The sequence below is a fragment of the Agrococcus jejuensis genome, from assembly GCF_900099705.1.
Classification (GTDB): Bacteria; Actinomycetota; Actinomycetes; order Actinomycetales; family Microbacteriaceae; genus Agrococcus; species Agrococcus jejuensis.
Map to the genome: position 1 here is coordinate 1965911 of NZ_LT629695.1, position 230686 is coordinate 2196596.

At 73.0% G+C, this 230686-nt stretch carries 192 protein-coding genes and 1 pseudogene (2 of these 193 cut by a window edge); 94 read left to right on the forward strand and 99 right to left on the reverse strand.

Annotation, left to right across the window (positions count from 1 at the left end; genetic code table 11):
* The 3 genes from BLQ67_RS09300 to BLQ67_RS09310 form a co-directional block, all read left to right on the forward strand.
* On the forward strand, positions 1-4813 hold the 3' portion of the coding sequence (locus tag BLQ67_RS09300; protein WP_269457080.1) for a proline dehydrogenase family protein. Its footprint begins 89 nt before the window's first position; only the last 4813 of its 4902 coding nucleotides appear in the window; its start codon lies off the left edge, out of view; it ends in the stop codon at positions 4811-4813.
* Positions 4810-5385: a GNAT family N-acetyltransferase gene (locus BLQ67_RS09305; RefSeq protein WP_231945012.1), complete on the forward strand. Its 576-nt coding sequence runs from the start codon at positions 4810-4812 to the stop codon at positions 5383-5385. The genes BLQ67_RS09300 and BLQ67_RS09305 overlap by 4 nt, the downstream gene beginning before the upstream one ends.
* Positions 5386-5634: 249 nt before the next feature.
* On the forward strand, positions 5635-6336 hold the full coding sequence (locus BLQ67_RS09310; RefSeq protein ID WP_092504469.1) for a hypothetical protein: 702 nt from the start codon (positions 5635-5637) through the stop codon (positions 6334-6336).
* Here BLQ67_RS09310 and BLQ67_RS09315 read toward each other — a convergent pair.
* The gene (locus BLQ67_RS09315; protein ID WP_197674591.1) at positions 6333-7268 is read right to left on the reverse strand and encodes a DUF368 domain-containing protein; all 936 of its coding nucleotides are present in this window, start codon (positions 7266-7268) and stop codon (positions 6333-6335) included. The two genes, BLQ67_RS09310 and BLQ67_RS09315, sit on opposite strands and share 4 nt — an antisense overlap.
* Positions 7269-7515: 247 nt before the next feature.
* Entirely contained in the window at positions 7516-8988 is a 1473-nt protein-coding gene (locus BLQ67_RS09320; protein WP_092504473.1) for an MFS transporter, read from the reverse strand.
* 276 nt (positions 8989-9264) lie between these two features.
* On the opposite strand from BLQ67_RS09320, the gene BLQ67_RS09325 reads away from it, so the two are divergent.
* The 4 genes from BLQ67_RS09325 (at position 9265) to BLQ67_RS09340 (ending at position 12403) form a co-directional block, all read left to right on the forward strand.
* A complete protein-coding gene (locus tag BLQ67_RS09325; RefSeq protein ID WP_092504475.1) occupies positions 9265-9744 on the forward strand; it encodes a cation:proton antiporter regulatory subunit in 480 nt (159 codons plus the stop codon).
* A 4-nt stretch (positions 9745-9748) separates the two neighbouring features.
* Entirely contained in the window at positions 9749-10906 is a 1158-nt protein-coding gene (locus tag BLQ67_RS09330) for a cation:proton antiporter (RefSeq protein ID WP_092504477.1), read from the forward strand.
* A gap of 201 nt (positions 10907-11107) precedes the next feature.
* Entirely contained in the window at positions 11108-11479 is a 372-nt protein-coding gene (locus BLQ67_RS09335) for a cupin domain-containing protein (RefSeq protein WP_092504479.1), read from the forward strand.
* Between the two features lie 129 nt (positions 11480-11608).
* A complete protein-coding gene (locus BLQ67_RS09340; RefSeq protein WP_092504480.1) occupies positions 11609-12403 on the forward strand; it encodes a DUF899 domain-containing protein in 795 nt (264 codons plus the stop codon).
* A 162-nt stretch (positions 12404-12565) separates the two neighbouring features.
* Here BLQ67_RS09340 and BLQ67_RS09345 read toward each other — a convergent pair whose 3' ends face one another.
* Both BLQ67_RS09345 and BLQ67_RS09350 read right to left on the reverse strand, forming a co-directional pair.
* On the reverse strand, positions 12566-13255 hold the full coding sequence (locus BLQ67_RS09345; RefSeq protein ID WP_092504482.1) for a DUF1345 domain-containing protein: 690 nt from the start codon (positions 13253-13255) through the stop codon (positions 12566-12568).
* An 86-nt stretch (positions 13256-13341) separates the two neighbouring features.
* The gene (locus BLQ67_RS09350; protein WP_092504484.1) at positions 13342-14031 is read right to left on the reverse strand and encodes a DUF1345 domain-containing protein; all 690 of its coding nucleotides are present in this window, start codon (positions 14029-14031) and stop codon (positions 13342-13344) included.
* Between the two features lie 445 nt (positions 14032-14476).
* Between BLQ67_RS09350 and dnaK the strand changes: the two genes are divergently transcribed.
* The 7 genes from dnaK (at position 14477) to BLQ67_RS09385 (ending at position 21126) form a co-directional block, all read left to right on the forward strand.
* Positions 14477-16342 carry a molecular chaperone DnaK gene (gene dnaK, locus BLQ67_RS09355; protein ID WP_092504486.1) on the forward strand — a complete coding sequence of 622 codons (1866 nt, stop codon included), beginning with the start codon at positions 14477-14479 and terminating at the stop codon, positions 16340-16342.
* 5 nt (positions 16343-16347) lie between these two features.
* Positions 16348-17034, forward strand: coding sequence for a nucleotide exchange factor GrpE (locus tag BLQ67_RS09360; protein WP_092504488.1), 687 nt, complete (start codon positions 16348-16350; stop codon positions 17032-17034).
* Between the two features lie 4 nt (positions 17035-17038).
* Positions 17039-17989, forward strand: coding sequence for a DnaJ C-terminal domain-containing protein (locus BLQ67_RS09365; protein ID WP_092504490.1), 951 nt, complete (start codon positions 17039-17041; stop codon positions 17987-17989).
* Positions 17990-18000: 11 nt separating this feature from the next.
* Complete coding sequence (locus tag BLQ67_RS09370; RefSeq protein ID WP_092504492.1) at positions 18001-18423, forward strand: heat shock protein transcriptional repressor HspR; 423 nt, start codon at positions 18001-18003, stop codon at positions 18421-18423.
* Between the two features lie 43 nt (positions 18424-18466).
* The gene (locus tag BLQ67_RS09375) at positions 18467-19201 is read left to right on the forward strand and encodes a hypothetical protein (protein ID WP_092504494.1); all 735 of its coding nucleotides are present in this window, start codon (positions 18467-18469) and stop codon (positions 19199-19201) included.
* 79 nt (positions 19202-19280) lie between these two features.
* Positions 19281-20531 carry a sulfur globule family protein gene (locus BLQ67_RS16965; protein ID WP_092504496.1) on the forward strand — a complete coding sequence of 417 codons (1251 nt, stop codon included), beginning with the start codon at positions 19281-19283 and terminating at the stop codon, positions 20529-20531.
* A 1-nt stretch (position 20532) separates the two neighbouring features.
* Positions 20533-21126, forward strand: coding sequence for a hypothetical protein (locus BLQ67_RS09385; RefSeq protein WP_092504497.1), 594 nt, complete (start codon positions 20533-20535; stop codon positions 21124-21126).
* Positions 21127-21142: 16 nt separating this feature from the next.
* Here the strand turns inward: BLQ67_RS09385 and BLQ67_RS09390 are convergent, their stop codons facing one another.
* Together BLQ67_RS09390 and BLQ67_RS09395 are read right to left on the reverse strand one after the other, a co-directional pair.
* Complete coding sequence (locus tag BLQ67_RS09390; protein WP_197674592.1) at positions 21143-21769, reverse strand: ATP-binding protein; 627 nt, start codon at positions 21767-21769, stop codon at positions 21143-21145.
* A gap of 47 nt (positions 21770-21816) precedes the next feature.
* Positions 21817-22140: a hypothetical protein gene (locus BLQ67_RS09395; RefSeq protein ID WP_092504499.1), complete on the reverse strand. Its 324-nt coding sequence runs from the start codon at positions 22138-22140 to the stop codon at positions 21817-21819.
* Positions 22141-22579: 439 nt separating this feature from the next.
* Between BLQ67_RS09395 and BLQ67_RS09400 the strand changes: the two genes are divergently transcribed.
* The 4 genes from BLQ67_RS09400 to BLQ67_RS09415 all read left to right on the forward strand — a co-directional run bounded on the left by BLQ67_RS09400 (position 22580) and on the right by BLQ67_RS09415 (position 29384).
* The gene (locus BLQ67_RS09400) at positions 22580-26425 is read left to right on the forward strand and encodes a beta strand repeat-containing protein (RefSeq protein ID WP_092504501.1); all 3846 of its coding nucleotides are present in this window, start codon (positions 22580-22582) and stop codon (positions 26423-26425) included.
* Between the two features lie 112 nt (positions 26426-26537).
* On the forward strand, positions 26538-26792 hold the full coding sequence (locus BLQ67_RS09405) for a hypothetical protein (protein ID WP_092504503.1): 255 nt from the start codon (positions 26538-26540) through the stop codon (positions 26790-26792).
* 164 nt (positions 26793-26956) lie between these two features.
* On the forward strand, positions 26957-28354 hold the full coding sequence (locus tag BLQ67_RS09410; protein WP_172802285.1) for an RNA polymerase sigma factor: 1398 nt from the start codon (positions 26957-26959) through the stop codon (positions 28352-28354).
* 55 nt (positions 28355-28409) lie between these two features.
* Complete coding sequence (locus BLQ67_RS09415; RefSeq protein ID WP_157674770.1) at positions 28410-29384, forward strand: hypothetical protein; 975 nt, start codon at positions 28410-28412, stop codon at positions 29382-29384.
* Here BLQ67_RS09415 and BLQ67_RS09420 read toward each other — a convergent pair.
* From BLQ67_RS09420 to BLQ67_RS09430, 3 genes are all read right to left on the reverse strand, one after another.
* Positions 29381-30313, reverse strand: coding sequence for a hypothetical protein (locus BLQ67_RS09420; protein WP_092504507.1), 933 nt, complete (start codon positions 30311-30313; stop codon positions 29381-29383). The two genes, BLQ67_RS09415 and BLQ67_RS09420, sit on opposite strands and share 4 nt — an antisense overlap.
* 140 nt (positions 30314-30453) lie before the next feature.
* Positions 30454-30921, reverse strand: coding sequence for a DoxX family protein (locus tag BLQ67_RS09425; protein WP_092504509.1), 468 nt, complete (start codon positions 30919-30921; stop codon positions 30454-30456).
* A gap of 104 nt (positions 30922-31025) precedes the next feature.
* Entirely contained in the window at positions 31026-32828 is a 1803-nt protein-coding gene (locus BLQ67_RS09430) for a DUF7507 domain-containing protein (RefSeq protein ID WP_157674772.1), read from the reverse strand.
* A gap of 279 nt (positions 32829-33107) precedes the next feature.
* Between BLQ67_RS09430 and BLQ67_RS09435 the strand changes: the two genes are divergently transcribed.
* Entirely contained in the window at positions 33108-39704 is a 6597-nt protein-coding gene (locus tag BLQ67_RS09435; RefSeq protein WP_172802286.1) for a GH92 family glycosyl hydrolase, read from the forward strand.
* Between the two features lie 131 nt (positions 39705-39835).
* Positions 39836-40879 (forward strand): LacI family DNA-binding transcriptional regulator, encoded by a 1044-nt coding sequence (locus tag BLQ67_RS09440; protein WP_092504513.1) that lies wholly within the window; start codon positions 39836-39838, stop codon positions 40877-40879.
* A gap of 4 nt (positions 40880-40883) precedes the next feature.
* Here BLQ67_RS09440 and BLQ67_RS09445 read toward each other — a convergent pair whose 3' ends face one another.
* Positions 40884-41540, reverse strand: coding sequence for a TetR/AcrR family transcriptional regulator (locus BLQ67_RS09445; protein ID WP_092504515.1), 657 nt, complete (start codon positions 41538-41540; stop codon positions 40884-40886).
* Between the two features lie 80 nt (positions 41541-41620).
* On the opposite strand from BLQ67_RS09445, the gene BLQ67_RS09450 reads away from it, so the two are divergent.
* Both BLQ67_RS09450 and BLQ67_RS09455 read left to right on the forward strand, forming a co-directional pair.
* The gene (locus tag BLQ67_RS09450) at positions 41621-43078 is read left to right on the forward strand and encodes a purine-cytosine permease family protein (RefSeq protein WP_092504517.1); all 1458 of its coding nucleotides are present in this window, start codon (positions 41621-41623) and stop codon (positions 43076-43078) included.
* Positions 43075-44685, forward strand: coding sequence for an amidohydrolase (locus BLQ67_RS09455; RefSeq protein ID WP_092504519.1), 1611 nt, complete (start codon positions 43075-43077; stop codon positions 44683-44685). Before BLQ67_RS09450 ends, BLQ67_RS09455 begins: the two co-directional genes overlap by 4 nt.
* A gap of 60 nt (positions 44686-44745) precedes the next feature.
* On the opposite strand, the gene BLQ67_RS09460 is transcribed toward BLQ67_RS09455, so the two are convergent.
* The 6 genes from BLQ67_RS09460 to BLQ67_RS09485 form a co-directional block, all read right to left on the reverse strand.
* Entirely contained in the window at positions 44746-45288 is a 543-nt protein-coding gene (locus BLQ67_RS09460) for a hypothetical protein (RefSeq protein ID WP_092504521.1), read from the reverse strand.
* A 65-nt stretch (positions 45289-45353) separates the two neighbouring features.
* Positions 45354-46118 (reverse strand): alpha/beta fold hydrolase, encoded by a 765-nt coding sequence (locus tag BLQ67_RS09465; protein WP_231945013.1) that lies wholly within the window; start codon positions 46116-46118, stop codon positions 45354-45356.
* 103 nt (positions 46119-46221) lie between these two features.
* On the reverse strand, positions 46222-46896 hold the full coding sequence (locus tag BLQ67_RS09470) for an SDR family NAD(P)-dependent oxidoreductase (protein ID WP_092504525.1): 675 nt from the start codon (positions 46894-46896) through the stop codon (positions 46222-46224).
* Positions 46897-47039: 143 nt separating this feature from the next.
* Positions 47040-47528, reverse strand: coding sequence for a Cif family virulence factor (locus BLQ67_RS09475; RefSeq protein ID WP_092504527.1), 489 nt, complete (start codon positions 47526-47528; stop codon positions 47040-47042).
* A gap of 85 nt (positions 47529-47613) precedes the next feature.
* The gene (locus tag BLQ67_RS09480; protein ID WP_092504529.1) at positions 47614-48012 is read right to left on the reverse strand and encodes a hypothetical protein; all 399 of its coding nucleotides are present in this window, start codon (positions 48010-48012) and stop codon (positions 47614-47616) included.
* A gap of 74 nt (positions 48013-48086) precedes the next feature.
* A complete protein-coding gene (locus tag BLQ67_RS09485) occupies positions 48087-48704 on the reverse strand; it encodes a hypothetical protein (protein WP_092504531.1) in 618 nt (205 codons plus the stop codon).
* 120 nt (positions 48705-48824) lie between these two features.
* Between BLQ67_RS09485 and BLQ67_RS09490 the strand changes: the two genes are divergently transcribed.
* The 3 genes from BLQ67_RS09490 to BLQ67_RS09500 all read left to right on the forward strand — a co-directional run bounded on the left by BLQ67_RS09490 (position 48825) and on the right by BLQ67_RS09500 (position 53839).
* Complete coding sequence (locus BLQ67_RS09490; RefSeq protein WP_231945014.1) at positions 48825-51050, forward strand: ATP-dependent Clp protease ATP-binding subunit; 2226 nt, start codon at positions 48825-48827, stop codon at positions 51048-51050.
* A 245-nt stretch (positions 51051-51295) separates the two neighbouring features.
* Positions 51296-51787 (forward strand): heme-degrading domain-containing protein, encoded by a 492-nt coding sequence (locus tag BLQ67_RS09495; RefSeq protein ID WP_231945015.1) that lies wholly within the window; start codon positions 51296-51298, stop codon positions 51785-51787.
* A 354-nt stretch (positions 51788-52141) separates the two neighbouring features.
* Positions 52142-53839 carry a DEAD/DEAH box helicase gene (locus BLQ67_RS09500; RefSeq protein WP_092504533.1) on the forward strand — a complete coding sequence of 566 codons (1698 nt, stop codon included), beginning with the start codon at positions 52142-52144 and terminating at the stop codon, positions 53837-53839.
* A gap of 69 nt (positions 53840-53908) precedes the next feature.
* On the opposite strand, the gene BLQ67_RS09505 is transcribed toward BLQ67_RS09500, so the two are convergent.
* The 3 genes from BLQ67_RS09505 to BLQ67_RS09515 all read right to left on the reverse strand — a co-directional run bounded on the left by BLQ67_RS09505 (position 53909) and on the right by BLQ67_RS09515 (position 58666).
* Positions 53909-55624, reverse strand: a complete 1716-nt coding sequence (locus BLQ67_RS09505) for a sigma factor-like helix-turn-helix DNA-binding protein (protein WP_092504535.1) — start codon at positions 55622-55624, stop codon at positions 53909-53911.
* 193 nt (positions 55625-55817) lie between these two features.
* Entirely contained in the window at positions 55818-56747 is a 930-nt protein-coding gene (locus BLQ67_RS09510) for an ROK family protein (protein ID WP_092504537.1), read from the reverse strand.
* 230 nt (positions 56748-56977) lie between these two features.
* Positions 56978-58666 (reverse strand): sigma-70 family RNA polymerase sigma factor, encoded by a 1689-nt coding sequence (locus tag BLQ67_RS09515; protein WP_172802288.1) that lies wholly within the window; start codon positions 58664-58666, stop codon positions 56978-56980.
* Positions 58667-58788: 122 nt separating this feature from the next.
* Between BLQ67_RS09515 and BLQ67_RS09520 the strand changes: the two genes are divergently transcribed.
* Entirely contained in the window at positions 58789-59409 is a 621-nt protein-coding gene (locus tag BLQ67_RS09520) for a pyroglutamyl-peptidase I (RefSeq protein ID WP_092504541.1), read from the forward strand.
* 85 nt (positions 59410-59494) lie between these two features.
* Here the strand turns inward: BLQ67_RS09520 and BLQ67_RS09525 are convergent, their stop codons facing one another.
* The 5 genes from BLQ67_RS09525 to BLQ67_RS09545 all read right to left on the reverse strand — a co-directional run bounded on the left by BLQ67_RS09525 (position 59495) and on the right by BLQ67_RS09545 (position 65300).
* Positions 59495-60160: a YdeI/OmpD-associated family protein gene (locus BLQ67_RS09525; RefSeq protein ID WP_092504543.1), complete on the reverse strand. Its 666-nt coding sequence runs from the start codon at positions 60158-60160 to the stop codon at positions 59495-59497.
* Between the two features lie 193 nt (positions 60161-60353).
* Entirely contained in the window at positions 60354-61406 is a 1053-nt protein-coding gene (locus tag BLQ67_RS09530; protein WP_092504545.1) for a threonine aldolase family protein, read from the reverse strand.
* Between the two features lie 104 nt (positions 61407-61510).
* Positions 61511-63757, reverse strand: a complete 2247-nt coding sequence (locus BLQ67_RS09535) for a bifunctional metallophosphatase/5'-nucleotidase (protein ID WP_092504547.1) — start codon at positions 63755-63757, stop codon at positions 61511-61513.
* 153 nt (positions 63758-63910) lie between these two features.
* Positions 63911-64612 (reverse strand): prepilin peptidase, encoded by a 702-nt coding sequence (locus BLQ67_RS09540; protein WP_231945016.1) that lies wholly within the window; start codon positions 64610-64612, stop codon positions 63911-63913.
* 61 nt (positions 64613-64673) lie between these two features.
* The gene (locus BLQ67_RS09545; RefSeq protein ID WP_092504549.1) at positions 64674-65300 is read right to left on the reverse strand and encodes a TetR/AcrR family transcriptional regulator; all 627 of its coding nucleotides are present in this window, start codon (positions 65298-65300) and stop codon (positions 64674-64676) included.
* A gap of 261 nt (positions 65301-65561) precedes the next feature.
* On the opposite strand from BLQ67_RS09545, the gene BLQ67_RS09550 reads away from it, so the two are divergent.
* From BLQ67_RS09550 to BLQ67_RS09585, 8 genes are all read left to right on the forward strand, one after another.
* Positions 65562-65780 (forward strand): Flp family type IVb pilin, encoded by a 219-nt coding sequence (locus BLQ67_RS09550; RefSeq protein ID WP_092504551.1) that lies wholly within the window; start codon positions 65562-65564, stop codon positions 65778-65780.
* A 92-nt stretch (positions 65781-65872) separates the two neighbouring features.
* On the forward strand, positions 65873-66274 hold the full coding sequence (locus BLQ67_RS09555; RefSeq protein ID WP_231945017.1) for a TadE/TadG family type IV pilus assembly protein: 402 nt from the start codon (positions 65873-65875) through the stop codon (positions 66272-66274).
* Entirely contained in the window at positions 66262-67320 is a 1059-nt protein-coding gene (locus BLQ67_RS09560) for a Tad domain-containing protein (RefSeq protein ID WP_092504553.1), read from the forward strand. The genes BLQ67_RS09555 and BLQ67_RS09560 overlap by 13 nt, the downstream gene beginning before the upstream one ends.
* A complete protein-coding gene (gene cpaB, locus BLQ67_RS16405; RefSeq protein WP_157674777.1) occupies positions 67317-68027 on the forward strand; it encodes a Flp pilus assembly protein CpaB in 711 nt (236 codons plus the stop codon). The genes BLQ67_RS09560 and cpaB overlap by 4 nt, the downstream gene beginning before the upstream one ends.
* A complete protein-coding gene (locus tag BLQ67_RS09570; protein WP_092504555.1) occupies positions 68024-69211 on the forward strand; it encodes an AAA family ATPase in 1188 nt (395 codons plus the stop codon). Before cpaB ends, BLQ67_RS09570 begins: the two co-directional genes overlap by 4 nt.
* Positions 69208-70692, forward strand: coding sequence for a CpaF family protein (locus tag BLQ67_RS09575; RefSeq protein ID WP_092504557.1), 1485 nt, complete (start codon positions 69208-69210; stop codon positions 70690-70692). Before BLQ67_RS09570 ends, BLQ67_RS09575 begins: the two co-directional genes overlap by 4 nt.
* Complete coding sequence (locus BLQ67_RS09580; protein ID WP_092504559.1) at positions 70689-71618, forward strand: type II secretion system F family protein; 930 nt, start codon at positions 70689-70691, stop codon at positions 71616-71618. The genes BLQ67_RS09575 and BLQ67_RS09580 overlap by 4 nt, the downstream gene beginning before the upstream one ends.
* The gene (locus BLQ67_RS09585; RefSeq protein ID WP_092504560.1) at positions 71618-72502 is read left to right on the forward strand and encodes a type II secretion system F family protein; all 885 of its coding nucleotides are present in this window, start codon (positions 71618-71620) and stop codon (positions 72500-72502) included. Before BLQ67_RS09580 ends, BLQ67_RS09585 begins: the two co-directional genes overlap by 1 nt.
* A 121-nt stretch (positions 72503-72623) precedes the next feature.
* Here BLQ67_RS09585 and erm read toward each other — a convergent pair whose 3' ends face one another.
* Positions 72624-73565, reverse strand: coding sequence for a 23S ribosomal RNA methyltransferase Erm (gene erm, locus BLQ67_RS09590; RefSeq protein ID WP_092504562.1), 942 nt, complete (start codon positions 73563-73565; stop codon positions 72624-72626).
* A 390-nt stretch (positions 73566-73955) separates the two neighbouring features.
* Between erm and BLQ67_RS09595 the strand changes: the two genes are divergently transcribed.
* Entirely contained in the window at positions 73956-75320 is a 1365-nt protein-coding gene (locus BLQ67_RS09595; protein ID WP_092504564.1) for a cryptochrome/photolyase family protein, read from the forward strand.
* Positions 75321-75475: 155 nt separating this feature from the next.
* Here BLQ67_RS09595 and BLQ67_RS09600 read toward each other — a convergent pair whose 3' ends face one another.
* The 15 genes from BLQ67_RS09600 to BLQ67_RS09665 all read right to left on the reverse strand — a co-directional run bounded on the left by BLQ67_RS09600 (position 75476) and on the right by BLQ67_RS09665 (position 88678).
* Complete coding sequence (locus BLQ67_RS09600; protein ID WP_092504566.1) at positions 75476-76204, reverse strand: hypothetical protein; 729 nt, start codon at positions 76202-76204, stop codon at positions 75476-75478.
* 12 nt (positions 76205-76216) lie between these two features.
* Positions 76217-77110 (reverse strand): ABC transporter ATP-binding protein, encoded by an 894-nt coding sequence (locus tag BLQ67_RS09605; RefSeq protein WP_092504568.1) that lies wholly within the window; start codon positions 77108-77110, stop codon positions 76217-76219.
* Positions 77107-77463, reverse strand: a complete 357-nt coding sequence (locus BLQ67_RS09610) for a GntR family transcriptional regulator (RefSeq protein WP_092504570.1) — start codon at positions 77461-77463, stop codon at positions 77107-77109. The genes BLQ67_RS09605 and BLQ67_RS09610 overlap by 4 nt, the downstream gene beginning before the upstream one ends.
* Before the next feature lie 331 nt (positions 77464-77794).
* Positions 77795-79111 carry a heparan-alpha-glucosaminide N-acetyltransferase domain-containing protein gene (locus BLQ67_RS09615; RefSeq protein WP_157674778.1) on the reverse strand — a complete coding sequence of 439 codons (1317 nt, stop codon included), beginning with the start codon at positions 79109-79111 and terminating at the stop codon, positions 77795-77797.
* A gap of 85 nt (positions 79112-79196) precedes the next feature.
* Positions 79197-80330, reverse strand: a complete 1134-nt coding sequence (locus BLQ67_RS09620; protein ID WP_092504574.1) for an ABC transporter permease — start codon at positions 80328-80330, stop codon at positions 79197-79199.
* Positions 80327-81211: an ABC transporter ATP-binding protein gene (locus tag BLQ67_RS09625; RefSeq protein ID WP_092504576.1), complete on the reverse strand. Its 885-nt coding sequence runs from the start codon at positions 81209-81211 to the stop codon at positions 80327-80329. The genes BLQ67_RS09620 and BLQ67_RS09625 overlap by 4 nt, the downstream gene beginning before the upstream one ends.
* Before the next feature lie 350 nt (positions 81212-81561).
* Positions 81562-81717, reverse strand: a complete 156-nt coding sequence (locus tag BLQ67_RS16410) for a hypothetical protein (RefSeq protein WP_157674780.1) — start codon at positions 81715-81717, stop codon at positions 81562-81564.
* Between the two features lie 26 nt (positions 81718-81743).
* Positions 81744-82193: an SRPBCC family protein gene (locus BLQ67_RS09630; protein ID WP_092504578.1), complete on the reverse strand. Its 450-nt coding sequence runs from the start codon at positions 82191-82193 to the stop codon at positions 81744-81746.
* Complete coding sequence (locus BLQ67_RS09635) at positions 82190-82555, reverse strand: ArsR/SmtB family transcription factor (protein ID WP_092504580.1); 366 nt, start codon at positions 82553-82555, stop codon at positions 82190-82192. Before BLQ67_RS09635 ends, BLQ67_RS09630 begins: the two co-directional genes overlap by 4 nt.
* 219 nt (positions 82556-82774) lie before the next feature.
* On the reverse strand, positions 82775-83455 hold the full coding sequence (locus tag BLQ67_RS09640; protein WP_092504582.1) for a response regulator: 681 nt from the start codon (positions 83453-83455) through the stop codon (positions 82775-82777).
* The gene (locus tag BLQ67_RS09645; protein ID WP_092504584.1) at positions 83452-84840 is read right to left on the reverse strand and encodes a sensor histidine kinase; all 1389 of its coding nucleotides are present in this window, start codon (positions 84838-84840) and stop codon (positions 83452-83454) included. The genes BLQ67_RS09640 and BLQ67_RS09645 overlap by 4 nt, the downstream gene beginning before the upstream one ends.
* A 122-nt stretch (positions 84841-84962) precedes the next feature.
* The gene (locus BLQ67_RS09650) at positions 84963-86672 is read right to left on the reverse strand and encodes a nuclease-related domain-containing DEAD/DEAH box helicase (RefSeq protein WP_092504586.1); all 1710 of its coding nucleotides are present in this window, start codon (positions 86670-86672) and stop codon (positions 84963-84965) included.
* Positions 86669-87643 carry an HNH endonuclease signature motif containing protein gene (locus BLQ67_RS09655; protein WP_092504588.1) on the reverse strand — a complete coding sequence of 325 codons (975 nt, stop codon included), beginning with the start codon at positions 87641-87643 and terminating at the stop codon, positions 86669-86671. Before BLQ67_RS09655 ends, BLQ67_RS09650 begins: the two co-directional genes overlap by 4 nt.
* Before the next feature lie 67 nt (positions 87644-87710).
* Positions 87711-87947, reverse strand: a complete 237-nt coding sequence (locus BLQ67_RS09660) for a hypothetical protein (RefSeq protein WP_157674782.1) — start codon at positions 87945-87947, stop codon at positions 87711-87713.
* A gap of 116 nt (positions 87948-88063) precedes the next feature.
* Positions 88064-88678, reverse strand: coding sequence for an SDR family NAD(P)-dependent oxidoreductase (locus BLQ67_RS09665; RefSeq protein ID WP_092504592.1), 615 nt, complete (start codon positions 88676-88678; stop codon positions 88064-88066).
* Positions 88679-88830: 152 nt separating this feature from the next.
* Here BLQ67_RS09665 and BLQ67_RS09670 point away from each other — a divergent pair, with 152 nt between their 5' ends.
* From BLQ67_RS09670 to BLQ67_RS09685, 4 genes are read left to right on the forward strand one after another with little or no spacing between them, the layout of a single operon-like run.
* Positions 88831-89379, forward strand: a complete 549-nt coding sequence (locus BLQ67_RS09670) for a DUF3060 domain-containing protein (protein WP_092504594.1) — start codon at positions 88831-88833, stop codon at positions 89377-89379.
* Entirely contained in the window at positions 89376-89786 is a 411-nt protein-coding gene (locus BLQ67_RS09675) for a DUF4190 domain-containing protein (protein ID WP_092504596.1), read from the forward strand. Before BLQ67_RS09670 ends, BLQ67_RS09675 begins: the two co-directional genes overlap by 4 nt.
* 1 nt (position 89787) lies before the next feature.
* Positions 89788-90507 (forward strand): response regulator transcription factor, encoded by a 720-nt coding sequence (locus tag BLQ67_RS09680; protein ID WP_092504598.1) that lies wholly within the window; start codon positions 89788-89790, stop codon positions 90505-90507.
* Complete coding sequence (locus BLQ67_RS09685; RefSeq protein WP_092504600.1) at positions 90504-91463, forward strand: sensor histidine kinase; 960 nt, start codon at positions 90504-90506, stop codon at positions 91461-91463. The genes BLQ67_RS09680 and BLQ67_RS09685 overlap by 4 nt, the downstream gene beginning before the upstream one ends.
* A 124-nt stretch (positions 91464-91587) precedes the next feature.
* Here BLQ67_RS09685 and BLQ67_RS09690 read toward each other — a convergent pair whose 3' ends face one another.
* Positions 91588-92370 (reverse strand): DUF998 domain-containing protein, encoded by a 783-nt coding sequence (locus BLQ67_RS09690; RefSeq protein ID WP_157674784.1) that lies wholly within the window; start codon positions 92368-92370, stop codon positions 91588-91590.
* Positions 92371-92587: 217 nt separating this feature from the next.
* Here BLQ67_RS09690 and BLQ67_RS09695 point away from each other — a divergent pair, with 217 nt between their 5' ends.
* Positions 92588-93082 (forward strand): DUF427 domain-containing protein, encoded by a 495-nt coding sequence (locus BLQ67_RS09695; protein WP_092504604.1) that lies wholly within the window; start codon positions 92588-92590, stop codon positions 93080-93082.
* An 84-nt stretch (positions 93083-93166) separates the two neighbouring features.
* Here the strand turns inward: BLQ67_RS09695 and BLQ67_RS09700 are convergent, their stop codons facing one another.
* The 8 genes from BLQ67_RS09700 to BLQ67_RS09735 all read right to left on the reverse strand — a co-directional run bounded on the left by BLQ67_RS09700 (position 93167) and on the right by BLQ67_RS09735 (position 106253).
* Positions 93167-98242, reverse strand: coding sequence for a choice-of-anchor G family protein (locus BLQ67_RS09700; RefSeq protein WP_092504606.1), 5076 nt, complete (start codon positions 98240-98242; stop codon positions 93167-93169).
* 301 nt (positions 98243-98543) lie between these two features.
* On the reverse strand, positions 98544-99956 hold the full coding sequence (locus tag BLQ67_RS09705; protein ID WP_407922467.1) for a DUF6421 family protein: 1413 nt from the start codon (positions 99954-99956) through the stop codon (positions 98544-98546).
* Positions 99957-100094: 138 nt separating this feature from the next.
* The gene (locus BLQ67_RS09710; RefSeq protein ID WP_092504610.1) at positions 100095-100448 is read right to left on the reverse strand and encodes a hypothetical protein; all 354 of its coding nucleotides are present in this window, start codon (positions 100446-100448) and stop codon (positions 100095-100097) included.
* Positions 100449-100572: 124 nt separating this feature from the next.
* The gene (locus BLQ67_RS09715; RefSeq protein ID WP_092504612.1) at positions 100573-102387 is read right to left on the reverse strand and encodes an LPXTG cell wall anchor domain-containing protein; all 1815 of its coding nucleotides are present in this window, start codon (positions 102385-102387) and stop codon (positions 100573-100575) included.
* A 244-nt stretch (positions 102388-102631) separates the two neighbouring features.
* Complete coding sequence (locus BLQ67_RS09720; RefSeq protein ID WP_092504614.1) at positions 102632-103444, reverse strand: exodeoxyribonuclease III; 813 nt, start codon at positions 103442-103444, stop codon at positions 102632-102634.
* 9 nt (positions 103445-103453) lie between these two features.
* Entirely contained in the window at positions 103454-103786 is a 333-nt protein-coding gene (locus BLQ67_RS09725) for a hypothetical protein (RefSeq protein WP_092504616.1), read from the reverse strand.
* A gap of 96 nt (positions 103787-103882) precedes the next feature.
* The gene (locus BLQ67_RS09730; RefSeq protein ID WP_092504618.1) at positions 103883-105097 is read right to left on the reverse strand and encodes a hypothetical protein; all 1215 of its coding nucleotides are present in this window, start codon (positions 105095-105097) and stop codon (positions 103883-103885) included.
* A 43-nt stretch (positions 105098-105140) separates the two neighbouring features.
* On the reverse strand, positions 105141-106253 hold the full coding sequence (locus BLQ67_RS09735; protein ID WP_092504620.1) for a hypothetical protein: 1113 nt from the start codon (positions 106251-106253) through the stop codon (positions 105141-105143).
* 307 nt (positions 106254-106560) lie between these two features.
* On the opposite strand from BLQ67_RS09735, the gene BLQ67_RS09740 reads away from it, so the two are divergent.
* The 3 genes from BLQ67_RS09740 to BLQ67_RS09750 all read left to right on the forward strand — a co-directional run bounded on the left by BLQ67_RS09740 (position 106561) and on the right by BLQ67_RS09750 (position 108818).
* Positions 106561-107112, forward strand: a complete 552-nt coding sequence (locus tag BLQ67_RS09740) for a DinB family protein (protein ID WP_092504622.1) — start codon at positions 106561-106563, stop codon at positions 107110-107112.
* A gap of 137 nt (positions 107113-107249) precedes the next feature.
* A complete protein-coding gene (gene pyrE / locus BLQ67_RS09745) occupies positions 107250-107801 on the forward strand; it encodes an orotate phosphoribosyltransferase (RefSeq protein ID WP_092504624.1) in 552 nt (183 codons plus the stop codon).
* Between the two features lie 93 nt (positions 107802-107894).
* Positions 107895-108818, forward strand: a complete 924-nt coding sequence (locus BLQ67_RS09750; RefSeq protein ID WP_092504626.1) for an AEC family transporter — start codon at positions 107895-107897, stop codon at positions 108816-108818.
* A 1432-nt stretch (positions 108819-110250) separates the two neighbouring features.
* On the opposite strand, the gene BLQ67_RS09755 is transcribed toward BLQ67_RS09750, so the two are convergent.
* From BLQ67_RS09755 to BLQ67_RS16615, 6 genes are all read right to left on the reverse strand, one after another.
* Positions 110251-111633 (reverse strand): tripartite tricarboxylate transporter permease, encoded by a 1383-nt coding sequence (locus BLQ67_RS09755; RefSeq protein WP_092504628.1) that lies wholly within the window; start codon positions 111631-111633, stop codon positions 110251-110253.
* Complete coding sequence (locus tag BLQ67_RS09760; protein WP_092504630.1) at positions 111633-112070, reverse strand: hypothetical protein; 438 nt, start codon at positions 112068-112070, stop codon at positions 111633-111635. Before BLQ67_RS09760 ends, BLQ67_RS09755 begins: the two co-directional genes overlap by 1 nt.
* Positions 112067-113017, reverse strand: coding sequence for a hydroxymethylglutaryl-CoA lyase (locus BLQ67_RS09765; protein WP_092504632.1), 951 nt, complete (start codon positions 113015-113017; stop codon positions 112067-112069). Before BLQ67_RS09765 ends, BLQ67_RS09760 begins: the two co-directional genes overlap by 4 nt.
* Positions 113014-114282: a hydroxymethylglutaryl-CoA reductase, degradative gene (locus BLQ67_RS09770; protein ID WP_092504633.1), complete on the reverse strand. Its 1269-nt coding sequence runs from the start codon at positions 114280-114282 to the stop codon at positions 113014-113016. The genes BLQ67_RS09765 and BLQ67_RS09770 overlap by 4 nt, the downstream gene beginning before the upstream one ends.
* Positions 114283-114656: 374 nt before the next feature.
* The gene (locus tag BLQ67_RS16415; RefSeq protein ID WP_172802289.1) at positions 114657-116498 is read right to left on the reverse strand and encodes a GAF domain-containing protein; all 1842 of its coding nucleotides are present in this window, start codon (positions 116496-116498) and stop codon (positions 114657-114659) included.
* A gap of 14 nt (positions 116499-116512) precedes the next feature.
* Positions 116513-116896: a hypothetical protein gene (locus tag BLQ67_RS16615; protein ID WP_172802290.1), complete on the reverse strand. Its 384-nt coding sequence runs from the start codon at positions 116894-116896 to the stop codon at positions 116513-116515.
* Between the two features lie 113 nt (positions 116897-117009).
* On the opposite strand from BLQ67_RS16615, the gene BLQ67_RS09785 reads away from it, so the two are divergent.
* The gene (locus tag BLQ67_RS09785; RefSeq protein WP_092504635.1) at positions 117010-118437 is read left to right on the forward strand and encodes a sugar porter family MFS transporter; all 1428 of its coding nucleotides are present in this window, start codon (positions 117010-117012) and stop codon (positions 118435-118437) included.
* Positions 118438-118603: 166 nt separating this feature from the next.
* Positions 118604-119200, forward strand: a complete 597-nt coding sequence (locus BLQ67_RS09790; RefSeq protein ID WP_092504637.1) for a hypothetical protein — start codon at positions 118604-118606, stop codon at positions 119198-119200.
* Positions 119201-119368: 168 nt separating this feature from the next.
* On the opposite strand, the gene BLQ67_RS09795 is transcribed toward BLQ67_RS09790, so the two are convergent.
* Complete coding sequence (locus BLQ67_RS09795) at positions 119369-120193, reverse strand: HAD-IIA family hydrolase (protein WP_092504639.1); 825 nt, start codon at positions 120191-120193, stop codon at positions 119369-119371.
* A gap of 344 nt (positions 120194-120537) precedes the next feature.
* On the opposite strand from BLQ67_RS09795, the gene BLQ67_RS09800 reads away from it, so the two are divergent.
* The 3 genes from BLQ67_RS09800 (at position 120538) to BLQ67_RS09810 (ending at position 134810) form a co-directional block, all read left to right on the forward strand.
* On the forward strand, positions 120538-133221 hold the full coding sequence (locus BLQ67_RS09800) for a DUF7507 domain-containing protein (protein WP_172802291.1): 12684 nt from the start codon (positions 120538-120540) through the stop codon (positions 133219-133221).
* Positions 133222-133382: 161 nt separating this feature from the next.
* On the forward strand, positions 133383-134006 hold the full coding sequence (locus BLQ67_RS09805; protein ID WP_092504643.1) for a TrmH family RNA methyltransferase: 624 nt from the start codon (positions 133383-133385) through the stop codon (positions 134004-134006).
* A gap of 66 nt (positions 134007-134072) precedes the next feature.
* Positions 134073-134810 carry a tyrosine-protein phosphatase gene (locus BLQ67_RS09810; protein ID WP_092504645.1) on the forward strand — a complete coding sequence of 246 codons (738 nt, stop codon included), beginning with the start codon at positions 134073-134075 and terminating at the stop codon, positions 134808-134810.
* Positions 134811-134863: 53 nt separating this feature from the next.
* On the opposite strand, the gene BLQ67_RS09815 is transcribed toward BLQ67_RS09810, so the two are convergent.
* From BLQ67_RS09815 to BLQ67_RS09825, 3 genes are all read right to left on the reverse strand, one after another.
* A complete protein-coding gene (locus BLQ67_RS09815; RefSeq protein WP_092504647.1) occupies positions 134864-136111 on the reverse strand; it encodes an Nramp family divalent metal transporter in 1248 nt (415 codons plus the stop codon).
* A 135-nt stretch (positions 136112-136246) separates the two neighbouring features.
* Positions 136247-138271, reverse strand: coding sequence for a YhgE/Pip family protein (locus BLQ67_RS09820; protein ID WP_092504649.1), 2025 nt, complete (start codon positions 138269-138271; stop codon positions 136247-136249).
* Entirely contained in the window at positions 138268-138966 is a 699-nt protein-coding gene (locus BLQ67_RS09825; RefSeq protein WP_172802292.1) for a hypothetical protein, read from the reverse strand. The genes BLQ67_RS09820 and BLQ67_RS09825 overlap by 4 nt, the downstream gene beginning before the upstream one ends.
* 75 nt (positions 138967-139041) lie before the next feature.
* On the opposite strand from BLQ67_RS09825, the gene BLQ67_RS09830 reads away from it, so the two are divergent.
* Both BLQ67_RS09830 and BLQ67_RS09835 read left to right on the forward strand, forming a co-directional pair.
* Positions 139042-139584 (forward strand): TetR/AcrR family transcriptional regulator, encoded by a 543-nt coding sequence (locus tag BLQ67_RS09830; protein WP_092504651.1) that lies wholly within the window; start codon positions 139042-139044, stop codon positions 139582-139584.
* Between the two features lie 164 nt (positions 139585-139748).
* On the forward strand, positions 139749-141038 hold the full coding sequence (locus BLQ67_RS09835) for an adenylosuccinate synthase (protein ID WP_092504653.1): 1290 nt from the start codon (positions 139749-139751) through the stop codon (positions 141036-141038).
* Between the two features lie 11 nt (positions 141039-141049).
* Here BLQ67_RS09835 and BLQ67_RS09840 read toward each other — a convergent pair whose 3' ends face one another.
* Entirely contained in the window at positions 141050-142093 is a 1044-nt protein-coding gene (locus BLQ67_RS09840) for a hypothetical protein (RefSeq protein ID WP_157674787.1), read from the reverse strand.
* A gap of 145 nt (positions 142094-142238) precedes the next feature.
* On the opposite strand from BLQ67_RS09840, the gene BLQ67_RS09845 reads away from it, so the two are divergent.
* Positions 142239-143468 carry an MFS transporter gene (locus tag BLQ67_RS09845; RefSeq protein ID WP_092504657.1) on the forward strand — a complete coding sequence of 410 codons (1230 nt, stop codon included), beginning with the start codon at positions 142239-142241 and terminating at the stop codon, positions 143466-143468.
* Positions 143469-143583: 115 nt separating this feature from the next.
* On the opposite strand, the gene BLQ67_RS09850 is transcribed toward BLQ67_RS09845, so the two are convergent.
* Both BLQ67_RS09850 and BLQ67_RS09855 read right to left on the reverse strand, forming a co-directional pair.
* The gene (locus tag BLQ67_RS09850; RefSeq protein WP_092504658.1) at positions 143584-145599 is read right to left on the reverse strand and encodes a S9 family peptidase; all 2016 of its coding nucleotides are present in this window, start codon (positions 145597-145599) and stop codon (positions 143584-143586) included.
* Positions 145600-145679: 80 nt separating this feature from the next.
* Positions 145680-146204, reverse strand: a complete 525-nt coding sequence (locus BLQ67_RS09855; RefSeq protein WP_092504660.1) for an adenine phosphoribosyltransferase — start codon at positions 146202-146204, stop codon at positions 145680-145682.
* Between the two features lie 287 nt (positions 146205-146491).
* Between BLQ67_RS09855 and BLQ67_RS09860 the strand changes: the two genes are divergently transcribed.
* The 5 genes from BLQ67_RS09860 to BLQ67_RS09880 all read left to right on the forward strand — a co-directional run bounded on the left by BLQ67_RS09860 (position 146492) and on the right by BLQ67_RS09880 (position 149439).
* Positions 146492-146842 (forward strand): PadR family transcriptional regulator, encoded by a 351-nt coding sequence (locus tag BLQ67_RS09860; protein ID WP_092504662.1) that lies wholly within the window; start codon positions 146492-146494, stop codon positions 146840-146842.
* A gap of 2 nt (positions 146843-146844) precedes the next feature.
* Positions 146845-147216 carry a DUF1048 domain-containing protein gene (locus tag BLQ67_RS09865; RefSeq protein WP_092504664.1) on the forward strand — a complete coding sequence of 124 codons (372 nt, stop codon included), beginning with the start codon at positions 146845-146847 and terminating at the stop codon, positions 147214-147216.
* Positions 147213-148013, forward strand: coding sequence for an ABC transporter ATP-binding protein (locus tag BLQ67_RS09870; RefSeq protein WP_092504666.1), 801 nt, complete (start codon positions 147213-147215; stop codon positions 148011-148013). The genes BLQ67_RS09865 and BLQ67_RS09870 overlap by 4 nt, the downstream gene beginning before the upstream one ends.
* A complete protein-coding gene (locus BLQ67_RS09875) occupies positions 148010-148771 on the forward strand; it encodes an ABC transporter permease (protein ID WP_092504668.1) in 762 nt (253 codons plus the stop codon). The genes BLQ67_RS09870 and BLQ67_RS09875 overlap by 4 nt, the downstream gene beginning before the upstream one ends.
* Before the next feature lie 62 nt (positions 148772-148833).
* Positions 148834-149439 carry a GNAT family N-acetyltransferase gene (locus BLQ67_RS09880; protein WP_092504670.1) on the forward strand — a complete coding sequence of 202 codons (606 nt, stop codon included), beginning with the start codon at positions 148834-148836 and terminating at the stop codon, positions 149437-149439.
* 192 nt (positions 149440-149631) lie between these two features.
* On the opposite strand, the gene BLQ67_RS09885 is transcribed toward BLQ67_RS09880, so the two are convergent.
* Positions 149632-150981 (reverse strand): hypothetical protein, encoded by a 1350-nt coding sequence (locus BLQ67_RS09885; RefSeq protein ID WP_092504672.1) that lies wholly within the window; start codon positions 150979-150981, stop codon positions 149632-149634.
* 151 nt (positions 150982-151132) lie between these two features.
* Between BLQ67_RS09885 and BLQ67_RS09890 the strand changes: the two genes are divergently transcribed.
* The gene (locus BLQ67_RS09890) at positions 151133-151423 is read left to right on the forward strand and encodes a chorismate mutase (protein ID WP_092504673.1); all 291 of its coding nucleotides are present in this window, start codon (positions 151133-151135) and stop codon (positions 151421-151423) included.
* A 194-nt stretch (positions 151424-151617) separates the two neighbouring features.
* Positions 151618-152421 (forward strand): carbon-nitrogen hydrolase family protein, encoded by an 804-nt coding sequence (locus tag BLQ67_RS09895; protein ID WP_092504675.1) that lies wholly within the window; start codon positions 151618-151620, stop codon positions 152419-152421.
* Positions 152422-152613: 192 nt separating this feature from the next.
* Here BLQ67_RS09895 and BLQ67_RS09900 read toward each other — a convergent pair whose 3' ends face one another.
* The 6 genes from BLQ67_RS09900 to BLQ67_RS09925 are packed head-to-tail and all read right to left on the reverse strand — an operon-like array spanning position 152614 to position 158047.
* Positions 152614-153930, reverse strand: coding sequence for a M20/M25/M40 family metallo-hydrolase (locus BLQ67_RS09900; protein WP_092504677.1), 1317 nt, complete (start codon positions 153928-153930; stop codon positions 152614-152616).
* Entirely contained in the window at positions 153927-154661 is a 735-nt protein-coding gene (locus BLQ67_RS09905) for an HpcH/HpaI aldolase family protein (RefSeq protein WP_092504678.1), read from the reverse strand. Before BLQ67_RS09905 ends, BLQ67_RS09900 begins: the two co-directional genes overlap by 4 nt.
* Positions 154658-155371, reverse strand: a complete 714-nt coding sequence (locus BLQ67_RS09910; RefSeq protein WP_092504680.1) for an RraA family protein — start codon at positions 155369-155371, stop codon at positions 154658-154660. Before BLQ67_RS09910 ends, BLQ67_RS09905 begins: the two co-directional genes overlap by 4 nt.
* Complete coding sequence (locus BLQ67_RS09915; RefSeq protein ID WP_092504682.1) at positions 155368-156147, reverse strand: amino acid ABC transporter ATP-binding protein; 780 nt, start codon at positions 156145-156147, stop codon at positions 155368-155370. Before BLQ67_RS09915 ends, BLQ67_RS09910 begins: the two co-directional genes overlap by 4 nt.
* Positions 156144-157094, reverse strand: a complete 951-nt coding sequence (locus tag BLQ67_RS09920) for an amino acid ABC transporter permease (RefSeq protein WP_092504683.1) — start codon at positions 157092-157094, stop codon at positions 156144-156146. Before BLQ67_RS09920 ends, BLQ67_RS09915 begins: the two co-directional genes overlap by 4 nt.
* Positions 157095-157120: 26 nt before the next feature.
* Complete coding sequence (locus BLQ67_RS09925) at positions 157121-158047, reverse strand: transporter substrate-binding domain-containing protein (RefSeq protein WP_092504685.1); 927 nt, start codon at positions 158045-158047, stop codon at positions 157121-157123.
* Positions 158048-158226: 179 nt separating this feature from the next.
* On the opposite strand from BLQ67_RS09925, the gene BLQ67_RS09930 reads away from it, so the two are divergent.
* The gene (locus BLQ67_RS09930; RefSeq protein ID WP_092504687.1) at positions 158227-159144 is read left to right on the forward strand and encodes an amidohydrolase family protein; all 918 of its coding nucleotides are present in this window, start codon (positions 158227-158229) and stop codon (positions 159142-159144) included.
* 55 nt (positions 159145-159199) lie between these two features.
* Here the strand turns inward: BLQ67_RS09930 and BLQ67_RS09935 are convergent, their stop codons facing one another.
* The gene (locus tag BLQ67_RS09935) at positions 159200-159751 is read right to left on the reverse strand and encodes an Lrp/AsnC family transcriptional regulator (RefSeq protein ID WP_172802293.1); all 552 of its coding nucleotides are present in this window, start codon (positions 159749-159751) and stop codon (positions 159200-159202) included.
* A gap of 116 nt (positions 159752-159867) precedes the next feature.
* Entirely contained in the window at positions 159868-161061 is a 1194-nt protein-coding gene (locus BLQ67_RS09940; protein WP_092504689.1) for an MFS transporter, read from the reverse strand.
* A gap of 130 nt (positions 161062-161191) precedes the next feature.
* On the opposite strand from BLQ67_RS09940, the gene BLQ67_RS09945 reads away from it, so the two are divergent.
* Genes BLQ67_RS09945 through BLQ67_RS16420 form a run of 3 tightly spaced genes read left to right on the forward strand, consistent with a single transcriptional unit; the run spans position 161192 to position 163670 of the window.
* A complete protein-coding gene (locus BLQ67_RS09945; RefSeq protein ID WP_231945018.1) occupies positions 161192-162358 on the forward strand; it encodes an aminotransferase-like domain-containing protein in 1167 nt (388 codons plus the stop codon).
* Positions 162355-163530 carry an amidohydrolase family protein gene (locus BLQ67_RS09950; protein ID WP_092504692.1) on the forward strand — a complete coding sequence of 392 codons (1176 nt, stop codon included), beginning with the start codon at positions 162355-162357 and terminating at the stop codon, positions 163528-163530. The genes BLQ67_RS09945 and BLQ67_RS09950 overlap by 4 nt, the downstream gene beginning before the upstream one ends.
* Positions 163530-163670: a hypothetical protein gene (locus BLQ67_RS16420; protein ID WP_157674788.1), complete on the forward strand. Its 141-nt coding sequence runs from the start codon at positions 163530-163532 to the stop codon at positions 163668-163670. The genes BLQ67_RS09950 and BLQ67_RS16420 overlap by 1 nt, the downstream gene beginning before the upstream one ends.
* A 227-nt stretch (positions 163671-163897) precedes the next feature.
* On the opposite strand, the gene BLQ67_RS09955 is transcribed toward BLQ67_RS16420, so the two are convergent.
* The 4 genes from BLQ67_RS09955 to purL form a co-directional block, all read right to left on the reverse strand.
* Positions 163898-164602, reverse strand: coding sequence for an ABC transporter substrate-binding protein (locus tag BLQ67_RS09955; protein WP_231945019.1), 705 nt, complete (start codon positions 164600-164602; stop codon positions 163898-163900).
* Between the two features lie 82 nt (positions 164603-164684).
* Positions 164685-164993: a hypothetical protein gene (locus tag BLQ67_RS09960; protein WP_092504694.1), complete on the reverse strand. Its 309-nt coding sequence runs from the start codon at positions 164991-164993 to the stop codon at positions 164685-164687.
* Positions 164994-165115: 122 nt separating this feature from the next.
* Positions 165116-165379, reverse strand: coding sequence for a hypothetical protein (locus BLQ67_RS09965; RefSeq protein ID WP_092504696.1), 264 nt, complete (start codon positions 165377-165379; stop codon positions 165116-165118).
* 290 nt (positions 165380-165669) lie between these two features.
* A complete protein-coding gene (purL, locus tag BLQ67_RS09970) occupies positions 165670-167979 on the reverse strand; it encodes a phosphoribosylformylglycinamidine synthase subunit PurL (protein WP_407922468.1) in 2310 nt (769 codons plus the stop codon).
* A 192-nt stretch (positions 167980-168171) separates the two neighbouring features.
* Between purL and BLQ67_RS09975 the strand changes: the two genes are divergently transcribed.
* Positions 168172-168570: a VanZ family protein gene (locus BLQ67_RS09975; RefSeq protein WP_197674594.1), complete on the forward strand. Its 399-nt coding sequence runs from the start codon at positions 168172-168174 to the stop codon at positions 168568-168570.
* Between the two features lie 295 nt (positions 168571-168865).
* On the opposite strand, the gene BLQ67_RS09980 is transcribed toward BLQ67_RS09975, so the two are convergent.
* The 4 genes from BLQ67_RS09980 to purS form a co-directional block, all read right to left on the reverse strand.
* Positions 168866-169318 (reverse strand): DIP1984 family protein, encoded by a 453-nt coding sequence (locus BLQ67_RS09980; RefSeq protein WP_092504699.1) that lies wholly within the window; start codon positions 169316-169318, stop codon positions 168866-168868.
* Between the two features lie 156 nt (positions 169319-169474).
* Positions 169475-171055, reverse strand: coding sequence for an AMP-binding protein (locus BLQ67_RS09985; RefSeq protein ID WP_092504701.1), 1581 nt, complete (start codon positions 171053-171055; stop codon positions 169475-169477).
* A 281-nt stretch (positions 171056-171336) separates the two neighbouring features.
* Positions 171337-172029, reverse strand: coding sequence for a phosphoribosylformylglycinamidine synthase subunit PurQ (purQ, locus tag BLQ67_RS09990; protein WP_092504703.1), 693 nt, complete (start codon positions 172027-172029; stop codon positions 171337-171339).
* Complete coding sequence (gene purS, locus BLQ67_RS09995) at positions 172026-172280, reverse strand: phosphoribosylformylglycinamidine synthase subunit PurS (protein WP_092504705.1); 255 nt, start codon at positions 172278-172280, stop codon at positions 172026-172028. The genes purQ and purS overlap by 4 nt, the downstream gene beginning before the upstream one ends.
* 207 nt (positions 172281-172487) lie before the next feature.
* Here purS and ypfJ point away from each other — a divergent pair, with 207 nt between their 5' ends.
* Positions 172488-173393 (forward strand): KPN_02809 family neutral zinc metallopeptidase, encoded by a 906-nt coding sequence (gene ypfJ, locus BLQ67_RS10000; RefSeq protein WP_092504707.1) that lies wholly within the window; start codon positions 172488-172490, stop codon positions 173391-173393.
* A 21-nt stretch (positions 173394-173414) separates the two neighbouring features.
* On the opposite strand, the gene BLQ67_RS10005 is transcribed toward ypfJ, so the two are convergent.
* The gene (locus tag BLQ67_RS10005; protein WP_092504709.1) at positions 173415-174305 is read right to left on the reverse strand and encodes a phosphoribosylaminoimidazolesuccinocarboxamide synthase; all 891 of its coding nucleotides are present in this window, start codon (positions 174303-174305) and stop codon (positions 173415-173417) included.
* The gene (gene purD, locus BLQ67_RS10010) at positions 174305-175576 is read right to left on the reverse strand and encodes a phosphoribosylamine--glycine ligase (protein WP_092504711.1); all 1272 of its coding nucleotides are present in this window, start codon (positions 175574-175576) and stop codon (positions 174305-174307) included. Before purD ends, BLQ67_RS10005 begins: the two co-directional genes overlap by 1 nt.
* Positions 175577-175719: 143 nt before the next feature.
* Here purD and BLQ67_RS10015 point away from each other — a divergent pair, with 143 nt between their 5' ends.
* The gene (locus BLQ67_RS10015; RefSeq protein WP_172802294.1) at positions 175720-176079 is read left to right on the forward strand and encodes a sterol carrier family protein; all 360 of its coding nucleotides are present in this window, start codon (positions 175720-175722) and stop codon (positions 176077-176079) included.
* Between the two features lie 137 nt (positions 176080-176216).
* Here BLQ67_RS10015 and BLQ67_RS10020 read toward each other — a convergent pair whose 3' ends face one another.
* Positions 176217-177539, reverse strand: coding sequence for a uracil-xanthine permease family protein (locus BLQ67_RS10020; RefSeq protein WP_092504713.1), 1323 nt, complete (start codon positions 177537-177539; stop codon positions 176217-176219).
* A gap of 145 nt (positions 177540-177684) precedes the next feature.
* Between BLQ67_RS10020 and BLQ67_RS10025 the strand changes: the two genes are divergently transcribed.
* The 4 genes from BLQ67_RS10025 (at position 177685) to BLQ67_RS10040 (ending at position 182596) form a co-directional block, all read left to right on the forward strand.
* On the forward strand, positions 177685-178551 hold the full coding sequence (locus tag BLQ67_RS10025) for a hypothetical protein (protein ID WP_092504715.1): 867 nt from the start codon (positions 177685-177687) through the stop codon (positions 178549-178551).
* 61 nt (positions 178552-178612) lie between these two features.
* On the forward strand, positions 178613-179116 hold the full coding sequence (locus tag BLQ67_RS10030) for a GlsB/YeaQ/YmgE family stress response membrane protein (protein WP_092504717.1): 504 nt from the start codon (positions 178613-178615) through the stop codon (positions 179114-179116).
* A 265-nt stretch (positions 179117-179381) separates the two neighbouring features.
* Entirely contained in the window at positions 179382-181886 is a 2505-nt protein-coding gene (locus BLQ67_RS10035) for a DEAD/DEAH box helicase (protein WP_092504719.1), read from the forward strand.
* A gap of 266 nt (positions 181887-182152) precedes the next feature.
* Entirely contained in the window at positions 182153-182596 is a 444-nt protein-coding gene (locus BLQ67_RS10040; protein ID WP_092504721.1) for a nitroreductase family deazaflavin-dependent oxidoreductase, read from the forward strand.
* On the opposite strand, the gene BLQ67_RS10045 is transcribed toward BLQ67_RS10040, so the two are convergent.
* From BLQ67_RS10045 to tdh, 9 genes are all read right to left on the reverse strand, one after another.
* Positions 182580-183698 carry a DNA glycosylase AlkZ-like family protein gene (locus tag BLQ67_RS10045; RefSeq protein ID WP_092504723.1) on the reverse strand — a complete coding sequence of 373 codons (1119 nt, stop codon included), beginning with the start codon at positions 183696-183698 and terminating at the stop codon, positions 182580-182582. The two genes, BLQ67_RS10040 and BLQ67_RS10045, sit on opposite strands and share 17 nt — an antisense overlap.
* A 34-nt stretch (positions 183699-183732) precedes the next feature.
* Positions 183733-184809, reverse strand: coding sequence for a serine hydrolase domain-containing protein (locus BLQ67_RS10050; protein WP_092504725.1), 1077 nt, complete (start codon positions 184807-184809; stop codon positions 183733-183735).
* 79 nt (positions 184810-184888) lie between these two features.
* Positions 184889-186172: a M18 family aminopeptidase gene (locus BLQ67_RS10055; protein WP_092504726.1), complete on the reverse strand. Its 1284-nt coding sequence runs from the start codon at positions 186170-186172 to the stop codon at positions 184889-184891.
* A 34-nt stretch (positions 186173-186206) separates the two neighbouring features.
* Entirely contained in the window at positions 186207-186593 is a 387-nt protein-coding gene (locus BLQ67_RS10060) for a DUF3054 domain-containing protein (protein WP_092504728.1), read from the reverse strand.
* Positions 186594-186595: 2 nt separating this feature from the next.
* On the reverse strand, positions 186596-188050 hold the full coding sequence (gene purF / locus BLQ67_RS10065; RefSeq protein WP_092504730.1) for an amidophosphoribosyltransferase: 1455 nt from the start codon (positions 188048-188050) through the stop codon (positions 186596-186598).
* A gap of 201 nt (positions 188051-188251) precedes the next feature.
* On the reverse strand, positions 188252-190384 hold the full coding sequence (locus BLQ67_RS10070; RefSeq protein ID WP_172802295.1) for a RecQ family ATP-dependent DNA helicase: 2133 nt from the start codon (positions 190382-190384) through the stop codon (positions 188252-188254).
* A gap of 126 nt (positions 190385-190510) precedes the next feature.
* Positions 190511-190822 (reverse strand): hypothetical protein, encoded by a 312-nt coding sequence (locus tag BLQ67_RS10075; protein ID WP_092504732.1) that lies wholly within the window; start codon positions 190820-190822, stop codon positions 190511-190513.
* A 157-nt stretch (positions 190823-190979) separates the two neighbouring features.
* Positions 190980-192158, reverse strand: a complete 1179-nt coding sequence (locus tag BLQ67_RS10080; RefSeq protein WP_172802296.1) for a glycine C-acetyltransferase — start codon at positions 192156-192158, stop codon at positions 190980-190982.
* A complete protein-coding gene (gene tdh / locus BLQ67_RS10085) occupies positions 192158-193207 on the reverse strand; it encodes an L-threonine 3-dehydrogenase (protein WP_092504736.1) in 1050 nt (349 codons plus the stop codon). The genes BLQ67_RS10080 and tdh overlap by 1 nt, the downstream gene beginning before the upstream one ends.
* A 170-nt stretch (positions 193208-193377) precedes the next feature.
* On the opposite strand from tdh, the gene BLQ67_RS10090 reads away from it, so the two are divergent.
* Entirely contained in the window at positions 193378-194004 is a 627-nt protein-coding gene (locus BLQ67_RS10090) for a GrpB family protein (RefSeq protein ID WP_092506885.1), read from the forward strand.
* Between the two features lie 184 nt (positions 194005-194188).
* Here the strand turns inward: BLQ67_RS10090 and BLQ67_RS10095 are convergent, their stop codons facing one another.
* Entirely contained in the window at positions 194189-194587 is a 399-nt protein-coding gene (locus tag BLQ67_RS10095) for a FadR/GntR family transcriptional regulator (protein WP_157674789.1), read from the reverse strand.
* 24 nt (positions 194588-194611) lie between these two features.
* Between BLQ67_RS10095 and BLQ67_RS10100 the strand changes: the two are divergent.
* From BLQ67_RS10100 to BLQ67_RS10120, 5 genes and pseudogenes are all read left to right on the forward strand, one after another.
* Positions 194612-195076, forward strand: a pseudogene (locus BLQ67_RS10100) (phosphogluconate dehydrogenase C-terminal domain-containing protein); the annotation flags it as partial.
* Positions 195077-195359: 283 nt separating this feature from the next.
* Positions 195360-196451 (forward strand): phosphoribosylformylglycinamidine cyclo-ligase, encoded by a 1092-nt coding sequence (gene purM / locus BLQ67_RS10105; RefSeq protein ID WP_092504740.1) that lies wholly within the window; start codon positions 195360-195362, stop codon positions 196449-196451.
* A gap of 95 nt (positions 196452-196546) precedes the next feature.
* Positions 196547-196741: a hypothetical protein gene (locus BLQ67_RS10110; RefSeq protein WP_092504742.1), complete on the forward strand. Its 195-nt coding sequence runs from the start codon at positions 196547-196549 to the stop codon at positions 196739-196741.
* A gap of 86 nt (positions 196742-196827) precedes the next feature.
* Positions 196828-197235, forward strand: a complete 408-nt coding sequence (locus tag BLQ67_RS10115; RefSeq protein WP_092504744.1) for a DUF4190 domain-containing protein — start codon at positions 196828-196830, stop codon at positions 197233-197235.
* Between the two features lie 67 nt (positions 197236-197302).
* The gene (locus tag BLQ67_RS10120) at positions 197303-197704 is read left to right on the forward strand and encodes a DUF4190 domain-containing protein (RefSeq protein WP_092504746.1); all 402 of its coding nucleotides are present in this window, start codon (positions 197303-197305) and stop codon (positions 197702-197704) included.
* A 36-nt stretch (positions 197705-197740) separates the two neighbouring features.
* Here the strand turns inward: BLQ67_RS10120 and BLQ67_RS10125 are convergent, their stop codons facing one another.
* Both BLQ67_RS10125 and BLQ67_RS10130 read right to left on the reverse strand, forming a co-directional pair.
* Positions 197741-199138 carry an L-serine ammonia-lyase gene (locus BLQ67_RS10125; RefSeq protein ID WP_172802366.1) on the reverse strand — a complete coding sequence of 466 codons (1398 nt, stop codon included), beginning with the start codon at positions 199136-199138 and terminating at the stop codon, positions 197741-197743.
* A gap of 91 nt (positions 199139-199229) precedes the next feature.
* Positions 199230-199430: a DUF3073 domain-containing protein gene (locus tag BLQ67_RS10130; RefSeq protein ID WP_092504748.1), complete on the reverse strand. Its 201-nt coding sequence runs from the start codon at positions 199428-199430 to the stop codon at positions 199230-199232.
* Between the two features lie 137 nt (positions 199431-199567).
* Here BLQ67_RS10130 and BLQ67_RS10135 point away from each other — a divergent pair, with 137 nt between their 5' ends.
* Entirely contained in the window at positions 199568-200692 is a 1125-nt protein-coding gene (locus BLQ67_RS10135) for a M20/M25/M40 family metallo-hydrolase (protein ID WP_092504750.1), read from the forward strand.
* Positions 200693-200858: 166 nt separating this feature from the next.
* Here the strand turns inward: BLQ67_RS10135 and BLQ67_RS10140 are convergent, their stop codons facing one another.
* From BLQ67_RS10140 to BLQ67_RS10150, 3 genes are read right to left on the reverse strand one after another with little or no spacing between them, the layout of a single operon-like run.
* Positions 200859-201218 carry a fluoride efflux transporter FluC gene (locus BLQ67_RS10140; RefSeq protein ID WP_231945020.1) on the reverse strand — a complete coding sequence of 120 codons (360 nt, stop codon included), beginning with the start codon at positions 201216-201218 and terminating at the stop codon, positions 200859-200861.
* Positions 201215-201592: a fluoride efflux transporter FluC gene (locus tag BLQ67_RS10145; RefSeq protein ID WP_197674595.1), complete on the reverse strand. Its 378-nt coding sequence runs from the start codon at positions 201590-201592 to the stop codon at positions 201215-201217. Before BLQ67_RS10145 ends, BLQ67_RS10140 begins: the two co-directional genes overlap by 4 nt.
* Positions 201589-203607, reverse strand: coding sequence for an APC family permease (locus BLQ67_RS10150; RefSeq protein ID WP_231945021.1), 2019 nt, complete (start codon positions 203605-203607; stop codon positions 201589-201591). The genes BLQ67_RS10145 and BLQ67_RS10150 overlap by 4 nt, the downstream gene beginning before the upstream one ends.
* Before the next feature lie 188 nt (positions 203608-203795).
* On the opposite strand from BLQ67_RS10150, the gene BLQ67_RS10155 reads away from it, so the two are divergent.
* The 13 genes from BLQ67_RS10155 (at position 203796) to BLQ67_RS10215 (ending at position 223247) form a co-directional block, all read left to right on the forward strand.
* Positions 203796-204818 carry a glycosyltransferase family 2 protein gene (locus BLQ67_RS10155; protein ID WP_197674596.1) on the forward strand — a complete coding sequence of 341 codons (1023 nt, stop codon included), beginning with the start codon at positions 203796-203798 and terminating at the stop codon, positions 204816-204818.
* Positions 204818-205324, forward strand: coding sequence for a GtrA family protein (locus tag BLQ67_RS10160; protein ID WP_092504754.1), 507 nt, complete (start codon positions 204818-204820; stop codon positions 205322-205324). The genes BLQ67_RS10155 and BLQ67_RS10160 overlap by 1 nt, the downstream gene beginning before the upstream one ends.
* Positions 205321-207369: a hypothetical protein gene (locus BLQ67_RS10165; RefSeq protein WP_092504756.1), complete on the forward strand. Its 2049-nt coding sequence runs from the start codon at positions 205321-205323 to the stop codon at positions 207367-207369. Before BLQ67_RS10160 ends, BLQ67_RS10165 begins: the two co-directional genes overlap by 4 nt.
* 102 nt (positions 207370-207471) lie before the next feature.
* Positions 207472-208206 carry a MerR family transcriptional regulator gene (locus tag BLQ67_RS10170; protein WP_092504758.1) on the forward strand — a complete coding sequence of 245 codons (735 nt, stop codon included), beginning with the start codon at positions 207472-207474 and terminating at the stop codon, positions 208204-208206.
* Positions 208207-208521: 315 nt separating this feature from the next.
* A complete protein-coding gene (locus BLQ67_RS10175) occupies positions 208522-209334 on the forward strand; it encodes an ABC transporter ATP-binding protein (RefSeq protein ID WP_197674597.1) in 813 nt (270 codons plus the stop codon).
* Between the two features lie 55 nt (positions 209335-209389).
* Positions 209390-210406, forward strand: coding sequence for an aliphatic sulfonate ABC transporter substrate-binding protein (locus tag BLQ67_RS10180; protein ID WP_092504760.1), 1017 nt, complete (start codon positions 209390-209392; stop codon positions 210404-210406).
* The gene (locus BLQ67_RS16880) at positions 210403-211269 is read left to right on the forward strand and encodes an ABC transporter permease (protein WP_231945022.1); all 867 of its coding nucleotides are present in this window, start codon (positions 210403-210405) and stop codon (positions 211267-211269) included. Before BLQ67_RS10180 ends, BLQ67_RS16880 begins: the two co-directional genes overlap by 4 nt.
* A complete protein-coding gene (gene acs / locus BLQ67_RS10185) occupies positions 211260-213305 on the forward strand; it encodes an acetate--CoA ligase (protein ID WP_407922491.1) in 2046 nt (681 codons plus the stop codon). Before BLQ67_RS16880 ends, acs begins: the two co-directional genes overlap by 10 nt.
* A gap of 391 nt (positions 213306-213696) precedes the next feature.
* Positions 213697-216876: an efflux RND transporter permease subunit gene (locus BLQ67_RS10195; RefSeq protein ID WP_092504764.1), complete on the forward strand. Its 3180-nt coding sequence runs from the start codon at positions 213697-213699 to the stop codon at positions 216874-216876.
* Between the two features lie 67 nt (positions 216877-216943).
* Positions 216944-218272 carry a DUF2510 domain-containing protein gene (locus BLQ67_RS16970; RefSeq protein ID WP_157674790.1) on the forward strand — a complete coding sequence of 443 codons (1329 nt, stop codon included), beginning with the start codon at positions 216944-216946 and terminating at the stop codon, positions 218270-218272.
* Between the two features lie 80 nt (positions 218273-218352).
* Positions 218353-220353 carry a DEAD/DEAH box helicase gene (locus BLQ67_RS10205; RefSeq protein ID WP_231945024.1) on the forward strand — a complete coding sequence of 667 codons (2001 nt, stop codon included), beginning with the start codon at positions 218353-218355 and terminating at the stop codon, positions 220351-220353.
* 409 nt (positions 220354-220762) lie between these two features.
* A complete protein-coding gene (locus tag BLQ67_RS10210) occupies positions 220763-222166 on the forward strand; it encodes an aldehyde dehydrogenase family protein (protein ID WP_092504769.1) in 1404 nt (467 codons plus the stop codon).
* Positions 222167-222248: 82 nt separating this feature from the next.
* Positions 222249-223247 (forward strand): AraC-like ligand-binding domain-containing protein, encoded by a 999-nt coding sequence (locus BLQ67_RS10215; RefSeq protein WP_172802297.1) that lies wholly within the window; start codon positions 222249-222251, stop codon positions 223245-223247.
* A gap of 216 nt (positions 223248-223463) precedes the next feature.
* Here the strand turns inward: BLQ67_RS10215 and BLQ67_RS10220 are convergent, their stop codons facing one another.
* A complete protein-coding gene (locus BLQ67_RS10220) occupies positions 223464-225035 on the reverse strand; it encodes a GMC family oxidoreductase (protein WP_092504773.1) in 1572 nt (523 codons plus the stop codon).
* 328 nt (positions 225036-225363) lie between these two features.
* Between BLQ67_RS10220 and BLQ67_RS16425 the strand changes: the two genes are divergently transcribed.
* From BLQ67_RS16425 to BLQ67_RS10240, 4 genes are all read left to right on the forward strand, one after another.
* A complete protein-coding gene (locus BLQ67_RS16425) occupies positions 225364-226131 on the forward strand; it encodes an SDR family oxidoreductase (RefSeq protein WP_157674791.1) in 768 nt (255 codons plus the stop codon).
* A gap of 38 nt (positions 226132-226169) precedes the next feature.
* The gene (locus BLQ67_RS10230) at positions 226170-227309 is read left to right on the forward strand and encodes a serine hydrolase domain-containing protein (protein WP_092504777.1); all 1140 of its coding nucleotides are present in this window, start codon (positions 226170-226172) and stop codon (positions 227307-227309) included.
* A 95-nt stretch (positions 227310-227404) separates the two neighbouring features.
* Positions 227405-229372, forward strand: a complete 1968-nt coding sequence (gene recQ / locus BLQ67_RS10235; protein WP_092504779.1) for a DNA helicase RecQ — start codon at positions 227405-227407, stop codon at positions 229370-229372.
* Between the two features lie 70 nt (positions 229373-229442).
* Positions 229443-229808: an RNA-binding S4 domain-containing protein gene (locus tag BLQ67_RS10240; RefSeq protein WP_092504781.1), complete on the forward strand. Its 366-nt coding sequence runs from the start codon at positions 229443-229445 to the stop codon at positions 229806-229808.
* Positions 229809-229816: 8 nt separating this feature from the next.
* On the opposite strand, the gene BLQ67_RS10245 is transcribed toward BLQ67_RS10240, so the two are convergent.
* The gene (locus BLQ67_RS10245; RefSeq protein ID WP_092504783.1) at positions 229817-229996 is read right to left on the reverse strand and encodes a hypothetical protein; all 180 of its coding nucleotides are present in this window, start codon (positions 229994-229996) and stop codon (positions 229817-229819) included.
* Positions 229997-230087: 91 nt separating this feature from the next.
* On the opposite strand from BLQ67_RS10245, the gene BLQ67_RS10250 reads away from it, so the two are divergent.
* Positions 230088-230686: the 5' portion of an HpcH/HpaI aldolase/citrate lyase family protein gene (locus tag BLQ67_RS10250; protein ID WP_092504785.1), read on the forward strand. Its footprint extends 253 nt past the window's final position; only the first 599 of its 852 coding nucleotides appear in the window; it begins with the start codon at positions 230088-230090; the stop codon falls past the right edge of the window.

The window sequence follows — 230686 nt, forward strand, 5'->3', positions numbered from 1 at the left end:
GGCGGGGCACGCGCACGTCGACGGGCAGCCCGACGGCGACGCGGAGGCCGAGCCCAGCGGCTCCGCCGACGAGCAGGGCCTCGACGACCTCGACGCGATCTTCGGCGACGACGTCGAGGTGCTCGACGAGCAGCACGCGCCGCGCACCGGCGAGACGGGCGTCGTCGACGTCGACGCACCCGTGGCGCCCACGTCGGCGCCCACCGTCGTCGCGCCCATCCCGCCCTCGCCGCCGTTCGCGGCCACTGCATCCGCACCCCACGCCGCGCCCGCCGAGGAGCCCTTCTGGGTCACCGACGATGCGGCGCAGGCCGATCCGCCGACGCAGGTGCTGCCGACGGTGCAGCCCCCCGCCCAGCCGGTGGATGCGCCGCCGAGCGATCCGTGGACGGTCGCGGCCGAGGCCGCGCGCGCGTCGGCACCCGAGGTCGAGCACGACTGGCAGGTCGTCGCCGACGAGGCGCCCGCCGAGCCGATCGTCGTGGAGCCGACCGTCGTGGAGCCGACCGTCATCGAGCCCGAGGCGCTCGAGGCGGAGCCCGCCGCCGCCGCCGGCCCGGAGCCCGAGCGCGAGGGCTGGATGCTGTCGCAGGAGCAGCCGACGATCCCGCCGGCCGAGCCGACGCCGACGCGCGAGCCGCGCGGCTGGATGCTGTCGGCCTCCGACCACGCGCACGGCTCGGCGCCCGGCTGGGACGCCATCGCTCGCACGCAGCAGGTGCCGCCGCTCGAGGTCGACCCGATCCTGCAGGTCGATACGGGCAATCCGTTCCAGGTCGTCGATGCCTCGGCCGGTGCCGAGCCGGCCGCCGAGGCGCCTGCCGCCGCGCTGGCGCCCGAGCCCGCGGTCGCTCCGGCCGCTGCCGAGCCCGCCGCTGCTCCCGCCGCTCCTCGTGCCGACGACGCCGCCGAGCGCGCCGCCCAGTGGTCGGCCGTCGAGGAGGCCGCGATCGGTCAGCCCGTCACGGGCCACGCGCCCGGCGTCGTGCCCCCGTTCGCCGGCACCGCCCCGCTGCCGCCGCTGCCGCCCGACGTCGTCGAGCTCGGCACCGTCGCGACGGGTGCCGCGGCCGGCGCTGCCGCGGCCGCGCCTCCCGCCGCATCCGCACCCGCCGCCCCGAACCCCCTCGTGCCCGGCCCCACCGGCACGATCGCGGGCGGCTCCATCCCCGAGCCGGGCCCGGCTCCCGTGTCGCCCGCCCCGCTCGACCCGAAGGCCGCGGCGCGCGCCGCGATCCTGCGCCCCACCGAGCCCGACACCGACGACGAGCTCGCGCAGGCCGCCATCACGCGCGTGCGCGGCTGGCTCGCCCGCGAGGGCGACCAGCCGAGGCGGCGCGACCGCTCGGCCGAGCGCCTCGCCGGGCTGCTCGCCGACGAGCGCGGCCTCGACTTCGCGATCGGCTTCGTCGACCGCGTCGTGCGGCCAGAGGACCCCGCGGTCAGCGCCCGCGCGTTCGACCGGCTCAGCCGCGAGCTGCCCGACTTCCTCGACTGGTACCTCAAGCTCGGCGTCACGATGGGCGGCGGCTTCGGCGTGCTCGCGCCGGGCGCCATCATCCCCATCGCCAAGCGCGCCATGCGCTCGCTCGTGTCGCACCTCGTGCTCGACGCGACGCCCGATCGCCTCGCGAAGTCGTTCGCGCGCCTGCGCGCCGACGGCACGCGCCTCAACGTCAACCTGCTCGGCGAGGCTGTGCTCGGCGAGCAGGAGGCCGAGCAGCGCCTGCGCGGCACCATCGAGCTGCTGCAGCGCGACGACGTCGACTACGTCTCGATCAAGGTGTCGAGCATGGCGCCGCAGCTGCAGCCGTGGGCGTTCGACGAGACCGTCGCCTCGGTCGTCGAGCGGCTGCTGCCGCTGTACCGCGTGGCCGCCACGAAGCAGGGCCCGAACGGACCGGCGCCGGCGTTCATCAACCTCGACATGGAGGAGTACCGCGACCTCGACCTCACGATCGCGGTCTTCCAGCGCCTCCTCGAGCAGCCCGAGCTCGGCCACCTGCACGCGGGCGTCGTGCTGCAGGCGTACCTGCCCGATGCGCTCGGCGCGCTCGACCGGCTCACGGCGTGGGCGCAGGCGCGCGTGGATGCGGGCGGCGCCCCCATCAAGGTGCGCGTCGTGAAGGGCGCGAACCTCGCGATGGAGCGCGTCGACGCCGCCGTGCACGGCTGGCCGCTCACGGTGCTGCCGTCGAAGGCCGACACCGACGCGAACTACAAGCGCGTGCTGCTCGCCGCACTCACGCCCGAGCGCACGCGCGCCGTGCGCGTCGGCGTCGCGGGCCACAACCTCTTCGACCTCGCGTTCGCCGTCGAGGTCGCGTACCGCACCGGCACCATCCAGTCGATCGACGTCGAGATGCTGCTCGGCATGGCCGCCGAGCACATCGACGCCATCCGCGCCGACGTGCCGGCCGTGCTGCTCTACACGCCCGTCGTGCGGCCCAAGGAGTTCGACGCCGCCGTCGCCTACCTCGTGCGCAGGCTCGAGGAGAACGGCTCGGGCGACAACTTCATGTCGAGCATGTACTCGCTCGGCACCGACCTCGACGCGTTCACGCGTGAGCGCGACCGCTTCCTCGCATCCATCGACATCCTGCAGGAGCAGGGGATGGATGCGCCCGCCCCGAACCGCGTGCAGGATCGCGGCGGCGACCTCGCCGTCGCCGTCGGGCCCGTGCAGGAGGAGGGCTTCGCGAACGAGCCCGACACCGACGCGTCGCTGCCCGCGAACCGCGCGTGGGGGCGGCAGGTGCTCGAGCGCGCCGCGCAGTCGACGCTCGGCATCCGCACGCTCGAGCTCAACCGCATCGAGGACGTGCCGACGCTCGACCGGCGCATCGGCAAGGCCGTCGAGGCGGCGGCCGGGTGGGCGGCGCTCGGAGCCGAGGGCCGTGCGCGCGTCCTGCGCGACGCCGCCGTGACCCTCGGCGCCTACCGCGGCCGCCTGCTCGAGGTCATGGCCGCCGAGACCGGCAAGACGCTCGCCGAGGGCGACCCCGAGGTGTCGGAGGCGATCGACTTCGCCCGCTACTACGCCGACCAGGCCATCCGCCTCGAGCAGACGCACGACGCGAGGCCCGTGCCCGTGCCGCTCACGGTCGTCGTGCCGCCGTGGAACTTCCCCGTCGCGATCCCCGCCGGCGGCATCACGGCGGCGCTCGCGACCGGCTCCGCCGTCATCGTGAAGCCCGCACCGCAGTCGCGCCGCTCGGCAGCCGTGCTGCTCGAGGCGCTGTGGGAGGCGGGCGTGCCCCGCGACGTGCTCGTGCTGTGCGACATGGAGGAGGGCGAGGTCTCGCAGCACCTCGTCGCGCATCCGTCGGTCGGCCGGCTCATCCTCACGGGCTCGTCGGCCACTGCCGCGCTCTTCTCGTCGTGGCGCGCCGACCTGCCGCTGCTCGCCGAGACGAGCGGCAAGAACGGCATCGTCGTGACGCCGTCGGCCGACCTCGACCTCGCCGTCGCCGACCTCGTGCGGAGCGCGTTCGGGCACGCGGGGCAGAAGTGCTCGGCGGCGTCGCTCGGCATCCTCGTGGGCTCCGTCGGCACCTCGGAGCGCTTCCGCCGGCAGCTCGTCGATGCGGTGCAGACGCTGCGCGTCGGCTCGCCGCTCGACCCGCGCACGCACGTCGGCCCGATCATCGAGCCCGCGTCGGGCGCGCTGCTGCAGGCGCTCACGACGCTCGGCGAGGGGGAGTCGTGGCTCGTCGAGCCGCGGCAGCTCGACGCCGAGGGCCGCGTGTGGAGCCCTGGCGTGCGCGTGGGCGTGCAGCCCGGCTCGTTCACGCACACGACCGAGCTCTTCGGCCCGCACCTGTCGCTCATCGCGGTGCGCACGCTCGACGAGGCCATCGCCGTGCAGAACGCGACCGACTTCGGCCTGACCGCCGGCATCCACTCGCTCGACGTCGACGAGGTGCACGAGTGGATGCAGCGCGTGCAGGCGGGCAACCTGTACGTGAACCGCGGCATCACGGGCGCGATCGTGCGTCGGCAGCCGTTCGGCGGCTGGCGGCTGTCGCAGGTCGGGCCGGGCGCGAAGGCCGGCGGCCCGTCGTACCTCGCGACGCTCGTCGACTGGGAGCCGGTGTTCCAGCCGCCGCGCGCCAACGTGAAGCTCGCGGGCCTCCACCAGCGGGTGTCGAACCTCATCGAGTCGGCGACGCCGCAGCTCGACTTCCTCGAGTTCGACCGCATCCGTGCCGGCGCGAACAGCGACCAGCGCGCGTGGGAGGCCGAGCTGGGGCTCTCGCTCGACGTCTCGTCGCTCGGCGTCGAGCGCAACGTGCTGCGCCACCGCCCCACGCAGACGCTCGTGCGCCTCGCCGACGACGGCACGATGGGGCAGCTCGTGCGCGTGCTCGCCGCCGCCGCCCGCGCTCGCGCGACCGTGCGCATCTCGACGTCGCAGCCGCTGCCGCCCGGCCTCGAGCGCCTCGTCACCGCCCACGGACCCGTGCTGCGCGTCGAGGAGATCGTCGTCGAGCGCGACGACGCCTTCCACGACCGCCTGCGCTCGGGTGCCGCCGTGCTGCCGGTCGGCCCGGCGGCGCTCGACGACCGCGGCGCCGAGGTGCACGACGGCCTCGTGCGCTCGGGCGAGCCGACCCGGCGCATCCGCCTGTGCGGCACGGATGCGGGGCTGCGCGAGCTGCTGGCCGGCAACCCGACGATCGCCGTCTACGACGCGCCGATCACGGTCGAGGGTCGGCTCGAGCTCATGCCGTTCCTGCGCGAGCAGGCCGTCTCGATCACGGCCCACCGCTTCGGCAACCCCGACGAGGCGTTCGCGACCCTCGAGGTGTGACGAGCGCTGAGTTGGTCTGCGTTTTGCAGGCGATTCCGGCCTTCAAGGGAGCATTCCCCTCAGGACCCGGAATCGCCTGCAATACGCACGGGACACGGACGGGAGTGCGGATGGGCGTCGACGTGCGGGTGCTCGTCGAGCACGAGGTCGCGGTCCTCGCCGCGCTCGAGCCGACGGGCCGGGACTTCGCGATCGGGATGTGGGCGGCGCAGCAGCGCGGGGAATCGGTGCTGCTCGTGGCGTGGGTGGACGACGTGCCTGTCGGTCACGGTCAACTGACGACCGGCGTCGATCCCGAGCTCCGCAACCTCCACGTCGCCGCGGTCGCGCGCGGTCACGGTGTCGGCACCGCGATCGTCCACGCCGCCGAGGGGCATGCGCGAGCGGCAGGCGCAGCCTCGCTGGCGGTCGGCGTCGCCGACGACAACCCGCGCGCCCGCGCGCTCTACGAACGCCTCGGCTACGTCGGCACCGGCATTCGCTCGACGACGACGTACGACTACGTCGACGACGCGGGCGCGCGCCGCACGGCGACGGAGACCGACGAGACGCTGCGGCGCGCGCTCGGCTGACGCCGAGGCATCCGACGGCTCCAACCACTACGACGGCCGGGTCCTCGCGCCGCACGACGAGCTCGTGCTCGTCGGCGTCAGAGACATGATGGCGATGGGCTGGGACGACGACCAGGTCGCCCGCATCCAGGAGCAGATCGCCGCGCTCGACGCCGCGGTCGGCGACTAGCGGGGCTGGTCGATGCCGTCGTCCAGCCGTGCGCCAGCGCGATGGGCGACGATGGGCGGAGGATCGAGGGGAGTCGCGCCATGCGCCGAGGATTCGCGTGCGCGATCGCCGCGGCGGTCGCGGTCGGGCTGACCGGATGCGGCGGCGCGACCGTGCCCGACCCGTCGCCGACGCCCGATCCGGTCGGCGTGTACGACGGCGTCGACCTCGCGCCGCTGCTCGTCGAGCGGCCGTTCGTGGGCTTCGCGGACCGAGGCTTCGAGATCGGCCCGTGGCGCGTCGAGGAGGATCGACGCCTCATCAGCGAGCTCGATCCGGCAGCCTTCGCGGGCGAGCCCGAATGCGAGGCCGCGCTCGAGCGTGTGCAGCCCGTCGACGTCGAGGTGCTGGTCGGTGGCTACGACCTGCAGGATCGGTTCCAGCCTCGCGTGAGCGTCGCCCGACTCGCGAGCGCGGAGGATGCGACGGCCTACCTCGCTGCGCTCGACGCTGCGACGGAGGCGTGCGTGGGAGTGCAGGGCGAGTTGTCGACGTGGGACGCCGAGCTCATCCTCGATTCCCCGGTCGAGACGCCGCTCGCGGACGCCGCCGGCTTCGAGACCTTCACGCTCGACTACTCCGGCGAGCCGCGCGGGCCGAGGATGAACCTCGTCGCTGCGGTGGAGGAGCTCGTCGTGGTGCTGCCGTTGGGATTCGGCTCGATGGTGAGGCCGTTCGAGGACGCGGACCTCATCGCACGCATGCAGACGCAGGTCGACGCGATCGACGCCGCTCGGCCCTAGTCGCGGCGGGCGGCGTCGTCGGCGCTCGACGCCGTCCTCGCGCGACGCCGCACGACCGCGAGCTCGACCGCGAGCACTGCACCCACCAGCACGACGCCCGCGACGAACCACAGCGCCACGATCCCGACGTCGCCCGACGGCGCCAGCAGGTCGCGATCGTCGGACTGCCACGGCCACAGCGCGCGCAGCGAGCCCGCCATGAGGCCCGTCATGATCGCGAGCGTCACGCGCCGGTGCGACGCGAGCAGCCACCGCAGCACGTGCACGAACACCGCGAGGCCCAGCACGCCGCCGGCCATGAACAGCGCGATCGTGGGCACGTCGCCGCCGTTGAGCGCCGCGAGTGCCGGCTGGTACATGCCCGTCGTCACGAGCACGAACGAGCCCGAGACGCCGGGCAGCACGAGCGCGCAGACCGCGAGCGCCGCCGAGCCGAGGATCGCGAGCGGCGACGGATCCTCGACGGTCGCCGACGGCAGCCCCGTGAGCAGGAATCCCGCCGCCGCTGCGGCGACGGCCAGCGCGACGTCGCGCACGCGCCAGCGCGCCCCGAGCATCCGCGCCGGCACGACGAGCGAGGCGACGATGAGTCCGGCGAAGAGCGCGCGCGACGTCACGGGATGCTCGTCGAGCAGCGGCTCGACCACGCGTGCGGCCGTCACGAGCGCGAGCACCATGCCGATGCCGATCGGGAGCACGAGCCGCCACTCGACCTGGGCCAGGTGCGTGCGTGCACCGGCGAGGCCACGGCCGCGCAACGGATCGACGACGGCGCGCACCACACCCCGTACGAGCGCCGACGCCGACGTGAGCAGACGCTCGTAGACGCCGATGAGCAGCGCGACGGTGCCGCCGCTCACGCCGGGGATCACCTCCACGACGCCGATGATGGCGCCGCGCAGCAGGTCGACGAGGGTGCGGACGGCAGGCACGATGGCCCTCCTGGGAGGTCGGGAGCGGTCGAGGGTGCTGGCCGCCGCGCAGCGCCGGGCGCGCGCGAGCGACCCCTCCAGCCTGCCAGGTGCAGGCGGGTGTCGCGCACGAGATGAGCTTCAGCGGAGGCTCAGGCGGAATGCGCCCTCGCGAGGCCGCTCACGCGCATCCGGCGCGGATGCGCCGTCAGCGGCCGCTCACGTGGAATGCGCGATCGAGCGCCCGCTCGATGCGCATTGGCGTGCGTCAGCGCTGCGGGTCGTCGCCGCGCAGCGGCGGCGTCGGCAGGCCGGCGCCCGCATCCACCGCATCCGCGTCGTCGATCGTGACGGGCTTCGCCGTCACCGGGATGAGCAGCGCGAGACCCGCGAGCAGCACGATGACGATGCCGATGATGCCGAAGCGCGTGTCGGCGAAGATCGTCACGAAGATGCCGAAGAGCGTCGGCGCGAGGAACGACACCGCGCGGCCCGTCGTCGCGTAGAGGCCGAACATCTCGCCCTCGCGGCCGGGCGGGGTGATGCGCGCCATGAACGAGCGCGCCGACGCCTGCACGGGTCCGACGAAGATCGTGAGGATGAGGCCGACGACCCAGAACGCCGCCTTGCCCTGGATGAAGATCGCCGAGATGCCCGCCGTCGACAGCACGATGAGCGACGTCATGATGACGGCCTTCGGGCCGAAGCGGTCGTCGGCCCAGCCGCCCACGAACGTGCCGGCACCGGCCGTGACGTTCGCGGCGATCGCGAAGAGCAGCACCTCGGTCGACGAGAAGCCGAAGACCGTGGAGGCGATGATCGCGCCGAACGTGAAGATGGCGGAGAGACCGTCGCGGAAGATGGCGCTCGACACGAGGAACAGCAGCGTCTTCGGGTCGCGGCGGCCGATGCGCGCGATCGTGCGGAACAGACGGCGGTACGACTCGACGACGCTCACGCGCTCGCCGCGCTCCCGCGCGGGCAGCTCGGGCACGGCGACGAGCACCGGGATGGCGAAGATCGCGAACCACACCGCCGACACCACGATCGCGAGCCGCACGTCGAGCGCCGCCCCCTCGTTGCCGGTCGGAATCGCCAGCAGGCCGTTCGCCGACGGGTCGCCGAACGGGAAGAGGAACAGCACGAGCAGGATCGCCAGCAGCACGATGCCGCCGACGTAGCCCATGCCCCAGCCGAAGCCCGAGACGCGGCCCATCGTCTCCTTCGTCGACACCTGGTGCAGCATCGCGTTGTAGTTCACGGAGGCGAACTCGAAGAAGAGGTTGCCGACGCCGAGCAGCGCGGCGCCGAGCCAGATGTACTCGGGCACGGGCGTCACGAAGAACATGCCGAGCATCGCGAGGATCGTGAGGCCCGTGTTGATGCCGAGCCACAGCTTGCGCTTGCCGGAGCCATCCGACCGCTGGCCGAGGATGGGCGCGAGCAGCGCCACGAGGCCGCCCGCGATCGCGACGGCCCACGCGACGACGGCGGCATTCTCGGCGAGCGCGGCCGTGAGCGCGCGGATGCCGTCGGCGCTCGGGGTGAACGTCTCGGTCTCGGTGCCGGCGTCGACGATCGCCGGGTCGACGAAGAGGTCGGAGGCGATGTAGCGGCTGAAGACGAACGTCGTGACGACGGCGTTGAACGAGGCGGAGCCCCAGTCCCACAGCGCCCACGCGCGGGCGCGGCGGCGGAGGGTGCGGTCGTCGACGGTCGCGGTGCTCACGATGCTGAGCATAGGTCGGGTGCGTGCACGCGCCCCGGGTCGACGCGGCGGCGTTCACCTGCCGTTCGGAGACCGGCCCTTGAGGTGCGAGCGAAGCGAGCCTCGAAGGGGTCCCGCCCTCGACCCCATTGCGTACTGCAGGCGATCAGGGGTGGCAGAGGGGTATCTTCCCTCCGCACCCCCGAATCGCCTGCACAACGCACACCCGCAGCTGGGCGAGGTCGCCCGCATCCGCGCGTCGCGCATCCCGCGTGCACCGACGCGCCCGGATGGTGGCATGATCCACCCGTGGACATCACGCAGACGCTCCTCCCCGGTGTGGGAGTGCGCTACGACATGACGACGCGCAAGGGCGTGCCCGTCAGCGTCGTCGTGCATCGCGAGGGCCCTGCCGACCTCTGCGTCTCCAGCAAGCACGACCCCGACGACGTGCGCCTCGCCCTCCACCTCGACGAGGAGGAGATCGACGCGCTCACCGACGTGCTCGGCGCGCACCGCATCACGCAGTCGATGGTCGACGTGACCCGCCCCATCCCGGGCCTCGACACGGCGCGACTGCTCGTGGATGCCGGCTCGCCGTTCGCGGGCCGCACCCTCGGAGACACGAAGGCCCGCACCCTCACCGGCTGCTCGATCGTCGCCATCGTGCGCGACGACGACGTCATCGCCGCCCCCACGCCCGCCGAGCAGCTGCTCGCGGGCGACTCGCTCGTCGCCATCGGTTCCAAGGAAGGGCTCGACCAGCTGCGCACCCGCCTGAGCGGGTAGGGCCGTGCACGACATCTCCGCATTGCTCCTCGAGCTCGGGGCTGTCGTGCTCGGCGTGTCCGTGCTGGGTCTCATCGCTCACCGCGTCGGCATCTCGCCCATCCCGCTCATGCTGCTCGCGGGGCTCATGCTCGGCTCGGGCTCCTTCATCGACCTCGGTGCCGCCGAGCCGTTCATCGAGCCGGCCGCCGAGATCGGCGTGCTGCTGCTCCTGCTCATGCTGGGCCTGGAGTTCACGGCCGGCGAGCTGGGGCAGTCGCTCAAGCGGCACTCGACGTCGGGCGCGATCGACTTCGCGCTCAACGCATCCGCTGGGTTCCTCGTCGGCATCGTGCTCGGGATGCCGTGGCAGGCCGCGCTCGCGCTCGCGGGCATCACGTGGGTGTCGTCGTCGGGCATCATCGCCCGCCTGCTCGACGACCTCGGCCGCGTCGCCAACCGCGAGACGCCCGCGGTGCTGTCGATCCTCGTGATCGAGGACATCGCGATGGCGATCTTCCTGCCGATCCTCATCGCGGTGCTCACGGGTGCCGCGTGGTGGCAGGCGCTCGGCGCGGTGGCGCTCGCGGTCGCGGCGGTGACGATCATCCTCGTCGCGTCGCAGCGGGCGTCGGGCGGCATCCGCTGGCTGCTGAGCCACCCGAGCGACGAGCAGGTGCTGCTGCGCCTCTTCGGCATCACCCTCGTCGTCGCCGGGCTCACGCAGCTGCTCGGCGCGTCCGCCGCCGTCGGCGCGTTCCTCGTGGGCATCGCGGTGCCGCCGTCGATCGCCGAGCGGGCGCGCGCGATCCTCGGGCCGCTGCGCGACCTGTTCGCGGCGATCTTCTTCCTGTCGTTCGGACTGCCGATCGTGCCCGCCGACCTGCTGCCGGTGCTGCCGGCGGCGCTGCTGCTCGCGATCGTCACCGCCGGCACGAAGATGGCGACCGGATGGCTCGCCGCGAAGCGCGACGGCGTGCAGGTGAAGGGGCGTCTGCGCGCGGGCGCGACGCTCATCGCGCGCGGCGAGTTCTCGATCATCATCGCCGCGCTCGCCGTCGGGGCCGGCTTCACCGAGCTCGGCCCGCTCGCGGCCTGCTACGTGCTCATCCTCGCGATCGCCGGCCCGATCGCGGCCCGCTTCATCGTGCGGGCCCCGCGCCGCGACGAGGCGCTGGCGTAGCGTCTCGCCACTGATGGGTCACTTCCGTGCGGGGAGGGGTCACTTCCTGCCGCCGAGTGGTCACTTGCGTGCGATGAGGGGTCAGCCGATGCCGCGACACGCCGCGCGAAGCGGCAGGAGGTGACCCCTCCTCGCGACCGCGGGCCACGGAGGTGCGGATGGTCCGGCTGACGAGCCCGCCCGCATCCGCATGATGAGGGGATGAGCGACACCCAGCGCGACGTGCGCAGCATCCCCGCCGCCTTCGACGTCGTCACCGAGCCGTGGCAGCCGCATCGGCTCGCGACCGTCAACGACGCCGACGTCAAGGTCGTGCGCCTGCTCGGCGAGTTCGTGTGGCACACGCATCCCGACACCGACGAGCTGTTCCTCGTGCGCTCGGGCACGCTCGTCATCCAGCTGCGCGACGGCGACGTGACGCTCGGCCCCGGCGACGTCTACGTCATCCCGGCCGGCGTCGAGCACTGCCCGATCGCGCGCGAGGAGGTCGAGGCGGTGCTCATCGAGCGCGTCGGCACCCTGAACACGGGCGACGCCGGCGGCGACCGCACGTTCGAGGCGCGCGAGCTCTGACGCATGACTGGGCACTTGATGTCGTGATTCGGCCGGTTTCACGACATCAAATGCCCACTCGCGCGCATCTACTGCCCACTCCGGAGTCCAGACGTTGCCGGGCGGATGCGCTCGCAGCAGGATGAGCGCATGACGGAGCCGTCGATGCAGCACCTGCCCGAGGTCGTCGATCGCGAGACGTGGCGTGCAGCGAGGCTCGCGCTGCTCGAGCGCGAGAAGGCCATCACGCGCGAGCGCGACCGCGTGAACGCCGACCGGCGACGTCTGCCGATGGTGCGCGTCGAGCAGGAGTACGTCTTCGACGGCCTCGACGGCGAGCGCACGCTGCTCGACCTGTTCGACGGCCGCGAGCAGCTCGTCGTGCACCACCTCATGTTCGGACCCGACTGGGATGCGGCCTGCAAGAGCTGCTCGTCGGCCGCCGACCAGATCCCGCGCCTGCGGCAGCTGCACGCGCGGCGCACGAGCCTCGTCGCCATCTCGCGCGCGCCGATCGCGAGGATCGCGCCGTACCGCGACCGCATGGGCTGGGACTTCCCATGGCTGTCGTCGTTCCGCTCGTCGTTCAACTACGACTTCCACGCCACGCTCGACGACCGCGTCGCGCCGATCGAGCTGCACCATCGCACCGCATCCGACCTCGAGGTGCACGGGACGCCGTGGACGGGCGGTCCGTGGGAGCCGAGCATGAACGGCGAGGAGGTGCCCGGCATCAGCGTGTTCCTGCGCGTCGGCGACGACGTCTTCCACACGTACTCGACGTTCGGGCGCGGCATCGAGGAGTTCCACCACGGCTACCCGTGGCTCGACCTCACGCCGCTCGGCAGGCAGGAGGCGTGGGAGGAGCCGGCCGGTCGCGCCGAGCCGCTCGGCCGCCAGGTGGGAGGCCCGGGGCTGCGCTACCCCGACGAGTACGACGAGTGAGTGGTCAGTCGTCGTCGTGCCGTACGGCGTGTCGTCGACCACGAGTGACCACTCATCGGTCGGAGGTGACCGATCAGCGGCAGGAAGTGACCCATCCGGGTCGGAGGTGGGGCGGATGCGGGTCGCGGCCACACGCGTGCGGATGCGAGCGCCGCAGCGCGCTCAGCCCGCGACCGCGATGAGCAGCGACGCGAAGACCGCGATGATCGCCGTCGAATAGGCGAACGCGACGACGGAATGCACCATCGCGAGCGAGCGGGCGTGGCCGCGCACGATCTGCACGTCGGACGATGAGAACGTCGTCGACTGCTGCACCGACAGGTAGAGGAAGTCGCGGAAGGTGCGCTCCTCGTCGCCGGGGAACACGAGCGACTCGTGGTTCGCCCAGCTGCGCATGTACTCGATCGCGAACACGGCGACCATCAGCACCCACGTGCCCGCGACGCCGAGCACGCACACCGAGACGAGCCACGGGTTCGAGCGAGCCTCGCCCGTCGTCAGCAGCACCACGGAGTAGACGCCCGCCACGATCACGAGCATCGCCCACGACTTCGGCCCAGCGAGCATGAGCAGGCGCACGACGCGGCTGCGCTCGTCGGATCGCACGACGTGGGATCGCAGCATGGCGCCGCGAAGGTCGCGGAACGACAGCCATGTGAGCGCCAGGAAGATCGGCCCGTAGAGGCCGAAGGTGAGCGCGAGCACCACAGCCGAGATCGAGGAGGCCTCGGTGACGAGCAGCCCGAACCTGCCCGCGACGACGAACAGCGCGCCCATGACCGCGAAGGCGATCACGGTCGCGACGCTCGACCGCACGACCTCCCGGTGCATGATGCTCGTGCCGCGCGACATGCAGCCACGCTAGCCGCGGCGCGTGCGAGCCCGCCGAGCGCATCCCCAGGCCCGACCATCCTCCGAGCGTCGCGGCGCGGATGCGGTCAGCGCCCGCCCGCGATGAGCAGCGACGCGAACACCGCCACGATCACCGTCGAGTAGGCGAACGCGACGATGGAGTGCACCGTCGCGAGGCGGCGGGCGGAGGTGTCGACGAGGTCCACGTCGGACGACGCGAACGTCGTCGACAGCTGCACCGACAGGTAGACGAAGTCCTCGAAGCCCACGTCTCCGTCGCCGGGGAAGCGCAGCACGTCGCCACTCGCCCACGCGCGCATGTACTCGGCGGCGAAGACGCCGACGAGCAGCACCCACGTGCCGACCACGCACGCGACGCACGCGCCGACGAGCCAGATGCTGCTGCGCGCATCCCCCGTGGCGAGGATGATCACGGATGCGACGCCGACCGCTGCGATGAGCGCGGCCCAGGTCTTCGGCCCGCCGATGAAGAGCAGCTGCATGAGGCGGTTGCGTTCGGTGGTGCGCTGCAGCCGGGCGCGCAGCGCCGCGCCGCGGAGGCGTCCGAACGCGAGGTGCGTGAGCCACACGAAGATCGGACCGTATGCGGCGAAGACGAGCGTCATGCCCACGAGCAGCGAGTCCGCGAACGCGAACCGACCCTGCGTCACGAGTGCGATCGTGGCGGTGATGCCGACGATGAGGATCGTGGATGCGGCGATCGACAGCGCGTGCCGCACCGCCTCGCCGTGCAGCCTGCGTCGCACCCTGCTCATGGGGCCACGCTAGCCCGGCGGCCCGCGCATCCATCGCTGCGGCGCGAGGCTCCGGTGGGAGGTCGTCGGGATCGGGACTGGTCGCAGTTGCACCGAAACTGCGACCAGTCCGGTGCAATAGCGACCAGTCAGCCTGAAACTGCGACCAGTCGGGGTGCAACTGTGACCAGTCGGCGCAACGAGTGACCGGTCAGGGATCGGGGCCGGAGGCGCGGGAGCCCGATGCATAGGGAACCCTGGGCTGCAGAACTTGACTGCACCCGACTCAAGTGCCAATGTTGAGTCTGCACGGCTCAAGTCGGGATCGACGCCGTGCGATGGTTCCGGAGGACGAGCCTGCCGTCAGTCATGGGGGGTTGCCGGCAGGCTCCTCCGCCGGAATCAGGCAGATCCCACGGGCGCGAGCCCGCGCAGACATCAGACCCAGAACCAAGGAGCAGCCACCATGGCACGAGCAGTCGGCATCGACCTCGGCACCACCAACTCCGTCGTCGCATTCCTCGACGCCGGTCAGCCCACCGTCATCGCCAACGCGGAGGGCTTCCGCACGACCCCCTCGGTCGTCGCCTTCGCGAAGGACGGCGAGACCCTCGTCGGCGAGCCGGCCAAGCGCCAGGCCGTCACGAACGTCGACCGCACCATCGCCTCCGTCAAGCGCCACATCGGCACCGACTGGACGACGGCGATCGACGACAAGCGCTACACGCCGCAGGAGATCTCGGCGCGCATCCTCGGCAAGCTGAAGCGCGACGCCGAGACGTACCTCGGCGAGCCCGTCACCGACGCCGTCATCACGGTGCCTGCCTACTTCAACGACGCCGAGCGCCAGGCCACGAAGGAGGCCGGCGAGGTCGCGGGCCTCAAGGTGCTGCGCATCATCAACGAGCCCACGGCCGCTGCCCTCGCGTACGGCCTCGACAAGGGCAAGGAGGACGAGCTCATCCTCGTCTTCGACCTCGGTGGCGGCACGTTCGACGTCTCGCTGCTCGAGGTGGGCAAGGACGACGACTTCTCGACGATCCAGGTGCGCTCGACCGCCGGCGACAACCGCCTCGGCGGCGACGACTGGGACGAGCGCGTCGTCGAGTGGCTGACGAAGAAGTTCAAGGAGTCGACGGGCGTCGACGTCTCGAGCGACAAGATCGCGAGGCAGCGCCTCAAGGAGGCCGCGGAGCAGGCGAAGAAGGAGCTCTCGTCGTCGACGTCGACGAGCATCCAGCTGCCCTACCTCTCGCTCACCGAGAACGGCCCCGCCAACCTCGACGAGACCCTCACGCGCGCGCAGTTCGAGCAGCTCACCTCCGACCTGCTCGAGCGCACCCGCAAGCCCTTCGAGGACGTCATCCGCGAGGCCGGCGTCTCGGTCGACGAGATCGCGCACGTCGTGCTCGTCGGCGGCTCGACCCGCATGCCCGCCGTCTCGGAGCTCGTGAAGAAGCTCACGGGTGGCAAGGAGCCCAACAAGGGCGTGAACCCGGATGAGGTCGTCGCCGTCGGCGCCGCCCTGCAGGCCGGCGTGCTGCGCGGCGAGCGCAAGGACGTGCTGCTCATCGACGTCACGCCCCTGTCGCTCGGCATCGAGACCAAGGGCGGCATGATGACGAAGCTCATCGAGCGCAACACCGCCATCCCGACGAAGCGCTCGGAGACGTTCACGACGGCCGAGGACAACCAGCCGTCCGTCGCGATCCAGGTGTTCCAGGGCGAGCGCGACTTCACGCGCGACAACAAGGCCCTCGGCACGTTCGAGCTCACGGGCATCGCACCCGCGCCCCGCGGCATCCCGCAGGTCGAGGTCACGTTCGACATCGACGCGAACGGCATCGTGCACGTGTCCGCCAAGGACAAGGGCACGGGCAAGGAGCAGTCGATGACGATCACGGGCGGCTCGAGCCTCTCGAAGGACGACATCGAGCGCATGGTCAAGGACGCCGAGGAGAACGCCGCGGCCGACAAGGCCCGTCGCGATGCGGCCGAGACGCGCAACAACGCCGAGCAGCTCGTCTACTCGGTCGAGAAGCTGCTGACCGACAACGCCGAGCAGCTGCCCGACGACGTGAAGACCTCGGTGCAGGCCGACGTCGACGCGCTCAAGACGGCGCTCGCGGGCGACGACGACGAGGCGCTGAAGACGGCGTTCGACACGCTCAACGCGTCGCAGCAGAAGCTCGGCGAGGCGCTCTACCAGCAGCAGTCGCAGGCCGCCCCCGAGGGCGACGCCGGCGAGCAGCCGCAGGGCGAGCAGCCCGCGTCGAACGACGACGACGTGGTCGACGCCGAGATCGTCGACGACGAGGACGAGAAGAAGTAAGCGCGATGACCGACGACACGCAGGACGAGGGCCCCGTCTTCCGCGACAAGCGGAGGATCGACCCCGAGACCGGCGAGGCGCGCCAGAGCCCCGCGGATGCGCAGGCAGCCGCCGAGCAGGCGGCGACCGAGCAGGCGTCGGAGCAGCAGGCGGCGGATGCGGGTGCCGAGGCACCCGCGCCCGCCCCCGCAGCCGACGACCTGAGTGCCGAGGACCGGGCGCTGCTCGAGGGCGAGGCCCAGCGCCTCGCCGACGAGGCGGCGGGCGTCGAGGCGGCCATCGCGGCCGCGAACGACGAGGTGCGCAGGCTGCAGGCCGAGTACGTCAACTACCGCAACCGCGTCGAGCGCGAGCGGGCCGCCGACAAGGTGGCGACGACGGCATCCGTGCTGTCGGCGCTGCTGCCGGCGCTCGACGACCTCGATCGCGCCGACCAGCACGGCGACCTCGAGGGCTCGCCGCTCGCGATCGTCGCGCAGAAGCTGCGCGCCGCGATCGCGGGCCTCGGCCTCGAGGCCGTGGGCGTCGCGGGCGAGCCGTTCGACACGGCCGTGCACGAGGCGATCGCGCAGCTGCCGAACCCGGAGGTGACCGAGATGGTCGTCGCCGACGTCGTGCAGCGCGGCTACCGCATCGGCGAGCGCCTCGTGCGCCCCGCCAAGGTCGCCGTGTTCGTGCCTGCGGGCGAGTAGTCGCATGGCGAGCAACGACTGGTTCGACAAGGACTTCTACAAGGTGCTCGGCGTCCAGAAGGACGTCGAGGCTGCCGACCTGAAGAAGCAGTACCGCAAGCTCGCGCGGCAGTTCCACCCCGACTCGAACCCCGGCGACGCGAAGGCGGAGGCGCGGTTCAAGGAGATCTCCGAGGCGTTCTCGGTGCTGTCCGACCCGAAGCAGCGCGAGGAGTACGACTCGGTGCGCGCCATGGCGGGTGGGCGTCCGCGCTTCGCGCCCGGCGCGCAGGGTGGCTTCGAGGACGTCTTCGGCGGCATGTTCAACCAGGGCGGCGGCCCGCGGGTGCAGTACCAGCAGAGCGACTTCGAGGACATCCTCGGCGGCATGTTCGGCAGCGGTGGCGGCTTCGGCACCCCGCGCGCACCGCAGAGGGGTCGCGACGTCACCGCGAACGCGCAGCTCGACTTCCTCTCGGCCGTGCAGGGCGACACGCTCAAGCTCACGGTCGGAGGACGCTCGATGACCGTGAAGATCCCTGCGGGCGTGCACGACGGCCAGAAGATCCGCATCGGCGGCAAGGGCCAGGCATCCATCACGAACGGCGCGCCCGGCGACCTCATCGTCACGGTGCAGGTGCGACCGCATCCGGTGTTCCGCATGGATGGGCGCGACATCCGCCTCGACGTGCCCGTGACGTTCGCGGAGGCCGCGCTCGGCGCCACGATCGAGGTGCCGACCGTCGGCGGCGGCACCGTGCGCCTCAAGGTCGCGCCCGGCACGCCGTCGGGTCGCGTGCTGCGCGTCAAGGGCAAGGGCGTCGCCGCCAAGCAGGGCACGGGCGATCTGCTCGCGACCGTGCAGGTCGCGGTACCGTCGCACCTGAACGCCGCGCAGCGGGATGCGCTCGAGGCGTTCGCGGCGGCCTCGGGCGACGAGTCGCCGAGGGACGACCTGCTGTCGAAGGCGAGGTGAGCGTGGGACGCATGCCGGAGGATCTCGACGAGTCGAGCCCGATCTTCTCGATCGCGGCCGCTGCCGAGCTCGCGGGCATGCATCCCCAGACGCTGCGCCAGTACGACCGCATCGGGCTCGTGCAGCCGCAGCGCACCGCGGGCAACACGCGCCGCTACTCGATGCGCGACATCGGGCAGCTGCGCCAGGTGCAGCTGCTGTCGCAGGAGGGCGTGTCGCTCGAGGGCATCCGCCGCATCCTCGACCTGTCGAACGAGGTGCGCGGGCTCAAGGAGCGCGTGCGCGAGCTCGAGGCGACGCTCGCCGACCAGGTGATCGACCGCCGCGGGCGCGTGTTCGCGGCCGGGGTCGAGGGCGTGACGTCGATCCGCTCGGGCGCGCGCCCGGCGAAGCGCAACCAGGTCGTCGTGTGGCGGCCGCTGCATCGCGGCTGACGCGCGAAGGCCCGACCGGGTCTGGCCGGTGCATGATGGTGCCGTGAGCGACACCACCGCGACCCCGCCGACCGAGCCGACCCGCCCGACGTCGCCGGTGCCGGACGCACGGACCGCGGTGACGCCGCCCTCGGCACCCGCGAAGACGGCGCCCGCGAAGGCCGCGCCTACGACGACGGAGGCGGCGAAGCAGCCTGCGAAGCCCCTCACGCCGGAGCGCAAGGCTCGCCGCGGCGCGATCATCGCCGGCGCCATCGCCCTGCCGCTCGTCACGGCCGGCTTCACGCTGCTGGCCGTGCCGCTCGCGATCTGGCAGCTCGCGACGATCGTGAAGACGGTCGTCGTCGTGATCGCCAACGCCGTCGCCGGCACGGGCGCCGCAGCCGACGCGAACTCCACGCTCGCATCCATCGACCCGAACGCGATGTCGGGCATCACGATCGCGTTCGCGATCGTCGGCGCCGTGCTGCTCGTGGGCGGCGCGGTCGTGAGCGTGCTCGTGCTGCGCGCGCACGGCGTGCGGCGCCCCGGCATGGTCACGACGGTCGCGGTGCCGATGGGCACGGTCGTCGCGACGATCGTCACCGGCACGGTCGGCGCGCTCGGCGGCCTGCTGTTCGGCACGAGCGACAGCGTGAGCCAGGTGCTCGGCAACGCCGCGATCGGCATCGCGCTCACGGCCATCGGCTCGGGCATCGCGACGATCGTCGCGGGCGCGCTCGTGTGGCTGTGGATGGCCGGCATCTTCCACGAGCGCTCGGAGCCGGCGAAGCGCTGACGCCGCTGCGCCGCGACGTGCGGGCGCCGCCGAGCCGCGGTGCACGATCGTCCCAGCGACGAGGGGTACCGTCGCGTGCGTGAGCGAGCTCGAGGCCCCGCCGCCGCCAGGCAGCGACACCCCCGTGCCCGCCGACGTCGTCGCGAAGCCGAAGCGGCGTCGCGCCGCCGAGTCCGCGCCCGACGGCCTGGTGCCGCAGACCGCGATGGCGCAGCGCGCCGAGCGCCGCGAGCGCGACCGCCGCACGCGCGCACTGCCACCGCCGCTCGCGAATCCCATGGCGGGCGCCGTGCCGCCCTCCGTCGCGGCGCGGATGGCGTGGGAGGCCCAGCAGCGCGGCATGCAGGGCATGCCCATGGCGCCGCAGGCGGGAGGCCCGAACCCGGCCGGCCCGTACCCGGCGCCCGCCGCCCCCGTGCCGCCGCAGCCGCCGCATCCCGCATCCGCCTCGGTCGCGCTCGCGCAACCGGCACCCGTCGGCTGGTCGCCGTACGGGCAGCCGATGCCGTACGGCCAGCCGCTCGCGTACGGCGCTCCGTACGGCCAGCCGATGCCGTACGGCTACCCGGCGCCCTACGGGCCGCCGAGCCCGTACGGCCAGCCGATGCCGTACGGCGCCTACGGCCCGCCGCCCATGCCCTTCCCGCCCGTGCTGCACGCGCCGCCGAAGCGGCGGCTGACGCGCAGGCAGACGGGCGCCGCGCTGCTCGGCTCGCTCGTCGGGCAGCTGCTGCTCGCGCTCGCGACCCACCTGTTCGTCACCGCCGCCATCGTGCTGCTGCTCTGGGGCTCCTTCTCCGAGGGCGGCACGAGCGGCCTCGACGCGCTCGAGGCCGACAGCCTCACCGACCTCGTGGCGTTCTGGGCCGATCCGGCGCGCATCCCGCTCACGATCCTCATCGTGCTGCTCGTCACCGGCGCGATCGCCGCGGCCGGATGCGTCGCCAGCCTCCTCTGGCACCGCTCGGCGGGGCTCGTGGGCATCAAGCGCTCGATCGCGCTCGCGTACGCGACGACCACGGCGATCGGCGGCCTCGTCGGATCGGTCGGATGGCCGACGGCGCTCATCGGAGGCCTGTTCTTCTCGCTCGCGTCGTCGTCGTCGGCGGCGTTCACGATCGGCTCGGCGTGGGGCTACCTCTTCGCGTGCCTCGCGGTGTCGATCGTGCTCACGGGGGTCGTGGGCATGCTGTTCGGCTGGACCTACCTGCTGGCCTTCCGGCCGCGCCCGACGTGGGCGCAGATCGAGGCCGAGGCGAGGCAGGCCGAGGTCGACGCCGAGCGACGCGCCGTCGAGGCCGACGCGGCCGAGCTGTCGCGGGTCGACTGACGTGGCGGGTCGCGCGCAGCGCATCCCGAGGCCCGCGCTGCCGCCGCACGTGCGTCGCGCGGCGCGCGACGCCGGCGGCTGGGGCCTCTCGTTCGTGACCGTCGGGGTGAACCTCGTCGTCGCGCTGTCGGTCGTCGCGATCGTCGTCGCCCTCGCCCGGTGGCTCCTCGTCGAGCTCGTCGCAGGTTCGGGCGGCATCGAGGATGCGGTCGACGACTGGCTCGCGAGCATCGACCCGACGCCGTGGATCGTCACGGTCGTCGTCGCCGTGCTCGTCGCCGCGGGTCTCGTGGCGCTCGGGGCGTCGACGAGCGTGCGCATCCTGCGGCGCGCAGGCGTGCCGCGTCCGCGCGAGATCACGTGGTGGTGCTGCGGCATCGGCACGCTCGTGCAGGCGGGCATCACGATCGTCGGCAGCGGCGTCACGACCCTCGTCGGCCTGCTCACGAGCGGGCTCGGGCTCGGCATCGTCGTGGCGCTGTCGCTCGTGCTGTCGACGGCGCTGTCGGCGCTCGCCGGCTACGTCGCCGGGCCCAGGCTCTGGGCGTGGCGCGTGCGCCGCGACGGCGAGCGCGCCGGGCTGCTGCCCGTCTGACGCGGGGCCGCTCGGATCAGGCGGCGTGGCGCGCGAGCTCGCGGCGGATCGCGCGCGGCCGCAGCGGGCGGCATCCCGCATCCGTCAGCGCTCGCACGATCGCCGGCTCGCGGCGCGCGAGCAGCAGCCCGCGGCGCACGAGGAACGCGGGGCTCTTGCGCCGCTCGCGCAGGTCGCGCAGGAAGCGGAACGCCATCGTGGCGCCGCGCGGGCGGCGCACCGCGATCGCATCGAGCAGCAGGCCGCGCTCGAGCGCCGGCGCGACGACCTCGCTCGCGAAGATGCCCTCGGCGACGAACGCCTGCGCGTCGCCGAGGTCGAGCGTGCGCCAGCCGACGCGGTCGCTCAGCGAGATGTCGTAGTCGGGCACCTGCGTGCGTCCGGTCGTCGCGAGCTGCTCGATCGCCGCGATCGCGTCGGGCAGGTGCCAGGAGCCGGGGTGATCCCAGTCGACCTCGCCGGTCTCGAGCAGCGGCAGCGCCGGGTCGCCCGCGACGCGGTAGAAGTCGTCGAGGCGCAGCACCGGCAGCCCGGAGGACTCCGCGAGTCGCGACTTGCCCGATCCGGATGCCCCGCCGACGAGCAGCATGCGGGCGCGGATGCCGTCGCCGAGACCCGCGGGGGGCTCGTTCGCGTCGGGCATGGACTCCATGATCCCACGCGGCTGCAGGCGCTGCGGCACCGACGAGCTCACCGGTCGCGCGGCCGCACGTCCACGAGGAAGTCGGTGAGGTCGGCGTCGCGTCGCCACCCGCGGCCCCGCGGCACGCGGACCGCCTCGGCGACGTCCGCGAGCACGGCGAGCCGCCACTCCAGCTCGCGCACCTTGCGGTCGACGGCCGCAGTCGACGAGCGCGCGGCCATCCTCGTCTCGCGCTCCACGGCGGCCCGGCTCGCCTCGAGCAGCGATCGCAGCTCGTCGTCGTCCGTCGTGGCAGCCTCCGCGCGGAGGGCCGTCACGAGCGCGCGCGAGGCGGCCTCGAGGCGCGTCCACGCGACGACCGCATGCGTCACGGCGCATCCCCATCGCACGGCGCGGTGGGTGCCGCGACATCCGGTCGCCGCTCCGTCGCTCGCTGGAGCGCGACGACGTCGAGTCGATCGGATGCGCGTCGATGCACGACGGCGATGCGCGCCAACGCACGGTCGGTCAGTCGCACGGTGGTCGGGTCCGCATCCATCGGCAGGCTCCTCGGATCGGTGGTCACGCATCCGCTGACGCGTCGCGCATCGATTCGTGACGCCGCGCGGATGGGCATCGGAGCGTCGGGGGACAGTCGTCGACGAGTCCTGCGCACCCGCGTCACGTTCGCGACCGCGCCTCGTCTTGACACCTGGAGGCGTCTGAACCGACTGCGCCTCGGATCGAGGAGTCTCCGTGCCCACCACCCCAGACGCACGCCGCAGCACCGCAGCGCGAGTCCGCCGATGGACGAGCATGCTCGTGGCAGGGATGCTCGCGCTGGCCGGGGTGACGGCCGTCTCCTCCCTCGCCGCACCTGCGGCGCAGGCCGCGCAGCCCGCGTTCACGTGCACGAGCGGCGTCGTCTACGCGACGAGTGGCACCGGGCAGATCACGAGGATCGACGCCGCCACCGGCGCGACGTCGGCGAACGGCGCCTTCACGGTGCCTGCGGGCAACGCCGTGAACGCCATCGCGCTGCCCGAGGGCGGTGGCGACCTGCTGTACGGCTACGACCGCACCGCCGGACAGGTGCTGCGCTACGACGCGGCGACCGAGACGACGCAGACGTTCCCTGGCGTCGCGAACACGTCGGCGACGATCGCGGGCGCCATCGACCCGGCGACGGGCATCTACTACTTCGCGACCGGTGGCTCGCCCTGGGTGCTCTACGCGTTCGACACCGCCACGAGCACGCTCATCGGGCAGGTGGGCACGATCTCCGGCCTCGGCACCAACGGCGACATGGCGTTCGACGCGGTCGGCAACCTCTACGTCGTGTCGAACTCGAGCTCGACCGCGGCGGGCACGTTCGCGCGCGTCGATGCGCCCATCGCCACGGCCGCCGGCTCCGTCGCCTACACGGCGGCATCGATCAGCACGATGCCCGCGAACCTCGGGCAGTACGCGTCGCTCGCCGTCGTCGCCGACGGCAGCATCGCCATCGGCTCCGGCACGACCGTGACCCGTGTCGCGCCGCAGACGGGCGCCATCCTGTCGCAGACGGCCGTGACCGTGCCTGGCACGCTCGCCGACATGGCGAGCTGCGCGTACCCGAACCTGCTGCTCGTCGAGAAGGACCTGCCGGAGGGGCGCTACGCGCCGACCGACCAGTTCCGCGTCGAGCTGAGCGGCTCCGGCACCCAGACGCCGTACGTCGGCGTGACGGAGGGCGACGACGTCGGCGTGCAGGACCAGGCGAGCGAGACGGCCGGTCCGCTGCTCGGCGTGGACGGCGTCGCTGGCACCTTCACCGAGGTCGGCGTGGGCACGACCGACCTGGCGAACTACACGACGACCTGGCAGTGCGTCGACGAGGCGTCGGGCACCGTCGTGGCGTCGGGCTCGGGTACGAGCGGCTCGGTCTCGGTGGCACAGGGATCGGGCGCGCTCGACGTGCGCTGCACGTTCACGAACATCCCCCTGCAGCCGGGCATCGGGCTCGACAAGGAGATCACCGACGTCGTCGACGTGAACGGCAACGGCGTCCACGATGCCGGCGACCAGATCCTCTGGGGCTTCACCGTCACGAACACGGGCGAGACGACGCTCACCGACGTCGTCGTGCACGACGACATGCTCGCCGCTGCGGGCATCGGCGTCACGTGCGCACCGACGACGCTGCAGCCAGGCGGCGTCGCGACGTGCACGGCCGACGCCCCGTACACGATCACCGCAGCCGACGTCACGAACGGGCAGGTCGTGAACACGGCCACCGCCACGGGCGTGCCGCCGCTGCTGCCGCCCGTGACCAGCCCGCCGGACTCGACCGAGACGCCGGTCGGCGGCTACGTCGTCGACAAGGAGGCCGACCCCGAGTCGGGCACGGCCGTCACGCTCGGCGACACCATCACGTACACGATCACCGTCACGCACGTGGGCACCGCCCCCGTGCCCGGCGCGATGCTCGTCGACGACCTCTCCGACGTGCTCGACGACGCGACCTACCTCGGTGACGCGACGGCGACCGCGGGCGACCTGACGTTCGACGAGGCCACCGGGCGGCTGTCGTGGACGGGCGACCTCGCCGACGGCGACGTCGTCACCATCACGTACTCGGTCACCGTCACCGGGGCCGGCGACGCGATGCTCGCGAACGTCGTGACGAGCCCTGGATGCGCCGGCGACTGCTCGACCGCGCATCCCGTCGGCTCGTACTCGGTCGTGAAGTCCGCCGATCCGCCCTCGGGCTCGAGCGTCGCGCCCGGGGACGTCGTGACGTACACGCTCACGGTGACGCAGGCCGGCCAGGCCGCCGTGCAGGACGCGACGCTCGTCGACGACCTGTCGGACGTGCTCGACGACGCGACGTACCGCGGCGACGCGACGGCGTCGGCGGGCTCCGTCGCGGTCGATCCGACGACGGGTGCGCTGACGTGGACCGGCGACCTCGCGGTCGGCGACGTCGTGACGATCACCTACTCCGTCGAGGTGACCGGCGCGGGCGACGCGCGCCTCGGCAACGTCGTCACGAGCCCGGGATGCACGACCGAGTGCGGCACGGAGCACCTCGTGGGCACCTACGTCGTGGCGAAGGATGCCGATCCCGCATCGGGATCGAGCGTCGCGGCCGGCGACGTCGTCGCGTACACGCTCACCGTGACGCAGCAGGGTGCCGGCTCGGTCGCGGGCGCGACGCTCGTCGACGACCTGACGGCGGTGCTCGACGACGCGACGTTCGCCGACGACGCCGTCGCCTCGTCGGGCGACGTGGCGTTCGACGCCGCGACGTCGACGCTCACCTGGAGCGGCGACCTCGCGGTCGGCGACGTCGTGACCATCACGTACTCGGTGCGGGTCACCGGCGCCGGCGACGCCGTGCTCGACAACGTCGTGACGAGCCCCGGATGCACCTCCGACTGCTCCACGCAGCACCTCGTGGGCGGCTACGTCGTCGCGAAGTCCTCCGATCCGGCGTCGGGCTCGACCGTCGCGATCGGCGACCGCATCGACTACGTCGTCACGGTCTCGCAGACGGGTGCGGGAGCGGTCGACGGTGCGACGTTCGTCGACGACCTCACGGCCGTGCTCGACGACGCCGAGCTCGACGGCGACGTCGTCGCCTCGGCGGGCCACGCGGCGTTCGACGAGACGACGGGCGCGCTCACGTGGTCGGGCGACCTCGCGGTCGGCGACGTGGTCACCGTGACCTACTCGGTGGTCGTCACCGGCGCTGGCGACACCTCGCTCGCCAACGTCGTGACGAGCCCCGGATGCGCCGAGGCGTGCACGACCGAGCACATCACGGGCGACTACGCGGTGGCGAAGTCCGCGGATCCGATGTCGGGGGCGACGGTCGCCGTCGGGCAGGCCGTCGCGTACACCATCATCGTGACGCAGCGCGGCGAGGGTGCGGTCGAGGCCGCGCTCGTCGACGACCTCGCCGACGTGCTCGACGACGCGACGCTCGTCGGCACCGCGCAGGCGACCCTCGGCACCGTCGACGTCGACGGATCGACGCTCTCGTGGTCGGGCACGCTGCAGCCCGGCGAGGTCGCGACCATCACCTACTCGGTGATCGTGACCGCCGACGGCGACGCCACGCTGCGCAACGTCGTGACGAGCGATGGCTGCGCCGATGCGTGCAGCACCGAGCACCCCGTCGGCGGCTTCGTCGTCGCCAAGACGGCCGATCCTGCATCCGGGACGGAGGTCGCGCCCGGCGACGTCGTGACGTACGCGCTCACGGTGCGCAGCACCGGCACCGGCGCGATCGACGACGCGTCGATCGTCGACGACCTGTCGGCCGTGCTCGACGACGCACGATGGAACGGCGACGCGCAGGCGACGTCGGGCTCGGTCGTGCGCGACGGGTCGGCCCTCGTGTGGACCGGTGACCTCGCGCCCGGCCAGACGGTGACGATCTCGTACTCGGTGACGGTCGTCGCCGGCGGCGATGGACGCCTGCAGAACGTCGTCACGACCGACGACGCGCGCGGCAGCTGCGACCCGGCGGCCACGTGCACGACGACGCATCGTGTGCCGCCGGCCGTGGCCGCGCTGCCGCGGACCGGCCTCGAGATCGGTGCGTGGGCGCTGACGATCGCCGCGCTGCTCGTCGCGGCAGGCGCGGTCATGCTGGTCGTCGCCGCACGGCGACGACGCGCGCAGCGGTAGCGGGGGAGCGGAGGCGGACGTCCTGCACGTCCGCCTCCGCCCTGCGCGTCACGATGTCCACTGTCGACCGTCATCAGAGCGAGGACACGTCCAGAGCCAGGAGTCGACGATCGTGAGCATCGTGCTGGGCATCACGTGCGACCGCTGCGGGCGCCACGTCGAGGTGCTGCGAGCGCGGCTCGACGACGTGCTCGCCGAGGATCCGAGCATCGTGGCGATCATGGACCGGTTCTGGGCGCGCAAGCGCTGGATCCACGACGCCGCCTTCGGCTTCGCCTTCTGCTCGGATGCGTGCGCGCGAGCGCACGGCGCCGAGGAACGGCCCGACGAGCGCTGGCTGGAGTGGGTGACCGCCGAGCCGACCTGACGCGAGCCGGATCTGCGTGGGAGCGCCCGCGACCGCCGATCCCGGCCCGGCGCGTCATGATCCGACGCGTCGCTCGTCTTGCAGAGAGGAATGCAGCGAGCACTCGACTCCCACAGGGGTCGCCGCGCGGGTGACCGTCGGTGACCCCTGCGCAGCGTGCCCTCGTGGACGACCTCACGGCGAAGGCCCGCGACGGCGACGCCGAGGCGCTCGGCGCGCTCTTCGGCCAGCTGCATCCGCTGCTCGTGCGCATCGCGCACCGCGAGATCGGCCGCAGCCACGCGCGACTCGACGCCGACGACCTCGCCTCCGAGGTCATGCTGCGGCTCATCGAGCGCTTCCGCGACGGGCAGGGGCCGTCGGAGAACCCGGTCGCGTACCTCGCGCGCGCGATCCGCAACCGGGTCATCGACCTGCGGCGCGCACCGGCGATCGGCGACGTCGGCGCCGACGACTTCACGGCGCTCGCCGACGCCCACGTGCGCGTGGAGGATGCCGACGAGCAGCGGCCGACCGACGTCGCCAGCGAGCTCGAGATCGTCGCGGCGGCGATGGCACGCCTGCCGCGCAGGCAGCGCGAGCTGCTGACCGCCGTCGCCGTCGACGGCATGAAGCCTCGCGAGATCGCGGCCGTCACCGGCGAGGCGGCGAACACGGTCGCAGCGGCTGCGAGCCGCGCGCGGAAGGCGCTGCGCGTCGAGATCCGACGCACGATGCTCGAGGCGGAGGGCGTCGACGCGTGCGCGGCGCACCGCGAGGCCCTCGCCGCCGAGGGCACGCCGGTCGCGTCCGCATGCGAGCACCTCGACGAGTGCGCCCGCTGCAGGCGCGCGCTCGCCCGCTTCGCGGCGCTGCCCGCGCTCGCCCTCGTGCTGCCGCTCGTCGTGCTCACCCAGATGGTCGGCGGCGCGGCGTCGGCGCACGCCGCCGTCGAGGCCGGCGTCGCCGGCGGCGCGGGGGCCGTCGCGTCTGGTCGTCGCGCTCCGCGATCGAGTCGTGGCGTCCGCATCGCCGGCTCCGTGCTCCTCGGGCTGCTCGTGGTGGCTGGCGTCGTCGCGGCGTTCGTCGTGACCCAGCAGGTCGCACCGACGTCGTCGGCGCCCGTGGCGTCGCCGACGGTGGCTGCTCCAGCGCCAACGGCGACCGAGGCGCCGGAGCCGAGCGCCCCGCCCACTGCCGAGCCGAGCGACTCGGCGGGAGCCCCGGAGGCATCGACGCAGGCGAATCCCGCATCCCTGACGATCGACGTCGCCGTCGGCGCGGGCGCCACGACGATCGCGGTCGACCTCGGCCTGCGGTCGGGGGCGACGGTCGACTCGCTGCGCGTCGACCTGCCGACGACCATGCGCATCGTCGACGCGGGCGCGTGGCGCTGTCCGTCGACCGCGGGCGGAGGCGCGTGCATCCCGCCCTCGTCGAGCGCCGACGCCGTCGTGCTGGTCGTCGAGGCGGTCGACCCCGGCGCCGACGTCGCCGGCGAGGCGACGGTCGACGTCGCAGTCGTCGCCGACGGCGTCACGGTCGCGGCCTCGTCGACCGGCACGATCCGCGTCGCGCCCTGACGTGGCGACGGCACGCCGACGCCGGCCGACGGCGCGCGTCGGCCAGCATGAGGACGTGACCTCCGACCCCGCCGACGCGACCGAGCGTGCCTCGTTGCGCGCGACGCGGTCGCGGATGCTGCGGCGGTCGCGGGGCATCCACATGCAGCTGACGAGCTGGTGGTGGTGGCTCGTGACGTGCATGCTCGTCGCGGTCGTCGTCGTGCCGACCCTGCTGCGTCCGCAGGACGACCTGCACTGGCTGTTCCTGGCGGGCTGCACCTACCTCGCGTTCCTCGTCGTCAGCAACGTCATCTTCGCGAGGACCGGCCTCGTGCTCGAGGCGGATCGCGTCATCGTGCACGGGCGCACGCGCACGTACGTGCTCGATCGCGACGACATCGAGCGATTCGGTGGCCGCCCCGCAGACGGCGGCCTCTGGGACTGGTTCGTGGTGCCGCGCGGGATGTGGCACCCGATGGCGAGCATCCACGTGTTCTGCAAGGACGGCACGACCGTCGTCCTCCGCGACATCCTCGGCGACGAGAACGCCTGCTCGCGGCTGGCTGCGGTGCTGAACGCGTGGCTCCAGGAACCGTGGGACCGGGGGTTTCTCAGGCGGATGGAGGCTCGCGCCGCGAGCGGTGCCCGCGGGCTCCGCGACGGCGCGACGCCCCCGGAGCGCGGGCTCGGGACGGGACGCCGTGGCCGTCCGTCGAAGGCGCGACTCACGCGCGCCGAGCGCGGCGGAGCCATCGCATCCGGCGTCGGCGGGCTCGCAGGCTACGTCGCGCTCGGCGTCGCCGCGGCCATCGCGTCGGATCCCTACGACGCGTCCTTCCCACCGGGACGGGCGGGCCTCGTGCGGCGCGTGGGCTTCGTGCTCGTCGATCCCCGCGCGGACGCGGAGCTACGGGTGCTCGGCTGGGTCGGCGCGCTCGCCGCTGCCGCTGGCTTCGCGTTCGTGCTCTGGTGCATCGTCGCCGTCAACCGCCGCCGCCAGGCCGACCGTGCCGAGGCCGCCGCGCGCCGCGCCGACCCGAGCGCCTAGGGCACGTCGAAGCGGGCGATGAGGATGCCCTCATCCTCGCCGCCGCCGCGGCCGGGCGCCTCGAGCACGCCCTCCCACCGGTACGTGCGGCCGATCGCCTGCACCGTCACGACCCAGCTCGTCTGGTCGATGTTGCAGTCGGCATAGAGGTTGAGCCGCACCTCGTACGTGCCCGACGGCGCCTCGCCGAGGGGCCACGTCACGTTCTCGTTGCGGATGCCGTCGATCTGGCACGACGGGTTCGAGTCGAGGTCGAGCTCGCCGCCCGACGACGACGTCGTCGCGCCGTAGTAGATCGTCTCGCCGTTCGGGTCGACGACGTAGAGGTCGACGTCGACGTCCTCGTTCCACGACACGCTCACCTGCACGTCGCCCGTGCCGACCTCGACGATCGACACGTTCGTCGCATCCACGGCGCTCACGGTGCCATCGGTGCCGACGACGGCGACGACGACCGAGAACTCCGTCGACGGCGGCGCCTGCGACACCGTCACGACGATCGACGTCGAGGTGGTCGCGGCACCGAGGGCGATCTCGTACGAGCCCGGCCACGCCGTCGGCGTCGCCGAGCCGACCGTCGTCGAGCCGGCGCCGACGAGCACGGTGTCGAACGGCACGTCGGACTCGACGACGATCTCGATCGAGCCGCCGTTCACGGCGATCGCCGAGTCGCTCGTCTGCACCGCGCCGCCCTCGCCGCCCGCGACGGCGTCGCCCGACGCCGAGCCGACGGCCGCGCCGCCCTCGGCGGTCGCGGCGGTCAGGTAGTCGTCGAGGCTCGCGTCGGCCGGCGGCTGCGTCGTGGTGGGGTCGCTCGTCGTCGTGGGGCTCGGCGGCTGCGGGATGCTCGGGATGCAGCCCGTGAGCGCGACGGCCGCCGCGAGGATGGCGGCGGCTACGGCGAGCGGGCGACGGTGGGAGACGTGCATGTCGCGAGGCTAGGCCTCGTCGCTGGATGCGCGCCGCCCGGACCGAGCGCATCCGCGCCGAATCCGCGCCGCGCAGGGGTCTCGGGGGCCCATCGCACGCGAGAGCCCGCGCACGTGCGGTTTCGACGCGGCGCGCGCCCTCAGCGCGCGGCCGCGGGCGCCCCGACGCGCGACGGCCGACGTGCGAGGCGTGCGGCGAGGATGGCGTCGAGGCCGAAGCGTCCGCTGCCCGCGATGCCCATCGCGGCGGAGGCGACGGCGAGCACCGCCGGGTACTCGAAGCCGCCCGCCTGCGCGAAGAAGCCCGCGGGGCCGTGCACGAGCACCGCGGCGACGCCGAGCACAGCGACGAACGCGATGGCGACGAGCGGCACGAGCAGGCCCGCGATCATCGCGGCGCCGCCGAGCACCTCGACGGCGATGACGGCGGGGGCCGCGAGGTCGGCGAGCGGGATGCCCATGTCGCGGAATCCGGATGCGGTGCCGGCGATGCCGCCGCCGAGCAGCTTCTGCAGGCCGTGGGCCATCATGACGCCGCCGAGCACGACGCGCAGCAGCGCGAGGGCGGCGTCGGTGGCGAGGGGCGAGCGGTGGTCGGTGGATCGCATGGGGTGCTCCGTCCGTCGGGATGCCCAGGCTGGCACGTACCCCGAACCCCGGCGTTACGACGACGTGAACGTTCGCGAGCCCTCGACGTTGCAGCCGTGTGACGTCAGCGCGTGCGGCGCCGCAGCACGACGCCGAGCCCCACGAGCAGCGTCGCCATCGCGACGATCCACGCGACGGGCGCGAGGTCGGAGCCCGTCGCGGGCAGCGTGCCGCTCGCGCCAGGGTCGACGGACGGCGGGGTGCTCGGAGGGGTCGACGGCGTCGTCGTGGGCGGCGCGGTCGACGGCGGGGCGACCGCCGCGACCGTCACGACGGCGCACGAGGCGGTCTCGTCGTCGACGCACGCCTCGACGGGCTGCAGCGCCACGGTCGTCTCGCCGACCGACGCCGAGCCGCTCGCGCGCAGCTCGAGCACGGCGCCCGGCTGCGTCTCGCGCACGACGCCCGTGAGCGTCAGCGTGGCGGTCTCGCCCGCGGCGAGCTCGCCGACCTCCCACCGCACGCTGCTGCCCGATGCGCCCCCGTCGGTCACGACGCCGCCGCCCGCATCCGTCACCTCGAACCCGTCGGGCACCGGGGCCTCCACGACGGCGCCGTCGAGCGTCGTGACGCCCGTGTTCCCGACCGTCGTCGTGAACGTCACCGTCTCGCCGGGCTGCGCCTCGCCCGTCGACGCGCTCGTCGCGATGGATGCCGACGGGTCGACCACGCCGAGATGCCACGACGAGTCCTGCGCCGACGGCGACGCGGCACCCGCGACGGGCGCACCGCGCGAGTCGACGGGCAACCCCGTCGCCGTCGCCGTGTTCGCGTGCTGGCCGACGACGACCGTGCCCGTCGCCGCGCAGTCGACGGTCGCGCCGACCGGCAGCAGCGGGATGACGTTCGTGCCGTCGCCGCAGTCGATCGCCGCGGCATCCACCCGATCGTCGGTCACGGTCACCGACGCGAGGTCGGTCGTGCCCGAGTTCGTGACGGCGAAGCCGTAGTCGACGGGCTCGCCGGCGACGAGCCGCGGGCCGGGCGCGGCCGCGACGTCCTGCCCGTCGGTCGTCTTCACGAGCTGGATGCCCGGCGCCGGCGCGCTCGTCGGCAGCAGCAGCCCGAAGCGCGTGACGCCGGCTCCCTGGCGGTTGGCGAGCTCGAGCGTGAGGGTCGAGACGGGCTGCGTCGTGACGAGCACCTCGGTCATGCCGCGGTCGACGCACTGCGGCGTGATGGCGTACCCGCCGGTGTCGGCGTCGAACGTGACGGTGGGCGTCGGCGTGGGCTGCGAGCCCGACACGACGACGCGGTACTGGTAGTCGAGCCACGGCCCGGTCGCCGACGACGTGGCCGCGAACCGCTCGTCGATGCCGCCGACGGTCGCGCTCTGGCACACGTCGACGTCGGACACGGCGATGCGCGAGCCGGCGGGCAGCACGCCGCCCGCGAGGCCCGAGAAGTCGAACGCGTACGAGAACGCCCACGTCTGGATGCCCTGCTCGACGGCGAAGCCGCTCGTGAGCACGTCGTTCGCGCCCGGCCAGCCGTTCGGGGCGCTCGTCGGCGCCGCGGGGTCGAAGTACGCGGTCGCGCCGGTGGTGCCCGCGGCGCCGGCCGACAGCGGCGTCACGGCGAGCGCGACCGTGCCGTCGAGCGCGGGATCGAGCACGCGACCCGTCGCGCCGGCGGGCTCGTGCACCTGCAGCGTGAACGCCGTGGAGCCCGTGATCGCCGCGGTCGTGCGGGCGACGCCGTCGGTGCCTGCGGGCTCGAGGCCAGCCCACGATCCGGCGGGCGCGGCGGCGCTCGACGCGAAGCGCGGCGCGATGGCGACGGGTGCCGCCTGCGCCGCTGCGGGCGCCGCGAGCGCGACCCCCAGGGCGGCGACGATCGCGGTGGCGGATGCGGTGCGGATGCGCATGCTGCTCCTCATGCCGAGCGTCGCGGTTGCCCGACTGTACCCCGCGGGCGCGCGGCTGGCGAGGGGTCGCGGGGTGCGGACGCGCGGGGGACTCGGGCCACGATGCGGTCGCGCGCCGCTGCGCCGACGCACCGCATCCGCATCGGAACGCTTGACGAACGCCACGGCATCCGCATAGCCTGCCCACGACTGACAACGATGTCAGTCACGGCACCAGGAGTTCGCATGCTGCACCGTCGCACGCCGCTGTCCACCCGATCCCGTCGGATCCTCGCCCCCGTGGCAGCCGCGCTCGCGGCCCTGCTCGCCATCCCGCTCATCGGCCTCGACGCCGCTCCCGCCGTCGCCGCCGACCCGCCCTTCACGACGTCGTTCGAGACCGCCGACGTCGCCGCGCACCCCGTGCCGCCGTCGGAGGCGTACGAGCCGCCCGTCAACGTGCAGGGAGGCACGCTGCCGGCGTCGAGCCTCACGTCGCAGATCTCGGCCGTCACCGCATCCGGCGAGAACCCTCCCGGCGAGACCGCCGTGCGCCTCTTCGACGGCGATGCCGGCTCGAAGTGGCTCACGCGCACCCGCACGGGCTGGGTACAGATGGACTTCGCCGCCCCCGTGACCGTCGTGACGTACGCGCTCACGACCGCGAACGACTCCGCCGACCGCAACCCGCGCGACTGGACCCTGCAGGGCTCCGACGACGGCGAGACGTGGGTCGACGTCGACGCGCAGGTGCAGCAGCTGCGCGCCGCCGCCCCCTTCACGCAGGTCGAGTACGCGCTCGCCGCGCCCGCGACCCACCAGCACTTCCGACTGCAGATCACGGCCAACGACGGTGCGCCGCTGCTGCAGCTGGCCGACCTCGACCTGCGCGGCGAGGACACCGGCGCCGTCGCCTCGCCGATGCGCACGACCGTCGGCAGCGGCCCCGCGTCGGGCTACAACATCGCCTCCAACCGCGGCTTCGACGGCCTCGCGGCCGTGCTGTACCGCGGCCAGCACCTCGGAGACGGCCCCGCGTCGTCGACGAACGTGCTCGTCGACGACCTCGACGTGACCATCGCGGCCGACTCCGAGCTGTCGTACGCCGTGCTGCCCACCCTCTACGCCCTCGACCTGCAGTACCCGTCGACGTACGTCGCGCTCGACCTCGTCATCGAGACGGCCGCCGGCGAGACCGTGCGGATGTCGGATGCGCAGCTCGTCGACCAGTACGGGTTCCCCGCCTCCGCGATCGGGCAGGGCGAGGCGCACTCGCTGTACGCCGACCAGTGGAACCAGATCCGCGTGCCGCTCGGCAGCCTCGAGGGCGGCACCATCACGCAGGTGCTGCTCGAGTACGACAACCCCGGCGGATCCGCCGCGACGCGCTTCTCGGGCTGGGTCGACGACCTGTCGATCGCTCCCGCGACGCCCCTCGACGCCGAGACGGTGCTCGACCACGTCGACACCCGCCGCGGCACCAACTCCTCCGGCGGCTTCTCGCGCGGCAACAACATCCCCGCCACCGCCGTGCCCAACGGCTTCAACTTCCTCGTGCCGATGACGAATGCGACGTCCCAGTCGTGGCTGTACGACTGGCAGTCGCGCAACACCGCGAACAACCTGCCTGCGCTCGAGGCGCTCGGCATCAGCCACGAGCCGAGCCCCTGGATGGGCGACCGCGCGCAGCTCGCGATCATGCCGAGCCTCGACACCGCGCAGCCGTCGGGCACGCCCGCGTCGCGCAGGCTCGAGTTCAGCCACGACGACGAGGTCGCGACGCCCGAGGAGTACGCCGTCGACTTCGTGAACGGCCTCTCGGCAGCCATGACGCCCACCGACCACGGCGGCATCATGCGCTTCGACTTCCCCGACGGCGCCGACCTCGGCACCGTCATGGTCGACCAGGTGCAGGGCCAGTCGGGTCTGCGGATCTCGGCGGATGGCGTCGTGAGCGGCTGGGTCGAAGGCGGCAGCGGCCTCTCGGCGGGCTCGTCGCGCATGTTCGTGTACGGCACGTTCACCGACGCGCCCGTCGCGACCGGCATGGCGTCGCAGCGCACGACCGCGGCGTGGGCGCGCTTCGAGACCGGCGAGGAGCCGCTCGAGCTGCGCTTCGCGACGTCGTTCATCTCCCTCGACCAGGCGCAGCGCAACCTCGACCTCGAGGTGACGGGGAGCTCGTACGGCGAGGTGCGCGACGCCGCCCGCGACCTGTGGCTCGATCGCCTCGAGGTCGTCGACCTCTCGGCGTCGAACGCCACCGAGGCCGAGCTCGTCACGTTCTACTCGGGCCTCTACCGCCTGAACCTCTACCCGAACTCGCAGTCCGAGAACACCGGCACCGCCGAGGCGCCGGTGTGGCAGTACGCCTCGCCCGTGCGCGCCACCGAGGGTGCTGCGACGGCGACCGAGACGAACGCCGTCATCATGGACGGCCAGATCTTCGTCAACAACGGCTTCTGGGACACGTACCGCACCGTCTGGCCGCTGTACTCGTTCCTCTACCCCGAGGTGACCGAGCGACTCGTCGACGGCTTCGTGCAGCAGTACCGCGACGGTGGATGGATCGCGCGCTGGTCGTCGCCGGGCTACGCCGACCTCATGACCGGCACGTCGTCGGATGCGTCGTTCGCCGAGGCGTACACGTCGGGCGCGATCTCGACGGGCCTCGCCGAGCAGGCGTACGAGGCGGCGCTGCGCAACGCGACGGTGTCGTCGGCGAGCGACACGACGCTCGTGAACCCCAACGCCGTGGGCCGCAAGGGCATCACGACGTCGCAGTTCCTCGCCTACACGGCATCCACGACGGGCCAGAGCGTCTCGTGGGGCCTCGAGGGCAACATCAACGACGCGGCGATGGCCGACATGGCCGCGATGCTCGCGACCGATCCCGACGTCGACCCGGCGCGCCAGGCGGTCTACGCCGAGCACGCCGTCTACTTCGACTCGCGGGCGAGCGACTTCGTGAACATGTTCGACCCGAACGTCGGCTTCTTCCAGGCGCGCGAGCCCGACGGCACGTGGCAGCTCTCGCGCGACGAGTACGACCCGACCGACTGGCAGAACCACGCGTACACGGAGGCGCCGGGGTGGACGTTCGCCTTCCACGCGCCGTTCGACGTGCCGGCGCTCGCAGCCCTCTACGGCGGCAGCGACGGGCTCGACGCGAAGCTCGAGGAGTTCTACTCGACGCCCGAGACCGCCCAGTCGAGCGGCATCCACGAGGCCTTCGAGGCTCGTGACGTGCGGATGGGGCAGTTCGGCTTCTCGAACCAGGTCTCGCACCACACCCCGTACATCTCGGCCGCGAACGGCGACCCGACGACGACGCAGGAGGTCGTGCGCGAGGTGCTGTCGCGCCTGTACGTCGGCAGCGAGATCGGCCAGGGCTACGCGGGCGACGAGGACAACGGCGAGACCTCGTCGTGGTACGTCTTCTCGGCGCTCGGCTTCTACCCGCTCGCGCTCGGCTCCGGCGAGTACGTCATCGGCTCGCCGCTGTTCGACCACGCCGTCGTGCACCGCGACGACGCGTTCGGCGGCGACCTCACGATCACGGCGCCTGGCAACGACGACTCGACGATCTACGTCGGCGGCGTGAGCCTCGATGGCGAGGCCCTCGACACGCCCGTGCTGAGCCAGGCGGCGCTGCAGGAGTCGAGCTCGCTGGCGTTCTCGATGCAGGCGGAGCCGTCGGCATGGGGCTCGTCGAGCACCGACGAGGAGGTCTACGAGCCGCTCGTCGACGCGACGAACCCGTACCTCAGCACCATCGGCGCCGGGCTCGAGGGCCCCGCGCTCGGCGGGCTCGTCGACGACAACTCGACGTCGGAGGTCACGTTCGGCACCGAGACGCCCACGCTGCAGATGCAGCTGCGCGGCGGCTCGTCGACGACGACGATCTACACGATCACGAACGGGGCGACGGGCTCGTCGCCGACGGCGTGGACCCTGTCGGGCTCGAACGACGGCACGTCGTGGACGACCGTCGACGAGCGCGCCGACGTCGTCTTCCCGTGGGCGACGCAGACGATGCCCTTCGTGGTGCAGGACCCTGGCGCGTACGCGCAGTACCGCCTCGAGGTGCTCGCGTCGACCGACGGCCCGACGACGCTCGCCGAGCTCGAGCTGCTCGGCGAGGTCGACCCCGGCCCGTTCGCCGTCACGCCCGCCGAGGGCCTCACGGCCTGGGTCGGCACCGAGCTCGACGCGCCCGTCGCGACCGTGCTCGGCACGCCGGAGGGCACCGAGCCCACCGCGACCGTCGACTTCCTCGACGGCGAGGGCCCCGTGGAGGCCGAGCTGCGGGCGCTGCCCGTCGGCGGCGGCTACGAGGTCGTGGCACCGCACGCGTTCGACCTCGCGGGCGTCTTCACGGCGTACGTCACGGTCACGGCCGGCGACCTCGTGGCCACCGCGCGCACGCAGGTGACCGTCGCGCGTCCGTCGACGACCGCCGAGGCGATCGCGGCGCTCGCGAACGTGAACTGCTTCGCCGACGCATCCGCAGGCGGCAGCTGCGACGGGCAGGGTGCCGCCCTCGACCTCGCGCAGCTGCAGGCGACGGGGCTCGCGTTCGGCTCGCCCGAGACGGTCGACCTGCCGGTCGGCACCGGCACGGGCACGTTCACGTACGTGCTGCCTGCGCTGCCCGGCGCCGCGAACGACACGATCGTGCCCGACGGCCAGGTGCTGCCGGTGCGCGTCGGGGCGGATGCGACGCACGTGTCGTTCGTCGGCACGGCCAACGAGGGCGAGCAGTCGACGACGCTCACGCTCACGTACGCCGACGGCTCGACGCAGGACGTGCCGGTCACGTTCGGCGACTGGGTCGGCGGCACGACGTCGCCCTCGGCCGGCAACACCATCGTGGCGACGGTGCCCGGCAGGCTCACGGGCCCCGGCTCCACCGACACGAAGCCGTCGTCGCTGTTCGCGACCGCGCCCGTCGCGCTGTCGACCGGGGCCGACGGTGCGGCGCTGCCGCTCGTGTCGGTCACGTTCCCGCCGTCCGACGGCACGCTCGCGAGCGGGCAGGTGCACGTCGCCGCCGTCGCGTTCGACGGCACGCTGCCCGAGCCGACGCTGCAGGTCGCGCCCGTCGCGCCGACGCTCGAGGCGAGCGTCGACGCCGAGCTCGAGCTCGACCTCGCGACGATCGACGGCGTGGATGCCGCGGCCGACGAGGTCACGGCGGTCGTCAGCTGGGGCGACGGCACGCCGTCGGACATCGCGCGCATCGACCTCTCGGGCGCTGCGCTCGATGCTCCGACCTCGGTCGAGGCGAGCCTGCAGGCCGAGATCGTCGACGGCATCGTGCGCGGGTCGCACGCGTACCTCGCCGAGGGCACGTACACGATCAGCGTCACGGTCGACGACGGCACGGCGAGCACCATGACGACGATCCCGATCGTCGTCGGCCCTGCCGTCGAGCCGGTGCCGACGATCACGGTGCCCCCGGGCGCCGTGGCCCCGGGTGCGATCGTGCCCGTCGACGGCACGGGCTTCACGCCCGGCGAGGACGTCACCGTGACGTTCTCGGGCGGTGGCGACCCCATCGGCGTCGAGGCGACCGACGGCACGTTCCGCGTCGAGGTGCCGGTCGGCGACGTCGCCGACGGCGACTACGTCGTGACCGCGACGGGCGACGAGTCCGCGACGCCCGCGACCGCATCCATCACGGTCGAGACGCCCGCGGTGCCGTCGTCGACGACGCTGCAGGCAGCGCTGTCGACCGTCGAGATCGGCGACGACATCGTGCTGACCGCGACGGTCGCCGTCGGCGGCTCGGCGGCGACGGCGGGCTCGGTGACCTTCTCGGAGGGCGCCGAGGTCGTCGGCACCGCGCCGGTCGTCGCCGGCACGGCCACCGTCACGATCGACGCGCCATCGCTCGGCGATCGCACGTTCGTCGCGAGCTTCTCGGGTGGCGACGGGGTCGCGGCCAGCGCCTCCGGCCCCGTCACGGTGTCGGTCGTGGCCGACTCCGGCGCCGACGTCGAGACGTACGCGGGTGCGAGCAGGTACGACACGAACGTGCTGGCGTCGCAGGCGCACTTCGAGCCCGGCGCACCGGTCTACATCGCGGCGGGCGGCACGTTCCCCGACGCGCTCGCCGCCGGACCCGCCGCCGCGCACGACGACGCGAGCCTGCTGCTCGTGCCCGGCGACCGCATCCTCGACGGCACCCTCGTGGAGCTCGACCGGCTGCAGCCGCCGTCGATCACGATCGTCGGTGGGCCGACGACCGTGAGCGACGGGGTCGAGGATGCGCTCGCGGCGCGGTTCCCCGACGCCGACGTGACGCGCATCGCGGGCGTCGACCGGTTCGACACCGCGGCGCGCATCGCGACCGAGGTGTTCGGCGAGGCCGAGACGGCGTTCATCGCGAGCGGCGAGGTGTTCCCGGATGCCCTGTCGGCGAGCGGCGTCGCCGCGGCGATCGGCGACGTGCCGGTGCTGCTCTCGGCGCGTGCGGGCCTGCCCGACGTGTCGGCGGAGGCGCTGCACGACCTCGGCGTCGAGCAGGCGTGGGTCGTGGGCGGCAGCCCGAGCCTGTCGTACTCGGTGATCGTGGCGGCGCGGATGGAGACGGGCAGCGCCGAGCGCATCTCGGGCCCCGACCGCTTCGCGACGAACGCGGCGCTCGTCGAGCGCTTCGTCGACGTGGAGGCTGCCGACGGCATCGTGGTGGCGACGGGGATCAACTTCCCCGACGCCCTGTCGGCGAGCGCCCTCGTGGGCGCGACGGGCGACCCGCTGCTGCTCACGTACGACGCCTGCGCGGCGGCGCCCGTGAGCGCGGTCATCGCGGCGATCGCCCCCGACGTCGTGCGCAACGTCGGCGGCCCGCCGTCGCTGCTCGCGACGGCGTGGAGCACCACCTGCTCGTAGCGATGCCGCGGCGGGCCCGGGCGGATCGACCGCCCGGGCCTGCCGCGTGCGCGCGCGACGTGCGACGCTAGGGGCACGACGGTGGGACTCGACGCGGCGACCCATGGGAGCAGGACCTCGGGAGGTGCCGCATGACGACGACGCACGACGACGTCGCGCGCACGCCTGCGCCGCGCGCCGGGCACCGTGTGCCGACGCTCGTCGACGTCGCCGAGGCGGCCGGCGTGAGCATCAAGACGGCGTCGCGGGCGCTGAACGGCGAGCCGAACGTCGCCGACGCCACGCGCGGCCGCGTGCGGGCCGCGGCGTCGACGCTCGGCTTCACCCTCAACTCGGCGGCGAGCCAGCTGCGGCGCGGCACGGCCGTGCGCACCGTGGGCCTCGTCGTCGGCGACCTCGCGAACCCCTTCTACATGGGCCTCGCGACGGGCGTCGAGCATGCGCTGCGCGAGCACGGCCTGCAGCTGACGATGGCGTCGTCCGACGAGGATGCCGCGACCGAGCACGCGATCGTCGAGGACCTCGTGCACCGGCGCGCGACGGGCATCCTGCTCGTCTCGACGCTCGACGAGCACGGCGAGCTGCGCTCGGTGGGCGACCGGGGCGTGCCGCTCGTGCTCGTCGACCGCGCGCCGTCGGGCATCGAGGCGGATGCCGTCGTGATCGACAACGTCGCGGGCACGACCGCGGCGATCGCGGGCTTCGTCGCGCGCGGCCATCGCCGCATCGCGTTCGTCGGCGACCTCGAGCGCCTGTCGCCGCAGCGCGAGCGGTACGCGGCCTACGCGGCGGCGCTCGCGGCCGCGGGGCTGCCGCTCGACCCGGCGCTCGTCGTGCGCGGCTCGCACTCCGCCGTCGCCGCCGAGGGTGCCGTGCGCGACCTGCTCGCGCTCGACGAGCCGCCGACCGCCGTCTTCACGGCGAACAACCGCGTCACGATCGGCGCGATCGGCGCGTTCCGCGACGTGGCGCATCCGCCCGCCCTCGTGGGCTTCGACCACTTCGAGCTCGCCGACGCGCTCGGCATCACGACCGTGGGCGCCGACACCGCGGCCCTCGGGCGCGAGGCCGTCGCGGCGCTGCTGCGCCGCGGCGACGGCGAGCACGTGCCTGCGACGCGAGCCCTGCCCGCGACGCTCGTCGCGCGCGGCTCGGGGGAGCGGGCGCCCGCCTGACGCCTCAGGCGCCCGTCGCGCCCGTCGCGCCCGTCGCGCCCGGCGGTCTCGGCAGCGATCCCGCGGGCAGCCCGAGCGACCACTCGGCGACGTCGGCCACGAACGCCTTGTGCGTCGCGGGCGATGGCAGCTCGGTGACGTTGACGTAGGAGCCCGAGCCGTCGACGGCGATCCAGATGCGCGCGGCGGCGACCTCGGCGTCGGATGCGGGGATGTCGCCGTCGGCCATGCCCTCGGCGAGCAGCTCGAGCAGGCGCTCGCGGTCGAGGCGGTCCTGCTCGCGCAGCGCGGCCTCGAGCGCGGGCGTGAAGCGCGAGAGGTGGCGCGCGTTGAGCCAGAGGCGCGCGAGCGGCTCGGAGACGCCGCTCTCGACGTGCGCGACGAAGTGCCGCACGCCCGCGAGGCCGTGGAGCTCACGGGGGAAGAAGCGCTCGCGCTCGACGATCGCGGCGCGCTCGAAGCCCTGCACGACGACGTCCTCGACGGCGGGGAAGTAGTGCGTGATGAGGCCGGGGCGCACGCCGAGCCGCTCGGCCAGGGCGCGCAGCGTGATGCGCTCGAGGCCGCGCTCGAGGGCGATGACGGCCGCCGCCTCGAGGATCTCGGCACGGCGCTCGTCCGGCTGCTTGCGCGTTCGTCGCGGGGTCGTGCTTGACGCCATGGCATCCATGCTATTGACTCTGTGGCCAACAGCCATTGGCCATGTGACCAACAACGGCGTTCGGTCCAGGAGGAGCATCCATGACGACCCAGCTCGACGCACCCGGCGCGCACGACCCCGCGCGCGCCGCCGCCGCATCCGCCGACACCGCCTCCCGGCCCGAGACCCGCGGCATCGAGCTCGTCGCCGACGCCGAGCGCCACGGCCGCGCCCGCGACCTCGTGCTCGTGTGGGCGGCGCCCGGCGTCAGCATCCTGAACCTCACGGTCGGCGCGACGCTCATCCTGCTCGGCCTCGAGGTGTGGCAGGCGATCGCCGTGATCCTCGCCGCCGCCGTGCTGTGGATCCTCCCCGGCCTCATCGCCGCGAGCGGCCCAGCCGCCGGCACGTCGGGCTCGATCATCACGCGCGCGATGTACGGCGTGCTCGGCAACCGCGTCTTCGTGACGTTCGTCGGCTGGCTCATCGGTGCCGTCTACATGGCCCTCACGTGGCTCGCGTCGTCGTTCATGGGCGCCGACCTGCTGCGCCGCATCGGCATCGCCGACCCCGTGTGGGTGCCGATCGGCGTCACGGTCGTCGTCGCCGCGATCACGATCCTCGTCGCGATCTTCGGCCACGCGCTCATCCTGAGCGTCTACCCGATCCTCGCCGCCGTGCTGCTCGTGCTCTTCGTCGCCGTGACCGTCGCGATCCTGCCGACCGTCGACTGGTCGTACGCGGCCCCCGCGCCGCTCGAGGGCGTCGCGCTGGCCTCCGCGATCTCGATCGGCTTCACGATCCTCGCCTCGACGCCGCTGTCGTTCATCAACAGCCCCGACATCGCCAGGTACCTGCCGCGCTCCACGAGCCCGTGGCGCATCGCGCTCGCGACCGCCGTCGGCGGCGCCGTGCCGTTCACGATCTTCACGATCGTCGGCGTGCTCCTCGCCACGGGCCTCGACGCGGCGGCCGTCGCGGTCGGCATCGACGCCGCGCTCTTCGACCTGCTGCCCGCGTGGCTCGGGCCCGTGCTCGTCGCCGGCGTCGTGCTCAACACCATCGCGCTCTCGGCCATGACGGCGTACACGTCGAGCATGGCGCTGCAGGCGATCGGGCTGCGGCTGCAGCGCATCCCCGCCGCCATCGTCGTCGGCGTCGTCGGCACGGCGCTCACCATCGCGCTCGTGCTCACGTCGAGCCTGCTGCAGGCCGTCAACCTCATGCTGCAGTTCCTCGTGATCGTCGCCTCCCCCGCGATGGCGATCTTCGTCGTCGACGTCGTGCTGCGGCGCGTGCGCTACGACGGCGTCGAGCTGTTCGACGACCAGCGCGGCGGCCGCTACTGGTACACCGGCGGCTGGGGGCTGCCCGGCCTCGTCGCGCTCGTCGCAGGCGGCGCCGCAGCCGCCGTGTGCCTCGCGACCGACGTGTGGGTCGGCCCCGTCGCGCTCGCGCTCGGCGTCGTCGACCTCTCCGTGCCCGCCGGCATGCTCGTGGCCGGCATCCTCTACGCGCTGCTGCAGCGCACCCCGATCGCGAAGGACGGCCGCCCGTGACCACGCTCTACCGCAACGCCCGCATCCTCACCGCCTCGACCGAGCCCGCCGCCGCATGGGCCGACGCGCTCGTGATCGACGGCGAGACCCTCGCGTTCGTCGGCGCGGAGGCGGATGCGCCCACCGCCGACGAGACGATCGACCTCGGCGGGCGGCTCGTGCTGCCCGGGTTCACGGATGCGCACGCGCACCTGCTCATGACGGGCGAGGCGCTCGGCCAGGTCGGGCTCACGGATGCGCGCACGCTCGACGAGATCCAGGGCCGCCTGCGCGCCGCCCGAGAGGCGGCGCCCGACACCCCGCGCATCTGGGGTCGCGGCTGGCTGTTCGACGCCGTGCCCGGCGGTCGCCCCACCGCCGCCATGCTCGACGCCGCGGTCGCCGACGTGCCCGTGTACCTCGACGCCAACGACTACCACTCGACGTGGGTCAACGCGGCGGCGCTGCGCGAGCTCGGCATCGACCGCGGCACCTCCGACCCCATCGGCGGCGAGATCGTGCGCGACGCCGATGGCGAGGCGACCGGCTTCCTGCTCGAGACCGCCGCGATCGTGCACGTGCGCGCGCTGCGAGACCGCATCGTCGGCGACGCCGAGCGCGACGCCGCGATCGAGCGCGTGCTCGACGCGTTTTCGGCGGCCGGCATCACCGGCACCGTCGACATGGGCTTCGACGAGCTCGGACTCGCAGCGCTGCAGCGCGCCATGGACCGCCGCGGCGGCACGCTGCCGCTGCGCGTCGCCGCGCACTGGCTCGTCGCCTGCACGGGCGACCCCGACGAGCACCTCGCGCAGGTGCGCCGTGCCGCCGAGCTCGCCGCCGGCTCCGACTCGCCCTGGCTGCGCGTCGTGGGCATCAAGCTCATCCTCGACGGCGTCATCGACGCCTGCACCGCGGCCCTGAACCTGCCGTACTCCGACGGGACGCTCGGCGAGCTCATCTGGCCCGTCGACCAGCTGCAGCCCGTCGTCGTCGCGGCGGATGCCGCCGGCCTGCAGATCGCGCTGCACGCGATCGGCGACCGCGCGAGCGACGTCGCGCTCGACGCCATCGAGGCCGCGATCGCCGCGAACGGCGACCGACCCCGCCGCCACCGCATCGAGCACCTCGAGTACGCGGCCCCCGGCACCGCCGCGCGCATGGCGCGGCTGGGCGTCACCGCATCCATGCAGCCCGTGCACGCCGACCCGGCGATCTTCGACAACTGGGCGGCGATGCTCGGCGACGAGCGCGTCGACCGCGGCTTCGCGTGGGCGGAGTACGAGGATGCGGGCGCGCTCCTCGCGTTCTCGACCGACACCCCGACGGCGCCGCACGAGGCGCTCGCGAGCATGTACGTCGCGTCGACGCGCGCCTCGGCGCTCGATCCCGCGGTGGCGGCGAGGCAGCCCGCGCTCGCGATCCCGCTCATCCGCGCCATCGGCCACGCGACGCGCGACGCCGCCGCCTCGGTCGGCGATGGCGCATGGCGCGGGCGGCTCGCGGCCGGGTTCGCCGCCGACCTCGTGATCGTCGACCGCGACCCGTTCGTCGACGGCGAGCGCGCGCTGCTCGATGCGCAGATCGAGCGCACGATCGTCGCGGGGCGCACGGTCTTCGAGCGCTGACCGGTGGGCCGCCGCATCCACCGACCCGGGATGCGACCGCCTGCCGGTGGCAGTGCGGCGTCAGTCCGCGAGCGCCCAGCGACCCTTGTCGCCCGTCGGGGGCGCGTGTCGCACGTACTGCTGCACGGGACCCTCGGACACCTGCACCTGGGCCGCCTTCGCAGCCTTCTCGATGCGGCCGCGCAAGCGCAGCCACACAGGACCGAGGGTCGGGTAGCCCATCGGCTCGCCGAACTCGCGCACGCGCACGAGCGTGCCCTGCGGTCCTGGCACGAGCTCGGCGACGCCGTCGGCGGGATCGAGGAAGCGCATGCCCCACGTGCCGTCGGGTCGCTCGGGGAAGTCGGCGCCCTTGCGCGTCGCCTCGGCCATGATGGCCCGAGCCTGCGCCTCGGGCGCGTGCAGCACCATCGTGACGGCGATCTGCGCGATCATCTTCGGCACCGACGCGTCGGCCTTCGCGACCTGACCCTCGGCGAAGCGCCGGCCCGCGGCCTCGCCGATCTCGGCGCCCTTGCGCCGCGACCAGCGTCGGATGAACGGCACCGCGATGAGGAAGAGGATGACGGCGATGCCGCCGATGACGTACAGGGGGTTGTCCACGGGCGGCGAGCCTAGCCAGCCGCTCCGACCGGGGGCTGAGCGCGACTCGGCGTCGCGCGTCGCGGTCAGTCCGCGAGGAAGCGCGTGAGCAGCTCGGTGACGATCGCCGGCTCCTGCGAGTGCACCCAGTGGCCGGCGCCCTTCACGGTCGCGCGGCGCACGCGCGGGAACAGCGCCTCCATCGCGGCGCGGTGCTCGTCGCGCACGTAGCGCGACGCGCCGCCGCCGATCCACAGCACGGGGCCGTCGTACGTGCCCGCGACGTCGTCGGGCCAGCCGCGGATGGCGCCGAGGTCGCGGCGCAGCACCTGGAGGTTCGACATCCATCCCCACGCGTCGCCCTCGCGGCGCAGGCTCTGCAGCAGGAACGCGCGCACGCCCGGATCCGGCACCGCCTCGGCGAGCGCGGCGTCGGCATCCGCCCGGCTCGTCAGCGCGCCGAGGTCGATCGCGAGCATCGCGTCGATGAAGCGGCCGAACTCGTCGGACTCCCGGTACGCGACCGGCGCGACGTCCACGACGCACAGCCGCGACACGAGCTCGGGATGGCGCAGGGCAGCGAGCATCGCGACCTTGCCGCCCATCGAGTGGCCGACGAGCGCCGTCGGCTCGTCGAGCGTCGCCACGATCGCGTCGGCCATCGCCACGAGGTCGATGCGGTCGGTCCACGCCGAGCGGCCGTGGTTCGGCATGTCGACGAGCGTCACGCGGTGGTCGGCGGCGAGGGCCTTGCCGATCTGCGTCCAGTTGCGGCCCTGGCCGAAGAGGCCGTGGCAGAAGACGACGGGCGAGCCGTGGTCGCCGAGCCGGGTCACGTGCAGGTCGCTCACGGCACCATCCTGCCGCGCCTTCGGGCGAGGAGACGTCCACGTGAGCGGGGAGGGAGGCCCGCATGCGGGGATGCCGGGCCGCTCACGTGCACATCTCCGGCGACTACTCCCGACCGTCCTCGAGCGGGATGAGCATCGTGCGGAACTCGCCGGGCTCGGCGTGCAGCTGCCAGATGCGGTCGGCGACGCCGTCGACGCCATCCTCGACCTGCAGCTTCGGGATCGCGCCCGGGATCACGAGCTGCGCGACGCGGATGCCCTCGTCGGCGAGCGCGTCGTGCAGCATCTCGCCGTACGCGCTCTCGGCGGGGAAGGCGACCGAGGTGCCCGCGAACCCGTGCCGCGCCTGGACCGACGTGCCGCCGTTGATGAGGACGATGCTGCCGTCGCCGGCCGCGCGCATCGCGGGCAGCACGGCGCGAGCGGCGTGGATGAGGCCGATCGCCGAGAAGCGCAGTGCCTCGCTCGCGAGCTCGGGCGTGAGGTCGAGCACCGAGTGCAGGTAGTCGCGCGACGGCAGCGGGCTGTACTGCAACGTGGTGATGGCGCCGAGCTCGTCGGCGGCGCGGGCGAGCGCGGCCTCGAGCGCTGCGGGGTCGAGGATGTCGGCGGCGTAGCCGCGCGCCTCCACGCCCTCGCCCTGCAGCGTCGCCGCGAGGCCGTCGAGCTTCGCCTGGTCGCGCGAGATGAGCGCGACGGCGAACCCCTCCCGGCCGAATCGTCGAGCGGTGGCTGCGCCGAGCCCGGGGCCGGCGCCGATGATCGCGATGGTGGGCATGCCTCCATCCTTCTCGGACGCGGCCGGGCGCGCAGCGGGTTGCGCTCGTGGCGTGACGGCGTCGGCCGGGTGCGATGTGCGCGTGAGCGCGCGCTCGATGCGCTGAGCGCAGCGAGTGCCCGCTCACGCGCACATCGCACCGGTCACTCGGCGGCGAACGCCGCCTCGAGCGCCTCGGCGGCGATCGGCTCGCACGCCGTCTGGTCGCGCACGACGTGCCAGTCGCGCTCGGCGGTGCGACGCCACACGTGCGACGTCTGGCAGCGCAGGCGCGTCGGCTCGCCCTCGTGCGGCACGAGCTCGGCGACGAACGCCATGCGTGCGACGGCGAGGTCGCCCGACACGATGACGTCGGGACCCTCGGGGATGGCGTGGCGCGCCGAGCGCAGCGCCTGGAACGTGGGCCAGAACGCGTCGGCGTAGTCGGCGACGCGGCGGAAGACGCGGCGCTGCGGGTCGGCGTCGTCGAAGAGGATCACGTCGGCGTCCATGTCGTGGTGCGGCGCGAAGACGGCCTCGAACGGCTGCTCGGGCGCGCCCTCGATGCGGTCCCATCCGTGGATCCAGGCGCGCTGCCGCTCGGCGACCTCGGTCGCGTCGGATGCGGTCACGGTGACGTCTGCTGCGGTCATGCCGTCGACGCTAGGCACGCGCGCGGCGGCGCAGCAGGCCGCGGCGCACCCAGGATCGGGGCGGTGCGGATGCGCTGCCTCGCGCTCAGCCGCCGGGGCAGCCGCAGTCGCCGCCGCTGCGGCACTGGCACGGCATGGGCACCTGGACGGCGGGCGGGTCGACGAGGTGCGAGACCTCCTGATGGAGGCCGAGGGCGAGCACGCCTGCGACGCCCGAGACGCCGATGGCGGCGACGGCGGCGAACCAGCGGCGCGACCCGAGCGCGACGATCGCGACGACGCCGAGCGTCGCCGCCGTGCCGACGAGCAGCCAGTACCAGGGCACCTCGCCGGCAGGGTCGGGCGTCGAGTACCAGGAGCCCGAGAAGCGGTGCAGCACGGACGCGGCGATCGCGAACGCGCCGGCGGGGATCGCGAGCCCGCACACGACGAGCGACCAGATGCTGCGCGGTCGCACGGCGGGCGCCGTCTCGGTGGTCGACATGCCGCGACGCTAGGGCGCGTGCCTGGGAGCACGGGATGCGGTGCTGCGGCCTCGGCGGCGCGCCAGCCGGCCCGCTACGTGGTCGACGCCTCGGAGCGCCGTCGCCCGCGGCCCTCGACCACGAGCAGCAGCGCCACGCCCACGCCGAAGGCGGCCATCGTGAGCACGCCGCGGGGCCAGAAGACGTGCGAGGTCGTGAACGACAGGGAGGCGCCGAGCAGCACCGCGGTGCCGACGAGCGACACCCATCCGGCTCGCCGCACGAACACGACGCCCACGAGCGTGAAGGCTGCGAGCAGCGACCACGTGCCCACGTCGGCGAGCACGTTGCCCTCGAAGAACATGACCGAGTTCGCGTCGCCGATGTCGCCGCCCATCGCCCGGTGCTCGGTGAGCGCTCCCGCGCCGATGCCGGCGAGCACGTCGAGGCCCGTGTAGAACATCGCGTAGACGAAGGCGAGCACGCGGGCGGCGATCGCCAGCGCCCCGTCGACCCCGCCGCGCACGCGGTGCAGCAGCGCCCACACGCTGAGGCCGAGGAGCGGGAACAGCGGGAGCATGATGACGTGCAGGTCGTGCCACCATGCGGCCGACTCGGCGGTGAGATGCGCCGGATGCGTCGCACCAGCGACGGTGAGCGCGACGGGGCCGATGAGCGCCGCGACGACGCGGAGCGCAGGTCGGGTGGGCATGCCCCATGCTGGCACCTCTGGCGCCCGGAGAACGTGCGGAGTAGACTTGAGCGCAGCAGACTCAAGTTTTCGCCGGGCGTCGCATGTCGCACCGGGACCCACGAATCGTCAGGAGGCCACATGGCACGCATGGGCGGGATGCAACCCGGCCAGCAGGACGAGCGCTCGGCGCTCGAGCAGTTCGGCACCGACCTCACCGCCATCGCGCGGGCCGGTCGGCTCGACCCCGTCATCGGGCGCGACGCCGAGATCCGCCGCATCAGCCAGGTGCTGTCGCGGCGCACGAAGAACAACCCCGTGCTCATCGGCGAGCCCGGCGTCGGCAAGACGGCCGTCGTCGAGGGCCTCGCGCAGCGCATCGTCGCTGGCGACGTGCCCGAGTCGCTCAAGGGCAAGGCCATCGTGACGCTCGACGTCAACGCGATGGTCGCGGGATCGAAGTTCCGCGGCGACTTCGAGGAGCGCATGAAGAACGTGCTCGCCGAGATCCAGAAGGCCGACGGCCGCATCATCACGTTCATCGACGAGCTGCACATGATCATGGGCGCCGGCGCCGCCGAGGGCAGCCAGGGCGCGTCGAACATGCTCAAGCCCATGCTCGCGCGCGGCGAGCTGCGCCTCATCGGCGCGACGACGCTCGACGAGTACCGCGAGTTCATCGAGAAGGACGCCGCCATGGAGCGGCGCTTCCAGCAGGTGTACGTCGGCGAGCCGTCGGTCGAGGACACCGTCGCCATCCTGCGCGGCCTCAAGGAGCGCTACGAGGCGCACCACAAGGTCACGATCGCCGACTCGGCGCTCGTCGCCGCCGCCGCGCTGTCGAACCGGTACATCACCGCGCGCCAGCTGCCCGACAAGGCGATCGATCTCATCGACGAGGCCGCGTCGCGCCTGCGCATGGAGATCGACTCCGCACCCGTCGAGATCGACGAGCTGCGCCGATCCGTCGACCGCCTGCAGCTCGAGCGGCTCGCGCTGCGCCGCGAGCGCGACGACGCTTCGAAGGCGCGCCTCGCCGCGCTCGAGCAGACGCTGCAGCAGCAGCAGACGACGCTGGGCGATCTCGATCGCCGCTGGCAGGCCGAGCGCACGACCCTCAACCGCATCGGCGGGCTGCGCGAGCGGCTCGACGAGCTGCGCATCCAGGCCGAGCGCGCGCAGCGCGAGGGCGACCTCGAGCGCGCCTCGCGCGTGCTCTACGGCGACATCCCCAAGGTCGAGGCCGAGCTGCGGGATGCGGAGGCCGGCGAGACCGGCGAGGGCCGCATGGTCAACGACCAGGTGACCGCCGACGACATCGCCGGCGTCGTCGCCGCGTGGACGGGCATCCCCGTGGGCCGCCTCATGCAGGGCGAGACCGAGCGGCTGCTGGGCCTCGAGACCGAGCTCGCCTCCCGCGTCGTCGGGCAGCGCGAGGCCGTCGGTGCCGTGGCGGATGCCGTGCGCCGGTCGCGTGCGGGCGTCTCCGACCCGAACAAGCCCACCGGATCCTTCCTGTTCCTCGGCCCGACCGGCGTCGGCAAGACCGAGCTCGCGAAGGCGCTCGCCGAGCTGCTGTTCGACGACGAGCGCGCGCTCGTGCGCATCGACATGTCGGAGTACGGCGAGAAGCACTCGGTCGCGCGGCTCGTCGGCGCCCCTCCCGGGTACGTCGGCTACGAGCAGGGCGGCCAGCTGACCGAGGCCGTGCGGCGACGCCCGTACTCGGTCGTGCTGCTCGACGAGGTCGAGAAGGCGCATCCCGAGGTGTTCGACCTGCTGCTGCAGGTGCTCGACGACGGCCGGCTCACGGATGGGCAGGGGCGCACGGTCGACTTCCGCAACGTCATCCTCATCCTCACGTCGAACCTCGGCTCGCAGTTCCTCACCGACCCGACGCTCGACGCACGGGCGGCGCGCGACCAGGTGATGGCGGCGGTGCGGCAGGCGTTCAAGCCGGAGTTCGTCAATCGGCTCGACGACATCGTCGTGTTCGACGCGCTCTCGGTGGCCGAGCTGGGGCGCATCGTCGACATCCAGGTGGGCGGCCTCGATCGGCGCCTGCAGGAGCGGCGGCTCACGGTGCACGTGTCGGATGCGGCTCGTCGCTGGCTCGGCGAGCGCGGCTACGACCCGCTCTACGGCGCGCGTCCGCTGCGCCGGCTCATGCAGCGAGAGATCGACGACCGCCTCGCGCGAGCGCTGCTCTCGGGCGAGATCCGCGACGGCGACGGCGTGCAGGTCGACGTCGCCGCCGACGGCCAGTCCCTGTGGCTCGGCCCCGAGGGTGCTGTGCCGCCCGCGGCGTCGACCCCGCAGTGGTCGTTCGACCCCGACGCCGACCCGACGGACGTGACTGGGCACTAGATGTCCGCGAGTGGGCACTCGATGTCGTGATTCCGCCCGAATGACGACATCGAGTGCCCACTGTCGCGTTCGCGAGAGGGAGTGCCGCTTCCGTCCGCGGAGGGGTCGCTTCCGTGCGATGAGGGGTCACCTCCTGCCGCGACACGCCGAATGGAGCGGCAGGAAGTGACCACTCGTCCCGCGGAAGCACCGCATCCACACCGAACGCTGGCGGATGCGGGACGCCGGGCGCGAGGATGGGGAGCATGAGCGACGCGAACATGCCCCCGCACGGCAGCGACGAGCTGCGCGCGATCGTCGAGCGCGACGAGGCCGAGCTCGTCTTCGACGCGTTCGACCTCGGGGACGCATGGCGGCTCGGCGTGATGCTGCGCGAGGCGGCGGTCGACCGTGGCCTGCCGCTCGTCGTCGGCATCGTGCTGAACGGGCAGCGCGTCTTCCACGCGGCGCTGCCGGGCACGACGCCCGAGAACGACCGCTGGCTCGAGCGCAAGACCAACGTCGTGCTGCACTTCCACCGGTCGTCGCTCGGCGTCGGCGAGCGGTTCCGCGCTCGCGGTCAGGACTTCGCCGAGGCGCGGCTCGACCCCGCGACGTTCGCGGCGCACGGCGGCGTGCTGCCCATCACGGTGCGCGGCACGGGCGTCGTCGGCGCGGTCGGCGTCTCGGGGCTGCCGCAGCTCGAGGACCACGCGTTCGTCGCATCCGTCGTGCGCGCGCACCTCGCCGCGCGCTGACGCGGGTCAGCGGCGCGCGGCGACCGCTGCCGCGATCCGCCTCCGTCCGGCGGTGGAGCCGCGGTGCCGAGCGGGGGATCGGAGCCCGTCCGCCGGCAGCGGATGCGCTGCGCACCCCTCGCACGCTAGACTGGGACGACCTGCGAGCAGTTCCTGCTCGCCTGCGTCGTGGACGCGCCCCAGCCTCGCATCGGATCCGATCCGTCCGGGCTGCAGGCGATCGGACTGCGGCGAACGAGAGCGACGACCGTCGCCTTCGCCCCTCCGACGCGACGACGCCCACCGCCCATCGGCACGCACCTGCGTGCGCGTGGGCCGACACGGCATGCCGACTGCGCTGCCAGAAGAAGAGCCATGAGCACCATCACCCCATCGACCATCGCGCCCACCAGCGCTCCCGCACCCGCCGACCGCGAGCTGCCGGCCTTCGCCGACCTCGGCGTCACGCCCCGCCTCGTCGAGGCGCTGCGCGGCATGGACCGGCCCACGCCGTTCCCCATCCAGGCCGACACCCTGCCCGACACGCTCGCAGGCCGCGACGTGCTCGGCCGCGGCAAGACCGGCTCGGGCAAGACCCTCGCGTTCGCGATCCCGCTCGTGCAGCGCCTCGCAGGCGAGCTCTCGGGCGGCCGCCGCCGCAAGGGCCTGCCGCTCGGCCTCGTGCTGGCCCCGACGCGCGAGCTCGCGACGCAGATCGCCGCGACCATCCGCCCCCTCGCCGACGCCGCGGGCCTCTCGGTCACGACGATCTTCGGCGGCGTGAAGCAGGGCCCGCAGGAGACCGCGCTGCGGAACGGCGTCGACATCGTCGTCGCCTGCCCCGGCCGCCTCGACGACCTCATGAAGCAGCGCATCGCGAGCCTCGAGGCCATCGAGATCACGATCATCGACGAGGCCGACCACATGGCCGACCTGGGCTTCCTGCCCGTCGTCACGCGCATCCTCGACAAGACGCCGCAGTCGGGCCAGCGCATGCTGTTCTCGGCGACGCTCGACAACGGCGTCGACAAGATCGTCAAGCGCTTCCTCCATGACGAGGTGCTGCACTCGGTCGACGAGGCGCACTCGCCCGTCGCCGCCATGACGCACCACCTGTTCGAGGTCGGCGCCGACGACAAGATGGCCCTCGTGCGCACGCTCGCGTCGGGCACCGGTCGTCGCATCCTGTTCACCCGCACGAAGCACCAGGCGAAGAAGCTCGCGAAGCAGCTCACCGCGTGGGGCATCCCGGCGCACGACCTGCAGGGCAACCTGTCGCAGAACGCGCGTGAGCGGAACCTCGGCGCGTTCACCGACGGCTCCGTGAAGGTCCTCGTCGCGACCGACGTCGCCGCGCGTGGCGTGCACGTCGACCACATCGAGCTCGTCGTGCACGTCGAGCCGCCGCTCGAGCACAAGTCGTACCTGCACCGCTCTGGCCGCACGGCCCGCGCCGGCTCGGAGGGCGACGTCGCCACGATCATGCTGCCCGCGCAGCGCTCCGACACGATGCAGCTGCTGCGCAAGGCCGCGATCGCGGTGCAGCCGCAGAAGGTGACCGCGACGTCGGATGCGGTGACGCAGCTCGTCGGCGAGGTCGCGCCGCACGTGGCCCCCGTGCCCGGAGGCCCGGGCTCGGGCAACGAGATCCCGCAGCAGCAGGGTGGCGGCGGTGGCCGTTCGCGCCGCGGCGGTCGTGGCGGCTCGGCCGGTGGCCCCGCCGCCGGTGGCGAGTCGCAGGGCGCCGGCCGCCCGCGTCGCGACCGCTCGGGTCGCCCCGAGCAGAAGCAGCAGCGCCGTGAGCGCTCCGCAGGCGAGGGTGGCCAGGGCCGCCCCGCTCGCGGCGAGGGCGGTCAGGGTCGCGGTCGCGGCGCAGGCCAGGGCCAGGGCGGCGCGCGCCGCGACGACCGCGGCACGCGTGGCGGCTCGTCGGTCGCATGGTCGTCGGGCGGCGGCGGCTCGCTGCAGGACGGCGGCCGTTCCGGTGGCCAGGGTCGCTCGGGCGGCCAGGGCCGTTCCGGTGGTCAGGGTCGCCCCGGCGGCTCGCGTCGCGCGGGTCGCGCGCAGGGCTGACCCCCTCCACGAGCACGATCGAACGCGCCGTCGCCCTCGCGGGTGGCGGCGCGTTCGTCGTGTCGCGGCTCAGATCGCGAGCAGCAGCGGCAGCAGCGGCGGGATGCTCGGCAGGAGCGGCAGGGGTGGCAGCGACGGCAGCAGGCCGCCGTCGCCAGGATCGGACGGCGTCGGCTCGGCCGGCGTCTGCGTCGGCGTGGGTGCCGGCGCCTGCGTCGGGGTAGGGGCGGGGGCCGGAGCAGGAGCCGGTGCGGGCGCTGGCGCTGGCGCCGACGACTGCGTCGGTGTCGGAGCCGGAGCCACCGGTGCGGGCGCGGGGGACTGCGCGGGCGTCGTGGGGCCCGTCGTGGAGCTCCTGGCCGGCGTCGTCGAGCTCGTGGGGGCCGGGGTCACCCAGCCGCCGTCCGACCATGCGGGCGTCGCCTCCGAATCGGCCGAGTCATCGCTCGGCTGCGAGGCGTCGGGCGACGTGGCGTCGGTCTCGTCGCCGACCTGCTCCGCGCCGTCCGACGGCACCGTGACGGCGCCCGGATCGGCATCCTCTCCGACGCTCGGCAGCACGCCGCCCCAGACGGCGACGGCCAAGGTCGTGGTGGCCGCGACGGCGAGCGCGGCGAGCGTCACGGCCCCGCGGCGCCGCCGGCGCCGGCGCGCGACGTCGGGCGCGGTGGCGTCGGTCGCCCCCTGCGGCGGGGTGGATGCCGCGGATGCGATGGCGGGCGCGCCGGCGCCGGCGCCGGCGCCGAGCGCCGCGATGGCTGCGACGCCGGCTGCGTCGTCGCGATCGTCGGGGTCGCCTGCCGCCTCGTCGACCGCCTCGGGCTGGTCCGCGTCGTCGGCTGCGGCGGTGTCGGGGACGGCTCCGTCGTCGGTCGCTGCAGACGTCGTGACGGTCTCGGGCTCCGATGCGATCGGGCTCGGCTCCGACTCGCCGTCGGCGTCATCCGCCGCCTCTGCCTCGGGTCCCGTCTCCGCAGCCGAGGCATCCGCCTCCCCAGCCACCGCCGGTGCCGCATCGAGCGTCGCGTCGGCGACGTCGTCGGCGCCGATCTCGCTCGTCGCGGCACCGGCGGCGCCGATCCCTGCGAGGCCCGCCCCCGTCATCCCGAGGCGTGCGGTCTCGACGACCCGGGCCGACGGCTCGCCGTCGGCGTCGGCGCGCACGCGTGCGGGGTGGCGCACGGCGCGGCAGAGCGTGCAGGTCGCGACGTGCGCGCGAGCGGCGGGCGTGCTCGAGCGTGCGAAGCGGGCGTGGTCGCCGCCTGCGCGGTCGAGCACGACGGCGCGCACCTCCGTGCGCAGCGCACGACGCCCGGCGCGGATGGCCGCGGCCGCCGTGCGGTGGTCGACGCCGAGCGCGTCGGCGACCTCGGATGCGTGATAGCCCGTGACGACGCGCGCGAGCACCGCGTCGCGCTGCAGCTGCGGCAGGGCGCCGAGCGCCTCGCGCACGGGCGAGACGGCGGATGCGTCGGCCGACGGCACCGCGAACGCGGCGAGCGTCGACTCGTCGATCGACGTCGGCACGGCGGGCGTCGCGCCCACCTCGAGCGCCTCGGCGGCCGAGTCGCGCACCGACTGGCGCAGCGCATCCACCGCGCCCCGCCTGCCGGCCTCGTCGTCGGCGTGGTCGGCGGGGTCGAGCACGTCGATGGCGTGCAGCACGATGGCCTCGGCGTCGTCGACGCGACGCACGAAGCGCTGCGCGAGGGCGTCGAGCCGCGAGCGCACCGCTGCCCAGTCACGGCCGAGCAGCGCCTCGAACCCCTGGTACGCGGTGGTCACGGTGCCTCCTGCCTCGCCGCGTGGGCGGTGGTCGTGGAGCGTAGCCCTGTGGGCGTCGAAGCCGCTGGACGGGGTACGGAAACCGCGGATGCCGTCACGGGCATGCGTCACCCGCCGCCCCGGGGCACCCAGAGATTTGAGGTTCTCGGCCACTTTTGATCTCAAGAGTGGCCGAGAACCTCAACTCGTCTGGTCAGGGGAGGGCGAGGCTCGCCGAGCCGATCGCCGTCGACCACCGGCCGAGCGCCGCCGGCACGATGCGGCGCGGCTGCGGCACCGACTGCAGCGGCGCGAGCGCATCGAGCTCCTGCTCGATGATCGGCAGCAGGATCGACTGCGCCGCCATGCCCACCGAGCCGCCCAGCACGACGATCTCGGGGTCGAACGCCGGCAGCATGCGCCGCAGCGCCGCGGCGATCGCGATGCCCGCGTCGCCCACGGCGCCGATGGATGCGGGATCTCCGGCGAGCGCCGCATCCACGAGGTGCTTCGCCGTCACCGGCATGCCGCCGGCGAGCTCGCGCGCCGCCGCGATCCGCATCCCGACGCGCGCGAGCGCCTGCCCGCCCGCGAACGCCTCGAGGCATCCGTGCGTCTCGCACGAGCACAGCGGGCCGTCCTCGACGACGGTCACGTGCCCGAGCTCGCCCGCGAAGCCGTGCGCACCCCGCAGCGCCTGGCCGCCGACGACGAGCGCGCCGCCCACGCCCGTGCCGAGCGACACGAGCAGCAGCGACTGCGCACCCCGGCCAGCGCCGAACCGGTGCTCGCCGAGCCCGTGCGCGTTGCCGTCGTTGTCGACGACGACCGGCAGACCCACGCGCGCCGACACGGCATCGCGCACGGGGAAGTCGCGGATGCGGAAGTGCGCAGCCCACGCGATCGTCGACGCGTCGGGCGTCAGCCACGACGCGATGCCGAGCCCGAGCCGCTCGGGCATCGGCTGCCCCGCGGCGGCGAGCGCGTCGCGCAGCTCGTCGGCCGTGCGAGCGATCTCGTCGAGCAGCCCGTCGGACGAGCGGATGCGGTGCTCGCGCCACGACCGGTGCAGCACCTCGCCGGCCTCGGTCATCGCGATGCCCGCGACCTTGGTGCCGCCGACGTCGATCCCGAGCAGAGTCACCGCACCATCCTGCCGTGTCGCGGATGCCGCGCGTCGCGGGTCACCGGCCAGGGCGACCCGCGACGACTGGGGTGCAGGAGCGGAGGGGCACCGACCCGTGCCCCTCCACTCGACCCGCACGGGAGCACGGGCCGACGCCCGTGGGCGTCACAGAGGTGACGGATGAGGTGGACTCAGCATGACGAGCGCCCGGGATGCTGGTGCATCCCGGGCGTGTCGTCGACACGCACCTACGGGACGATCGGAGGCAGGAGCGGCGGATCGATGGGCGGGATCACCGGACCCGGCGGGAGGCCGGGGATCTCGAGGAGGCACAGCCCGGCCGACTGCGGGTCGATCGGCACGGTGAGGGCCGACTGGTCGCTCGCAGCGGGGGTGAGCACGATCTGGCTCGGCGCCGCGCACAGCACGAGCGCATCGAGCGCCGACACCTGGAACGTCGCGACCTCCGCGAGCGCGGTGCACGTCGCGCCGCTGCAGTCCATGCCCGCGACCTCGGTCGACGTGAGCACGCCGTCGTTCGGCGCGCCCAGCTGGTACGTCGCGCCGGGCACGAGGCCGCTGATCGTCACCGTGGCGGAGGAGACCACGCCGAGCAGCGCGTCGTAGACGACCTGGCCGGGCGTGAGCGGACCGGGAGCCGGGGGCTCGGGGTCCACGGGCCCGGGGTCGACCGGGTCCACGGGCCCGGGGTCGACCGGGTCCACGGGGTCCACCGGGTCGACGGGGTCGACGGGATCGACGGGATCGACCGGGTCGACGGGGTCGACGGGATCGACCGGATCCACCGGAGGCTCGGGCTCGGTGACCGGAGGCTCCGGCTCCGTCGTCGGCGGCGTCACCACCGCGGGGTCGGTCGGCGCCGGCGTCGTCACGACGATCGGCGCAGGCCGCGGGGTCGCCTGCGCCACGCGGGCGAGCACGACGGGTGCCGTCTGCCCGGGGCCGACGACCGTCTCGGGGGCAGCGCCGGGCGCGACCTCGTCGGTCGCCGCGACGGGCTCCTCGTCGGCAGCCGACTGCGCGGCCGGGGTCGGGGCCGCCTGCGCCGCGGGCGGCGCGGCGACGCTCGCCGCATCCGTCGGCGTGAACGCGGCGACGGACGCGACGATCACGACGGTCGCCGCCGCAGCGGTGCCGACGATCGTCGTCGCGGCCACGGCCGGCTTGCGCACGATCGTGCCGATCACGGCCTGCGCGACGTTCGCCGGTGCGACGGCCACGGCGCCGCCGCCGACGAGCAGCGGCACGACCGCGAAGACCCAGCGACCGAAGCCGCGGCCGCCACGCACCTCGAGGCAGTGGTCGCAGCGCGCGACGTGCGCGAGCGCCGAGCGATCCTTCGATCGCGCGTGCACGGCGCACTCGCCGCCTGCCCGCTCCATGAGCACGGCCTGCAGCTCGCTGCGCAGCGCGCGACGGGCGCGCAGCGCGAGCACCGCGACGGCGTTGGGGGACATGCCCATGTCGCGTGCGACATCCTTCACCGGCACGTCGTCGATCACCGTGCGCGCCAGCACCTCGCGGTGCCGCGGCGACAGCGCGCCGAACGCCTCGCGCACGGGTGCGAGCGCGTCGAGGTCGTCGACGGCCATGGCGCCCAGGCGCGTGTCGGCGATCGACGCGAGCGCGTCGTCGGCGACCTCCGTGCCGACGACGGCCTGGCCATCCTTCGACCGCACGACGTCGATGGCGCGGAAGCGCACGCCGCGCGCCAGGTAGGCACCGGGATCGCGGATCTCCTCGCCGGCGTCGACGCGGCCGATCAGCTCGATGACCGTCGCCGACACGACGTCCTCGGCCACCTCGCGGCGGCGCACGACGCGCTGCGCGATCGCGAGCAGGCGCGGCTGCAGGTCGTCCCAGTCGTCGCGCAGCACGGCGCGGATCGCCGCGGTCTCGTGCAGCTCGAGGGTCATGGGCCACTCATCTCTCGTCCGGTGTCGCATCACCCGGATGGAGCGGCGGGTCGGTAGCAGACACTAGTCCCCCAAAGCCGTGAGCGACACTCAGATCTGTCCCCCGATGGCACGATCGGATCATGCGCATCCTGGTGACGGCATTCGAGCCCTTCGGCGGCGACGCCGAGAACGCGAGTCGCGAGGCGGTGCTGCTGCTCACCGAGCGCGGCGTGCCCGGCGTCGAGCTGGCCCTCGGCATCCTGCCCGTCACGTTCTCGACCGCGCCGCAGCGGCTGCGCGCGCTCGTCGACGAGCACGACCCGGATGCCGTGCTCGCGGTCGGTGAGGCCGGCGGACGGGCCGTCGTGACGCCCGAGCGGCAGGGGCGCAACCGCATCGACGCGCGCATCCCCGACGAGCTCGGCGATCAGCCGCGCGTCGTCGCCGTCGACGACGGCCCCGCGCTGCGGCCGGCGACGCTCGACGTCGACGCACTCGTCGCCGCGATCCGCGGTGCGGGCGTGCCCGCCGAGGCGTCGGACGACGCGGGCGGCTTCGTCTGCAACCGCATCGCCGTGGAGGTCGCCGGGCTGCCTGTGCCCGCCGCGTTCGTGCATGTGCCCGCCGTGCGATCGGTCGGCATCGCGGGCGTCGGCGGCGAGACGGATGCGGTCGCGGGCGTCGCGACCGCGCTGACGTTCGACGACCTGGCGACGGCACTCGGCGCGTGCGTCGCGTCGGCGGCGGCGCAGGTCGCCTGACCGGCCGCCGAATCGACGCCGGCGGTCGGCGCCGGGGGCGCATGCCGCTCGGTGGCGCGCTCGGCCGTGGATTCGGCGGGCCCGATCAGCGCGCGGCGTCGGCGGCTGCCGCGGCGCGCTCGACCCAGCGCGGCGTCACGACGGGGCGGAGGTTCGGCAGCAGCTCGCCCGCCTCGCAGCGCTCGACGAGCTGCGCCGCACGACGAGCGCGGGTCTCCTCGCGCTTCGCCGACGCGACCCAGTGGATGGCCGCCTTGCGGTAGCTCGCGGTCGCCTCGGCGAGGAAGGCGGTCGCGGGCGCGCTCGCGTCGAGCACCGCCTGCTCCGACCGCGCGAGCGCCACCGCCTCCTGCTCGTGCGAGTACGTGCCCGTGCGATCGGGGGTGCGGCGCTCGAACGCGGCGATGCCGGCCGGATGCATCCGCCCCTCGGCGAGCAGCCGCTCGACGTGCGCGACGTTCACCGCCGACCACGTGCTGACCGACTTGCGCGGCGTCCACCGCTGGCGGCGCGTGTGCTCGTCGATGCGCTGCGAGACCGAGTCGATCCATCCGAAGCACAGCGCCACGGGCACGGCATCCGCCCACCCGAGCCCGGGATCCGCCGCGGGGGAGGACTGCTTGTGCAGCCCCATCCACAGCTCGGTCGCCGTCGCGTGGTTGGCCTCGAGCCAGGCGCGCAGCTCGGCGGCGTCGCGGAAGAAGATCGCGGGCCGCTCGGCGCTCCCGCCCGGGGTGCCCGGCTGCGTCATGCGGTCAGCATGCCACCGACCGCCGACGCTCGTGCAGCCACCGATTGGTCCAGTTGTGGACCAATCGACGGGCGATTGGTCCACAACGGGACCAATCGATCGCAGAAGGTGGCCAGTCACCGCAGAAGGTGGCCAATCACCGCAGGAAGTGGCCGATCGACGGATGCAGCGCGGCCCCTCGGACGACGCCGGGCTACGCCGCCGCGACCGCCGCGCGCACCGCCGCGGCGAAGGCGTCGACGTCGGACTCCGTCGTGTCCCACGAGCACATCCAGCGCACCTCGCCCGACTCGCCGTTCCAGTCGTAGAACATGAACGACTCGCGCACGCGGTCGGCGACGCCGGCCGGCAGGTGCGCGAAGACGCCGTTCGACTGGGTCGGCTGCACGAAGTCCACGCCGTCGACGCCCTCGAGCGCCGCGCGCAGGCGCGCCGCCATCGCGTTCGCATGCCGCGCGTTCGACAGCCACACGTCGCCGTCGTACAGCGCGAGCAGCTGGGCGGACAGGAAGCGCATCTTCGACGCGAGCTGCATGTCGAGCTTGCGCAGGTACGTCAGGCCCTCGCCCGCACGCTCCGACAGCGTCACGACGGCCTCGGCGCCGAGCGCGCCGTCCTTCGTGCCGCCGAGCGACAGGATGTCGACGCCCGCGTCGGTGAGGAAGGCGCCGAGCGGCAGGTCGAGCGCCGCGGCGGCGTTGGCGATGCGGGCGCCGTCGACATGCAGCAGCATGCCCTTGTCGTGCGCGTGGTCGGCGAGCGCGCGGATCTCGTCGACCGAGTAGAGCGTGCCGAACTCGGTCGACTGCGTGATCGACACGATGCCGGGCTGCGCGCGGTGCTCGTCGCCGAAGCCCCACGCCTCGCGGTCGACGAGCTCGGGCGTCAGCTTGCCGTCGGGCGTCGGCACCGCGAGCAGCTTGAGGCCGCCGACGCGCTCGGGCGCGCCGCCCTCGTCGACGTTGATGTGCGCCCCGGTCGCGCAGATGACGGCGCCCCAGCGCGGCAGGCTCGACTGCAGCGCCAGCACGTTCGCGCCCGTGCCGTTGAACACGGGGAACGCCTCGGCCTGCGGTCCGAGGTGGCCGCGCACGACCTCCTGCAGCCGCGCCGTGTACGGGTCGAGGCCGTACGAGACGACGTGGCCCTCGTTCGCCGTCGCGATCGCGGCGAGCACCGCGGGGTGCACGCCGGCGTAGTTGTCGCTCGCGAACGTGCGGATGCTGGTGTCGTGGATCTGCTGCACGCATCCATCCTCTCGGTTCCGCGGTGCGCTCGGCGACGACGGAGGCCGAGAACGCCGAAGGCGGCCCCGACGCGAGTCGGGACCGCCTTCGATCGGTGGGTGCGTCAGACCGTGCGACGGCGACGCAGCACGAGGCCGAGGCCCAGTGCGAGCAGCAGCGCTGCGAGCGCGACGGCCGGGCCGGCGAGCTCGGCGCCGGTCTGCGGCAGCTCGCCCTGGCCGCCACCCGCGACGGGCGGAGCCGTCGGGGGCGTCGTCGGCGTCGGAGCCGTCGGCGAGGGCGAGGGCTCCTCGGTCGGCGGGGCGACGTCGGCTGCGACGTTGACCGTCAGCTCGATGAACTGCGTGAACTGGCCGTCGGCGCTCCATGCGTAGCGCACCGAGAAGGGGCCGTCCTCGGTGTCTGCGGGCACGGCGATCGTGACGGACGCGCGGCCCATCTCGTTGTCGTTGCCCTCGACGAGCCCGGTCGCAGGGTTGGGTGCGCACGTGCCGGTGCAGGTGATCGCGTTGTCGACCGGCACGGTGGCGAGCACGGTTCCCGGTGCGGCCGCAGGCACGACGAGGTCGCCCGCCGTGGTGCCGGGAAGCGTCTCGCCCGCCGTCGCGGGCAGCGTCAGGCCGCCGACGGTCGCGACGACCTCGGCCGGCTTCGGCTCGGTGCTCGTGAACGACAGCGACGACAGGTCGACCGTGATCTCGTCGCCCGGCGCGAAGACCTGGTCGAGCGACGTGACCTCGTGGAGGCCCACCGACTGCTGCAGGTACGTCGGGACGAGCGGCTCCTCGCCAGCGGCGAGGCGGTCACGGAAGAAGTCCGCCGTCGCCTCCCAGTCGATCGTGCCGGCTGCCAGCGCCTGCGGGTTCGTGCCCGAGTCGAAGACGGTGAAGCCGTCCTGGCCCTCGAGCAGGAACACGTTGGAGGCGACGGTGTAGGTGGCCTCGGTGTCGACGGGGGCGCCGTTCACGAAGACGTCGGTGACCCGGTCGCCGATCGGAGCGGTCGGGTCGTACAGGTAGCTGAGCTGCGGCGAGAGGCCGAGCGCGAGCACCGGGCGCGAGCCCTGGCCGAGGAACTGCTGCTCGAGCATCAGGTCGACCTGCGCGCCCGTGAGGTCGAGCGTGCCGATCAGGTTGCTGAACGACGTCACGTTGAACGCCTGACGGAAGGTGATGTCGCCGTCGGCGTTGGGCACGAGGTCGGCGCGGATGCCGCCCGGGTTGATGATGCCGAAGTCGGCGCCGAGGCCGCCGTCGTTGGCCGTCAGGTAGGCGATCTCCGCGATGAGGTTGCTCAGCGGCGACTCCGACCCGCGGTGCTGCGGGGTGCCGGAGTTCGGCTGACCCGTCGGCGAGGGCGCGAGGAACGGAGCACCGAGCTCGCCGATGACCTCTGCGCCGATGGGGCGGGCGTAGTCGAACGCGGCACGGACGGTCGCCGTCGTCGTCGGCTCGAAGCCGGCCCCGATGGGGTCGAGGCCGTCGGCCTGGCGCTGCGTGAGCGAGGTGACCGATCGGTTCTCAGCGGTCTGCACCGTGACGGTGCCGTCCTCCGCGACGGTCAGCGCGACGTGGCCGAGGCGAGCACCCGACGACGACGACTGCACGACGGTGACGCCGTTCGGCGTCGTCTGGACGTTCTCCTCGTGGGAGTGACCGGTGAAGGCGACGTCGACGTTGGTGTTGAAGCCGCTCGCGACGACGCCCGAGCCCTCGTGAGCGAGAGCGACGATCACGTCGGCCTGGTCGGTGAGGACGAGCTGGTCTGCGATCTGGTTCGTCACGGCCACCGGGTCGGTGAACGTGAGGCCGGCGACGCCGGACTCGCTCACGATGGAGGGCGTCTGCTGCGTGACGGTGCCGATGTAGGCGACGCGCACGTCGTTGAAGGTCGTGATGATCTCGACGCCGTCGAGGTCGGTCTGCCCCTCGACGTTCGCTGCGAGGTAGGGGAAGTCGGCGAGCGGCACGACGCGGTCGACGAGGTCGTCGAAGCCCTGGTCGAACTCGTGGTTGCCGACGGCCGAGACCTGCAGGCCGGCGTCGTTGAGCGCCTGGATCGTGGGCTCGTCCGCGTCGATCGCGGACTCGAAGGTCGAGCCGCCGATCGAGTCGCCGACCGACGAGAAGACCGTGTCCCGGTTGGCGAGACGGAAGTCCGCGACCTGCTGCGCGATGTTCGGCGCGGTGCGCAGCGCGCCGTGGAAGTCCGTGATGGAGAGCAGGTCGACGGTGGTGCCTGCTGGCGTCGGCTCTGCGGACGCCGGTGCCGCGACGCCGAGGCCGAGCGCGATGGCTCCGGCAGCGGCGACGGCCGAGACGGCGCCGCGGCGCACGTTCGATCGAGTCATGAGTGAGTGATCCTCAGTCTGAAGGTCAGGGATGCGCCCAGCCTATGGATTCGCACAGCCCCGAGGCCGGATCGCGACGAGGTCGTTACCAAGCGTTCACATGAGGAGGCTCGCCACGGCGTGTCGCGAGCCTCCGTGACCTCTGCGACGGCGTCAGCGCAGCGTCGCCCACGCGATCGCGGCGGCCGCGCCGAGCATCATGAGCGGTCCGAACGGCACCTGCACGCCCCGGATCGAGCGCCGGACGACGAGCAGCACGACGGCCACGACGAGCAGCAGCACGAACGCGGCGAGCACGCCGACGAGCAGCACGAGCCACCCGTGCCACCCGAGCGCGAGGCCCAGCGGCACCGCGAGCTTCACGTCGCCGAGGCCCATGCTCGACGGCGAGATCCACGCGAGCGCGAAGTAGCCGAGACCGGCGGCGAGCGCCGCGAGCACCGCGGTGCCGAGCCGGGCCCAGTCGCCCGTGATCGCGGATGCGACGACGAGGGATGCGAGCAGTCCGCCGAGCGCCGGCAGCACGAGCGCGTCGGGCAGCCGCTCGGTCGCGAGGTCGACGGGGGCGAGCAGCGCGCACGCGATGCCGAGGATGCCGAGGCCCACGGCATGCGCGGGGCTCGTGGCCGCGAGCACGGCAGCAGCGCCGCCGGCGACGCCGAAGGCCGTCGGGATCGCGCGGTGGAGCCAGCGGGAGTCCGACTCGACGAGGCGACGCGCCCACGGGGTCAGCGCCCAGGCCGCGGCGCCGCACGCGAGGGCGGCGAGGGCGACGGCGAGGGGCACGGGTTCCATCTTGCGGGGTGCGTTGCCGTCGACGGTGCGGCTCGCTCGAGGCGCGTCCTCGACGGGCACCCTTCGAGGCTCGCTGCGCTCGCACCTCAAGGAGCGGGCATCGCAGCGAGCCGGTCGTGGATCAGTCCTCGGTCAGGCCCGTCTCGAGGTCGGCGAAGCCCGCCGCGACGAGGTCGCCGATCGTCGGCTCGTCGCCCTCCTGCCGCACCCACACGCGCACGGCGGTCTTCACGACGCTCGCGGCGGCGCCGGCGACGAGTCGGGGGTGCGCCTCGGTCTCGGCGTCGAGCCCCATCCGCTCGGCGACGGCGACGCGGATGGCGTCCTCGAGCGCGTCGTACTGCGCCATGCGGTGCGGCAGCAGCGTCGGGTACGCGTCGATGAGCCGCTCCTTGATGCGCAGCGCCTCGAGCTGCTCGGGCGTCCACGAGCGCACGCCGTAGACGAGCAGCGTGCGCAGGGATGCGAGCGGTGCCTCGTCGTCGGGGCGGTCGCGCAGCGCCGCGGTGAGCACGCCGAGGTCGTCCTCGCCGGCGGCGACGATCGCGGCCTCCTTCGACGGGAAGTAGTTCGACAGCGTGCGCGGCGACACGAAGGCGCGCTCGGCGATCTCCTCGACCAGCACGCCGTCGACGCCGTGCTCGACGGCGAGTCCGAAGGCGGCGTCGGCGATGGTGCGGCGCGTGTGCAGCTTCTTGCGTTCGCGCAGCGACGGTCGTCGGCTCTGCGCAGGGTCCTTCTCGGGCATGAGGCGACACCTTAGAACGTGCCGCTGGGGAAATCCTGCGCAACCTGTAACCCTGTGGACAATTCGAACGTTCGAAGTGTCCACGGGGGACGATTTCGCGACTCGCAGCACTCGCCGGGCATGTTCACAGTTCGCATTCAGGTTCGCACGCCGAACTCTTGCCAAACTCCTCGAATTGCGGGAGACGCAAATGCGCTCCACCTGAAGTCATCTCGCAGACCGTGCGGCCAGGCACGGAACCCGACCCGATAGGAACCCACCATGTTCGCAGCACTGCAGGCCATCCAGGGCCGCATCGCAGACCGCTTCTCCGCCTCCGACCGCGGCGCCACCGCCGTCGAGTACGGCCTCCTCGTCGGCCTCATCGCCGTCGCGATCATCACCGCCGTCTTCCTCCTCGGCGAGCAGCTGAACACGATGTTCGGCGAGGTGCTCACCGCCCTCCAGGGTGGCGGCGCGCCGGCCGGTACCGACGGCTAGTCACCGCTCCATCGTCGGATGCGGCGGCGGGCCTGAAGGTCTGCCGCCGCATCCACCGTTTTCGGCATCGCACGCCATCGGAGGAGGTCGTCGTGCGTGCACTTCGCACTCGTGCGCTGCGCGAGGCGAGGGACCGGGGAGCGGTCGCGGTCGAGTTCGCGATCGTGCTGCCCGTGCTCGTCGCCCTGACGCTCGGCATCCTCGCCTTCGGCTACGCGCTGCACATCCAGTCGGTGCTCGACGCGTCCGCCCGTGAGGCGGTGCGCATCGCCGCCATCTCGACGCTTCCCGACCGCGCGGCCGCCGCGCGCGAGGCGGCCATCGCCACGGCGACGCCCAGCGTCACGCTGCAGCCGTCGAACATCGCCATCAGCCCCATCACGTGCCTGATCGGCGACCGCGTCACCGTGACCATCACGGTCGACCACCAGCTGCTCGGCGGCCTCGGCGCCATCGAGCTCACCGGACGAGGGACCATGCGATGCGGAGGCTGACCCGCGCGCGCCGCGACCGCGGCGCAGCCGCCACCTGGGTGGCGCTGCTCATCGTGCCCCTGCTCGTCGTCGGCGCCCTCGGCATCGACGTCGGGCTCGTGCAGGTCGACCGCCAGCGCCTGCAGACCGGCGCCGACGCGGCGGCGCTCGCCATCGCGACGCAGTGCTCGCGCCAGGTGTGCACGAACACCACCAACGCGCTCGCGGCGCAGGACATGGCGACGGCCAACGCGCCGCTCGTCGACCCCGCCTACGCCACGGTCGACGTCATCGACCGCACCGAGGGCTACGTCGAGGTCACGACGACCTCGACGCGCGACCACTTCTTCGGCCCCGTCGCCGGCATCGACTCCTCCCAGCTCAGCGCGACGTCCGGCGCGCGCTGGGGCTACCCCGAGCGCGGCACCGTCGACCCGCCGCTCGCGATCTCGTGGTGCGCGCTCGCCGCCGCGGTGGGCACGAACGTCGTCCGTGACCTCACCGGGCGCATCGTCGGCGTCGACCTGCCCGTGGCCGGGCAGCGGTCGCTCCTGAGGTCGGTCGGCCTCAACGTCACGGTCTGCCCCGGGGCGCTGGTGTCGTCGCTCGGGCTCTCGGGGCTGCTCCAGACCCTGCCCTTCGGCTTCCTCGCCGGCCCCGGATGCGGGAGCACCGTCGTCGAGGTCGGCGCGTGGGTGTCGCAGTACCCGCAGACGAACGCCCCTGCGGCCTGCCAGCCGCCGAACTTCGCCCAGTATCTCGGCGAGACCCTCTACCTGCCGGTCTACAGCGAGATCCGACTCAACAACCTCACGCGCACGAACCAGTTCCGCATCTACGCGTTCGTCGCCGTCACGATCCACGGCTACAACCTCGGCAACGGCATCCGGTCGAACCCCAACCCGTGCCCGCCGACGCTGCTCAATCCCGACCCTCGGTGCCTCGACCTCAGCTTCGAGCTCGAGCTCGGCATCGACTCCCCATCCGACGACTTCGAGTACGGCCCCGGCGCCCCGCCCATCGGCGACCCGCGCGTGCAGCTCGTGCTTCCAGAGGAGAGACCATGATCCGTCGCGTGCTCGTCATCGCGTCGGCGCTCGTGCTCGCGATCGTGGGAGGCGTCGTGACGTTCTCCTACGCATCCGGCGCCGACGCCCGCGCCATGGCCGGACTCGAGCCCACCCCGGTGCTCGTCGTCGTCGAGCCCATCGCCCAGGGCACGCCGGCGTCGGCGATCGCCGACGCCGTCGAGCTCGACGAGCTGCCCGCCTCCGCGGTCGCGCCCGGCGCGCTCACCGACCTCGGTGACATCGCCGACCAGGTCGCCACGTCGGACCTCGTCGTGGGCGAGCAGCTGCTCGCGAGCCGCTTCGCGGCGCCCGACGACCTCGGCGGCGCCGTCGAGGTGCCCGAGGGCATGCACCTGCTGACGTTCGACCTCGAGGCGCGCCGCGTCGTCGGCGGCGACGTGCAGGCCGGCGACCGCGTGGGCGTCTTCGTCTCCGACGGCGACCCGCTCAACCCCGCGACGCGCCTCGTGCAGCACCGCGTGCTCGTCGTCGCCATCGCAGGCGGCGCCTCCACCACGACGAACGCCGAGACCGGCGAGCAGACCGAGCAGGCCGCCCAGCCGATGATCTCGATCACGCTCGCCGTCGACGCGACCGCGGCCCAGCAGCTCGTGTACTCGGCCGAGTACGAGCTCCTCTACCTCTCCCTCGAGCCCGAGGGCGCCGCCGACGGCCCGGGCGTCATCACGGAGGTCATCCGATGACCGCGGTCCTGCTCGTCTCCGACTCCCCCGAGCTGCACGCACGCGTGCACGACGCCTCCGGCGGCACGTGCATCGCCGTGCCCGCGCAACCGCTGCCCACGGATCCGCGGCACCTGCTGGCGCTCGCCGCGGCGCCGTCGCAGCCCGAGGTCCTCGTCGTCGACGCCACGCGGTCGTCGCGCGAGGCCATCGCGCTCGCCGCCCGCATCGACGTCGAGCTGCCCGGCACGGGCGTCGTGCTCGTGGGCGATCCCGACGTGCTGTCGCTCGACGCCATGCGCGCCGGCGTGCGCGACGTGCTGCCGCCCACGACCGACGTCGCCGCGCTGCGCACCGTGCTCGAGCGCGTGGCCGACAGCATGCGGATGCGGTACGCCGCCCCCGTCGTCGCAGGCATCGAGGCGACGACGCTCGAGACGCCCGGTCGCGTGCTCTCGGTGCTGTCGCCCAAGGGCGGCGCCGGCAAGACCACGATCTCGACGAACCTCGCCGTGGGCCTCGCGCTCGCCGATCCCGGATCCGTCGTGCTCGTCGACCTCGACCTGCAGTTCGGCGACGTCGCGACGGCCCTCGGGCTCGACCCCGAGTACGCCATCGACGACGTCGTGCGGGCGCAGGCCGTGCGCGACCCCATCGCGCTCAAGACGCGACTGACGCAGCACTCCTCGGGACTGTCGGTGCTCTGCGCGCCCGCGACCCCAGCGGGTGCCGACGTCGTGACGCCCGACCAGGTCGCCGCCGTCATCACGGCGCTCTCGCGCCAGTTCCGCCACGTCGTGCTCGACACCGCGCCCGGCCTCGACGCCACGACGCTCGCGGCGCTCGACCACACGACCGACCCGCTGCTGCTCACGACGTTCGACGTGCCCGGCGCGCGCGGCCTCGCGAAGGAGATGGCGACGCTGCGCGAGCTCGGGATGCTCACCCACGCCCGCCAGGTGGTGCTGAACTTCGCGAACCCCGGCAACGGGCTCAGCGTGCGTGACGTCGAGGCGACCATCGGGTCGAAGGTCGACCTCACGATCCCGCACTCGAAGGCCGCGACGGCCGCGATGAACATGGGCGTGCCGATCATGGCCGGCAAGCCGCGTGACGCCGTCGCCCGTCGCCTCGCCACGCTCGTCGCGTACTACCGCGAGGTCGACGAGCGCCGCTCGAGCGGCCGTCACCGGGCTGCGGCATGACCTCCCTCGCGAACCGGCTCGCCGCCGCGCGCGGCGACGAGGCCGCGCCCGCGGCGCCACTGCAGGCTCCCGCTCCGCTCGCGGCGCCGAGCGTGCCGCAGGCCGCCGCGCCCGCATCCCTGCCCGACGTCGAGCACCGCCAGACGCTCGCCGAGCGCACCCACGCGCCCTCGGCACCGGCGCCCGATGCCGATGGCCTGCAGCGCGTCAAGGCACGCGCTGCCGATGCCCTCTTCGCCCGCATCGGCACGCGCCTCAACGACCCCTCGCTCACGGAGGCGCAGCTGCACGCGCTCGTGCGCGAGGAGCTCGGTGCCGTCGTCGAGGCCGAGCCCACGCCGCTCACGACCGACGAGCGCCAGCGCCTCATGGCCGAGGTGCGCGACGACGTGCTGGGCCTCGGCCCGCTGCAGCGCCTGCTCGACGACGACACCGTCAGCGAGATCATGGTCAACGGCCCCGACATGGTCTACGTCGAGCAGCACGGCCGCCTCACCCTCTCCGGCGTGCGCTTCACGTCGGAGGACCAGCTGCGCCGCGTCATCGAGCGCATCGTCACGCGCGTCGGCCGCCGCATCGACGAGTCGTCGCCCATGGTCGACGCGCGCCTCGAGGACGGCTCGCGCGTCAACGCCGTCATCCCGCCGCTCGCGTTCTCGGGCTCGACCCTCACCATCCGCAAGTTCTCGCGCGACCCGCTCGTCGTCGACGACCTCATCCGCTTCGGCACGCTGACGCCGCAGATGGCCGAGTTCCTGCGCGCCTGCGTCGAGGCGCGCCTCAACATCATCGTCTCGGGCGGCACCGGCACGGGCAAGACGACGCTGCTCAACGTGCTGTCGTCGTGCATCCCCGACGACGAGCGCATCATCACGATCGAGGACGCCGTCGAGCTGCAGCTGCAGCAGGACCACGTCGTGCGCCTCGAGTCGCGTCCCGCGAACGTCGAGGGCAAGGGCGAGGTCACGATCCGCGACCTCGTGCGCAACAGCCTCCGCATGCGCCCCGACCGCATCGTCGTCGGCGAGGTGCGCGGCGGCGAGACGCTCGACATGCTGCAAGCCATGAACACGGGCCACGACGGCTCGCTCTCGACCGTGCACTCGAACTCGCCGCGCGACGCCGTCGCCCGCCTCGAGACCCTCGTGCTCATGGCCGGCATGGACCTGCCGCTGCGCGCCATCCGCGAGCAGATCGCGTCGGCCGTCGACGTCGTCGTGCAGCTCTCGAGGCTGCGTGACGGCACGCGCCGCATCACGGCCGTCACCGAGGTGCAGGGCATGGAGGGCGAGCTCGTGACGATGCAGGACGTCTTCGTGTTCGACTTCTCGGCCGGCGTGGATGCGCAGGGCCGTTTCCTCGGGTCGCCCATCGCGACGGGCGTGCGCCCGCGCTTCGCCGAACGCTTCGAGGACCACGGCATCGTCATCCCGCCCGGCACGTTCGACCCGCCCGTGCGGGCGGCGAAGGGCGCCTGGTGACCGCCGCGCTCGTCGGCGCGATCGTGGTCGCCGTCGGCATCGCCGTCGCCGTGCTCGTCGTGCTGCAGCCGTTCCGCGTGCGCCTCGCCCGCTCGCGGCGCCGCCCCGGCGTCGCCGAGGGCGAGGGTGCGCTCTCGGGTGCCGCGGACCTCGCCTCCAACCTCATGTCGAAGGCGATCCAGCCGCGCGCCGGCGCGCTGGCGCAGTCGCTCGACCTCGCCGGCATCCGCATGCGGCCGCAGGACTTCGCGCTGCTCGTGCTCTTCGGTGCCCTCGTGATCGCCGCGCTCGTGGTCGTGCTCGGCGGCGGCATCCTGGCGCTGCCGCTCGGGGCCGGCGCCGTGGGCATCGCCTGGCTCGTCGTGCGCTCGCGCGTCGCGAAGCGCCGCACCGAGTTCGCGAACCAGCTCGGCGGCACGCTGCAGCTCATGTCGTCGAGCCTGCGCGCGGGCCAGAGCCTCATGCAGGCGCTCGCGTCGGTCGCGAAGGAGGCTGAGGAGCCGACGAGCAGCGAGCTCACGCGCGTCGTGAACGAGACCCGCGTCGGCCGCCCCGTGGTCGACGCGCTCGAGGAGGCGGCCGACCGCATGGCGAACGTCGACTTCAAGTGGGCGACGCAGGCCATCGCCATCAACCGCGAGGTCGGCGGCAGCCTGTCGGAGGTGCTCGAGGGCGTCGCCGCCACCATCCGCGAGCGCGGCATGCTGCGGCGTCAGGTCGCTGCGCTGTCGGCAGAGGGTCGCCTCTCGGCGATCATCCTCATGATCCTGCCCGTCGGCGTCACCGGCTTCGTCGCGATCTCGAATCCGAGGTATCTCGCGCCGTTCGTCGAGCATCCGTTCGGTCCTGTGCTCATCGGCCTCGCGGTGCTGATGTTCGTCGTCGGTGGCCTCTGGCTGCGCAAGACCGTCGAGATCGAGCTCTGATGGACCCGCTCGTGCTCGTGGGATGCGCGCTCGTCGCCGGCTCGCTCGTCGTCGCCGTGCTCGCGCTCACGTCGTTCTCGACCGCCGAGCGCACCCGCACGCTCGCGAACCTGCAGCGCGGTGCGATCGCCGCCGAGGTCGCGGCGTCGACGCCGAAGGCTCGCCCGACCGAGGCGCCGCTCGCCGTGCGGCTCACACCCACGGCCGTGCTCTCGATGCTCGACCGGCAGCACTCGCGCGCCGGACGTCCCGCGGGCGCGCCCATCGAACGGCTGCTCGCGCTCAAGCTCGCGTGGGTGCCGATCGCGCTCGTGCTGATCGTGCTCGTGCTCGTCGGCCGGCCCGCACCGCTGCTGGTGCTCGTGGTGCTCCTCGGCTCCGTCATCGTCTACTTCCTGCCCGAGCTGCTGCTGCTCAGCCGCGGACAGGAGCGCGACCAGCGCATCCAGAAGGAGCTGCCCGACACGCTCGACCAGATGCTCATCGCCGTCGAGGCGGGCCTCGGATTCGATGCGGCGATGTCGCGCACGGCGGGCAACGGCGACGGCCCGCTCGCCGACGAGCTCACGCGCACGCTGCAGGAGATCCGCATGGGCCGCTCGCGCCGCGAGGCGTTCGAGCAGCTCGCAGAGCGGACCCAGGTCGCCGATCTGCGGCAGTTCGTGCGCGCGATCCTGCAGGCCGACGCCTACGGCATCTCGGTGACCGACGTGCTGCGCACGCAGGCCGGCGAGATGCGCCTCAAGCGTCGCCAGCGCGCCGAGGAAGAGGCGCAGAAGGTGCCGGTGAAGGTGCTCATGCCTGTGATGCTCTGCATCCTCCCCGTGCTCTTCATCGTCGTGCTCGCGCCCGCGGTGATCGACATCGTGGCGGCGTTCTCGTAGCGATTCCTCGAGGGCGTGGTCACCTCCTGCCGGTGAGTGGTCACCTCTGGTCGACGAGTGGTCGCTTGATGCACGCGACACGCCGTCTGGGGCGGCAACAAGTGACCACTCCTCTCGGGCGTCACCGGCCGCCGCTCGCTCGCCACAGCGCGATCCAGTCGTCGCGCGTCAGCGCCGTCGGGGATGCGTCGCGCGCGATGCCGCGAGCGCCCATCCACGCCTTCGCATCGTCGAGCCGCAGCGCGCGCGCCTGCGCGAGCATGCGCGCGAGGCCCCGGCCGGATGCGCCGAACACGTCGGCCACCATCCGCTCGTAGCCGGCGCGTGAGCGGATGCCGGGGTCGGGCCGCCGACTCACCGTGAAGAGACCCGCGTCGACCGCGGGCATCGGGCGGAACGCCGACCGCGGGATGCGCCGGTCGAGCGCGAAGTCGAACCACGGCGCCGCCTGCGCCGTCAGCTGCGTCGACCCGCCGACGCCCGCGCGGCGGCGCGCGACCTCCCACTGCGCCACGAGCACCGCATCCGTCCACCCCGGCGCGCGCAGCAGGCGCCGCAGCAGCGCGGTCGTGAGGTGGAACGGCAGGTTCGACACCACGACGTGCGGGCGCGCGTCGAAGCGGTGCTCGAGCGCGTCGGCGTGCTCGATGCGCACGTGGCCGGGCGTGCGCGCGTCGAGCCGAGCCGCGCGGCGAGCGTCGAGCTCCAGGCCGCGGATGGGTCGGCCGAGGCGTGCGAGCGGCTGCGTGATGGCGCCGTCGCCCGTGCCGATCTCGACGATCGGGCCGTCGGTCTCGGCGACGAGGTCGACGATGCGACGCACGGCTGCGCGGTCGACGAGGAAGCTCTGCCCGAGCTCGTGCCTGCCGGGCGCGTGGCGGGATGCGGTCGGCGGCTGCGCCGGCCGCGCCCCGGAGGTGGGGGTGCGGCGGTCGCCGGATGGGCTGCGCCGGTGGTCGCCGGGCTCGCCGCCGCGGTCGTGCGGTCGGCGGCCGCGGTCAGGCTGCGACGCTCGGTGGTCGGGGGCGCCGCGATCGGCGCGTCGGCGAGGATGCCGGGACATGGGAGGCTCCGCGAGGCTCGTGGGTGGCGGTGGCAGCACGAGGTGCCGCGACCGAGCGTGCGGACCGCGGGTGCGGGCGCAGCATGCTGCTGCAGCCGGCGACCGGCGGTCGGCGACGAGCCGAGCGAAGAGGGGATCGGCCCGCGCTCAGGCGCGGCGGATGCGGATCGCGTACATCGTTCCCATGCGGCCAGGCTAGCCGACCCCGCCCGCGCCCCGCATCCCGCACCTGACTGGGCAGTAGATGCCTGACTGGGCAGTAGATGCGCTCGAGTGGGCACGAGATGTCGCTGCGAGGCTGGTTTCACGACATCTACTGCCCAGTCGTCGTCTCCGGAGACCGCGTCAAGCCCGCACCGCGCACTCGAGCGCATCCGTACGGTGAGAGGGATGCCTCGACAGATCCTCTGGTTCCGCCGCGACCTGCGGCTCGGCGACCACCCCGCGCTCGGTGCCGCCGCGACCGAGGGCGACGTGCTGCCCGTCTTCATCCTCGACCGCACGCTGCTCGGCACGGCCGGCGACGTGCGCACCGCCGCGCTCGCCGACGCTCTCGCCCACCTGCGGCGCGCGACCGACGGCGCGCTCGTGGTGCGCACGGGCGACCCGGCCCGCATCCTGCCGCAGCTCGCGAAGGAGGTCGACGCGACCGCCGTGCACGTGAGCAGCGAGACCTTCCCCTATGGCCGCCGCCGCGACGCGCGCGTGCAGGAGGCGCTCGAGGCGAAGGACGTCGCGTGGGTCGAGACCGGCAGCCCGTACGCCGTCACCCCCGGCCGCGTGCGCAACGGATCCGGCGACCGCTACAAGGTGTTCACGCCCTTCTCGAAGGCGTGGCTCGAGCACGGATGGCGTGCCCCGGCCGACGACCCCGAGGGACTGCGCTGGTGTCGGCTCGTGGAGACCGACGAGGTGCCCGAGGCGCCGGCGATCGACGCCGACATCCCGACCATCTCCGAGGAGGCGGCCCTCGAGCGGTGGCATGCCTTCCTCGACGACGACCTCGACGACTACGACGACGGCCGCGACCGACCCGGCGACGACACGACCAGCCGCATGTCGGCGCACCTCAAGTGGGGCACCATCCATCCGCGCACGATGCTCGCCGACCTCGAGCGCCGCGCGCGCGGCCGCACGGGCAAGCGCATGCAGTCGCTGCTGCGCTACCGCACCGAGCTCGCCTGGCGCGAGTTCTACGCCGACGTGCTGTGGCACGCGCCGAAGAGCGACTGGCACGACCTCACCGACGCGCTCGACGGCATGGCCTACGACGAACCGGGCGACGCGTTCGACGCGTGGCGCGAGGGCCGCACGGGGTTCCCGATGGTGGATGCGGGCATGCGGCAGCTGCTCGCCGAGGGGTGGATGCACAATCGCGTGCGCATGCTCACCGCCTCGTTCCTCGTGAAGGACCTGCACGTGTGGTGGCCGCACGGTGCCCGCCACTTCCTCGACCACCTCGTCGACGGCGACGTCGCATCCAACAACCACGGCTGGCAGTGGACGGCGGGCACGGGCACGGATGCCGCGCCGTACTTCCGCGTGTTCAACCCCGTGCTGCAGGGTCAGCGGTTCGACCCCGAGGGCGAGTACGTGCGGCGGTGGATCCCCGAGCTGCGGCACGTGGGCGGCGGCGCGGTGCACGAGCCGTGGAAGGTCGACGACGGCTATCGCGACGGCTATCCCGAGCGCATCCTCGACCACAAGGAGGAGCGCGCCGAGGCGCTCGACCGGCTGGCGGCGACGAAGCGCTGAGCGAAGACTGGGCACTTGATGTCGTGAATGCGGTCGATCGACGACATCTACTGCCCACTCGAGCGCATCTACTGCCCAGTCGGGAGCACGCACGACGCCCCGCCACCGGAGACGGTGGCGGGGCGTGCGCGTAGCGCGAGCGAGCAGAGCGCGGGTCAGCGCACCGGAGCCCTGCGGATCAGCAGCACCCACGCGCCGGCGGCGAGCACGGCGACGACCGCGACGATGCCCATCCATCCGATCCACGGCACCGAGCCGAGGGCGATGAAGACCTGCTCCATCATCCCCGGCACCACGAGCGCGATCGAGACGAGCAGGAACGGCACGAGCGCGAGCGACGTGAGCGCGATCCACAGGCCGCGCTGCCCCCACCGCAGGTACACGGTCGAGACGGCGGCGCCGAGGAACATCGCCATGAGCAGCAGCAGGAACGTCTGCACCGCCGTCTGCCACCAGTCGCCCGTGCCGACGTAGACGACGTCGAACATGCGGATGCGCAGGCCGAAGCCGTCGGTTGCCTGCTCGATCGACTTCAGGATCGTGATCGCGGTCGTGAAGAAGGCCGCGATGATGCCGAACACCGCGAGCGTGCCCGCGGCGAACTCGCGACGCGTGATGCCGAGGCCGAGCGACAGCGGGAAGATCTGCAGCATCGCCGTGAACCCGAAGCCCATGAGCGGGCCGAGCACCGAGAAGACGGCGCCGTTCCACTGCATGCCCTGGTGCATGCCGTCGAGCTCCGACGGGTCGTCGACGCTCAGGTTGGCGATGACGCCGATCGCGAGCACGACCGCGAGGGCGATGCCGAGGATGATGAACGGTAGCACGAAGGTGTTGAAGCGCTGCTGGGTGTGCAGGCGGATGACGGATGCGGTGCGGAACATGTCGTGCTCCTCTCAGAGGCTCGCGGTGGCGAGCTCGGGGGTGCGGGTGAGGTGCACGACGAGTGCCTGCAGAGAGACGGGGCTCGTCGTGAGGCCGGCGGCGTCGAGCTCGGCTCGGGCTGCGGCATCGATGGGGCCGATGACGGTGGCGTTCGCGAGGCCGCCGAGGCGCTGCTGCGCCACGACCTCGCGGCCGTCGACGTAGGCGGCGACGGCGTCGGCACGTCCGGAGACGTCGTACGCGCGGCCGCGCAGCTCGTCGGCGTCGGCGTCGATGAGCACGCGGCCCTCGTCGATGACGACGACGTGCTCGAGCAGGTTCGCGACCTCGTCGATCAGGTGCGTCGACAGCAGGATCGTGCGGGGATGCTCGGCGAAGTCGGCCAGCAGGTGGTCGTAGAACAGCTGTCGGGCGACGGCGTCGAGGCCGAGGTACGGCTCGTCGAAGAACGTCACCGGCGCGCGGGATGCGAGGCCCACGACGATGCCGATCGCCGACAGCTGGCCGCGCGAGAGCTTCTTGATCTGCCGATCGGTCGGCAGGCGGAAGTCCGCCACGAGCCGACGCTCGAAGTCCGCATCCCACTGCGGGTGCAGCGTGCGGGCGACGGCGAGCACGTCCTGGGCGCGGAACCCATCCGGGTACTTCTGCGACTCCTGGATGAAGCACGTCTGCGACAGCACCTGCGCGTTCTCGAACGGGTGGCCGCCGAGCACGCGCATGTCGCCGCTCGTCGCGATCAGCTGCCCCGTGAGCAGCTGCATGAGCGTGGTCTTGCCGGCGCCGTTGCGGCCCAGCAGGGCGTGGATGCGGTTCGGCTCGAGCGCGATCGACACGTCGTCGAGCGCGCGCACGCCCTTCGGGTAGTGCTTGGAGAGACCCGTGGTCTCGATGACGGCGGTCATGCCGACTCCTCCTGGATGAGGTGCGCGAGCTGGCCGGGCGTGATGCCGAGCTTGGCTGCCTCGCGCAGCATGGGTGCGATGAACTCGTGGGTGAATGCGCGCGTCCTCGCCTCGACGAGACGGTCGCGAGCGCCGGTGGCGACGAACATGCCGATGCCTCGCTTCTTGTAGAGGACGCCGTCGTCGACGAGCAGGTTGAGCCCCTTGCCCGCGGTGGCGGGGTTGATGCGCAGGAACTGCGCGAGCTCGTTCGTCGAGGGCACGGCGGTCTCCTCGGGGTAGGTGCCGTCGAGGATGTCGTTCGAGAGCTGCTCCGCGATCTGCTGGAACAGCGGCTTCCCGTCATCGAGCATGTGCTCGTCCTCTCGGGTGGATGGGTGGAGGGGTGGATGTGCGCACATCCCGCTCGGCGTCTCGGTGCGCATCCGATCGGCTTCGCTGGTTCATTACTCGACTAATGAACCACAGAACCGGGAGGGGGTCAAGGGTCGCGGTCCCTCCCGCTCCTAGGGTCGCCATCCACCGCTCCCTGAGGTGCGAGCGGAGCGAGCCTCGAAGGGTTCCCGACGAGGTCGGCGCATCCAGGGGCCTCGGGTCGGCTCCTTTCGAGGCTCGCTGCGCTCGCACCTCAAGGAGCGGTCTTGGCAGGGAGCTCGCGAAGGGGGCTGATGATCGGGACGCGCGTCAGCGCGTCAGCGACTCGTCCCGCGGCGCCGCGAACGAGCGCGCGACCGCGCTCGCGATCCGCTCGAGCGGGCCCTTCGCATCCGCCCTGGCGAGCAGCGCGCCGAGCACGAGCGTGCCGAGCACGTGCAGGCCGAGGATGCCGAAGCCGGCGACGTACCAGGGCGGCAGCGTCGTCTCGCCGCCTGCCCCGACCGCGACCTCGCCGCCACCGGCGAGGCCCCACGCGACTGAGGCGGCGAGCAGTGCGCACACGTGCAGCGTGTAGATCGTGAACGGTGCCGCGCCGGCGGCGCGCACGGGCGCGAGCGCGCGCGGCAGGCGCGAGCCGGGCGGCAGCAGCGCCACGAGCGCCCCGATGACGGCGACGCCCACGCCGACGCCGCGGGCGACGTCGCCGATCGTGCCGGTGTGGGGGATCGCGGTCGCCTGCCACCACCACGACGCGTCGGGCGGCGTGCCGGTGCCGAAGCGCAGCAGCCATGGCAGCAGCTCGGTGAACCCCTGCTCGGCGGCCCACGCGTCGGCCTCCGCATCCATGACCCGCTGCGACACGACGGTCGCGGCGGTCCCGACGACGGCCCCGACGCCGAGCAGCCCGAGGCCCAGCACGCGCGCGCGATTCGTCGAGCGCGCCGCGAGCACCGCGCGAGCGACGAGGATGCCGACGGCCAGCATGGGCACCCACGTGACCGCCGGATACTCGCCGGTCGCGACCAGGTCGACGAGTGCCGCCCACGGCGAGCCATCGAGGTCGTCGCTGACGCGGTAGATGCCCTCGCCGAACCGCCACTCGCGCACCGCGAGCGCGATCTGCGAGCCGCCGAGCCACAGCGCGACGGCGACGGCGCCGACGACCCAGCTCGGCGCGAGCAGCAGCGGAGCGGCGACGACCATCGCGAACGCGAGGAAGTTGAGCACGACGTAGACCGGCGGCGCCGTGGAGGCGAGCACGACGCCCACGGCGCCGACCACGATCGCCCGCCCCACCACCGAGCGCAGCGCCGCGCCGCGCGCGCCGCGAGCGAGCAGCGAGCGCGTCGCGAGCACGAGGCTCACGCCGGCGAGCACGGCGAAGAGCGACGACGCGTTGCCGTTCGCGCCCGCGATCACGACGTCGGCGACGTGCGCCTGCGCATCCGTGCCGCCCGTCCACGACGCGGCGACCGACGACAGCAGGTGGGCGCTCATCATGCCGACGATCGCGAGCCAGCGCGCGACGTCGATGGCGACGACGCGGGATGCGGTGGCCGAGCCCGATGCGGGCGTCCGGATGCTCGCGGCCGCGTCGGCGGCGGATGCGGGCGTCGCGCTCATGCGTCGATCATGCATCCTCCGCCCGTGCCCGACCCGCAGAGTCGAGGGTTTCGGCCCGATGCGACATCACATCGGGCCGAAACCCTCAACTGCGCGGGGTGGGCCAGCGGAGCGCCTCGCGCAGCTTCACCGGCTTGCCCGTGCGCAGCAGCGACCGCTCGTACACGCGGCCCGCGAACGTCACGACGAGCGCCGTCGTCGCCAGCACGATGCCGAACGACAGCAGCCCCTCCCACCACTCCATCGCACCGAGGTACGCGCGCATGGGCACCGCGACCGGCGCCGAGAACGGCACGTACGACATGATCTGCAGCGCCAGCGGGTTCGAGTTGAACAGGATGATCGCGAAGTACGGGATCATCACGAGCATCATGATCGGGCCCGTCGTCGACCCGAGATCCTCGGAGCGCGACACCATCGCCGCAGCTGCCGCGAACAGCGACGCCATGAGCACGAACCCGACGGTGAACAGCAGCACGAACCACGCGATGGGCGTGCCGAGGCCATCCACGATCACCGCGTTGTCGGTCGCGGCGCCGCCGATGAGCACGACCGCGGCGATGAGCGCGATCTGCACGAACGCCAGCAGCGAGTTGCCGATGATCTTGCCCGCGAGCAGCGCGCGCGCCGGCACCGACGCGAGCAGGATCTCGACGATGCGGGTCTGCTTCTCCTCCACGACCGACCCGGCGATGCCGTAGCCGAACGACATCGACGCCATCATGAACACGAGCCCGAAGCCGAGGCTGATGAGGTAGAGGATGCCGGGGTTCGGCGCCGACGGGTCGAGCAGCTCGACGTCGGGCGACAGCGACAGCGCCGCGATGAGCCCCTCGGGCGCCTCGCGCTCGCCGACCACGACGATGCCCGACGGGTCGTCGCTCGGCAGCACCGCCGCATCCACCTCCTCGGCCGCGACGAGGTCGCGCGCCGCGTCGGCGTCGTCGACGACCGTCACCTCGGTGTCGGGCAGGTCGGCGACCGCATCCTCGGTCTCGGCCACGACCGCGACGGTCGTCGTCGATTGGAACAGCTGCGGTCCGACCGACGAGAAGATCACTGCGGCGAGGGCGCCGAGCAGCACGATCGCCGCCGAGATCAGGTACGCCTTCGAGCGCAGGTTCACCATGATCTCGCGCTGCGCGACGATGCCGACGGCACGCCAGAACGGCACGCGGCTCGCGGCGTGCACGTGGCCGGTGGGGGATGCGGTGCTCATCGCACGACCTCCTGGAAGATCTCGGTCAGCGGGCGGGTGACGGGGGAGAACGCGCGCACGCCGCCGCGCTCGACGGCTTGGCTCAGCACGCGATCGGCAGCGGCCTCGTCGACGGCGGTGAAGCGCACCTCGCCGCCCGCGAGGTCCACGACCTCGACGCCCAGCGCATCCCGCACCCAGCCGGCGTCGCCCGTCGTGACGAGTCGCCACTCGGGGGAGGTGTGCGCGGCGCGGATCGACTCGCGCGTGCCGGCGGCGCGCACGCGGCCGTCGCCGATGATGACGAGCTCGTCGCACAGGCGCTCGACGACGTCGAGCTGGTGGCTCGAGAACAGCACGGGCGCGCCGGTGCGGGCGACGTCGCGCAGAACCTCGAGCGTGACCTCGACGGCCATGGGGTCGAGGCCCGAGAACGGCTCGTCGAGCACGAGCGCCGCCGGGTCGTGCACGAGCGCCGCGGCGATCTGCGCGCGCTGCTGGTTGCCGAGGCTCAGCGACTCGAGCGTGTCGTGGTGGCGCTCGCCGAGGCCGAGGCGCTCGAGCAGGTCGAGCGCGCGCCGCCGCGCCATCTTCGCGTCCAGGCCGTGCAACCGCGCGAGGTAGACGAGCTGGTCGTCGACGGGCATCTTCGGGTAGAGGCCGCGCTCCTCGGGCATGTAGCCGATGCGGGCACGGTAGTCGGCGCTCATGGGGGCGCCATCGACCTCGACGGTGCCGGCGCTCGGCTCGAGCACGCCGAGCAGGATGCGCATCGTCGTGGTCTTGCCGGCGCCGTTCGCGCCGACGAAGCCCGTCATGCGGCCGGGGTGGATGTCGAACGACACGTCGTGCAGCACCTGCGTCGTGCCGAACGACCTGTCGATGCCTCGCAGCTGGATCATGCCTTCGACGCTACGGGCGGGCGGTGGCGGGCGGATCCGGCGAGGGGCGGATGCGCGGCTCCGCCGAGCGGGTGAGGGCGGCACCCGTCAGGTGATCGAGGACTCACCCACCAGCTGGTCGAGGAGGCCCCGAGCCGAAGGCGAGGAGCCGTCACGAGACCTCGCGGCGAACCCGCTCGACGCGACCATGCGCATGGCTGGGCAAGAGCGGCGGTCGCGTGGTCTCGTGACGCGTGCTCGCCCTTCGGGCTCGCGCGCTCCTCGACCAGCTGCGGGGAGTCCGCGCTACGACCCCACCCCGTACACGAGCGTCACGTGCCCCGTCGCGTGCCGCTCCACATCCCGCAGCGTCAGCCCGCGCACGCCGAGCGTGGCTGGCGTGAACCCGCGTCCTTCTCGAGCCAGCGCATCTGCGACGAGTCGGTGCGATCGCCCTCGTCGGTCTCGACGGCGTCGAAGAAGGCCAGGCTGCCGTCGGTCGCGGCGGCGTAGCCGTCGACCGACACGATCTGCTCGAGCGTGATGGTGCCAATCAGCGGGCTCCCGCCAGCGCGACGTCGAGGTGCTCGAACGCCTGCGACCAGCCGTCGTGCACCGAGTCGTCGGCACCGACGCGCGCATCCACGCCTGCCACGTGGAACGTCATCTCGGTGCGCCCGTCGGCCGTCTCGACGAGGTCGATCGTGAGGATGGGCGCCGCGTCGACCGGGTCGTCGGGGAAGCCCCACGAGCAGCGCAGCCGCTCGGGCTCGCGCACCTCGAGGTAGGTGCCGCCCGTCGGGTACTCGGTGCCGTCGGGGCCCGTCATGACGTAGCCGTAGCGGCCGCCGACGCGCAGGTCGACGTGCACGGAGGCGGGATCGGTCGTGACGTCGTGCGGATGCCACCAGTGGGCGGCGATCGTCGGGTCGGTCCACGCGCGCCAGACGAGCGCCCGCGGGGCGTCGAACGTGCGCGTGATGGTGAACTGGCGGTCGGTCATCGGTCGTCCTCCTGCACTGCATCGGGCATGGGGTCCTGGGCCTGGAGCCTCGCGAGGGTCTCGTCGAGACGGTCGAAGCGGGTGCTCCAGATCGCGCGCTGCTCGGCGACCCAGGCGCTCGCGTCGTCGAGGGGCTCGGGCTGCAGCGCGTTCGTGCGCCACTGCGCCTGCGCCGACTGCGTGACGAGCCCGGCGTCGCGCAGCACCTTGAGGTGCTGCGAGATGGCGGGGCGCGACATCGCGTGGGGCGCGGCGAGGTCGGTGACGCTCGCGGGGCCGGCGGCGAGCTGCGCGAGCATCGCGCGGCGCGTGGGGTCGGCCAGCGCGGCGAAGGTGCGGCTGAGCGCATCAGTGGCGGGCATCTCGACTCCTTGCGTAAGCGATTGCTTACACAGTGGCACTCGTGCTGGCGCGCGTCAAGGGTCGGCGGAATGTGCGCGAACTCGGGCACATGTGGCGCTCAGCGCCGCGAAGGGCTGGATTCGCGCACATCTCACCGAGCTCGCCGGCCGAATCCCCGTCACAGCGCAGCCGGGTGCAGTGCGACCTCGGCGCCCCGCTCAGCCGCGGATTCGGCGGCGTCAGTCGACGGTGGGCACCGAGCCGGTGCCCGCCTGCACGACGCCGTGCTCGTACGCCCAGATGACGGCGTGGATGCGGTCGCGGATGCCGAGCTTCATGAGCACGTTCGACACGTGGGTCTTCACGGTGGCCTCGCCGACGTAGAGGCGCTCGGCGATCTCGCCGTTGGAGTGGCCGCGGGCGAGCAGCATGAGCGTCTCGCGCTCGCGCTCGGTGAGGGTGTCGAGCTCGACCGCCTCGGGCAGGGCAGTCGTGCCGTCGGGCGTCGCGAAGCGCTCGATGACGCGGCGCGTGACGGCGGGCGCGAGCAGCGCATCCCCGCGGGCGAGGGCGTGGATGGCGTCGATGAGGTGCTCGGGCTCGGCCGTCTTCAGCAGGAAGCCCGAGGCGCCGGCGCGCAGGGCCTCGAAGAGGAAGTCGTCGCGGTCGAACGTCGTGAGCATGAGCACGGAGGCGCCGGAGTCGCCGTCGCAGATCTCGCGCGTGGCGGCGAGGCCGTCGAGCACGGGCATCTGCACGTCCATGCAGATGACGTCGGGGCGCAGCTGCGCCGCCTTCGCCACGGCCTCGCGTCCGTCGGCGGCCTCGCCGACGACCTCGAAGCCGGGCTCGGTCTCGAGGATGGTGCGGAAGCCGACGCGCACGAGCGACTGGTCGTCGACGAGCAGGATGCGGGTCACTCGGAGCTCCTCGTGGCGGCGGGATGCGGGGTGCTGGTGTCGTTCGTCGCGTCGGCGTCGAGCAGCGCGCGCTCGACGTCGTCACGTTCGGCGGCGATCGCGGCGGCGATCGACGCGGCGGCCTCTCGACCCGCGTGCGGGGTCGCCGCATCCGTCTCGGCAGCGGCGGCCGCGACGATGCGCGTGGGCAGCGTCGCCCGCACGAGCCATCCGCCGGTCGGGCGGGGCCCGGCCTCGAGCGAACCGCCGACGGCGGCGACGCGCTCGCGCATGCCCGTGAGGCCCATGCCGGTGCCGAGCGCGCGAGCCGGGGCGCCGTGGCCGTCGTCGGAGACCTCGACCTCCACGACGTCGCCGCGGTAGCGCAGGCGCGCGTCGACGTGCGCGGTCGGGCCGGCGTGCTTGCGGGCGTTCGTGAGCGACTCCTGCAGCACGCGCACGAGCGTCAGCTCGGCCATCGGCGACACCGCCGAGGGCTCGCCGACGACGCGGTAGTCGACGATCTGGCCGGCGTCCTGCGCGGTCGCGAGCAGGCCATCCACGTCGGCGAGCGTCGGCATGGGGCCGTCGCCGTCGCCGTCGCTGCGCAGGGCGACGACCATGGTGCGCAGCTCCGCGATGGCGTCGCGCGCGGACTGCTCGACGTTGCGCAGCGCATGCTCGGCGCGGTCGGCGTCGGTGCGCAGCGTGCGGCGCGCGGCGCCGGCCTGCACGCCCATCGCGGAGACGTGGTGGGCGACGACGTCGTGCAGCTCGCGCGCGATGCGCACCCGCTCGAGGGTCACGGCCTGCTCGGCGAGCTGGTCGCGCTGGGTGACGATCTCGGCGTGCGCATCCTCGAGCTCCTCCTGCTCGAGCGCACGCGTGTAGGCGCGGTCGCCGAACACCCACGCGCCGCCGAAGTAGGCGACGTTGATGGCGGTGAGGATGAACATCTGCGAGATGACCGCGGTCGTCGCGGGCTCCGACGTGAGGGTCGTGAAGAACGCCCAGCCGAGCCACACAGCCATGACGACGACGACGCCGATGCGCACCCACAGCGCGCGGCGACGGTTCGGATCCCACGCGCCCACGGAGTAGACGGCGAGGAACATGATGACCTGCGAGACGGTGAGCTCGACGATGCCGAGCTGCCCGAACACGATGTAGAGCGCCGACGACAGGATCGCCGGCACCCACGGCCAGATGCGGCGCACGGCGAGCGGCGCGGCCATGGCGAACGAGGTGAGCACGAACGCCCACGCGGGGGTGTCGTCGTGCACGAGCATGTACTGCGCGACCGAGCCGAGCACGCCGACGACGGCGCTCACGAGTCCGAGCGCGGCGGCGACGAGGACGTCGGTGCGCAGCTCGGCCCGCGTCGGGCGTCGGCGGGTGACGGGCATGCGCTCCAGGCTATGCGCGGTGCGTGGGAGGCGCCTCAGTCGTGCGGGGGAGTGGTGGGAGCCGTTGGTCCTCGCAACCGCTCCGTGTGGTGCGAGCAAAGCGAGCCTCGAGGGGAGCCGACCTACGCGCCCGCCGCCTCCACCCGCTCCACGAGCGACGGGTCGACGGTCAGCACGAACAGGTGGTCGGTCGCCCGCGTCGCGCCGACGTAGAGCAGCTCTTCGCCACGCGGTCGCGCGGGATCGACGTCGGTGAGGATGACGGCGGGCGACTCGAGGCCCTTGTACGCGTGCACCGTGCCCCAGCGGATGCGGTTCGGCACGATCGCGGTCGCGCCGGGAGGGGCGAGTCGCTCGTGGAGCCACGGGTCGGTCGCCCGTGCGGCCGCAGAGTCGCGCTTCGGAGCGAGCACGAGGATCTCGTCGAGCCGGTAGCCGTCGTCGACGAGCGCCACGACGGCGTCCGTGAGCAGCCCCTGCTGCTCCGACTCGTCCGCGTACGACACGACCTTGCCGCGTCCGTCATCCATGCGCAGTCGCTCGCGGAACAGCTCGTCGCCCGTGAGCGCCTCCACGAGCTCGGCGAGCGCGGGCGCCGCGCGGGCGTTGTCGACGAGGCGCGTGATGGTGCTGTGCGGGATGCGCTCGCGCACGCGGGCGAGGCCGTCGGCCGTGGTGTCGGAGCGGCGGAAGATGTCCTGCCGCTCGAAGTCGCCGGCGACGAGGCTGCGGCTGGCGGCGAGGCCGCCGTCGACGATGGAGTCGAGCACGTCGAGCACGAGCGGACGCGAGAGGTCCTGCGCCTCGTCGACGACGAGGGCCGTGAACCGCGGCGCGTAGTCGTCGGCCTGCGTGATCACGAGGGTCTCGCGCGGCAGCACCTCGTTCCACCATTCGTCGCTCGCGTGCTCGGGAGCCTCGAGCCCGGTGAGTTCGAGCATGATCTTGTGCGCTCGAGCGACGGTGACGCCGTCGTGTCGGGCGAGCGTGGCGTCGAGCACGCCTTCGAGGCGCTCGTTGAAGCACGTCACGAGCACGCGTTCGTCGCGGTTCGCGAGCCGACGTGCGGCGCGGATGGCGAGGTTCGTCTTGCCGGTTCCTGCCGGGCCGAGTACGAGGATGCGGTCGTTGTCCTCGACGATCTCGAGGATGTGCTCCTGCCGCTCGGTCGCCATCCGGATGCTCTCGGCGCGCGCCTCGCGCCGATCGGCGGGGCCCGCGACGATGCGGAACGCGGGCATGAGCGCGCTGCGGACGGCCCGCAGCTCGTCGACGTTCGGGGCATCGGAGTACATCGAGACGCCGCGGTGCTCGAGCATGGCGCGCTGCTTGCGGAGCGCTGCGACGACCGCACCGGCGAGGCGCTGCGGCTGCCGATCGGCACGGCTGAGCAGCTCGCCCGGGTCGAGGTCGATGCGCGCCGGGATGCCTGCGAGGCGCTCGCCGCCGATGTGCGTGAACCACACGACGGACGCGATGGGGAACGCGACGCGCTCGCCCTTGCGTCGCAGCCACGCCTCGACGCTGCGCATGTTGTCGCGTGCCTGCGTGATCGGCGACCGCTGCTGCCGCTTGCCGCCGAGCACCCACTCGTTGTGCTCGTTCAGCTCGACGCTCTGGTGCGACTTCACCTCGATCACCAGCAGTCCCTCGCCGGGCACGAGCACGACGAAGTCGGCCTCGCCCTCGATCTGCCGAGCGTGCTGCACGATCGGCAGCCCGTGGAAGGCGATCCAGCCCTCGGTGCCCGGTGCGTCCCGCAGCGCGGCGAACAGCGCCTGCTCGCCCGGAGGCGCGTCGGCCGGGCAGGTGCCGGGGATGAGGGCGGTCACGGGACCAGAGTCATCGGTGAGGGTCGGTGCTGCGTCCAGTGCGCGTCGAGCCAGGTGTCGTGGCCGCGATCGATGGGCACTTGGATCGCCTGGCGATGCAGCGCGGCATACGCGGGGTAGTCACGCGCCTCGGGTGCTACATCCAGGCGACGTTCTCGCACAGCAATGACGCCGTCATCGAAGAGCCGGTGGACGTCGCGGCGCAGGAGCAGACCGCCCGATGACTCGTGCCGACCGTGCCGGGCGTAGGAGTAGAGGTGAGCCGCTTCCAACGCCTGGAACGGGGCGGGGCCAGTGAATGCACACGTCGATCCGAATCGCTGGAGCAGTTGATTGCGGAAGTTTGCCTGGCCGATGCGTGCTCTGGTGAACACGGTGACGTGTCCGTCGGCGGATCGCTCTTCGTGCCAGCTGAGCGATCGGCGTGCAAGCAGATCGATGGCGGCGGGCAACTCGGCGATGACCCGTTCGGCCACCATCGGCCGGATCGCGTTCTGGTCGCCGCGATGCAACTGGAGCTCTGCCAGTTCCGACCGGCTCAGCGCGCCCGCGAGGTCGACCCAGGCCGGGCCGTGATGGCTGCGATAGCGGGTGGTGGGCTCGGTGGCCTCAACGCGCTGGTCGAACTCAGAGCGACATGCCTGGCAGCGGTATCTAGGTGCGCGCTGCTTTCGCTCGGCCACCTTGGCCGAGCCGCATACCGGACACGCGTATGTCTGACGAGTCGACGCCTCGAGCGTGATGTCGTCGATGACCGAGATGCCGATCAGGGCCTCGGTATCGCGGAGCAGGATGACGTCGCCCTCCCGGACGCTGCGACCGTTGTTGACTGCGCTCGTCCACTCGTAGGTCTGCGACGGGTCGTCGTCGTAACCGTCGTGATTCTGCAATCCACGTTGGTCGCCCACCGCGAGCATGAGCCACACCTGAGGTTCGAGGTCCGACTCCACGAGTCGAGCGAGCACGTCCATGGACCCAGTGTCGCAAGGTCAGCTGAAGCGATGCCGAGCGCGGACCGGGCCGCGCGGTTCTTCCTCCTCACGGCTGCGAACGTCCGACGCGCGTGCCCCACTGATGCTTGTGCAGCGCCGCCAGCAGCGCGCGCGACGACTCCAGGCGCTCGCGGAAGAACTCGACGTCGGGCTGGGCGTTCAGCGCCGACTGATCGCGGCCCGCGAGGATGCCGGCCGCTTCGACGAGGCGGTCGAAGTCGCGGCGGGACAGAGAGATCGCGTGTCGGGGAGCAGCGTCAGGATCGGTCCAGAGCGCGACCATGGCGTGGGGGTCTCGGTGCATGACGGCAGCCTCGCCGCGATCGCGGTGCTGCACAGCTGATGACGGCCACAGCTGCCCGCCGTTGCTTTGAGGCGATCGTCAGCTGACGGCGAGGGTCACGACCCCACCAACCCCACGATCTCGCTCGCCACGTCGTCCACGTCCGAGTAGCCGTCGAAGGTGCGGTCCGGCTCCGCCGAGCGGTCGGCGGCCGAGACGAGGGCCTTCACGCGGATGACGTGCGTGGTCGCCGGGGTCGCTCGCAGGGCGTGGCTGACGGCGGCGAGCCAGGTCTCGGCCGCTGCCTTCAACGACACGTACGACGCATTGCCCGCCGTCGGGCGATCCAGGCCCGTCGTCGAGATGATCACGACGCGACCGGCGGAAGACGCTCCCAGCGCAGCCTCGAACGCCCGCGTCGTGTTGCGCAGCGTGCCGACGACGCGCTGCTCGAGCCAGGCCCAGTCCTCGTCCGACTGGCCGGCCAGGCCGCCGCCGCCGCGCCATCCGCCCACGAGGTGCACGAGCGCATCCACCGGTCCGACCGACGCAGCAAGCGACGAGACCGCGGAGAACGACGTCAGATCGCACACCACCCGCTCGTCGGCATCCACCGGCTCCAGCCGCTCGGCCGACGAGCCGACGGCGATCACGTGATGGCCCGCCGCACGTGCCGCGCTCGCGGTGGCGCGGCCGAGGGCGCTGGACGCTCCGGCGATGAGGATCCGCATCGCACCAGTCTGCCGAACCCGAGCGCCGAGGCCGAGCGCAGATCGCTTGACAACCCCCATCCGCCCCGCGAATCTCGACATGAAGACCGGTGTCGCAGGGTTGCGACATCCCTGCCACCCGTGCGCGATATGGGATTCCTAGCGTTGGAGCCATGAGCACGCACAACCCCATCGCCCAGCCCCGCTGGGTCGCGCTCGCCGCGCTGACCCTCGTCGCGGTCGGCAGCCTCTCCGGCTGCGGACTCGCCTTCTCCGAGCCGGATGCATCCCCGGCGCCGCCGGCGAGCTCGCCGCAGACGCCGAGCACCGAGCCCGCCGACGACGACCCGGCGGAGAGCCCCGCGGAGAGCCCCGAGGAGTCCGACCCCACCGAGATCGGCGCGCCGAGCGCCGAGCGCGACGAGCTCATCGCCCGCGCGCAGCAGACCGTCCCCTGCTCGGCCGGCCTCGACGTCGCGAACGACGGCGCGATCATCCGCGTCGAGGGCGCATGCGACGAACTCACGGTCAGCGCCGACGCCGCCATCGTCATCGCCGACGACGTCACGACCCTCACGGTCAGCGGCTCCGGCAGCGTCGTCTACGCCCTCGAGCTCGCCGACCTGCGCATCTCGGGCGACGTCAACGAGGTGCGCTGGACGGGCGCGACCCCCGCCGTGACCGACGACGGCACGGCCAACACGATCGGACAGCAGCGATGAGCGCCCCGGCTCCCACGCAGCAGTCCGCGCCGACGACGGTGCAGCCGACGATGGATGCGCACGCCCAGCCGAGCGCGGATGCGCACGCACCGCACCCCGCATCCGGCCCGCACCAGCCCACCTGGCAGGGCCACCCGCAGCCCGGCTACGCCTACCCGGCGCCGCAGCCCGCCCGCCCCATGAGCGGCCTCGCGATCACGACGTTCGTGCTCGGCCTGCTGGGCCTCGCGATCCTGCCGATCGTGCTCGGTCACATCTCCATCGCGATGATCCGGCGCTCGGGCCAGGGCGGCATCGCGTTCGCGATCGTCGGCACCGTGCTCGGCTACCTCTACCTCGCCGGATACGTGCTGCTGCTCGCGATCGCGGGCCTCGGCATCCTCGCCGGCACCTCCGGATGGCTCTGACATGACCGACGCGACCCGCCCCTCGCTGCTGCTCGTCGACGACGACGATGCCATCACGGCCGGCCTCGGCGCGTTCCTCGCGCGCAGCGGCTACGAGGTGCGGGTCGCGGCGGATGGGCAGGCCGCCCTCGACGCGGTCGCCGAGCAGCGGCCCGACCTCATCGTCTGCGACATCGTCATGCCGCGGCTCGACGGACGGGAGGTCGTGCGGCGCATCCGCGCAGCTGACGACTGGGTGCCGATCATCCTGCTGACGCAGGTGGGGGAGTCGTACGAGCGGTCGGCGGCACTCGACGAGGGTGCCGACGACTACCTCGGCAAGCCGTTCGACCCGCAGGAGCTGCTGTCGCGCGTGCGCGCCGTGCTGCGCCGGTCGGTGCGCGGCGAGCGGCCCCTGTCGGCAGCCGTGCGGCTGCGCGCCGACGGCCTCGAGCTCGACCGCACCGCTCGCCGGGCCTGGCTCGACGGCACCGAGGTCGTGCTGACGCCGAAGGCGATGACGCTGCTCGACTTCCTCATGTCGCACCCCGACGAGGCCCACGCGCGCGAGCGGCTGCTCGCGACCCTCTGGGGCTTCGAGTCGCTCACGACGACGCGCGCCGTCGACCACCGCGTCGCCGAGGTGCGCCGCGTGCTCGGCGACGACGCCGCGCATCCGCGGTTCGTCGAGACCGTGCAGAGCACCGGGTACCGCTTCAAGGGGCCGGTGAGCGTCGCGTGACCCGCCGCATCCTGCTCGCGCTCGTGCCCCTGCTCGTCGGGGTGGTTGGGGCCGTGACGCTCGCGATCGCGGGCGTGCGCACGGAGGCGATCCTCACGGTGCCGCTCACGACCGCTGCGCTCGTGTTCGGTCTGCTGGTCTCGGTGCTGCTCGTGCTGCTCGTGGTGCGCGCGCGTCGTCGGGCGCTCGCTCGCGGTCGCATCGAGGATGCGCGGCAGCAGGGGATCGCGCAGGGCAGCGCCGCCGAGCGCGAGGCGCATCGCCGGTTCCTCGCTCGGCTCGATCACGAGCTGAAGAACCCGGTGCAGGCGATCCGCGCGACCGTCGCGGCGGTGCCGGGCGCCGCATCCGACCCGCGGCTCACGACCGTCGACGCGCAGGCGTCGCGCCTCGCATCCCTCGTCGGCGACCTTCGTGGACTCTCCGACCTCGAGACCCGCCCGCTCGAGCTCGAGCCCGTCGACCTCGAGCAGCTGCTGCACGACTGCGTCGCGTCGCTGGCGCAGCAGCATCCGGATGCGGCGTCGCAGGTGTCGGTGCAGGTCACGCGCGTGCCGTGGCCGGTGCCGACGATGCGGCTCGACCTCGACCTCGTGGGCCTCGCGATCGACAACGTGCTCGCCAACGCGCGCAAGTTCGGCGGCGGCGGGCCGGTGGAGGTGCGGCTGCGCGAGTCCGACGGGTGGGCGGTCGTCGAGGTCGCCGACTCGGGGCGCGGCGTGCCCGCCGACGAGGCTGCGCACGTGTTCGACGAGCTCGCCCGCGCCCGCAACGCCCGCGACGTGCCCGGCTCGGGCATCGGCCTGTCGCTCGTGCGCACCGTCGTGCAGCGGCACGGCGGCTCGGTCGCGCTGCGGTCGCGCGAGGGCGAGGGCACGGTCGTCGAGCTGCGTCTGCCGCCCGCTCCGCCCGCGGATGCGCCGGGTGTGGGGATGCCGTCGGCGGGTGTGCGCTGACCAGCCATCCGTTCCGGTGACTGGTCGCAGTTGCACCACACTGGTCGCAGTTTCGGTGCAATGGCGACCAGTCATGCGTGCATCTGCGACCAGTCGCGTGCAACTGCGACCAGTCCCGGAGGGGTCAGTCGGTCGAGGTGCTCGAGCCGTCGACGCCCGCACGAGACGCGGCAGCCTCGTCCTCGGCGCGCAGGCGCTCCCACTGCTCCTGCCGCAGCGCGCCGCGGTGCACGAGCACGGCGGAGAGACCCATGAGGATGAGCCACGCGATGATCGGGTAGACCGCGAGCCGCTCGATGCCGCCCACGCCGAGGCCCAGGTCGGCGCCGGGCGTCGACGGCAGCAGCACGAGGCCGACCATGCCGACGGCGCCGATCGCGACGAGCACGAGCGACAGGATGCCCACCCCGCGCCAGCGCCGCGCGAGCATCCCGAGCCCGGCGACGAGCATCCACACGAGCCCGCCGCCGATCGCGAGCATCGCGCCGACGCCGTGGATCGCGGCGCGCGTCGCGTCACCCCCGAGGTCCTCGGCGATCGATCCCGGGAAGGTGCCGACGAGCAGCATCCCCACGCCGTGCACGACGCCCAGCGCCGTCGCCGCCCACCGCCACGCGCGCGGCAGCAGCCACGCGAGCTGCCACACCGCGACGAGCACGATGAGCCCCTGCAGCACGAACGCCGCATCCATGAGCAGCCACTGCGGCGAGCACACGACGCGGTCCTCGAGCACGAGGCACTCGGGCACGCCGAGGTCGGAGATGTAGTTGTCGCCGAACGAGTACGGCGCCGACGTCCACGCCGCCGACACCACCTGCTCGGCGATGAGGTACTGCGCCGTCGCCACGAGCGCGACGCCGCCGCGGGCGAGGCGGCGGTCGGTGAGGTCGGGGGCGGATGCGGTCACCCGACAAGCCTGGCACGCGCAGCGGGTGCGGGATGCGGCGGGCAGGGAGCGCACCGCGATGGCGGTCGCCCAGGACGGGGTCGCGGACCAGCCTCCTCGCGGGGACCCTTCGAGGCTCGCTTCGCTCGCACCTCAGGGAGCGGCGGTGGGAGCGCACCCATCCACGCCCACGCCCCGGACACTGGCCGCGCACCGCGTCGAGGAGGAAGGTAGGGGCATGCGCCCCGAGCCCATCCCGCCGAAGCCCGGCCAGGAGTCCGTCTGGGACTACCCGCGGCCGCCCCGACTCGAGGACGCCGGCGTGCACATCGTCGTGCGGCTCGCCGGCACGATCGTCGCGCAGACCGACGACGCGCTGCGCGTGCTGGAGACGAGCCATCCGCCGACCTACTACCTGCCGTCGGAGGCGTTCGCGCCCGGCGCGCTCGTGCCCGCCGCGGGCGCGAGCATGTGCGAGTGGAAGGGCCGAGCGCGCTACGCCGACGTGCGCGCCCTGGGCCACTCCGTCGCCCGCGCTGCCTGGACGTACCCGACGCCGAACGCCGGCTACGAGCGCATCCGCGACCACTGGGCGATCATGCCCGGCGCCCCGCTCGTCTGCACCGTCGACGGCGAGGAGGTCGTGCCGCAGGACGGCGGCTTCTACGGCGGCTGGATCACGTCGAAGGTCGCGGGCCCGTTCAAGGGCGGCCCGGGCTCCATGGGCTGGTAGCCCAGCGCGACCGGCACGACCGAAGCCCCACCGCACGAAGAAGGGGCGCGAGCCGAAGCCCGCGCCCCTCCACCCTCCCGTGGGTCAGCCCGTGCAGGCCGTCAGGTCGAACACGCTCTGGTCGAGCGCGTTCTGGTCGCCGAGGAGCACGATCTGGGGGTCGTCCAGACGGTCCACCTCGCCGAGCACGTCAGCCCACATGCACGTCGGTCGGGTCACGAACACCGGCACGCCCTGCGCGCCAGCGATCGCGGATCCGGCCAGCGCATCCGGGAATCGGAGACCGGTGGCGACGTAGATGCGGTCGGCGCTGCCGGCGAACGAGTCCTGCGCCACGAGCACGCCCGTGTCGAATCGGTTCGCACCGGCGTAGCGCTCGGCGATCGTGAAGCCAGCCGACTGGAACGCCGCCTCCTGGCTCGTCGCGACCGCGTTCGCGTCACCCGCGATGTACAGGTCCTCGACGCCCAGGTCCTGCAGGCTCGAGATGAGCCCCGGCGTCGGGGTGGCACCGTACGTCAGCAGCAGCGGCGCGTTCAGCGCACCTGCCGCGGCGCCGGCCGTCAGCGCGTCGGGGAAGTTGAGCCCCGTCGCGATGTAGGCCGAGTCGGCGCCGTTGAACGCGTACTCCGCGATGAGGATCGACGTCTCGAAGCGGTTCGCGCCGCCGAGTCGCACGATGTCGCCCGCGTACGGGTCGACCTGCGATGCGACGTTGGCGCTCACCGAGTTCTCGTCGCCGAGGATCACCACGATGTCCGGGTCGAGGCGGTCGAGCTCCTGGATGACGGACGGCTCCAGGTACTCCTGACGGGTCAGGAGCAGCGGGGCGTCCTGCTGCGCGGCAGCGGGGGCTGCCGACAGCGCATCCGGGAACTTCAGGCCGTTGGCGAGGTAGACCACGTCGGCGCCGAACGGGAAGGCGTCGCGCGAGATCTCCACGGCCGTCTGGAACCGGTCGGGGCCGGCGAGACGGATGACGGGGTCGCCAGCGGCCCGCACCGAGAAGGTGTCGGATGCGCTGCGCGGGCCCTGCACGCCCGTCGCGGTCAGCGTCTGCGGCGCCGTCACGGTGGGCGGCACCTGGAACGCGCCGGTCACGAGCGCGCCGTCGGGGGCGACGGAGACGGGCACCGTGCCGAGCACGACGCTGTCCTCGTCGGTCACCGACACCGCGACCGTGCCCTGCGTCGGGTCCCAGCCCTCGCCATCCAGCGCGACGAGCTGGCCGGGCTCGACGGCGCTCGGCGACACGATGAGCGTCGCCGGGCCGGCGGGCACCTGCACGACCGTGACCGTGGCGGTCTCGGTCTTGCCGTCCTGCACCGCGGTGAAGGTCAGCGGGCCCAGCGGCACCTCGCCCAGGACGTAGAAGCCCTGCGAGAACGCGGAGTCCGCCGACGTCGCCGTGAACGAGCCCACGACGGCGCCGCCCGTGGCGGTGGCGATGATGCTCACGGTGCCGTCGGACCAGCCGGTGCCCGAGACGGTCACGACCTGGCCGCGCTGCACGACCGGGGGCGTCGCGGCGAGCGTCTCCTCGAGGTCGATCTCGAGCTCGGTCTCACCCTCGTCGTCGCACGGTGCGGAGGCGGAGGTGACGGCCGTGATGGTGACGGAGTCCACGTCGATGCCCGTGGGCACCGTCCAGATCTGCGTCCACTCGCCGTCGATCACCGGCACGAGCGCGTACGTCGCGACGACGGTCGAGCCCGAGGCGATCGTGATGTCCACGGGGCCGCAGAGGAAGCCGGTGCCCGTGATCGTGACCGGGTCGCCCGGGTCGACGGGGTCGGGATCGGCGGTGACGACCGCGTCCTCCAGCACCTCGAGGGGCGTGGTGGCCTCGTCGGTGCCGTCGTCGGCGGTGACCGTGAGGTCGGCCGGGCCGGTGCCGTCGGGGATCGTGAACGTGCCGGTGATGACGCCGTCGACGGGCGTCAGCACGAGCGGCGGCTCGCCCTCGATGATCGTCACCGTCACGTCGTCGTCGCCCCAGCCGGAGCCGCCGATCGTCACGGTGTCCTCGTCGTGCACGCGGCCGGGCGTCGCCGTGACCGTGGGCGCGAGCGTGACCTCGAGCTCGGTCGTGGCCGTGTCGACGCCCTGCGTGGCCGTGGCCGTGAGGGTGCCGGCGGGGGTGCCGTCGGGCACGAGGAACTCGTCGGCGATCACGCCGTCGGCGGGCGTGATGACGAGCGGCTCGCCCACAGGCTCGTCGAGCTCGTTCGTGAAGATCACCGTGACGTCGCCGGGGCCCCAGCCGGAGCCTCCGACCTGCACGGTGTCGAGCGGACGCGCGATGCCGGGCGTGACCGTGACCGACGGCTCGGGCACGACGGTGAGCGACGTCGCCGCATCCTCGTCGCCCTGCACGGCGGTGACGATGACCGAGCCCGTCGCGGTCCCCGCGGGGATCGCGAACTGGTCGGCGATCGTGCCGTCGTCGGCGATGTCCGCCTCGGCGATCGTGACGGTGCCGATGGGCGCGCCGCCCTGCGTGAAGGTGACGACGACGTCGCCGCCTGCGGGCAGCCAGCCGCCGCCCGTGACGTCGACGGTCGCGCCGACGCGCACGCTCGGCGGGTCGACCGCCACGGTGGCGGCGCCGAAGATCTCCACGGCGTCGGTCAGCGTGTCGTCGCCCTGCACCGCGGTGGCGTCGAGCGTGCCGAGCGGCGCATCGGTCGGCACCGTGAAGGTGCCGTCGAGCGAGCCGCCCGTGCCCGGCGGGATCGTGACGGGCGAGCCGACCGGCGTGCCGTCGTGCGAGAACGTCACGGTGACGTCGGTGCCCTCGGTCCAGCCGGCGCCCGTGATGTCGAGCACGTCGCCGAGGCGAGCCTCGGCCTGCGCGACGTCGAACTCCTCGGGGAGGTCGATGTCGACCGGGGTCTCCTCGTCCTCCTCGCACTCGCCCGAGCCGTAGGCGCGGATCGTGACCTGCGTCACGTCGATGTCCTCGGGCACCTCCCACACGACCGACCAGGATCCGTCGGTCTCGGAGACGGGCACGTCGGTGAAGGTGTCGATGACGTCGGTGCCGTCGAGGATGTCGACGGTGAGCGGGCCGCAGATGAAGCCCTCGCCGCTGATCGTCACGGGCGTGCCGGGGTCGAGCGGGGGCTCGGGGTCGACGATGATCACGGGCGGTCCGAAGACGTCGACGCTCGCCGACGCGGGGGCGCCGTCCTGCGTCGCCGTGCCGGTGAGGGTGCCGATCGCGGTGTCGCCGGGCACCGTGAAGGTGCCGGTGATGCCGCCCTCGCCGTCGAGCGTCGCCGTCACCGGGGCGCCGACGGGGTTCTCGTTCTCGTCGACGAATGCCACCGTGACGGGGCCGCCGTCGGGGTTCCAGCCGGAGCCGGCGATGTCGACCGTGTCGCCCTGGTGCACGCGCGGGGGCGTGAGCTCGAGCGTGCCGGCGACGGCCGACGGCTCGACGTTCGACACCGACGACGAGCCGAGGTCGATGTTCGCGAGGTTCGAGCCGAGCGCGTTCGGCAGCAGCGTGATCGTCATGGCCCGCACGGTGTAGCCGTCGGGGATGTCGACCTCCTCCGTGCCGGACATCGTCGAGTAGCCGTCGCGGTTCGTGGCGAACGGCTGGCCGCCGCCTGCGACGAGGTGCGGCTGCACGTTCACCGTGATGCTGGCGATGTTGCTCGCGACGCCCGAGAGGGCCGGGCTCAGCAGGTTCGTGGCACCCACGACGACGCCCTGGATCGCGGTCGAGACGTCGCCGCTGGACGCGGCGAGGATGTTCGCGACGGGGGTCGCGAGTCCGGCGACGATGGCGGGCACGATGGTGCCGACGAGCTCCGTGGTGAGTCCGCTGACCAGGCCGTTGACGAGACCCTGGACGGCAGGGCCGACGATGGGGCCGAGGCTCGCGATGAGCCCGGGGATGAGCGCGATGTTCACCGTGCTGGTGGCGGTGCCGTTCGCGAACTGGCCGATCGTGCCCGAGATGAGGATCGAGCCGTCGATGATGGGGATCGTGCCGACGCCGAGCGGCAGCGCGGCCGACGCGGCGACGTCGATGCCCACCGTGAGCGACGTCGTGTTCAGCAGCGTGCTGACGGAGTTGGTCAGCGGCGTCGTGATGTCGCCGAGCGCGCTCGCGATGCCCGTCGTGAGCGCCTGGATGGTGTCGGCGTCGAGGATCTGCGTGTTGGGGTCGAGGCCGTTGAGCCCGATGCCGTCCGGGTTCACGATCTGCGCGAGATCGACCGAGACGGCGCCGGTGGCGAGGTCGATCGTGACCGACTGGTCGTCGGAGACGAGCACGCCGTTCGATCCGCCGAGCGCCGTGTCGACGGCCGCCGACAGGTCGGGCGCCGTGACGTTGACCTGGATGTCGTCGAGCGTGAGGCTCGCGAGCCCGAGTGCGTTGAGGTCGACGTTCAGGCCGTCGAGCACGTCCTGCACGGCGCCGTCGGGGCCGGCGAGGCCGTTGAGGTCGGTGCGCAGGTCGATCGTGACGCCCGTGAGGCCCGTGCGCAGCTGGGTCGTGATGCCCGCGACGAGGTCGGAGTGCACGTCGAGCGTGAGGTCGGTGAGGAGGTACTCGGAGTCGAAGGCGTCGTCGACCTCGGTCGCGTGCGAGCCGAAGGCGCCGAGCTCGAGGGAGACCTGGTCGACGATCTCGTCGGTCACCGCGTCGACGCCGAGGCTGCCGAGCAGCGCGGTGAGGTCGACGGACGACGAGCCCGTGCCGGAGGGCGGCTCCTCGTTCGGGTCGAGCTGGAGCCCGCCGTCCTCGTCGAGGAGGCCGGCGGCGGCGACGGCGTCGTTCGCGCTCGACGCGTCGGCGTAGCTCGAGAGCACGCCGGCGCCGCCGAGCTCGAGCAGGCCGTTGTCCTGGCCCGCGTGGAGGAGTGGCACCGTGAGGCCGTCCTCGATGACTTCGAGCTCGCCGCCGAGCAGGCCAAGGTTGAGGCCGTTGGAGTCGATGCCGGGGTTGCTGGGGAAGGCCGACTGCGAGAAGGCCGTGGCGAGGAGGTCGTCGGAGCCAAGCAGCTCGACGCCGAGCACCTCTCCGAACGCCTCCGCGGTGTCGCCTGGCGCCGCTGACGCGGGCGCGACTCCGAATCCCGCGATCGCGATGGCCGCTGCTGCGACCCCCGCGATCGGCTTCCATGTTGCTGTGCGACGCATCGCTGCCCCCTATGGATGACGAGTGAGGTGTCCTCAACCGTGAACGTACCCCGCGCCCTCGACTGTGGATAGAGCCGCAGTGGTCAGGGAGCGGGTGTATAGTCAGCCGCCCGCGACGGATGAGGAATCGTGCAATCCTCACGTCGCCTCTGCCGCACCACAGCGGGCGAGTCGAGGATCGTTCGATGACCGAACGATCGACGCCCGGGGGTCATCCGCATTCGGGGCACACGCCCGGGCATGCAGAGACGCCCCGGACCTGGACGGTCCGGGGCGTCTCGGGGGACGAATCGGGGTACGGCTAGGCGTTCGCCGCCGTGATGCCCGACGTCGACGCGATGACGTCGCGCATCTTGCGCTCGAACGCCTCGAAGAACATCGACAGCGGGAACTCGTCGTCCATCACGAGGTCGGTGAGCTCGCGCGGCGCACCCGTGAGCGGCAGGTCGCCCGCCTTCCACGCGGATGCGGGGTGCGGCTCGACCGTCGCCGACACGAGCTCGTACGCGGCGAGCCAGTGCGCGATCTTGGGGCGGTCGATCGAGCGCCAGTACAGGTGCTCGATCGCTGCGCCGAGCTCGTTGACCATGTCGGGCACCGCATCCCAGTCGAACGCGAGCTGCGTGTCGGTCCAGTGCAGCACGCGGCGCTGGTGCAGCCACGCGAACAGCAGCTGGCCGCCGAGGCCGTCGTAGTTGCGCACGCGCGAGCCCGTGATCGAGAAGCGGAAGATGCGGTCGAAGATCACCGCGAACTGCACGAGGCGGGCGCGCTGCATGAGCAGCTCGTCGGCGTCCGTGCGCACCTCCTGCGCCTTGAGGCGACGCTCGATCGCGACCGACTCGCGGAACGCGGTGAGGTCGCAGCGCAGCTCCTCGAGCGAGTAGAGGAAGAACGGCATGCGCTGCTTGATCATGAACGGGTCGAACGGCAGGTCGCCGCGCATGTGCGTGCGGTCGTGGATGAGGTCCCACATCACGAAGACCTCCTCGGTGAGCCGCTGATCGTCGAGCATCGCGGCGACGTCGGCGGGCAGGTCGAGCTTCGTGACGTCGACGGCGGCGCGCACGACGCGGCGGAAGCGCGCGGCCTCGCGGTCCTGGAAGATCGCGCCCCACGTGAAGGTGGGGATCTCGCGCATCGCGACGGTCTCGGGGAAGAGCACGGCCGAGTTCGTGTCGTAGCCGGCGGTGAAGTCGATGAAGCGCAGCGGCACGAAGAGCGCGTTCGAGTAGTCGGTCGCCTCGAGGTCGGCGATGAACTCGGGCCAGATGACCTCGACGAGCACGGCCTCGACGAGACGGTTCGACGAGCCGTTCTGCGTGTACATGGGGAAGACGACGAGGTGCTGCAGGCCGTCGACGCGGTGCTGCTGCGGCTGGAAGTGCAGCAGCGAGTCGAAGTGGTCGGGCACGTCGAAGCCGCGCTCGGCCCAGCGCTCGAAGTCGATCGCCGACTGCTCGAGGTACTCGGCGTCGTGGGGGAAGAGCGGGGCGAGCTCGCGCATGCCGGCGACGAGCTCGGCGACGTGTGCGCGGGCGGCGTCGTGGTGCGCCGCATCCTCGATCGCGCCCGTCTTGGACTGCACGGGCTGCAGCGCGGTTGCGGCGGCCTTGAGGCGCAGCCATGCGGGGTGCTGCGCGAGCTCGGTGGTCGAGAGGGGCGTGGCGATGGTCACGTCAGAGCCTTCCTGGCGGGCGATCGGGGGATGCATCCAGCGTAGGAAGGGCTGCTCGCACAAGGATTGTGCGCGGGGGTCACTTTGCTGCGCGTTCCGTGCGTCGCGACGATGCGCAGCGCGCGGCGCAGGTTCGTTGCGTGCGCGATCGGATGCGGCGTGCGGGCGGGGCGATCAGGACGCCGCGACCAGCGCCACCGCGAGCCCCGCGAGCCACGACGCGACCACGGCGGCGCACGCGATGGCCGGCCAGCGGATCGCGCGGCTGCGGCGGGCGAGCTGCACGGCGCCGCCGACGATGCCGACGACGACCGCGGCCGCCGGCGCGACGAGCATGAGCACGATCGCGAGCGGGCCCGACGTCTCGTCGCACGGCTGCAGCGCCACGGGGCACGGCTGCGACACGACGAACAGCGGCACGAGGCCGAGCGTGCCGAGGGCCGCGACGAGCGCGACCGACAGCACCATGAGCGCCACGACGCGCAGCGGGCTCTCCGGCCGCCGCGCCTGCGCTCCGTCTGCCTCCACGCATCCTCCGATCGCGGCCAGCATGGCACGGCGAGCAGGTCGCGCGGCGGGTGCGGGCGACGCGGACGAGCCCACCCGCACGTCGACGGTCGACGTGCGAGTGGGCTCGATCGATGCGATCAGGTCAGCGCTGCGCGAGCACCCGCTGACGACGCACGACGAGCGTGACCGCGCCGGCTGCGAGCAGCAGCATGGCCGCGAGCAGCGAGCCCGTCACCTCGCCACCCGTCACGGGCAGCGAGCCTCCACCGGCGCCGCCGGCAGCGGGCGGTGTCGTGGGTGCGGGCGAGGCAGGCGGCATCGTGGGCGGCACTGCAACCGCGGCCACCGTGAACCCCTGACCCTCGGACGGCGCAGACCGGTCCGCGGCGTCACCCGTGAACTGGGTCGCCGATGCGACGTAGTCGCCGGCCTCGAAGTCCGCCGACGTCGTCCAGGTGCCATCCTCGGCGACCGTCGCGGTGACGACCGTCGGAGCCGCGAGCGCCGCGGTCGCGACGTCGCCGGTCGGCGCCTGCGCCGACGCGATGGCAACCTCGACCGTCGCACCGGCGATGCCCGTGCCCGAGAAGGTCACGGTCGCGCCGTCGACGACAGGCTCGTCGAGCGTCGGCGCAGCCAGCGGCGTGACGACGGGTGCGACCTCGAAGAAGATCGTGCGAGCGATCTCCTGCGCGACGCGCTCGCCGTCCGCGTCCTCCTGCTGCGTGAACGTGTTCGCGAACAGCTGGCCCTCGGGCAGGCCGTCGAAGATCGCGGTGACCTCGAACGCGCCGTCGTCGCCGACGATCGCCGTGCCTGCGACGGCCAGGCCGCCGCGACCGTCGAAGTACTCGACGACGATCGTGTTGCCGGGCTCGCCGGTGCCGACGTAGGCGACGCCCGCGCGCGGGTTCGCGATCGTGGTGCCCTCCTCGGGCGTCGCGAGCGTGAAGTCGATCTCCATCGCAGGCGCCTCGGGCAGCACGATGTCGACGAAGCGCGCGCCGGGGCGCTCGACGCCGTTCGCGTCGGTCGCCGCCGCGACGACCCGGATCTCCGTCTCGCCGAAGCTCGCGTTCGAGAAGTCGGTCGTCGGCACCGTCCACGTGCCGTCGTCCTCCACCGTCGTCTGGCCGGCGAGGTACGAGCCGAGCTGCTGACCCGAGTACCGCAGGGTCACGGTGTCGCCCGGCGCGCCGGTGCCCGTGAAGGCGGGCGTGATCGAGTCGACCATCTCGCCGCTCTCGGGGCTCGTGACAGTGAACGGGCTCGCCTCGACGGGAGCCACGGCGAAGTTGAACGTGCGACCGATCTCGGCTGCGACCGGCTCGCCCGCCGGGTTCGTCTGCTGCGTGAACGTGTTCGCGAACGTCTGGCCGGCAGGCAGGTCGCGGAACGTCGCGAAGACGTCGAAGCGACCGCCCTGGTCGACCTGGCCCGTGCCGGCCGTGGCGAGGCCGCCGCGGCCGTCGAAGTAGCGCACCGTGATGGTGTTGCCCGCATCGCCCGTGCCGACGAAGTGCACGATGTTGAGGAAGTCGGCGCGAGTCTCGCCCTCGACGGGCGACTCGAGCGTGAAGGCGTTCGCCGCCGGCACCGGGGCGGTGGGGAACGTGATGGTGATGAAGTACGTGTCGGTCTCGACGCCGCCCGGCGTCGTCTCGACCGCGCGCACGCGCGTCTCCGTCTCACCCGGATTCGCCGACGCGAACGACGTCGGCGTCGACCAGGTGCCGGCGTCACCGACGACCGTGCTGCCCGCGACGTAGCCGCCGAGGTTCTGACCGCTGTACGAGAGCGTGACCGTGTTGCCCGTCGTGCCGACGCCCGAGAACGTCGGGGTCGTCGAGTCGACCATCGAGCCGTTCGCAGGGCTCTGCACGGCGAACGGCTGCTCGACGGCGAAGGCCGAGGGTGCTGCGACCAGCGCGGCGGCGGCTGCGAGCGCCAGCGACACCCCCGCTGCGGCGACTCGAGATCGGAGGGAGAGGCGGCGACGCCCCTCCCATCTGGTGGTGGCGTGCGTCATCGTCGACTCTCTCTGCTCCGAAGCGGCGTCGGAAGCGAGGGACCTCGCAGCGACGCGCCTGTGCAGAAGGTTCGGTGCCGACCGTCGCATCAGCTTGTGCCGATTGCGCCAATGATTCGGCGAATTCCTTGCGCCCTTCGCGTCTGGCGTGGCGAAGGATCCTCAGCCAGCCCTAGAAGATCATCGGGCGATCGTCGTCGAGCTCGGTCTCGACGTCGATGTCGACCACGACGGGCACGTGGTCGCTCGGGGCGTCGCCCGCACGCTCGCCCGAGTCGATGCGGGCGCCCGTCACGAGCTCGGCGAACGGGGCGGTGCCGAGCACGAAGTCGATGCGCATGCCCTCGCCCTTCTGCCAGCGGCCCGCCTTGTAGTCCCAGTACGTGTAGCCGGCGGCGCGGTCGCGCACGACGTCGACCATGCCGAGGCGCTCGAACGTGCGGAACGCCTCGCGCTCGGGCTCGCTCACATGCGTCGACTCGGCGAACGCCGCGATGTCCCACACGTCGTGGTCGAACGGCGCGATGTTGAAGTCGCCCATGAGCGCGAGCGGCATGCGCTGCCACGTCTTCGCGTGCTCGGCGAGGATGCGCAGCCACTCGAGCTTGTACGCGAGGTGCGGATGCCCCAGGTCGCGACCGTTCGGCACGTACAGGCTCCACAGCCGCACGCCCTCGACGGTCGCCGCCATCGCGCGGGCCTCGACGACGGGCTCGCCCGTGTTCGCGTAGCCGGGCTGGTCGTCGAACTGCCGCACGACATCCACCATCGGCAGGCGCGACGCGATCGCGACGCCGTTCCACTGGTTCGTGCCGTGCGCCTCGACGTGGTAGCCGGCGGCCTCGAACTGCTCGTAGGGGAACTGGTCGACGCGGCACTTGATCTCCTGCATCGCCAGCACGTCGACGTCGGAGCGCTCGAGCCAGTCCACGATGCGCCCGACACGGGTGCGGACGGAGTTCACGTTCCAGGTCGCGACGCGCATGGGATCAGCCTATTTCGTGGGGCGGACATGGGATGCGCGGCGGCGCGCGTCCACCAGGTTGCCGAGGGCGACGATGCCGATCGGGCCCGCGATCGCGGCGAGGCCGCTGGCGATCGCCAGGAGGCGCAGCGCCAGGTCGACGTCGGAATCGGTGACGGCCGCCATGTATCGGTACAGCCACGCGCCGCGGCCGGTCGGCCTGTCGAGGTCGCCCTCGGTCGCGATCGAGCCCGTGATCCAGACGCCCGCGAGCCCGGCGACGAGGCCGACGGTCGAGAGCGCGAGCAGGAGACGCTCGACGTTCGAGAGCCGTCGCTCCGGCTCCCTGCCGCGTCTTCCCACGCATCCCCCTTCGTCCGTCTCGATCCTGGCAGGCGCACCACGACACGAGGCCCGCATCCCGTGCCGGGATGCGGGCCTCGCGCAGCGCGGCGGGGATCAGCCCGCGAACGCCATCTCGTTGGGCGCCGCATCCAGCGACGCGGTCGCGAGGGTCTCGCCCGAGTCGAGGTCGATCGCGACGATCTGCAGGCTGTCGGGATCGGTCACGTACGCCGTGTGGCCCTCGACGACGAGGTACGGGTGAGCCGTCTGCCACTCGATGGGGTTCTCCCACGCCTCGATCGCCGGGTACGAGGCGACGAGCTCGCCCGACTCGTCGATGCCGTGCAGCTGACCGTCGGTGCCGACGAACCACAGGCCGCCGTGGTGGTCGCGCTCGACCGTCTGCCACGTGTACTCGACGCCCTCGGGCAGGTCGACGATCTGCCACGTGCCCGCGGCGGTGTCGACGAGGCCGAAGCGGTGCAGCACGTTGCCCTCGGCGTCGGGGTCGTCGCGGTAGTCGGTGAAGGCGATCGCCGACTCGTCGGTCGTGTAGAGGTTGCCGACGCGGCCGAACTCGTCGGGGCTGTCGAGCTTCGTGAACGCGCCGTCGCCGTACAGCAGCACGCCGTCCTGGCAGCCGATGAGCACGTGCTCGTCGGCGGCGACGCCCTCGCCGTGCACGGAGGGGCACGACTCGTCGCGCGCGGTCTCGGTGCCGTCGACGTCGAGGATGCGCACGCCGGTGCGGGCCTCCTCGGTGCCGAGGGTCGACACGATCGTGCCGTCCTCCAGCTCGACGGCGACGCCGTGGTGCGCTGCCTCCGACTCGTGCGCCGTCACGTCGGCGGGCAGGGCGGCGCCGTCGGTGAGGCTGTCGGCGTCGAACGTCCAGAAGTCGCCGGTCGCGTCGTCGAAGAGCACCGTGCGGCCACCGTGCAGCACGACGTGACCGGGGGCGGCGCCCTCGAAGACCGCGCCCGTGAGCGCGGGGTCGGCGTCGGTCGACGCGCCCGTCGCGAGCACCTCGAAGCCGGCGCTCGTGCTGAGGAACACGTGCTCGCCGTCGCCTGCGGGGTTGACGCGCACGAAGTCGTCGTCGAGCGCGACGGTCTCGCCGATCTGCTCGAGCGTGTCGGCGTCGAGCACGACGACGCCGCCCTCGACGGCGAGGGCGAGACGGCCGGCGTGGTCGTGCGCCTCCTCGGCCGAGGGGTCGGATGCGGCGGGCTCGGCCTCGGCGGTCGAGCACGCCGCGAGGGCGAGCGCGGCCGCGGCGGCGACGGCGATGGCCGACGTCGTGCGCGTGCGGTGGCGGGGATGGTGCATGGGGTTCCTCTCGGTGGGGGATGGGTGGGGTGGAGCTCGTGGGTCAGCCGGTGACGGCGAGCAGCGTCGCGTCGGGGGCGAGGACCGTGACCTCGCCGTCGTCGAGATCGATCGCGACGGCGCCGTCGGCGGCGATCGCGAAGGCGCGGTCGGCGTCGAGGGCGATCGGATGCTGCGGGTCGACGCCGCTCGTGCCGGCGAGCTCGGCGTCCGTGGCGTCGAGCACGGCGAGCGTGCCGTCGGCGCGCACGACGACGAGGCGTTCGGCGTCGTCGCCGACGGCGGCGACCTGCGTCGCGGCGCCCGTCGGCACGAGCGTCCACGTGCGCGCTCGGGTGTCGAGCATCCATGCGCTCGCGCCGTCGGCGGCGAGGCCCGCGACCGTCGGGCGGTCGCCACGGCCCGTGAGGCTCGCGGGAGCAGGGGCGCCGTCGGGCATCGGGATGGGCTCGGCGGCGACGTTCGGGCCGTCGACCGTCACGAGCACGGCGCCCTCGGCGCAGAGCACGGCGGCGCCGACGCGCGTCGCGACCGCATCCCGCGGGTCCGTGCACGCGGCGAGCGGGGCGAGCGCGCCGGCGTCGACGAGGCCGACGGCACCGTCGGAGGCGGCGACGACGTGCCCTCCGACGACCGACGCGACGGCGCCGGGCGCGAGCGTGGCGAGGTCGGTGGCGGCGAGCTCGCCGTCGTCGAGCGCGTCGGGGTCGAGCGCGACGATGCGTCCGTCGGCACCGACGACGATCGTCGTCGTCGCGCTCGAGGCGATGCGCACCGGGCTCTCGAGGTCGAGCGTGCCGAGCACGCGCGGCGTGCCGACGTACGAGTGCGCGTGGTCGCCGTGCGGCACCGTCCAGGCGCCGCCGTCGACGATCGTCGCGCCGTCGGGCGTCGAGAGCGCCACGAGGCGGCCGTCGGTCGCGATCGCCGTGGCGCCAGGCACCTCGCCGACCGGCTCGGCGTCGCCCGACGCGACGTCGACGACCGTCACGGCGCCGTCGGCATCGACCGCGACGACGGTGCGCTGCGGGGCGTCGACCTCCTCGGCGCGGTCGGGCGCGGCGAGATCGGCCGACGCCGACGGCGTGGACGCGGGTTCGGGTTGCGGCGTCGCGCAGGCGGCGAGCGCGGTCGCTGCGGTCAGGGTCGCCGCCATGGCGAGGGTCAGGCGGCGGATGCGGATGGGCGGGGCGTCGGGGCGCGCTACGGCGGCGCGCGGCGGCGTGGGGATGCGGATGGGGGCTCCTCGGTCGGTGGTCGCTGTGGACCTGCGACGAAGTTATTGAGAATGATGCTCAATCGCAAGTCGAGGACGGCGCGCGAGATGCTGCGCAGCGGGTGGGCACGTGCGCATCGCGCGTGCCCACCCGCTCAGGAGCACTCCGCGCGCATCCACGACTCGCCCGCGACACGGCGTCACCCCATCCGCATCCCGGGCATGGCGCATCGGGCAGGATGAGCGCATGGCGCTGCCGCTCCGCGAGCTCTACCTCGACGCGCTCGAGCTGTTCACCGCCGAGGCGCTCGCGGCCTCGGACTCGCTCGGGCTGCCGTCGGCGTGCGAGGGGTGGGCGATCGCCGACGTCGTGCTGCACCTCGTCGAGACGCAGCGCGGCAACGTCATCGCGCCGCTCACGGGCGACGTCGCCCCCATCGGGCCCACCTCGGCCCGTGCCGACGTGGCCGCCGTGCGCGCCATCGGCGTCTGGGAGCGCACCGCCCGCGAGGCGATGGCCGCCGTCGACGCGTGCGACGACGATCGCCTGCCGCTGCTGTACTTCCCGACGATGGACCTCACGATGCACGCGTGGGACATCCGCTGGGGCGTCGCCCGCATCGGCCTCGCCGAGCGGCTCGAGCTGCCCGAGTCGCTGCTCGCGTTCGCCGAGGGGCTGCCGTCGCGCGTCGACTCCGACGCCGTGCGCTCGCCCGTCGCGTTCGCGGATGCGGTGCCCGCGCCGGCGGGTGCGTCGCGCACGACGGCGATCATGGCGTGGGCGGGCCGGCGGGTCTGAGCCCGCGCTGCGTTCGGCACGAGGCGACGCTGTGCGCGCCGTGCCGTGCGACACGCACCGGAAGGTGCTCTCAGCGTCGCCTCGTGCACGACGCCGCCGTGCACCGACCATGCCTCAGCCCTGAGTAGCCTGGAGCCGTGACCGCGCGCGACGACCTCATCCAGCTCATCCGCGACGAGGCCGTCTTCCACGGCGACTTCGTGCTGACCAGCGGCAAGCGCGCGACGTACTACGTCGACATGCGCAAGCTGTCGCTCGACCACCGCGGCGCCCCGCTCATCGGCGACGTGCTGCTCGACCTCATCGCCGACATCCCCGACGTCGCCGCGGTCGGCGGCCTCACGATGGGTGCCGATCCGCTCGCGAACGCCGTCATGCACCGCGGCCTGGCGCGCGGGCTCGCGGTGGATGCATTCGTGGTGCGCAAGGAGCCGAAGGACCACGGCCGCGGCCGGCAGGTCGAGGGTCCGGATCTCGCGGGCAAGCGCGTCGTCGTGCTCGAGGACACCTCCACGACGGGTGGCAGCCCGATCAAGGCGATCGAGGCGCTGCGCAAGGTGGGCGCCGAGGTCGTGGCCGTCGCGGTCATCGTCGACCGCTCGACGGGTGCGCAGGCGGCGATCGAGGCGGCCGGCGTCGAGTACCGCGCGGCGATCCACCTCGCCGACCTGGGCCTCGACCCCCAGTGACCCCACAGATGTGAGGTTTTCGGCCTCTTTTGACATCAAAAGGGGCCGAAAACCTCACATCTGTGCCGAGCAGGACGAGACGAGAGGAGACGGATGGGCGGCGTGCTCATCGGGTTCGCGATCATCGCGTTCGTGATCCTCGTCGGCTGGCTGCTCGCCCGCGCGAAGGTCGTCTCGCAGGACGACCGCCTCGTGCTCAACAAGGTCGCGTTCTTCGGCGCGAGCCCCGCGCTGCTGTTCACGGTGCTCGCCGCATCCGACATCCGCGTGCTGTTCTCGGGTGTGCTGCTCGTCGCGCTGCTGATGTTCGTCGCCGTCGCGCTCATCTACATCGTGATCGCGCGCCTGCTCTTCACGAAGGACGTCGGCCGCATCGCGATCGGCGCCTCGACGTCGGGCTACTCGAACGTCAACAACATCGGCCTGCCCGTCGCCGTCTACGTCATCGGCGACGCGCAGTTCGTCGGCCCCATGATCATGCTGCAGCTGCTCGTGCTCGCCCCCGTGCTGCTCGGCGTGCTCGACGTCGTGCGCGCCGGCAAGGCGTCGTTCTGGGGCATCGTCACGCAGCCGCTGCGCAACCCCATCCTGATCGCGTCGGTGCTCGGCGCGCTCGTGTCGCTCACGGGGCTGCAGATCCCGGATCCGGTGCTCGCGCCGCTCGGGATCCTCGGCGGTGCTGCGGTGCCGCTCATGCTGCTGGCGTTCGGCATCTCGCTCGGCGGCGACAAGCCGCTGCGGCGCGGCTCGGGACGCAAGGAGATCCTGCTCGCGACGGCGCTGAAGTCGTTCGCGGCGCCCGCGATCGCGTTCGTGCTCGCGCGCTTCGTGTTCCAGCTGCCTGCCGACCTCGTCTACGCGTGCACGGTGATGGGCGCGCTGCCGACGGCGCAGAACATGTACCAGTACGCCCTGCGCTATCAGACCGGTCAGGTCGTCGCGCGCGACGTCATCCTGCTCACGACGATCCTGTCGCTGCCGGTGATGCTGCTCGTGGCGTGGCTGCTGCATCCGTAGCGCTGCGCGTCGAGCGCTTCGGCCCCGTGGGTGCCGTTCGTTGCGAGGTCACGACTTTCGGGGTTCGATTGGCCCACTAGGAGCCGGGAGGTCGAGTTTGGTGAGGTTCGTCGATGTTGATCCGGACGTGTTCAAAGCAAGAGAACGCCCACGCTGGGCCGCGCTCGTTCAAGCGCTGGAAAGTGTCCCGCCTGATTTCTCCTTCACTCGGCCCGGGCGGGGCTTCTTGGCGCGGGTCGGTGCGTGGGCGCTGATCGGAGCCGGTCTACTGGCACTGTTGTTGCTCCACATGGCCACGAGCGAGCCGAGTTTGGCTGTCCTCGGTTACCTCTCGCCCTTTCCGCTCTGGGTGGGGCTCCCATGGATAGTGGGCGCTCTAGTGAACTCGCCTCGCAGAAAACGCCGGACCGCGTTGGAAGTGCGCATGCGGACATTCCTCGTCGACAGCGACTACGAGGGTCGCAAGAGGCGCAGGGACGCGAGACGAGCCGAGCGCGACAGGGATGATCGTCGCTACTACCCACGCGCACGGAGTCGTGGCAGTCGGTTCCGCTGAATGCGGTTCTTGCGCCTGGTCGACGCCGGACTGGGAGCGGAGGGGCGGGCCCAGCCCGCAGAGCCATCATCGCGGTCACGGTCAGCACCACCAAGTCGAACGAATCCGCATGCTTGGTGCGATCAGAGATCGTCGTCTCGTGCGTGACTCCGGGAAGACAATGTGTCGAGCTGCGGCAGGCGGCGTCTGTGGATGATGTTTCCGACTGTCGCCGGACTTCGCGAGATAGCGTTCGAATCGTGACCGCTGAGTACCACTCCATCTGGCAGGTCTTGCCGCAGGCGACACGCGACCGTCTGAGACGAGGGGAAGATGCCACGCACGAAGACGCGGCAGCCATCCTGCGCGCACCCCACGGGTCGAAGTCACACGTGCGCTGGGTGGAGCAGCCAGAACCGGGGAGCTGGCAGTTGACCCCCGAGTGCCGGTGGTGGTGTTCGCAGCAGTCATCCGGTCTGTAAGTTGTAGCGCGACGCAGAGTTGGCCGCCTCGGGCGCTGGACGGCCTCGTAGGTGTCGAGGTTTGCGCAGGCGATGGCCAACCCGTCTTCAGTGCGTGGGTTAGTCCGCGCTCTCTCTGGCCGACGGGTGAGTACTCCCCGGACGGTTCCGCCGTCCCGTATCGCCGTCGCGGCTACGCGCCGTCTGGCGTCGGGCCAAAGGCGAGCGCAGCCGTTGTATCTCTGCAGCAACGTGCGGCACTCTTTCGTCTTCGGGCCCATCGCCCTCGGCCCGACGTCGTCACCGCGCGACCTCGGGCACTCAGCAACCTCGATCTCGCCGGAGGCTGGCTGATCGCCGAGGACCGCACGCGCGCCGCCGCAGACGCGCTCGCTCGAGCGTCCTGCGGACCGGTTGCGGACTCAGCGACAGCGGGTCAGGCCAGCAGCGCCGTGATCGCCGGGACGGTCAGCACCGCCACGTAGTAGCCCATGAACTGCACGCCCGTGTGCATCTGCACGAGCTTGTTGAGCAGGCCTCCGACGAGGCCGACCGTGATCGCCACGCCCAGCGCGACGAGGCCGCCCTCGTAGAGGCAGATCACGACGATGAGGCCCGCGAACGCGCCGATGACGGCCTCGTGCGAGACCGTGCGCATGATCCACGCGGCCGCCCGGTGCGCCTGCGTCATCGCGAACGGGTAGCAGAGCACCACGGCGATGATCACGGCGAGCAGGCCGAACACGAGGAACTGCCACGGCTCGAGCATGTCGTGCAGGTTGCTCGAGGTGCCCGCCTCGGCGTCGATCGTGTACACCGGCGGGGCGTTGAACAGGGGCGCGGCGGGACCGGCGGCGACGGGCGACAGCGGCAGGCCGATCGCGATGAGCGGGATGAGGGTCTCGGCGATGTACGTCGACTCCGTCGTGCCGTTCTTCACCGACATCATCGTCGTGAGGCGGCGGTAGCCGTTCTTGATGCGGCCCGCGAACGTCTCGCCCATCAGCACGGTCATCGCGACGGGCGAGAACACGAACGTCGCCGACGACACGACCGCCGCGCCCGCCGTCGAGGCCGCCTGCCGGGCGTCGAGCACCTGCAGGGGGTTCGGGATGCGTCCCGACCACGTGCGCGAGTCGGCCGCGAGCTCGAACGTGCGCGGCGCATCCCGACGCATGCCCGCGCGACCCGAGGGGGCGAGCGCGAGGAAGAGGTCGGCGATGAGCGGGCCCGTCGCGATGCCGAGGAAGAACGCGATCGACAGGCCGCGGTCGAGCGCCCCGGTCGCGAACGCCTGCAGGCCGACGACGAGCAGCACGAACGGCACGAGCGCCACGAGGGCGGCCCAGCGACCCTTCGACAGCACGGCGATCGCGGCGGCGGCCGCGAGGAACAGCCACGGCGCGACCGCGGTGATGGCATCGGAGAACGGCGTGAGGATCCACGCGAACAGCACCGCGACCGGCACGGCGATGACCGCGGCGACCACGCCGCCCGAGATGGCCTTGCGCAGCGCGATGTGCGGCACGCCCAGCTCGCGCAGCAGCTGCGCATCCCGCAGCAGCGGCGCGGCGAGCGTGTCGCCAGGGATGCCCAGCAGGGTCGTGGGGATGGCGTGCGTGATGTGCTTCGCCGACACCGCGGCCATGAAGAACGCGAAGACGCCCACGGGCGGCACGCCCAGCAGGATCACGAGCAGCGTGATCGGCGCGACCGTGGCGGTCTCGTCGGTGCCCGAGACGAGGCCGAGGAGGCCGAACACGATGGCGCCGACGAGCGCCATGGCGGCGGCCCAGGCGAAGAGCTCGAGGATGTCCATCAGGCGGCACCCTCCGCCTCGACGCGGCGACGGTGCTGCGCGGCGAGGTCGTCGTACAGGCCGAGCGCCTTCACCTCGGCGAGGATGCGCTCGGGCAGCTCGTCGGGATCGCCGAGCGGGCCGATCTCGGCCTCGATCGCATCCATCGCCTCCTGGCGCGAGCCCTCGGTGCTCGTGCCGATCACGACCGAGCGCTTGGGCGCGAACAGGCGCGCGGCGATGACGGCGGCGACGACGCACGCGCCGATGCCCGCGAGCAGCGCGTACGAGCGCTGCAGGCCCGGCGCGACGTCGGTCTGCGCGAAGCCCCACTCGGCGAGCAGGAACACGGGGGCGCCGAGGCCGACGCCCAGCACGATCGACAGCACGAGGTGGCGCTGGTCGACGGTGTCGCCCCACACCTCCAGCAGCCTCGAGGGGGTGGGCGGCTTGGTCATGCTGGCTCCTTCGCCGAGAGCGCGCGGGCGACGCGCGAGGGGGTCGGGCGGTCGAGCGCCGTGGACAGCCACGCGCTCGTCTCCGTGAGGGCGTCGAGGTCGACGCCCGTGCGCACGCCCATGCCGTCGAGCATCCATACGAGGTCGTCGGTCGCGAGGTTGCCGGTCGCCGAGCGCGCGAACGGGCAGCCGCCGACGCCCGCTGCCGCCGCGTCGAACGTGCGGATGCCGGCCTCGAGGCCTGCGAGCACGTTCGCCAGGGCGGTGCCGTACGTGTCGTGCATGTGCAGCGCCAGGTGGTCGAGGGGGATGCCGTCGGCGGCGAGCGCGTCGACGACGCCGCGCACCTGGCCGGGCGTCGCGACCCCGATGGTGTCGCCGAGCGACACCTCGTCGACGCCCCACTCGTGCAGCAGCGTCGCGACCCGGGTCACGTCCGAGACGGGCACGTGTCCCTCCCAGGGGTCGCCGAAGACCATCGACAGATACCCTCGCACGCGCACGCCGTCGGCACGGGCATGCGCCACCACCTCGCGCGCCGCCGCCTCCGTCTGCGCCCGCGCGGCGCCGAGGTTCTCGCGGCTGAACGTCTCGGTGACGCTGAGGAACACCGCCACGTCCTGCGCGCCTGCGGCGCGGGCCGCGTGGTAGCCGTGCAGGTTCGGCGTGAGCACGGGCGTGCGGATGCCCAGGTCGGCGACGCCCGCCAGCACCGCATCCGAGCCGGCCATCTGCGGCACGCGGTCGGCCCGCACGAACGAGCCGACCTCGATCACGGGGAGGCCCGCGCCGGCGAGCATGCGGATGGCGTGGATGCGGTCGTCGACGCCGAGCGCGATGCGCTCGGCCTGCAGGCCGTCGCGCGGCGCGACCTCCCAGATCGTCACGGCGTCGGGCGTGCCCGGCAGCGGCGCGCGCTCGGGCAGCCCCACGTCGCGCACGCTCATCGGCTGGCCCGCAGCGCGGCGAGCTCGCGCTCCGCGACGTCGGCGCGCACGGCGCCCGCTGCGACGATGCGGGCGGCGAGCGCATCCACCTCGTCGGCGCTCGCCCCGGCCGACACGGCGACGTTGCGCGCGTGGAGGCCCATGTGGCCGCGCTGGATGCCCTCGGCCGACAGCGCGCGCACGGCGCCGATGTTCTGCGCGAGGCCCACCGACACGACGATGCGCGCGAGCTCGTCGGCGGTCGTCACCTCGAGCATCCGCACCGCCGCCTGCGCCGCCGGATGGCTGCGCGTCGCCCCGCCGACGAGGCCCACGGGCATCGGCAGCTCGAGCGTCGCCGAGAGGCTGCCGTCGGCATCCCGCTCCCACGTCGACAGCGACCGGTACTGCCCGTCGCGCGCGGCGTGCGCGTGGGCGCCCGCCTCGACGGCGCGGGTGTCGTTGCCCGTCGCGAGCACGACGGCCGTGACGCCGTTCATGATGCCCTTGTTGTGCGTCGCCGCCCGGTACGGGTCGTCGTGCGCGAGCGCGCCCGCCTCGAGCATGTTCGCCACGACCTCGGGGCCGCCGATGTCGTCGGGGCGGATGCGCACGCGAGCGCGGGCGAGGCGCAGGTCGGCCTTGTTCGTGAGGATGCGCAGCAGGTGCCTGCCCTCGGCGATGCTCGCGAGCAGGGGAGCGGTCGCCTCCGCCATGGAGTTGACGGCGTTCGCGCCCATGGCGTCGCGCACGTCGACGACGAGGTGCGCGACGAGGTGCGTGCGGTCGCGCCCGTGGATGATGCGCACGTCGACGCGGCGGGCGCCGCCGCCGTGCTCGACGAGGCGCGGGTCCTGCGCGTTCGCGAGCTCGAGCACCTCGGCCTCGCGCTCGAGGATGCGCGCGCGGGCGGCGTGCACGTCGGCGACGCCCAGCAGCTGCACCTGCGCCTGCATGAGCGGGCCGGTCGTCGTGGTGGTGAAGCCGCCCGTCGCTCGGGTCATGCGGGCGACGTTGCTCGCGGCGGCGATCACCGATGGCTCCTCGGTCGCCATGGGCACGAGCACCTCGCGGCCGTCGACGATGAGGTTCGTCGCGACGCCGACGGGGATGCCGATCGTGCCGATCGCGTGCTCGACCATGCGGTCGGCCTGGGGCAGGTCGATGCCGCCGCCGAGGAAGGCTGCCAGGTCGTCGGTCCCGATGCCGAGCTCGGCCGCGACGGCCGCGCGGCGCTCGGCGGGGGCGAGGGATCGGAGTCCGCTGAGACGGGAGGTGCGTGCCACGGTTGCCCTTCTTGGCGCGCGTCGTCGCGCTGCCTCGCTCAGTGAAGCGGGGGTGGGGGATGGAGAGGGTGTCTCGGGCGGACACATCGGGATGGGTGTCGGTGTCCTCTGTCTTCGCCCACGTCGTCGGGCGTCATCCCCGCCGCTCCCTGAGGTGCGAGCGGAGGAGGGAGCGGTCTCGAGGGGAGCGGAGGCTCCCCTTCCAGCTGGTCGAGGAGCGCAGGCGCGCAGCGCCTCCGCGTCGCGAGACCACGTGACGCGCGTGCTCGGCGCGACCATGCACGTGGCTGTGCAGGAGCGGCGGTCGCGTGGTCTCGTGACGCGTGCTCGCCCAGGGGCTCGCGCGCTCCTCGACCGGCTGGTGGGGAGCGGCGTCAGCGGGAGAGCAGCCGGCGGGCCAGCTCGAGGCGCACCGCCACCTCGGTGCGGAAGCGCGCCTCGGGGGCGGTCCACGCGTCGCCGAGCAGGGCGCGGATGCGGCCCGCCCGCTGCTTCACGGTGCTCGGGTGCACCTGCAGCGCCGTCGCCGCGGCGTGCACCGAGCCGCGTGCGTCGAGCAGCGCCTGCATCGTCTCGACGAGCGCCGTGCCGCGCTCGGCATCCCACGCGAGCACCGGTGCGAGCACGGCGTCGATCGACGCGGCCGCCGCGGCGCCGTCGCCGAAGAGTCCTGCGTACGGCGCGAGGGCAGCGGCGTCGACGGCCCCGGAGACGCCGAGCCCGGCAGCGAGGCGGGCGCTTGCGATCGCGCGCGAGGCGGCGTCGGCGGCACCGGCGAGCGTCGCCGCCGCGGCGCCGGCGGCGAGCGGCGCCGGCCCATCGCCGTCGGCGACGTCCGAGCGAGCCGGCGCATCCGCCCCGACCGTGCCCAGCACCTCCGCCGCCGCGTCCGCGGCCACGCTCCCGGGCACGAGCACGACGAGCCCATCGGGCGTCGGCGCCGTGAGCCATGCGGCACGGCGGCCGGCGATCGCGACCCAGCGGGCGCGCGCATCCGCCGTCGCGGGCACCGCCACCGCGACCCAGGGCGCGTCGATCGCGAAGCCGCGCGCCGCGGCCCGCCGCAGCGCCGCGGGGGAGGCGCCGTCGAGCAGGTCGAGGGCGAGCTCGCCGCGCACGCGGTCCTCGGCATCCGCGACCGCCGAGCGCTGCACGGCGAGGAACGCGAGCACGAGCGCCGCGCGCTCGACGGTGCGGCGGCGCACGCCGTCGAGCGGCGCCGACCCGCGGCCGACGAGCAGCGCGCCCGGGCGCTCGCGCGACGCGAGCACAGGCGCGACGAGCTCGACCGCGCCGTCGACCGATGCCGCGACGCCGTCCCGCGCCGCCGCGGCCAGCGCGCGCCCGAGCGCCGGCACCGCATCCGCCAGCGCAGCATCCCCCGCGACGAGCCGACGCGACTCGTCGAGCAGCGTCACCGGCCGGTCGAGCGCCGACGCCAGCGCCGACACGATCGCCGCGGGCTCCGCGCCATCGACCGCCGCCCGGGCGAGCTCGGCGTGCAGCTCGGCCGCCCACTCCGTGTGCCTGCGCCGATCCTCGGCGAGCGACGACGCGGCCGCGACGTCCTCGAAGAGCGACGCGATCTGCAGCACGATCGCCGCGTGCCCGCCGAAGGTCGACAGCAACGCGATCTCGTCGGCCGTGAACCGATGCGCCGATCGCGTCGCCGCGAACAGCACGCCCAGCACGCGGTCGTGCGCCACGAGCGGCACGCCCAGCAGCGACCGCAGCCCCTCCTCGGCGAGCACGTCGTCGATGATCGCGTCGTGCGGCAGCGTCGCCTGCGCGTACTCCTCGACCCACTGCGGCGTGCGCGTGCGCACCGCGAGGCTCGCGACGCCCACGCCCGCCGGCACGACCATGCCGAGGAAGCGCGGGGATGCGATGCCGCGCGTCGCGCGCACGTACAGCTGGTCCTCGCGCTCCTCGTACGCCGACAGGTAGGCGACGTCGACGCCCATGAGCTCGAACGCCCGGTCGACGATGCGCTGCAGCATCGCATCGACCTCGTGCACGTCGAGCAGGTCGCGCGTCGACGCCATGACGGCGCCCAGCTGCACGTCGCGGCGCACGAGGCGCTCGCGCTCGTCGAGCAGGCGCCGCATCGCCGCGGCGTCGGAGGCGTCGGGCAGCGCGGCGCGGATGCGCGCGTCGTCGACCGGCACGCCTGCGACGGCGTCGTCGAGCATCCTCGACAGCGGCGACGCATCCATGGGTCGATCGTGCCCTATGGCGCGGGCGGCCACTCCGTGAGCGGTGCGGCGGGCTCGAGCACGCCCGGCTCGACCGGCACGGGCACCTCGTACCGAGCCGGTGCCGGGCCGTCGACCGAGCCGAGGCGGTCCTCCACGAGCACGACGCGCGCGCACGACAGCTCGGCGATGCGCGTGCGCACCTCGCGGCCCTCCTCGATCGCGTACGACCACGTGCCGTCGAGCCAGGCGATCGAGTGCTCGTCGAGCATCGTCTCGATCGTCAGCCACTCGCCGGGCTCGCCGAGCGCGCGGCCCAGCAGGTCGTGGGCCTGGAACAGCCCGCCCTCGGCGAGATGCACGTAGCCCACGGTCTCGCCGTCGGCGCGTGCGTGGGGCATCCAGTCGTCGGGGATCACCGCGCGACCCTACCGCGCGACGCCCTCGCGCGCAGCCCGCGCGCACGGCGTGCGCGAGGGGCGTAGCGTGCCGGGGCACGGGATGCGGAAGCGACGGCGAAGGAGCAGCGATCATGGCGAGCGACGGGCACAGCAGGGTCAACGCGAGGGTCATCGGCATCGCGATCGCCGCGGCGCTCGGCGGCTTCCTCTTCGGCTTCGACACCGCCGTCATCAACGGTGCCGTGGATGCGCTCGCGGGCGCCTTCGACCTCGGCGACGCGCTCAAGGGCTTCGCCGTGTCGTCGGCGCTGCTCGGCTGCGCCGTCGGCGCGTGGTTCGCCGGTCAGGTCGCGAACCGCTTCGGCCGCATCCCCGTCATGCTCGTCGCCGCCGCGCTCTTCCTCGTGTCGTCGATCGGGTCGGGCCTCGCGTTCGGCGTCGTCGACCTCATCATCTGGCGCGTCGTCGGCGGCCTCGGCGTCGGCGCCGCATCCGTCATCGCGCCCGCGTACATCGCCGAGGTGTCGCCCGCGCACGTGCGCGGCCGGCTCGGCTCGCTGCAGCAGCTCGCGATCGTGCTCGGCATCTTCGCCGCGCTGCTGTCGAACGCCGCCCTCGCGGCGACGTCGGGCGGCGCCGCCGAGCAGCTGTGGCTCGGGCTCGACGCGTGGCGGTGGATGTTCATGGCCGAGGCCATCCCCGCCGTCGTCTACGGCGTCATGGCCTGGCGACTGCCGGAGTCGCCACGCTTCCTCGTCGCGCGCGGCGACGTCGACAAGGCGTCGCAGGTGCTGCTCGACTTCACGGGCGAGCCCGACGTGAACATGCGCATCGAGCAGATCCGCACGTCGCTGCAGCGCGAGGACCGCGAGTCGCTGAAGGACCTGCTCGGCCGCCGCCTCGGCCTCAAGCCCATCGTGTGGGTCGGCATCCTGCTGTCGGTGTTCCAGCAGTTCGTCGGCATCAACGTGATCTTCTACTACTCGACGACGCTGTGGCGGTCGGTCGGGTTCGACGAGTCGGATGCGCTGTTCACGAGCGTCATCACGTCGGTGACGAACATCGCCGTGACGATCGTCGCGATCCTCATCATCGACCGCGTGGGCCGCCGCCTCATGCTGCTCGCCGGCTCGGCGATCATGGCGGTGTCGCTCGGCACGATGGCCGTCGCGTTCTCGTTCGCGACGTTGGATGCGGAGGGCGCGGCGACGCTCACCGGGCCGTGGTCGACGATCGCGCTCGTCGCGGCGAACCTGTTCGTCGTCGGCTTCGGCGCGACCTGGGGACCCGTCGTCTGGGTGCTGCTGGGCGAGATGTTCCCCAACCGCATCCGCGCCGGCGCGCTCGCCGTCGCGGCGGCGGCGCAGTGGGTGGCGAACTTCGCGATCTCGACGACCTTCCCGGTGTTCGCCGAGATCGGCCTCACGTTCGCGTACGGCTTCTACGCCGTGATGGCGGCGCTGTCGTTCGTCTTCGTGCTGTGGCAGGTGCCCGAGACGAAGGGCGTCGAGCTGGAGGACATGTCCGAGGAGCTCGAAGTGCGCAAGCGCGGGTCGTGAGGCCGCCCGCGCTGACTGGTCGCAGTTTCCCAGTGACTGGTCGCAGTTGCACCACACTGGTCACGGTTTCGGTGCAACCGCGACCAGTGTGCGCGCAACTGTGACCAGTCGGGGTGCACGAGTGACCAGTCCCCGCTTCGCGCGGGCGCAGGGCTAGCGTGGAGGGATGCTGCGCGAGCGCCTGTACCCGACGCCGCGGGGCGTCGTGCTGGGGCAGGCGGGCACGGGGTGGCTCGGACTGATCTCGTCGTGGGTGCTGCTCGGCTTCGGCTCGGTGCTCACGGCGCTCTCGGGCTCGGGACTCGCCGATCTGTCGCTCGCGTGCGACGCATCCATCCGCGTCTGCGGCGCTGCGGCGTGGGGCGGCGTCGTCGCCGGCGTCGTGACGCTCGCGGTGTCGGTGCTCTTCTCGATCGTGATCGCGCGCGGCTTCGGGCCGCCCGTGCGGTGGTGGATCGTGCCCGTCGCGGTCGGCACGCTCGGCGCGGGGCTCGCGCTCGGTGCCCTGCTCGGCTCGGGCGCCGTGTCGGTGCCGCTGCTCGCATCCGGCCTCGTGGTGCTCGCGCTCGCGATCGCGCTGGGCATCCTGTGCCTCGGCCGGGGCAAGGCCGCGATCTACGGATGGGTGCGGCTCGACGGGCTCTCGGGACGCGAGGTGCCGATGCGCGGCGTCGAGGTGCTGCTGCCGGCTGCGGCCGCGGTCTCGTTCGCGGCCGCGGCTGCCTTCGCGGTGCACACGGCCCGCCTGCTCGCCTCCGGCTGAGCCCGCGTCCTGCATCGACTGGTCAGAGATGCGCGGTGACTGGTCGCTATTGCACCGAAACTGCGACCAGTGTGGGGCAATTGCGACCAGTCAGCCGGAAACTGTGACCAGTCAGCACAAGAAGTGGCCAATCGACCGCGAAGGCGGCCAGTCGGCCCAGCCCGAGGGTCAGACGTCGGCGTGCGGCGGCTCCGCGTCGACGTCGGACTCGTGCGGCTGCGCCGACACGAGCTCGTGCACGCCCGACACGATCTCGTCGGGGCGGAAGGGGTACTGGTCCATCGACGACTGCGTCGTGATGCCCGTCAGCACGAGCACCGTGTGCAGGCCCGCCTCCATGCCGGCGATGATGTCGGTGTCCATGCGGTCGCCGATCATGCCCGTGTTCTCGGAGTGGGCGCCGATCTTGTTGAGGGCCGAGCGGAACATCATCGGGTTCGGCTTGCCGACGACGTACGGCACCTTGCCCGTCGCGGCCGTGATGAGCGCGGCGACGGCGCCGGTCGCGGGCAGCGGTCCCTCGGCGCTCGGGCCCGTCGCGTCGGGATTCGTCGTGATGAAGCGCGCGCCGGCGTCGATGAGCCGGATGGCCTTCGTGATCGCCTCGAACGAGTAGTCGCGCACCTCGCCGACGACGACGAAGTCGGGGTCGGTCTCGGTCATGGTGAAGCCGGCGTCGTGCAGCGCCGTGATGATGCCGGCCTGGCCGAGCACGTAGGCGGAGCCGCCGGGCATCTGCTGCTTGAGGAAGTCGGCGGTGGCGAGCGCCGACGTCCAGATGCGCTCCTCGGGCACGTCGAGGCCGGATGCGCGCAGCCGGGCTGCGAGGTCGCGGGGCGTGAAGATCGAGTTGTTCGTGAGCACGAGGAACTCGGTGCCGTCGTCGGTCCACTGCTGGATGAGCGCCTGCGCGCCGGGGAGCGGATGGCTCTCGTGGACGAGCACGCCGTCCATGTCGGTCAGCCAGCACTCGATGTCGGAACGATCGCGCATGTCCCCACGGTAGTCCGCGAAGCCGTGGCGGGGGAGTGCTGGCGCGATGCGTTCGCCCATCGTGCATCTCCCGCGATCGTCGGAGAGATCCTTCGATCACCGAAGGACTTTCGAGACGCCTGAAGTATCGGCGAGTGGTACGGCGGCCGACGATCGGCGCGGATGCGGGCGGCACGTCCGCGACTGCCCAATGCTGGCGGGGCATGTGCCGTCAGTGGGATGCCCTGAGCAATCCACAGGAAGCGGTGTGACGAATGGTGTATGCGAGCGTTCCTCACCCGGGGTACATTCGCGAACGACTCACAGCAGCACGAGTCGCTTCCCTGTCGGCTCCCCTTCCCGAGGTGCTCGAAGTGCACGCATCCCCCGTCCGTCGACGCCTCAAGGCTGCCCTCGCGAGCGTGCTCGCGATCGTCATGGGCGTGAGCGCCGCGACCCTCGTCGCACCCGCCGCGCCGGCCGAGGCCGCCGTCGTGAGCCCCATGACGAACGCCTACAACAGCGTCGTCAACGGCAACTACCTCATGGTCGGCAACGGCGTCATGCAGGCGGGCACGTCGTACCTCACGGGTGGCACCGCGGACGCGTTCCACAACGGCGTCGCGCTCACGGGCCTCGTGAACGACAACTTCCAGATGCAGCGCCGCAACGCGGTGCCCGCGCTGCAGGCCGCGGGTGCCGACAACTCCACGAGCGCCACCCTCACGGTGCCCTCCGGCGCCAGCATCGCGCGCGCCTACCTCTTCTGGCAGGGCTCCACGGGGCTCGCAGGCAACGGCTCGGGTGGCACGGTGCAGCGATGCAACGCGTCCGTCACCCCCGACGCGACCCTCGCCGCCGGCTCGCCCGCCAACCGCCAGGTCATGCTGCAGGTCGGCTCGGGCGCGATCTCGAGCGTCGCGGGCGCCGTCACGATCGAGCCGACGCCCACGGGCACGCTGCCGCAGTACTACTCGGCGTTCGCCGACGTCACGAGCCAGCTCTCGACCATCGCGACGGGCTCGAGCCAGACGATCAACGTCGGCAACCTGTGGGCCGCGGAGGGCCGCAACTGCTACGCGGGCTGGTCGCTCGCGCTCGTCTACGACTTCGGCCGGTTCATCCCGGGCAACGACGCCTCGCAGGCGCGCAACGTCATCATCGCGAACGGCCACGTGCGCCTCGGCCAGAACGAGTCGCAGCACACCACGTTCTCGGGCTTCACGAGCGCCGCGGGCGACATCCAGTCGTCGTTCTTCCTCGGGGAGGGCGACCGCAACATCTCCGGCGACTACGCGCAGTATCGAGCCGGCACCACGGGCGCGTTCACGAGGATCGCCGGCGCGACCGGCGAGACCGACAACGTCGGCACCGGCCGCGCGACCGGCAGCGTGCGGTTCCAGGGCACCTCGACCGACACCTTCTTCAACGGCAGCGTCGACGTGCGCACGACCGCGCTCACGGGCATCCCCGTCGGCACGAGCTCGATCCAGCTCGAGCTCGGCACCGTGCAGGACACGTACATGCTGCAGGCCGCCGCGCTCGCGGTGCCCGTCGCCGCCGTGCGCATCGAGAAGACGTTCACGGGATCGGGATCCACCGCGGTCGACGTGCAGGACATCCTGCCCGGGCAGGCCCCGTCGTACACGATCACCGTGACGAACGCCGGGTCGTCGCCCGTCTCGAACGTGCAGGTGGCCGACACGCTCGCCCCGAGCTGCGTGCGCACGATCGGCACCCTCGCCGTCGGCGGGGTGACGCAGTACACGTGCACGGGCCCAGCGACCAACACCGGCCTCACGAACACCGCGACGGTCTCGGGCACCGGCATCATCTCCGACAGCGACACGACCGTCGTCAACGTGGGCGCCATCTCGCTCGCGAAGACCGTCACGCCCTCGAACGGCTACACGGGCCGCCCCGGCGACACGCTGAGCTACACGTTCACGATCCGCAACTCGGGCTCGAGCGAGCTCAGGGGCGTCACCCTCACCGACCCGATGTCGGGCCTGCAGGGCCTCGCGATCGACTGGGGCACGTCGAGCGTCGCGTCGACGCCGCCGGGCACGCTCGCCGCGGGCGAGACGGTCATCGGCACCGCCACCTACGCGCTCACCGTCACCGACGTCGACCGCGGCACCGTCACGAACCCGAACGCCGTCGCGCGCGGCCTCAACCCCAACCAGGTCGCCGTCACCTCGACGGCGAGCGCGACGCAGACCATCCCGCCGGCCCCCGCGCTCAACCTGTCGAAGACGGGCACGCTCGCGCAGGGCGCCACGGGCCGCGTCGGCGACCTCGTCACCTACTCGTTCTCGGCGACGAACACCGGCAACGTCACGCTCTCGGGCGTCACGATCACCGACCCGCACGTCGGCCTGTCGAGCATCGTCTACACGTGGCCCGGCACGGCGGGCGTGCTGCGCGCGGGCCAGACCGTCACCGCGACCGCGACCGCGCCGATCACGCAGGCCGAGATCGACGCGGGCCGCGTCGTGAACACCGCACGCGTCGCGGGCACGTCGCCCACGAACGTCGCGGTCAACGGCACCGCCACGACCACCGTGGCGATCACGCAGACGCCGACGATCGCGATCGACAAGAACGGCACGCTGGCGACGGGCGCCGGCGCGGCCGGCACGCTCGTGAACTACACGTTCGACGTCGTCAACACCGGCAACGTCACCCTCACGGGCATCACCGTGAGCGACCCGAACGTGGCCTCGATCACGCCGCCGAGCGGATGGACGGGCACGCTCGCGCCGGGCGCGACGGCGCGCTTCACCGCGAGCCACACGATCACGCAGACCGAGGTCAACGCCGGTCGCGTGTCGAACACCGCGACCGTGCGCGGCACGCCGCCGACCGGCGCCGCCGTCACCGGCACCGACACGTTCGTGCAGCCGCTCGCCAACACCCCGGGCATCGACCTCGAGAAGACCGGCGCGCACGAGCTGAACGGCCCGGGCAACGCCGACGACACCATCCTCTACACGTTCGCGATCCGCAACACGGGCCAGTCGACGCTCACGGGCATCACGATCAGCGACCCGATGCTCGCCGGACGCCAGCCCGTCGCGCAGACGTGGCCCGCCGCCACCGGCACGCTGCAGCCCGGCCAGACCGCCTCCGTGCAGTACCGGATGCCGATCACGCAGGCGCAGATCGACGCCGGCTACGTCGACAACACCGCCTCCGCGACGGGCACGGCGCAGGCCGGCACCGTCACCGACAGCGACACGCACCGCACGCCCATCAACCGCACGACGTCGGTGCTGCTCTCGAAGACCGTGACGGCGCCCACGGGCACGCCGCAGGTCGGCACGCAGCTGCCGTACCGCTTCGTCATCGCCAACAACGGCTCGACGACCCTCACGAACGTCGCGCTCTCCGACCCGATGTTCACGCAGGCGCAGCTCACGTACGCGTGGCCGGGCACGCCCGGCACCCTCGCGCCCGGCGCGCAGGTCGTCGTCACCGCCTCGACGGCGCTGACGCAGGCGCAGATCGATGCCGGCACCGTCGGCAACACCGCCACCGCCACCGCCACTGGCCCCTCGGGCGTCCCCTCGGTGTCGTCGACGTCGCACGCCGACGCCGCCATCCCGCGCACGCCCGCGCTGAGCCTGACGAAGACCGGCGCCATCGCGACCGGCCAGGTCGGCCGCGTCGGCGACACGATCCAGTACGAGCTCACCATCGTGAACACGGGCAACGTCACGCTCACGAACGTCACGGCCTCCGACGCCATGCCCGGCCTCGTCGGCCCCACCGTCGTGTCGTGGCCGCGCAGCACGCCGGGCACGCTGCTGCCCGGCGACCAGGTGCGCTTCACCGCGACCTACGTCATCCGCGCCTCCGACGTCGCCGCCGGCGCCGTCACGAACTCCGCCTCCGCCACGGGCCGCGGCCCCATCGGTGGCACGCCCATCGCGACGGCGAGCGTCACCGTGCCGCTGCCGGCCGCGACGCCCGTCGCGCAGCCCGACACCATCTCGACGACGCAGGGCGCGCCGGGCCGCGTGCTGCCGCTCGCGAACGACGTGCCCGGCGACCCCGGCGTGCCCCTCATCCCCTCGACGCTCACGCTCGTGGACGGCGCGGGCCTCGCCGTGACGTCGATCACGCTCCCTGGCGTCGGCACGTTCACGGTCGACCGCTCGACGGTCGGCTCGCCCGCCGTCGTCTTCACGCCCGTGCCCGGCTTCACGGGCCAGGCGCCCGCGGTCGGCTACCGCGTCAACGACGCGAACGGCACCGCCACGTCGTCGACGATCGTCGCGACCGTGACGCCCGTCACGCCCACGGCGCAGCCCGACGTCGCCACCGGCAGGCAGGGTGCGCCCGCATCCGTCGACCCGCTCGCGAACGACGCGCCCGGCTCGGCGAGCATCCCGCTGCAGCGCTCGTCGGTCTCGTACGTGAACGGTGCCGGCCAGCCCGTCGCGACCGTCACGGTCGACGGCCAGGGCACGTGGTCGGTGAACCGCGACGACCCGCAGAACCCGCGCTTCGTCTTCACGCCGCTCCCGTCGTTCTCGGGCACCTCCACGGCCGTGCCGTACCGCGTGCTCGACGCGAACGGCACCGCCGCGACCTCGACGGTCACGGCGCAGATCACGGCCGTCGCGCCCGCGCTGCAGCCCGACACCGGCTCGAACCGCCAGGGCGCGAGCGTCACGGTGGCGCCGTTCGCCAACGACGCACCGGGCGACCCCGCCGTGCCGCTGCAGCCCGGCACCATCACGCTCGTCGGCGCCGACGGCCAGGGCACGAACACCGTCACGATCGCCGGCCAGGGCACGTACACGCTCGTGCGCACCGACCCGGCCGTGCCGCGCATCGTCTTCACGCCGATCGCCCCGTTCACGGGCGAGGCGACCCCCGTGACGTACCAGGTCTCCGACGCCAACGGCGTGCCCGCACGCACGACCTTCACGCCCACCATCACGCCCGTCGCACCCATCGCCCGGGCCGACGTGGGGGAGGCGCGACAGGGCGCCACCGTGACGATCGACCCGTTCGTCAACGACGAGCCGGGCAACGCCGCCGTGCCGATCGTGCGCTCGCAGCTCACGCTGCTCGACGCCGCAGGCAACCCGACCGACGAGATCGTCGTGGCAGGCCAGGGCACCTGGCGCGTCGTGCGCACGGATGCGGCGAGCCCCGTCATCACGTTCACGCCGCTGCCCGCATTCACGGGCCAGGCGACGCCGCAGCCGTACCGCATCGCCGACGCCAACGGCACCACCGCGCGCTCGACCGTCGGCGCCACGATCGGCGCCGTCGTGCCGATCGCCTCGCCTGACACCGCCACCGGCAGGCAGGGTGCGCCCGCATCCGTCGACCCGCTCGCGAACGACCGCCCCGGCGACCCCGCCGTGCCGCTCGTGCCCTCGACGCTGCAGCTCGTCGACGGCACCGGCACCGTCGTGCCCCAGATCGTCGTGTCGAACCAGGGCACGTGGACCGTCGACCGCACGAACCCCGACGCGCCCCGCCTCGTCTTCACGCCGCTGCCCGGCTTCACCGGCGCCTCCACCCCCGTCGCCTACCAGGTGGCCGACGCCAACGGCACGATCGCATCGTCGACCGTGCGCGCCACGATCTCGGCCGTCACCCCCATCGCGAACCCCGACACCGCATCCGGCCGCCAGGGCGCCGCGCTGCCGTTCGACGTCGTCGCGAACGACACCCCGGGCGACCCCGCCGTGCCGATCGACCGCTCGTCGCTCGTGCTCGTCGGCGCCGACGCCCAGGGCGGCGTGACGATCGCCGACCAGGGCCGCTACACGGTCGACCGCACGAACACGGCAGCGCCGTTCGTGGTCTTCACGCCGCTGCTGCCCTTCACGGGCACCGCGACGCCCGTGACGTACCAGGTCGCCGACGCCAACGGCACGACCGCGCAGTCGACGTACACGCCGACGCTCACGCCGGTCACCCCGGTCGCGAACCCCGATACCGGCGCCACGCGTCAGGGCGCGTCGACGACGATCGACCCGCTCGCGAACGACCGTCCCGGCGACCCCGCCGTGCCGCTGCGGCCGGGCTCGCTCACGCTCATCGGTGCGGGCGGTCAGCCCACCGACACCATCACGGTGCCCGGCCAGGGCACGTGGACGGTCGACCGCACCGGCACGACCCCCGTCGTGACCTTCACGCCCGAGCCCGGGTTCAGCGGCACCGCCGACCCCGTGACGTACCAGGTGGACGACCAGAACGGCACGCCCGTGCGGTCGACCATCACCGTCACGGTCGCGGCCGTCACGCCCGCCGCCGTGCCCGACTCCGCCTCGGGCCGCCAGGGCTCGCAGGTGTCGGCCGCCGTGCTCGCCAACGACTCGGCGGGCGACCCCGCCGTGCCGCTCGTGCCGTCGACGCTCACGCTGCTCACCGCCGCCGGCGCCCCGGCGACGACCGTGACGATCACGGGCCAGGGCACGTACTCGATCGACGCGATCACCGACCCCGCCGCGCCGCGCATCGTCTTCACGCCCCTCGCCTCGTACGTCGGCACCGCGACGCCCGTCGACTACCGCGTCGAGGACGCCAACCGCACCACGGCGCGCTCCACGTTCACGCCCACGCTCGTCGGCGTCACGCCCGTCGCCACCGACGACGGCGGCGCCGCGCGCCAGGGCGCCCCGGTCACCGTGCTCCCGCTCGCGAACGACCGCCCCGGCGACCCCGCCGTGCCGCTCGACCCCGCGACCATCACGCTGCTCGACGCCGCAGGCGCCGCCGCGACGACCGTGACGTTCGACGGCGTCGGCACCTACACGCTCGACACCACGACGACGCCCGGCACCCCGCGCATCGTCTTCCAGCCCGTGCTGCTGTTCGACGGCGACGCGACGCCCGTGCGCTACCGCGTCACCGACGCCAACGGCACCCCGGCGACCGCGTTCGTGCGCCCCGTCATCGCCGGCGTGCGCCCCGCCGCCGCGCCCGACGCCGCATCCGGCCTGCAGGGCTCGCCCGTCTCGGCCGCCGTGCTCGACAACGACAGCCCCGGCAACGGCGAGGTGCCCCTCGTGCCCGCCTCGCTCGAGCTGCTGCTCGGCGACGAGGTCGTGCCGTTCGTCGACGTCACGGGCGGTCGGTACACGATCGACCGCGGCGCCGCAGGCGGCCCGCGCATCGTCTTCACGCCCGACGCGTCGTTCGTCGGCACCGCCGACCCCGTGACGTACCGCGTGGCGGACGCCAACACCGAGACGGCGACGTCGACGTTCACGCCCACGCTCATCGGCGTCGAGCCCGTCGCGCTGCCCGACGAGGGATCGGGCCACCAGGGCGAGCGCATCACGCTGCGCCCGCTCGCGAACGACAGCTCCGGCGACCCGTCGGTGCCGCTCGTGCCGGCGACGTTCACGCTGCTGAACGCCGCGGGCGACCGCGTCGACACGCTCCTCGTGCCGAACGAGGGTCTGTGGACGACCGACCGCACCGACCCGCTGAACCCGACCGTGACGTTCGCGCCCATCGGCTCCTTCACCGGACCGACGACGCCCGTGCGCTACGTCGTCGCCGACGAGAACGGCACCGAGACCGAGGCGACCGTCGTGGTCGTCACGCTCACGCCCGTCACCCCCGTCGCGAACCCCGACGCCGCATCCGGCCGCCAGGGTGCGCCGGTCTCGGCGCCCGTCGTCGCCAACGACGCGCAGGGTCACCCCGACGTGCCGCTCGTGCCGTCGAGCCTGCGACTCGTCGATGCGGCCGGCGCGCTCGTGCCCGTCGGCGGCACCGTGACGCTCGACGCGACGCAGGGCACCTACTCGATCGACGCGACGACCGACCCGGCGAACCCGACCATCGTGTTCACGCCCGTCGCGACCTACGCGAACGCCGCCGAGCCCGCGACGCGCGTGCGCTACTCGATCGCCGACGCCAACGGCACGCGCGCGGAGTCGACCTTCACGCCGACCATCACGCCCGTCACTCCCGTCGCGAACCCCGACGAGGGCACGAACCACCAGGGCGCACCCGTGACGGTGTCGCCGCTCGCGAACGACGCCCCCGGCCTCGCCGACGTGCCGCTGCAGCCCGAGACGCTCACGCTGCTCGACGCCGACGGCAACCCCGCGACCGAGGTCACGACCACGCAGGGCCGCTACACGCTCGACACCACGACCGAGCCCGGCGTGCCGCACATCGTGTTCACGCCGCTGCTCTCGTACGTCGGCACGGCCCTCCCCGTGACGTACCGCGTGTCCGACGCGAACGGCACGCCAGACACCGCCACGTTCACGCCCACGCTCACGCCCGTCGCGCCCACCGCATCCCCGGACTCGGGCACGGGCCGACAGGGTGCGCCGGTCACGATCCACCCGCTCGTCAACGACGTCGCCGGCGACCCCGCCGTGCCGCTCGTGCCCACGTCGCTGACGCTCGTGGGCGCCGGCGGCGGCTCGGTCGACGAGCTCGTCGTCGAGGACCAGGGCACGTGGCGCGTCGACCGCACGACCGATCCCGCGAACCCCGTGATCGTGTTCGAGCCGCTGCCGACGTTCCGCGGCAACGCGACGCCCGTGCCGTACCGGGTCTCCGACGCGAACGGCACGCCCGTCGCCTCGGCGATCTCGGTCACGATCACGCCCGTCGACCCCGTGCTGCAGCCGGATGCGGGCGAGGCGCGCCAGGGCGCGACCGTGACGCTCGCGCCGCTCGCGAACGACGCACCCGGCGACGCCGGCGTGCCGCTCGTGCCGTCGACGTTCACGCTGCTGGACGCCGCCGGGAACCCCGTCGCCGAGCGCACCGTGCCGAACGAGGGCACGTACCGCGTCGACGCGACCGACCCCGCCAACCCGCTCGTCGTCTTCACGCCGCTGCTCACGTTCCGCGGCGAGGCCACGCCCGTGTCGTACCGCGTCGCCGACGCCAACGGCACGACCGCGACCTCCACGATCACGCCGACGATCACGGGCGTCGACCCCGTCGCCCAGCCCGACGCGGGCGAGGGGCGCCAGGGTGCCGTCGTGACGATCGACGCGCTCGCGAACGACATGGCAGGCAGCCCCGAGGTGCCGCTCGTGCGCCCGTCGCTCACGCTGCTCGACGCCGTAGGCGACGCCGTCGACACGCGCGTCATCGCCGGCCAGGGCACCTGGACCGTCGTGCGCACCGACGCTGCGAACCCCGTGCTCGCGTTCACGCCCGAGCTCGGCTTCGTCGGCGAGTCGACCGTGCCGTACGCGGTGCTCGACGCCAATGGCACCCGCGCCCCCTCGACGGCGACGGCGACCATCACGGCCGTCACGCCCGCCGCGACCTCCGACGTCGCGACGTCGCGGCAGGGTGCGCCCGCATCCGTCGCCCCGCTCGCGAACGACACGGCGGGCGACCCCGACGTGCCGCTCGTGCCCTCCACGCTCACGCTGCTCGACGGCGACGGCAACCCCGTCGCCGAGATCGTGATCCCCGGCCAGGGCACGTACACGATCGACCGCTCGACGCCCGCGGCGCCGCGCATCGTGTTCACGCCCGAGCTCACGTTCGTCGGCCCCGCGACGCCCGCGCCGTACCGCGTGCTCGACGCCAACGGCACGCCCGCGCAGTCGCTCGTGCTGCCGATCATCGAGCCCGTGACGCCGCTCGCGAACCCCGACGCCGAGTCGGCCCGCCAGGGATCCGTCATCACGTTCCGGCCGCTCGGCAACGACACGCAGGGCCACCCCGACGTGCCGTTCGCGCCCGCGACGCTCACGCTGCTCGACGCCGACGGCACCCCCGTCGACACGCTGACGGTGCCCGGCCAGGGCACGTACGCCGTCGACCGCTCGACGCCGTCGAACCCGACCGTCACGTTCACGCCCGAGCTCTCGTTCGTCGGCACCGCGAGCCCGGCGACGTACCGCGTCGCCGACGCCAACGGCACCACGACGACGTCGACGATCACGCCGACCCTCGTGGGCGTGACCCCGATCGCGAACCCCGACGCCGCATCCGGCCGCCAGGGATCCGTCGTGTCGGCCGCGGTGCTCGCGAACGACGCCGCCGGCACCCCGTCGGTGCCGCTCGTGCCGTCGACGCTCACGCTCATCGACGCCGACGGCAACGCTGCGACGACCGTGACCGTGGCCGACCAGGGCACGTACTCGATCGACCGGTCGACGGCCTCGGCGCCGCGCATCGCGTTCACGCCGCTCGCCACGTACGTCGGCATCGCGACGCCCGTGACCTACCAGGTCGCCGACGCCAACGGCACGGGGGCGCGCTCGACGTTCACGCCCACGCTCGTCGGCGTGACGCCCGTCGCGCTCGACGACGCCGGCTCGGCCCGCCAGGGCGCCACCGTGACGGTGCTGCCGCTCGCGAACGACTCGGCGGGCGACGCGAGCGTGCCGCTCGACCCGTCGACCTTCATGCTGCTCGACGGCGCCGGCAACCCCGTGCCGTCGATCACCGTGCCGCTGCAGGGCGTCTACACGGTCGCAGGCACCGCGACCGCGCCGCAGGTCGTCTTCACGCCGTTCCCGTTCTTCACGGGCGAGGCGACGCCCGCGCCGTACCGCGTGGCCGACGCCAACGGCACGACCGCGACCGCCTTCGTGCGGCCCACGATCGCGGGCGTCGAGCCCGTCGCATCCCCCGACTTCGCGTCGGGGCGTCAGGGCGCACCCGTCTCGGCGGCCGTGCTCGACAACGACAGCCCCGGCGAGGGCGACGTGCCCCTCGAGCCCGGCACGCTGACGCTGCTGCAGGGCGACGATCGCGTCGCCACGGTCGACGTGCCCGGCGGTCGGTACTCGATCGACCGCACGGATGCGGCGAACCCGCGCATCGTGTTCACGCCCGATGCCGCGTTCGTCGGCACCGCCGAGCCCGTCGCCTACCTCGTCGAGGACGAGAACGGCACCGAGGCGCGCTCGACGTTCACGCCGACGCTCGTGCCCGTGACCCCGATCGCCGACCCGGATGCCGCATCCGGTCGCCAGGGTGCGCCGGTCTCGGCCGCCGTGCTCGCGAACGACGACGCCGGCCACCCCGACGTGCCGCTCGACCCGACGACGCTGCAGCTGCTCGACGGCTCCGGCGCCGTCGCGACGGTCGTCGAGGTGCCCGGCCAGGGCTCCTACGCGATCGACGCCTCCGACGAGGATGCGCCGCGCATCGTCTTCACGCCGCTGCCCGGCTACGTCGGTACCGCGACGCCCGTGACGTACCGCGTCGCCGACGCGAACGGCACCACGACGGAGTCGACGTTCACGCCGACGCTCGTCGCCGTCGCACCCATCGCGAGCCCCGACTTCGCGTCGGGCCGTCAGGGCGCTGCCGTCTCGTCGCCCGTGCTCGCGAACGACGACGCCGGTGACGACGACGTGCCCCTCGTGCCGTCGACGCTGCGCCTGCTCGACGCCGCCGGCGCGCTGACGACGCAGGTCGACGTGCCCGGCCAGGGCACCTACACGATCGACGTCTCCGACGCGGATGCGCCGCGCATCGTGTTCACGCCGCTGCCCGACTTCTCGGGTCAGGCGACGGCCGTCGGCTACCAGGTGTCCGACGCCAACGGCACGCACACGCAGTCGACGTTCACGCCGACGATCACGGCCGTGACGCCCATCGCGGCACCCGACGCCGCGACCGGCCGCCAGGGCTCGCCAGTCTCGTCGCCCGTGCTCGTCAACGACGAGGCCGGCGACGACGAGGTGCCGCTCGACCCGGCCACGCTCACGCTGCTCGACGCCGACGGCAACCCCGTCGAGTCGGTGACGATCGTCGGCGAGGGCACGTACCGCGTCGACGCGTCGGCGCCCGCGTCGCCGCGCATCGTGTTCACGCCGCTCGCCGACTACGTCGGCACCGCCGTGCCGGTCGCGTACCGCATCTCCGACGCCAACGGCACGCCTGCCGAGTCGACGTTCACGCCGACCCTCGTCGAGGTGCTGCCCATCGCATCCCCCGACTCCGGGCAGGCGCTGCAGGGCAAGACGGTGACGCTGGATGCGCTCGCGAACGACGCCGCAGGCTCGGCCGACGTGCCGCTCGTGGGCTCCACGCTCACGCTGCGGAACGGCGCCGGCGAGCCCGTCGACGAGCTCGTGCTCGACGGCGTCGGCACGTGGACCGTCGACCGCACGAACCCCGACCGGCCCGTGCTCGTCTTCACGCCGCTGCCCGGCTACGTCGGCACGTCGACCGTGCCGTACACGGTCGCCGACGCCAACGGCACGCTCGCGCCGACGACGGCATCCGCGACGATCGTCGCCGTCACGCCCGTCGCGACCGACGACTCGTCGGTCGGCCCCGTGGGCGAGACGCAGACGATCGACCCGCTCGCCAACGACCGCGCCGGCGACCCGTCGGTGCCGCTCGACCCGTCGACGCTCGTGCTGCTCGACGAGTCCGGCGAGCCCGTGCTCACCCGCACGGTGCCCGGCGAGGGCACGTACGTCGTCGTCGACGGCCGCATCGCGTTCACGCCCGAGGCCGGCTTCGTCGGCACCGCGACCGGCGTGCCGTACCGCGTCGCCGACGCCAACGGCACGACGGCGCAGGCCGTGTACACGCCGCGCGTCGTCGACGGCCCGGTCGTCGAGGTCGAGGACCTGTACGGCGAGGGGATGCGCGGCACGCCCGTGACGGTCGACCCGTCGAGCGGCGAGCCGAACCTCGACCCGACGTCGGTGCGTCTCGTCGACGCGTCGGGCGCGCAGGTCGGCGCGATCGTCGTGCCCGGCGAGGGCACGTGGACGGTCGACCCGGTCACGGGGTTCATCACCTTCACGCCCGAGGCGGGCCTCGAGGGCGACCCGACGCCGATCCGCTGGATCGGTGCGACGACCGACGGCACGATCGTCACCGGCCAGGTCGTGGTGCACTACCTCGACCCGGTGTCGCCGCCGCCGACGGTCGACCCGACGGGGTCGACGCCGCCGACGGCGCCAGCGCCGAGCGGGCCCGGTGGACCCGGCGGCCCCGACCTGCCGCGCACCGGCGTCGAGCCTGCCGGCTGGCTGCTCGTGCTCGCGGCGATGCTCGGCCTGGTCGGCTTCGGGCTGCTGCGCCGTCGCCGGCGGTCGGACGAGCTCGTCTGACGCGCGCGGGCCCGGCACTCCTTCGGGGGTGCCGGGCCTCGTGCGTCGCTCGGGACGCTGCTTCCCGTGCGGCGAGATGCTCCACCTGCCCCCACCGCTCCTCGAGGTGCGAGCGAAGCGAGCCTCGAGAGGTGCACCCGCGCACCCGCCAGACTGAGCACATGCGCGACCATGACGCCGAGGCCCAGCTCCCCGCCGTCGGGGTCGGCCCGTGGCCGGGCCCGCATCCCACCGATCCGCGCTACGACCCCGAGCTGCTCGAGCACGGCGACCGCCGCAACGTCGTCGACGAGTACCGGTACTGGACGGTCGAGGCGATCGTCGCCGACCTCGACGCGCGTCGGCATCCGTTCCACGTCGCGATCGAGAACTGGCAGCACGACCTCAACATCGGGTCGATCGTGCGCACGGCGAACGCGTTCCTCGCGGCCGAGGTGCACATCGTCGGCCGCCGTCGCTGGAATCGCCGCGGCGCGATGGTGACCGATCGGTACCAGCACGTGCGGCACCACGAGTCGGTCGATGCGCTCGCCGCGTGGGCGGCCGAGGCAGGGCTGCCGATCGTGGCGGTGGACACGCATCCCGAGTCCCGCGCCGTCGACGCCGCGCCGCTGCCACGGGCGTGCGTGCTGCTCTTCGGCCAGGAGGGGCCTGGTCTCACCGACGAGGCGATCGCAGCGGCATCCGAGCACGTGCACGTGCGGCAGCTCGGCTCGACCCGATCGCTCAATGCCGCGGCCGCCGCCGCGATCGTGATGCACGAGTGGCTCCGCACCCACGCCTGAGTCGAGGATCTCGGCCCGATGCGACGTCGCATCGGGCCGAGATCCTCAACTGCGTAGGGTGGCCGGATGCGCGACCTCGACTGGGACGGCCTGCGGAACGTGCGCGATCTCGGCGGGCTGCCGACGTCGCTCTCGCCGACCGGCGCGACGTTCCCGCGACGCGTCGCGCGCGGACCGCGACGTGAGCTGCTCACGACCGCCGGATGGGATGCGGCGGCAGCGTGGGGCGTGCGCGCGATCGTCGACCTGCGCAGCGCCGACGAGGTCGGGCGACGCGAGTCCGACCCCGACGCGACCGTGCCCGAGGCGGTCGTCGTGACGCTCGCACCGACCGAGGATCAGGCGCATCCCGAGTTCCGTGCCGTGTGCATGCCCATCCTCGACTCGCCCGAGTACTGGCGGCACAACGTGCGCATCCTGCCGGGTCTGCTGCGGGCGACGCTCGAGGCCATCGCGGCATCCGAGCCCGGCGTGCTCGTGCACTGCGCCGCCGGCCGCGACCGCACGGGCATGGTGAGCGCGATCCTGCTCGCGCACGCGGGCGTCGCGCCGGCCGACGTGCTCGCCGACTACGCCGCATCCGTGCGGGCCATGGCCGGCACCGCCGCGCACGGCGGCCCGACGCACGACCGCCAGGCTCGCTGGACGCCCGCCGAGACCGACGCCTTCCTCGCCGACGTCGCGCCGCACGTGCTCGCCTTCGCCGTCGACGTCGAGGCGGTGCTCGACGAGCTCGCCGTCGCCGCATCCACCCGCGACCGCCTCCGCGCGCTGCTCACCGACCCCGCAGGCGCAGAGATCTGAGGTTCTCGGCCCCTTCTGATGTCAGAAAGGGCCGAGAACCTCAGAACGTTGCGTCAGGCGCCGGTGAAGGTGAGGACCAGCAGCAGCACGTTGAGCGTCACGAGCGCGGCGGCGAAGAGGGCGCCGAGCGCGGTCGTCCACCAGCGGTTCGCGTGCTCGCCCATCACGGCGCGGCGCGCGGTGAGCCACACGAGCGGCACGAGCGCGAACGGGATGCCGAACGACAGCACCACCTGGCTCAGCACGAGCGCGAGCGTCGGGTCGACGCCGAGGGCGAGGATCGCGAGGGCCGGCACGAGCGTCACGAGGCGCCTGGTGGTGACCGGCACGCGCACCCGCACGAGGCCCTGCATGATCTCCGAGCCGGCGTAGGCGCCGACGGCCGTCGAGGCGAGGCCCGAGGCGAGCAGTCCGATGGCGAACATCGTCGCGACGCCGGCGCCGAGCGCCGCGCCGATCGCGGCGTGCGCGCCCTCGAGCGAGTCCGTGCCCTCGACGCCCGCGAGGTTCGCGGCCGCGAGCACGATGATCGCCACGTTGACGGTGCCGGCGATCGCGAGCGCGATCGACACGTCCCACCGCGTCGCGCGCAGCAGGCGCGGCACGGGCAGCGCGTCGGCGCCGGTCGCGCGGAACCGATCGCGCGTGAGGCTCGAGTGCGCGTAGATCGCGTGCGGCATGACGGTGGCGCCGAGGATGGATGCGGCGAGCAGCACCGTGTCAGGCCCCTCGAAGCGCGGCACGAGGCCGCCGAGCGCCTCGGCGCCGGGAGGGCCTGCGAAGAGGCCGGCGGTGAAGCCGACGGCGATGACGACGAGCATGCCTGTGATGACGATCTCGAACACCTTCGGCCCGCGCCGCGTCTGCAGCCACAGCAGCGCCATCGAGAACGCGCCGGTGATCGCACCGCCGGCGACGAGCGGGATGTCGAACAGCAGCCACAGCGCCACGGCGCCGCCGATGACCTCGGCGACGTCGGTCGCCATCGCCACGGCCTCCGCCTGCAGCCAGTAGGCGATGCGGCCGACGCGCGAGCCGAACCGCTCGCCGAGCACCTGCGGCAGCGACTTGCCGGTGACGATGCCGAGCTTCGCCGACAGGTACTGGATGAGCCACGCCATGAGGTTGCCCACGACCACGACCCACAGCAGCAGGTAGCCGTAGCGGGCGCCCGCGGTCATGTTCGCGGCGACGTTGCCGGGGTCGAGGTAGGCGACGCCGGCGACGAGCGCGGGTCCGAGCAGCCAGATCGGGCGCGGACGGAGGAGCGGGGATGCGACGCGCTCGACGGTTTTCGGCATGCCGAAACCATAGGACCAGGCTCTGCGAAAGCGCAACGGCTCGCCGGGCTGGTCCGCCGCCGCCGCACCTCGAGGACCGCTCCTCGAGGTGCGAGCGAAGCGAGCCTCGAGAGGTGCCCCGGAGGGGACGCTCGCCTACCCGATCAGGCTCGGCTGCAGGTCGCGCAGCGTGCGGTGATCCATCATCCGCGCGACGCCGAGGATCACGAGCACGAGTGCCCCGGCGCCGAACAGCGCGAGCACGAGCGCGTCGTGCCACGCGATCCCCGCGGATCCTCCGTACATCACCTGGCGCAGCGCCTCCACGGCGTACGTCATGGGCATGGCGTGGTGCAGCGCGGCGAGCGGCCCGGGCAGCGTCTGCCACGGGAACGTGCCGCCGGCGGTCACGAGCTGCACGACCATGAGCACGAGGCCGAGGAACTGGCCGACGGAGCCGAGCCACACGTTGAGCGCGACGACGATCGCCGCGAAGACGGCGGAGGCGAGCAGCATGACGCCGAGCACGCCGAGCGGCACGGCGAGGGTGAAGCCGAGCGCGAGCGTGACGATGCCGAACAGCGCGACCATCTGCAGCGCGCCGAGCGCCGCGGGCGCGAGCCACGAGGCGAGGCCGACGCGGATGGGGGAGCGCAGCGCCGTGACCGCACGCCGTGAGACGGGGTGCACGATGAGCAGCAGCGCGTAGATGCCGATCCAGGCGGCGAGCGACAGGAAGAACGGTGCGAGGCCCTCGCCGTACGAGCCTGCCGACGTCACGGCGTCGGCGTCGAGGGCGACGGGGTCGGCGATCGTCGCCGCCTGGTCGTCGCGCTCGGCGGCGGTGGATGCAGGGATCTCGTCGACCGCATCCGAGAGCCCGCCGGCGAGCTCGGTGGCGCCGTCGTCGAGCTGCGCGAGACCGTCGTCGAGGCTCGTCGCACCCGACGCGGCGTCGTGCGCGCCGGAGGCGAGCGTCGATGCGCCCGAGGCCGCGGAGGCGGCGCCGGTCGCGAGCTGCGACGCGCCGGTCGACAGCTGCGACGCCCCCGAGGATGCCTGCGCGATGCCGTCGGCGAGCTGCGGCGCGGCGGCCGAGAGGCGCGCGGCGCCGTCCGCGACCTGCTGCGCGCCCGCGGACGGCTGCTGCAGCTGCCCCGACGCCTGCTGCACCTGCCCGTCGCCATCGACGACGGCCGAGCCGAGCGCGTCGAGCGGCACGAGCGCATCCGCGATCTGCGTCTCGGTGAGGCCGGCGGCCTGCAGCGCGGCGACGATGTCGGCGCGCGTCTGCGGCACGTCGGCCGCGAGGCCGCTCGTCACCGACGCGACCTGCGCGCCCACGGCGGCGACCTGCGCGTTGCCGTCGGCCACCTGCTGCGCGCCCGAGGCGAGCGCGGCGGCGTCTGCGGGCAACGTGGCGGTCGACGACTGCAGCGTCGAGAGCCCGGAGGCGAGCGGCGCGGCGCCGTCGGCGAGCGCCTGCGCGCCTGACGCGACCTGTCCGGTGCCGTCGGCGAGCGCATCCGCCCCCGTGGCGAGCTGTGCCGTGCCGCCGGCGAGCGCGGTCGAGCCGTCGTGCGCCTCGGTCGCGCCCGCGGCGAGGTCGCCAGCGCCCGTCGACGCGTCGACGAGCCCGTCGCGGATGTCGCTGATCGCGAGCAGCAGCCGCCCGGCGGCCTCCTCGCCGACCGACTCGCGCACGGAGGTGAGGATGGCGTCGGTCGCGCGCTCGCCGAGCGTGCCCGCGAGGTAGCCGTTCGCGTCGTTCGTCTCGAGCACGACCTGCGCCTGATGCGGGTCGTCGCCCGAGGCGCTCAGCAAGTCGGCCGAGAACGTCGCAGGCAGCGTCACCGAGAAGTCGTACGTGCCGTCCTCGACGCCGGCCTGCGCGCTCGCGGCGGTCACGCGGTGCCACTGGAACGAGTCGGAGTCGAGCAGCTCGTCGGCGACCTCGTCGCCCACGACACGCGTCGTGCCGTCGTCGTCGGCCGCGCCGGCATCCGACACGACGAGCGCGACGGGCACGTCGTCGAGGTTGCCCTGCGGGTCCTGGTTCGCCCAGAGGTAGAGGCCGCCGTAGAGCAGCGGCACGGTGCAGAGGGCGAGCAGCGCGAGGCGCGCCATGGGCGTCGCGACGAGCCTGCGCAGCTCGGCGAGCACGATCTGCGGCACGGTCATGCGGCCACCTCCTGGGATGCGGATGCCGATCGGTCACGATCGGCGGCCGAGTGGTCGCGAGTGGTTGCCGACACGCCGCTGGGCGAACCACTGCTGCCCAATCGATCCAGCTCGCCCGCCGCGCGCAGCACGCGCTCGGATGCGGGGCTCGCGAGCACGAGCACCGCGAACCCGCGGTCGGCGAGCGCGCGGGCGAGCGCCCACCAGTCGTGCGGGTCGCCGCCGTGGCGGTCGGGGCTCGCGAGCACGACGGCCTCGACGCCGTCGCGCAGGATGGCGAGCTCGGCGAGCACGCGCGTGCGCGTCGCGGGGGCGAGGTCGGCGACGGCGGTGGCGAGGGCGTCGAGCACGCCGAGCTGCGCCGCCCAGCCGCGCACGCTGCGCGGGTCGCCGGGCAGGCCGGCGAAGAGCAGCTCCTCGGCGATGGCGCCGGCGAGCGAGACGGCGGGGTCGGGGTCGGATGCGCGGGGCGCGTCGACGAGCGCGACGCGCGTGTGCAGGTCGCGGCGGTCGTCGAGACCGTCGAGCAGCACGCGTCCGGTCGAGGGCTTCATGCGGCCGGCGGCGATGAGCCCGAGCACCGTCGGGCGCTGCTCGGTCTCGACGACGACGAGCGTCGCCTCGCCCGACGCGAACGCCGCATCCGTCGCGGGCAGGGCGTCGCCCATCCCGACCTGCTCGAGCACCACGTCCATCGCGCTTCCTCCTTCGACCGACCTACGGTAATATAAACTGACCAGTCAGTACAAGTATTCCGATGGGAGTCGACGATGGCCCGCCCCAACCGCAGCCGCGAGAAGGTGCTCGACGCGGCCGCCGCCCTCGCCGCCGAGCACGGCGTCACCGCCACGACGGTCGACGACATCGCCGAGCGCGCGGGCGTCGCGAAGGGCAGCGTCTACTACTCGTTCCCATCGAAGGATGCGGTCTTCGAGGCCGTGCTCGCCGACGCCGTCGAGCGCACCGGCACGCGGCTGGGGGAGGCGCTCGAGGCGGCCCCCGCGGGCGGCGCGCTGCGGGCGATCGTCACGGCGTTCCTGCAGGGCGTCGAGGACCGGCCCACCGCCGCGAAGGTCGTCGCCGGCGAGCTCTTCCGCACCGACCGGCCGTGGCAGCAGTCGCTCGCCGCCTACCGATCCGCGCTCTTCGCCCTCGTCGCCGACGCGATGGAGGCCGACGGCGCACCGCGCCCGTCGACGCTGCGCGCATCCGCCGTCGTCGGCGCCATGGTCATGGTCGCGTTCGAGCGCACGGTCTTCGAGCCCGACGCGTCGATCGCCGACGCCGTCGAGGCGGTGCTCGCCGGCGCCTGACGCCCGCCGAGCGATCGGCGACGTCGGCACGGATGAAGGCGCCGATCGGTGGCCGAAGTCGCCGATCACCGAGGAGCCGGCACCCCACGAAGCCGCGCAGGCACCCCGCGATAGGGTGGAGTGCAAGCGGGCTCCCGCTTGCCGACCAAGCAGAAGGGGACCCCATGCCGGGCATCGTGATCCTCGGGGCGCAGTGGGGCGACGAGGGCAAGGGCAAGGCCACCGACCTCCTCGCGAGCCGCACCGACTACGTCGTGAAGTTCAACGGCGGCAACAACGCGGGCCACACCGTCGTCGTCGGCGACGAGAAGTACGCGCTGCACCTGCTGCCCTCCGGCATCCTCACCCCCGGCGTCGTGCCGGTGATCGGCAACGGCGTCGTCATCGACCTCGAGGTGCTCTTCGACGAGCTGCAGGCGCTGTCGGCGCGCGGCGTCGACGTGTCGAAGCTGCGCATCTCGGCGAACGCGCACATCATCGCCGACTACCACCGCACGCTCGACAAGGTGTCGGAGCGGTTCCTCGGCAAGCGCTCGATCGGCACGACCGGTCGCGGCATCGGCCCCGCCTACGCGGACAAGATCAACCGCGTCGGCGTGCGCGTGCAGGACCTCTTCGACCCGTCGATCCTGCGCCAGAAGGTCGAGGGCTCCCTCGACGTCAAGAACCACCTGCTCACGAAGGTCTACAACCGTCGCGCGATCACGGTCGACGAGATCGTCGCCGACCTCACGCAGTACGTCGAGCGCCTGCGCCCGATGGTGGCCGACACGGCGCTCGAGCTCGACCGGGCGCTCGACCGCGGCGACATCGTCGTGTTCGAGGCCGGCCAGGCGACGATGCTCGACATCGACCACGGCACGTATCCGTTCGTGACGTCGTCGTCGGCGACCGCCGGCGGCGCCGCGACCGGCTCGGGCGTCGCGCCCGCGCGCCTCGACCGCATCATCGGCATCGTCAAGGCGTACACGACCCGCGTCGGCTCCGGCCCGTTCCCGACCGAGCTGTTCGACGAGTGGGGCGAGCGCCTGCGCGCGACCGGCTTCGAGTTCGGCACGACCACGGGTCGCCCGCGCCGCACCGGCTGGTACGACTCCGTCATCACCCGCTACGCCGCGCGCGTCAACGGCGTCACCGACTTCGTGCTCACGAAGCTCGACGTGCTCACGGGCATCGAGCGCATCCCCGTCTGCGTCGCGTACGACGTGGATGGCGTGCGCCACGACGAGATGCCGGTGTCGCAGTCCGACGTGCACCACGCGACGCCCATCTACGAGGAGTTCCCCGGCTGGACCGAGGACATCTCGGGCTGCCGCACGTTCGACGAGCTGCCGAAGAACGCGCAGGACTACGTGCTCGCGCTCGAGGCCATGTCGGGCTCGCGCATCTCGGCGATCGGCGTCGGCCCCGACCGCGAGGCCATCGTCGTGCGGCACGACCTCATCGAGGGCTGACGCCCCGGGGGTCAGCCCCGCTCCCACCATCCGATGCTGGCCTGCGCCCCGTCGGGCGTGACGTCGAACACGAACACGGCCGCCTCGATCGGGAACCGCTGCTCGACGGTCGCGCCGGCGTCGTCGACGTAGGTCGCGACGAGGGTCGTCGCCACGTCGAACATCCACGTGTCCGCGCCCGCGGTCGCCGTCGGCTCGCCGACGAGGGCCCAGGCGACGTCGGCCTCGTACGGGGCGTCGCTGAACGCCGTGAGCCCGTCGCAGGACAGGTAGTCGTCGTCGGCCACCTCGACGCACGGGGCGATGCCGTCGATCGCCGTGGACTCGGCGAACGCGGATGCCTGCTCGCCGGGCGCGGCCTCCAGCGTGATCCACGTGGCCTCGCCCACGACGACCTCGGGCATCGCGGTCGCCTCCAGCATGGGGGTCGAGACCGGCTCGAGCGCGTAGACGCCGGGATACACCACCGCCGTGGCAGGCGCGGGGGTCACGACCGACGGCGTCGTCACCGTCGTCGTGGCGCCGGCGAATCGTGCCTCGATCGACAGCACCGACGGCGGCGTCGTCACCCGCACCTCCATCGCGAGCCCCTCGCGGATCGACCAGCGCTCCGTCGCCCACCAGCCGCCCTGGGACTCCGTCATCACGCTGCCCTCGAACGTCTGCCCGTCGACGACGAACGTCAGGTCGAACCACATGCCGTCGATGACCTCGTCGGCGAGGTTCCGCAGCGACGCAGGGTAGCCCTCGGCGACCTCGAACGACGTCAGCGGCGTCGCGTCGTCCATCGACTCGGGCGCCGGGATCGCGCTCGCCGGCTCGGCGAACGCGAGCGCGTTGGCCGCCTCGACGTCGCCGGCCTGCAGCGCCTCCATGTAGGCGACCACCACCTCGCGCGGGTCCTGTCGCACGGCCTCGCCGATCGCGTAGGCGCCGCCGCCCGCAGCGAGCACGGCGACGATCGCGGCGATCGTCACGATCGCGGTGCGCCGCTGTCGTCGACCGCTCCTGTCGTACGGGTCGTGCGACTCGGGCGGGAGGTGCGGCGGCGGCACGGGCGTGCGATCACCGGACGGCGGCTGGTGCATCGGGCCAGCGTGCCACCGACCGCGTCGTCGAGCCTGCGCGAACGATCCGAGCCGCGTGACGGCGAGCCGGGAGCGCCGGGGCGTCCGGCGGAGCGTGCGATTGGATGGGCGCATGGCGGCGAGCGACGGGGATGCGCGGGTGCCCCGCTCGTTCCGCTGGCTGCTCGCGGCCGAGTCGGCGTCGAGCGTCGGCACGTACGTCACCCTGCTCGCGCTGCAGACGATCGTCGTCGTCACGCTCGGCGGCGACTCCGCCGACACCGGCTTGCTGAGCGCCGCGCGCTGGCTGCCGTACCTCGTCGTCGGCCTGCTCGTGGGCGCGCTCGTCGACCGCATGCGGCGGAAGCCCGTGATGGTGTGGAGCGACGCCGTGCGCGCCGTGCTGCTCGCGGCCATCCCGGCGCTGTGGGTGCTCGACGCCCTCACGCTGCCGACCCTGCTCGTCGTCGTCGTCGCGTACGGCGTCGCGACGGTCGTGAACGACGCCGCGTCGATGGCGTTCCTGCCGCGCCTCGTGTCGGGGGCCTCCTTGCAGGCGGCCCATGCGCGCATCGACACGGCCGATGCCGTCGCCCAGTCGGGCGGGCCCGCGCTCGGCGGCCTCGTCGTGCGACTCGTCGGCGCCCCGTTCGCGGTGCTCGTGGATGCGGTCGCGTCGGCGTTCGCGGCGCTCGCGGTCGCGCGCATCCGCGTCGACGAGCCCGAGCCCGCCGGGCGGCGCTCGGTGCGCGGCATCCTCGCCGACGTGGGCGAGGGCATCCGCCTCGTCTACCGCGGCACCGCGCTGACGCGGCTCGCGGTCGCGACGCACGTGTGGTTCGCGGCGAACGCCACGTTGGGCGTGCTCGTGGCGCCGTTCGCGCTCACGACGCTCGGGCTCGACGCGGGCGCGTTCGGCATCGTGCTCGCCGCGGCGGGCGTCGGCGCCGTCGTGGGGGCGTCGGTCACGGGATGGGTCGGGCGGCGCCTGGGCGCGCTGCCGACCGTCGCCGCGTGCCATGGGCTGTCGACGGTCGCGGTGCTCGTGATGGCGGCGGCGGTGCTCGTCGCCTCCTCACCCTCGCTCGCGACCGTGCTGCTCGGCGCGGGGCAGCTGCTGCATGGCATCGCGATGGGCGCGTCGAACTCGCACGAGATGGCGTACCGGCAGACGCGCACGCCCGACGAGGCGCAGGCGCGCGTCAACATGACGATGCGCGCCGCGAACCGCGCCGTCATCGTGGTCGTCGCGCCGATCGCGGGATTCGTGGCGGTGCTCACGGGCCTGCTGCCGATGCTCGCGGTCTCGGCGGCGCTGTTCGCGACCGCATCCCTCGCGATCGCCCTCCGCCCGCGGAGTTGAGGACTTCGGCCCGAATCGAGGTCGCATCGGGCCGAAACCCTCGACTCTCCGAACGATCTGAGGTTCTCGGCCCTTTCTGACATCAGAAAGGGCCGAGAACCTCAGAACGTTCGCGTCACCAGGGGAGCGCGTCGGGGATGGGCTGGGTGCCCAGCACGTGCTGGCCGCAGAACGCGAGCACCGTCTCGTTCCACGTGACGGCGTTCGACGGACGCAGCACCCAGTGGTTCTCATCCGTCAGCTGCAGGAACCGGTGCGGCATCGACGCCGGCGTGCCCCGCCAGCCCGACACGAGATCCCACCACAGCCGCAGCGCCTCGCTCACGGGCACGCGGTAGTCGCGGTTGCCGTGCGTCACGAGCATCGGCGTCGTGATGGATGCCGCCGAGTGGTGCGGCGAGTACGCGCGGTACCACTCGGGCAGGTCGTCGGGGTGGCCGTGCACGCGCACCTTGTGCGACGCGGCATCGGTCGTCGTGTGCTGCTGGTCGAGCGCCCACAGGCCCGCGTGGGTCACGATCGCGCCGAAGCGGTCGGAGTGGCCGGCGATCCAGTTCGTCATGAACCCGCCGAAGGATGCGCCGAGCAGCGCCGTGCGCGACGCGTCGAGCGTGCGGCGGGTGAGCACGCGGTCGAGCAGCGTCTCGCACTCGTGCCACACGACGTCGGGGCGGCGCGGCCAGCCGCGGTTGAGGCCCTCGTGGCCGTAGCCGGTCGACATCGCGGGGTCGGGCAGCAGCACGGCCCAGCCGCGGGCGACGGCGAGCCACGGGTTCCAGCGCCAGCTCCACGCGTTGTACGAGCCGTGCGGGCCGCCGTGGATCCACAGCATCACCGGCGCGGGCGCCTTCGTGCTCGCCGCGGCCGGCGTGCAGAGCCAGCCGCCCACCGTCACGCCGTCGACGTCGGTCTCGACCCACTCGACGCGGCCGGGCAGGGCGCCGACGCCGCCGGGTGCGGGGATCGGCGTCGCCGTCACCGCGCCGCGACCGGCGAGCGGGATGCGCACGGGTGCGGGCGGCGAGGCCATGTCGGTGCGCAGGGCGAAGACGGCGCGACCGTCGACGGCGGGCGCGAGCGCCGAGTGCGGCGCGTCGTCGACGAGCGTGCGCACCGCGCCCGTCGCCGCATCCACCAGCAGCACGGCGCCGCGCGAGTGCAGGTCGCCCGCGACGACGAGGCGCGCGTCGTCGACCCACGCGTACGAGCCGATCGTGAGGTCGCCGACGTCGACCGTCACGGGGTCGCCGCTGCCGAGCGGGTGCAGCTCGAGGAAGTCGTACGAGGTGTCGGTGGGCGTCGAGGTCGTGACGCGCGTCACGGCGACGCGCGTGCCGTCGGGCGACAGGCGCGGACCCGACCAGCCGTGCCCGGCGGTCGGCTTCAGCAGCATCCGCCTCCGCCGCGTGCGCACGTCGATCGCGGCGATGCCCGTGCGCGTCTCGCCGCCGGTCGTGCGCGTCGTCCAGGTCGTGACGGCGGTCGCGCCGTCGCGGGCGAGGTCGGCGGAGGCGTTCGTGAGCGCCACCGTGTCGGCGCCCGGCGTGAGCTCGCGCAGCTCGCCGTCGTACGACACGTGCACGAGGCGCGTCGACTGGTCGCCGAGCTCGTGGTCCCAGTAGCGGATGGGCATGCCCGTGTGCCAGATCGTGGTGCGCTTCGCGGCGGCGCGGGCGTCGCGGCGGGCGGCGTCGTCGGCGAGCGAGCCGCCGGCGAGCACCTGCGTCGTCGCGAGCATCGAGCCGTCGTCGGCGACGGCGACGAGGCCGAGGCCGCCGGGCGCGGCGGCGACGACGCGCGCCTCGCCGTGCTCGGGCAGGCGCCAGATCGCGGGGCCGTCGTCGTCGTGCTCGCCCGTGGGGTCGGGGCGGGCGGATGCGAACAGCAGCGAGCCGTCGGGCGCGAACCGGGGCGCGGACTCGCCCTTCGCCGACCACGTCAGTCGGCGCGCTGCGGCGCCGCCGGCGGGGTCGAGCTCCCACAGCGCCGAGGGCGTGCGGGACAGGTCGTCGGTGGCCTGCGAGATCTGCGCCACGAGCCTGCCGTCTGGCCCGGCTGCGAGCCCCGCGATGCGCGGGATGCGCAGCAGCCCCTCGATGTCGGTCCAGTCCTCGAAGCGCGTCTCACCCATCCTTCGACGCTATCGGGCTCAGAGAATTGAGGTTTTCGGCCGCTTGTGATGTCAAAAGCGGCCGAAAACCTCAATTCCGTTCAGGCGGTGAAGACGGCGTGCGTGGCGGGGACTCGGGCTCGGCCGCCGAGGTCGGCGAGCTCGAGGATCACCGCGACGCCCGCGACGGTGCCGCCGAGGCGCTCGACGAGCGACAGCGCCGCCGCGAGCGTGCCGCCCGTCGCGAGCACGTCGTCCACGAGCAGCACGCGGCGGCCCGTGAGGTCGCCGGAGGCCTCGATCGTCGCGACGTCGTACTCGAGCGCGTAGTCGACCGACGCCGTGGGATGCGGCGTCTTGCCCGCCTTGCGGATGGGCAGCAGCCCCGTGCGCGCCGTCGCCGCGACGGTGCCCGCGAGCAGGAAGCCGCGCGCCTCGACGCCGGCGACGATGTCGAACTCGCCGTCGAACGGTGCCGCGAGCGCCGCGGTCACGTCGGCGAGCGCATCGGCGTCGGCGAGCATCGGCGCGATGTCACGGAAGAGGATGCCGGGCTTCGGGAAGTCCGGCGTGAGGGCGATGAGCGACTCGGCGCGAGCGAGGGCGTCGGCGGAGGGATGCGGCACGGGTCCCAGAGTAGGGGTGCGGTTCCTCAACAGCTGGTCGAGGAGCGCGCGAGCCCCTGGGCGAGCCCGCGTCACGAGACCACGCGACTCGCTGCTCCTGCCCAGCCATGTGTGTGGTCGCGTCGAGCGCGCACCTCACGTGGTCTCGTGACGGCTCCTCGCCTGCGGCTCGGGGCCTCCTCGACCAGCGGGTGGGGTGGCGACCGCCTCCCAGGGCTTGCCACATCCACTATTCAGTGTCACTATCTACTGGTAGTCAACGTCACTGAGTACCGAAGGAGGGGCCGATGCCCAAGCAGGTGACCGAGATGCTCAAGGGCATCCTCGAGGGCATCGTGCTCGCGACCCTCGGCCGGCGATCCGCCTACGGGTACGAGATCACCGCCGAGCTGCGCGAGCGCGGCTTCGCCGACATCGCCGAGGGCACGATCTACGCCCTGCTGACCCGCATCGAGCAGCGCGGCCTCGTCGACGTCGCCAAGGTGCCCAGCGAGAAGGGCCCGCCCCGCAAGGTCTACGCGCTCAACGCGGCAGGCCGCACCGCCCTCGAGGAGTTCTGGGCCACCTACGACCTCCTCGCCACCCGCCTCGCCGGCCTCCGCGACGACGCCGCCGGCACCACGACCACCCAGGAGTGACCATGCGAAACCCCATCGAGCTCATCGTCGGCGACCTCGCCCAGAAGCGGCAGTACCGCGAGTACCGTGCCCGCGTGAAGGGCCTCGCCGAGCCGTACCGCACCACGGGCCTCGCCCTCGAGCGCTACCTGCTGAACCTCGGCGCCGGCAGCGACAGCGAGCAGATGCTGCGCATGCTCGACGACCTCGCGACCCTGCTCGAGCAGGGCCTCGCCGACGGCACGCCCGTGCGCGACGTCGTCGGCGACGACCCCGTCGAGTTCGCCGAGGCGCACCTCGCCAACTACCCGCAGGGCTCGTGGATCCAGAAGGAGCGCACCCGCCTCGCCACCTCGATCGCCGACGCGATCGACGACGCAGGAGGCGACGCGTGACCGCCGCCGCGATCTCCGTCCGAGGCATCGAGAAGTCGTTCCGCGACCTCCCCGTGCTGCGCGGCGTCGACCTCGACGTCGCACCCGGCACGATCGTGGCGCTGCTCGGCTCGAACGGCGCGGGCAAGACGACGCTCGTGCGCATCCTCGCCACGCTGCTGCGAGCGGATGCCGGCACCGCATCCGTCGCCGGCCACGACGTGCGCGGCGCGGCCCAGCGCGTGCGCGAGGCGCTGAGCCTCACGGGCCAGTTCGCCGCCGTCGACGAGGTGCTGACCGGCCGTGAGAACCTCGCGCTCGTCGCCCGCCTGCGGCACCTGCCCGATCCGCACGGCATCGCCGACCGGCTGCTCGCGCGCTTCTCGCTCACCGACGCCGGCGGCCGCCGCGCCGCCACCTACTCCGGCGGCATGCGTCGCCGGCTCGACATCGCGATGAGCCTCGTCGGCGACCCGCGCGTCGTCGTGCTCGACGAGCCGACGACGGGCCTCGACCCGCAGGCGCGCATCGAGGTGTGGGATGCCGTGCGAGAGCTCGCGCGCGCCGGCACGACCGTGCTGCTCACGACCCAGCACCTGGAGGAGGCGGAGCAGCTCGCCGACCGCATCGCGATCCTGCACCGCGGCGTCATCGTGCACCACGGCACGCTCGACGAGCTGCGCGCCCTGCTGCCGCAGGCGACGGTCGAGATGGTCGAGCGGCAGCCGTCGCTCGAGGAGGTCTTCCTCGCGATCGTCGGGGCCGACGAGACCGCACTTGACGCGTCCGAACTCGCACCGAAGGAGGAGCCCCGATGACCACGCACGCCGTCGCCGACACCGCGACCCTCACCGGCCGGTCGCTGCGCCACATCCTGCGCAGCCCCGACACCATCGTCACGACCGCCGTCATGCCGATCGCGTTCCTGCTGCTCTTCACGTTCGTGCTCGGCGGCGCGATCGACGTCGGCGACGCGGCGTACGTCGACTACCTGCTGCCGGGCATCCTGCTCATCACGGTCGCGTCGGGCATCGCGTACACGTCGTACCGGCTGTTCCTCGACCTGCAGGGCGGCATCGTCGAGCGCTTCCAGACGATGCCGATCGCCCGGTCGTCGGTGCTGTGGGCGCACGTGCTCACGTCGATCGTCGCGAACCTCGTGTCGCTCGCGGTCGTCGTGGGCGCGGCGCTGCTCATGGGATTCCGGTCGTCGGCGAGCGTGCTCGAGTGGCTCGCCGTCGTGGGCATCCTCGTGCTCTTCACGCTCGCGCTCACGTGGGTCGCGGTCATCGCCGGGCTGTCGGCGAGGAGCGTGGATGGGGCGAGCGCGTTCTCGTACCCGCTCATCCTCCTGCCGTTCGTGTCCTCGGCGTTCGTGCCGACCGAGTCGATGCCCGGTCCCGTGCGCTGGTTCGCCGAGCACCAGCCGGTCACGTCGATCGTCGACTCCATCCGCGCGCTGCTCGCCGGGGATGCGGTGGGCAGCGAGCTGTGGATCGCGCTCGCGTGGATGGTGGGCATCCTCGCGGTGGCCGCCGTCGTCGCGACGGTGCTGTACCGGCGGCGGGTGCGCTGAGCGGGCCGACGCCGGGCCGCGCGTGGGCGCGTGGCCCGACGTCCGCATGCTGGGATGGACCCATGACCGCACGCATCCCCGACCCCGCGACCCTCGAGGGCGACGTCATCCGCCTCGAGCCCCTCACGCACGAGGTGCTGCTCGAGCTGCGCGACGCGATCGGCGTGCCCGAGGTGTTCGCGGGCGGCTACTGCGGCGGCCCGGCGGCGCTCGACGCGTCGGATGCGGGATGGATCGCGTGGGCCGAGCGCACGTACCCGTGGCACGCGCGGCCGTTCGCGATCCGCCTCCGCAGCGAGGGTCGCCTCGTGGGCACGACGTCGCTCGCCGACCTCGACGAGGCCACCGAGCAGGCGCACGTCGGCTGGACCGCCTACGCCCCCGACGTCTGGGGCACGGCCGTGAACCCCGAGGCGAAGCTGCTCGTGCTCGGCCACGCGTTCGCGCACGGCTTCGGTCGCGTGCGCATCCAGGCGGATGCAGCCAACCACCGCTCGCGCGCAGCGATCGCTCGGCTCGGCGCCACGTACGAAGGCGTGCTGCGGCGCATGCGACAGGATGCGGCGGGCACGTGGCGCGACGTCGCGGTGCACTCGATCCTCGTCGACGAGTGGCCCGCGGTGCGCGACGCCCTCACGCAGCGGGTGCGCACGGCGCGGAGGCCGTAGGACCCACCAACGATCGGGCTCCCACCAGCTGGTCGAGGAGGCCCCGAGCCGGAGGCGAGGAGCCGTCACGAGACCTCGCGACGTGCCCGCTGCACGCGACCACGCGCGTGACTGGGCGGGAGCGGCGGTCGCGTGGTCTCGTGACGCGTGCTCGCTGCGCTCGCGCGCTCCTCGACCGGCTGCTGACGGGCGTCAGCCCGGCAGCCCACCCGCCCGCGACGCGCGCACCGCATCCAGCGTCGACCGGCCGATCGCGAGCACGACCATGCGGCGCGCGGCCGCGGCGAGCACGACGAACAGCAGCACGTTGCGGATCGTGAGCAGCACCACGGCCCACGCCTGCAGGTCGACGAGCGCCATGTAGGCGATGGGGAAGATGATCGTCGTCAGCAGCCCCGTCGACAGCAGCACCGCCGTCATGCGGCGCCACCAGCGCTGCGCGACGCCGTCGACGGTCGCGAGGGCGGCGACGGCGACGGGCAGGATCCACAGCATGTACTGCGGCGAGCCGACGCGATTGCACGCGAACATCGCCACCGTGATCACGAGCGCCGCCGTCAGCAGCGTCTCGTGCCGGTCGGCGCCGCGGCGCACGGCGACCTGCGCGAGCACGAGCGCCGCGATCGTCGCGAGCAGCATGAGGGGCGTCGACGCCTCCTGCGCGAGCCCGTCGAGCGGGCCGACGACCTCGCGCGTCGCGAGCGCCACGTTCTGGAACACCGCGGCGTCGCGCACGTCGAGCATCGCCATCCACACCCACGGCGTCGCGAGCGGCGCCTCGAGCTGCAGGTTGCGGTCGTCCTGCATCATCGCGAACGAGCCGAGCAGTCCGGCGTTGCCGAGCGCGATCGCCATGACGACGACGCCCGCCGTCACGACGAGTCCCGCTTGCAGGATGCGCATGCGCTCGTGCATGACGACGAGCGCGCCGCCGATGAGCGCGGCGGGCCACACCTTGATCCACGTCGCGACGGCGAGCAGCGCGCCGGCGACCCACGGCCGCCGCGCGAGCAGCGAGATCGCGATGATCACGAGCGGCGCCGTGACGCCCTCGAGCCGCAGCAGCGCCACGGGTGCGAGGGCCAGCAGCATGCCGAGCCACGCCCATCCGGCGATGATGGCGCGCGTCGATCCTGAGGCGAGCAGCGAGCGCAGCGCGAGCGCGTCGAGCACGCCGATCATGCCGATCCACATCGCCAGGTAGGCGGGCGCGGTCGCGATGTTCGCGAACCCGATCGGCAGCCACGCGAGCAGCGGGTACACCCACTCCTCGTCGACGCCCACGATGCCGCGGCCCTCGAACGCATCCATCGCCCACTCGCGGTACAGCGGCAGGTCGCCGAGCGTGTCGCCGGCGAGCATGTGGCCGGCGAGCACCGCGATGGTCGCGGCCTGCAGCACGCCGAACGCGATCCACACCGTGCGGGCCTCGCGCCACCGCGGCGCGAGCGTCGCGATCTGCCTCGTGTGCCGCAGCGCGCGCGCCTGCGCCCGCTCGGCCAGGGTCGTGCCACGCGTGGTCGTTCGCTCGATCGTCGCCATCGCTGGCCACGGTAGGTGCGCGACCTGCGGATCGAGGCCCGCAGCGGCGACTCGACCGCGGCCCGTCACCGAACGTTCATCCGGCGCCGGGGCGCGCGTCGCCGACGCCGCGGAGCCCGGATGCGCAGACGGGCGGCCGTAGGCTGGGGCCGTGTCCGCACTCGACGAGCTCGACCGTTACCGCAGCAGCATCGACAACCTCGACGCCATCCTGATCCACACCCTCGCGGAGCGCTTCAAGCTCACGCAGGCCGTGGGTGCGCTGAAGGCGGCCGAGGAGATGCCGGCGTCCGATCCCGCGCGCGAGCAGCGGCAGATCGACCGGCTGCGTCGCCTCGCCGAGGAGTCGGGCCTCGACCCGGCGTTCGCGGAGAAGTTCCTGAACTTCGTCATCGCCGAGGTCATCCACCACCACGAGCAGCACGCCGCCGGCCAGATCTGAGCGGCGGCTCGCTGCCCACGATCGAGCTGCGCGGCCACGTGGCCGAGGCGCTGCTGCCGGAATGGGCGAAGCGCGAGGCGTGACCTGCGATCGCAAGGCAGTTGGCGACGTCGAGCGACGCTTTCGAAGGACTCGACGCGCAGTAGACTGCGAATCGCAGGCTGGAATGGTCCAGCATCTGCTGAGGAGCACGCATGAGCACCCTTCGCGTCGGCATCGTCCAATTCGCGCCCACCGCCGATCCCGCCGAGAACGTCGCGACGCTCGAGCCGCTCGTGCGCCGCGCCGCCGAGCAGGGGGCGACGCTCGTCGTCTGCCCAGAGTCGTCGATCGCGTTCGACGCCGACGACCTCGACCTCGCCGAGCGCGTGGCGCAGCCGCTCGACGGCCCCTTCGTCGCACCGCTGCTCGCGCTCGCGACCGACCTCGGCATCGACCTCGTCGTCGGCACCTACGAGCTGCGCGCCGACGGCCTGCCGTACAACTCCTCCGCCTTGCTGCGGCGCGACGGCACCGTCGCCGCCTACCGCAAGGTGCACCTGTACGACGCGTTCGGCTATCGCGAGAGCGACCACATCGAGCCCGGCCCGATCGAGGCGCCGTGGACGCTCGCCGACGGCGACCTGACCGCAGGCACCTTCACCTGCTACGACCTGCGGTTCCCCGAGAGCGCTCGCGCCGCGGTGGATGCGGGCGCCGACGTGCTCGTCGTGCCGGCGTGCTGGGCGCCTGGCGTGCGCAAGCTCGACCACTGGACGACGCTCGTGCGCGCCCGCGCGATCGAGAGCACGAGCTGGGTCGTCGCCGCCGACCAGGCCGTGCCGAACGGCATCGGCCACTCGATGGTCGTCGACCCCGACGGCGTCGTGCGCGGCTCGCTCGGCGAGGGCGTCGGCGTGCTCGTGGTCGACGTCGACAGCGAGGCGATCGCGGCGACGCGCGCCCGCGTGCCGAGCCTCGCGGGCCGCCGCCTGGGCGTGCCGATGCCCACCGCCTGACCGCATCCGCTGGTCTGCGTCTCGCGGGCGATTCCGCCTCTGAAGCGAACATTCCCCTCAAGGCCCGGAATCGCCTGCAATACGCAGAGAGCCACGGATGCGGGTGTTGCGTTTCGCAGGCGATCAGGGTGGGCAGAGGGGTATCTTCCCTCCGCCACCCCGAATCGCCTGCGAAGCGCAGACGGCGCGGGGCTACTGCTGCGTGAGCAGACGGCGCACGACGTCCTCGCCGAAGTCCAGCGCGTCGAGCGGCACGCGCTCGTCGACGCCGTGGAACATGCGCGGGAACGCGAAGTCGGCGGGCAGGCGCAGGGGGATGAAGCCGTAGCCGCGGATGCCGATGCGGCGCAGCGGCTTGGCGTCGGTGCCGCCGGGGATGAGGTGCGGCAGCACGACGGCGCCGGGGTCGACCTCGGCGATGATCGCCTGCACCTGCTCGGCGACGCGACCCTCGAACGGCGTCTCGAAGGCGTCGAGCTCCATGAGCACGCGCACCTCGATCTCGGGCCCGACCACGGAGCGCACGTGCGCGAGCGCCGCATCCTCGCGTCCCGGGATGAACCGCAGGTCGACGACGGCCGTTGCCGTCTCGGGCACGACGTTCTCCTTGTACCCGGCGGCGATCTTCGTGACGTTCGACACGTCGCGCAGGCCGGCGCGGATGCGCGTCGCCGAGGGGCCGGCCACGAGCGCGAGCTCCTCGGGCGTCGCGGATGCGGGCAGCCCCGCGAGCTCGCGCAGGCGCTCGAGCAGCGTCGCCGTCGTGTCGGTCATGACGAGCGGCCACTCGATGGCGCCGACGGCGCGCACGGCCTCGGCGATGCGCAGCGTGGGGTTGTCGATCGCGGGCAGCGAGCCGTGGCCCGACACGCCGCGCGCGACGAGCTCGAGCCAGTACGCGCCCTTCTCGCCCGTGTTCATGAGGTACGCGCGCTGTCCGTCGACCGTGATCGAGTAGCCGCCGCCCTCGCTGATGGCGGTGTCGACGCCCGCGAACGCCTCGGGGTGCTCGGCGGCCATCCACTCGGAGCCGAACTCCGTGCCGCCCTCCTCGTCGGCGAAGAACGTCAGCACGACGTCGCGCTGCGGCTGGAAGCCCTCCGCGACGAGGCGGCGCACGGCGGCGAGCATCATCGCCGCGAAGTCCTTCATGTCGATGGCGCCGCGGCCCCACAGCATGCCGTCGTCGATGACGCCGTCGAACGGCGGATGCGTCCACGTCGTGGGGTCGGCGGGCACGACGTCGAGGTGCGCGTGCAGCATGAGGGCAGGCAGCGTCGAGTCGACGCCCGCCCAGCGCGCGACGAGGTTCGTGCGGCCGGGTGCGCGCTCGTAGCGCGTCGAGGGGATGCCGAGGTCGTCGAGGATGGCCTGCACGTAGTCGGCGGCAGGCTCCTCGGGGCGAGTGAGGTCGCCACCGTGGTTCGACGTGTCGATGCGGATGAGGTCGCGCAGGATGCGCGCGACGTCGGCCAGCTCGGAGTCGGCGGGCTGCGGCGCGAGGCTCACGACGCGAGCGCCTTGGCGGAGGCGAGCGCCCCCGAGAACGCGAGGCGCAGCGCCGTGAACTCCTGCAGCACGCCGATCGTGTGCGCGCCCTCCTCGATCGCGAGGCGCTGCTCGGTCTCGCTCCAGGCGGGCATCATCCACGGCTTGCCCGCCGCGCGGGCGGCGCGGGCGATGGCGCGCAGCGACGCGTCCGAGAAGTCGTCGAAGACGTAGCCGCCACCGCCGCGGCGCGCGAAGAGGTCGCCGGGGCCCACGAAGACGCCGTCGACGGTGTCGAGCGCGAGGATGGCCTCGACGTCGTCGAGCGCTGCGGGGTCCTCGATCATGGGCAGGCACAGCGTCTCGCGGTTGTGCCTCGGCGCCCATTCGGCGTCGAAGCCGATGTAGTCCATCGTGCGGCCGCCGGCGAGCGAGCGGTCGCCGAGCGGCGGCAGCTTCGCGAGCCCGCAGACCTCGGCAGCCTGGGCGACGTCGAGGATGTGGGGGATGATGACGCCGTCGGCGCCGAAGTCGAGCGCCTGCTGGATGGGGGAGCGCTCGGGGGCGCCGACCTTCACGAGCATCGTCATGCCGAGCGCCTTGACGAACGGGATGGTGCGGTTGAGATCGGCGAGGTCGAAGCTCCCGTGCTCGACGTCGAAGATCACGGTGTCGTACCCGGCGCGGGCGACGATCTCGAGTCCGGCGACGTTCGGGGTCGAGAACCAGGCTGCGAACTTCGGGGTGGTCATGGTGCGATCCGTCCTGCGCTCGCGAGCGCGTCGAGTGCGGCGAGGTCCTCGGGCGGGAGGATGAGCTCGGCGAGGGTCGTCTCGCCCGCGCGCACGCGGGCCATGGCGGGCGGCTCCCACGCCATCATGCCGCGCACGCGGTCGACGAGGCCGGCGAGCACGTCGGGCTCGGCGAAGAGCACGCCGTTCTCGTCGGCCATCGCGATCATGCCGGCGCGCACGCTGGCGCCGCCGATCGTGACGGGCACGTTGATGCCGCCCTGCACGGGCCGATCGGGCTGCGTGCGGGTGGTGAAGGGCGCGAGGCCGCGGCCGAGCACGACCATGCCGCTCTCACGCAGCTCGACGACGTCGGTGACGGTGCCCTCGACGGCGACGCCGACGGCTCCCCGTGCTGCGAGGGCGCCGGCGACGCCGCCGCCGACGGAGGCGTGGGTCGTGTTGTGGCCGTTGTCGACGACGACGAAGTCGCCCGGCTGCACGAGGGAGGTCATGTAGTGCACGAGGCGCGAGTCGGTGACGACGAGCTTCACGGTGACGACGCGGCCGACCGTGAGCGTCTCGCCGCCGGCGATCCGCTGGATGCCGCGCGCGAATCCGTCCTCGAGGATGTGCCCGAACGTCGGCAGGTCGAGGCCGCGCAGGGTCTCGAGCAGCGCGTCGTCGACGGCCGGAGCCGGCAGGATGCGCACGTCGGGGGCCACGCTCATGCGCGGGCGCCGACGCTCGAGAGGAAGGCGCGCAGGCGCACGTTCTCGCTGTCGCGGAAGATCTGCTCGGGCGTGCCGACCTCGCGCACGGCGCCCTCGGTCATGAACACGACGCGGTCGGCGACATCGCGGGCGAAGCCCATCTCGTGCGTGACGATGATCATCGTCTGGCCCTGCTCGCTGAGCTCGCGCATGACGTGCAGCACGTCCTCGACGAGCTCGGGGTCGAGTGCCGACGTGGGCTCGTCGAAGAGGAGCACCTCGGGCTGGATGGCGAGGGCGCGCGCGATGGCGACGCGCTGCTGCTGGCCTCCCGACAGCTCGGAGGGGTAGTGGCCCGCGCGGTCGGCGAGGCCGACGCGCTCGAGCAGCGCCGTCGCGGCGGCGCGCGCCGCCTTCGTCTTCATGCCGCGCACGTGCACGGGGGCGTGGGCGACGTTCTCGAGCGCCGTCATGTGCGGGAAGAGGTTGAACTGCTGGAACACCATGCCGAGGCGGGCGCGCTGGCGGGTCACGTCCTTCTTCGAGCGGTGCAGCAGGCGACCGCCGACCTCCTCGAAGCCCATGAGCTCACCGTCGAGGGTGATCGAGCCGGAGTCGATCGTCTCGAGCATGTTGAGCGTGCGCAGCAGCGTCGACTTGCCGGCGCCGGAGGGGCCGATGAGCACGACGGTCTCGCCGCGGGCGACGTCGAGCGAGACGTCGTCGAGCACGAGGTTGTGGCCGAAGTGCTTCGAGACGTGGCTCGCGCTGAGCAGGGGCGTGGTGGCGGTCATCGCGCGGCACCTTCCGTGGTCTCGGTCGTCACGGCGGCGGGCGCGGCGGCGACGGGGATGGCTGCGGTCCTGGGCTTCGAGCCCTTGCCCTTGCCGATCGAGCGGCGCTCGAAGCCTCGGCCGAAGCGGCGCTCGAGCCTGCCCTGGATGAAGTACAGGACGGTCGTGCAGGCGAGGTACCAGATGCTCGCGACGATGAGCAGCGGGATGACCTGGCCGTTGGTCTGGTAGATGCCCTGCGCCGTGTAGAACACGTCGGCGACGGCCATGACGGACACGAGCGATGTGCCCTTGAGCATGATGATGATCTGGTTGCCCGTCGGTGGCACGATCGCGCGCATCGCCTGGGGAAGGATGATCTGCGTGAAGGTCTTGCGGGTCGACAGGCCCACCGACTGCGCCGCCTCCGTCTGCCCGTGCGGCACGGCGAGCAGGCCGCCGCGCACGACCTCGCCCATGTAGGCGGCCTCGTTGAGGCCGAGGCCCAGCAGGGCGGCGATGATCGGGCTGATGAGGTCGTTCGTGTTGGCGCTGAAGAACGGGTCGAGGCCGGGCAGGCCCAGCTCGACGCGCGGCAGGAAGATCGCGATGTTGTACCAGAAGATCAGCTGCACGAGCGTGGGGGTGCCGCGGAAGAACCACACGTAGGCGTTGGAGACGCCGCGGATGAGGGGGTTCGGCGAGAGGCGGCCGGCTGCGAGGAGCACGCCGAGCACGATGCCGATGGCCATGGCACCCACCGTGAGGTAGATGGTGACCCAGAGGCCCTTGAGGATGGCGGGGAAGAAGAGGTACCGACCGATCACGGACCAGTCGACCGTGGGGTTGGTGGCGAAGATCCACAGCACGCCGGCTGCGGCCGCACCCACCACGATCGTGGCGATCCACTGTCCGGGGCGCGCCCTGCGGCGCGCGGTCGAGACGTCGACGGGGGTCGTCGTGGTCATCGTCGGTACCTCCTCTTCCCTGCTGCTCAGGACTCTTCGGCCAGGTTGAAGCCGAACTCGTCCATCGCGTTCTCCTCGATGCCGTACTTGGCGAGGAGCGCGTCGTACGTGCCGGCCTCCTGCAGCGCCTCGAACGTGGCGAGCATGGCGGGCACGATCGGGTCGCCCGTGGGGGCGGATGCGCCGACCCAGAACGGCGGGAAGCCGTTGTCGGTCGAGTTGGCGCCCGAGATGACGAGCGTCGGGTTCTGCTCCGCGTAGTACGTCAGCGGGATCTGCGACGAGAACGCGGCGTCGGCGCGACCCGAGGTGACGGCGAGGATCGCCGAGTCCTGGTCGCCGAACAGGGCGATGTCGATCGGCTCGTCGCAGCTCGCCTGCTGGTTCTCGAGCACCGTCTGCGCCGTGCCGCCCTGCAGGGTGGCGATCGTGTGGCCGCAGGTCGCGTCGAGCGAGTCGATGGTGTCCTCGGCCGTCTCGGGCTGGATGAAGACGACGTACTCGGCGATCCAGACGGCGAAGTCGTAGTTCGCCTGCGTCGCGGGGATGTCGGAGAGCGGCGAGATGTTGACGTCGTAGCGGTCGGACTGGAAGCCCGTGAAGATGTCGCCGATCGACGGGGCGATCTCGAGCTCGACCTCGAGGCCGGTCGCTGCCTCGATGGCGGCGATCGTGTCCCAGTTCAGGCCGATGTCGGTCGTGCCGTCCTCGTCCTTGTACGAGTAGGGCGGCAGGGTGATCGAGGCGGCGCGGATGACGCCCGACTCGATGACGTCCTCGGGGAAGAGGTCCTGCAGCTCCTGGCTGAACTCGGGCATGGGGATGTCGGACTCGGATGCTGCTGCCGACTCCTCGGGCTCGCTCGACGACGTCGAGCAGCCGGCGACGCCGACGATCGAGAGCAGCGCCGCGGCGGCGACGGCCGTGCGGGCGATGGTGCTGCGAGTGGCCATCTGGCCACCTCCTTCTGGTGCGGATGCGGTGCGTGTGGGGAGCACGCACGGCTCACTGTAAGCGAGTCGTTGTTTCGTTCGTGTAACAACGACGTGCCATGAACCTAATCTTGTGAGATTCTGCGCGTCAAGAACCTTAGATTGTTACCTCATAACGATCTTTCGCAACAGGAGGAACCGTGACCGCTCGCTACGACGGCCCCGTCGTCGACGCCCACACGCATCTGTGGGATCTGTCGATGGATCGCCACCCCTGGCTCCGGCCCGCTGGCGACTTCGGACCCAAGGGCAGGCTCGACCGGCTCAAGGGCAAGGACTACGTGCTCGAGCACTACCTCGCCGACGTCGAGGGCACCGACGTGGTCGCGTCGGTGCACGTCGAGGCGCTGTGGGATGCGGGCCGCTCGCCCGTCGAGGAGACCAGGTGGCTCGAGACGCTCGACGGTGGCCCCTTCGCGTCGCGCTACGTCGGTGCTGCGGCGTTCGGCCGCGACGAGACCGAGGACGTGCTGCGCGAGCAGGCGTCGTACGAGCGGATGCGCGGCATCCGCCAGGTCGTCGCGTGGACGCCGCACCCGGACCGCCGCATGGCGCCGCGCGACGGCATCCTGCGCGAGGCGGCATGGCGTCGCAGCGCCGAGCTGCTCGTCGAGCTCGACCTGCACCTCGAGCTGCTGCTCTACCCGTACCAGGCCGACGACGTGCTCGCCCTCGCACGCGACCTGCCCGACCTGCCGATCGTCGTGAACCACATCGGCAGCCCCATCGAGCAGGACGCCGAGGGCGTCGCGCGCTGGCGCGCCTCCATCGCCACGATGGCGCAGGCGCCCAACGTGCTCGTGAAGCTCTCGGCCGCCGCGGCGTACCCCGAGGAGAAGTCGGTCGACGCCATGCGGCCCTTCGTCGCGCCCATCGTCGCGGAGCTCGGCGCCGACCGCGTGCTGTGGGGCAGCGACTTCCCCGTCGGCACGCTCGTCGGCTGGCCGTACGACCGCTACCTCGAGGCCTACCGCACGATCCTCGACGAGCGCACGGCCGACGAGCAGCGCGCCATCCTCTTCGGCACCGCGAACCGGCTCTACCGCCTCGGGCTCTGACGCCCGACACGACGAAGGCCCCGGCGCAGCACGCCGGGGCCTTCGTCGTACGGGGTCAGTCGTCGCTCGGCAGCAGCGCCTGCAGCATGCGCGCGTCGACGCCCTCGGGCTCGGCGCGCACGAGCACGATCGACGTCTCGGTCTGCTGCACGCCGGGGATGCCCCACACGTCGTTCGCGAGGATCTGACGCAGGTCGTCGAAGCCGTGGGCGCGGATCTTCACGACCATGTCGTTCGCGCCCGTGACGACGTTGATCTCCTCGACGCCGCGCAGGCCCATGAGCGTCTCGAAGACGCGGCTCTGGTCGAAGCCGACGGCCGCCTTGATCGACAGGTAGGCGACGGTCGAGTGGCCGAGCGCCTCCCAGTCGATGTCGACGCTGAACCCGCGGATGACGCCCTTGGCCTTGAGGCGCGCGATGCGGTCGGCGACGGCGGGCGACGACATGCCGAGCACGTCGGCGAGCGCGCGCTGCGGCACGCGCGCATCCTTCGCGAGCTCCATGAGCAGCTGCACGTCGATCGCGTCGAGCGGCACCTCGGGCGTCGCGGGGCGGATGCGCTCGGCGAAGCTGCGCAGCGGGGTGTCGGTGGTCTCGTCGGCCATGGGTCTCCGTCCGCTCGGTCGCGCTGTTGCGCTTGCGATGGTGCTGGTCGGGCGCGACCTTCGTTTCGAAGGTCGATCGGGCGTGCAAGGTACCACGCGAAGGCGGCGCGCCTCGCTCAGGGTGTGCGGAGCGGCTCGGCGGTGTCGCGCAGGCGCGGTGCGACGACCGCGGTGGCGAGGCTCGCGACGCCCACGAGCGCGAAGGCACCGATCGCGGCGGGCACGACGCCCGTGAGGTTGCCGATGCCGCCGACGAGCAGCACGGCGACGGCCGCGGCGGCGTACGTGACGGCGGCGTAGAGCGACGAGAGCGCGCCCTGCTGCGCCGGCGTCGCGCCGCGCGTGAGCGCCACGAGGCCCGCGCGGTACGAGATGCCGATGCCGACGCCCAGCAGCGCGTAGCCCACGAGCACGACGGGCGTCGCCGCCCACAGCGCGCCGGCGGCGACGCTCAGCGCGCCGGCCGCCTGCACGAGCAGGCCCGACGCCCACGGCGCCCGGCGCGCGATCGCGGGACTCGACAGCTGCGCGGCGGCGCTCGTCGCGAGCATGAGCACGGGACCGAACGCGCGGGCGACGGGCTGCTCGAGCTCGGCGAAGATCGTCGCGCCGAACACGATGCCCACGCTCACGCCGATCCATCCGACCGAGCCGCTCGCGAGCATCCGCACGACGCGGCGGTCGATGCGGATGCGCGCCGTCCCGCCGCGGATGCCCACGAGCGCCGCGCGGTTCGCGTCGCGCCGCACGCGCAGCACGATCGACGCGGCGACGAGCAGCACGAGCAGGATGCTCGCGTGGCCGAGCGCCACGATCTGCGGCGAGCCGGCCTCGGCGAACGACACGACGAGCTGCGAGCCGCCCGCGCCCACGACCGCGCCGACGAGGTTGCCGGTCGCCGAGATCGCGCGGCCGGGAGCGCCGATCGCGGCGACGACGAGCGCGGCGGCCGCGCCCGTGCCCATGCCGCCGGCGATGCCCGCGACGGCTCGGCCGGCGAGCACCGACCACTCCTGCGCGATCGCGAGCAGCACGTCGGAGCCGATCGCGACGGCGAGGGCGGCGACGAGCAGGGGAGCGGCGAAGCGCGTGAGCGTGGGGCGCGCGAGCACGAGCAGCACGACGACGAGCACGCTGACGTAGCAGACGAAGGTCAGCGAGATGAGCAGCGGGTCGAGGCCGAGCAGGTCGCGGTAGACGGGCAGCAGCGGGTTGATGGCGTTGGTGCCCGCGAGCAGCATCGCGAACGACGCGGCGACGATCGCTGCCTGCCATGCGGTGCCCGTGCGCGTGCCGGTGGTGATGGTCATGCTCAGGCCGTTCTCGTGAGAGTTCTCACAACTGTAACTTTGTGCTGTCTTCTACCTTAGATCGTAAGGTAGCGTCCAACTAGAGCAGCACATCGAAAGGCCCGCAATGCCCCAGTCCTACGCCCGCCGCATGGATCGCGTGCGGCCGTCCGCCATCCGCGAGCTGCTCAAGCACGGCGCCGACCCCGCGCTCATCTCGTTCGGCGGCGGCTACCCCGACCAGCGGCTCTTCCCGCTCGACGACCTGCGCAGCGTCTTCGACGCGCTGCTGCAGCCCGAGCAGGCGGCGTCGCTGCAGTACACGACCTCCGACGGCCTGCCCGCGCTGCGCGAGGCGATCGCCGAGCGCATGACGGCGCAGGGCACGCCCATGGTCGCCGACGACGTGCTCATCCTCTCGGGCGGGCAGCAGGGCCTCGACCTCGTCGCCAAGATGCTCGTCGACCCGGGCGACACCGTGATCGTCGAGGACCCCACGTTCCTCGGCGCCCTCATCGCCTTCGCACCGCTCGAGCCGACGTACGCGACCGTGCGCCTCGACGAGCACGGCATGGACACCGACCACCTCGCCGAGGTGCTGGCCGCCAACCCCGGCGTGCGGATGCTCTACACGGTGCCCGACTTCCACAACCCCACGGGCGTCACCATGAGCCTCGAGCGCCGCCGCCGGCTCATCGAGCTCGCCAACGAGCACGGCCTCGTCGTGCTCGAGGACAGCCCCTACCGCGAGCTGCGCTTCGACGGCGAGCCCGTGCCCACGCTCAAGAGCCTCGACACCGAGGGCCGCGTCATCCACCTCTCGTCGTTCTCGAAGATCCTCGCCCCCGGCATGCGCCTGGGCTGGCTCGCCGCATCCCCCGAGCTGCGCGAGCGCCTCGGCCTGCTGAAGCTCGCCGCCGACACGCAGTCGGGCACGCTCGCGATGCACGCCGCCGCGTCGTTCATCGCCGGCTTCGACCTCGACGCGCACGTCGAGCGCCTGCGCGTCGCGTACGGCGCGAAGCGCGACCTCATGCTGGCGACGATCGACGAGGCGTTCCCCGCCTCCGTCGGCCGCACGACCCCCGAGGGCGGCCTCTTCACGTGGCTCACCTTCCCCGAGGGGTTCGACTCCGCGCGCTTCATGGCCGAGGTCGCGCTGCCCGAGGCGAAGGTCGCGTACGTGCCCGGCACGACGTTCTTCGCCGACGGCGGGCACCCGAACCACGCCCGCGTGAACTTCTCCAACGTGTCCGACGACGACATCGTCGCCGGCATCACCCGCCTCGGCCACCACCTGCGCAGGGAGCTCGCATGACCGCCGTCCACCCCGACATCGCCGCCGCCATCGAGGCGCTGCCGCTCGTCGACCACCACGTGCACTCGCTGCTCACCGACCCGCTCGACGAGTCCGACCTGCTCGACGCCCTCACGGAGGCCGACCACCACTGGTCGCGCGAGACCGCGCTCGACACGCAGATCGGATTCGCCGTGCGCCGCCACTGCGCACCCGTGCTCGGCCTCGAGCCGTTCGCCGACACCGAGACGTACCTGGCAGCCCGCCGCGAGCTCGGCTTCGACGAGGCGACCGCGCGGCTGCTGCGCGCATCCGGCATCTCGCACTACCTGATCGACGGCGGCTACATGCCCGAACAGCTGCTTCCCGAGCAGCGGATGGCGACGCTCGGCGCCGCCGACTGGGCACCGATCGTGCGGCTCGAGACGACCGCCGAGGCCGTCATGGCCGAGGCCACCTCGGGCGCCGACTTCCTCTCGTCGCTGCACGAGGTGCTCGACCGCGAGGCCGAGCGCGCGCTCGGCTGGAAGACCGTCGCCGCCTACCGCTGCGGCCTCGACCTCGACGGCGCCAAGCCCACCGAGGCCGAGGTGCTCGCCGCCGCCGAGGCGTGGTTCGCGCTCGGCTCGCCCGGCGCCCCGTCGCGGCTCGAGGACCGCACGATCGTGCGCCACCTCATCTGGTGGGCGCTCGAGCGCGGCGACACCGTGCAGGTGCACGCCGGCTTCGGCGGCACGAACCTGCGCCTCGACGGCGCCGACCCCGCCGGCATGCAGGCGCTGTGCGCCGCGACCGAGCACACGGGCGGCCGCATCGTCTTCCTGCACTGCTACCCCTATGCGCGCCAGGCGGGCTACCTCGCCCACCTCTACCCGCACGTCTACCTCGACGCCGGCCTCTCGATCAACTACCTCGGTGCGAACGCCGACGTCGTCGTGCGCGAGACGCTCGACCTCGCGCCGTTCGGCAAGGTGCTGTTCTCGTCGGATGCGTGGGGCCTGCCCGAGCTCGTGCTGCTCGGCGCCCGCCTGTGGCGCGACTCGATGGCGCGCATCCTCTCGGAGTACGTCGAGGTGCACGGCTGGCCGGTCCCCGAGGCGATCCGCATCGCCGAGCTCGTCGCGTGGCGCACGGCCGAGACCGTGTACTCGCGGTCGTTCGCGCCGGCTGCGGTCGCCGCCGAGGCAGCGTGATGGCTGCGGAGTCGGCGGCGCCGCTCGGCGCACCTGTGCCCGGGTCGACGCTGCCGCCGGCTCCGCGCATCCTGCCCTCGGCGCCCGCCGTGCCGCTCGGACCGGCGACGGCATCCATCATCATCCGCGGCTACGACTGAGCCGCGCCGACCTGCGAGCGCCTGCCCCGCACGCCACCGACCCGGTGGGCGGTGCGACGTTCGTGCTCGCATGCCGGGATCCGCGGCGGAGACGACCTCTCCGTCGCCCGGACCGGCCAGGCAGCGCCGCCCGCGCATCCCGCGGGCGGCGCTGCTGCGTCTCCGCTGGCATGGCGAAGGCCCGCCGCACCAGTGGTGTGCGACGGGCCTTCGGTCGTTCCGCGTGCCTACTCGGCGGGGACCGCCGTGATCTGCGCGACGCCGACCAGCAGGCCGACCTCGCGGCCACCGACGACCGCGTCGGTGCCGAACGTGTCGTTCAGCAGGCCGGCTGCGTCCTCGGAGACGTAGACCTCGGTGCCCTCGAGGATGGCCTCGCCGTTCGGGCCCTCCTGCAGCGGGTTGAGCGTCGAGCCGTTGAGCTCGAAGATCAGGATGTCCTGACCCACCTCCTCGCCGTTGGCCGTGACGGTGCCGAAGAGCTCCGACGTGCCCGGGTCGATGCGGAAGTCGGTCAGCTCGACCGTGATGTCACCGGCCGTCAGGGAGATGCCCGAGCCGTCGTGCTCGATCGAGCCCTGGACGTAGGGGCGGTAGTCCTCCTCCGGGTCCCAGTACTCGACGTTGCCGCCCGTGATCGGGAAGGCGAGCACGCCGTCCGTCAGGGTGGCGCCACCGATGACGCCCGGCGTGAGGCCGAGGCCCGTGATGGCGTCGAGGAAGCCCTGATCGAGGGTGACCTGGGTGTCGACGCCGCCGAGCTCGTCGATGACCGCGATGGGCTCGGGCGTGGCGTCCGTGCTCTCCGAGGCGCTCGTCTCGGCCGGCTCCTCTGCGGCCGGCGTCGAGCAGGCCGCGAGGGAGAAGGCGAGAGCGCCTGCAGCGATCACGCCCAGGGTGGTCTTGCCGAGTGTGCTGTGCATGATCTTCATGGCGATTCCTCTTCTGTGTGGTGCGGGGGAACGTGTGCTGCTCTGCGTTCGCAGCAGACGCGGTTTCGGATGCCTCGATCGGTCAGACGCGCGTCGGTCGGCGTCGCTCGACGACGATGACCTCGAGAGCCTCGGCATCAGCGGGCATCTCATTGGTGCTGACGAGCGACTCGCCGCGGCGAATCCTCACGAGCGTCAGGACCGCGAGCGCGAGCGCAGACGCGACGAGCACGGCGGAGGACGTGACGACCCCTCGCCACGCGTCGAGATGCGCGACGGTGCCGGCTGGGGATGCGATCGCGACCGCCAGCGCGCCGGCGGCGACGGTCACGAGCACGACGCATGCGATGAGGAGCATGGTCCAGGCGACGGTGAGCGGCGACTTCGGCATTTCGCTAGTCTGTCGAACGAAATTCGCGCATGTTGGGCGTTGACAGGACCTCGGCGCGCATGCATCGTCGAGGATCGTTCGACCATCGCGAGCGGGACGCGGCGTCTCGCGGATGCGTCGAATCAGTCGGTGGTCGGCAGCGCGCGCAGCACGGCGAGCACCTGCTCGGCGGGCATCTCGCACGGCTTGAGGTGCGTGCCGGATGCGGTGCGCCACACGTTGGCGCTCATGCGGCCGGTGCCGCCGAGCTCCTCGCCCTCGATCGTGCTCGACCGCCCCTCCGCATGGTCGACGCGCGTGAGCCCCCACGCCCGCCCGTCGACGTCGTGCCGACTCCAGCCGAGCGGCACGCGATCGACGAGGGCGTCGAGGTCGTCGTGGTGCATGTCGCCACGGTATCCCCGCCCACAGACCGCTCCTCCGATGACCGCTCCTTGAGGTGCGAGCGGAGCGAGCCTCGAAAGGTGCCGCACGGGAGCCGTCTCGTAAGGAGCCCTTCGAGGCTCGCCCTTCGGGCTCGCACCTCAGGGAGCGGGTGGTGGGCACCTCGCGGGGTGAGCGATCGCATCCACAGACCGCTCCTTGAGGTGCGAACGAAGCGAGCCTCGAACGATGGAGCCGAAGACGACGAGACCCGCCGCACCCGAAGGCGCGGCGGGTCTCGAAGACGCGAGGATCAGGCGAAGGTGTCGTACAGCGTCGAGCCGTTGCGCTGGCGCAGCTCGTCGAGGCCGATCGTGAAGACGTCCTGCACCTCGATCGAGCCCGTCGTCGAGTCCGTCGCGCCGATGCGCAGCGACGGCACGCCGCGCGCGGCGCACATGCCCTGGAACCGCACGTCGTCCTCGCGCGGCACGGCCACGAGCATCCGAGCGCCCGACTCCGAGAACAGTGCAGCCGTGAGGTCGACGCCGTCGCGCTCGCACAGCTCCTCGAGCCAGATGCGCGCGCCGATGCCGAAGCGCATCGCGCCCTCGGCGAGCGTGACGCCGAGGCCACCCTCCGACAGGTCGTGCGCGGCGGCCAGCAGGCCGTCGTGCGCGGCAGCCTGCACGAGCGAGGCCACGGCCTTCTCGGCGGCGAGGTCGACGAGCGGCGGGGTGCCGCCGAGGTGGTCGTGCACGACGCCGGCCCACGCGGAGCCGTCGAGCTCGTCGCGGGTCGTGCCGAGCAGGTACAGGTGCAGGCCGTCGTCCTGCCAGCCGGCGGGCACGCGGCGGGCGACGTCGTCGATGACACCGAGTACGCCGACCACGGGGGTCGGGTGGATCTGCGTCTCGCCCGTCTGGTTGTAGAACGACACGTTGCCGCCCGTGACCGGGATGCCCAGCTCGACGCACGCATCCGCGAGACCGTCGACGGCCTCCGCGAACTGCCACATCACGAACGGCACCTCGGGGTTGCCGAAGTTGAGGCAGTCCGAGACGCCCAGCGGCGTCGCGCCCGTCGCGGCGACGTTGCGGTACGCCTCGGCGAGCGCCGCCTTCGCACCCTCGCGCGGGTCGAGCTGGCAGTAGCGGCCGTTGGCGTCGACCGAGACGGCGAAGCCGAGGCCCGACTCCTCGTCGATGCGCACCATGCCGGCGTCGTCGGGCATCGACAGCGCCGTGTTGCCGAGCACGTACGAGTCGTACTGCTCGGTGATCCACGACGGGTCGGCGAGGTTCGGCGAGCCCGCGAGCGCCAGCAGCTCGGAGCGCAGGCCGGCTGCCTCGGAGCGGGGGAGGCGCGCGGTCGTGTCGGCGTTGAGGGCGTCGAGCCACTCGGGACGCTCCATCGGCCGGTCGTAGACGGGCGAGTCGATCGCGACCGTGCGGGGGTCGACGTCGACGATCGTCTCGCCGCCGTGCGTGATGACGAGGCGGCCGGTGCCGGTGACCTCGCCGAGCACGCTCGTCTCGACGTCCCACCTCTCGGTGACCGCGAGGAACGCCTCGAGCTTCTCGGGCGTCACGATCGCCATCATGCGCTCCTGCGACTCCGACATGAGGATCTCCTCGGCCGTGAGCGTGGGGTCGCGCAGCAGCACGTGGTCGAGCTCGACCTGCATGCCGCCGTCGCCGTTCGACGCGAGCTCGCTCGTCGCGCACGAGATGCCGGCGGCGCCGAGGTCCTGGATGCCCTCGACGAGGTCGGCCTTGTAGAGCTCGAGGCAGCACTCGATGAGCACCTTCTCGGCGAACGGGTCGCCCACCTGCACCGCGGGGCGCTTGGCGGGGCCGTCGGCGTCGAACGAGTCGGACGCGAGGATGGATGCGCCGCCGATGCCGTCGCCACCGGTGCGGGCGCCGAAGAGCACGACCTTGTTGCCGGCGCCGCGCGCGTTCGCGAGGTGCAGGTCCTCGTGGCGCAGCACGCCGACCGCGAGGGCGTTGACGAGCGGGTTGCCCTGGTAGACGGCGTCGAACACCGTCTCGCCGCCGATGTTCGGCAGGCCGAGGCAGTTGCCGTAGAACGAGATGCCGCCGACGACGCCGTGCACGACGCGCGCCGTGTCGGGGTGGTCGATGGCGCCGAAGCGCAGCGCATCCATGACGGCCACGGGGCGTGCGCCCATCGAGATGATGTCGCGCACGATGCCGCCGACGCCCGTCGCGGCGCCCTGGAAGGGCTCGACGAACGACGGGTGGTTGTGGCTCTCGATCTTGAACGTGACCGCCCAGCCCTCGCCGGCATCCAGCACGCCGGCGTTCTCGCCCATGCCGACCATGAGGCGCTCGCGCATCTGGTCGGTGACCTTCTGCCCGAAGACCTTCAGGTGCTTCTTCGACGACTTGTACGAGCAGTGCTCCGACCACATGACGGAGTACATCGCCAGCTCGCCCGACGTGGGGCGGCGGCCGAGGATCTCGCGGATGCGCTCGTACTCGTCGGGCTTGAGGCCGAGCGCCGCGTACGGCTGCTCCTTCTCCGGAGTCGCGATCGCGTGCTCGACGGTGTCGGCGACGGGGCGGGCGGGGGCATCGGGCACTGGCGGAGACCTCACGGAGGGAGCGGATGCGGTGCTGCCGAGTCTACTCGCGCGCGCATCCGCCTCGGGTCGCGCGGGCGCCGCCGCCGGTCGCGTCGGGTGCCGCGCTCGTGTCCCCCGATCGCCCGTGCGCATGCCCGGATCCGTGGGGGACGGTCGCGGCCGGCGCCTCGGCGAGCGCCGGGCTGCCGTGGCTAGCGTGATCGGGTGCGCGCCGGCCCCGACCCTGCAGCGCGCGGCCGCCTCCGCCGCGTCGTCGCATGGATCGTGCTCGCGCTCGCGATCGGCATCCAGCTCTGGGGCCTCTACTCACCGGTGGCGCCCGACAGCGGCGACTTCCCCGGCACCGACAAGCTCGGCCACGTGGGGATGTTCGCGCTCGTCATGGCGTCTGGCGTCATCGCAGGCATCCCGGGCCCCGTGCTCGCGAGCCTGCTCGTGGTGCAGGCGGTCGCATCGGAGCTCGTGCAGGGGCTGCTGCTGCGCTCGCGCTCCGGCGACGTGTGGGACGCGCTCGCCGACCTCGCGGGCATCGCCCTGGGGTGGGCGGTCGCGTGGCACTGGGCGCCGGCGCGCGTGCGGCGCCGGGAGGCTGCCGCCTCCTGACGGTTGCGTTCTGCAGGCGATCCGGGGTGGCAGAGGGGCATCTTCCCTCCGACCCCCACGATCGCCTGCAGAACGCGGCTGCTGCGCTGACGAGAGTCCCCGATCCCACCCTCGCCGCGAGGGTCGGCACGTGGTGGTGATGCGTGCGCGATGCACGCGGTTCCCCGCGAGTGCGCGTGTGCTGCGTGCCGGGCGAAGGATCCGAAGCGGATGCGCCGGCCCGTCGACGCTGCGTGCCTGCCATCACCCCGGCAGGCGTGGGGTTCGTGCCCGCTCCCAGGCGGCTACCGACTCGTCAGCGCAGCTCCGTCGACCAGTTCACCTCCTGGATGCGCAGGTCCAGCTCGCGCAGGGCCTTCGCCGTGTCGTCGGCGGCGCTGCGCAGGCTCGCGACGTCGCTCGTGGGCAGCAGCCGCAGCTCGGCGCCGCGCATGCGGTCGGCGAACGGCGTGGATGCGTCGGCGAGCGACGTGAGCGTGCGGTGCCGTCGGCGCAGGGTGTCGCGGCGCGCGAGGGCGGCCGTGAGCGGCACGCCGTCGACGTCGGTCGCGGCGTTCGTCAGGTTGATGCGCACCACGAGCTGCTCGAGCTCGGCGAGCACGGCGTCGTGCTCGGCGACGAGCGCGGTCGGGTCGTCGACGGGCGTCGTGCCCTCCTGCGTGACGGCGGCGCGGATGGCGCGCTGCGCGAGCGCGTCGGCGCGCGTCGCGAGGTCGGCGCGGTGGCTGAGGGCTGCTGCGAGGCGCATGCCCCGACGCTATCCCCGCGACCCGGGAGAGCGCATCCGCTCGTCATCCCGTCGCACGGTACGCATCCGGCGTTGCGAGGTGCGCACCTCGCCACCAGGAGCTGCGATTGGCGTACCTCAGCGTGAGATGCGCACCTCGCAACGACGGCGCTGGCCCTACACCGCCGCCTTCAGGTCCTTGCGCAGGATCTTGCCCGACGCCGACTTCGGGATGGCCTCGACGTACGCGACGCGGCGCACCTTCTTGTACGGCGCGACGCGCTCGGCGACCCACGCCATGAGCGCATCCGGGTCCTCCGCACCCGCGTCGACCGGCACCACGAACGCCATGGGGTCCTCGTCGCCGTCGTCGGTGCGCACGCCGATCACCGCGACGTCGGCGACGGCGGGATGCGTGAGCAGCAGCGCCTCGAGCTCGGCCGGCGCCACCTGGTAGCCCTTGTGCTTGATGAGCTCCTTGAGCCGGTCGACGATGTGCACGTTGCCGTCGGCGTCGTACGCGGCCATGTCGCCCGTGCGCAGGAAGCCGTCGTCGCGCAGCGTCTCGGCCGTCGCCTCGGGGTTGTCGAGGTAGCCGAGCATGACCTGGGGGCCGCGCACCCACAGCTCGCCCGCCTCCGACAGCCCGTCGTGCTCGGGCGGCTCGATCGTGTCGCCCGACTCGATGTCGACGATGCGATCCTCCGTGCCACCCACGACGGTGCCGACCGAGCCGAGCGGCGTCGACCCGCTCTCGCCGCGCACGTACACGTGGCTCACGGGGCTCAGCTCGGTCATGCCGTAGCCCTGCAGCATCTCGATGCCGAGGCGGTCGGCGACGGCGTGGCCCAGCTGCTCGTCGAGCGGCGCGGCGCCCGAGAGCGCGGTGCGCAGCGACGACAGGTCGTACTCGGCGACGAGCGGATGCTTCGCCAGCGCCACCGCGATCGGCGGCGCGATGAACGCGAACGACACCTGCTCGTCCTGGATGATCCGCAGGAACTCCGTGAGGTCGAATCGCGGCATCGTCACGAGCGTGCCGCGGGCGCGCAGCGCGAGGTTCAGCAGCACCGTCATGCCGTAGATGTGGAAGAACGGCAGCACCGCGAGCACCCGCTCGCCGCGCTCGAGCTGGATGAGCGGCTCGCACTGCGCGACGTTCGCCACGAGGTTGCGGTGCGACAGCATGACGCCCTTCGGCGTGCCCGTCGTGCCCGACGAGTACGGCATGACGGCGACATGGGTCGCGGGGTCGATCCGCACGTCGGGCGCCGCGTGGCCGGCGGCGAGCAGCTCGGCCAGGCTCGGGTGCCCATCCAACCCGTCGAGCACGACGATGCGGTCGTCGCCGATGCCCACGGCGTGCGCGGCCTCGAGCGACTGCGGCGCGAGCGGGCCGACGGTCACGTGCGCGACGGCGCCGGATGCGCGCAGCTGCACCTCGATCTCGTGCGGCGTGTACAGCGCGTTGACCGTCGTCGCGGTCGCGCCGGCGCGCAGGATGCCGTGGAACGCGATCGCGAACGCCGGCACGTTGGGGCAGTGCAGTCCCACGACGTCGCCCGGGCGGATGCCCATGGCGGCGAGCGCTCCCGCGAACGCCTCGGCGCGGCCGACGAGCTCGCCGTACGTCATGACCGCGCCGGATGCGCCGTCGATGAGCGCGGGGAGCGCGCGATCCTCGTCGGTCAGGTCGTCGAACAGCGCACTGAAGACGCTGGCGTCGGCGATCTCGGGCTCGGGGCGGGTGCTGCGCATGGCGTCTCCTCACCGGCCGACGTCGTCGTCGACCCGTGGCGGCAGCCTAGGCGTGCGCGGTCCCCGCGGGTAGCCGTTGCGAGGTGCGGTTGCTGCATCCGGGTGCGCTTCCTGCAACGACGACGGTTCCGAGGTGCGGGTGCTGCAGCAAGGTGCGGTTGCAACCGCACCTGAGTGCAGCAAGCGCACCTCTGAACCGCGAACCGCACCTCAGTGCAGGAAGCGCACCTCGCAACGGAGCTCGCGCGAGCACCGCATCCACCGGACGCGGCGCGAGCGGGTCAGGCCGCGACCGACTCCAGCGCGAGCGCGAAGATCGTCAGGCCGTCGAGGCCCGAGCGCATGCGGGCCGACGTGTCGGGGCCGAAGCCCAGCTCGACGGCGTGCTCGGGATGCGGCATGAGGCCCACGACGTTGCCTGCGGCGTTCGAGACGCCAGCGATGTCGTCCATCGAGCCGTTCGGGTTGCGGCCGGCGTAGCGGAAGGCCACGAGGCCCTCGCCCTCGATGCGCTCGAGCTCGGCCTTCGTCGACACGAAGCGGCCCTCGCCGTTCTTCAGCGGGATGACGATCTCCTGGCCGGGCTCGAAGCCGTTCGTCCAGGCCGTCGTCGTGCGCTCGACCGTGAGGCGCTGGTCGCGACGCACGAAGAGGCCCGTCGCGTTGCGCACGAGGCCGCCGGGCAGCAGGCCCGCCTCGGTGAGCATCTGGAAGCCGTTGCAGATGCCGAGCACGGGCATGCCCTTGCCGGCAGCGTCGACGACCTCGGTCATGATCGGCGAGAGCGCCGCGATGGCGCCGCACCGCAGGTAGTCGCCGTACGAGAAGCCGCCGGGCAGCACGATGGCGTCGACGCCCTGGAGGTCGTGGTCGCGGTGCCACAGCGCCACGGGCTCGTGGCCGGCGAGGCGCACGGCGCGCTGCGCGTCACGATCGTCGAGCGTCCCCGGGAAGGTGACGACGCCGACCTTCACGCCTGCTCCTCCACGTGGATGCCCACGACGTCCTCGATGACGGTGTTCGCGAGCACGTCCTCGGCGACGGTGCGGATCTGACCGAGCAGCTCGTCGGTCACCTCGCCGTCGACCGTGAGCTCGAAGCGCTTGCCGATGCGCACCTGGCCGACGGCCTCGTGGCCGAGTCGGGTGAGCGCGCGGGTGACCGCCTTGCCCTGAGGGTCGAGGATCTCGGCCTTCGGCATGACGTCGACGACGATGAGGGGCATGGGCTTCGACTCCTCGCGGGGTGGGATGCGTCCAGTCTACCGACGACGGATGCACTCGGATGCGGGGTGCCGGGCCGCGCGTGGCACGAGGTGACGCTGAGCGCGGGTTCGTCCGCGACATGCACGGCAACCCCTTCTCAGCGTCACCTCGTGCCGGCCCTGCGCATCCACCTGCCACCCCGCATCCGCGCGGACTACGCTTCGGCCATGACGTTCCGCGGGGATGCCAAGTTCGACACGACGCAGGTGCGGCGTCGCGGTGGTGGCGGCGGTGCTCGCGGCGGCGCCATCGCGCTCGGCGGCGGCGGCCTCATCACGGTGATCCTCTTCCTCGCGTCGTCGTTCCTCGGCATCGACCTCACGGGCCTCGGCAGCGCGATCACGCAGGACCCGTCGGCCGGCTCGGGCAACGACACCGAGGTCGTGGGCTGCACGGGCGAGCAGGCGAACGACCCCGCGAACTACGAGTGCCGCATGGAGGGCGGGGCCGACTCGCTCTCGGCCTACTGGTCGGGCGTGTTCGCGCAGAACCAGCTGCAGTACCGCGAGCCGAGCGTGCTGCTCTACTCGGGCCAGGTGTCGACCGCATGCGGCAACGCGACGAGCGCCGTCGGCCCGTTCTACTGCCCCGGCGACGAGCAGATCTACATCGACGAGTCGTTCTTCGACCTCATGCGCACGCAGTTCGGCGCCTCGGGTGGATCGCTGTCGCAGCTGTACGTGCTCGGCCACGAGTGGGGCCACCACATCCAGCAGCTCACGGGCGACCTGCAGCGCGTCAATCACGACGACACGGGACCGTCGGGATCGGCGGTGCGCAGCGAGCTGCAGGCCGACTGCTACGCCGGCGCGTGGATCGCGGCGGCGTCGACGACCGACGATCAGGGCGGCGGCGACCCCGTGCTCGTCGCGCCGACGCAGGCCGAGCTGCAGGATGCGCTGAACGCGGCCGCGGCGATCGGCGACGACAGCATCCAGTCGCAGTCGGGCCAGGGCGTGAACCCCGACTCGTGGACGCACGGCTCGAGCCAGCAGCGCCAGACGTGGTTCGCGAACGGCTACCAGCAGGGAGTCTCGGCCTGCGCCGCCGTGTGGCAGGTGCCGACGCCGTAGGGCGTCAGCGAGCGCTGCGGGTCAGCCGACCAGGCGCTCCAGCAGCTCCGCGTAGCGGGCGGCGGTCTGCTCCACGATGGATGCGGGCAGCACGGGCGGCACGCCCCGCTTGTCCCACCGGCCGGCCTCGGCCTCGGACAGCAGCCAGTTGCGCACGATCTGCTTGTCGAACGACTCGACGCGGCCGGCGTCGAGCGCATCCGCATCCCAGTAGCGCGACGAGTCCGACGTGAGCACCTCGTCGGCGAGCACGATGGCACCCGACGCGTCGCGGCCGAACTCGAGCTTCGTGTCGGCGAGCACGAGGCCCTTCGACGCGGCGATCGCGGCACCCTGTGCGAAGACGTCCATCGAGCGCGAGCGCAGCGTCTCGGCCGCATCCGCTCCGACGAGCTCGACGACGCGCGAGAACGGGATGTTCTCGTCGTGCTGGCCCTTCGGCGCCTTCCACGCGGGCGTGAAGATCGGCTCGGGCAGCAGGTCGCCGTCCTGCAGGCCCTCCGGCAGCACCACGCCCGAGATCGCGCCCGTCTCGCGGTACTCGACGAGGCCCGAGCCCGTGATGCGGCCGCGCACGACGCACTCGACGGGCAGCATGTCGAGGTTGCGCACGAGCAGCGCGCGGCCGGCGACGGCATCCGGGATGCGCGCGAGCGCGTCGCCGCCGGGGCCGTGGTCGCCCGCGAGCTGCGCCTCGTCGCCGAGGGTGCGCAGCCACCACGTCGTCATCGACGTGAGCGTCGTGCCCTTGCCCGGGATGGGCGGCTCGAGCGCGTGGTCGAACGCCGAGACGCGGTCGGAGGCGACCATGAGGATGGCGTCGGCCGACGCGAGATCCTGACCGGCGGGCACGTGCAGGTCGCGCACCTTGCCCTGGTAGGCGAGGTCGTAGCCGGGCAGCGCGTCGCTCATCAGGCCTCCGCGGCGGTGCGGGCGATGTCGGTGCGCGCCTGCGAGCCCTCGAGGCGGATCTCCTCGACGCCCGCGTACGCGCGAGCGCGGGCCTCGGCGAGCGTCGTGCCCGATCCGACGACCGACAGCACGCGGCCGCCCGTCGCGACGAAGCCGTGCTCCTCGCTCACGACGGTCGCGGCGTGCATCACGTGCACGCCCTCGAGCGCATCCGCATCGGCGATGCCCGTGATCGCGCGGCCCGTCTGCGGGTCGTCGGGGTAGCCCTCGCTCGCGACGACCACGGTCACGGCGGCGGCGCCGCCGAACTCGAGCGGCGCGACGTCGGCGAGCGTGCCGGTGGCGGCGGCGAAGAGCGCGGCGCCGAACGGCGACGAGAGGCGCGGCAGCACGACCTGCGTCTCGGGGTCGCCGAAGCGCGCGTTGAACTCGATGACCTTGATGCCCGCATCCGTCACGATCAGGCCGCAATACAGCAGGCCCACGAACGGGGTGCCCTCGGCGCGCAGCGCGTCGATCGTGGGCTGCGCGATCGTCGCGACGACCTCGTCGACGAACGCCTGCTCGCCGCCGAAGCGCGCGTCGAGCCACGGCAGCGGCGAGTACGCGCCCATGCCGCCCGTGTTCGGGCCGGCGTCGCCGTCGAGCAGGCGCTTGAAGTCCTGCGCGGGGGCGAGCGGACGCACGGTCGTGCCGTCGGAGAGCAGGAAGAGGCTGACCTCGGGGCCGGCGAGGAACTCCTCGACGAGCACGGGGCCCTGCTGCAGCCAGTAGTGCGCGTGCTCGTCGGCGGCCGCGCGGTCGCTCGTCACGATGACGCCCTTGCCGGCGGCGAGGCCGTCGGCCTTCACGACGTACGGGGCGCCGACGGCGTCGAGGGCCGCGGCGGCCTGCTCGACGGTCTCCGCCCGCGTGACGGATCCCGTGGGCACGTTCGCGGCATCCATGATGCGCTTCGCGAACGCCTTCGATCCCTCGAGCTGCGCAGCCTGCTTCGACGGGCCGAACACGGCGATGCCGGCGGCGCGCACGACGTCGGCGACGCCCGCGACGAGCGGCGCCTCGGGGCCGATGACGACGAGCTCGGCGCCGAGGTCGGTCGCGAGCCGGGCCACGAGGGCGCCGTCGTTCTGGTCGACGCGCACGGTCTCGACGACCTGCGCGATGCCGGCGTTGCCGGGGGCGGCGACGACCGAGTGGTCGCCGTCGCGCAGCAGCGCAGTGATGATGGCGTGCTCTCGCGCGCCGGAGCCGAGGACGAGGATCCGCACCCGCCCATCCTACGAGCGCGCGCATCCGCCTCCTGCCGCGTGCGCGTCACGCCCCCTCGCCGCAGAGCATTGAGGTTTTCGGCCTCTTTCGACATCACAAGAGGCCGAGAACCTCAATTCCTTTGGCGCGGTAGCGTCGTCGCGTGGCCGCGAAGCGCATCCAGGACCTCGTCGGGCTCGACGCCGTGCGGGCCGCGCTCGTCGAGGGTGCGAGCCGCGAGGATCGCGCGACGGCCGTGCGCTACACGCTGCAGTGCCTCGCCGATCGCGCGCCGGGCAAGAGCGTCGAGGTGCGCGTGCCGCCGTTCGGCGCCGTGCAGGCCGTCGAGGGCCCCGGCCACACGCGCGGCACCCCGCCGAACGTCATCGAGACCGACACCCCCACGTGGCTCGCGCTCGCGACGGGCGCCATGCCGTGGGCGGATGCGGTCGCGGCCGGCACCGTGCGCGCATCCGGCACCCGCGCGACGATCGAGGCGTGGCTGCCGCTCGTGCGCGTCTGACGCGTCGCCGCGCCTCCCTGACGAGGAGGGGTCGCTTCCTGCCGCGACACGCCGCAGCCAGCGGCAGGTGCTGACCCCTCATCGCACGAACGTGGCCACTCCCCGGCAGGAAGTGGCCACTCGTCGAAGGGCAGGCGTCAGCGCCCCTCGGCCCCTGCATCCGACACCGACGTCGCCGGCGGGGACTGCAGGCCGTCGGCGACCTCGTCGCCGCCGCGCAGCCGCTCGAGGCCCGCCATGAGGTGGTAGATCACGAGCGTCGCGACCGTGCCCAGCAGGATGCCGCCGAGCGTCACCGAGCCCGCGTTGAGCGTGAAGTCGGCGATCGCGACGATGAGGCCGACGCCCGCCGAGAACTGGTTGCGGGGCCGCGAGAAGTCGACGCGGTGCTCGATCCAGATGCGCACGCCGATGATGCCGATGAGGCCGTACAGCGCCGTCGTCACGCCACCGATGACGCCCGCGGGCGTCGCGGCGATGATCGCGCCGACCTTCGGCGACAGCGACAGCAGGATCGCCGTGCAGGCGGCGACCCAGTAGGCGGCGGTCGAGAAGACGCGCGTCGCGCTCATGACGCCGATGTTCTCGCCGTACGTCGTCGTGGCCGAGCCGCCGAAGAGTCCCGCGAGCACCGTCGCGGCGCCGTCGGCGATGAGCGCGCGACCCGCGACGGGGTCGAGGTCGCGGTGGATGAGCTGGCCGACGCCGCGCACGTGGCCGACGTTCTCGGCGATGAGCGGCAGCACGATCGGCACGAACATGAGCAGCAGCGGCCACTGCGCGAGATCGATCGACGGCGTCTGGAAGGTGGGCAGGCCCACCCACGCGGCCGACTCGACGGCCGACCAGTCGACGACGCCCGCGATGCCGGAGGCGACGTAGCCGACGACGACGCCGATGAGGATCGACAGGCGCGCGACGATGCCGCGGAACAGCACGGCCACCACGACGATGACGAGCAGCGTGAACGCCGCGATGCCGGGTGCCGCGAGGAACGAGTCGCGCGCGGCGGGCGCGAGGTTGAAGCCGATGAGCGCGACGATCGTGCCCGACACGACCGGCGGCATGAGCGCCGTCAGCCAGCGCGTGCCAGCCACCTGCACGACGAGGCCGACCAGCGCGAGCAGCGCACCCGTCAGCACGACGCCCGCGAGCGCGAGGCCCGGGCCGCCGGCCGTGGATGCGGCGACGACGGGCGCGATGAACGCGAACGACGAGCCGAGGTAGCTGGGCAGGCGGTTGCCCGTCACGAGCAGGAACAGGATCGTGCCGATGCCCGAGAAGAGCATCGTCGTCGACGGCGGGAAGCCCGTGAGCGTCGGCACGAGGAACGTCGCGCCGAACATGGCGACGACGTGCTGCATGCCGATGCCGATCGTGCGCGGCCACGACAGACGCTGCTCGGGGAGGACGAGGTCGGAGATGCCGCGCTCCTCGCGGGCGGTCCAGGGCAGGGGCATGCGGCGATCCTTCGGCTCACGGGAGGGGCGCGCTGCTGGCGCCTCGGCGATGGTAGCGGCGCGCGCATCCCACCGCCGCGCCGGGCGCGCGCATCCGCTGCGCCACTCCTAGGCGACGTCCGGCCCGCTGTGCTCCAATGGACGCATGAGCACCGCAGAGCAGCAGCGTCGCCCCAACGCGCAGGCCGCGATCACGGGACTCGTGCTGCTCGTCCCCGGGGCGATCCTGCTGCTCAACGGCGTGCCGAGCCTGTTCAGCAGCATCGGCAGCCTCGCGCAGTGGACGGCCTACATGGGCTTCGAGCGCGCGCTCGAGACGGTGATGCCGTACCTGATCTTCCCCGTGCTCATGACGATCGCCGGCCTGCTCATGGTGCGCGGTGGATTCGGGATGCTGCGCAAGCAGGGCCGCAAGGGCGCGCAGTGGGCGCGGTCGGAGTGGCAGGAGCAGCAGCCGCAGGTGCAGCAGCGCGTGCAGTCGGCGCGCGAGCAGCTGCAGAGCCAGGGCGGTGGCATGTGGCAGCAGGCGCAGCAGCGCGCGCAGCAGCAGGCGCCGCAGTGGGCGCAGCAGCAGCGCCCGGGATGGCCGGGGCAGCCGCAGGGTCAGGGTCAGGGCCAGCGACCGCCGTGGCCCGGGCAGCCGACGGGCCAGCAGCCTCCGCCGCCGCAGGCGAGCCAGCGTCGCCCTGCACCGCAGCAGCAGCTGCAGCGTCAGCAGTCGACGCTCGAGCGCATGCAGCAGCGCATCGCCGAGTCGGCGACGGCGGCCGACCGCGCTCGCGATGCCGCGATGGCGAAGCACGAGCAGCAGGCTGCGGCGCTGCGCGAGCGCGCCGAGCGCTCTGCGGCGCACGCCGCCGCCCCGCAGTACGCCGAGCCCGGCGTCTCGTTCGGCTCGCCGGCGCTCGTGAGCGGTCGCCGCTCGTCGAGCATCCTCGCGTCGTCGTCGCTGCGGTCGACGTCGCTCGGTCGCACCTCGCTGTCGCTCGACTCGCTGCGTCTGCGTCGCTGAGCCCGCGGCGCACGCGCCGCTCGATTCGCCCGGCGCACCGCGTCGGTGGGATGCTGGAGGCGTGACCTCCCGCCCCGACGACGCCGCCGCGCAGCCCGCCGACGACGCGTCGCAGCCGGCGGACGCGACGGCCGAGCCCGCGGCCGCCTCCGGCTCGTCCGCGCCCGTCGAGGCATCCGACGCCGACGTCGCCTCCGAGTCCGACGCGGACGCGGAGGCCACCGAGTCCGCCCGGGCCGACGAGCCCGTGTCGATCGACCGCGACGACGTGCAGGTGCGGGCGCGCCTCGTGCCGCGCTACGGCCGCTTCATGGTGCTCGGCGCCATCGTGGGCGCGATCGGTGGATGGCTCTGGTCGCGCCTGGGATCGTCGGGCCCCTGGCTCGGCGCCGGCCCGGTGATCGACACGTCGGCCATCGTGCCCTTCCTCGTCGCTGTCGGCGCCCTCGCGGGCATCGTGCTCGGCGCGGTCGTGGCGATCGTGCTCGACCGCCTCGTCGGCCGTCGCCGCCGCACCCTCACGGCCGAGCGCACGCGCCACCACCGCGGCGACCTCGACGACTGACACGGGCGCGGCTTCCGCCCGCCTCGCGCATCCACGCTTGCGTCTCGCAGGTGATCAGGGGTGGCAGAGGGGCATCTTCCCTCCGCCCACCCGAATCGCCTGCAATGCGCATCCGCTCTCATCCCGGGGCTTGCGTTCTGCAGGCGATTCCGCCTCTCGAGGGGAATGGTCCCTCAAGACCCCGAATCGCCTGCAATACGCAAGAGCCGCCCAGCGCACGCACCGCCGCAGCATCCGCCCGCCGACGTGCGGGAGGATCGAGGGGATGCCCCTCCTCGATCACGCCCCCACGCCCTGGAACGCCGACGAGGCGTTCGACGCGTTCGCGGGGTGGGCCTTCGACGAGCGCGGCCTGAGCCTCTATCCGGCGCAGGAGGAGGCGCTCATGGAGATCGTGAGCGGCGCGAACGTCATCCTCGCGACGCCGACGGGCACCGGCAAGTCGCTCGTCGCGATCGGCGCGCACTTCGCCGCCGTCGCGCAGGGCCGTCGCACGTTCTACACGGCGCCGATCAAGGCGCTCGTGAGCGAGAAGTTCTTCGACCTCGTCGCCATCTTCGGCGCCGAGCAGGTCGGCATGGTCACGGGCGACTCGTCGGTGAACCCCGACGCGCCCATCGTCTGCTGCACGGCCGAGATCCTCGCGAACATCGCGCTGCGCCAGGCGGCGGAGGCGAACGTCGGCCAGGTCGTGATGGACGAGTTCCACTTCTACGCCGACCCGCAGCGCGGATGGGCGTGGCAGGTGCCGCTGCTCACGCTCCCGCAGGCGCAGTTCGTGCTCATGTCGGCGACGCTCGGCGACGTCGACCGCATCGCCGACGACCTCAGCGCCCGCACGGGCCGCGACACGGCGCAGGTCACGGGCGTCGAGCGCCCCGTGCCGCTGCACTTCGAGTACGCGATGACGCCGGTGCACGAGACGATCGACGACCTGCTCGCGACGCAGCGAGCGCCCGTCTACATCGTGCACTTCTCGCAGGCGGCGGCGCTCGAGCGGGCGCAGGCGCTCACGTCGACGAAGGTCGTGAGCCGCGAGCAGCGCGACCGCATCGCGGAGGCGATCGGCGAGTTCCGCTTCACGACGCGCTTCGGCCAGACGCTCTCGAGGCTCGTGCGCGCCGGCATCGGCGTGCACCACGCGGGCATGCTGCCCAAGTACCGCCGCCTCGTCGAGCAGCTCGCGCAGCAGGGCCTGCTGCGCGTCATCTGCGGCACCGACACCCTCGGCGTCGGCATCAACGTGCCCATCCGCACCGTGCTGCTTACCGCGCTGACGAAGTTCGACGGGCAGCGGATGCGCCACCTCACGGCGCGCGAGTTCCACCAGATCGCGGGGCGTGCGGGGCGTGCGGGATTCGACACCGCGGGCGACGTCGTCGCGCAGGCCCCCGAGCACGAGGCCGAGAACGCGAAGCAGCTCGCGAAGGTCGGCGACGACCCGAAGAGGCGCCGCAAGCTCGTGAAGAAGAAGGCGCCCGAGGGCTTCGTGTCGTGGGGCGAGCCGTCGTTCCTCAAGCTCATCGACGCCGAGCCCGAGCCGCTGCAGTCGCAGATGCAGGTCAGCCACTCCATGCTGCTCAACGTCATCGGCCGCGGCGGCGACGCGTTCGGCGACATGCGCGACCTCATCCGCGCCTCCCACGGCACGCGTCGCCAGCAGCTCGCGCTCGAGCGGCGCGCGCTCGCGATCTACCGCACGCTGCGCCTCGCGGGCGTCGTCGAGCAGCATCCCGACCCGTCGATGCCCGGCGGCCAGCGCATCAGCCTCACCGTCGACCTGCCGCCGCAGTTCGCGCTCAACCAGCCGCTGTCGCCGTTCGCGCTCGAGGTGATCGACGTGCTCGACCCCGAGTCGCCCACGCACCACCTCGACGTCGTGTCGGTGATCGAGGCGACGCTCGACGACCCGCGGCCCATCCTGTCGCAGCAGCAGTTCCTCGCCCGCGGCGAGGCGGTCGCGGCGATGAAGGCCGACGGCATCGAGTACGACGAGCGCATGGAGCTGCTCGAGGACGTCACGCATCCCAAGCCGCTCGAGGAGCTGCTCACCGAGGCGCTGCGCGTCTTCGCGTCGTCGCAGCCGTGGGTCGAGGATGCCGCGCTGTCGCCGAAGTCGGTCGTGCGCGACATGTGGGAGCGGGCGATGACGTTCGCCGAGTACGTGCAGCACTACGGGCTCGCGCGCTCGGAGGGCCTCGTGCTGCGGTACCTGTCGGATGCGTACCGCGCCATCCGCCAGACGGTGCCGGAGGAGGCGAAGGGCGAGGAGCTCGGCGACGTCATCGAGTGGCTCGGCTCGGTCGTGCGGCAGGTCGACTCGAGCCTGCTCGACGAGTGGGAGGAGCTCATGCACCCCACCGCCGACGACGACGGCGCACCGATCGCGCCGCCGCCTCCGCCGACGATCGTCGCGAACCCGCGCGCGTTCCGCATCCTCGTGCGCAACGCGCTGTTCCAGCGCGTGCAGCTCGCGGCGCTCGACCGGGCGGAGGCGCTCGGCGAGCTCGACCCGACGTTCGGACGCGATGCGTGGGGCGACGTGCTCGACGCGTACTACGCCGAGCACGACGCGATCGGCACGGGCGCGGATGCGCGCTCGGCGCGCATGCTCGACGTCGAGGAGAGCGCGACGGCGTGGGAGGTGCAGCAGATCCTCGCCGACCCCGCCGGCGACCACGACTGGCGCATCTGGGCGACGATCGACCTCGAGGCGTCGGCGGAGGCCGACGAGGTCGTGCTGCGCGTGACGCGCGTGGGGCGGCTGTAGCGCCGCTCAGTCGAGCGCGCCTCCCCGTCAGCTGGTCGAGGAGCGCGCGAGCCGCCAGGCGAGCACGCGTCACGAGACCACGCGACCGCCGCTCCTGCCCGACCACGCGCCTGGTCGCGTCGAGCGCGCACGTCGCGTGGTCTCGTGACGCGGAGGCGCTGCGCGCCTGCGCTCCTCGACCAGCTGGTGGGGAGCATCCCGACGACTGGCGGAATCCACCCGCATCCGCGAGCGTTGGAGCCAGCACACGACGCGAAGGAGCAGGGATGCCGCTGCAGGGTGAGTACGCGCCGAGCACGTCCGGATGGGCGCGCTCGCAGGCCGAGACGTACGAGGCGACGAACGGGCAGGAGGCCGGCACGCTGCGCGACACCGGGCTGCCGGTGATCGTGCTGACGAGCGTCGGCGCGAAGTCGGGGGCGCTGCGCAAGACGGCGCTCATGCGCGTCGAGCACGAGGGGCAGTACGCGGTGATCGCGTCGCTCGGCGGCGCTCCGAAGCACCCGGTCTGGTACTTCAACATCACGAAGCACCCGCACGTCGAGCTGCAGGACGGGCCCGAGAAGCATGACTACGACGTGCGCGAGCTCTCGGGTTCCGAGCGCGACGAGTGGTGGGCGCGCGCCGTCGAGGCGTTCCCGCCCTACGCCGACTACCAGCAGAAGACCGAGCGCGTCATCCCGGTGCTGCTGCTCACCCGCTCGGCCTGACGGCGCGTCCGTCGCGCTCGAGCGTGACGGCGAGCTCGCGGCCGACCACCGCGCCCAGCCGCGCGACGGCCTCGTCGAGGTCGGGCACGTCGCCCGCCTCGTCGAACCACGTCACGGCGAGCGCACGATCCGTGCGGCGCCACGTGCCCGCCACGACGCCGCCGTGCAGCACGAGGTTCGCGCCGCGCGTCGCGAGGGGCCGGCGATGCTCGGCGACGAGCGACGCATCCGCCGTGCCGGGCACCATGACCCACGGGTCGTAGCCGGGCAGCAGGTGCACGGCGGTCGACGGCGTCGCGCTCGCGATGGCGTCGGCGTCGGTCGTGAGGCACAGGGTGCCGTCGACGCGCACGACCTCGTCGCCCAGGTCGTCGACCCAGCCCGCCAGCCGCCTCGCGGGCACGCTGAGCCCCTCGCGGATCCAGTGCTCGAGGTTCGCGGTCGTCGACGGCGCGTACGAGCCGAGCACGAGGCGCACGAGCGTGCGCCCGGCGTCGTCGACGTCGAGCGGCCCCGGCCAGCGCGGGTCGCCTGCGAGCAGCCGGAACGTCGACTGCCCGTCGCGCGGCGGCCCGAAGCAGACGTCGCCCCACCAGTGCAGCGGCTTGATGAGCGTGTCCGCACCTGCGGCGGTGGATGCGGCGGTCGCGAGATGCGCGAGCGCCGGGATGCCGGCGAGGTGCGCGCCGAGCTCGGCGCGCGTCGCGGGGCCGGCGGCGAGCAGGTCGCGCACGGCCTCGCGCAGCGGCTCCCAGTCGTCGATCGCGAAGCCGCCCTGGCGTTGGAAGCGCACGCTGCGCCACACGCCCGTCGCCTGCCGCGCCGCGAGGAATGCCGCGGCGACGTCGTGCGCGGCGACGTACGCGCCGCCGCCGAACGCGTAGACGGCCACGAGGTCGCCGTCGGCCACGGCACCGGCCACGTCGGGCGATGCCGCCGACCGCATCCGCACGGCGAGGTCGGCGACGCCGCCTGGCCATGCGCGCACCGCGAGCACCCGGCGAGCGACCGCCACGGCATCCGCATCCGGCGGCTCCAGCAGCCCGTGTCGCGCCAGCCGCCACGCGAGCGCCCCCGTGCGCGTCGGTGCCGGCGAGGTCATGCCGCGAGGGTAGCCCGACCCTCCGACGAGCGCGTCAGTCGGCCAGGAGCTCGTCCGCGGCCGCGATGGGCGCCCACGCGCCGTCCTCGGTGCACGACAGCACGACGAGCGTCGCGTCGACGTCGGGGTAGTGCCGCACGATGCCGCTCGCTCCCGCGTTGACGCCGTCCTTGCCGAGCGAGCGGATCGAGCCGTCGGCGCGCACCTCGAGCTCGAGGCCGAACGCGAAGTGCACGGCCACGTCGTCGTCCTCGTGGTGCAGCACCTGCGGCGAGAGGAACGCGCGCGTCAGCGCCGGCGACAGCATCCGCCCCTCGCGCACGGCCGCGAGCAGCCGGTCGAGGTCCTCGGCCGTCGCGTGCATGCCGCCGTCGGGCGAGCCGATCGGCGGGTACGAGTAGATGCTCTGCCGCCAGCCGGTCACGGCGCCGTCGTCGTCGCGCACGGGATCCCAGCCCTCGGCGACGTCGGGCACGGCGTCGGCCATGTGGAAGAAGCCCGAGCGGTCCATGCCCGCGCGGCGCAGCACGTGCCGGGCGACGTGCTCGCGGAACGGCGTGCCCGTGACCGCCTCGAGCACGAGCCCCGCCAGCACGTAGCCGACGTTGCAGTAGCGGCAGTCGGCACCGGGCTCGACGCGCGGCGGCTTGTGGGCGAACTGCGGCAGGAAGTCGGCCGTCGACGTCACGGCGTAGCTCGGCCGGTCGGTCCAGAGCGCGGCGTACGACTCGCCCGCCTCCTCGTCGGCGTCGTCGGCGATGCCCGAGCTGTGCGTGAGCAGGTGCCGCAGCGTGATCGCCGGCGCGATCGTCGTGCCCGCGAGGTCGAGGTGATCGCCGATCGGCGCATCGAGGTCGAGCGTGCCGGCGTCGACCTGTCGCAGCACGGCGATCGACGTGCAGAGCTTCGTGATGGATGCGGTGTCGAAGCGCGTCGCCGTCGTCACCGGCACCATCCACCGCCGCGATGCGACGCCGAACGCCTCCTCGTAGGCGAGCGCGCCGCCGATCGACAGGCGCACGACGCCCGAGAGGTCCTCCGCGGCGGCGACGGCGCGGATGGCGGATGCGACGCGGTCGGCGAGCGTCGTGGGATCGGATGCGGAGGGCACGGCGGGTCTCCTCGGTCGAGCGGCTGCTGGGCAGTGCCCGTCGGCGACGAGCCGATCAGGCTATCCGATCGAGTCGGCCTCAGCCCCGGTAGAACGCCTCCGCCACGCGCGTGAGCCCCGCGAGGTCGGCGACGCCCGCGAGCTCGCGCGCCGAGTGCATCGACAGGATGGGGATGCCCACGTCGACCGTGCGGATGCCGAGCCGCGTCGCCGTGATCGGCCCGATCGTCGAGCCGCACGGCACGGTGTTGTTCGACACGAACTCCTGCACGGGCACGCCCGCCGCGTCGCTCCAGCCGCGCCATGCAGCGGAGCCTGCGCCGTCGGTCGCGTACCGCTGGTTCGCGTTGATCTTGAGGATCGGGCCCGAGCCGAGCAGCGGCCGCACGACGGGGTCGTGCTTCTCGGGGTAGTTCGGGTGCACCGAGTGGCCGACGTCGCTCGACACGTGCCACGACGACGTCATCGCGCGCATGCGCTCCTCGCGCGTCGCGCCGAGGGCGACGCCGATGCGCTCGAGCACCTCGTCGAGGAAGGGGCCTGCGGCACCCGTGCGGGTCTCCGAGCCGATCTCCTCGTGGTCGAAGATCGCGAGCAGCGGGATGTGATCGGCGTCGAAGCCGTCGGCGACCGCGCCCAGCGCGACGACGCCCGCGTGCACGCTCGCGAGGTCGTCGAGGCGGCCCGAGGCGAAGAACGCGTCGTCCTTGCCGAACACGGCGCCGCGCGCCGCATCGGCCACCGACAGGTCGTAGCCCCGCACGCGCGCGACGTCGACGCCCGCGATGCCGGCCATCTCGCCGATGAGGTCCGCCGACTCGGGCGAGCCGAGCCCCCACACGGGCTGCGTGTGCGCCTGGCGGTCGAGCGTGAGGCCCTCGTTCGCCGAGCGGTCGAGGTGGATGGCGAGCTGCGGCAGGCGCAGCATCGGCCCGGAGGCGACGAGCACCTCGGCGCCGTCGTCGAGCACGAGCCGGCCGGCGAGGCGCAGCTCGCGGTCGAGCCACGAGTTCAGCAGCGGGCCGCCGTAGACCTCGACGCCGGCCTGCAGCCATCCGAGACGCCCGGTGGTCGGCTGCGGCTTGACCGTGAAGCCGGGGGAGTCGGTGTGGGCGCCGAGGATGCGCACGGGCGTCGTCGCCGACGCGGATGCGGGCACGATCCACGCGATCGCCGCGCCGTCGCGCACGACGAGGTAGGCGCCCGGCGCCGTCGGCCACGCGTCGCCCTCCGCCAGGCGCGTGAAGCCCTGCGTCTCGAGCCGGCGCGCGACCTCGGCGGCGGCGTGCAGCGCCGAGGGGGATGCCGCGACGAGGTCGGCGAGATCCTCGGCGTGGGCGATCGGATCGGCGGCTGCGGGCACGGGGAGGACCTCCAACGGTGACGGTCCTTCGAGGCTATCGCTGCGCGTCGACAGCCTTCGCGGCACGACGCCCGAGCAGCCGGGCGATGCCGCGCCAGCCGACGAGCAGCAGCGCGAGCGTGAGGGTCGCGACGACGACGAACGCGATCGCCGTGCCCTCGCCCACGAGCATCCGCAGCAGCATGCCGCCGGCCACGGTCACGAGCCACACGGGCACGCCCGTGCGCAGCGGCGCGAACGGCGCGCGCCACGCGCGCGTCGCAGCCCATCCGACCGCGAGCGCCACGACGAACGGCAGCGCCGTCGCCAGCACGCCCACGAGATCGAAGGACTCGTGGCTCGCGCGCCCCACGGCGGCGAAGGCGACGACGGCGACGACGTCGATCGCCGCAGCGACCGCGACCTGGCGGGCGGGCGCCACGGTCAGCTCAGCTGCGTCCGCTCGACCCACGACAGGTACTCGTCGGTGACGGTGCCCGTGACGTACTCGCCCGTGAAGCACGACATGTCGAGGCCGGGGATGTCGGTGCCCTCGAGGATCGCCGCCTGCATGTCGGCGACCTCCTGGAAGACCGTGTAGTCGGCGCCGAGGGCCGTGTTGACCTCGGGGATCGTCTTGCCGGCGGCGATGAGCTCGGACCGCGAGGGCATGTTGATGCCGTACACGTGCGGGTAGCGCACGGGCGGCGCCGCCGACGTGAACGTGACCTTGTTCGCGCCCGCCTGGCGCGTCATCTCCACGATCTCGCGGCTCGTCGTGCCGCGCACGATCGAGTCGTCGACGATGAGCACGTTCTTGCCGCGGAACTCGCTCGGCATCGCGTTGAGCTTCTGGCGCACCGACTTCTTGCGCTGCTCCTGCCCGGGCATGATGAACGTGCGGCCGACGTAGCGGTTCTTGTAGTAGCCCTCGCGGTACTCGATGCCGAGGCGACGCGCGACCTGCATCGCCGCCGGACGCGCCGAGTCGGGGATGGGCATGACCACGTCGATGTCGCCGCTCGGCGTGTACTGCTCGATGGTCTTCGCCAGCTGGTCGCCGAGACGCAGGCGGGCGTCGTAGACGCCGATGCCGTTCATCGTCGAGTCGGGACGCGCGAGGTACACGTACTCGAACGAGCACGGCATGAGCACGGGGTTCGGGTGGCACTGCGCCGACACCATCTCGCCGTCGAGCGTGATGAACACGGCCTCGCCGGGGGCGACGTCGCGCACGACCTCGTAGCCCGACGCCTCGAGCACGAGCGACTCCGACGCGAGCACCCACTCCATCCGGTTGCCCGCCGGGCGGCGGCCGAGGATGAGGGGGCGGATGCCGTACGGGTCGCGGAAGCCGAGCATGCCGTGGCCGGCGATGAGCGCGATCGCGGCGTACGAGCCCTCGACGCGCTCGTGCACGCGGCGCACGGCGGTGAAGAGCTGGTCGGCGTCGAGGCCCGAGCCGTTCACGAGCTGCTGCAGCTCGGAGCCGAGCACGTTGACGAGCATCTCGGTGTCGGAGCCCGAGTTGACGTGGCGCATGTCGAGCGTCTCGAGCTGCGCGGCGAGCTCGCGCGTGTTCGTGAGGTTGCCGTTGTGCACGAGCACGATGCCGTACGGCGCGTTCACGTAGAACGGCTGCGCCTCGAGCTCGTTCGACGCCTCGCCCTTCGTGGCGTAGCGCACGTGGCCGAGGCCGGCGTTGCCGAGCAGGGTGCGCATGTCGCGGGTGCGGAACGCCTCGCGCACCTGCCCCTGCGCCTTGCGGATGTGGGCGTGCCGACCGTCGATGGTGGCGATGCCGCAGGAGTCCTGGCCCCGATGCTGGAGCAGCGCCAGCGCGTCGTAGACCTGCTGGTTGACGGGGCTGGTCGAGACCAGACCGACGATGCCGCACACGGGTGATGGGCTCCTTGTGTCAGAGCGGGGGAGGGGCGTGTCGAGCCTACTCCCAGGAGCATCCCCGACTCGACGGTCGGTCGGGTCGTGACTGGTCGCAGTTGCACCACACTGGTCGCAGATTCGGTGCAACTGCGACCAGTCACCGGTGCACCTCCGACCAGTCATCGTCGCGAAGCCCAGTCGGAAGCCGCGGCGGCGTCAGACGCGGCGGTGCACGAGCAGCGGCAGCACGTGGGCGGCGCCCGCGTCGCGCAGCTGCGCGGCGGCGATCGTCACGGGCCACTGCGACGCGGAGGCGTCGACGACGAGCAGCACCGTGCGGCCCGCGACCTCCGTCGGCACCTGGATCGACTGCTGCCACGCGGCGGCCTCGTCGGCCGACGTCAGGTCGCGGCTCGGGATGCTGCCGACGGTCGCCGAGGCGAGGTCGAGTCGGCCGGCGGCCGCGACGCGCTCGGCGACGCCCTCCGCGATCGAGCCCGCGTCGGATGCGGCGCGCAGCACCACGGCGACGTCGGGTCGGGCGGGCCACGTCGTGCGCCACGCGCCGAGCGTCGCGACGGCCGCCTGCCCGAGCTCGTCGAGCGCGGACTGGTCGCCGGCGGTCGCGGCGCGCAGCGCATCCGCCCACTCGGGAGCGTCGGCGTGCACGATCACGCGACCCGTCTCCGCACGGCGGCCCTCGGGGATGCGCCCGCGACCCATCGCACCGCCAGGCCACATCTTGCGCGGCTCGAGCTCGTGCGCGTTGCCGCGCAGCGCGGTGCTGATGGCGCGCACGGTCTCGGTGCGCGGCTCGCCCGCGAGCCCCTCCGACAGCGACCCCGTGCACACCGAGCAGCGTCCGCACGGCGCCGCGGTCGGGTCGTCGAGCGACTCCTGCAGCAGCTGCATGAGGCAGCGGCGGCCGCGCGCGTAGTCGCGCATGATGTCGGCCTCGCGGCGACGCACGGCGACGACGCCGTCGTAGTGCGCCTGGTCGTAGTGCCACGGCGTGCCCGTCGACGACCAGCCCTCGGCCGAGCGCTCGACGACGCCGTCGACCGCGAGCTGCTTGAGCATGAGCTCGACGCGCGTGCGCCGCAGGCCCGTGCGCGCCTCGAGGTCGACGACGGATGCGGGCTCGCCGCTCAGCTCGCCGAGCAGCGTCTGCATCTGCTGCTCGTTCGGGATGGTGGCGGTTGCGAAGTAGTCCCACACGCCCGCATCCGACTCCGAGTGCAGCAGCACGACCTCGGCGTGCTCGATGCCGCGGCCCGCACGACCGACCTGCTGGTAGTACGACACGGGCGACGGCGGCGCGCCGACGTGCACGACGAAGCCGAGGTCGGGCTTGTCGTAGCCCATGCCGAGCGCGCTCGTCGCGACGAGCGCCTTGACGCGGTTGTGCAGCAGATCGTCTTCGAGCCGCTCGCGCGCCGCAGGCTCGAGCTGCCCCGTGTACGCCTCGACGCGCAGGCCGTCGCCGTGCACGGCACGCACCGCGGTGGCGAGGCGCTCGGCGTCGGCGACCGTGAGCGCGTAGACGATGCCCGAGCCCGGCAGCGTCGGCAGGTGGTCGACGACCCACGCGTACCGCTCGATGGGGCTCAGCGCGGGCACGACGTTGAGCTCGAGCGACGCGCGCGACAGCGGACCGCGCAGCACGAGGGTCTCGGATGCGGTGCCGCCGCCTGCGGTCGCGCCGAGCTGCGCTGCGACGTCGGCGGTGACGCGCTCGTTGGCTGTCGCGGTCGTGGCGAGCACGGGCGTCGCGGGGGAGAGGCGCTGCAGCACGTCGGACACGCGGCGGTAGTCGGGGCGGAAGTCGTGCCCCCAGTCGGAGACGGCGTGCGCCTCGTCGATCACGAGCAGGCCGAGGCGGTGCCCGATGGCGTCGAGCACGCGCGCGCCGAAGCCGGGGTTCGCGAGCCGCTCGGGCGAGACGAGCACGACGTCGATCTCGTCGTTCGCGAGCGCCGCCTCGATCGCGCGCCACTCGCCGACGTTCGACGAGTTGATCGCCGCAGCGTTGAGTCCACCGCGCTGCGCGGCCGCAACCTGGTCGCGCATGAGGGAAAGCAGCGGGCTCACGACGAGCGTCGGGCCGTGCCCCTGCGCGCGGCGGATGGCGGTCGCGACCCAGTAGACGGCCGACTTGCCCCACCCGGTGCGCTGCACCACGAGCACGCGAGCGCCGTCGCCCGCGACGAGCGCATCCACTGCCCGCTGCTGGTCGTCGCGCAGCCGAGCGCCCGGCCCGGCGAGCGCCTCGATGACCCGCAGCGCGACCGCCGCGTGCTCGCCGCTCTGGTCGGTCGTCTGCTCACCCGTCGTCTGCGCCCCGCTCACCCCTCGAGGCTAGGTGCACCCGCCGACGCCGTCCGGTCGTGCTCGTCGCGAGGTGCGCATCCTGTCGCGCAGGTACGCATCTCGCTGCGAGGTGCTCCCATTGCCGAGATGCGCACCTCGGAACGATCAGCGGCCGTCGGTGGGCGGGAGCCACTCCGGTTCGCGGTCGGGCGTCGCGGCGGGCTCGGGCGACGCAGATGCGGGCCGTCGGGCGGAGAGCCAGAGCACGAGGCCGCCGCCGACCACGGCCGAGCCGAGCGGCACGGCGATGCGGGAGACCGTGTCGCCGACGCCGAACATCACGGTGAGGAGCGTCTGGTCGAGCTGCGTGCCGCGGACGAGCATTCCGGTCGACGCACCCGCGACGAGCAGCTGCTGCACGAGGAAGCCGGCGGCGATGATCGCGGCGCCGACGATGGCGATGGTGCGGGGTCGCATGGACGTCTCCTTCGTCCTCGTCCGCGCACGGTACCGACCGCGCCTGGACGCCTCATGGCCGCCGATGCCGTCTCGAGGTGCGGTTGCTGCACTCAGGTGCCGTTGCAACCGCACCCCAGTGCAGCAACCGCACCTCGCAACGCCCGCGCGCGGCGCGCTACCCCTGCACCCGCGCCCGCGCGGCGACGAACGCCGCGATCGCACGGTCGACGTCGTCGTCGGAGTGGGCTGCCGAGATCTGCACGCGGATGCGGGCCTCGCCGCGCGGCACGACGGGGAACGAGAACGCCGTCACGTACACGCCCTCGTCGAGCATCGCGTCGGCGATGTCCGACGCCAGTCGTGCGTCGTGGAACATCACCGCGGTGATCGGATGCGTGCCCGGCAGCAGCTCGAAGCCGGCCGACTCCATCCCCGCCTTGAACCGGGCCGTCGCGCGCTGCAGGTGCTCGCGCAGCTCCCCAGCGCCCTCCACCAGATCGAGCGCAGCCAGAGACCCGGCGACGACCGACGGCGCGAGCGCGTTCGAGAACAGGTACGGCCGCGACCGCTGGCGCAGCAGGGCCACGATCTCCGCACGGGCTGCGATGTAGCCGCCCGACGCGCCGCCGAGCGCCTTGCCGAGCGTGCCCGAGATGATGTCGACGCGATCCGAGACGCCCGCGAGCTCCGGGGTGCCCGCACCCGTCGCGCCCGTGAAGCCCACGGCGTGCGAGTCGTCGACCATCACCATGGCGTCGTAGCGCTCGGCGAGGTCGCAGATCGCCTCGAGCGGGGCGAGGTAGCCGTCCATCGAGAACACGCCGTCGGTCACGATCAGCCGACGCCGCGCCCCAGCGGACTCCTGCAGCCGCGCCTCGAGCTCGGCCATGTCGCGGTTCGCGTACCGGTATCGCGCCGCCTTCGACAGGCGTACGCCGTCGATGATCGACGCGTGGTTGAGCGCGTCCGAGATGACGGCATCCTCGGCCGAGAGCAGCGTCTCGAACAGGCCGCCGTTCGCGTCGAAGCACGACGAGTAGAGGATGGTGTCCTCCTGCCCGAGGAAGGCCGACAGCCGCCGCTCGAGCTCGAGGTGCTGCTCCTGCGTGCCGCAGATGAAGCGCACCGACGCCATGCCGAAGCCCCAGTCGTCGAGCGCATCCTTGGCGGCCGACACGATCGTCGGATGGTCGGCGAGCCCCAGGTAGTTGTTCGAGCAGAGGTTGAGCACGGAGGCGTCGCGCACCGTCACCGTGGCACCCTGCGGCCCCGCGATCGCACGCTCGCGCTTGAAGAGCCCCGCCTCGTCGATCTCCGCCAGCTCCGCGGCCAGCGCATCCTTGATGCCGTACATCACGCCTCCTTCGTCATGTCGAGCACGACCTTGCCCGCCGCGCCCGAGCGCGCGACCTCGAACGCCTCCGCCCAGTCCGCGAACGCGAACCGGTGCGTGATGACGGGCGACACGTCGAGGCCCGTCTCGGCGAGCGACGACATGGCGTACCAGGTCTCGTACATCTCGCGGCCGTAGATGCCCTGGATCGTGAGCATGTGGCTCACGACCTTCGCCCAGTCGATGTCGATCGACTGGGACGGCAGCCCGAGCATCGCGATGCGGCCGCCGAAGTTCAGGTTGTCGATGATCGCCGGCAGCGCGCTCGGCGCCCCCGACATCTCGAGCGCGACGTCGAAGCCCTCGCGCATGCCGAACCGCACCTGCGCATCCTCGATGCGCTCGGTCCGCACGTCGATGGCCTCGAACCCCATCGAGCGGGCGAGCTCGAGGCGTGCGGGCGCGACGTCGGTCACGAGGATGTGGCGAGCGCCGACGTGGCGGGCGACGGCCGCGGCCATGAGACCGATGGGGCCGGCGCCGGTCACGAGCACGTCCTCGCCGACGACGGGGAACTTCAGCGCCGTGTGCACGGCGTTGCCGAACGGGTCGAAGATGCCGAAGACGTCGAGCTCGGCGTCCGACACCGTGTCGATCGTGCGGCCCGGATGCACCCACACGTTCGTCGCCGGCACGACGACGCGCTCGGCGAAGGCGCCGTCGCGCTGCACGCCGAGGTTCGACGTGCGGATGCAGAGGTGGCGGCGGCCGGCGCGGCAGTTGCGGCACGTGCCGCACACGACGTGGCCCTCGACCGACGCGATCTGCCCGACCGCGAGGTCGACGACGCCGTCGCCCACCTCGACGATCTCGCCTGCGAGCTCGTGCCCCACGACGAGGCCGGGGCGCACGGCGGCCTGCGCCCACGCATCCCACGCGTCGATGTGCAGGTCGGTGCCGCAGATGCCCGCGCGCAGCACGCGCAGGGCGACATGGCCAGGCGGGACGTGCGGCTCGGGCACGTCGGTCAGACGCAGTCCGGGCTCGCCCGCCGTGACGAGTGCTCGCATGGGGTCTCCATCGACGTCATTCGGGTCGAGGTCGATCCTTCCACGCCGGATGGATGTGTGACGCGGGCCGACCGTGGCACGGAGCGATGCTGGGGAGGTGCCCATGCGCACAGTGCAGATGACCGCCCGCTCAGCATCACGTCGTGCGCGCCGCGGGTACCGTCGACCGCATGCTCGATCGCCAGCGCCGCATCCCCGCCGCCGCGATCGTCGAGCACCACGACGACCCGCCGCCGCCCGGCGAGACGCCTTGGGTCGAGGGCTACGCCCCGACGACCGCCGTGCGCGTCGTCGACGCCGACCCGGGCTGGCCCGCCGTCTTCGCGGCGCTCGAGCGGCGCATCCGGGATGCGCTGGGGGAGCGGGCGCTCGCGATCGAGCACGTCGGCTCGACGTCGGTGGCCGGGCTCGCGGCGAAGCCCGTGATCGACGTCGACCTCATCGTCGCCGACAGCGCCGACGAGACCGCGTGGCTGCCGCCGTTGGGGGCACTGGGCGGCGTGCTCGTGATCCGCGAGCCGTGGTGGCAGCAGCACCGCGTCGTGCGGTTCGCGGACCCCGTCGCGAACGTGCACGTCTTCGGCCCCGACGCTCCCGAGCCCGTGCGCCACGTGATCCTGCGCGACTGGCTGCGCGCGCACCCTGCCGACCGGGATCGCTACGCCGCCGCGAAGCGCGAGGCGGCCGACGCCGCCCGCGCGCACGGCGAGCACGTCATGCAGTACAACGCCCGCAAGCAGTCGGTGATCCGCGAGGTCTACGCTCGCGCGTTCGCGGCGGCCGGTCTCATCGCCTGACTCGACGCCGCGCGAGATGCTCGTGAGCGGTGGGGCATCTGCACTGCGCACATGCCCGGCCGCTCAGAGACACTTCGTGCGGCCGCGCGTGGCACGAGGTGACGCTCAGCGGCGCCTCATCTGCATGTCGCGCGCCAAGGCACGCTCAGCGTCGCCTCGTACCGCGCGCGAGCCTCGCCGGGCCTCACTCCGCCGCGGTCGCCAGCCCTGCCAGGCGCGCGCTCGCGGTGCCCATGTGCGCGCTCATCGCCGACGCGGCCCGGTCGGGGTCGCCCGTGCGGATGGCGTCGAGCACGCGCTCGTGCTCGTCGGTCGCGGTGGTGGCGTGCTCCTCCTCGGCGACGGCGCGGTCGACCCAGACGCGCAGCAGCGAGCGCACGATCTGCAGCAGCTCGACGAGGGTCGCGTTGCCGGTGGCGGCGGCGAGCTCGTAGTGGAAGGCGAGGTCGGCCTCGACGAACGCGTCGAGGTGGTCGACGTTCGCGCGCATCCGCGTCACGGCATCCGCCATGCGCGTGAGCGCGCCGTCGTCGAGCCGCGTCGCGGCGAGGCGGGCGGCGAAGATCTCGAGGCCCGCGCGCACCTCGATGAGCTCGAGCGTGTGCCGTACGCCGACACGTTCGGCGGCATCGCGGCGCCGCAGGACGTCGTGGCGGCGATCGAGTCCGACGACGCCGACGCCACCGCGGCGCTCGAGGCCGTCGTGCGCGCGATCTACGCGCCCGTCATCGACGTGCACTGGGTCACGATCAAGCAGCTCGCGCAGCTCGAGCCGACGCTCGTCGAGACGATCGCGTGCATGGTCGGCGCGCTGCTCAACGAGGCGCTGCACGAGGCCGTGCACACGATGGGCGTGCCCGAGGCCGCCGCTCGCGCGATGCTCTACGGCCACACGCAGATCGCCCTCGCGAACGGCCTGCGCGGCGACAACCCCTTCTCCGACGCGTGCCTCATCGCCATGGACTACGGCAAGGAGTCCATCGTGAAGGACGACTGGAAGAAGATCTTCCGCGACGACGAGCTCGACAAGAACCTCTCGCGCATGCTGCACCTCGACGCGATCGAGCGCTAGCAGCCACCCGGCTCCCGGCGGCGGCGCGGTCAGCGACAACGCACCGCCGCCGGGCACCCTCCCTCAGACTCCCGGCGGCGGCGCGGCCAGCGACAACGCGGCGCCGCCGGGCATCCACCACTGCAGCGTCCGGCGGCGACGCGAGCGAGCATCTCGCCGCCGGGCATCCCTCGATCCCCCGGCGGCGGCTGCGCGTGCCGCGCCGCCGCCGGGTGCCATCCCGCGATGTGGAGGCCACGTGCCCGCGACCGATCGGCATGCGCCCCGCCGGTACCCTGGAGCCGTGACGGATCTCTACGCGGCAGCAGGCGTCGACACGGCAGCGGGCGACCGCGCCGTCGAGCTCATGAAGGCGGCCGTGGCCCGCACGCACGGCGTGGGCGTCGTGGGCGGCGTCGGCGGCTTCGCCGGCCTCTTCGACCTCTCGGCCGCGGGCGAGTACCGCCGGCCGCTGCTCGCCTCGTCGACGGATGGCGTGGGCACGAAGGTCGCGCTCGCGCAGGCGATCGACAAGCACGACACCATCGGCCAGGACCTCGTGGGCATGGTCGTCGACGACATCGTCGTGGTGGGCGCGAAGCCGCTGGCGATGACCGACTACATCGCGTGCGGCCGCATCGAGCCCGCGCGCATCGCCGACATCGTGCGCGGCATCGCCGCGGCATGCGAGGCGACCGGCACGGCCCTGGTGGGCGGCGAGACCGCCGAGCACCCCGGCCTCCTCGGCCCCGACGACTACGACGTCGCCGGCGCCGCCGTCGGCATCGTCGAGGCGGATGCGCTGCTCGGCCCCGACCGCGTGCGCGCGGGCGACGCCGTCGTGGCGATGGCCTCGAGCGGCCTGCACTCCAACGGCTTCTCGCTCGTGCGCCACATCCTGGCCGACAAGGGCATCGCGCTCACGAGCCACGTCGACGAGCTGGGCGGCGTCGCCGCCGAGGTGCTGCTCGAGCCGACGCGCCTCTACACGAGCCCCCTCGTGGCGATGCTCGCCGAGGGCCGCGCCATCCACGCCATCAGCCACGTCACGGGCGGCGGCATCGCCGCGAACCTCGCGCGCGTGCTGCCCACGGGCCTCGCCGTCGAGCTGCAGCGCGGCTGGGCAGTGCCCGACGTGTTCCGCGCGCTCGCGTCGATCGGCGGCCACGACCTCGTCGCGACCGAGGGCACGTGGAACCTGGGCCTCGGCATGATCGCGATCGTCGACCAGGCCGACGCGGCCGCGGTCGTCGCCGACTCCGAGGCCGCAGGCATCCCCGCGTGGGTCGCGGGAGAGGTGCAGGCGGCGGATGCGACGCCGGAGTCCGACGGCTGGGTGCAGGGTGCCAAGGGCGTCGACGGCGGTGCCGTGCGCCTCGCGGGCACGCACGCCTGACGCTCGGCAGCGTCCAAGAACCATCCGAAGAACGTCCGAGAAGCGTTCAGGAATCTTTCGGACTCACGTCAGCGCCATCGGGCAACGTCGAAGCCATGACGATGACCACCGGCTCCGTGCAGCTCCCGCCGCGCCTCGCGGCACCCGCCCCGCAGGTCGCGCCGCCCGTGCAGCAGCGCACCCGTCGCATCGACCGCGTCACCATCGCCCTGCTCGTCGGCGTCGGCGCCTCGGCAGCCTTCGCCGGCATGTCGGCGCTGGCTCTCGCGGCGCTCGCGTCGCTGGGCTGACCGCACTCCTAGGAAACGTCCACAGCCCGCGCGTAGGATCGGCCTCGCCCCGGGCCGCACCGCCCGCACGATCGAGAAGGCGAACCATGACCTACACCCCTCCCGGCCAGGAGCCGCAGCAGCCGTCGTACTCGACGCCCGAGCAGCCCGCCTACTCCGCGCCGCAGTCGTCGTACGCGACGCCGCAGTACGGCCAGAACCAGTACGCCGGCTACGCCCAGCCCAAGCCCAAGAGCGACAAGAAGACCTTCGGCCTGTGGTCGATGATCCTCGGCCTCTCGGGTCTGCTCATCCCGCTCTTCATCAACAACATCGCCGCCATCGCGCTCGGCATCGTGGGTCTCATCAAGGAGAACTCGAAGGGCATGTCGATCACGGGCCTCGTGTCCGGCGGCATCGGCCTGCTGATCTGGGCGCCGATCGTCTGGTTCGTGATCGTGCCGCTCATCGTCATCGCCGCCGTCGGCGCCAGCTACGGCGTCTCGGGCTACTGAGCCACCCCATCCACGCACGAGGGCCCCGCGACCGCGGGGCCCTCGTGCGCTTCCGAGGAGCAGCATCGTGACCAGTCCCTACGACACGCCCTACGGCCAGCAGCCGCAGCCGTACCAGCCGTCGCCGTACCAGCAGCTCGCGCCCTACGGCTCGCCGCAGCACCAGATCGGGCAGCAGCCGTACGCGTACGCCGCCGCCTACGCGACCCCGCGCAGCCCCAAGACCACCTTCGGCACGTGGGCGCTCATCCTCGGCCTCTCGGGCTTCCTGCTGCCCATCGGCCTCAACTCGATCGCCGCGATCGCGCTCGGCATCGTCGGCATCGTCAAGGAGCAGCGTCGCGGCATGTCGATCGCCGGCCTGTCGATCGGAGCCTTCGTGCTCTTCATCTACATGCCGTTCATCTGGTCGGTCTTCGCGATCCTGCTGTCGCTCACGCCGCTGCTATTCCTGCCGTTCATGTACTGACGGCTGGATGCACGGGCGTCGCACGCGCCCGCGAGCTCAGCACTCGACGTACGTGACCGCGAGACCGCCCATCGCGGTCTCCTTGTACTTGTCGCTCATGTCGGCGCCCGTGCGCCGCATCGTCTCCACGGCCGTGTCGAGCGTCACGTAGTGCGTGCCGTCGCCGTGGCAGGCCATGCGCGCGGCGTTGATCGCCTTCACCGACGCCATGGCGTTGCGCTCGATGCAGGGGATCTGCACGAGGCCCTTGATGGGGTCGCACGTGAGACCGAGGTTGTGCTCGATGCCGATCTCGGCGGCGTTCTCGATCTGCTCGGGCGTCGCGCCGATCACCGAGGCGAAGCCCGCGGCCGCCATCGCGCAGGCCGAGCCGACCTCGCCCTGGCAGCCGACCTCGGCGCCCGAGATCGACGCGTTGGCCTTGATGATGATGCCGATCGCGCCCGCGACGAGCAGGAACTCCACCGCCCACGGCAACCGCCGATCGGCGAGCTGCACGTAGCGATCGGCGTAGTGCATGACGGCGGGGATGATGCCGGCGGCGCCGTTCGTCGGCGCCGTGACGACGCGGTTGCCCGCGGCGTTCTCCTCGTTGACGGCGAGGGCGAAGAGGTTGACCCACTCCATGCCCTCGAGCAGGTCGCGCGCGTCGGTGCCGGCGGCGTCGCGCGCGAGCAGCTTGTCGTGCCAGCCCTTCGCGCGCCGCTTCACGTCGAGGCCGCCCGGCAGGATGCCGTCGGTGCGGATGCCCGCATCCACGCAGTCCTGCATGACCTGCCAGATGTGCTCGAGCGCCGCGATCGTCTCGGCCTCGGAGCGCCATGCGGCCTCGTTCGCCAGCATGACGTCGGCGATCGACAGGCCGTTCTCGCGGCAGTGCGCGAGCAGCTGGTCGCCGGTCGTGAACGGCATGGGCAGCGGCCCGGCGGCGTCGGCCGGCTCGGGCACGGGGGCGAGCACGTCGCCCTCGTCGTGCCGCATGACGAAGCCGCCGCCGATCGAGTAGTAGCCGTGCGTCTGCAGCGTCTCGCCCTCGGCGTCGTACGCCGTGATGCGCAGCGCGTTCGGATGCTCGGGCCGCAGCGTGAGCGGGCGGAAGACCACCGCGGTCTTCTCGTCGAACGGCACGGGGTGCGCGCCGCCGAGCAGCAGCGTGCGGTCGGCGCGGATCGCCTCGAGCGTCGCGGCGATCTCGTCGGTCGTGACGGTGTCGGGCGCGAGGCCAGACAGGCCGAGCATCACGGCCGTGTCGGTGCCGTGGCCCGATCCGGTCGCGCCGAGCGAGCCGAAGAGGTCGATGCGCAGGCGCACCGTCGTGGCGCGGGAGCCTGCGGCATCCAGCAGGCGCACGAAGTCCCACGCGGCCCGCATGGGGCCGACGGTGTGCGACGACGACGGACCGATGCCGACCTTGAAGAGGTCGAGCACCGACAGCGACGCGAAGACCGGAGCGGTCTCGGTCGCATGCGACCCGAGGGCAGCCGCAGGCGCGTCGTCGCGCAGCGGCCGGGAGACGGAGGTCACGTCAGGCGCTGCGGCCCTGGTACTCGTCGTCCTGGTCGTCGGAGTCGTCGTCGGCGTAGTCCGCCCACTTGTCGACGTACTCGTCGCTCTCGTGCGGAGTACCGATCTCACGCTCGAGCGCCGAGTAGTTCACGTTCGGGCTGTATGCCTTCAGCTCACGAGCGATCTTCGTGTGCTTGGCCTTCTGACGACCACGACCCATGCTGCACCCCCAACAGAGAACGCCCGCATCCATACTGCGGGCGGTATGCGCGCGCCACCGCGCTTTGCAAGCCAACCGGCAGAATAGCACGGCGGCGCATCCCGATCTCGGCAGCGCCATGGATGGATGGAGCACGCATGCACGACCTGGCCGCCGCCGCGAACGACCGGGTCGACGCGATCGTCGCCGACACGCTCGCGCTGTGCGCCGTCGAGTCGCCCTCGCGCGACGCCGCGGCCTCGCGACGCAGCGCCGACGCCGTGCGAGCCCTGCTCGTCGATCGCCTGGGCGCGACCGTGACGGAGCAGACGATCGACGGTCACGTGCACGTGCGCGCGACGTGGGGCGCGCCGCGCGTGCTGCTGCTGTGCCACCACGACACCGTGTGGCCGCTCGGCACCGTCGATCGCATCCCGCTCGCCGACGGCGACCTCGTGTCGGGGCCGGGCACCGTCGACATGAAGGGCGGCATCGCCATCGCCGTGCACGCCCTCGCGATGCTGCGCGAGGCGGGCGGGGATGCGGCGCTCGAGGGCGTCGACCTGCTGATCACGGGCGACGAGGAGGTGGGGTCGCCGACGTCGCGCCCCATCATCGAGGCGTCGACGGCGCGGGCGGCGCTCGTGCTCGAGGCCGCGGCGCACGGGGGAGAGGTGAAGACGGGCCGCAAGGGCGTGTCGATCTACCGCCTCGAGGTCGTGGGCCGCGCGGCGCACGCGGGCGTCGAGCCCGAGCTGGGCGTCAACGCCGCCGTCGCGCTCGCGCACGCCGTGCTGGCGCTGACGGAGCTCGGGGATGCCGCGGCCGGCACGAGCGTGACGCCGACGGTGCTGCAGGCGGGCACGACGACGAACACGGTGCCGGCGTCGGCGTGGATCGCCGTCGACGTGCGCGCGTGGACGGTCGCCGAGCAGCAGCGCGTCGACGACGCCATCCGCGCGCTCGTCTCGCCGCTCGCCGGCGCGGCCATCGTCGTGCACGGCGGCATCAACCGGCCCCCGCTCGAACGGGCGATGGCGGTCGACCTCTACACGCAGGCGGCGGCGGTCGCGGCGGAGCTCGGCTTCGAGCCGCTGCGCGAGACGGCGGTCGGCGGCGGCTCCGACGGCAACTTCACGGCCGGCGCGGGCATCCCGACGCTCGATGGCCTCGGCCCGTGGGGCGGCGGCGCGCACGCGGACCACGAGCACGCGGTGCGCGCGGCGTTCGCGCCGCGCACGGCGCTCGTCGCCGGCATGGTGCGTCGCCTCCTCGAAGACTGATCCCCGATCCCGGGCGACGCCGCCCCACCTTCGTGGTCGCCGACCACCCGCTCCCTGAGGTGCGAGCCCGAAGGGCGAGCCTCGAAGGGGCCCTCCCGAGGCCGTCAGCCCGTGGGCACCGTTCGAGGCTCGCTCCGCCCGCACCTCAAGGAGCGGTCCTGGGTGGTCAGAGGGCGCCGAGCCAGAGGCCCAGGGCCGCGAGGGCGACGCCCGCCACGAGGGTGACCAGCACGTTCGCGATCGCCGTGCGCACGCGGCGGCGGTCGGCGAGCTGCACCGTCTCGACCATCCACGTCGAGAACGTCGTGAGGCCGCCGCAGAAGCCCGTCACGACGACGAGCAGCAGCAGCGGCTCGCCGCCGAGCAGCGAGGTCGCGAGCCCCGCCACGAACGCGCCGGCGAGGTTGGCCACGAGGATCGGCCACGGCAGCCGGTCGGGATGCCCGAGCCGCGCGAGCGCGAACCGCACGACGGCGCCGATGCCGCCGGCGAGCGCCACGAGCACGAGGCCCAGCCCAGCGATCACTCGTCGACCTCCATCGCCGCGCGCGGCCGGCCGCCGAGTCGCAGTCCCGCCCATGCCGCCGCGATGCCCAGCACGATCGACGCCGCGAGGTAGGCGAGCGTCGCCGCCTCCGGATGCTGCGCCACGACGAGCGCGAGCGCGCTGAACGTCGTGAAGCCGCCGAGCACGCCAGTGCCGAGGCCCGCGCGCACCCAGTCGGGTACGACGGGCCACACGCGGGCGACGAGCAACCCGAGCACGAACGCGCCGACGACGTTGATGCCGAGCGTCTGCCACGGGTGCGCGTCGAGCGTCGCGAGGTCGATCGACGCGCGCACGCCCGTGCCGAGCGCGCCGCCCACGAGCACGGCGAGCCAGGGGAGCAGTGCCCTCACCGGCGATGACCCGAGTGGTGCTGCCTCGTGACGGGGCGCGGGCGGCGGGCCGTGCCGCGGCGCGCGTCGCCGGGCAGCGGGCGCGACTCGCGCTCCTCGAGCAGGCGCGCCGACTGCAGGCGCCACGGCACGAGCGCCACGGCGACGCCGTGCGTGAGCGCGAGGCGCTGGCGCACGCGCCGCGACTTGTGGTCGTGCAGCACGCGCTCCCACCAGTGGCCCATGACGTACTTCGGCATGTAGACGGTCACGACCTCCGAGCCGTGCTCCGCGCGCCGCTCGGCAAGGTGGTCGATGACCGGCTGCGACACGTCGCGGTACGGGCTCGGCAGGATGCGCAGCGGCACGCGGATGCCCTGGCGGATCCACGCCTTCTTCAGCCGCTTCGCCGCATCCACGTCGATCGCCGAGTGCACGGCCTCGAGCGAGTCGTGCTTCGCCGCGATGGCGTAGTCGAGCGCCTTGAGCACGGGCTTCGTGAGGTCGCCGACGAGCACGATCGCGTGGTCGCCCTGCGCGCCGAAGACCGTGTGCTCGTCGGGCTCGATCTCGCGCCGCACGCGGCCGTAGTAGCGCGCGATGCCCCACATGAGCAGCCACAGCACCGGGCCGATGAGGAAGACGAGGTAGGCGCCGTGCGTGAACTTCGTCACGGTGACGACCACGAGCACCGTCGCCGTCGCGATCGCGCCCACGACGTTGACGGCGAACGCCGCCGGGTTGAACTCGCCGCGCCGCCTGGGGTCGCGCTTGATGCGCAGCCAGTGCACGACCATGCCCGCCTGGCCGAACGAGAAGGACACGAAGACGCCGATGATGTACATCTGGATGAGCTGGTTCAGGTTCGCCTGCGTGAGCACGATGAGCAGCACGGCACCGAGCGCGAGCACGATGACGCCGTTCGAGTACACGAGGCGGTCGCCGCGCGTGCGCAGCGCCTTCGGTGCGAAGCCGTGGTCGGCGAGCACGGAGCCGAGCAGCGGGAACCCGTTGAACGCAGTGTTGGCTGCGAGCAGCAGCACGAGCGCCGTCGCCGCGAGCAGGACGTAGAAGAGGGGCGAGCCGTCGCCGAACACCGCGGCGCCCAGCTGGCCGATCACCGACTGCTGCGGCGTCGTCTCGCAGTTCGCGAAGCCGTTCAGGTCGCACGGGTCCTCGGCGTAGTGGATGCGCGACACGAGCCCGAGGAACGTGATGCCGGCGAAGAGCGACATCGACACGACGCCCAGCAGCACGAGCGTGATGCGCGCGTTGCGCACCTTGGGCCTGCGGAACGCGGGCACGCCGTTCGAGATGGCCTCGATGCCCGTGAGCGCCGAGCATCCCGAGGCGAACGCACGCAGCAGCAGCAGCATGATCGCGGCCTGGCCCAGCGCATCCGTCTCGACCGAGTACTGCGCCGACGCCGCCACGGGAGCGTCGCCCGTGAGCGTCTGCACGAGTCCCGTGACGATGAGCACGACGACGGAGGCGATGAAGAGGTAGGTGGGGATCGCGAACGCGCGCCCCGACTCCCGCACGCCGCGCAGGTTCACGGCGGCGAGCACGACGATGAAGCCGACGGCCAGCTCGACGCGGAACGGATCGAGCTGCGGGAACGCCGAGATGATGTTGTCGACGCCCGACGCGACCGACACCGCCACCGTCAGCACGTAGTCGATGAGCAGGGCGCTCGCGACGACGAGGCCGGCGCGCGGCCCGAGGTTGCGGTGCGCCACCTCGTAGTCGCCGCCGCCCGACGGATACGCCTTCACCGTCTGCAGGTTGCCCGCGACGACGATCGCGATGAGCAGCATGACCGCGATCGCGACGTACGGGGCGTTCGCGAGCATCGCGAGGCCGCCGATCGTGAGGATGAGGAACATCTCCTGCGGGCCGTACGCCACCGACGACAGCGCATCCGACGCGAAGATGGGCAGCGCGACCCGCTTGGGCAGCAGCTCGCCCTCGAGCTGCTCCGTGGGGAGCGGCTTGCCGATGATCCAGCGCTTCGCGGAGCGCTCGTCCGATGTCACGACGCGTGATGCTACTCCTGCGCGAGGCGCGTGGGGAGCGCCGCGACGAGCGGGTTCCCGACGCGTCAGGATGCGGTGGACCGCGTCGTGCGCGGCGCTCGCGACCGGGAGCCGCTCGGAGGCCGTGCGGTACGCTTCCTTGGCTCCATCCGCGGGAGCTTCTGCCGGACGTGAACGAGGAGCGCCCTGTGTCCAGGAAGACGATCAGCGTCGTCATCCCCAGCTACAACGAGGAACGTAGCGTCGAGGAGATGGTCGACCGCGTGACCGCCGTCTTCCGCGAACGCCTCCCCGCGTACGACTTCGAGATCATCTTCGTCGACGACTTCTCGACCGACGGCACCCGCGGCACCATCCGCCGCCTCGCGAAGACGAACCCGCGCGTCAAGGGCGTCTTCAACGCCAAGAACTTCGGCTTCCACCGCAACATCTTCTCGGCGCTCACCTACGGCAGCGGCGACGCCACCTTCATGCTCTTCGGCGACCTGCAGGACCCGCCCGAGAACATCCCCGAGTTCGTCGAGCGCTGGGAGCAGGGCGACAAGGTCGTCGTCGGCCAGCGCCGCTCGAGCGACGAGGGCTGGTTCATGACGGTGCTGCGCCGCATGTACTACACGACGATCCGCCACCTGTCGGACACGACGCAGATCGCCCGCTTCACCGGCTACGGCCTCTACGACCGCGAGTTCGTCGAGACGCTCAAGGACATCGACGACGTGCAGCCGTTCTTCAAGGCCGTCGTCGCCGAGTACGGCCTCGACATCGCGATCGTGCAGTACGACCAGGCGAAGAGCGCTCGCGGCAAGTCGAACTTCAACTTCCTGAAGAACTACGACTTCGCCATGCAGGGCCTCACCGCCTCGACGAAGCTCATGATGCGCTTCGCGACCTTCCTCGCCGGCATCGTCGCGCTCGTGTGCCTCGGCGTCGCCGTCTTCGTGCTCGTGAACAAGCTCATCGACTGGGAGCGCTACTCGGCCGGCGAGGCGTCGGTGACGGTCGGCATCTTCCTGCTCGGCGCCGTGCAGCTGTTCTTCATCGGCGTGCTCGGCGAGTACATCCTCAGCATCAACGGCCGCATCACGCGCAAGCCGCGCGTCGTCGTGGGCGAGTGGGTCAACCTGCGCGGCAGCCGCGCCGGCCGCCTGCCCGACGCCGCGCCCGCGACGCGCTCGGACGAGACCGAGCAGCCGCGCCCCGAGACGGCCTGATGGCAGCGGCAGCCGGGGCGACGCCCGACGCGGCCGGCGCAGTCGACCCCCGCAGCGTGCGGATGCGCAGGCTCGCCATCCAGTTCGGCAAGTTCCTCATCGTCGGCGGCATCTCGTTCTCGGTCGACTACGGCCTGTTCCTGCTGCTGCACACGGTGCTCGGCGTGCCCTACGTGGCCGCGAGCACCATCTCGTTCTCGCTGTCGCTCATCCTCAACTACGTGCTCACGCTGAAGTTCGTGTTCGTGGCGCAGCCGGGCCGCTCGATCGCGAAGGAGTTCGCGATCTACGTCGGGCTCAACATCGTGGCGCTCGGGCTCAACCAGCTCATCCTCTTCCTGTCGGTCGAGCTGCTGCACGTGTGGCCCGAGATCGGCAAGCTCATCGCGACCGCCATCGTGCTGGTCTACAACTTCATCGCCCGCAAGATGCTCATCGAGCGTCCGGGACGAGCGGCTGCACCAGCCGCAGACGATCGCATCGACGAGACGAGGCACCAGGCATGACGAACGACGAGCGGGACCGCGCCGGGGTCGAGGAGACCGCTGCGGCCGAGCAGGCCGAGTCGCCGGTGGCGACCGACGTCGAGACGCCGGCAGCGGCAGCGCCGGCCGAGCCGCGCCGCCCGATCGGCGAGCGCGTCGGCGGCGCGCTCGACCGCGCGCAGGCCCGCGTCGGTGCCGGCGTCGGCCGCGCGGGCGACGCCGTGCTCGCGATCCCCGTCGGCCGCTGGTGGCGTCGCGTCGAGCGCCCCGGCATCGGCGACTGGGTGCTGCTGGGTGCCGTCTCGCTGCTCGCGTTCGTCACCTTCCTCTACGGCGACGTGCGCGTGACGTACGAGCACACCTTCAACTTCCTCGACGCCGTCGCCGCCGGCCGCGTGCAGGACTTCTACCAGATCGCCATCGACAACGGCACGTTCGGCCACCCGGCCGTGTACGACATCCCCGTCTACATGGTGTTCGCCGTCTGGAACCTGCCGACGTGGCTCATCCACCAGGTCGTCGAGTTCGACTACCTGTCGTCGGTGCCCGCGCAGCTGTGGGCCAAGGCGATGATGGTGTTCTTCCTCGTCGTCGCCGTGAAGGTGCTCATGGACATCGCCCGCACGGCGGGCATGAGCGTGGGCCGCTCGCGCTGGGTCGGCTTCGTGTTCGCGTCGTCGATGGCCGTCATCGTGCCGGTGCTCGTCATCGTGCAGTACGACATCGTCTCGGTCGCCGTCATGCTGCTGGGCATCCGCGCCTACCTGCAGGGCCGCACGCGCGCGTTCCTGCTGTGGTTCCTCGCCGCGAACACGCTGAAGCTGTTCTCGGTCTTCGTCTTCATCCCGCTGATCCTGCTCAAGGAGAAGCGTCTGCTGCACGCCGGCGGCCAGCTCGTCGTCGGCATGCTCGGCCTCGTCGTGTGCCGCCTGCTGTACCGCGGCGACGTCGCCTACGAGATCTCGACCGGTGGCTTCACCGACCTCATGCTGCAGCGCCTCACCGTCGCGGGCGTGCCGTGGCACTCGGGCTTCACGGTGCCGCTGTTCGTCGTCACGATGGTGGGCCTCGCGATCTTCGCGTACGTGCGCCGCGCCGACACGCCTCGCGAGCTGCTCGCGTTCGCGACGTACCTGCCGCTCGTCGCGTTCCTCGCGTTCTCGGTGCTCGTGCCGCTCAACCCGTACTGGATCGTGCTGATGGCGCCGTTCTCGGCGCTCATCATCTTCCTCAACCCGAGGCACCTGACGCTCAACGTGCTGCTCGAGACGAGCATCGCGACGGCGCTCGTGCTCATCTACTCGATGGTCGGGTTCTCGATGTACACGCGCGACATGTTCGCGCAGCTGCTGCTGGGTCGCGTGCTGCCCGGGGCGGAGGAGCAGCGGTTCCGCAGCGTGCAGGACCTGCTGGTCGGGGCTGGGCTGGACAAGTACCTCCCGTTCCTCATCGGGTTCCTGCTCGCGTGCGCCGTCGCGGTGCTCGTGCTCAACTACCCGCGCCGCTCGCTGCTCGAGGGCATGCCGAACGTGGAGCCCGTGCAGCGCAGCGTCATGTGGCTGCGCCTCGTAGCCGTCGTCGCGTTCTTCGCGCTGCAGTTCGCCATGTACCTGCTGCCCGCGAAGCCGCCGCTGTACTCGTCGGTCACCGACACCCCCATCACGGGCGCGGCCGACATCATGCTGCCGGGGTCGTCGGTCGAGCAGGACTTCGTCGTGGAGTCGGATGCCGCGGTGGAGGAGCTGCAGGTCGGGTTCTCGACCGACGCGCAGTGGATCAACACCGCCGCCGTCGCGCTCACGCTCGTCGACGCGTCGGGCACCGAGGTCTACTCGGGCACGGCGCCGGTCAACGCGCTCGGCGTCGGCCTCACCGCGTTCGAGACGCCGGGCCTCGTGCTCGCCGGCGGCGAGACGTACACCGTGCGGCTCACGACGCAGGAGAGCGACAGCGACGGCCGCGTGTTCGTGCTGCTCAACCCCGCCGTCGACCGCGAGCTGACGCTCGAGGACGGTCAGGAGGTCGCGGGCGACCTCATGCTGCAGGTCGTCGGCTCGCCGCAGTAGCGACGCGTCGCAGGGATGCGCCGGCCCGCCTCGCGGGTCGGCGCATCCGCGTCTCCGGGCGCCCTTGACATTGACGCTGCGTCAACTCCTACCGTGGTCGGCATGGAGTGGTCGATCCAGCAGCTCGCACGCCTCGCAGGCGTGACCTCGCGCACCCTGCGGCACTACGGCGACGTGGGGCTGCTCGAGCCGAGCCGCGTCGGCACGAACGGGTACCGCTACTACGACGCACGCTCGCTGCCGCGGCTGCAGCGCATCCTGCTGCTGCGCCAGCTCGGCGTCGGCATCCCGGCCATCCGCGAGTCGCTCGCGGGCGGGTCGGATGCGGATGCGCTCGACCATCACCTGCGGTGGCTGCGCCAGGAGCGCGACCGCATCGACCGGCAGATCCGCGCCGTGGAGCACACGGTGACGACGACGAGAGAGGGAGGCGCCATGGACGCGCGCCAGGCATTCGACGGGTTCGACCACACGCGGTACGAGCAGGAGGTCACCGAGCGCTGGGGTGCCGACGCGTGGCGCTCGAGCCAGGACTGGTGGGGCTCGCTCGGCGACGAGGGTCGCGCGGCGTTCCAGCAGGAGCACGTCGACCTCGTCGCCGGGTACGCGGCGGCGCTGACGGCCGGGGAGACGCCGACCTCGGAGGCGGCGCAGGCGCTCGCCGCGCGCCACTGGCGCTGGATCGCCGCGAGCTGGCAGCGCGAGCCCGAGGTCGAGGCGTTCGTCGGCCTCGCCGACACGTACGTCGCCGTCGAGCGCTTCGCCGCGGCGTACGGCGGGCCGGAGGCCGCGGCGTACGTGCGGGAGGCGATGCGGGCGTACGCGGCGGGGCGCTGACCCATCCGTCGGCGAGACGCCCTCCCGCAGCTGGTCGAGGAGCGCGCGAGCCGCCAGGCGAGCCCGCGTCACGAGACCACGCGATCGCCGCTCCTGCCCAGCCATGCGCGTGGTCGCGTCGGGCGGGCACGTCGCGTGGTCTCGTGACGCGGAGGCGCTGCGCGCCTGCGCTCCTCGACCAGCTGGAGTGGGCGTCCTCGATGCGGGCCGCGATGCGGCCGTCGTCACACGACCCCTCTGTTACGACGCATGACGGGCCGACATGCGATGATCCGCCGCCCTCCGTAGCGTCGGCAGGGTCGGGAGGAGGCCATCGTGGCTGCAGTCGAGCTCGGCGACCGCCTCGCAGGCCTGTCGCTCGGACGCTCCACCCCCGCGACGGTGCGCGTGACCGGCCTCGGCCGCGCGTTCGGCGACCGCCCCGTGCTCGACGGCGTCGACCTCGAGGTCGCGCCCGGCGAGATCGTCGCGATCCTCGGCGCCTCCGGCTCGGGCAAGTCGACGCTGCTGCGCATCGTCGGCGGCCTCGACGCCCCGACGGCCGGCACCGTGACGATCGACGACCATGAGGTCGCCGGCATCGACGACCGCGTCGCGATCGGCTTCCAGGAGCCGCGGCTGCTGCCGTGGCGCACCGTGGCCGACAACGTCGCCTACGGCCTTCCCGCCGGCATCGCGAAGGATGCGGGCCGCGCCCGCGTCGCCGCGCTGCTCGAGCTCGTCGGCCTCGCCGACTTCGCCGGGCACCGCCCGCGCGCGATCTCCGGCGGCATGGCGCAGCGCACCTCCCTCGCCCGGGCCCTCGCCCGCGACCCCGGCGTGCTGCTGCTCGACGAGCCGTTCGGCGCGCTCGACGCCCTCACGCGCATGCGCATGCAGGACCTGCTGCTCGGCGTGCTCGACACGGCACCGACCACCGTGCTGCTCGTGACGCACGACGTCGAGGAGGCGCTGCAGGTCGCCGACCGCGTCGTGCTGCTCGGCAGCGACCCCGACCGGGCCGGCGCGCGCATCCAGCAGATCGTCACCGTGCCCGGCGAGCGTCCCCGCGACCGCGGCTCCGCCGAGCTCGCCGAGCTGCGGGCCGAGCTGCTCGCGGGCCTCGGCATCGACCGGCACGCGCACTAGACCCCGCATCGCTCGTTCCCGAGACCCGCCGCCCGACCAGCACCGAGAGATCCCCATGGCACGCACCACCACCTCCCGCCTCGCCGCCCTCGCGGCAGGCGCCACCGCCGTCGCGCTCGCCCTCACGGGCTGCGTCGCAGGCGAGGACGCCCCCGCCGAGTCCGGCTCGGCCGACGGCGGCACGACGACGACCGTCGACATCGACTGGGCGACGTACAACCCGCTGTCGATCGTCATCCGCGATCAGGGATGGCTCGAGGACGCCGGCTACGACGTGAACTGGGTGCAGTCGCTCGGCTCGTCGGCCGCGAACGAGGCGCTGCGCTCGGGCGCGATCGACTTCGGCTCGACGGCCGGCTCGGCCGCACTGCTCGCTCGCGCGAACGGCGCTCCGCAGCAGATCGTGACCGTGGTGGCGCAGCCCGAGTGGGCGTCGATCGTGACCCCCGAGGGCTCCGACATCACCTCGGTGGCCGACCTGCAGGGCCGCACGGTCGCCGCCGCGCTCGGCACCGACCCGTACTTCTTCCTCGTGCAGTCGCTCGAGCAGGCAGGCCTCTCGATCGACGACGTGACGGTCGAGAACCTCGCGCACGCCGACGGCTGGGCGGCGCTGCAGGGCGGATCGGTGGATGCGTGGGCCGGCCTCGACCCCATCACCGCCACCGCCGAGGCGGCGGGCGCGACGATCCTCGCCACCGACCTCTCGCTGAACTCGTACTCGGTGCTCAACGCCTCCGAGGAGATCATCGCGTCGGACCCCGAGCTCGTGCAGACCGTCGCCGACCTCTACGAGCAGGCGCGCGAGTGGGCGCTCGCCAACCCCGACGAGATGGCGCAGCTGCTCGCCGACGCCGCCGCGATCGACCTGTCGGTCGCGCAGGTCGTCATCGACGAGCGCGAGGGCCTCGACGTCTCGGGCGTGCCCGGCGACGAGCTGCTCTCGGTGCTCGAGCCCATCGGCGCCATCCAGGTCGAGATCGGCGACGTCGCCTCGCAGGATGCGATCGACACGGCCCTCGACACGATCCTCGCCCCGCAGTTCGCAGAGCAGGCGGTCGACGCCGGATGACCGAGCCCACGACGCTCGCGACGCACTCGACCCGAGCTGGGGTCGAGTCGGAGCTCGACGCCGCCCGCACTCGCGGGCGGCGTCGACCGCGTCGCGGCGCGCTCGCGAACCCTGCCGTGCGCGTCGCGCTCGGCGCGCTCATCCCGCTCGTGCTGCTCGGCATCTGGTGGGCGCTGACGATCCCCGGTGCGGCGATCGTGCCGCCGTACCGCTTCGCGAGCCCGCTCGCGGTGTGGCAGGCGGGCGTCGGCCTCGCCGAGGACGGCGTGCTTGGACAGTACGCCGCCATCTCGCTGCAGCGCGTGCTGCTCGGCTTCGGCGCCGGCGCCGCGCTCGGCCTCGTCGCCGGCGGCCTCGTGGGTCTCTCGCGACTCTTCGAGTCGCTGCTCGGGCCGTTCCTCGGCATCGTGCGCGCCGTGCCGAGCCTCGCGTGGGTGCCGCTGCTCATCGTCTGGTTCCAGATCGGCGAGCAGTCGAAGGTCATCCTCGTGGCGATCGGCGCGTTCTTCCCCGTCTTCACGACCGTCTCGCTCGCGCTGCACCACGTCGACCGCAACCTCGTCGAGGTCGCGCGTGCGTTCGGTCGTCGCACGCTCGGCACGTTCCTGTCGGTGCAGCTGCCGTCGGTGCTGCCCGCCGTGTTCACGGGCCTGCGGCTCGCGCTCGTGCAGGCATGGCTGTTCCTCGTCGCCGCCGAGCTGCTCGGCGCGTCGATGGGACTCGGATTCCTGCTCTCGCGCGGGCAGTCGACCGGTCGCGTCGACCACATCCTGCTCGCGATCATCCTGCTCGCCGTCGCAGGCAAGCTCACCGACTCGGTGCTCGCGCTCGTGCAGCGCTGGGCTGCGAGGCGCTGGTCGTGAGCGCGCTCGACGCCCTGCGGCTCGAGACGCGTTCGTTCCCGCCGCCCGCGGCGATCGCCGCCGCCGCGAACGTCGGACCCGACGTGTGGGATGCGGCCGCCGCCGACCCCGACGCGTTCTGGGCCGCCGCCGCCGAGCGCCTCGACTGGGTGCGCCCGTGGGACACCGTGCGCACGTGGCAGCCGGCCGAGCCGACCGGCCGGGCGAACGCCGACGGCACCCCCGAGCTCACGGTGCCGGCCGCGACGTGGTTCGCGGGCGGCACGCTCAACGCGTCCGTGCAGTGCGTCGACCGGCACGTGGATGCCGGGCACGGCGACCGCGTCGCCACGCACTTCGAGGGCGAGCCGGGCGACCGCCGCACCGTCACCTACGCCGAGCTGCAGCGCGAGGTCGCCCGCGCGGCGAACGCGCTCACGGCGCTGGGCGTCGAGCCCGGCGACCGCGTCGTCGTGGTGCTGCCGCCGCTCGTCGAGACGCTCGTCGTGACGCTCGCGATCGCGCGCATCGGCGCCGTGCACTCGCTCGTGTTCGGCGGCTTCAGCGCCGACGCCGTGCGCTTCCGCCTCGAGGACACCGGCGCGAAGGTGCTCGTGACGAGCGACGGCCAGTACCGCCGCGGCCAGGCCGTGGGCGTGAAGGAGCGCATGGACCGCGCGGCCGAGGGCGTCGCATCCCTCGAGCACGTGCTCGTCGTGCAGCGCACCGGCGACCTCACGCCCGACACCCCGTGGACCCAGGGTCGCGACGTGTGGTGGCACGAGGCGCTCGCCGCCGCCTCCGACGTGCACGAGGCGCAGGCGTTCGACGCCGAGCATCCGCTCTTCATCATCTACACCTCGGGCACGACCGGTCGGCCGAAGGGCCTCGTGCACACGACGGGCGGCTACCTGACGCAGGCGTCGTGGACGCACTGGGCCGCGTTCGACCACAAGCCGACCGACGTGCACTGGTGCACCGCCGACCTCGCGTGGGTCACGGCGCACACGTACGCGATCTACGGGCCGCTGTCGAACGGTGCGACGCAGGTGCTCTACGAGGGCACGCCCGACGCCGGCCATCGCGGGCGGCACCTCGAGATCATCGAGCGGTACGGCGTCACGACGTACTACACGGCGCCGACGCTCGTGCGCTCGCTCATGACGTGGTTCCCCGACGGCTTCCGCTCCGGCCCGCACGCGGGGGAGTGGGACCTGTCGACCATCCGCCTGCTCGGCTCGGTCGGCGAGGCCATCAACCCCGAGGCGTGGATGTGGTTCCGCGAGCACGTCGGTGCGGGCACGGCGCCGATCGTCGACACGTGGTGGCAGTCCGAGACGGGCGCCGCGATCCTCGCGCCGCTGCCCGGCGCATCCACGCTCAAGCCGGGGTCGGCGACGCGCGCGATGCCCGGCGTCGCAGCGCGGATCGTCGACGAGCACGGCGAGACGGTGCCGTACGGGAAGGGCGGCTACCTCGTGGTCGACCGTCCCGGCCCCGGCCTCGCCCGCACCGTGTGGGGCGATCCCGAGCGGTACCGCGACGCCTACTGGGCACGGTTCTGGCAGCAGGGCGCGTTCTTCTCGGGCGACGGCGCCGCGTGGGATGCGGACGGCGACATCTGGGTGCTCGGCCGCGTCGACGACGTCATCAACGTGTCGGGCCACCGCCTCTCGACGATCGAGATCGAGTCGGCGCTCGTCGCGCACCCCGCCGTCGGCGAGGCCGCGGTCGTGGGCGTGGAGGATGCGCTGACCGGGCACGCGATCTGCGCGTTCGTGACGGCATCGCGCGGGCACGAGCCCGGCGTCGGCGGCCGTGACCCGCACGTCGACGAGCTCGCCGCATCCCTGCGCTCGCACGTCGCCGAGGCGATCGGCCCCGTCGCGAAGCCGCGCCACGTCGTCGTCGTGCCCGACCTGCCGCGCACGCGCTCCGGCAAGATCATGCGCCGCCTGCTCGTCGACGTCTTCGACGGCCGGCCGCTGGGTGACACGACCTCCCTCACCGACGAGACGGTGCCGGAGCGCATCCACGCCGTCGTGCACGGCGCCTGACGCAGAGAGCCTCGGAGCCCGGCGCTCGCCCGGTGGAATGTGCGCGAATCCGGCCCCTCGAGGCGCTCAGCGTCGCAAGGGCCCGAATTCGTGCACATTCCACCGGGCATCTCGGTGCAGGGGTGCCGGTGCAGGCCGGGGCCCTGGCCGGGGTCGTTCGTCACGAGGAAGAACGAGACGCCGAGCCGTGGTCGGCGCCGACGAAGCGCAGGGTGCGCGACCCTGCCATGCGGATCGCGTCCGCGGGGATGCTGGCCATGTGGCTCCTCTCGGTCCCGGCATCGTGGCGTGCGCACCTGGACGGCTGGGATGAGCCAGCCTCCCGAGGGAGGCGCGAGCACGGTACCGGGGGAGGACGACGCGCCCAGCCCGACGCGAGCATCATGGAGCCGTGCATCTGCTCTCGGTCGCCAGCCTCGCCAACCGCGCGCTGGTCGCGCTCGTCACGATCTGCGTCGCCATCTTCGGCGGCGTCGCGCTCACGAGCCTGCGCACCGAGCTCGTGCCCGACATCACGCTGCCGCAGGTCGTCGTGTCGTCGCAGTACCCGGGGGTGAGCGCCGAGATCGTCGACGCCGACGTCACGGGGCCCATCGAGGATGCGCTGCAGGTCGTGCCGGGGCTCGAGACGACGACCGGCACGTCGACGACGGGAGCGTCGACGGTCGTCGCGTCGTTCACGTACGGCACGAACCTGCCGACGACCGAGCAGCGCGTGCAGCAGGCGGTGAACCGCATCGCGAGCCAGCTGCCCGACGGCATCACGCCGACGGTGCTCACGGGGTCGATCGCCGACCTGCCCATCCTGCAGATCGCCGTGCCGCGCGGCGACGACGAGGCGGCGCTCGTCGACCGCATCGAGCAGGTCGTCATCCCCGCCCTCGAGCGCGTGGATGGCGTGCGCGGCGCCGACCTCGCGGGTGCGGAGGGGCAGCGCGTCACGATCGCGCCCGACGACGCGGCGCTCGCATCCGCCGGGCTCACGCGGCAGGCGATCGGCGACGCGATCGACGCGAACGGCGTGCTGCTGCCCGGCGGCACCGTGACCGAGGGCGATCAGACCCTCAGCGTGCAGATCGGCGGCACGCTCGCATCGGTCGACGAGCTCTCGGCCATCCCCGTCGGCCCTGGCCTCACGATCGCAGACGTCGCGACCGTGACGCTCGACGCCGACCCGGCGTCGTCGGTGTCGATCGTGAACGGCGAGCAGTCGATCTCGATCTCGGTCACGAAGCTGCAGTCGGCGAACACGGTCGAGGTGTCGAACCTCGTGCAGGCGCTGCTGCCCGAGCTCGAGGGCGACCTCGGCGGCGTCGAGATGACCGTCGTGTTCGACCAGGCGCCGTTCATCGAGCAGTCGATCGACGCGCTCGCGACCGAGGGCCTGCTGGGCCTCGCGTTCGCGGTGCTCGTCATCCTCGTGTTCCTGCTGTCGGTGCGCGCGACGCTCGTGACGGCGATCTCGATCCCCACGAGCGTGCTCATCACGTTCATCGGGCTGTGGGCGAGCGGCTACACGATGAACATCCTCACGCTCGGTGCGCTCACGATCGCGATCGGCCGCGTCGTCGACGACTCGATCGTCGTCATCGAGAACATCAAGCGGCACCTGGCGTTCGCGCCCACGCGCATGCGCGCGATCCTCGACGGCGTGCGCGAGGTCGCGGGCGCCATCACGGCGTCGACGGTCACGACGGTCATCGTGTTCCTGCCGCTCGCGTTCGTCACCGACGTCACCGGCGAGCTGTTCCGGCCGTTCTCGCTCACGGTCACGATCGCGCTGCTCGCGTCGCTGCTCGTGGCGCTCACGATCGTGCCGGTGCTCGCGTACTGGGTGCTGCGTGCGCCGAAGGGATCCCCGGCGGCGCTCGCGCGCGTCGGGGCGGATGCGCGGGTGGCGAAGGGTGCGGACGACGAGGTCGCGAGCGAGGAGCCGAACGCGCAGCCCGAGCCCGTCGCCGCATCCCGCGACTACGAGGAGGCGCCCGGCCGCCTGCGCCGCGGCTTCCGCCCGATCCTCGCGTGGACGCTGCGGCATCCCGTGCTCGTGCTCGTCGGCGCGGTGCTCGTGCTCGGCGGCAGCGCCGCGGCGGTGCCGCTCATGGCCGTCAACTTCCTCGGCGACACCGGCCAGACGAGCGTGCGCGCCACGCAGACGCTCGAGCCCGGCGCCTCGCTCGAGACGCGCCTCGACGCCGCGACGGCGACGAGCGCCGCGCTCGAGGACGTCGAGGGCGTCGACATCGTGCAGGCCACCGTCTCGCAGGGCGCAGGCGCCTTCGCGGGCTTCGGCTTCGGCGGCGGCGGCACGAGCGAGGTGTCGTACTCGATCACGGCCGAGGACGGCGCCGACATGCCCGCGCTCATCGAGCGGATGCGCGACGCGCTCGCCGACCAGCCGGGCGAGACGAGCGTCGCCGAGGCGGGCGGCGGCTTCGGCGGCAGCGACGTGACCGTCGACGTCACCGCTCCCACCGAGGACGAGCTCGTGACCGCGACCGAGGCCGTGCACGACGCTGTCGCCGACCTCGACGGCGTCGCGGCGACGAGCGACAGCCTCGAGGCCGCGCAGCCGATCGTGCAGGTGACGATCGACCGCGAGGCGGCGGCGGACGCGGGCCTCAGCGAGGTCGCCGTCGCGGCGCTCGTCGCGCAGGCGATGCAACCGCAGCCCGTCGGCGACATCCAGCTCGACGGCTCGGTCGTGCGCATCTACCTCGCGCCGACCGGCGACGTGTCGACGATCGACGAGCTGCGCCAGGTGCCGGTGCCGACGGCGCTCGGCGCCGTGCCGCTCGACGACCTCGCCGACGTCGAGGACTCGCTCGGCCCCGTGAGCATCGCGACGCTCGACGGCGAGCGCACCGCCACCGTCACGGTGACGCCGTCGACGGCGGATGTGCGCGCCGTCGGCGCCGCGGTGCAGGAGGCGGTCGACGGCGTCGAGCTCGCCGACGGCGCCGCCGCGACCGTCGGCGGCGCGTCCGCCGACATCACCGAGGCCTTCACGCAGCTCGGCATCGCGGCGCTCATCGCCATCCTGCTCGTCTACGTCGTCATGGTCGCGACGTTCAAGAGCCTGCTGCAGCCGCTGCTGCTGCTCGTGTCGGTGCCGTTCGCCGCGACCGGCGCCATCCTGCTGCAGGTCGTCACGGGCCTCCCGCTCGGCGTCGCATCCATGGTGGGCGTGCTCATGCTCGTCGGCATCGTCGTGACGAACGCCATCGTGCTCGTCGACCTCGTGAACCAGTACCGCGATCGCGGCATGAGCGTGCGGGATGCGCTCGCCGAGGGTGCGGAGCGCAGGATGCGGCCCGTGCTCATGACGGCGGCCGCGACGGTGTTCGCGCTCGTGCCGATGGCGCTCGGCATCACGGGCCACGGCGGCTTCATCTCGCAGCCGCTCGCGATCGTCGTGATCGGCGGCCTCGTGTCGTCGACGCTGCTGACGCTCGTCGTGCTGCCCGCGCTGTACCTGCTCGTCGAGGGATCGATCGAGCGCAGCCGGGTGCGGCGCGGTCGCGGCACGCGCGCTCAGGTACGGTCGGAGCTGCGGTCATCCACAGGATGAGCCGCCTCACAGGCAGTGCATCGGCGCGCCTGGCACACTGACCATCGTCCGTCTCGTGGAGGACGTCATGCCCAGCTTCCTCATCGTGCACAGCCAGCCGCCGGGTGGCCGCGCCGATCTCTTCGCGCAACCCCCGATGCTCGACGTGTCGGGGCTCGGAGCGCGCCTGGATTGGGGCGACACGACCTTCGAGGTGCCGCCGGGCGACCACCGCGTCACCATCTCGGTCGCGCCCGTCGCGGGCGGGCACGAGGGTGCGGTCGTGACGGTGCGCGTGCTGCCCGAGACCGGCACGCGCATCTCGTTCGCGCCGCCCGCCGTGGCAGGCCAGCCCTCGACGCTGCGCGTCGACGGGCAATGGCCCGCCGATGCGGCGATGGCGTACTACGCCGCGCGCGACCAGCGCCCGCTCGCGCCGATCGCACAGCAGCAGGTCGGCGGGCAGCCGGCCGGTGCGCCCGCGTGGGGCGGCCCGCAGTCGTACGCGACGAACCCGGTGCAGCGACTGCCGCAGGCCAGTGCGCCCGGGTCCGCGCCCGTGCAGCAGTCGGCGCCGCAGCCGACGCCCACGTCGCCGACGCCGACGGTGCCGCCCGTGGGGCCCTCGATCGGCTCGACGGGATCCGTGCCCATCGTCGCGCCGCCGTCGAGCGCGCCGACGTTCGGGCAGATGCAGGGCGCCGTGGTCGAGCCCGGCGCACAGCATCCGCTGCCGCCGGCGCCGCCGCCCATCGTCGCGCCGGTCGCGGCGCCCGCGTGGAGCCAGCAGCCGTCGGGGTTCGCGCCGCCCGCGCAGCAGGCGCCCGTGCCCCAGGCTCCGGTCGCGCATCCGTCGCAGCCGGCCGCCGCGGCGCAGCCGCCGCGCGTCGCCCCGCCGCAGGTCGCGCCGCAGCCCTCCGCGCAGCAGCAGGCCGCGCCGCCCGTCGTGCCGATGCAGCCGCCCGTGCAGCACGCGCAGCCGCCGCGGGTCGCGCCGCAGCAGGTCGCACCCCAGCAGCAGGCGCCGCAGCACGTCGTCCCGCCGCACGTCGCCGCACCGCAGCAGCCCGGTCACGTCGCGCCGCCGGCGTTCGGCCCGGGAGCGCCGCAGCATCCGCCGATGCAACCCGGCGCCCAGCCCGCGTTCGGCCACCAGCCGATCGTGCGTCGCGACATCTACGGCCGCGACCGCGTCGACGGCGACCGCTCGGCGCCCGCCATCCCCACGCCGCGCCAGTTCGAGGACTTCGCCCGCGCCGAGCGCGAGCGCCACGAGGCCGAGGCCGTCGCGGCGTCGCGCCAGCAGCAGGGCTGGTACCCCGACCCGTACGGCCGCTCCGAGGTGCGCTGGCACGACGGCGAGCGCTGGACGGCGTCGGTCATGCGCGGCGGCCGCCGCGAGCACGACCCCGTCTGAGCCGAGCGCATGCCGTAGCGTGGATGCCCTACGCGCACGCGGCATCCCGTGCTGCGCGACCCCAGACGAGAGCGAGCACCATGCCGCGTCCGCAGCGTGAGCCCGACCGTCGCCGAGGCGGCGCCGACGACCAGTCCGGTCGCGGCCGATCCGGCGGTCGCCAGGGCACCGGGCGACCCGGTGCCGGCCGCTCGGGCACCGGCCGACCCGCGACGGGTCGAGCGGGCGGCGGCCGTCAGCGCGACGAGCGCGACCCGTCGCGTCCCAGCTGGGAGCCGCGCGAGAAGCCCTCGCGCTGGCAGCGCAGCGTCGACCGCGACGAGCAGCGCGGCTACGGCGACGACCGACGCGATGGTCGCGGGCGCGGTGCCGGCGACGACCGCGGGCGCGGCGGACGCGACGACCGCAGCGGCAGCGTGCGCGGCACGGGCCGCGGCGACGCGCGCCACGGCACGCCCTCGCCACGTGGCGACCGGGAGGCGCGTCGCGCCGCCGTCGAGCGCCGCGCCGCTGGCCGCGATCCCATCCGCGACCGCGCTCGCGACCGCGCGCAGCAGCCGCGCGGTCCCGAGGCCGGCACGTCGTACCGCGACCTGAAGGCGGGCAAGGGCGGCGCGCGTCGCGACGGCGACCGCCAGCGTCCCGTCGGTCGCTCGGTCGGCGGCGAGCGCGACCGCCTCGACGACCGCGCCCGCGCCGACGACCGCTCGCGTCGCGACGACCGCACGGCGCAGCACCGCGCTCGCGAGGATCGCAGCCGCGAGCAGGAGTCGCCGCGCATCGACCGCGCGCGCCCCGACGGTCGCGTCGACTCCACCTACTACCCGTCGCGCGCGGCGCAGCCCGGCGCATCCGACGACGTCGTGCACGACCGCCTCGACGCGACCGCCGTGTCGCAGACCGTCGAGGGCGTCGACTTCGCCGACCTCGGCCTCGGCGCCGGCATCGTCGGCGCGCTCGGCGGCCTCGGCGCCGTCGCACCGTTCCCCATCCAGGCGGCGGCGATCCCCGAGGCGATCGCGGGCCGCGACGTGCTCGGCCGCGGTCGCACCGGCTCGGGCAAGACCATCGCGTTCGTCGCGCCCATCGTCGAGCACCTGCTGCGCACCCGCCCCGACGGCGGCCGCACCGTGGGTCGCCCGCCGCGCACGCTCATCCTCGCGCCGACGCGCGAGCTCGCGATGCAGATCGACCAGGTGGCGCAGTCGATCGGCAAGGCCGTCGGCATCTTCACCACCACGATCGTCGGCGGCGTGCGCCAGGGGCCGCAGGAGAAGGCGCTCGAGCGCGGCGTCGACATCCTCATCGGCACCCCCGGCCGCATCGAGGACCTCGTCGAGCAGGGCATCCTCAACCTCGGCCGCGTCGAGATCGCGGTGCTCGACGAGGCCGACCACATGTGCGAGCTCGGCTTCCTCGAGCCCGTGCAGCGCCTGCTGCGCCGCACGCGGCCCGACAGCCAGAAGCTGCTGTTCTCGGCGACGCTCGACCAGGAGGTGTCGGCGCTCGCGAAGGAGTTCCTGCGCGACCCCGCCGTGCTCGAGGTCGAGGGCGAGGACCAGGCGTCGGGCACGATCGAGCACCACGTGCTCGTCGTCGACCGCTACGACAAGGATGCGGTGCTCGAGCAGCTCGCGCTCGCCGAGGGCCCCGTCGTCGTCTTCGCCCGCACGCGCGTCTACGCCGAGCGGCTCGCGCAGCAGATGCAGGAGGCGGGCATCCTCGCCGCGAGCCTGCACGGCGACCTCACGCAGGCCCGCAGGCAGCGCAACCTCGACATGCTGCAGAAGGGCACCGTCGACGTGCTCGTCGCGACCGACGTGGCCGCGCGCGGCATCCACATCGACTCCGTGGGCCTCGTCGTGCAGGCGGATCCGCCGGACGAGCACAAGACGTACCTGCACCGCTCGGGCCGCACCGGTCGTGCTGGCCGTCGCGGCACGGTCGTGACGGTGATCGCGCGCTCGCGCCGCGACCGCATGCAGCAGCTGCTCGACCGCGCCGAGATCGAGGCGCCCATGGTGCCCGTCGGTCCGACCGACGACGTGCTCGCCATCGTCGGGGTGCTGCCCCGCCGCTGACCCGCGGTGGGTCCTGCGCCCAGGACCGCTCCGTGAGGTGCGAGCGCCGCGAGCCTCGAAGGGAGCCCACCCGGGGTCGCCGGCTGTCGGTTCTGCGTTTTGCAGGCGATTCGGTGGGGCAGAGGGAAGATACCCCTCTGCCACCCCGGATCGCCTGCAATACGCAACCGGCCGCATCCGGGCCGTTGCGTTTTGCAGGCGATTCCAGGTCTTGAGGGAGCATTCCCCTCGAGAGGCGGAATCGCCTGCAAAACGGAACCCGCCGCCTGCGAGACGCGACCCACGACGCCGCGCGCACGGGTGTGTGCCGCACGCGCACGACCGCATCCTCGCCCCTGCCGCACGCGCGGACGCGAACCTAGGCTCGGCCGCAGCCCGACGACGACGTCGGTCAGCGAAGGAGCTCGCCGTGACCTCGACCACGACCCTGCTGGAGACCGTGACCGCCGACGGCGGCCGCACGATCCTCGACGCCGCCACCCGCGAGCCCATCGGCGACGCGCCCGTGCACACCGTCGCCGACCTCGACCGGGCCGTCGCCGCAGCCCGTGCCGCGCAGCCCGCGTGGGAGGCGCTCGGGCACGCCGAGCGCAGCCGCATCCTGCACGCCATCGCCGACGACATCGAGGCGAACGCGGAGGAGCTCGCGGTGCTGCTGTCGCGCGAGCAGGGCAAGCCGCTCAACGGCCCCAACGCGCGCTTCGAGGTCGGCGCCTGCGCCGCGTGGACGCGCGCCGCCGCCGACACCCCGCTCGAGCCGGAGGTGGTCTTCGAGGCGGGCGACTCGCGCGCCGAGGTGCACTACGACGCGCTCGGCGTCGTCGGCGCGATCGGCCCGTGGAACTGGCCGATGATGATCGCGATCTGGCAGGTCGCGCCGAGCCTGCGCATGGGCAACGCCGTCGTCGTGAAGCCCAGCGAGCACACGCCGCTGTCGGTGCTCGCGCTCGTCGAGGTGCTGCAGCGGCACCTGCCCGGCGGCGTGCTGTCGATCGTCGTCGGCGACCGCGAGGTCGGCGCCGCGATGGCGAGCCACGAGGGCTTCGACAAGATCATGTTCACCGGCTCGACCGCGACCGGTCGCCGCATCGTCGAGGCATCAGCGGGCAGCCTCGCGCGCCTCACGCTCGAGCTCGGCGGCAACGACGCCGGCATCGTGCTTCCGGGCACGAACGTCGCCGCGATCGCCGAGAACCTCTTCTGGGGCATCTTCATCAACACGGGCCAGACGTGCGCCGCGCTCAAGCGGCTCTACGTGCACGAGTCCCAGTACGACGAGGTCGTGGATGCGCTCGCGGGGCTCGCCGCGCAGATGCCGATGGGCAACGGGCTCGACGAGGGCAACGTGCTCGGCCCGCTGCAGAACCAGCAGCAGCTCGACGTCGTCACGCGGCTCGTCGACGACGCCCGCGCCCGCGGCGCCCGCATCGTGACGGGCGGGAGGCCGGCCACGCAGCACGGCCCGCTCTTCTACGAGACGACGATCGTCGCCGACATCGACGACGGCGCCCCGCTCGTCGACGAGGAGCAGTTCGGCCCCGCCGTGCCCGTCATCCGCTACGCCGACGTCGACGACGCCGTGCGCCGCGCCAACGCATCCCAGCAGGGCCTCGGCGCGTCCGTGTGGAGCGACGACGTCGAGGCGGCCGCGGCCGTCGCGCGCCGCATCCAGGCCGGCACCGTGTGGATCAACCAGCACGGCGCCATCAACCCCATGGTGCCGTTCGGCGGCATCAAGGCCTCGGGCTATGGGCAGGAGTTCGGCGTCGCCGGCCTCAAGGCCGTCGCGGCCCCGAAGGTCATCCAACGCTGACCCCCGACCGCATTCGGACCCCGTGCGCGACCAGGCGCGGGGTCCGTATGCTTCCACCATCCCGCGACGGAGCGAGGAGCGGATGCGCGACGACGCCACCCCGAGGGCCGCAGGCCCCATGGTGCTCGACACGCGCGCGCTCGCGCCGCGCGACCGGTTCGACGCGTGGGAGGACGCCGTCAACCGCTCGTTCGTGCCGCTGCGCGCGACGCCCGCGGGCGAGGCGCGCGCCGACTTCGCGGGGGCGCTGCGCGCGCAGGCGCTCGGGCGCGCCCTCGCGAGCACCGTCTCCGGCCCCGGCGTGCGCGTGGAGCGCTCGCGCTCCGAGATCGCCGCGGCCGATCCGGGATTCGTGAAGCTGGGGCTGCAGCTGCGCGGCTACAGCGTCATCTCGCAGGACGGCCGCGACGCCGCCCTCGCGCCCGGCGACTTCGCCCTCTACGACACGACGCGGCCGTACGCGCTCGACTTCGACGACGCCTTCCGCATGTTCGTCGTCATGTTCCCCATCGAGGCGTTGCACGTCGACCGCGACCGCCTGCGCCTCGTGACGGCGTCGCGCTTCTCGGGGCGCCAGGGCGCCGGCGCGATCGCGTCGACGCTGCTGCACTCGCTGAGCGTCGCGCTCGAGCGCGACGACCTCGGCGACTCCGTCGCGCTGTCGGATGCGGTGTTCGACGTGCTCGCCGCGGCGCTCGGCGAGCGGTTCGAGCTCACGGGCGACCACCACGAGGATGCGCGGCGCCGCGCGCTGCGGCTGCGCATCGAGGCGTTCATGGCCGAGCACCTCGGCGACCCCGATCTCACGGTCGCGGGCGTCGCCGAGGCGCACCACGTGTCGGTGCGGTTCCTGCAGAAGCTGTTCGAGGAGCAGCAGGACACCGTCAGCGCGTGGATCCGCAGGCACCGGCTCGACGCCACGCGCCGCGAGCTCGGCAACCCGGCGCTCGGCGACCGTCAGATCGGCGCCATCGGAGCCCGATGGGGGTTCGCGGATGCGGCGGCGTTCGCCCGCGCGTTCCGCCACGAGTTCGGAGCGACGCCGAGCGAGTACCGGGCGCAGTCGGCGGGGGAGCGCTGAGGGCTCCCAAGTCCGCTCCGCTCCCAAGACCGATCGTTGAGGTGCGAGCGAAGCGAGCCTCGAAGCGATCGCCACGAATGACGCTCATCGGTGGGGCCCTTTCGAGGCTCGCTGCGCTCGCACCTCAAGGGCCGGTCCGGGGCGAGCCCAGGGAAGGGCAACCACGCGCACACGACGACGGGGACGCCCGCAGGCGTCCCCGTCGCGTGGAGAGGATCAGGCCGTCGCCGACGCCAGCCGCGCCTCCGCATCCGCACCCGCACCCGCCGCGGCGAGCAGCAGGTCCGACGCCTTCTCGCCGATCATGATCGACGGCGCGTTCGTGTTGGCGCTCGGCACCATCGGCATGACCGACGCATCCGCCACCCGCAGCCCGGCGACGCCGCGCACGCGCAGCTCGGGATCGACGACGGCGAGGTCGTCGCCGCCCATGCGGCACGTGCCGACCTGGTGGTGGTACGTGCCGACGGTCGCGCGTGCGAACGCCCGCAGGTCGTCGCGGCTCGTGACGTCGGGTCCGGGCGCGAACTCCGCGTCGCGCAGCTCGGCGAACGCGTCCTGCGCGCCGACGCGGCGCACGAGCTCGATGGCGTCGACCATCGCCTCGACGTCGCGCTCGTCGGCGAAGACGTTGGGGTCGACGAGCGGCGCGACCGTCGGGTCGGCCGACGCGAGGCGGATGGTGCCGCGCGAGTGCGGCCGCACGATGCCGGCGGCGAGCGTGTAGCCCTGCTCGGGGGCGGCGCCGCCGTCGGTCGGGTACGGCACGTGGATGCACAGCGGCTGCAGGTCGGGAGCCGGCCCCTCGCACACCGACGAGCGAGCGTAGAGCTGGCTCTCGAGCAGGTTCCACCTGGGCGCCGCGACGGGTTCCTTCGACGAGTACAGCACGCTCACGAGCAGGTGGTCGTGCAGGTTCTCACCGACGCCTGGCACGTCGGCGACGACGGTGATGCCGAGGTCGCCCAGGTGCGCGGCCGGGCCGATGCCCGACCGAAGCAGGATCGCGGGCGAGCCGATCGCGCCGGCGCTCACCACGACCTCCGCCGTGGCGCGGGCGACGTGCGTCACGCCGTCGACCACGTACTCCACGCCGACGGCGCGACCGTCCTCCACGAGCACGCGCGACACGAGCGCATCCGTCGTCACCGTGAGCAGCGGGCTGCCGAGGATGGGCGCGACGAACGCCTGCCACGCGCTCGCGCGGCGGCCGTCGCGCGTCGTCGTGTGGTTGAAGCCGGCGCCGTCGAGGCGCTCTCGGTTGAAGTCGTCGGTGCGCTCGATGCCCGCCTCGACGGCGGCGTCGACGAACGCGGCCGCGACGGGGTGCCGCAGCTCGTCGGGGATGCGCTCGACGCGCAGCGGCCCGCCCTCGCCGTGGAACGCATCCGCGCCATCCACGTGGTCCTCCGAGCGGCGGAAGTACGGCAGCACCTCGTCCCACGACCAGCCGACCGCGCCCGACGCCTCCCACGTGTCGTAGTCGGAGCGGTCGCCGCGCATGTAGATCATGCCGTTGAGCGAGCTCGAGCCACCCAGCACCCGGCCGCGCGGCCAGTACAGCACGCGGCCGCCGAGGTGCTGCTGCGGCGTCGTCATGACGGCCCAGTCGTTGGGCGACATGAGCAGCGCCGGCCAGCCCTGCGGCGAGTGCACGTCGGGGTCGACGTCGACGGGGCCCGCCTCGACGACGTGCACCGAGTGCCCCGCGTCGACGAGCCGGCGCGCGATGGCGCTGCCAGCGGATCCTGCACCGATGACGACGTACTCGTCGGAGCGTTCGGACATGGTCTCCTCCTCGCGCGGACTCCGTCGTCCGCCTCGCACCAGCATCCGCGGCGGATGGGAGGGGTCGCGCGGCCTCGTGCGCACGCTCGTGTGCACCGCGCGCACGCCTGGCGGTGCTCGTCCGGTGCTTGCGTATTGCAGGCGATTCCGGCCTTCAAGGGAACATTCCCCTCGAGAGGCGGAATCGCCTGCGAAACGCAACCACCCCGACCGAGTCCGCCTCCCGCGCGTGCGCCCGCGCGCGGGCACCCTACGCATCCGCCATGCGTCTGCGCGACGCGCCGCCGTCGCCTGGATGCGGGCTCGGCGCGGGCGTAGCCTGACGGACATGCGCATCGCAGTCTTCGGGGGCACTGGCAACGCGGGCGCGAGGGTCGTCGCGCAGGTGCAGCGGCTGGGCCACGACGTCGTCGCGGTGTCGCGCAGCGGCAAGGACGTGCACGGCGCCCCGGGCGCGAAGGCCGACCTGCTCACGGGCGACGGCCTCGAGTCGGCGCTCGACGAGGTCGACGTCATCGTCGACGCCACGAACACGGCCAACCCGCTCGACACCCGCATCTTCACGCTCGGCGCGCGCCACCTCATCGCCGCGGCGGAGTCCGCAGGCGTCGAGCGCGCGATCGTGCTGTCGATCGTCGGCGCCGAGCACTCGACGTTCCAGTACCACCAGCGCAAGGTCGACCAGGAGCAGCGCTACCTGGCCTCGCGCCTCGACGCGACGATCGTGCGGGCCACGCAGTTCCACGACTTCCCCGTGACGTTCTTCGAGCAGGCGAAGCCGCTCGGCGTCATCCCCGTGTTCCTCGGCGCACGGTTCCAGACGGTCGACCCGGATGAGGTCGCCGAGCTGCTCGCGCACGAGGCCGTCGAGCCGTCGGGCGCCTCGTTCGTCGAGATCGGCGGACCGCGCGTGCGGGTGTCACGCGACCTCGCGAAGGCGTGGCAGCAGGCGACGCACGCGCGCGGCCTCATCGTGAACGGCCCGTTCCCGCCGTCGCTGCTCGCGTTCTTCCGCGAGGGCAGGAACCTGCTGCCGGCCGACGGCCACGTGGGCCGTGTCTCGTTCGAGGAGTGGCTGAGCCGCTCCGCCCGCTGACCGCGCGACCGGCAGGGCCCCGCGGCTAGCCTGACGGCATGGCAACGCTGCAGCAGCTCGCCGACGCCGCCGTCGCGAAGGGCGTCCCGGGCGTCGTGGCGCTCGTCGCGCAGGGCGACGACGTCGACGTCGCGACCGCGGGCGTGCGCGCCCCTGGCGGCGCTCCCATGACGCTCGACACCGTCGTGCGCACCGCATCCGTCACGAAGCCCATCCTCGGCGCCCTCGCGCTCGCGATCGTCGAGCGCGGCGTCGTGCATCCCGCCGACGAGGCGAGCCGCTGGCTGCCCGAGCTCGCCGACGTGCGCGTGCTGCGGCATCCCTCGGCCCAGCTCGACGACACGGTGCCGCTCGCGCAGCCCATCACGGTGCAGCACCTGCTGACGTCGCAGTCGGGCATCGGACTCGTCGGCGACTTCTCGGCGCCGCTCATGGCCGCGCACGCCGAGCAGCTGGGCCAGGGCGGGGATGCGCGCTCGCGCCCCGAGCCCGACGAGCTGCTGCGCCGCGTCGGCACGCTGCCGCTCGGCCACCAGCCGGGGGAGGGGTGGACGTACAACACGGGCATGGACGTGCTGGGCGTGCTGCTGGCCCGCGCCACGCGCACGCACCTGCCCGACCTGCTCGACGAGGTGCTGCTCGCGCCGCTCGGCATGCACGACACGGGCTTCGCGCTGCGCGCCGACCAGGTCGCGCGCACGGCCGCGGGCTGCACGCGCGACGGCGACGACGTCGTGGTCACGGACTCCGCGCAGGCGCAGCTCGACGACCCGCCCGTCTTCCCCTCCGGCGCGGGCGGGCTGCTGTCGACGGCGCCCGACCTGCTGCGCTTCTGGCGCATGGTCGCCGCCGGCGGCGAGCTCGACGGCGCGCGCGTGCTGTCGCCGGCGTCGGTGCGCACCATGCGGTCGCCGCTCGCGACCGCCGAGCCCGGCAACGCCTTCCTCGACGACCAGGCGTGGGGCGTCGGCGGCGCGGTCGACGTGCAGGAGTCGCAGCCCTTCCACGCGCTGGGCCGCTTCGGCTGGATCGGGTCGTGGGGCACCGCCGCCTACCTGTACCCGCACGGCACGATCGGCATCTGGCTCACGCAGCTCGAGTTCGCGAGCCCCGAGGACATGGGGATCGTCGGCGACGTGCTCGCGGAGGTCGCGAGGCGCGACGCCGCACGCGCCTGAGGGCGCCTGGGCGGCGCGGTCTCCACAGGCCTCGGCCGGCCCGGCGCATCCACCGCCCGGCGCGGCGGTCTGCGGTGGCTCGTAGGCTGGATGCGATGAGCGACGCGCAGTGGGGATCCCCCGACGACTGGGTGCCCCCCGACGAGTGGGCGCCGCCCGAGGACGACGGCTGGCTGCCGCCCGACGACGCGTACGGCGCCGCCGTGCCCGCGTCGGTCGCGGCGCAGGCCGACCAGGCGACGGCCGTCGCCGCGCCGCCGCGCCCGCGACCCGAGACGCCCATCGATGCGCTGCGCAGCGTGTGGGGCTACGACGCCTTCCGCGACCAGCAGGCCGAGATCATCGACACGCTCGTGCGCGGCGACGACGCGATCGTGCTCATGCCCACCGGTGGTGGCAAGAGCCTCTGCTACCAGGTGCCGTCGCTCGTGCGCGAGGGCACGGGCGTGGTGGTGAGCCCACTCATCGCGCTCATGCACGACCAGGTGGATGCGCTGCTGCAGCTGGGCGTGCGCGCCGCGTACCTCAACTCGACGCAGTCGATCGACGAGCGTCGCGCCGTCGAGCGCGACCTGCTCGCGGGCGAGCTCGACCTGCTCTACCTCGCGCCCGAGCGCCTGCCCGTCGTCGGCGACCTGCTCGACCGCGCGCCCATCGCGCTCTTCGCGATCGACGAGGCGCACTGCGTGAGCCAGTGGGGCCACGACTTCCGCCCCGACTACCTGCAGCTGTCGATCCTGCACGAGCGGTGGCCGAGCATCCCACGCATCGCCCTCACGGCGACCGCGACGGTCGAGACGCGCGCCGAGATCGCCGAGCGCCTCGACCTGCAGGGCGCGCGCCTGTTCGTGTCGAGCTTCGACCGCCCGAACATCCAGTACCGCATCGCGCCGAAGCAGGATGCGCGCGGCCAGCTGCTGCGCATCATCCGCGAGGAGCACCCCGGCGAGGCGGGCATCGTCTACTGCCTGTCGCGCAAGAGCGTCGAGCAGACGGCGACGTGGCTCTCCCAGAACGGCGTCGAGGCGCTGCCGTACCACGCGGGTCTCGACGCGGGCACGCGCGCCCGCAACCAGTCGCGGTTCCTGCGCGAGGAGGGCGTCGTCATGTGCGCCACCGTCGCGTTCGGCATGGGCATCGACAAGCCCGACGTGCGCTTCGTCGCGCACCTCGACCTGCCGAAGTCGGTCGAGGGCTACTACCAGGAGACGGGTCGCGCGGGCCGCGACGGCGAGCCGTCGACGGCGTGGCTCGCGTACGGCCTGCAGGACGTGGTGCAGCAGCGCCGCATGATCGACGAGGGCGACGGCGACCGGCAGCGCAAGCGCGCGCAGACGCTGCATCTGGATGCGATGCTCGCGCTGTGCGAGACGGTCGAGTGCCGCCGCGTGCAGCTGCTCGGGTACTTCGGGCAGCCGAGCGAGCGCTGCGGCAACTGCGACACGTGCCTCGCGCCGCCCGAGACGCTCGACGGCACCGTGCCGGCGCAGAAGCTGCTGTCGACGATCGTGCGCCTGCAGCGCGAGCACCGGCAGCAGTACGGCGCCGGACACCTCGTCGACATCCTGCTCGGCAAGGACACCGAGCGCATCCGCCGCCTGGGCCACGACCGGCTGTCGACGTACGGCATCGGCGGCGAGCTGAGCGATCAGGAGTGGCGCGGCGTCGTGCGGCAGCTGCTCGCGCAGGGGTTGCTCGAGGTGCAGGGCGAGTACGGCGTGCTCGCGATCACGGAGGCGGCGGGCGACGTGCTCGGCGGTCGGCGCGAGGTGCGCCTGCGGCGCGAGCAGGAGCGGGTGAGGCGGTCGGCGAAGGCGAAGGCTGCGCCGATCGCGCTCGACGACGCGCAGCAGGGGGTCTACCAGCGCCTGCGCGCCTGGCGCAGCGAGGTCGCGAAGGAGCAGGGCGTGCCCGCGTACGTCGTGTTCTCGGATGCGACGCTCGCGGGCATCGCGGCGACGCGTCCCGGCGACGAGGGTGCGCTGCGCGGCGTCTCGGGCGTCGGCGACGCGAAGCTCGAGCGCTACGGCGCCGCGGTGCTGGAGGTCGTCGCCGCCGCGTGACAGAGTTGAGGACTTCGGCCCGAGACGAGGTCACATCGGGCCGAAACCCTCAACTCTCCTTGGAGCATGGATGGTGGACTCGCTGCGCGTGGACGTGTGGGTGTGGGCCGTGCGCTGCACCAAGACGCGCTCGGCCGCGACCGCCGCGTGCCGCGCCGGGCACGTGCGCGTGAACGGCCAGCCTGCGAAGGCGGCGCAGTCGCTCAAGGTGGGCGACGAGGTGCGCGTGCGCCTGCACGGCTTCGACCGCATCCTCATGGTGCGCGAGCTGCTCGCGAAGCGCGTCGGCGCCGAGCTCGCCGCGAAGGCGTACGAGGATCGCACGCCGGCGCGGCCGACGCCGATGGAGGCGCAGCAGGTGCCGATCCGCGACCGCGGCACCGGCAGGCCCACCAAGCGCGACCGGCGCGAGATCGACCGGCTGCGCGGGCGCTGACCGCAGCGTCAGGACGCCGCGAGCCCGACGCCCGTGACGGCCGCGGGCACGAGCACCGCGAGCCCCAGCACGACGCCGACGAGCCCGAGCGCGACGACGCGCCCCTGCCGTCGGCGCGCGCCGACGATCGAGACGGCGGCGCCGAGCAGCAGCACGACGGCACCCAGCGCGACGGCGACGAGGATCATGCCGTCACGGTAGCGGGTGACGCGCCCGGGCCCGCGACCGATACGACCGCAAGGCGCGGCGCGCCCGCGAGCCTCGATAGGCTCGAGGATCGTGAGCCGACGACTTGTCTCCCCCCAGATCGCCCGTTCCTGGCTGCTCGTGCCGGCATCCCACCCCGAGCTCTTCGAGATCGCGCAGGCATCCGATGCCGACGCGATCATCATCGACATGGAAGACGCCGTCGCCGCCAACGACAAGAAGCAGGCGCGCAAGGACACCCTCGCGTGGCTGAACTCGGGCCACCGCGCCTGGGTGCGCATCAACGACGCGTCGAGCGACTTCTGGTCGGATGACTGCGCCGCGCTGAAGAAGGCCGAGGGCCTCGAGGGCGTCATGCTCGCGAAGTCCGAGTCGTCGAGCCACATCGACGACACCGCCGACCGCCTGCCCGACGGCGTGCGCATCCTCGCCCTCGTCGAGACCGCGCGCGGCGTGCAGCAGGTCGAGCGCATCGCGAACGCGCCGTCGACGTTCCGCATCGCGTTCGGCACGGGCGACTTCAAGCGCGACACCGCGACGGGCGAGGACCCGCTCGCGCTCGCCTACGCGCGCTCGCAGCTCGTCATCGCCTCGCGCGCCGCTCGCCTGCCTGCACCGATCGACGGCCCCACGCTCGACCTCGCGAAGCTGCCGGCTGGCACGGCGCACGC

Excerpts from the sequence above, each read along its gene's own strand:
- BLQ67_RS10245 (WP_092504783.1), bottom strand. The coding sequence starts at position 229,996 with ATGATCCTCGTCGCCGTCGCGCTGGGTGCCGTCGTGCTGCTGCTCGGC.
- BLQ67_RS09980 (WP_092504699.1), bottom strand. The coding sequence starts at position 169,318 with ATGCGCCTCGCAGCAGCCCTCAGCCACCGCGCCGACCTCGCGACGCGC.
- BLQ67_RS09830 (WP_092504651.1), top strand. The coding sequence starts at position 139,042 with ATGGCCCGCCCCAACCGCAGCCGCGAGAAGGTGCTCGACGCGGCCGCC.
- BLQ67_RS09950 (WP_092504692.1), top strand. The coding sequence starts at position 162,355 with ATGACCGCCGTCCACCCCGACATCGCCGCCGCCATCGAGGCGCTGCCG.
- BLQ67_RS09575 (WP_092504557.1), top strand. The coding sequence starts at position 69,208 with ATGACCTCCCTCGCGAACCGGCTCGCCGCCGCGCGCGGCGACGAGGCC.
- BLQ67_RS09550 (WP_092504551.1), top strand. The coding sequence starts at position 65,562 with ATGTTCGCAGCACTGCAGGCCATCCAGGGCCGCATCGCAGACCGCTTC.
- BLQ67_RS09430 (WP_157674772.1), bottom strand. The coding sequence starts at position 32,828 with ATGCGCATCCGCACCGCATCCGCCACCGCGATCGTCGCCGCCCTGGGG.
- BLQ67_RS09895 (WP_092504675.1), top strand. The coding sequence starts at position 151,618 with ATGAGCACCCTTCGCGTCGGCATCGTCCAATTCGCGCCCACCGCCGAT.
- BLQ67_RS09520 (WP_092504541.1), top strand. The coding sequence starts at position 58,789 with ATGCGCATCCTGGTGACGGCATTCGAGCCCTTCGGCGGCGACGCCGAG.
- BLQ67_RS09335 (WP_092504479.1), top strand. The coding sequence starts at position 11,108 with ATGAGCGACACCCAGCGCGACGTGCGCAGCATCCCCGCCGCCTTCGAC.
- ypfJ (WP_092504707.1), top strand. The coding sequence starts at position 172,488 with ATGACGTTCCGCGGGGATGCCAAGTTCGACACGACGCAGGTGCGGCGT.
- BLQ67_RS09400 (WP_092504501.1), top strand. The coding sequence starts at position 22,580 with ATGCTCGCGCTGGCCGGGGTGACGGCCGTCTCCTCCCTCGCCGCACCT.
- BLQ67_RS09655 (WP_092504588.1), bottom strand. The coding sequence starts at position 87,643 with ATGGACGTGCTCGCTCGACTCGTGGAGTCGGACCTCGAACCTCAGGTG.
- BLQ67_RS09945 (WP_231945018.1), top strand. The coding sequence starts at position 161,192 with ATGGATCGCGTGCGGCCGTCCGCCATCCGCGAGCTGCTCAAGCACGGC.
- BLQ67_RS09960 (WP_092504694.1), bottom strand. The coding sequence starts at position 164,993 with ATGCCGAAGTCGCCGCTCACCGTCGCCTGGACCATGCTCCTCATCGCA.
- BLQ67_RS09730 (WP_092504618.1), bottom strand. The coding sequence starts at position 105,097 with ATGCACCATCCCCGCCACCGCACGCGCACGACGTCGGCCATCGCCGTC.
- BLQ67_RS09365 (WP_092504490.1), top strand. The coding sequence starts at position 17,039 with ATGGCGAGCAACGACTGGTTCGACAAGGACTTCTACAAGGTGCTCGGC.
- BLQ67_RS09740 (WP_092504622.1), top strand. The coding sequence starts at position 106,561 with ATGGCGCTGCCGCTCCGCGAGCTCTACCTCGACGCGCTCGAGCTGTTC.
- BLQ67_RS16880 (WP_231945022.1), top strand. The coding sequence starts at position 210,403 with ATGACCGAGCCCACGACGCTCGCGACGCACTCGACCCGAGCTGGGGTC.
- BLQ67_RS10170 (WP_092504758.1), top strand. The coding sequence starts at position 207,472 with ATGGAGTGGTCGATCCAGCAGCTCGCACGCCTCGCAGGCGTGACCTCG.
- BLQ67_RS09610 (WP_092504570.1), bottom strand. The coding sequence starts at position 77,463 with ATGCTCGATGACGGGAAGCCGCTGTTCCAGCAGATCGCGGAGCAGCTC.
- BLQ67_RS09515 (WP_172802288.1), bottom strand. The coding sequence starts at position 58,666 with ATGACCCTCGAGCTGCACGAGACCGCGGCGATCCGCGCCGTGCTGCGC.
- BLQ67_RS09630 (WP_092504578.1), bottom strand. The coding sequence starts at position 82,193 with ATGACCGACCGCCAGTTCACCATCACGCGCACGTTCGACGCCCCGCGG.
- BLQ67_RS09525 (WP_092504543.1), bottom strand. The coding sequence starts at position 60,160 with ATGACGCAGCCGGGCACCCCGGGCGGGAGCGCCGAGCGGCCCGCGATC.
- BLQ67_RS09910 (WP_092504680.1), bottom strand. The coding sequence starts at position 155,371 with ATGAGCGTGGCCCCCGACGTGCGCATCCTGCCGGCTCCGGCCGTCGAC.
- BLQ67_RS09925 (WP_092504685.1), bottom strand. The coding sequence starts at position 158,047 with ATGGCCACTCGCAGCACCATCGCCCGCACGGCCGTCGCCGCCGCGGCG.
- dnaK (WP_092504486.1), top strand. The coding sequence starts at position 14,477 with ATGGCACGAGCAGTCGGCATCGACCTCGGCACCACCAACTCCGTCGTC.
- BLQ67_RS09750 (WP_092504626.1), top strand. The coding sequence starts at position 107,895 with ATGGGCGGCGTGCTCATCGGGTTCGCGATCATCGCGTTCGTGATCCTC.
- BLQ67_RS09760 (WP_092504630.1), bottom strand. The coding sequence starts at position 112,070 with ATGACCAAGCCGCCCACCCCCTCGAGGCTGCTGGAGGTGTGGGGCGAC.
- erm (WP_092504562.1), bottom strand. The coding sequence starts at position 73,565 with ATGTCCCGGCATCCTCGCCGACGCGCCGATCGCGGCGCCCCCGACCAC.
- BLQ67_RS09955 (WP_231945019.1), bottom strand. The coding sequence starts at position 164,602 with ATGAAGATCATGCACAGCACACTCGGCAAGACCACCCTGGGCGTGATC.
- BLQ67_RS09490 (WP_231945014.1), top strand. The coding sequence starts at position 48,825 with ATGGCACGCATGGGCGGGATGCAACCCGGCCAGCAGGACGAGCGCTCG.
- BLQ67_RS09310 (WP_092504469.1), top strand. The coding sequence starts at position 5,635 with ATGCGCCGAGGATTCGCGTGCGCGATCGCCGCGGCGGTCGCGGTCGGG.
- BLQ67_RS09420 (WP_092504507.1), bottom strand. The coding sequence starts at position 30,313 with ATGCACGTCTCCCACCGTCGCCCGCTCGCCGTAGCCGCCGCCATCCTC.
- BLQ67_RS09865 (WP_092504664.1), top strand. The coding sequence starts at position 146,845 with ATGCGAAACCCCATCGAGCTCATCGTCGGCGACCTCGCCCAGAAGCGG.
- BLQ67_RS09340 (WP_092504480.1), top strand. The coding sequence starts at position 11,609 with ATGACGGAGCCGTCGATGCAGCACCTGCCCGAGGTCGTCGATCGCGAG.
- BLQ67_RS09470 (WP_092504525.1), bottom strand. The coding sequence starts at position 46,896 with ATGCCCACCATCGCGATCATCGGCGCCGGCCCCGGGCTCGGCGCAGCC.
- BLQ67_RS10135 (WP_092504750.1), top strand. The coding sequence starts at position 199,568 with ATGCACGACCTGGCCGCCGCCGCGAACGACCGGGTCGACGCGATCGTC.
- BLQ67_RS10005 (WP_092504709.1), bottom strand. The coding sequence starts at position 174,305 with ATGAGCGACGCGCTGCCCGGCTACGACCTCGCCTACCAGGGCAAGGTG.
- BLQ67_RS09475 (WP_092504527.1), bottom strand. The coding sequence starts at position 47,528 with ATGACCGCAGCAGACGTCACCGTGACCGCATCCGACGCGACCGAGGTC.
- BLQ67_RS09735 (WP_092504620.1), bottom strand. The coding sequence starts at position 106,253 with ATGGCGGCGACCCTGACCGCAGCGACCGCGCTCGCCGCCTGCGCGACG.
- BLQ67_RS10090 (WP_092506885.1), top strand. The coding sequence starts at position 193,378 with ATGCTCGATCGCCAGCGCCGCATCCCCGCCGCCGCGATCGTCGAGCAC.
- BLQ67_RS09585 (WP_092504560.1), top strand. The coding sequence starts at position 71,618 with ATGGACCCGCTCGTGCTCGTGGGATGCGCGCTCGTCGCCGGCTCGCTC.
- BLQ67_RS09765 (WP_092504632.1), bottom strand. The coding sequence starts at position 113,017 with ATGAGCGTGCGCGACGTGGGGCTGCCCGAGCGCGCGCCGCTGCCGGGC.
- BLQ67_RS09790 (WP_092504637.1), top strand. The coding sequence starts at position 118,604 with ATGCTGCGCGAGCGCCTGTACCCGACGCCGCGGGGCGTCGTGCTGGGG.
- BLQ67_RS09635 (WP_092504580.1), bottom strand. The coding sequence starts at position 82,555 with ATGCCCGCCACTGATGCGCTCAGCCGCACCTTCGCCGCGCTGGCCGAC.
- BLQ67_RS09880 (WP_092504670.1), top strand. The coding sequence starts at position 148,834 with ATGACCGCACGCATCCCCGACCCCGCGACCCTCGAGGGCGACGTCATC.
- BLQ67_RS09695 (WP_092504604.1), top strand. The coding sequence starts at position 92,588 with ATGCGCCCCGAGCCCATCCCGCCGAAGCCCGGCCAGGAGTCCGTCTGG.
- BLQ67_RS09660 (WP_157674782.1), bottom strand. The coding sequence starts at position 87,947 with ATGGTCGCGCTCTGGACCGATCCTGACGCTGCTCCCCGACACGCGATC.
- BLQ67_RS10160 (WP_092504754.1), top strand. The coding sequence starts at position 204,818 with ATGGCAGCGGCAGCCGGGGCGACGCCCGACGCGGCCGGCGCAGTCGAC.
- BLQ67_RS10115 (WP_092504744.1), top strand. The coding sequence starts at position 196,828 with ATGACCTACACCCCTCCCGGCCAGGAGCCGCAGCAGCCGTCGTACTCG.
- purS (WP_092504705.1), bottom strand. The coding sequence starts at position 172,280 with ATGCCCCTCATCGTCGTCGACGTCATGCCGAAGGCCGAGATCCTCGAC.
- BLQ67_RS09835 (WP_092504653.1), top strand. The coding sequence starts at position 139,749 with ATGCCGGGCATCGTGATCCTCGGGGCGCAGTGGGGCGACGAGGGCAAG.
- BLQ67_RS09875 (WP_092504668.1), top strand. The coding sequence starts at position 148,010 with ATGACCACGCACGCCGTCGCCGACACCGCGACCCTCACCGGCCGGTCG.
- BLQ67_RS09825 (WP_172802292.1), bottom strand. The coding sequence starts at position 138,966 with ATGGACGTGGTGCTCGAGCAGGTCGGGATGGGCGACGCCCTGCCCGCG.
- BLQ67_RS10220 (WP_092504773.1), bottom strand. The coding sequence starts at position 225,035 with ATGTCCGAACGCTCCGACGAGTACGTCGTCATCGGTGCAGGATCCGCT.
- cpaB (WP_157674777.1), top strand. The coding sequence starts at position 67,317 with ATGATCCGTCGCGTGCTCGTCATCGCGTCGGCGCTCGTGCTCGCGATC.
- BLQ67_RS09820 (WP_092504649.1), bottom strand. The coding sequence starts at position 138,271 with ATGACCGTGCCGCAGATCGTGCTCGCCGAGCTGCGCAGGCTCGTCGCG.
- BLQ67_RS10020 (WP_092504713.1), bottom strand. The coding sequence starts at position 177,539 with ATGCCCCTGCCCTGGACCGCCCGCGAGGAGCGCGGCATCTCCGACCTC.
- BLQ67_RS09670 (WP_092504594.1), top strand. The coding sequence starts at position 88,831 with ATGAGCACGCACAACCCCATCGCCCAGCCCCGCTGGGTCGCGCTCGCC.
- BLQ67_RS09785 (WP_092504635.1), top strand. The coding sequence starts at position 117,010 with ATGGCGAGCGACGGGCACAGCAGGGTCAACGCGAGGGTCATCGGCATC.
- BLQ67_RS09595 (WP_092504564.1), top strand. The coding sequence starts at position 73,956 with ATGCCTCGACAGATCCTCTGGTTCCGCCGCGACCTGCGGCTCGGCGAC.
- recQ (WP_092504779.1), top strand. The coding sequence starts at position 227,405 with ATGAGCGACGCGCAGTGGGGATCCCCCGACGACTGGGTGCCCCCCGAC.
- BLQ67_RS16425 (WP_157674791.1), top strand. The coding sequence starts at position 225,364 with ATGCGCATCGCAGTCTTCGGGGGCACTGGCAACGCGGGCGCGAGGGTC.
- BLQ67_RS09535 (WP_092504547.1), bottom strand. The coding sequence starts at position 63,757 with ATGACTCGATCGAACGTGCGCCGCGGCGCCGTCTCGGCCGTCGCCGCT.
- BLQ67_RS09360 (WP_092504488.1), top strand. The coding sequence starts at position 16,348 with ATGACCGACGACACGCAGGACGAGGGCCCCGTCTTCCGCGACAAGCGG.
- BLQ67_RS09570 (WP_092504555.1), top strand. The coding sequence starts at position 68,024 with ATGACCGCGGTCCTGCTCGTCTCCGACTCCCCCGAGCTGCACGCACGC.
- BLQ67_RS10075 (WP_092504732.1), bottom strand. The coding sequence starts at position 190,822 with ATGCGACCCCGCACCATCGCCATCGTCGGCGCCGCGATCATCGCCGCC.
- BLQ67_RS10230 (WP_092504777.1), top strand. The coding sequence starts at position 226,170 with ATGGCAACGCTGCAGCAGCTCGCCGACGCCGCCGTCGCGAAGGGCGTC.
- BLQ67_RS10110 (WP_092504742.1), top strand. The coding sequence starts at position 196,547 with ATGACGATGACCACCGGCTCCGTGCAGCTCCCGCCGCGCCTCGCGGCA.
- BLQ67_RS10025 (WP_092504715.1), top strand. The coding sequence starts at position 177,685 with ATGAGCACCGCAGAGCAGCAGCGTCGCCCCAACGCGCAGGCCGCGATC.
- BLQ67_RS09600 (WP_092504566.1), bottom strand. The coding sequence starts at position 76,204 with ATGTTCCGCACCGCATCCGTCATCCGCCTGCACACCCAGCAGCGCTTC.
- BLQ67_RS09795 (WP_092504639.1), bottom strand. The coding sequence starts at position 120,193 with ATGCGCGATCGTTCCGACATCGAGTGCTGGCTGACCGACATGGACGGC.
- BLQ67_RS09850 (WP_092504658.1), bottom strand. The coding sequence starts at position 145,599 with ATGGGTGAGACGCGCTTCGAGGACTGGACCGACATCGAGGGGCTGCTG.
- BLQ67_RS09345 (WP_092504482.1), bottom strand. The coding sequence starts at position 13,255 with ATGTCGCGCGGCACGAGCATCATGCACCGGGAGGTCGTGCGGTCGAGC.
- BLQ67_RS09755 (WP_092504628.1), bottom strand. The coding sequence starts at position 111,633 with ATGGACATCCTCGAGCTCTTCGCCTGGGCCGCCGCCATGGCGCTCGTC.
- BLQ67_RS09625 (WP_092504576.1), bottom strand. The coding sequence starts at position 81,211 with ATGATCCAGCTGCGAGGCATCGACAGGTCGTTCGGCACGACGCAGGTG.
- BLQ67_RS10040 (WP_092504721.1), top strand. The coding sequence starts at position 182,153 with ATGCCGCTGCAGGGTGAGTACGCGCCGAGCACGTCCGGATGGGCGCGC.
- BLQ67_RS09620 (WP_092504574.1), bottom strand. The coding sequence starts at position 80,330 with ATGAGCACCGCATCCCCCACCGGCCACGTGCACGCCGCGAGCCGCGTG.
- BLQ67_RS09500 (WP_092504533.1), top strand. The coding sequence starts at position 52,142 with ATGAGCACCATCACCCCATCGACCATCGCGCCCACCAGCGCTCCCGCA.
- BLQ67_RS09860 (WP_092504662.1), top strand. The coding sequence starts at position 146,492 with ATGCCCAAGCAGGTGACCGAGATGCTCAAGGGCATCCTCGAGGGCATC.
- BLQ67_RS16970 (WP_157674790.1), top strand. The coding sequence starts at position 216,944 with ATGCCCAGCTTCCTCATCGTGCACAGCCAGCCGCCGGGTGGCCGCGCC.
- BLQ67_RS09805 (WP_092504643.1), top strand. The coding sequence starts at position 133,383 with ATGCGCGACCATGACGCCGAGGCCCAGCTCCCCGCCGTCGGGGTCGGC.
- BLQ67_RS09425 (WP_092504509.1), bottom strand. The coding sequence starts at position 30,921 with ATGCGATCCACCGACCACCGCTCGCCCCTCGCCACCGACGCCGCCCTC.
- BLQ67_RS10080 (WP_172802296.1), bottom strand. The coding sequence starts at position 192,158 with ATGTACGGCATCAAGGATGCGCTGGCCGCGGAGCTGGCGGAGATCGAC.
- BLQ67_RS09705 (WP_407922467.1), bottom strand. The coding sequence starts at position 99,956 with ATGCATCCCCCGATCGCCCGCCAGGAAGGCTCTGACGTGACCATCGCC.
- BLQ67_RS09940 (WP_092504689.1), bottom strand. The coding sequence starts at position 161,061 with ATGACCATCACCACCGGCACGCGCACGGGCACCGCATGGCAGGCAGCG.
- BLQ67_RS09645 (WP_092504584.1), bottom strand. The coding sequence starts at position 84,840 with ATGCCCGTCACCCGCCGACGCCCGACGCGGGCCGAGCTGCGCACCGAC.
- BLQ67_RS09915 (WP_092504682.1), bottom strand. The coding sequence starts at position 156,147 with ATGACCGCCACCACGCCCCTGCTCAGCGCGAGCCACGTCTCGAAGCAC.
- BLQ67_RS09605 (WP_092504568.1), bottom strand. The coding sequence starts at position 77,110 with ATGACCGCCGTCATCGAGACCACGGGTCTCTCCAAGCACTACCCGAAG.
- BLQ67_RS09920 (WP_092504683.1), bottom strand. The coding sequence starts at position 157,094 with ATGACCACGACGACCCCCGTCGACGTCTCGACCGCGCGCCGCAGGGCG.
- BLQ67_RS09845 (WP_092504657.1), top strand. The coding sequence starts at position 142,239 with ATGGCGGCGAGCGACGGGGATGCGCGGGTGCCCCGCTCGTTCCGCTGG.
- BLQ67_RS10165 (WP_092504756.1), top strand. The coding sequence starts at position 205,321 with ATGACGAACGACGAGCGGGACCGCGCCGGGGTCGAGGAGACCGCTGCG.
- tdh (WP_092504736.1), bottom strand. The coding sequence starts at position 193,207 with ATGCGAGCACTCGTCACGGCGGGCGAGCCCGGACTGCGTCTGACCGAC.
- BLQ67_RS09480 (WP_092504529.1), bottom strand. The coding sequence starts at position 48,012 with ATGTCGACCACCGAGACGGCGCCCGCCGTGCGACCGCGCAGCATCTGG.
- BLQ67_RS09320 (WP_092504473.1), bottom strand. The coding sequence starts at position 8,988 with ATGCTCAGCATCGTGAGCACCGCGACCGTCGACGACCGCACCCTCCGC.
- BLQ67_RS10045 (WP_092504723.1), bottom strand. The coding sequence starts at position 183,698 with ATGACCTCGCCGGCACCGACGCGCACGGGGGCGCTCGCGTGGCGGCTG.
- BLQ67_RS09965 (WP_092504696.1), bottom strand. The coding sequence starts at position 165,379 with ATGCACCACGACGACCTCGACGCCCTCGTCGATCGCGTGCCGCTCGGC.
- BLQ67_RS09390 (WP_197674592.1), bottom strand. The coding sequence starts at position 21,769 with ATGCCCGACGCGAACGAGCCCCCCGCGGGTCTCGGCGACGGCATCCGC.
- BLQ67_RS09935 (WP_172802293.1), bottom strand. The coding sequence starts at position 159,751 with ATGGCCGACGAGACCACCGACACCCCGCTGCGCAGCTTCGCCGAGCGC.
- BLQ67_RS09440 (WP_092504513.1), top strand. The coding sequence starts at position 39,836 with ATGACGACGACGCACGACGACGTCGCGCGCACGCCTGCGCCGCGCGCC.
- BLQ67_RS09665 (WP_092504592.1), bottom strand. The coding sequence starts at position 88,678 with ATGCGGATCCTCATCGCCGGAGCGTCCAGCGCCCTCGGCCGCGCCACC.
- BLQ67_RS09445 (WP_092504515.1), bottom strand. The coding sequence starts at position 41,540 with ATGGCGTCAAGCACGACCCCGCGACGAACGCGCAAGCAGCCGGACGAG.
- BLQ67_RS09985 (WP_092504701.1), bottom strand. The coding sequence starts at position 171,055 with ATGCGCAGCACCCGCCCCGAGCCCGAGATCGCCGACGCCAGCGTCTTC.
- BLQ67_RS09815 (WP_092504647.1), bottom strand. The coding sequence starts at position 136,111 with ATGCCGAAAACCGTCGAGCGCGTCGCATCCCCGCTCCTCCGTCCGCGC.
- BLQ67_RS16415 (WP_172802289.1), bottom strand. The coding sequence starts at position 116,498 with ATGGATGCGTCGCCGCTGTCGAGGATGCTCGACGACGCCGTCGCAGGC.
- BLQ67_RS09545 (WP_092504549.1), bottom strand. The coding sequence starts at position 65,300 with ATGCCCGAGAAGGACCCTGCGCAGAGCCGACGACCGTCGCTGCGCGAA.
- BLQ67_RS09675 (WP_092504596.1), top strand. The coding sequence starts at position 89,376 with ATGAGCGCCCCGGCTCCCACGCAGCAGTCCGCGCCGACGACGGTGCAG.
- BLQ67_RS10215 (WP_172802297.1), top strand. The coding sequence starts at position 222,249 with ATGCGCGACGACGCCACCCCGAGGGCCGCAGGCCCCATGGTGCTCGAC.
- BLQ67_RS09885 (WP_092504672.1), bottom strand. The coding sequence starts at position 150,981 with ATGGCGACGATCGAGCGAACGACCACGCGTGGCACGACCCTGGCCGAG.
- BLQ67_RS09720 (WP_092504614.1), bottom strand. The coding sequence starts at position 103,444 with ATGCGCGTCGCGACCTGGAACGTGAACTCCGTCCGCACCCGTGTCGGG.
- BLQ67_RS09560 (WP_092504553.1), top strand. The coding sequence starts at position 66,262 with ATGCGGAGGCTGACCCGCGCGCGCCGCGACCGCGGCGCAGCCGCCACC.
- BLQ67_RS09450 (WP_092504517.1), top strand. The coding sequence starts at position 41,621 with ATGACGACCCAGCTCGACGCACCCGGCGCGCACGACCCCGCGCGCGCC.
- BLQ67_RS09810 (WP_092504645.1), top strand. The coding sequence starts at position 134,073 with ATGCGCGACCTCGACTGGGACGGCCTGCGGAACGTGCGCGATCTCGGC.
- BLQ67_RS09370 (WP_092504492.1), top strand. The coding sequence starts at position 18,001 with ATGCCGGAGGATCTCGACGAGTCGAGCCCGATCTTCTCGATCGCGGCC.
- BLQ67_RS09615 (WP_157674778.1), bottom strand. The coding sequence starts at position 79,111 with ATGAGCGCGACGCCCGCATCCGCCGCCGACGCGGCCGCGAGCATCCGG.
- BLQ67_RS10205 (WP_231945024.1), top strand. The coding sequence starts at position 218,353 with ATGCCGCGTCCGCAGCGTGAGCCCGACCGTCGCCGAGGCGGCGCCGAC.
- BLQ67_RS09485 (WP_092504531.1), bottom strand. The coding sequence starts at position 48,704 with ATGCCCACCCGACCTGCGCTCCGCGTCGTCGCGGCGCTCATCGGCCCC.
- BLQ67_RS10240 (WP_092504781.1), top strand. The coding sequence starts at position 229,443 with ATGGTGGACTCGCTGCGCGTGGACGTGTGGGTGTGGGCCGTGCGCTGC.
- BLQ67_RS09495 (WP_231945015.1), top strand. The coding sequence starts at position 51,296 with ATGAGCGACGCGAACATGCCCCCGCACGGCAGCGACGAGCTGCGCGCG.
- BLQ67_RS09905 (WP_092504678.1), bottom strand. The coding sequence starts at position 154,661 with ATGACCACCCCGAAGTTCGCAGCCTGGTTCTCGACCCCGAACGTCGCC.
- BLQ67_RS10035 (WP_092504719.1), top strand. The coding sequence starts at position 179,382 with ATGCCCCTCCTCGATCACGCCCCCACGCCCTGGAACGCCGACGAGGCG.
- BLQ67_RS09700 (WP_092504606.1), bottom strand. The coding sequence starts at position 98,242 with ATGCGTCGCACAGCAACATGGAAGCCGATCGCGGGGGTCGCAGCAGCG.
- BLQ67_RS10180 (WP_092504760.1), top strand. The coding sequence starts at position 209,390 with ATGGCACGCACCACCACCTCCCGCCTCGCCGCCCTCGCGGCAGGCGCC.
- BLQ67_RS09680 (WP_092504598.1), top strand. The coding sequence starts at position 89,788 with ATGACCGACGCGACCCGCCCCTCGCTGCTGCTCGTCGACGACGACGAT.
- BLQ67_RS09350 (WP_092504484.1), bottom strand. The coding sequence starts at position 14,031 with ATGAGCAGGGTGCGACGCAGGCTGCACGGCGAGGCGGTGCGGCACGCG.
- BLQ67_RS16420 (WP_157674788.1), top strand. The coding sequence starts at position 163,530 with ATGGCTGCGGAGTCGGCGGCGCCGCTCGGCGCACCTGTGCCCGGGTCG.
- BLQ67_RS10130 (WP_092504748.1), bottom strand. The coding sequence starts at position 199,430 with ATGGGTCGTGGTCGTCAGAAGGCCAAGCACACGAAGATCGCTCGTGAG.